This window comes from Brevundimonas sp. GW822-FHT03E11 (genome assembly GCF_058801445.1).
Window position 1 is genome coordinate 333676 of sequence record NZ_JBXANG010000001.1, and the last position, 220649, is coordinate 554324.

Genomic DNA, 220649 nt, shown 5'->3' on the forward strand with positions numbered 1-220649 from the left:
AAGGACCGACAGCAGGCGGCCGAAAGCTATTTCGAACAGATTGCGCCGCAATGGGACCGGCTGCGCTCCCTCTATGTCAGCGAAAGCGCCGTGGAAGCCGCACTGGAAAGGGCGGTGGGGCCCGGTCCGTTCAAGCGCGTCGTCGACCTGGGCACCGGCTCGGGACGTATGCTGACCCTGTTCGGCAAGAAGGCCAAGATGTCGGTCGGGCTGGATCTGAGCCAGAACATGCTCAACATCGCCCGCGCCAATGTCTCCAAGGCCGGACTGAGCAAGGTCGAACTGCGTCACGGCGACATCTTCGCCACCCGCCTGCCCGCCGGCAGCGCCGATCTGGTGATCGTGCATCAGGTCTTGCACTATCTCGCCGACCCTTCCGCCGCCGTGGCCGAGGCGGCGCGTCTGGTCTGCCCGGGCGGGCGGCTGGTCATCGTCGATTTCGCCCCGCACGACTTCGAACATATGCGCGAGGCGCATCAGCACCGCCGCCTGGGCTTCGCAGACGCAGAAATCACCGGCTGGCTGGTCGACAACGGCCTGGCTCCCTCTGCGCCCATCGCCCTGCCCCCCGATAACGAAGGGCTGACTGTAACGATCTGGACGGCCGAACGCCGGGCGGCGCCGGCCGCCGCCCAAGGCAGAAAGAGCGCATGATGACCGGTTCCTCCACCAATCTGGCGGAAGCGCGGGCCTTGCTGCTCTCGCCGCTGGGGCCGGTCGCGCGCGCCGGATCGAACCGCGAAACGGTGCGGGTTTCCTTTGAGTTCTTTCCGCCCAAGACCGACGAGGCCGAGGTCAATCTGTGGAAGGCGATCCGCCGGCTTGAGCCGCTGAACCCCGCCTTCGTCTCCGTCACCTATGGAGCGGGTGGTTCGACGCGGGAACGCACCCACCGGACCGTGCAAAGGATCATCGCCGAGACGGCTTTACGGCCCGCCGCCCACCTGACCTGCGTCGACGCGAGTCGGGATGAGGTGGACGAGGTGATCGCCGGCTACAAGACCATCGGCGTGGACCACATCGTCGCCCTGCGTGGCGATCCGCCCGGCGGCGGCGGCATCGGCGGCGTCTATCAGCCCCGCGCCGACGGCTACGCCAACGCCACCGAACTGACGGCCGCCATCAGCCGCATCGGCGGCTTCGACGTCACGGTCGGCGCCTATCCCGAGAAACATCCCGAGAGCCCGTCCATTGATCACGACATCGAGGTGCTCAAGGCCAAGGTGGACGCCGGCGCAACCCGCGCCGTCAGCCAGTTCTTCTTCGACATCGACGCCTTCCTGCGTTTCCGCGACCGGGTGCGGGCGGCAGGGGTGACCATTCCCCTGATCCCCGGCGTCATGCCCGTGTCCAACTTCGCCGGCCTGGTCCGTATGTGCGGCGCTTGCGGCGCGGGTATCCCCGACTGGCTGAAAGCTCATTTCGACGGGCTGGACGACGACCCGGAGACCCGCAAACTGCTGGCCGCCTCCATCGCCGCCGAGACCTGCGCACGTCTGCAGGAAGAAGGCTTCTCCGACTTCCACTTCTACACCCTGAACCGCGCCGATCTGGTCTATGCGATCTGCCGCGTGCTGGGCGTGCGTGAAACAAAGGCTGTGGCGTAATGACCTCTCCCCTCACCCGCCCCCTGACTCGGGCCGAACGGATCGCCGCCCTGCATGCGGCGGCCAAGGAACGCATCCTGGTCCTTGACGGCAGTTGGGGCGTGATGATCCAGCGTCTCGGCCTGTCGGAAGCCGACTTCCGCGCCGACCGCTTCGTCGCCGCCAACGGCTATGACGAGTCGCACCAGATGAAGGGGAACAACGACATCCTCTGCATCACCCGGCCCGACATCATCTCGGACCTGCACGACCAGTATTACGCCGCCGGCGCCGACATCTCCGAGACCAACACCTTCTCCGGCACCACCATCGCCCAGGAGGATTACGCCCTGGACGCCCAGGCGGTGTGGGACATCAATCTGGAAGGCGCCAGACTGGCCCGCGCCGCCGCCGACCGCTGGACGGAGAAGGAGCCGCACAAGCCGCGCTTCGCCGCCGGCTCCATCGGTCCGCTGAACAAGATGCTGTCCATGTCGTCCGACGTGAACGACCCCGGCGCCCGCAGCGTGACCTTCGATCAGGTCTATGAGGCCTATCGCCATCAAGTGAAGGCGCTGAACGAAGGCGGCGTCGATCTCTATCTGATCGAGACCATCACCGACACGCTGAACTGCAAGGCCGCGATCAAGGCGATCAAGGATCTGGAAGACGAAGGCATGGACGCCCTGCCCATCTGGATCTCGGGCACCATCACCGACCGGTCGGGCCGCACCCTGTCGGGCCAGACGGCCGAGGCCTTCTGGAACAGCGTGCGTCACGCCAAACCCTTCGCCGTGGGCTTCAACTGCGCCTTGGGCGCCGACCTGATGCGGCCCTTCATCGCCGAACTGAGCCGCGTCGCCGACACCCTGGTCGCGGCCTATCCCAACGCCGGCCTGCCCAACGCCATGGGCCAGTACGACGAGGAGCCGCACGAGACCGCCCATTTCATCGAGGAATGGGCCGCCTCCGGCTTGGTCAACATCGTCGGCGGCTGCTGCGGCACGACGCCGGATCACATCAGGCACGTCGCCGAGGAAGTCGCGCCGCTGAAGCCGCGCGCGATCCCGGAACGACCGGTGGCCCTGCGGCTGTCGGGCCTCGAACCGTTCGAGATGGTGGCGTGACAGGCTTCCCTCCCCGCTCATCCCCGCGAAAGCGGGGACCTAGTCCTTTGGGCGACAGCCATCACCATGATGTCTTCGCTCGCGATCCCATGCACCGTGCCTCCCAAAAGCACTGGGTCCCCGCTTTCGCGGGGATGAGCGGAAGTCTGTAATGCGCCCCACCTTCATCAACGTCGGCGAACGGACCAACGTCACCGGCTCGGCCAAATTCCGCAAGCTGATCGTCGAGGGCGACTATTCGGCCGCCCTCGATGTCGCCCGTCAGCAGGTCGAGGCCGGGGCCCAGATCATCGACATCAATATGGATGAGGGCCTGCTGGACGGCGCCGTCGCCATGCGAACCTTCCTCAACCTGATCGCGGCCGAGCCCGACATCGCCCGCGTGCCGGTGATGATCGACAGCTCCAAATGGGAGGTGATCGAGGCGGGGCTGAAGTGCGTCCAGGGCAAGCCCATCGTCAACTCGATCAGCATGAAGGAGGGCGAGGCCGCCTTCCGCGAACAGGCGATCAAATGCCTGCGCTACGGCGCCGCCGTCGTGGTCATGGCCTTCGACGAGGTGGGCCAGGCCGACACCGCCGCCCGCAAGATCGAGATCTGCACCCGCGCCTACAACATCCTGGTCAAAGAGGTCGGCTTCCCGCCCGAGGACATCATCTTCGATCCCAACATCTTCGCCGTGGCGACGGGGATCGAGGAGCACGACAACTACGCCGTCGACTTCATCGAGGCGGTCAAGGTCATCAAGGCCACCCTGCCCTACGCCCGCATTTCGGGCGGCGTCTCGAACGTCTCGTTCAGCTTCCGCGGTAACGAGCCGGTGCGCCGGGCCATCCACAGCGTCTTCCTGTACCACGCCATCAACGCCGGCATGGACATGGGCATCGTCAACGCCGGCGACCTGCCCGTCTATGACGACATCGACCCCGAGCTGCGCGAGGCGGTCGAGGACGTCATTCTGAACCGACCGCAGCGGACCAATGTCTCGAACACCGAGCGGCTGGTCGATATGGCGCCGCGCTACAAGGGCGAAAAGGGTCAGGCCCGCGTCGTCGATCTCAGTTGGCGCGAACAGCCGGTCGGCAAGCGGATCGAGCACGCCCTGGTCCACGGCATCACCGAGTTCATCGAGGCCGACACCGAGGAGGCGCGTCTCGCCGCCGAACGGCCGCTGCACGTCATCGAAGGTCCGCTGATGGACGGGATGAATGTGGTCGGCGACCTGTTCGGCTCGGGCAAGATGTTCCTGCCCCAGGTGGTCAAGTCCGCCCGGGTGATGAAACAGGCCGTCGCCTGGCTGGAACCCTTCATGGAGGCCGAAAAGGCCGGCAAACCGCGCGAGCAGGCGGGCCGCATCCTGATGGCCACGGTCAAGGGCGACGTCCACGACATCGGCAAGAACATCGTCGGCGTCGTGCTTCAGTGCAATAATTACGAAGTCATCGACCTGGGCGTCATGGTGCCGGCCGACCGGATCCTGGACGAGGCCAAGGCCCATAACGTCGACATCATCGGCCTGTCCGGCCTGATCACGCCTTCGCTGGACGAGATGGTCTTCGTCGCCGCCGAGATGGAGCGACGCGGCTTCGACATTCCCCTGCTGATCGGCGGCGCCACCACCAGCCGCACCCACACGGCGGTCAAGATCGAGCCGGCCTATCGCCGGGGCTCGACCACCTATGTCGTCGACGCCTCGCGCGCGGTCAGCGTGGTCTCGGGCCTGCTGTCGCCCACCGAAAGGGCCAGGAACGAAGCCGCCACCCGCGACGAATACATCCGCATCCGCGAACAGTACGCGCGGGGCCAGGAGGTCAAGGCGCGCGCGACCCTGGATCAGGCGCGCGGGAACCGCTTCAGGCTAGACCCCGATCAGCCCCGCCCCGGCAAGCCCGGCTTCATCGGCGTGCGGGCCTTCGACGCCTGGGATCTTCAGGATCTCGCCGACCACATCGACTGGACTCCCTTCTTCGCCAGTTGGGAGCTGATCGGCCGCTATCCGCTGATCCTCGAAGACGAGATCGTCGGCCAGGCCGCCCGGGATCTGTTCGCCGACGCGCAAGCCATGCTGAAGCGGATCATCGACGAGAAGTGGTTTACCGCCAAGGGCGTGGTCGGCTTCTGGCCCGCCCGCGCCGCCGGCGACGACATCATCGTCTTCGCCGACGAGACGCGCGACGCCGAGATCGCCCGCTTCCACACGCTGCGTCAGCAGATCAAGAAGTCGAACGGCAAACCGAACCTGGCTCTGTCCGACTTCATCGCCGACGACGACCAGGACTATATCGGCGCCTTCGCCGTCACCGCCGGCCACGGCGAGCTGGAGATCGCCAAACGCTTCAAGGACGCGGGCGACGACTATTCCGCCATCCTCGCCACCGCCCTGGCCGACCGCATGGCCGAGGCCTTCGCCGAACGGCTGCACAAGGAAGTCCGCACCCAGCTGTGGGGTTACGCTGCCGACGAGGCGACCAGCGTCGACGATCTGATCGCCGAACAATACCAGGGCATCCGCCCGGCGCCCGGTTACCCGGCCCAGCCCGACCATACGGAAAAGGCCACCCTGTTCCGCCTGCTTCAGGCCGAGCAAAACGCCGGAATGGCCCTGACGGAGAGCTTCGCCATGAGGCCCCCCGCCTCGGTCTCGGGCCTCTATTTCGGCCATCCCGGCAGCCACTATTTCGGCGTCGGCAAGATCGACCTGGACCAGGTCGAGGACTACGCCCGTCGCAAGGGCTGGGACGTGGCCACCTGCGAACGCTGGCTGGCCCCCATCCTCAACTACGATCCCTACGCCGCCAAACGGGAAACGGCGGCCTGAGCCGGACCCAGGCCGCCGCTGTTAATCTTCGAGACCCCGCCGCTTAGTTTGCGGGCGCCGGCGCCTCAAGCCCCACTTCGGCCGGGGTCGCCGGCGGAGTGGTGATGTTGTTCCGGATGCGCCGCGCCGCATGTTCGCACCGGCCCGGCAGGCCGTAGAACAGGCCGAAGGACTGGCTCCGCGCCGCCTCGTCCTCGCTCGCCAGAAGCGGCGCCCACTGGGCCTTGGCCGCAGCCGCCGCCTGTTGCGCAGCCGCCTTGGTCGCCGCCGTCTGCCTCGGCTCCGCCGCCGCCAGGGCGCTGCGGAAATCCTGGGCCTCCAGACGACCCAGCCGCACCAGCTCCGTATCCTCCGGCGAGCGGTTCGTCAGGCTGTCGCCCAGATCCGCGTGCCCCGTCACCAGGGCGTCGCACCAGGCCACCAGCGGATAATCCTGTGTCGGCGCCCCGCGCGGCAGCGTGTGCGAATAGGCGATCGCCTCACGGACCTTCAGGGCCTCCGCCGTCTCGGCGGTGCGATTGCCGGTGACGATCGGCCCGTCCTGGGACTGGGCGAAGGCGGCGGCGGCGGCGGAAAGCGAAAGGGTCGCGGCGAGCGCGGCGGCGGAAAACTTCAGCATTGCAATCCTAGACGAGAGGGCGCCCCAGCGCCCAGCCAAGCTGTAACGCTCCACCGCCAAGATGGCGCCAGTGCGGCGCTCAAAAAGAAAGGGCGGCGGACCGAAGTCCGCCGCCCAGTGCTTCTTCCGCTATGACTTGGCCTTGAGGATGACGGCGGAGCCGCCGACATCCTGAGGTTCTCGTCTTAGAAGGAGTAGCGCACCCCCAGATAGGCGCGGCGAGGCGCAACCCAAGCATTCGCTTCCTGGTAGTCGAAGTCAGCGTTACCAGCCACGTCAGTGAATTCCGACGTCGCGGACTGCTGATCCAGAATGTTGAAGATGTCCGCAAACAGCTCGACCTTACCGAACGACAGGTCGAGCGTGTAGGTCGCCCGAACATCGAAGGTGAAGTACGACGGGCCCGTCTCCGAGCCGGTGAAGCCGGGCGAAAGCCAAGTCGAGGTCGTGCCGCCGAAGTTGTAAGCGGGATCGCGCGGTCCCGCCACATATCCATACAGATACGAGATGGGGGTGTAGATTACACCGCTGTTCCAGTTGAAGACGCCAGCCAGCTCGAGGCCGAAGTCGAACTCGTAACCGCCGTAAGCCTTGAACTGATGCTTGATGTTCCCAGGCAGATCACCCCAGGCGTTCGGAGCGCGGGGATCCAGGTAGATGAAGTCACCCTGCACGCCTGCATTGCCGTCCGAGCTCGAGTTACCCTTGGCGTCGTTGAAGGTGTAGGACAGCTGTCCGAACCAGTTTTCGGTACGGTACTTCGTCAGCGCCACTTCGATGCCGCGATAGTCACGCTTGCCGCCGGCGAGGGTGCCCAACACATAGTTGATCCGACCCGCTTGGACGTCAGCAATCTGAGCGGCGCTCAAACCGAAGTAGCTGTAGTCCAGGAAGAAGGGCCCACCGGGAACCGCGTTGCCGTCCAGACCCGTATTGGTCGGGTCCGAATAGACGTGCAGATCGTAGTCTTCGAAGATGTTACGGGTGTTCCGCTGGGTGGCGACCACCGACAGACCGATGTCACGTCCAAAGGTGGTCGAATAGCCGATCAGGAATTCATCCGTGTAGGGCGTCTTGGTGCTGGGCGAGAAGATGGAGTCGAGCACAGCAGCGCCACCGCGGGTACGATAAGTCACCCAGTTGCCGCCAATGTTGATCTGCTCTTCATCGACTGCCCCTGACAGGCTGCCGGCGAAGGCGGTCATGTCGTTACGTACGGGATCGTAATAGCGACCGCCGAAGGCCCAGACCTTGGTGCGGCCGTCCCCGAACAAATCATAGACGACGCTGACACGCGGCGCGAGTTCCCATTCAAACGTAAACAGTTCGCTTCCGTTCGAATCGGTGTGGGTCCACTCCTCGGCTCGCACGCCGGCGTTCACCGTCAGTTGTCCCTTGGTCCAGCTATCCTGGATGTAGAAGGCCTTGCCTTCGGAACCCACATTGTTGATGCCGTTCTGTGTCCGCAGCGAGCGATACGAGTTGATCTGGCCGCCCGGGTTTCCTGCCGTATCGGAGAAGCTGATGGCGTCGATCTCACCCAGCGACAGGGATCCGTCACGGTTGGTGTCAACGATCGCATAAAGCGCGGCCCGGTTCGAGGCTGCGTTGATGCCATCGATGATACGACTACGGTCATCGGCGGAGAAGACAGCGCTCGTAAAGCCCGTGCCCGCCAGTTGAGCAAAGGTCGTGCCCGGGTAACGGCTCGACAGCGAGGTATAGGTCGCGCCTCCGTTCACCGTACCCTCGACGATGTTTTCGTTCTTGGTCGATGTGTAACCCGCCTTGAACGTATGGCTGCCGAAGGACGTGTCCAGGAAGTACTCGGCGCTGACGCCCCATTCATCCCGATTGCGGTTACGAAGCGTATTCCCGCCCGAACCACCAATGTTCTGCTCTTCGTAGGTATAAGTCGCCCCACGAGCAAACACGACGTTATTACGCGTGGAGCTGTCGGCGGCGATCGTGTTGAGCTCAGACTCGTGGTTGAAGTAGTAAGCGTTCAGCGTCAGATCGCCCCAGGTCTTGGTGTAATCGATCTTGTAACGCTCGCCACCCTGGTCCGTCGCCGAGTCACGATAGTTGCGAACAGATGCCGAGGAGCTGCCGCTGATTTCCGTCGGATCGCTCAGGTAGGTCGCGGTCAACCGGTCATTGTCGGTAATCTGCCAAGTCAACTTCGCGAAGCCGTACTCAGCGTCGCGTTCGACCGTCCGCTGAACCGCGCCGGTGGTTCTGTTCAGAACGTCGTCTTCGCGATGCGTGCGCTGATAAGAACCGAAGAACCACAGCCTATCACGAAGAATGGGTCCGCCGAGCGTCACTGCCGTGTCGTAGGTGGAGAATCCAGCCGACTCATTATGTTTGTCTTCCTGAACGAGACTGTCATTCTGGAAGTAGTAGTTGACAGAACCGTGGAACTCATTTGACCCGGACTTTGTCACCACTTGTGAGATGAGACCCGAACCACCTTCGTACTCAGCAGGTGCACCGCCAGTAATGACCTTCTGCTCCTGAATGATTTCGTTGTTCAGGTTGGCGCCAAAGGTGCCGGTGACGGGGTCGGTGACATTTACGCCATCAATGTAGTAGACGTTGTCCGAAGACGAACCCACCACACCAGTGACTGACGAGTTAATGCCCGACTTTGAAGACGGGTTCGAGCCAGGCTTCACGCCAGGAACGAGTTGCAGATAGCTTTGATAGCTCCGGCCCGTAGGCAGGGATTCCACAGTGTCCAGCGTCAAAACAGTCTGAACCGTGGCGGAAGTCACATCGACAGCGGCGAAAGAGGTGCCGGTCACGATGATGTCGTCCACGGTCGACGCACCACCGATGCTGAACGTCTGCGACAGGTCACTGTTCGACGTCACCGCAATGCCGGTCGCCGTAAAGGTTTCATAGTTGGGCGCCGAGATCGTGACCGTGTAGTTGGCGGCCGGGTCAAGGCCCGACAAGCGCACAAAACCCGCACTATCCGTCACGCCAGTACGAGACACCAGCGAGAGCGGCGAACTGACAGTGACCGTTGCGCCGGCCAGGGGCGCGCCGTCAGGGCCATTGACGGTCACGCGAAGGCCGCCCGTCGTGCTTTGAGCCAAAGCAGCCGTTGGCGTCAGGACAGGCGCTGCCACGATCATGGCGAACGCCACGCCGCCCATCATGGTCGTAGCGAGCATCCGCTGCCGAATGGATCGGTTTTTCAAAATCATCCTCCTGAAACGATCGGGCGACGCTAAAATGCCGCCTAAACTCTACGTCCCCATGCACGTAGATCGGAGGAGAGCTTAATCCGCCACATAGGGCGCGCTACGTCTATTACAGGTCCGTAACCCTTTAGTCGTCCACCTGTCGCAATATGGCCACAGAAAGGCGAGGAAGGCCACAATACGTCGTTATTGCGGCGAAATCCACCAATTCATAAATCTGAGCCCGCAAGAACGCGACACTTTGAGATTTTTTGTCTGCTGCGTCATCGGATGCGCAATATTTCCCCCACAGCCCTCTAGATGGTCCCTAGGAGCATTCCGCTCAAATCACCGCTCCACCGCCACCCTCGACGCATAAGGCGCCGGCTCGGGCGTGCACGACGCTGTGACGAGTTGCGCCGCCATGAGACACAGCAGCGCCGCCGCGATAGGCTGGAGCCGATTTGAGACAGCGAAGGCGATCGAACGAGCCATGATGGGGCGCTCCGGCGAAGGTTACCGAGGAGTTAAGGCAAGGGTCGCGCCAGAGGACGGGGGCGTCGGCGTGATTCCCTTCGTTCGGGATTTTGATTTCGCCCACGGGCGGCGCGATCAGGTCTCGCCGCTGATTCAGCGAGTGATCGCCCACAATCCGGGTCCCTTCACCTTCACGGGGACGGGGACCTATATTGTCGGTCGGGCCGAGCCGGGGGCGCAGGTGGCGGTGATCGACCCCGGCCCTTTGGACGAGCCGCATCTCGCCGCCCTGCTGACGGCGGTGGCGGGACGTGTAGTGAGCCACGTCCTCGTCACCCACACCCACCGCGACCACGCCCCCCTCGCCCGCCCCTTCGCCGATCGTAAGGGGGCGACGATTGTCGCGGCGCGGCCCCCGGTGCGAGAAACCCACGCCTCGGGCGCGCTGGATGAGGATGAGGATGCGGACTTCGCCCCCGACACGGTGCTGACGGGCGGCGAACGGATCGAGGGCGACGGCTGGACGCTGGAGGCCCTGTTCACGCCCGGCCACGCCTCGAACCATATGGCGTTCGCTCTACGGGAGGAGAACGCCCTGTTCAGCGGCGACCACGTCATGGGCTGGTCCACCACGGTGGTGGCGCCGCCGGATGGAAACATGCGCGACTATATGGCCAGCTTGGACGCCGTGATCGCGCGGAACTTCACCACTCTCTGGCCCACGCACGGCGCCCCTGTGACGAACCCTGGGCCCTTTCTGTCAGCCTATCGCGCCCACAGGCTGGAGCGCGAGGCCCAGGTGGCGGCGCGGTTGAGGGCGGGCGACCGAACGGCGGCGGAGATGACGCCGATTCTCTACGCCGCCGTGGATCAGCGGCTGTGGCCGGCCGCCGCCCTGTCGGTCCTGGCCCATCTGATCAAATTGGTCGAAGACGGGACGGCGACCGTTTCGGGCCCGCCCAGCGTGACGGCGGAGTTTCGTCCGGCCTAGAGCCTGATCCGTTGAGGAGGAACCGCTGCGCGGTTCCGTCCGAAACGATCATGCTCTAGCGGACTTCCTCCTCCAGGGCCGCGACGATCTTGCCCATCAGACGGCAGGTCGCGCCGCCGTCGGGGCGCGGATCGCGCGCTGCAACTCGAATGTCGGTCCGTCCGGGCCGGATGCGGATCACCGCGTCATAGGCGAAGCCGAACCAGGCGCCCTCATGCACCCCCTCGACCTCGAAGGTCGCGGCGCGAACCACTGGAAAACCAGCGTCCACCAGGGCCGATACCGCCTGCTGCGCCAAGATCTGCGAGGGAATGGAGCGGGCGGCGGGACAGGCCTGCATCCCCTGAACGTCATTCGCGCGAGGATGAAGGGCGGCCAAATGGCTGAAGGCCGGTGGTTCTTCCACACTGGTGCTGACGTCACGCGGCGTAGGCTGGGCCAGCCGTGCGCCTTGATGGAGGAAGACGCCCAGGACGCCTCCCGCCAGGACCAGAGCCGTGACGGCATAGACCCAACGGCGACCGAGGTCCCGCAGAGCCAGGACCGTCACGGTCAAGGCTGCGCCCAGACCGACCCAGGCCATGCCCCGCCCCACCGTCCAGGTCAGCAGATCATAGGTGACCGCCCGATCGACCCCGCCGAACAGGGTCGCCGCCATGGCCGCCACCGCCAGGACCGGGGCCGCCGCCGTCACGGCGGTCAGGACAGGGATCAAGGCGGGGACGGGCTTGGTCGATCGCATCGGCGTTCCGGCAGGTCAGGCGGGCTGAACGTCGGGCAGACGATAGTCCTTCATCCGCTCGCGCAGAAGCTTCTTGTCGATCTTGCCCGTGGCGCCCAGGGGGATCTCGTCCAGGGCCACCACGTCATCGGGCATCCACCATTTGGCGATCTTGCCCTTCAGAAAGTCGAGATGCTCCTGCTTGTCCAGAGTCTCGCCGGCCTTCAGCTTGACCAGCAGGACCGGGCGCTCGTCCCATTTGGCGTGGGGGGCGCCGATGACGGCCGCCAGCTCGACCTTGGGGTGGCCGACGGCGATGTTTTCGATCTCGATGGAGCTGATCCACTCCCCGCCCGACTTGATCACATCCTTCGAACGGTCGGTGATCTGCATGAAGCCCAGTTCGTCCACCGTCGCCACATCCCCCGTGTCGAAGAAGCCGTCCGCGTCCAGGATCGAGGCGTCCTCGCGGAAATAGGCGCGGGCGACCGTCGGTCCCTTGACCATCAAATGGCCGAAGGTGGCCCCGTCATGCGGCAGGCTCTGACCCGCGTCGTCCTTCAGCGCCAGTTCTATGCCCAGTGGGGGCGTCCCCTGTTTGGTGCGGTATTTCAGCTGTTCCTCGAACGGCAGGGCCGCCGTCTCCGGCGTCATGTTCGACAGGGTGCCGATCGGCGAAGTCTCGGTCATCCCCCAGCCCTGGAGCACTTCGACGCCATAATCGTCGTGGAAGGCGCGGATCAGGCTTTCCGGCACGGCCGAACCGCCGATCAGCACGCGCTTGACCGTAGAAAGCTTCAATCCGTTCTGCCGCATATGGGCCAGAAGCCCCTGCCACACGGTGGGCACGGCGGCCGAGAAGGTGACGCCCTCGGTCTCGAGCAGCTCATACAGAGCCTCCCCGTCCATCCGGGCGCCCGGCATCACCAGCTTGCAGCCCGATGCGGGACCGACGAAGGCGATGCCCCAGGCGTTGGCGTGGAACATGGGCACCACCGGCAGTATGACGTCGCTGGTCTTGCCCCCGACCACCGAAGCTTGCAGGGCCATGAAGGTGTGCAGGAAGTTGGAGCGGTGCGAATACAGCACCCCTTTGGGATTCCCCGTGGTGCCGGAGGTGTAGCACAGGCCGCAGGCGGTGTTTTCCGGGAAGTCGCCCCACAAGACGCCGGCGGACTGGTCAGCCACGATCCTTTCATAGGATTCTGCGCGCGGCAGCCGGGTCTGCGGCATGTGGGCGTCGTCGGTCATGATGATGACCCGCTCGACCTTCGGGATGTGAGGCAGAATCGCTTCAAGCAGCGGCACGAAGGTCAGGTCGGTGAAGATGACCCGGTCCTCGGCGTGGTTGATGATATAGACGAGTTGCTCGGGAAACAGACGGGGGTTCAGGGTGTGGCACACCGCGCCTATGCCCATGACGCCGTACCAGGTCTCGATATGGCGGTCGGTGTTCCAGGCCAGGGTGGCGACGCGATCGCCGGGCTCGATACCCCAGGCTTTCAGGGCGTTGGACACCCGCTTGGCCCTGTCGTGAATCCGGCTGTAGGTGGTGCGGACGATGGGGCCTTCGACGGAACGGGTGACCACTTCGCGGTCGCCGTGCCAGTTCTTGGCATGGTCGAGGATCTTATCGACCGTCAGAGGCCAATCCTGCATCAATCCCAGCATGTGCGTCTTCCTTGTCCCTTGATGCGTCTGCTCGCCCGCGACGCTTGATGAGACGCTATAGGGGTGATCAGCGATAAGCAATGCGAGCCCGGCGCGCCGTCGCGCGACCGATCGCCCCGTCGGACCGGCGCTTGGCGATGCGCCGGCCGGCGCCGTAGAAGGCCGTCCATGGCCATATTGATCGCAATCACGGGGGGCTCCGGCTCCGGTAAGAGCACGCTGGCGGAGGCGCTTGTGTCCAGCCTGCCCGACGGGGCGGCCGTGCTGGTGCGCGAAGACTCCTATTATAAGGACGCCGCCGCCCTGCCCGGCTTCGACCCCGCGACCTTCGACTTCGACGATGTAGCCGCGCGCGACCATGCGCTGATGATCACAGACCTGAAGGCGTTGAAGTCGGGTCGGGGCGTGACCGCGCCCGTCTATTCCTTCATCCATCATGGACGCGAGCCGGGCGGCGAACCGATCCCGCCAGCCGAGGTGGTGATCGTCGAAGGCACCCATGTGCTCTGTACGCCCGAGCTGACCGCCCTGTTTGACATCCGGGTCTTCGTCGACACCCCCGCCGACATCCGCTTCATCCGGCGCCTGCTGCGCGACCAGTCCGAGCGGGGTCGGTCGGCGGATTCGGTCGTAGCCCAGTATCTCGCCACGGTGCGGCCGGGGCACGAGCGGCTGACCGAGCCGTCGCGCACCCACGCCGACTTCATCGTCGCCGACGCCACCGCCGCCGTCCGGCTGGAAGATCCGCAGGCCGTGGTTCGTCTGGCCGCGCCCGTCCTGGCCCATCCCCTGCTGGCGCCTTTCCTGACAGACTGAAGGTTTCGGTCGGACTTCGGAACGGATTGCCTTACGCCGCGACAGCCCGGTATGCGTCCTGAAACGAAACTGAAGGAGACGCCTGTGGCCATTCCCGCTTCGCTTCAAAAAGGCCTGACCCTGCCGGTCATCTCCTCGCCGATGTTCCTGGTCTCGGGGCCGGATCTGGTGGTCGAGGCCTGCAACGCCGGGATCATCGGCACCTTCCCGTCGCTGAACCAGCGCACCACCGAGGGCTATCGGGACTGGCTGCAGGAGATCAAGGGACGCCTGTCCCCCGACGCCGCCGCCTTCGGCGTCAACCACATCGTCCACCCGACCAACCCCCGGCTGATGGCCGACATGATGGTGTCGGTCGAGGAGAAGGCGCCGCTCATCATCACCTCGCTCGGCGCGGTGCGCGACGTGGTGGATGCGGTCCACGGCTACGGCGGCGTGGTCTTCCACGACATCGCCAACATCCGTCACGCCCGAAAGGCGGCCGAGGCGGGCGTCGACGGCCTCATCCTGGTCGCCAACGGCGCCGGCGGCCACGCCGGCATCATCAATCCCTTCGCCCTGATCAACGAGGTCCGGTCCTTCTACGACGGGACCATCATCCTGGCCGGGGCCATTTCGACGGGCCGAGACGTGGCGGCGGCCCTGATGATGGGCGCCGATTTCGCCTATATGGGCACCCGCTTCATCAACACGGCCGAAGCCCTGGCGCCCGAGGCCTATAAGCAGATGGTCATCGACAGCGGCTCGACCGACATCGTCCATACCCCGGCGGTCTCCGGCGTTCCGGCCAACTTCATGACCAAATCCCTGATCGAAAACGGTATCGATCCCAAACATCTGCCCGAGCACAAGCTGGACATGGGCGACGAAGCCAAGGCCTGGAAGACGGTCTGGTCCGCCGGCCAGGGCGCAGGGGCCATCCACGACGTCGTTCCGACCGCCGAACTGGTCGCCCGCCTGCGACAAGAGTTCGCTCAGGCTACGGAACAGTTTTCAGCCCGCTTCCCGACAGGCTAAGGGGCTCTTTCGCGCGGTTCGCGCGTTGGAGCCCCCATGATCCGAAACACACGCGCCGCCCGCCTCCCCGTTCCCCTCGCCGTCGCCCTTGCGGCCCTCGCCGCACCGGCCCTGGCCAAGACCTCCGGTCCTTCCTCGGACTGGGGTTTCGAGCTGGGGGCGGGGACGGACAACCGATCCAAGGCGGCGTCCAAGTCCGGCAACGACGGCTATGTCTTCGGCGCTGCGACCTGGGAGTCCGCCGACGGCCGTTTCTACGCCGGTCCCGGGTTCGAGACGATCCAGGCTGGGGGTTCCCGGTTCGAGACCGAACTGGTCGCCGGCTACCGGCCGGAAGCCTGGGGCTACGCCTTCGACCTCAGCCTGGCCTACAAGAACCGATGGGACGTTGATCCCGGCTATGACGCCGATGGTTGGGAGCTGACCGGCGACATCAGCCGCGCCGTCGGTCCCGCCGAGGCCCGGCTGCAGGTCCAGTATTCGCCCGACGCGGCCGGGTCCACACGGTCCTTCACCTGGGTCGAAGCCCAACTCGCCTGGGCCTTCAGTCCCCGTCTGGAGGGCTCTGCCGCCGTCGGCCGCCGCGAACAGGACGGCGCCCCCGACTACACCGGCTGGAACGCGGGCGTGACCTACGCCCTGACGGACGCCCTGGCGCTGGATCTGCGCTACCACGACACCGACGCCCATACATTCGGCGAACAGTACGAGAAGGCCCTGGTGGCGGAAGTGGCCTACGCCTTCTGACCCGCACCCTTGCGCCCGCGCCTTGGGGCTCCCATATCGAGGGCGTCGATCTCTCTGCGTAACGCCGCTGCTCCCTTTGCATCACGCACCGAGGTCCAAACGCCGATCCCATTCAGACCCGACAGACCGCCTGGGGCCCTCCCTTCGGTCAACGCCAGACGGAGGTCTCCAAGTGGCTACCGGCACTGTAAAATGGTACAATCCCACCAAAGGCTACGGCTTTATCGCCCCTGATGACGGCGGCAAGGACGTCTTCGTCCACGCCTCGGCGGTCGAAACCTCGAGCCTCGGCTCGCTGAACGAAGGCCAGAAGATCGGCTACGAGATCGAGCGCGACCAGCGCTCCGGCAAGGAATCCGCCAGTCGCCTTTCGGCGGCGGAGTAGGACAAGCTTCTTGGCTCGCCCGCCATCGCTTTCGACGGCGAGGTGACGAAGCTCCTGCCTCTGGGCGGCCGGAAGGTCCGCCTGGACAACGGCCACATCGTCACGGTCCTGCCGACCCTGGGTGCGCCGAACGGCGTGTCCTTGCTCGGCGACCGTGTCGTGGTCGAGATCGCCTTCAATCAGCTGAAGGGCTGGCGCCTCGCGCGCCGGCCCTGAAGCCTTTCTGCACGGATGACGACATGACCCCGCTCGCCGACATGATCCCCACCATGACCGACGCCGACCTGACCACCCTGCGCGCCAACGCCGCCCGTCTGGTCGAACACGGCGCCTCCACCCAGGTGATGGCCGCCAGCGACATCCTGCCGGTCATCGACGACGAACTGGCCCGCCGCGCCGCCCTGCCCAAGCCCGTCAAGGCCCCGCCGGCGAAGCGCGCCGCCCCCAAGAAGAAGCTGCCGCCCGTCACCGGCCACCAGACGGCTCTGCCGACCGGCTGAGATCAGCCCAGGGCCTGATCCAGGTCGGCGATCAGGTCCTCGACGTCCTCGACCCCGACCGACAGGCGGATCAGGCTGTCGGTGATCCCGCCCTTCTCGCGGACCTCCTTGGGCACGCTGGCGTGGGTCATGATGGCCGGGTGGTTCACCAGGCTTTCGACCCCCCCCAGCGATTCCGCCAGCGTAAAGACCTGCACCTGCTCCAGCACCCGCTTGGTCCGCTCCAGGTCGCCGTCCAGGATCACCGTCACCATGCCGCCGTAACCGCCGCGCATCTGGCGCGCCGCCAGTTCGTGCTGCGGATGGGCGATCAGGCCGGGATAGATGACTTTCGCCACGCCCGACCGGGTCTCCAGCCAGCGCGCCACCGTCAGGGCGTTCTCGCAGTGGGCCTTCATCCGCAGCGCCAGGGTCTTCAGGCCACGGTTGGCCAGGAAGGCGTCGAACGGCCCCATGATTCCGCCGACCGAGTTCTGCAGAAACTTGATCCGCGTCGCCAGCTCAGCATCTGCGGTCGCCAGCACCCCGCCGATGATGTCCGAATGGCCGTTCAGATATTTGGTGGCCGAGTGCATGACGATGTCCGCCCCCAGGCTCAAGGGCTGCTGGCAGAAGGGCGTGGCGAAGGTGTTGTCGACCACCAGCAGCAGGCCATGCGCCTTGGCCACCGTCGACAGGGCGGCGATGTCGGCCAGTTTCATCAGCGGGTTGGTCGGCGTCTCGACCCACAGCATCTTCGTCTTGGGCGTGATGGCCGCCTCGACCGCGGCGATGTCGCTCAGGTCCACATAGGTGAAGTCCAGCCCCATGCTCCGCCGTCGCACCCGCTCGAACAGCCGCCACGAACCGCCGTACAGGTCATCGCCGGTCACGACGTGATCGCCCGCGTCCAGCAGCTCCAGCGCCGTCGAGGTCGCCGCCATGCCCGAGCCGAAGCCGAACCCATGCGTCCCGCCCTCCAGGTCGGCGATGCAGGCCTCGAACGCCTCGCGCGTCGGGTTCTTGCCCCGCGCATACTCATAGCCCTTGTTCACGCCCGGGCTTTCCTGGGCGTAGGTCGAGGTGGCGTAGATCGGCGTCATCACCGCGCCCGTCGTCGGGTCGGGATGCTGCCCGGCATGGATGGCGCGGGTCGAGAAACCCTGGCTGTTCTTCTTGTCGGCCATGGTTCTTACCGGTTCAGGCTGAGGTGGTTGATCAGGTCGGTGCGGGTGATCAGGCCCACGAACTTTTCGCCGTCCAGCACGATGGCCACCCGATCACGGTCGAACAGGGGGATCAGGGCGTCCAGCGGCTCATTAACCTGGACCGTGTCCAGATCGCGCGTCATGGCGTCGGCGACCGGCTTGGCGAACCGCTCCTTGCGGGTGATCTCGTCGGTGTTCATCACATGGACCAGATCGCTCTCGTCCAGAATGCCGACCAGACGCCCGTCCTCGATGATCGGCAGCTGGGAGACGTCGGCGCCCTTCATCCGCTTGAAGGCCGTGTCCAGGGTGTCGCCCGGACCGGCGACGACCACGTCGCCCCGCTCGTACTTGCGATTGATCAGGTCCGACAGGTCGCCGTGCAGCTCGCGCTCGCCCAGGCCCTGATCCGCCAGCCAGGCGTCGTTATAGACCTTGGACAGATACTTGGCCCCGGTGTCGCAGACGAAGGTGACGCAGGTCTTGGGCTCAGTCTGTTCGCGGCACCAGCGCAGGGCCGTGGCGATCAGAGTGCCCGACGAAGATCCCGCCAGAATGCCTTCCTTCAGCAGCAGTTCGCGCGCCGTGGCGATGGCTTCCGCGTCCGGGATCGAATAGGCCTTGTCGATCAGGCTCATGTCCGCCGTATCGGGCACGAAGTTCTGACCGATGCCCTCGACCGTATAGCTGCCGTCCGGCCCCGGCACGCCCTCGTTGACGATGCCGGCCAGGGTCGATCCCACCGGATCCGCCAGAATGATCTGGGCGTTCGAGCCGACGCTCTTCAGGTAGCGCGCCACGCCGGTGATCGTCCCGCCCGAGCCGATACCGGCGACGAAGGCGTCGATGTCGCCCCCCGTCTGTTCCCAGATCTCCGGCCCCGTCGTCTTCACATGGGCCTCGGCGTTCGACTGGTTGGCGAACTGGTTGACGTAATAGGCGCCGGGAATGGCCTGGGCCAGACGCTCGGCCATGTCGGTGTAATATTCCGGGTGTCCGTGCGGCACGTCCGACCGGGTGAGGCGAACATCGGCGCCCATGGCTCGCAGATGCTGGATTTTTTCCTTCGACATCTTGTCCGGAATGACCAGCAGCACCTTATATCCACGCGCCCGCCCGACCAGGGTCAGGGCCAGGCCGGTATTGCCGGCCGTCGCCTCGACGATCGTGCCGCCTTCCTTCAGCCATCCCTCACGTTCGGCCGCATCCAGCATCTCGACCGCGATCCGGTCCTTGATCGAACCGCCGGGGTTCTGGGACTCCAGTTTCAGCAACAGCCGGCACTTGCCGGTGTCGATCTTCGTCACCTCCACCATCGGCGTCCGGCCGATCAGATCCAGCGGCGACTTCACGGTCGCGCTAAGGGCGGGGGCGTTCAGGGACATCGTAGGCTCCGGTTCGGGACGCAGCGAGGCTGAGGCCTCACATTCACATGGTCAACTCACGCAAGATTTGACCCAAGGGCGCGGTTCCGCGCTACGAAAGACGCAATGACCAAATCACCCAAGAGGCCGCCCGCCGGTCTCCCCGACAAAGACACCCTCCTCGCCTTTCTGCGCGAGGCCGGATCGGCCGAGAAGACCGATATCGCCCGCCACTTCGGCCTGAAGGGCGGCGATCGCCGAGCCCTGCGCGAAATGATCCGCGAGCTGGAGGCTGAGGGCCGACTGGGCAAACGGGGCCGCAAGGGCTTCTCAGAAGCCGGCGCCCTGCCCCCCGTCGGCGTCGCCGATGTGATCGAACGCGACGGCGACGGCGAACTTTACGTCCGCCTGGTCGAGGCCGGCGCCGATGCGCCCCGCGCCCTGTTGATGCCTGACAAGGCAAAGCCCGGTCCCGCGCCCGGCCTGGGCGACCGGCTTTTGGTCAAGTTCCAGCGCGGCGACGACGGCTGGGAGGCGCGGTTGATCAAACGGCTGGACGCCGGGACGAACCGTGTCCTGGGCGTCATCCGCAAGTCGGCGCGCGAGACCCGCGTCGAGCCGGTCGATCGCCGCTCCAAGGACGTGCTGCTGGTGCCCCAGGCCCAGTCCGGCGATCTGCGCGACGGCGATCTGGTCCTGGCCGCCATCGAAAAGGGCGACCAGCGCTATGGGCCCAAGCGCGGCAAGATCCTGGAACATATCGGCAAGGAGGACGACCCCCGCGCCGCCTCCCTGATCGCCATCCACGCCCATGGCGTGCCGACCGGCTTCTCCGAGGCGGTGGAGCGCGAGGCCGAGGATCAGGAGCTGCCGACGCTGAAGGGGCGCGAAGATCTGCGCGAGATCCCCTTCATCACCATCGACCCCGCCGATGCGCGAGACCATGACGACGCCGTCTACGCCGCCCGCGACGAAGATCCGAAGAACCCCGGCGGCTGGATCGTCTGGGTCGCCATCGCTGACGTCGCCGCCTACGTCCGCCCCGGCAGCCAGCTGGACCGCGAGGCGCGCGACAAGGGCAACTCCACCTACTTCCCCGACCGGGTCGAACCCATGCTGCCCGAGGTGCTGTCGAACGGCCTGTGCAGCCTGAAGGAGGGCGAGAACCGCGCCTGTCTGGCGGTGCGGATGGTGTTCGACAAGGACGGCCGCAAGACCGGCCACAGGTTCGTGCGCGGCCTGATGCGGTCGCACGCCAAGCTCAGCTACGAACAGGCCCAGGCGGCCATCGACGGGCCTGAAAAGGGGTGCGGGGCCGACGACACGACCGGACCGATCATGGAGACCATCCTCTATCCGCTGTGGAACGCCTATCACGCCATGCTGAAGGGCCGGCTGAAGCGCAGTCCGCTGCAGATCGAATCCGCCGAACGCCGCATCCGCATGGCGCCCGACGGCGGGATCGCCTCCATCGAGAAGCGCGCTTCCCTGGAGGCGCACCGGCTGATCGAGGAGATGATGATCCAGGCCAACGTCTGCGCCGCCGAGACCCTGGAGCAGAAGAAGACGCCCCTGATCTATCGCGTCCACGACGCCCCCAGTCAGGAGAAGATCTTCAACCTGGCCGACTTCCTCTCGACCATCGGCAAGCCCTGGAACAAGGGCGAGCCGGGCACGACCAAGCGGTTCAACAAGTTGCTGGACGAGACCCGCGACGGCGAATACGCCGATGTGGTCAACGAAGTGGTTCTGCGCACCCAGATGCAGGCCATCTATTCGCCGGACAATGTCGGCCACTTCGGCCTGAACCTGGACCGCTACGCCCACTTCACCTCGCCGATCCGGCGTTACTCCGACCTGATCGTCCACCGCGGCCTGATCCGGGCGCTGAACCTCGGCAAGGACGGGCTGACCGACCGCGAGATCGCCGAACTGCCGGCCATCGCCGAGGGCGTGACCATGACCGAGCGCCGGTCCATGGCGGCCGAGCGGGACGCCATGGACCGCTATATCGCCGCCTTCCTGGAGGACCGCGTCGGCGCGACCTTCACCGGACGGATCACCGGCGTGACCCGCTTCGGCCTGTTCATCCGCCTCGACGAGACCGGCGCCGACGGCCTGGTTCCCGTCTCCACCCTGGGCGGCGAGTATTTCGCCCACGACGACCGCGCCCACGCCCTGGTCGGCGAACGCACCGGCAAGCGCTTCACCCTGGGCCGGATGGTCGAGGTCAGGCTGGTGGAGGCCACCCCCGTCACCGGCGGACTGGTGTTCGAAATGCTCAGCGAACCGGAGCCGCGCGATCCCAACGCCCCGCCCCCTCGCTACGGCGTCCGGGGACGAGGCGGCGACGGCCCGCCGATCCGCGGCAAGAACCGGCCGGGCGGCCCCAAGCCCCGCAACGGCTCCAAACCTTCGGGCGGGCTGAAGGGCGTGCGCAAAGGCAAACGGAGGTGACCCCCTTCGACGCCGCGCAGGACCTGACCGACGCGCCTCGCGTCGGCGGCGCCCAACGCCCCAAGGACGCGGCGACATTGATCGTGACACGGGGCGGGTCGCGGCCTGAGGTGCTGATGGGGCGGCGGGCGCCGGGCCATGTCTTCATGGCGTCGAAGTGGGTGTTTCCCGGTGGGCGGATCGACCGGGCGGATTTCACCGCCGCCTCGACCGGCGCCTTGGCCCCCGATGTCGCGCGCCGGCTGGAGGCCGAGGTTCCCGCCCGCCGCGCCCGCGCCCTGGCCCTGACGGCGATCCGCGAGACCTTCGAGGAGACCGGGCTGATCCTGGGGCGCGCCGCGCCGTCGACCAGCGTCGCCGGACCGTGGCGCGAATACCGGCAAGCGGGCGCCCTGCCCGATCTGTCGGTCCTGTCCTACATCGCCCGCGCCGTTACGCCGCCCGGCCGCCCGCGCCGGTTCGACGCCCGGTTCTTCCTGGCCCCGGCGGAGGCCCTGTTGACGCCCGAGCCGACCGCAGGATCAGGCGAGCTGGACGAAATCGCCTGGCTTCCCCTGGAAGACGCTCGCGCCCTCGATCTGCCCGCCATCACCCGCTTCGTGCTGGGCGAACTGGCCGAGCGGCTTGGCCAGGATCGAACCAGCCCCAACCGCCCCCTCCCCTTCGTCCGCATGGTGCGCGGCCGCCATATCGTCGATCACAGGGACTGACCATGCCCAGCGCCATCACCCTGCGCCTGACCACAGCAGACCCGGTCCCAGGCGTCGCCTACAGCCTGCAGGACAAGGCCAACACGCCGGTCAAACCCCGTATCGCCGGTGACGGTCCGATCAGTTTCGACGTCCCCGTGACCCTGTCCGACGACGGGCGGCTGACCGGCCCCTTCGTGCGACGCGAGGGAGCGTTGCGCCGCTTCATCTATATCGCCATCGGCACGTCGGCGGGACAGCACAGCGAATGGAGCCGTCGCGCCAAGATCGACGTCCATGATATTCCCGCAGACCTTCTGGCCCTGGCGCGCGAGGGCCGGACGCTGGAGATGATTCTGCCCGGCCGCGCCCGCGACGGCGGCCCCGCCTGCGCGACTGTGCGGCCTCTTCAGCCGTGGACGGCCGTCTGAGATTGGGCCGTTGACTTTGGATCGAGTCTGAGTATGTTTCGCGCCTCTTATTTTAAGCGGCTTTCGCCGTCGCAGAGGTAATTCCGATGGCCAAACCGGCTTCCATCAAGATCCGCCTGAACTCCACGGCCGACACCGGCTTCTTCTACGTCACCAAGAAGAACGCTCGCACCATGACCGAGAAGATGGTCGTCAAGAAGTACGACCCGGTCGTGCGCAAGCACGTCGAGTTCAAGGAAGGCAAGATCAAGTAACGCCTTGATCCGCTGACAAGGGAAAACGCCCGGCTGGTCGCAGCCGGGCGTTTTTCGTTGCGGCTAAGCCGGTGCGACGTCAGACCGCGCGCGCGACGACCTTGTTGCGGCCGCCGGCCTTGGCTTCATAAACGCCTTCATCGGCCCGCTTCAGCAGGGCCTCGGGCGTGTCCCCGGCGCCGGTCGTCGCGGCGACGCCGATCGACAGGGTGATGGTCAAAAACTCCTCGCCGCCCATCACGCGGAACGGCGCTGCGGCGATGTCGCGGCGAATACGCTCGGCCACCATACGGGCGTCCTCCAGACCCGCGCCCGGCATGACCACCACGAATTCCTCCCCGCCCATACGGCAGGGCAGGTCCACGGCGCGCACATTGGTGGCGAGCCGGACCGCAAATTCGGCCAGAACCTCATCGCCGGCGTCGTGGCCGAAACCGTCGTTGACCGCCTTGAAGTGGTCGATATCCAAGACCAGCACAGCCACCGGCGAGCCGCCGTGTGTGGCGCGCCCCACCAGGGCCTGCAGCTGGCCGGCCATGTAGCGCCGATTGTGCAGGCCCGTCAGAGAGTCGGTGACGGCCATTTCCAGACTGCTGTCCAGCTTCTGGCGCAGGAAGTCCGTATAGCGTTTGCGCCGGATCTGGGTGCGGACACGGGCGGAAAGCTCCTCGGTGTCGATCGGACGCGGCAGGATGTCGGTAGCCCCCAGCTCCAGCGCCTTGACCATCCGAGGTCGCTCGCCAGGCTCCACGATTGCGAGGACCGGCGCGCGCCGCGCATCGCCGGATTTCAGCATGGCGATGACCCTTAATCCGTCGAAACTCTGGGCCGCCACATTGACGATGATCAGATCCAGCGGCCCCTTGGCCGCCGCAAGCGCCGCCTGGGGGTCGGTCTCCACCACCACGCGGTGTTCGCGGCCCAGTTCCGCAGCGACCGCTGCGGCCTGGCTTTCGTCGTCATCGACGATCAGAACCCGGCCGCCTTCGGTTCTCAGACGCGCTGCAGCCTCGTCGCCCACGCCCATGCGCCGGCTGCTTTCCTCGCGCTCGCGCAGTTCGTCCATCACCTGCTTCAGCCGCGTCAGCGACTTGACCCGCGCCAGCAGCACCACATCGTCGATCGGCTTGGTCAGAAAGTCGTCGGCCTCGGCCTCCAGACCGCGAATCCGATCGGCTCGGCCGTCCAGGGCCGTCACCAGCACCACCGGAATGTGGCGCGTCTCAGCTCGCGCCTTCAACCGCCGACAAGTCTCGAAACCGTCCATGCCCGGCATCATGACGTCCAGCAGGATCAGGTCCGGCTGCTCTTTCGCCGCCAGGGTCAAGGCCGTCTGACCGTCGTGGCAGGTCAGCACGTCATAATATTCGATGGTCAGCTTGGCCTCGAGCAGACGCACATTCACGTCTACATCGTCGACGACCAGAATTCGCGCGCTCATCCCAGATGCTGCCGAATGGTCTGGAGGAAGTGCATGACCGATATCGGCTTGGAGATATAGGCCTCGCAACCGCCCTGACGAATCCGCTCCTCATCGCCCTTCATGGCGAAGGCGGTCACGGCGATGACGGGAATATGGTTCAGCTCCTCGTCGTCCTTCAGCCATTTGGTGACTTCGAGACCCGAAATTTCAGGCAGTTGAATATCCATCAGGATCAGGTCCGGATGGTGCGCGCGCGCCAGGGCCAAGGCCTGCAGCCCCTCTCGGGTCTGCAAGGTCTCGTAGCCCTGGGAATCGAGCAGATCATGAAAAAGCTTCATGTTCAGCTCGTTATCCTCGACGATGAGGACTTTCTTGGACATCATCACCTGACCTGGGTCGCCGGCGAATTGGCGACGCCGCGTTGAACGTCATACTGCCTGCCCAGTCTTAAGTTGGGGTGAAGCCAAGGTTACGGAGACCTTAAGCGTGGCCATAAAGGCCGTCTGTCGCCACTGTCTGTGGACCGGAACCGACCCCGCCGGGCCGCCGGATCGGCGCTGCCCGTCGTGCGGATCGCGCCGCATCGTCGCCCACACGGAACTGGATCGGTTGACGATCGCGCACATGGACTGCGACGCCTTCTACGCCTCGGTCGAAAAGCGCGATCGGCCCGAGCTTCGCGACCGGCCGGTGATCGTCGGCGGGGGAAAGCGCGGCGTGGTTTCGACCGCCTGCTATGTCGCCCGCCAATATGGCGTCGGCAGCGCCATGCCGATGTTCAAGGCCCTGAAGGCCTGTCCCGATGCCGTGGTGATCAAGCCGGACTTCGCCAAATACGTCTTTGAGTCAGATCGCATCCTGGGCGCCCTGGGCCGGCTGACGCCCCTGATCCAGCCGCTGTCGCTGGACGAGGCCTGGGTCGATCTGTCGGGCACGGAGCGACTGAACGGCGGGCCTGCGGCCTTTCAGTTGATCCGGTTCCAGAAGCAGATCGAGGACGAGACCGGCCTGACCGTCTCGATCGGCCTGGCGCCCAATCGCTTCCTTGCGAAAATGGCCTCGGAGATGGACAAGCCGCGCGGCTTTTCCGTGATCGGCGCAGGGGATGCGCAGGCCCTGCTGGCGCCCCGCTCCGTCACCGCCCTGCCCGGCGTCGGCCCGGTGTTCGGCAAGGCGCTGCGCAGCGACGGCTACGCCACCATCGGCGATCTGGCCCGGGCCGACGTCCGCGACCTGGTCAAACGCTATGGCGAGTCCGGTCTGCGCCTCTACGACCTGGCCCACGCCCGCGACGCCCGCGCCGTGAACCCGGAGCGGGACCGCAAGGGCATGAGCGCCGAGACCACCTTCAATGAGGACCTCAGCACAGCCGAGGCGCTGGAGGCCGAGCTCTGGCCCCTGTGCGAGAAGCTGGCGTCAAAGGCGCGGCGCGATGGCGTCGCCAGCCGCGTCCTGGTGCTGAAACTGCGCCGCACCGACTTCAAGATCGTCACCCGGCGGATCAGCCTGGCCGAACCGGTCCAGACCGCCCGCGCCCTGTTCGCCGCCGGTCGCGATCTGCTGCGACCGGAACTGGGGCCGCCCTATCGGCTGATCGGTATCGGCATGGCGGATATTCAGGATGCGGAAGACGCGCCTGTCGGTCTGTTCCAAAGCGCCGAGACCCGCCTCCTGAAGACCGAACGGGCCATCGACCGGCTGCGGGAAAAGTTCGGCAAGGACGCCGTGGTGGCGGGTCGGGCGCTTAAGACCTAAGAGGACGCATGGACCTCGCCAAACGCGCCTTCGACCACGGGTTCCGCCTGGACCCGATCGTCCGCAGCCTGCTGGACACCGATTTCTACAAATTGCTGATGTTGCAGATGATCTGGCGTGAACATCGCGACACGCCCGTCGTCTTCCAGGTCATCAACCGCACCCGGTCGGTCCGTATGGCGGACGAGATCGACGTCGCTGCACTGCGCGACCAGCTGGACCACGCCCGCACATTGCGCTTCACCAACAAGGAATTGGTCTGGCTGGCGGGCAACAGCTTCTATGGGGTGAAGCAAATCTTCTCGCCGGACTTCATCGCCTGGCTGACCGACTACCGCCTGCCCGACTACGACCTGTCGGTTCAGGACGGCCAATATGTCCTGACCTTCTCCGGCGCCTGGGCCGAGGTGACCCTGTGGGAAATCCCCGCCCTGGCCATCCTCAATGAACTGCGCTGCCGCACAGGGCTGCGTCGGCTGGGACGGTTCGAACTGGACGTCCTCTATTCGCGGGCCAAGACCCGGCTGTGGTCCAAGGTCGAGCGGCTGCGCGCCCTGCCCGATCTGGCCCTGTCCGACTTCGGCACCCGTCGTCGCCACGGCTTCCTGTGGCAACGCTGGTGCATTCAGGCCCTGAAGGAAGGTCTGGGCCGGTCCTTCATCGGCACCTCCAATGTGCTCCACGCCATGGAGAACGATCTGGAGGCCATCGGCACCAATGGCCACGAACTGCCGATGGTCCTGGCCGCCCTGGCCCCCGACGACGCCAGCCTGGCCCAGACGCCCTATGCTGTGCTGGACGAGTGGCGGCGGCACTACGGCGGCAATCTGCTGGTCGTCCTGCCCGACGCCTTCGGCACCGAGGCCTTTCTGGATCAGGCTCCCGACTGGGTCGCCGACTGGACCGGCTTCCGCCCCGACTCGGCCCCGCCGATCCCGGCGGGCGAACGGCTGATCGACTGGTGGCGCGAACGGGGCCGCGATCCGCGCGAGAAGCTGCTGATCTTCTCCGACGGCATGGACATTGACGGCATCGAAGCGGCCCACGCCCATTTCCATGGCCGCACCCGGCTCAGCTTCGGCTGGGGCACCAATCTGACCAATGACTTCCGCGACTGTTCGCCCGCCTTCGCCCCCGAGCTTGAGCCCATCTCCCTGGTCTGCAAGGTGGTCGAGGCTGGAGGGCGTCCCGCCGTCAAACTGTCGGACAATCCGGAAAAGGCCGTGGGCGATCCGGCCGAAATCCAACGCTATCGCCGCGTCTTCGGCGCGCGCGGCCTGACCGCTCGACCCGTTACGGTCTGAAACCCGGCCTTAAGCCCGATTGGTCATAAGGGCGGCATGAACGCCTTCGTCGACAAGATGCGCCGCCGCGCCGGCCGTTATCTGGATGTCCGCCCCGCGACCATCCGGCCCCCGCGAGGCGTGCTGAGCCTGTCGTTCGACGATATCCCCGCCTCCGCCTGGCTGGAGGCCGGGCCGGTGCTGGCCCAGCACGAGGTGAAGGCCACCTACTATGTCTGCGGCGGTCTGGCGGGCGGGCGCAATCTGGATCTGCCGCAGTTCGAGACCGAGCACCTTCAGGCCCTGCACGCGGCGGGACACGAGGTCGGCTGCCACACCTATGAACACGTCTCGACCCTGCGCCTGTCGCCGGCCGAACTGGACGCCAGCCTGGCCCGCAACGCCGCCTGGGTGTCGGAACGGCTGGACGGCTATCGGATGCAGACCTTCGCCTATCCGTTCGGCGACTGCGCCCTGGGGTCCAAGGCGGTGATTGAGCGGCGCTTCCTGTGCGGGCGAGGCGTGCGCGACGGGATCAACACCGGCCGCGTGGATCGCAATCTGGTGCAGGCCATCGGCCTGGAGAGCCGTCGCCTGCCCGGCTATGATCTGGAACAGCTTGTCGCAGACACGGCGGCCTCTAGAGGCTGGCTGATCGCCTACGGCCACGACGTCAGCGACGCGCCCACCCCCTATGGCTGCCGCCCCGAAGACATCGACCGGCTGATCCTGCTCGCCAAGGCCGCCGGGCTGGACATTCAACCCGTGGCCTCGGCCTGGGGCCGCCTTACCGACTGAAACGGCTTAGAAAACGCCCACGGCGCCCTCGGCCCAAATCAGCAGAACCGCCAGGACCACCGCGGCGCAGACGGCCAGAGCCAAAGAACGACGTTTGATCAAAGCCAGCGTCAGTTCGATCAAGACGCCCGCTCCGACCAGCAAGACGCCCGCGAACAGGAAGTCCGACGCCGTCCAGGCGACCTCGCGAGTGAACTGCATGGCCACCAGCGGCGCCGATAGGGCCAAGGCCACAAGGCCCCAGCCGACCAAACGCAGAGGATGCGCCCCGCCCGCACGCTTCGCCGCCATCGACATGCCGTCGCTCCAATCCGAAAATGTCAGCACACTAATCGATAATCGGGCTATCGAACATCGCCGGCTCTCAGACGAGGGCGACGGCCTTGCGCCGATCCGCCCAGGCGATCAGCTCCTTCCTCGGCCAGACCATCAGCCATGACCGCGCGGTGTATTCACCGCTGTCGATCAACGCCTTTCGCGACGCAGAGGCTGTTGCCGCCCGCTGCGTGTGAATCTCGCCCGGCCCTTGATGCACCATAAAGGCCCCGCCCTTCAGCGGGTTGAGCCGCAGGTGCGCCAGGCGGGGGCTGATCTCGGTCAGGGGCGGGTCGTAGAACCAGCTGGAGCCGATCATCCCCGCCAGCTCCGGTCGCGTCCGACAGATTTCCGCCGCCGTGGCCCAGGCGTCGTTCCAACCCTCCTCGTTGAAGCCGCGCAGCCAGCGGCTCTCGGTATGGACCTCCAGCCAGGGCTCGCGTTTGGCGCCCGCCTTCAGATAGCGGAACAGCGGGCCGAAACCCCAGCCGTCGCGCACATGTTTGATGATCTGTCCCGGCCCCACCGGCGAACTCAGGTCGATGACCTGGCTCTTGGCCGCCGGCACGCTGAGCGCCAGGCTGAAGCGAACATCCTTGGCCCAGTGGTCGAAGTCGTAATCGCCCTCCGCCTGGGTCAGGAAGGCCGCCAGCTGTTCGATCCAATAGGGATAGAGGGACAGCACTTCGGGCGGCAGAGCCAGGGTCGCGACCCGATCCGGCAAGCGCAGGGCCCAACTGGCGATGAGGCCGCGTCGAACCGCGTCAGAGGCGGATGCGCCCAGAACGGCGTCCACCGCCCTGGCTGGCATTTCGAAATCCCAGTGGGGCGCGGCCTCTGCGGCCTTGGCGGCGGCGGGCTCCATGGCTGCATCAACGTGCGCCCAGTCCGACGGCGAAAGGCGCGCCAACACGGCCTGAAAGGCGGCGACGTCAGAGGTCAGGTGCAGATCCATGAGCGCCATTCTGGCATATGGCGATTGGCGAAGGCTTAAGACGCCGGACGGGTGACGCCGCCCTTGCGCCGCGCTAAACCGCCGACCAGATCAAGGAGCCCCCATGACCATCGAATCCCGTATCGCCGAACTCGGCATCACCCTGCCGGAACCCGCCAAGGCGGTGGCCAACTATGTGCCCTTCGTCCAGTCGGGCGCGGTCGTCCACATCTCGGGCCAGCTGTCGAACGACGCCTCGGGCGGGATCAAGGGCACGGTCGGCGTAGACGTGACGCCGGAACAGGCTGCCGCCGCCGCCCGCCTGTGCGGGATCAATCTGCTGGCCCAGATCAAGGCCGCCTGCGACGGCGACCTGGGCCGGGTCGTGCGGATCGTGAAGCTGGGCGGCTTCGTCCAGGCGGGACCGGAATTCGAGGCCATTCCCGCCGTCATCAACGGCTGCTCGGACCTGATGGTCGAGGTGTTCGGCGACGCCGGCCGCCACGCCCGTTCCGCCGTCGGCGTCTACAAGCTGCCCCTCGGCTTCGCCGTCGAGGTGGACGCCGTCGTGGAGATCCGTTGACCTTCACACTGACGGTTCACGACGGGATCGCCGACATCGGCCGCGAGGCCTGGGACGCCTGCGCGTGTCCCACCGGCGATCCCTTCGTCTCCTACGATTTTCTGCACGCCTGCGAGGCGTCCGGCAGCGCCGCGCCGCACCAGGGTTGGGCGCCGCGACACCTGGCCCTGCGTGACGAGGATGACGCCGTCCTGGGCGTCATGCCCCTCTATCTGAAGGGCCACAGCCAGGGCGAATATGTCTTCGACCACAGCTGGGCCGACGCCTATGAGCGCGCCGGCGGTCGCTATTACCCCAAGCTGCTGGGCGCCGTGCCCTTCACCCCGGCGACCGGCCCACGCTTCCTGAACCACCCGGATACGGACGCCGCGACGGTGCGGCAGGCCCTGCTTCAGGGCGCCCTGACCCTGGTCGAGCGGCTGGGCGTCTCGTCCCTGCACGTCAACTTCCCAACCGAGACGGAATGGACGGATATGGCCCAGGCTGGCCTGCTGCTCCGCCAGGACATCCAGTTCATCTGGCGCAATGACGGCTATCAGACCTTCGACGACTTCCTGGCCGCCCTGTCGGCCAACCGTCGCAAGACCATCCGCCGCGAACGCCGCGACGCCCAGGCCGGTCTGGACATCCGCATCCTGACGGGCGCCGACATCGCCGAGGCCCACTGGGACGCCTTCTTCGCCTTCTACATGGACACGGGCGACCGGAAATGGGGGCGACCCTATCTGACCCGGGACTTCTTTAGCCGCGTGGGCGCGACCATGGCGGACCGGATCGCCCTCGTCATGGCCTTCCGCGACGAAAGGCCCATCGCCGGCGCCTTGAATTTCATCGGCCGCGACGCCCTGTACGGCCGCCAGTGGGGCGCGCTGGAAGACGTGCCCTTCCTCCATTTCGAGCTCTGCTATTATCAGGCGATCGAGTTCGCCGTTGCGCGCGGCCTGTCCCGCGTCGAGGCGGGCGCCCAGGGCGAGCACAAGATCGCACGCGGCTATCTGCCCTCCCCCGTCTACTCCGCCCACTTCATCGCCGACCCCGCGCTGCGCGGCCCGGTCGCCGACTATCTCCGTCGCGAAGGCCCCGCAGTGGAGGCGCAGAGGCGAGAGATGACCGAGGAACTGTCGCCCTTCAAAAAAGAAAACTGACCCTCTCCCGCTTGCGGGCGAGGTGGCCCGTCGTTCGCGAAGCGAACCAGGGTCGGAGAGGGGAGTCTTGTTTGGCTGGAAGAAGACTTCCCCCATCGTCAGCCGTCTCGCTACGCTCGACGAGCTGACACTTCCCCCGCAAGCGGGGGAAGGTCCACCTAGGCCGGCCTCTGCGCCCACAGATGGTACATGCCGGCGAACAGGGTCGGGTTTTGCGTCTCCAGCCGGTCCCATAGGTCCATATCCAGCGGATCGGCGCGCCCGAAGGCCGAACGGAAGGCCGACTGAGCCTCGGGCGGGGCGTCGAAACCGATAAGGCGGAGACCAGCGACGGCCAGCAGATCGTCCAGTTGGGGCGGCGTGTAGCAATGTTCCTGCACGTGGAAGACCAGATCACGGCATCCACTGAGACTGTAGAAGTCGTCGCTCTCCCTCAAGGCGGCCAAGGGCGCCCCGTCCGGCAAGGACAGGACGTGGGCGCGGAAGGCGCGGATGTCCTCTGGCGTCGCTCGCCAGCCGCGTTCCCGGATCAGGGCGTGAGCCAGCTTCACCCGCTTGCGCCCCCGCTCGCTGTAGAGGCCCAGCCGCACCACTCCGCCCGGCCGCAGCACCCCAGCCAGGCGCGCCAAGCCCTCGTCCGGCCGCGCCATATGGTGGATCACGCCGGTGGAGGTCACGACGTCGAACCGGTCCTCGATCTGGTCCAGCGCCAGTATGTCGCCTTGGACGAACCGAACCCGATCAAGCCCAAGTTCGCCTGCGACCCGTGCGCCATAAGCCAGGCTGGCGCGGCTCAGGTCCATGGCGGTGATCGACAAGGTCGGATCGGTCCGGGCCAGGTCGATCGGCTCGAACCCTGTGCCGCAGCCGGCGACCAGAACCCGTTCGGGCCGTCCGGCGAAAGCCTCCCGATCCAGCCCAGGCAAGGCCTTAACGCACGAAATCAGTGAGCGCGCTTCGGGCGCGGGCGGTGCGACCCAACGCGGATAGGGACTGGCCTCATACTGATCGCGCACCGCCACGGAAACCGCGTCGTCGGACGGCGTCAAACACTCGAGCCCTGCCGCCAGCTCACCCTCTCGCTTGGGCTGCTCAACGGCCCGACGCGCTAGTTCGCCGCTCACCTCCTCATCCAGCCCCGGCGTCCGAAACAGCCAGGCCAGGCGCCCCGTCAAACCCTCTGGTCCTGCGTCGAGATATTCCGCGGCGAAACCATTCACCGCCAGTGCCTCTAGCAAGGCCGCGCGGCCCTCGCCCTCCGTCCCATCGGTCGCGACCAGGGCGGCGCGCACGGCATTCAACCGCGCCTCCATCGCAGCATCCAGATTTAGGCAGCGCGACAAAAACCCCCGCCACAGCGGATCGCGGCCAATCGCTTCCAGCGCCTCAACGGAGCCGTCAAAGTCCGGCGTCTTCAGCAGCAGGGTCCGCGCAACGACCCGCGCCAGTTTCTGCGGATCGACCGCCGCTTCGCCCAGCAACACCGTAAGATCCGCGTCCAGCACGGGATGCCAGCCGTTCGGCGCCAGACCGGACAGCCGCTCAGCCAGAGCCGCCGCCACCTTCCCACGCATCCCGGGATCTACGGCCTTCGCCAAGGCCCGACTCAGGACCTGGCTCGCCTGCCCCGGATCGCCATGGACCGACAGGAACATCCCCATGGCCGCCAGGGCAGCCGGATGATCAGTATCCGCGGCGATAGCCGCCTTAAGGCACTCAAACGCCTCCTGCTTTCGGCCATTCTCAAGGGCGACCTGAGCAGCTTGAATGGTGCGTTCTGCATCGGCAACGCTCATTCGTCGTGCGCGCTCAACTGATCCAGCTTGTTTCGCATCTATCTCGTCGCCATCCCTTCAAGGTGCGCGAATAGAGACAATCTTGTCCGCCTCCACCCAGCATGATCCATTCTTGTCCTACTGACAGGGTCGCACGGGTTCGCAGCAGAGAATAGACGGGAGGCTCCACTGAGAACCAAGGGTGAAACTCCCCGCTCTGGGAAATAACATTAGCATTTGGCTCAGGGAGACCTAGGGTCCGCCAGTTGCAGTTCGCCTTCGAGCTTAACCGCATTCCACCAGATACGCCTTCCGGCGAAAACTCCTTCAGCGCCTGGGCCATCAAGGCGCAGTCATGGGGGCTGACGGTCCCTACCCGGACAAACGGAACGGCGAAAGCCGCCCAGAGCGAAATGAGGAACACCACAATGGCCAACCCGGTCGCTGTGGGTTTGACCCATTTGTCGGATGTGTCGAGCCTTCCACGCAGCAGCAGGTCAAACGACACCCAGGCCAAAGCCGTCACCATCCCAAAGCCGGCCATCCATCGGTAGGTCGAGGCTCGATTGTCGAAGCTGAGACGGGCCATCAGTTCGGCCATGACGAAGGCGCCAATCATCAAAGCCGTCGCTGCTGACGAATAGGCGGCTATGCGATTGCTAGATCGCTTGGAAATCCATTCGTAGGTGCGATCCGCACCCAACAGACACATAGCGAATGTGACCACGAATATTCCATCACTTTGAAGGCTAAAGCCTTGAAACCAGACAACGAGGGCAATGACCAGAACAGCCAAAGCCGCCGCCATCACGAGCAAAGCCCTCAAGATCTTTAGTTTCATAACGCCCTCCGCCCCCGATTTCGCCAGTGACTTGAGACAGAAAAAAGGCCCGGGCGGAGACGCCCGGGCCTTCTACTCGTCGTCGCTCGGGCTGATCAGGCCGTCTCTTCTTCCTCCGACTTCGCCGGAACGCCGCCGGCGCTCTTGATGTCGAAGTCGATCTTGCCGTCCTTCAGCTGGACCTTGACGTGTCCGCCGCGCGTCAGACGCCCGAACAGGATGTCGTCGGCCAGCGGCTTCTTGATCGAATCCTGGATGACCCGCGCCAGCGGACGCGCGCCGTACAGTTCGTCGAAGCCGTTCTTGGCCAGCCAGTCGGCCGCCTCGTCGGTCAGTTCGATGGTGATGTTGCGGTCTGCCAGCTGGGCTTCCAGCTGAAGGATGAACTTGGTCACCACCGAGCGGATCGTGTCGGCCTGCAGCGGCTTGAAGGCCACGATGGCGTCCAGGCGGTTCCTGAACTCCGGCGCGAACAGACGCTGGATGGCCTTTTCGTCCTCGCCCTCGACCTTGCCGCGGCCGAAGCCGATGGAGGCGCGGGCGTTGTCGGCGGCGCCGGCGTTGGTGGTCATGATCAGGATGACGTTCCTGAAGTCCACCTTCTTGCCGACCGCGTCGGTCAACAAGCCGTTGTCCATCACCTGCAACAGGATGTTGTAGACGTCCGGGTGCGCCTTCTCGATCTCGTCCAGCAGCACCACCGAATGGGGATGCTGATCGACGGCGTCGGTCAGCAGACCGCCCTGGTCATGGCCGACATAGCCGGGAGGCGCCCCGATCAGGCGGCTGACGGTGTGCCGCTCCATGTACTCGGACATGTCGAAACGCTGCATCTCGATGCCGAGGGTGGAGGCCAGCTGACGCGCCACCTCGGTCTTGCCGACGCCGGTCGGACCGCTGAACAGGAAGCTGCCGATCGGCTTGTTCGGATCACGCAGACCCGCCCGCGCCAGCTTCATCGCCGCCGACACCTGTTCGATCGCCTGCTCCTGCCCGAAGACCACGCGCTTCAGATCGACCTCCAGCTCGCGCAGGCTCTCGGTGTCCGACTTGGACACTGACTTGGCCGGAATGCGGGCCATCTTGGCGATGACGGCCTCGACCTCCTTCTGACCGATGACCTTCTTGCGCTTGGACTCGGTCAGCAGCATCTGCGACGCCCCGGCCTCGTCGATCACGTCGATCGCCTTGTCCGGCAGTTTCCGGTCGGTCATGTAGCGCGCCGACAGCTCGACCGCCGTCCGCACGGCGCTGTCAGTGTAACGAACCTTATGGTGCTGTTCGTAATAGGTTTTCAGACCTTTCAGGATCTTCACCGTATCCTCGACCGTCGGCTCGTTGACGTCGATCTTCTGGAAGCGGCGCACCAGGGCGCGGTCCTTCTCGAAGTGTTGGCGATACTCCTTATAGGTCGTCGATCCCATGCAGCGCAGCGAACCCGAAGCGAGGGCCGGCTTCAGCAGGTTCGACGCATCCATGGCCCCGCCCGAGGTCGCGCCGGCGCCGATCACCGTGTGGATCTCGTCGATGAAGAGCACGGCGTTGTCGTGGTTCTCCAGCTCCTTGACCACCTGTTTCAGCCGCTCTTCGAAATCGCCGCGATAGCGGGTGCCGGCCAGAAGAGCGCCCATGTCCAGCGAATAGATGGTGGCGTCCTTCAGGACGTCGGGCACCTCGCCGTTGACGATCTTGCGCGCCAGGCCTTCGGCGATGGCGGTCTTGCCGACCCCGGGGTCGCCGACCAGCAGCGGATTGTTCTTGGTCCGGCGGCACAGGATCTGGATCGAGCGTTCGACCTCGGCCTGACGGCCGATCAGTGGATCGACCTTGCCCTGGCGCGACTTCTCATTGAGGTCGACGCAATAGGCTTCCAGCGCCTCGCCGCCCTGTTTGACCGCTGACTGGTCTTCGGCCTCCTCAGGCGAGGCGCCCTTGGCGGGACGGGTCTCGCCGGCGCCGGCCTTCTTGGCGATGCCGTGGGCGATGAAGTTGACCGCGTCATAGCGGGTCATGTCCTGCTCTTGCAGGAAGTAGGCGGCGTGGCTCTCGCGCTCCGAGAAGATGGCGACCAGCACGTTTGCGCCGGACACCTCTTCGCGACCCGAGGACTGGACGTGGATGACCGCGCGCTGGATCACGCGCTGGAAGCCCGCCGTCGGCTTGGCGTCCTCGCCGTCAGCCGTGGCGAGGGCGGCTAGATCATTGTCGACATAGAGGTTCAGCGCCGCCTTCAAGGCCGACAGATCGACATTGCACGCCCGCATGACATTGGCGGCGTCCGGGTCGTCGATCAGGGCCAGCAACAGGTGTTCGAGCGTGGCGTATTCGTGCCGGCGCGCATTGGCGTAGCCGACGGCGCGGTGCAGGGTTTCTTCGAGAGGACGGGAAAATGAAGGCATAGGGAGGCTCCTCTCAGTCCTTTTCCATCGTGCATTGCAGCGGGTGCTGGTGGCGGCGCGCGGTTTCGATGACCTGCGCGACCTTGGTCTCGGCGACTTCATAGGTGTAGACGCCGCAGACCCCCACGCCATGCTGATGCACATGCAGCATGATGCGAGTGGCTTCTTCCCGGCTCTTCTGGAAGAATCGTTCCAGGACATAGACGACGAATTCCATCGGCGAATAATCGTCGTTCAGTATGAGCACTCGGTAAAGCGAGGGCTTCTGAAGCTTGGGCTTTGTTTCGGTGACGACGGCGGTTCCTTGTCCGCCGCCTGTTTCACCGGGCCTTTGTATGGGCATTCGTGTTCCGTATCGGGGAGTCGTCTTGTCTATCAGATAGGGAATGATGGCCTGATTTGAAGCGGCGTCCAGTCACGGCTTTCGTGAGTGGAGGCTGACGAAAGATTCACGTGATCCCGCAACCCTTTCGCCACAGGTTGGGACATCGCCAATCAAAGGTCGCCCCCATGTCTGTCGCCCTCGCCGCCGCGCCATTGGCCGCATTGGCGCTGCTCGCCGCCCCCTCGCCGGGCCAGACCCTGCGCGAGTCGGTCATGGCGGCGGACGCCCGGCTCTTTTCCGTCTTCTTCGAAGCGTGCGACCCTGCGACCCTGCGGACGCTCGTTACGGACGATTTCGAATTCTTCGACGACAGGGGCGGTCGGGTGGCGACGGATGCGGACGGTTTCGTGGCCCAGTACGCCGATCGGTGTCAGGACCGCCTTGCGCCGGACGCCTGGCGGTCTCGACGCGAAGCGCTTGCGGACGCGGTGGCGGTCTATCCGATCGAAAACTACGGCGCCGTCGAAACCGGCGAACACGTCTTTTATGAGAGGCGCGGGGACGGCCCCGAGACCCGCGTCGGCCGCGCCCGCTTCACCCAGATGTGGAAGCGCGAGGGCGAGACTTGGAAGCTGGCGCGCGTCTTCAGCTACGACCACACGCCCCTGCCCTGAAGACAAAGAAAAGGCCCCGAGGCGAACCTCGGGGCCTTCGAATGCTTCGATCGCCAGACTTAGCGGGCGGCCTGGAAGGTCTCGACCGAGGCGGTGACGCGCTCATTGATGGGCTTCAGGCTGTCCTTGACCGTCGTGGTGACGATCTCGTTGGTCTTGGCCAGTTCGGACATATAGCGTTCCATGGACTTCTTGGCCCAGGTCGTCTGAAGTTCGAAGAACTCCTGGACCGAGCGGGCGGTCGACAGTTCCTTGGCGGCGGCGACGCCGTCTTCCCAGCTGGTCTTGGCGAAGCCCAGGGCCTGTTGCGACAGGGCCTCGGCGCCCTTCTGGGCGACGGTGGCGGATTCGACCATGGCGTCCAGGTTCTTCTTGCCGTGGGCGTTCAGTTCGGTCAGCGAGGCGACGGATTTGTCGATGCCTTCACGCATGGCCTTGGCGCCGGCGGCCTGGAATTCGGCGGCATGGGCCTGAGCCTGGTTTTGGGCCTTGGCGGCGGAATCGGCGGTCTTCTTAATGGTTTCGGCGGTGTCGGCCATGGTCATGTTTCCGATTGGTTAGGGGGACGGCGCAATCTAGTTGACCCAGGGTCATCCCCTTTATGCTGCACAAGCGAACAAAAATCAAGGATCATTGTGCATTGCACCATTTCGTGACTCGCTCTTCAAATTCGCGTTGATGATCGGTTAACCACCCTGAAACCCGCCTCTCCTATGCTAGACCTCCAATCGCGTCGGCCGGGGGGCCTGTCGCACCCTGCTCACCGAGGGTCGTATCCGCCCATGCTGTCACTGTTCCGCCGTGGTCTCTTCGCCGTTCTCGCCCTGTCGCTGGTGTTCAGCGCGAACGTCCGGCCGATCGAAGCCCAGGCTCAAAGCCAGGAAAACAGCCGCTACGCCGCCATCGTCATAGACGCCGCCTCGGGCGAGGTTCTGTTTTCGCGCCATGCCGACGCCCGTCGTTATCCGGCCTCCCTGACCAAGATGATGACGCTCTATTTGACCTTCGAGGCCCTGTCTCAGGGCCGGGTCAAGGCTGACGACGTCCTGACGGTTTCGCCCCACGCCGCCTCCCAGCCGCCGTCGAAACTCGGCCTGGCGGCGGGCCAGACCATCACCCTGGACGACGCCATGCGCGCCACCGCCGTGCGGTCGGCCAACGACATGGCCGTCGCCATCGCCGAACATGTGGGCGGTTCCGAAAGCCGGTTCACCAGCCTGATGACGCAGAAGGCCCAACAGTTGGGCATGACCCAGACGCGCTATTTCACCGCCAACGGCCTGCCCGATGCGCGCCAGGTGACCTCAGCCCGCGACCAGGCCATCCTGGCCCGCGCCATCATGAGAGACTTTCCCCAGTACTACAGCTATTTCGGCCTGCATGACTGGGCCTACAACGGCCGCAGCTATCGCAACACCAACGGTCTCCTGCCCACTGGAAACGGCTATGACGGGATGAAGACCGGCTATACCAACGCCTCGGGCTACAATCTCGCCGCCTCTGCGGTGCGCGATGGACGTCGGCTGATCACCGTCGTGCTGGGCGGTCGCTCCAGCGCCAGCCGCAACGCCCATGTCGCCGAACTGATGGACACCGGCTTCGAGGTCGAACGGCGGCGGGCGCAGGGCGAGTCGATCCAGATCGCCCAGTCCTTCTTCGAACAACGCGGCTTCGGCGTCGGCTCCGAAGCCCTGTCGCCCAGCGCCCCCGTGGCCTACGCCGCCTTGTCGGATGACGAAGACGCCATCGGCGGCGAAACCTCGGCCGTCGCCTATACGGCGGCCCCGGCCCCGGCGGCTTTGCCGACACGCGTCACGCCCGCCCCTTCGGAACGACGCGCCGCCGCCGACACAGCCGGTCGGGCGCCCGCCAACCTCACCGCCTCTCTGAACGGTGGATCCGGCGCTGCAGCGCCTGCGCGCCGAACCACGCCGCCGCCCGCCCGCGAAGCCGCGAGGGCCGCCCCATCACGCGCCTCAGGCCGGTGGGCTGTTCAGGTCGGCGCCTTCAAGGATGAAAAGGTCGCTTCCGACTGGCTGACGGAGGTCAATCGCCGCTTCCGCACCCAATTCGCCAACGCCGAACGCAATGTTCAGACGGCGGGCGAATGGTACCGGTCGCGCTTCACCGGACTGACCGAGGACGCCGCCAAGGCGGCGTGCGAGGCTCTGTCGGAACGTCGCGTCACCTGCATGGTCGTGCGCCCGGACTGACGCCGCAACCGGCGCGGGTCGTCAACTCCGAGCCACCCGTCCGCCGCCGCTTTCCAGGGCGTCCAGAAGATCCATCACCCCGACCAGGGTGTCGGCTTCGCGCGCCGGCTTGTCCCAGCGGATTCGGCTGATGCGGGGAAAGCGCATGGCGACGCCGGACTTGTGCCGCGACGATCGTTGGAGACCCTCGAAGGCGATCTCCAGCACTAGGCCGAAATCCCGTTCTGCCCGAACCGACCGCACCGGTCCGAACCGCTCGACCGTATGGTCCCGCACGAACTTGTCCAACTGCTTCAGCTCTTCGTCGGTAAAGCCGAAATAGGCCTTGCCGACGGGGGTCAGCGCACCGGCCTCGGTCCAGACGCCGAAGGTGTAGTCTGAGTAGAAGCTCGACCGTTTGCCGTGACCGCGCTGGGCGTACATCAGAACGGCGTCGATGACGTGGGGATCACGTTTCCACTTGAACCACGGCCCCTTTGGTCGGCCGGCCACATAGGGACTGTCCCACCGTTTCAGCATCAAGCCCTCGGCCGCCGCCCCGACCGGCGGATCGGCCCGCAGCCGCGCCAACTCCGTCCAGTCTGCGTAATCGACCAGAGGCGAGAGATGCAGGCGCGCCTCGGGATGGGCGCCGACCAGCGCCTCCAGCCGGGCGCGGCGGTCTCTGAGGGGCAGCGCCCGTAAATCGCCGGTCTCATCGGCCAGCAGATCATAGGCGATGACGGCGGCGGGAAAGGCGGCCATGGCCTTGGCGTCGACCGTCTTGCGGTTCAGCCTTTGCTGCAGATCGCCGAAGGGCGCCACGGCCCCGTCCCGCCAGACCACCAGTTCGCCGTCCAAGGCGCCCGCGAAGGCTAGGGTCTCCATCACGTCAGGAAAAGCGGCTGAAATCTCGTCGCCGGTGCGCGACCACAGTTTGCGCACACCGCCCTCGACCACCGCCTGAACGCGGATGCCGTCCCACTTCCATTCGGCGGCGTAGTCGGCTGGATCGAGCCGCGGCAGATCGGCCGTCTCATCGACGGCCACGGCCAGCATGACCGGCCTGAACCGTCCAGGCGCATCGGGGCTCGGCCGTTCGGCGCGACCTTCCAGCCAGGCGAACAGATCAGCGTAAGGCGGGTCCACAGCATGCCAGACCTCCTCCACCGCCGATACGTCCACCGGCTCCAGGACCGCACGCGCCTCCCCGCCTTCCGCCTTAGGAGGCGCAACCGCTTCGGCGGGGCGCATCATGGCCGCCGCCGTCTTGGCCAGGCGCGCCGACAGACCGACCCGCAGTCCGCCCGTCATCAGCTTCAGCAAGGCCCATCGCCCCTTCGGCTCCAGAGCGTCCAACCAGGTTTCCAGCAAGGCTCGAACCTCGGTGCGGCCCGCAGCGCGCAGCGCGTCCACCACCTCGCCCAGTTCGGGTTCGCGGTTGGGGCGATGATCCGATTGACCGGGCCAGATCAGGGCGACGGTCTCGGCCAGGTCGCCGACATAGTCGTAGGACCAGCCGAACAGGGTGGAATCGACCCGCCCTTCGACCGCCTTTCGGATCATGGCCGGCTTGGCGGCGTCGAAGGTCAGATCCCCCGTCAGGGCCGCCAAGGCCCAGCCCCGATCCGGATCGGGCGTCGCTTTCAGATAGTCCCGGACCAGCACCAGTTTGGCGTTGCGCGACGCCGTCAGAGACAGACGATCCAGAAGTTCGGCGAAGGCGCGCATGATGATCCAGTCTGGCCGCGGCGAGCGGCGCCGTCAGCCCAGAACGAAGAAGGCGACGGAGGTTTCCCGCCGCCGCGCCTTGCGCGCCCCCTTAAATCAGTCGCGTCAGGCTGCGGCCGACTGGCTCGGCGAATCCTCGGCGGCGCTCAGGGCTGCGCGCCCGCCGGCGGCACGGCCCATCATCTCCGCCAGGGCGGCGAAGTCGATCGGCTTGGTCAGATAGGCGTCCGCGCCGGCCTCCAGCCCGGCTTCGTGATCCTCGCTGCGGGCTGAGGCCGACAGCACGACGATCGGCGTGTCGGCGTTCGGCCCGTCTCCATCCCGAATGCGCCGAGTCGCCGTCAGCCCATCCATGACCGGCATGTTGACGTCCATGATGATCAGATCGAACGGCTGTTCGGACGCCGCCTCTACGGCCAACTGTCCATTCTCCGCCGTGACGGCGGCGTGGGAGGCCGTGCTCATCCAGGCTTCCAGGATCATGCGGTTGACGGGGTGGTCCTCGACCACCAGCACCCTCAGCGCAACGCCTTCCTCGACCTCGGCCTCTACGGCGCCGGTCGCGACAGGGCGAACCCATTCCACGACCTCGGCCTCTACGCTCAGGGTGAAGCACGATCCGCGCCCCACCTCGGAGTCCACCGTGATGTCGCCGCCCATGATGTTGGCCATGCGGCGTGCGATGGTCAGACCCAGGCCCGTTCCGCCAAAGCGCCGCGTCGACGAGGCGTCCACCTGGGTGAAAGGCTGGAACAGCCGGGCCAGATCCGCTTCGGATATCCCCGACCCGCTGTCCGTCACCGAGAATTCAAAGCCGACGCGCCGATCGGAGATGCGCGTGCCGCGCACGCGATAGAGAATTTCGCCGCCGTCGGTGAATTTCACGGCGTTGGACAACAGGTTCTGCACGACCTGACAGACGCGCAGCGGATCGCCGCGCACGACCGCCGGAATCTCGCCTTCCAGTTCAGACGCGAACGTCAGACCCTTGGCCTCGGCCTGGGCCTCGAAGGGTCCGGTGATCCGACGGTGAAGGTCCTCCACCACAACATCGACGACCTCGAAGGTCATCTTGCCGGCCTCGATCTTGGTCATGTCGAGAATGTCGTTCAGCAGCGACAGAAGGTTGTCGCCGGAGTTGCGGATGATCGACAGATATTCGCGCTGGGCGGCCTCCAGCCGGGTTGCGCTGAGCAGCTGCGCCGCGCCGAGGACGCCGTTCATCGGCGTTCGCAGCTCGTGCGAAATGACGCCGAGGAAGTTGGACTTGGCTTGGTTCGCCGCATCCGCCTTGTCACGGGCGGCCTCCAGCTCTTCGATGAGATGGGCCTGGTGGGCTTGGAAGGCCTCGATCCGGCTCTCGCGCAACATGGTCATGGTCACCAGCACGAACAGCACGGCGACCACGCACGGCAGCACCGCAATCATCGACCAGAACTGAGGCTCGCCCCAGCAGCTCAGCAACATGATCGCCGCCGCCGCCCCATAGGGCGACGAGACAATGATCGCGTGCAGCGGCGAATTACGAAGCTGGGCGAAGACCAGCACATAGCCGCAAATGATGAATCCGACCGCCAAAGCCTGGCCGAAAACCGCGCCGGAGTACCAGGCCATCAGGGGGGCGACGGCCCAGGCGGCGGTGGTGACGGTCGCGACCGCTGGGAAGACCATGCCCCAGCCCGCCTCCACCCGATCACGCAGCTTGTGCTCGACCACGCCCCGGATCGTGCCGGCCCCCAGGGTCATCACGAACCAGATCAGGGCTTGCCACCAAGGGGCGGTGCCCAACAGCGCCAGGGCCCAGGAGGCGATGATGACATAGCGCAGATACTGGGTTTGCAGGATGGCCGTCAGGGCCTGGGCCGGGTCGCCCGCGCGCCGATCACCGGGAAATGTCTTAGCAACACCGTCCGATTCAACCATATGAACCCGCCCCCACGTTCTTTGTAAGGCGCGACGCTAGTACGAAGGTTCTAAGACGGAGTGAACGCTGGTCTCCGCCGCAATCAGACGCTGTGAACGGCCTCCGCCGGCGTCAGGGCCTTTATGGACAGGGCGTGTACAGGCCCGGCCAGTTCGGCGCGCAGAAGGTCGTTGATCCGCCGCTGGCGCAGCACCCGCGAAACGCCCTCGAAGGCGGACGACACGATCAAAAGGTTGAAATGACTCTCCCCACCCGGCTGGGCGTCCATGCCGCCCTCATGGTGATGACCGGCGTGCCGCCAGCTGTCGTCTTCGATCTGAAGACGTTGCGGCGACAACGCAGCGGTCAGTTTTTCACGGATAATCGTCGCCACGGGCCCGTCTGACATGATCGTTTCCTTGAAGAGGTCCAAATCCGAACTACACTTCGTGTGATGTCCGCCTCCTTTCAATACAAGCCGCGATTCACCGACATCCGCGTGAAACCGCCCAAGGCCGAGGAGGAAGCGGCCCAGGCGGATGTTTTGCATCTCAAGCCCGGCGAAAAGCCGTGCCAGTGGCCGGACTGCCGCCGCGCCGCGACCGCCAAGGCGCCCAAGTCGCGCGAACGACTGAACGACTTTTATGAGTTCTGCCAGGCCCATGCGGGTGAGTACAACAAGGGCTGGAACTTCTACGCCGGCATGACCGAAGGCGAGATTCGCGCGGCTCAGGAAAACGAGGCCATGACGGGCGGACGCCCGACCTGGGAGATGAAGGCGGGTCGATTCACGCGTGAAGCCGCCGCCTTCTCGGCGAAGATGGGTACGTCGAACACCACAGGCGCCGGCTCATGGCGCGACAGTTTCGGCCTTTTCGGCCGTCGCGGCGATCAGGCGCCCCAGTCGCCGACCGAGGATCGGCGCGTCGGCAAGCTGGAACGCGGCGCCCTGGCCGATCTGGACCTGGAGCCCGGCGCGGACAAGGCGGCGGTCAAGGCCCGCTACCACGAGATGCTGAAGCGCTTTCATCCCGACACCAACGGCGGGGACCGCGGCGCCGAGGCCAAGCTGCAGCGGGTGATCAAGGCCTGGAAGACGCTGAAGAAGGCGGGCCTGGCCTAGGACAGCTCGCCCCTAGTCGGCGTAGATCATCTTTCGCGTCATCCCGCCGTCCAGGGTCAGCACCTGTCCTGTGACGAACTCGGCCGCCGCCAGATAGAGCACGGCCTGGGCGACGTCCTTCGCCCGCCCCACGCGACCGACCGGATGCTGCTCGTGGTCGGCAGCGGTCACATCGTCAGGATCAGCGACCCACCCCGGCGCGATCGCATTGACCCGCACCTTTGGCCCCAGGCTGATCGCCATGGCGTGGGTCAGGGCGACAAGGGCCCCCTTGGCCGCGGCGTAGGCTTCCGTCTCGGGCTCGGACATGAAGGCGCGGGTCGAAACCATGTTGACCACGCTCGCCCCTTCCCTCAGGCGGGGAATGACCGCACGGCTCATCAGAAAGGCGCCGGTCAGGTGACTGTCCAGGGTGCGGCGCCAGGCCTCCAGCGACAATTCGGCCAACGGACCATTCGCGGGATCAGCGATGCCGGCGTTGTTGACCAGAAGATCGAGCTCGGACCACCCCAGATCCTCGAAGGCGGCGGCGACCGAGGCTTCGTCGCCGACGTCGCACAGGATCTGCCGCGTGCCCGGCGCGGCGGCCTTCTTGTCGAATGAGACGACCTGCCAGCCTTCGCTGGCCAGAGCCTGACATATGCCGGCGCCGATCAGGCCGGCGCCTCCCGTGACGATTGCTCTCTTCATGATCCGACAACCGCCAAGCCCCGGCTTGGTTGCCGACCGGTCAGGGCTGACCGGCGGGTCCGTCGTTGGAGGCGGTCACCAGGGCCGCGGCGGGCTCGCGGAAATAGCGGTCAATGCCGTCGGCGACCGACCTCATCAGGCGGCGACGCGCCCGTTCATCAGTCAACAGCCGTTCGTCCTCGGGATTGGTGATGAAGCCCATCTCCAGCAGAACCGCCGGCACGTCCGGCGCCAGAAGCACGGCGAGGCCCGCATCGCGATGGCTGCGGCGCAGCAGCGGATGGTCCGAGGCCTCCAAATGCGTCAGCAGCACACGGGCGAACTGGGCTGATCGGTTCTGGGTCGCACGCTGGGTCATGTCCAGCAGGATGCGGTCCACCGAAGGGTCGCGGCCGGGCAGATGCAGTTCGCGATGCCAGTTGTCGCTCCGCGTGAACTCGCGCACCGCCCGCCCTGCGCCCTGTTCGGACAGGGTGTAAACGCTGGCGCCCCGCACGGCCGGGTCCGTCCCAGCATCCGCGTGCAGCGAGATGAACAGATCCGCGTCGGCCCGACGCGCAATGGCGACACGGCGATACAGATCGACATAGGTGTTGGTTTCGCGTGTCAGCAGAACGCGATACCGGCCCGTGCGCTCCAACTCGGCCTTCAGGGTCAGGGCCGCGGCAAGAGTCACCTCACTCTCACTCACCTTCGCGCCGCTTGCCCCCGGATCGCGGCCGCCGTGGCCCGCGTCGATGACGACCAGCGGTTTTTCGGCACGTCGGGGAGCCGGGGTCGGCGAGACACGCGGCGCAGCGGGGCCGACGGCGCCTCCGTTCGCCTTTAGATCGACCACATAGCGATAGTGGGCCACCCCGTCGCCAGGCGGCAGAAGAAAGCGTCGCTCGATCTGGCTGTCGCGCGCCAGCTCCAACTCAACGCGAGAGGCGCCGCCGACCGCCGTCACCTGATAGGCGCGAACAAGGCCCGATCCGCCGCCGTTCAAGCCGCGTCCCGGCGCCACTCCGGCCAGAGCCAGGGTGATCCGTCCGCCGTCGCCCGCATTGATCACGCGCCCCTGTGTGGACTTGTCCAGATCAATGACCACACGGGTCCGATCCCGATCGGCGCCGAAACGCACGGCCAGCACGTCGCCCTGGGCGCCCCAGGCGAAACCGCGCGTCGCAAACAGGACGCAGGCGCAGATGACCACGAAGGCCAGGGCGGTCATCGCCCATTCCTTCGCGCCCCAACGGCTCATTCCTGTGACAGCGCGACCGCCCATGACGCCTGCAAACCACTCCTACTGCGACTTCGGATCCATCATGCCAGAGGCTCGTATTCAGGGGGTTAAGGCCGAACACCTTTTCATTCGCATGCGGCGTGACTATGCTGTGAACCGTCCGCGAACCGATCGCGCCCTTTCGCCTGTGCGAATAGGGGCGCGCCCTCCTCGCGGCGCTGACTTTCACCAATCCGAGAACCGCCCCGGCGTCGCCGATGGTTCGAAGAGCGGACCAGGGTCGCGGCCTTCCCCCCAGGTTTGGCGCGCCCGGTTCAGGACCGACGACCTCCATGGGCCTTTCCGCCTGCCTTCCCCTACGGCTTGACCAAGCCTCTTTCGCCCTCCTCGGCGAAGGGAAGTCGCACGCGCCGGCCCCTACCCCCATTCGGCGAGCCGCCATGACCCTGCCCGGTGTTCCGGGACGGTCGGCCTGTGCGCGCCAGAGAGAGACTTTCCATGTCAAAGACCATGCTGATCGACGCGGCCCACCCGGAAGAAACCCGGGTCGCGATCGTAGACGGACGCCAGATTGAGGAATTCGATTTCGAATCCCGCGCGAAGCGCCAGCTTCGCGGCAACATCTATCTTGCCAAGGTCACTCGCGTAGAGCCCAGCCTACAGGCCGCCTTTGTCGAATACGGCGGCAACCGTCACGGCTTTCTGGCCTTCAACGAAATCCACCCGGACTACTACCAGATCCCCGTCGCCGACCGCGAAGCCATCATGGCCGAGGCGCATGACGACGAGGACGAGGACGATCTGGATCGGGAATCCACCGGCGACGACGTCGATCCGGAGGCCGCCCTGGCCGACGAAGAGCGGCTGAAGCGCCGGCTGATGCGCCGCTACAAGATCCAGGACGTCATCAAGCGTCGCCAGATCCTGCTGGTGCAGGTCGTCAAGGACGAGCGCGGCGCCAAGGGCGCAGCCCTGACCACCTGGCTGTCGCTGGCCGGCCGCTACTGCGTCCTGATGCCCAACACCGGCAAGGGCGGCGGCATCAGCCGCAAGATCACCAACACCTCGGACCGTCGCCGGCTGAAGAGCGCCGTCGCGGCCCTCGACGTGCCCAAGGGCATGGGCCTGATCATCCGCACCGCCGGCGCCAAGCGCACCAAGGCCGAGATCAAGCGCGACTATCAATATCTGCTGCGTCTGTGGGAGACGATCCGCGAGACAACCCTCGCCTCCCACGCCCCCTCTCTGATCTACGAAGAAGAGAACCTCGTCCGGCGCGCCGTGCGCGACATGTTCGACAAGGACTTCGACGGCATTCAGGTCGAGGGCGTCGAGGGCTTCAAGGAAGCGCGCGACTTCATGCGCGTGCTGATGCCCGCTCAGGCCAAGAAGGTTCACCTGTACCGCGGCTCGCGCCCCCTGTTCGCGGCCAACGGCATCGAAGAACTGCTGACCCAAATCCATCAGCCGGTCGTGCCGCTGAAGTCGGGCGGCTATCTGGTCATCAACCAGACCGAAGCCCTGGTGGCTATCGACGTCAACTCGGGCCGCGCCACCAAGGAACGCAACGTCGAACAGACGGCGTTCAAGACCAACCTGGAAGCGGCGGAAGAAGCCGCCCGCCAGCTGCGCCTGCGCGACCTCGCCGGCCTGGTCGTCATCGACTTCATCGACATGGATGAAGGCAAGAACAACCGCACGGTCGAGCGGGTGCTGAAGGAGGCCCTGTCGACCGACCGCGCCCGTATCCAGATGGGCCGCATCTCGCCCTTCGGCCTGATGGAGATCAGCCGCCAGCGTCGTCGCCTGGGCGTGATCGAGGGCGCAACCGAGGCGTGCCCGCACTGCCAGGGCACCGGCCGCATCCGCTCAGCCGAATCCGCCGCCTTGATGACCCTGCGCGCTGTCGATATCGAGGCCGGCAAGAACGGCGCGGGCGTCGTGGTGCTGAAGGTCTGCACCGCCGTCGGCCTTTACATCCTGAACCACAAGCGCGCCTATCTGCAGTCGCTGCTGGAGCGTCGCGGTCTGAACGTCATCGTCCAGATCGACGACAGCCTGGGCCAGGGCGAACACAATATCGAGCGTACCGAGACCAACGAGGACTTCGTCGCGCCCGAGATCGAGATGCCCAACCTCGACGACGATTTCGACGCCTCCCTCTATGAAGACGAGGATGAGGAGGACGACGAAGAGATCATCACCGACGACGAGGACGACGATCTGGACGCCCTGGACCGCGAGGACAGCGACGATGACGAGCCGCGCGAGCGGGCCGAACGTCACGACGGGGGCGGTCGCGGACGGAACCGTCGCCGTCGTCGCGGCGGGCGTCGCGACGAGGAAGGCGGGGAAACGGACACCGCCGATACGATGGATGTCGCCGACGCCTCGGACGATGAGGACGATGAGAACGGTCGCCGCCGTCGCCGTGGCCGCCGCGGCGGGCGCCGGGTGCGCGAGGACGGCGAGCGTGACGTCTACAGCTGGGTGCGCGGCCGCACGCCGTCGCTGGACAATCCCTATGTCTGGTTCGATCCGCTGAATCCGGGACGGCCAGAGCCCCGCTCCGACCGTGCTGAGCGCGGCGATCGCCCCGCGGCGGCCGAGGCCGAGGTTGAAGGTCTGAACGTCGTCGCTGCGGCAAGCGGCGGCGAAGAGGGCGGACGTTCGCGGCGCCGTCGCAGACGCGGTCGGGGCCGAGGCGGCGACGCCCAGGACCTCAAGGCGGACGCCGCCGTCGCCGAAACCGCCGACGAGACCCCGGAGGCGGCGGTCCTGACCGAGACCGTCGCCGCCGAGGCTCAGCCGGAGGCGCAAGCCGAACCGCAATCCGCCGTACAGCCCGAGCCGCAGCGCCGTCGCGTGCGCCGCAAGACCGCCGCCGCCCCAACCGTCGCGACGCCGGCCGAGGCGGAGGTCGAGGTCGAAGTCGAAAGCGAAACGCCAGCCGCCGCCGTCACGCCTGAGCCTGAACCGGTCCAGCCGGAAGCGACGCCGACGGCGGTCGAGGCCGACCAGCCGGTGCTGACGGCCGCGACGGCGGAGTTGGAAACCTTCGAGGCGCCCAAGCCCGAGGTCGATATCGAAGCCATCATCGCCGAAGACCCCAATCAAATCGTCGCCCCGCCTGAAAAGCCCAAGCGCGGGTGGTGGCGCCGCTGATCGGTCACGATTAAGCTGTCAGGATGCAGGCGGGGGCCGGTCGTTTTTGGAGTACGCCATGACGTGGCTTCCCCGATCCGCATCCCGCCTTCTGACCGCGGCGGCGGTGGGCTTTGCAGCCCTCGTCGCCGCCGGTCAGGCCTCGGCCCAGAGCCTGATCCGCGACACCGAGATCGAGGGGATCATCCGCGAATGGGTCGATCCGGTCTTCGTCTCCATGGGTCTGAACCCGACCGACGTCGAGGTTCTTCTGGTCAATGACAATGAGCTGAACGCCTTCGCCACGCGCGGGCGGATCATGGGCGTGAACACGGGCCTGATCCTGCGGACCAAAAACCCCAATGAGCTTTTGGGCGTGATGGCGCACGAGGCGGGCCATATCAAGAACCGCCACACCCTGCGCGACGGGGCCCAGAACGCGGCCAAACAGCCGATGTTCATGACCATGGCCCTGGGCGCCCTGGCCATCGCCGCCGGCGCGCCGGACGCCGGCGTCGCCCTCTTGGGCTCCAGCCAGTATTTCGGCACGATCGGGGCCCTGCAATATATGCAGAGCCAGGAGGGAGAGGCCGATCTGACCGGCGCGCGCGCCCTGGAAGGCGCCGGTGAATCCGGGGCCGGCCTGGTGTCCTTCTTCGAGAATTTCCGCGCCCAGGAGGTCTTCTCCGACGCCCGCCGCTATCCCTATTTCCGCAGCCACCCCCTGTCGTCGCAGCGGATCGAATCGGTGCGCCGTTTCGTCCAGGACCAGCCCCACTACGCGCATCGCGACAGTCCCGAGCGAATGGCCCAGCACGCCCTGATCCTGGCCAAGATCCACGCCTTCATGGACCCGCCGAACACCACCCTGCGGGCCTATCCGTCTTCCGATGTCAGCCTGCCCGGCCGCTACGCTCGCGCCATCGCCTGGTATCGGGACGGCCAGACCGACAAGGCGCTGACGGCTGTGGACGCCCTGATCGCCGAAGACCCTCAGAACCCCTATTTCGCGGAACTGAAGGGCCAGATCTATTTCGAAGAGGGCCGCCCGACCGAGGCCGTAACCGCCCACCGCGAGGCGGTGCGGCTGAAGCCTGACGCCCCCCTGCTGCGGATCAACCTGGCCCACGCCCTGATCGGCACAGAGGACCCCAAGAACCTCGACGAGGCCATCGACCAGCTCAAACACGCCACGGTCGCCGAGCGCGAGAACACCATGGCCTGGCGTTTGCTGGGACAGGCCTACGCCGCCCAGGGCAAGGAGGGCGAGGCCCGGCTGGCGACCGCGGAATACTATTTCGCCGCCGGCCAGGAACAGCAGGCCACCCAGTTCGCCCTGCGCGCCCGCAGCATGCTGGACCCGAACTCCATCGAATGGCGCCGGGCGGTCGATATCGTCCTGGCGTCCGGCGCGACGCCCGATGATCTTTTGGACCTCGATCGCCGCGAAGCCGGCCGTCGCCCCGCCACCCTGAACTGATCCCCCTCTCCGCCTGTTGCGAGACCTCATGACCCACGACGCCCCCGCGCCCGAGACACCCGCCGCTCCGCCCGCCCCGGCCCGCCGGATGAACGGGGCCGTCGCCGGCTATGTCGCCCTGGGGGTGTCGGTGGTCGCCCTGGGCCTGGCCGCCGCGCCCTATCTCGGCGGCGGGTCCAGCGATGTCCGCGCCTATCTCCTGGAACATCCCGAAGTCCTGCAGGAAGCCAGCCTCGCCTTGCAGGCCAAGGAGGGGCAGGCCCGCGTCGATGAAACCAACCAGGCCGCCGCCGCCAACGCCGCGCTTCTGGCCCCCGACCGCCGCGACCCCGCCTTCGGTCCGGCAGACGCCAAGGTGACGGTGATCGAATTCTTCGACTTCCGCTGCCCCGGCTGCAAGGCGGTGGCGCCCCAGTACCGCGCCCTGATGGCCGCCCATCCGGACGTCCGCTTCGTCTTCAAGGATTGGCCGATCCTGGACCGGGGAGAGGACATAACCTCGCAATACGCCGCCCGCGCCGCCCTGGCCGCCCATCAGCAGGGCAAGTATCTCGAGGTCTATGACGCCCTGATGACCGAAAGGGCTCTGACGCCAGAGACCATCGACCGCATCCTGGTCGAACACGGCGTCGATCTGGCCCGCGCCAAGGCGACCCTGGCCGCACCCGACACCACCCGCCACATCGCCGACATCCACACCACGGCCGCCGCCCTGAAGCTTCAAGGCACCCCGACCTTCTTCGTCAACGGCAAGGCCGCCGCCAGCATCGACCCGGCCGAAATCGCCCGCATGATCGAGGCGGCGAAGCGATAAGGCCAAGCACAATGCGGCGGCTGCCCTGGGCTCTGGTGATCTTTCGGCTGGTGGCGGCCCCAGCCCTGCTTGGCCTGGCGCTTATCGGCCCGTCGGCAGCCATTACGGCCGCAGTCCTGCTCTCGCTCGCCGTCCTGTCCGATATCTTAGACGGCGTGATCGCGCGCCGTCTCGATTGCGTCACGCCGAACCTGAGACTTTGGGACAGTCGCGCCGATGTCTCCTTCTGGCTTGGCGCTGCGATCGCCCTGATTTTGATGCACCCGTCTCTGGGACCGACGCTGATGCCGCCCGCGCTGACGCTTTTAGCCCTCGAAGCGGCCAACCAAGCCCTCAGCATCGTGAAGTTCCGGCGCGAAGCCGCGCCACATCACTGGTTGTCCAAGTTCTTCTGCCTCGCGCTCTGGGTCTTGTTCGCCCAACTGTTCGTAACGGGCCAGCCCACCGCGCTGCTCTGGGCCGCCTTGGGCTTGGGCGTGGTCTCGCAGTTGGAGGCCGCCGCCATCACCCTGCGACTGAAGACCTGGCGCTGTGACGTGCCGTCCGTCTTCAGCCTGGGCTCGCGATAAGACCCAAGCCCGCACAGCAAAACGGCCCCCGGATTTCTCCGGGGGCCGCTGAGGTCTTCGGGTCGTTTGGACCGTCGATTACTCGACGATCTTGGCCACGACGCCGGCGCCGACGGTGCGGCCGCCTTCACGGATGGCGAAGCGCAGGCCCTGGTCCATGGCGATCGGGGTGATCAGTTCGACGTTCAGCTCGGCGTTGTCGCCGGGCATGATCATCTCGACGCCTTCCTTCAGCTTCACGATGCCGGTCACGTCGGTCGTGCGGAAGTAGAACTGCGGACGATAGTTGGTGAAGAACGGGGTGTGACGGCCGCCCTCTTCCTTGGTCAGGATGTAGGCCTCGGCCACGAACTTGGTGTGCGGGGTGATCGAACCCGGCTTGCACAGAACCTGACCGCGCTCGACGTCTTCACGCTTGGTGCCGCGCAGCAGAACGCCGACGTTGTCGCCCGCCTGGCCCTGGTCCAGCAGCTTGCGGAACATTTCCACGCCCGTGCAGGTCGTCTTCTGGACCGGACGGATGCCGACGATCTCGACTTCTTCACCGACCTTGATCACGCCCTTTTCGACGCGGCCGGTCACCACGGTGCCGCGGCCCGAGATCGAGAAGACGTCTTCAACCGGCATCAGGAACGGCAGGTCCACCGGACGCTCAGGCTGCGGGATGTAGCTGTCGACCGTCTCCATCAGCGCCAGGATGCGCTGTTCGCCGATCTCCGGGTTCACGCCGTCGGTCGCGGCCTTGGCCGAACCCTTGGTGATCGGGATCTCGTCGCCCGGGAACTGGTACGAGCTCAGGAGCTCGCGCACTTCCATCTCGACCAGCTCCAGCAGCTCTTCGTCGTCGACCAGATCGACCTTGTTCATGAAGACCACCAGGGCCGGCACGCCGACCTGACGGGCCAGCAGGATGTGCTCGCGCGTCTGCGGCATCGGGCCGTCCGCGGCCGAAACCACCAGGATCGCGCCGTCCATCTGCGCCGCGCCGGTGATCATGTTCTTCACATAGTCGGCGTGGCCGGGGCAGTCGACGTGCGCATAGTGACGGTTCGCCGTCTCATATTCCACGTGCGCCGTGTTGATCGTGATGCCGCGCGCCTTCTCTTCCGGCGCAGCGTCGATGTCGGCGTAGTTCATCGCCTTGGCGCCGCCGGCCTTCGCCAGCGTCATCGTGATCGCCGCCGTCAGCGTCGTCTTGCCGTGGTCAACGTGACCGATCGTGCCGATGTTGCAGTGCGGCTTCGTGCGTTCGAACTTTTCCTTGGCCATGGCCAAACTCCTGATGGCCCGGGTTGAGGGGCGCGATGCTGATCTAAAAACCTGGAGCGGGTAGACGGGATCGAACCGACATCCTCAGCTTGGAAGGCTGCTGCACTACCATTGTGCTATACCCGCGCGGAGACTGCGGAAGTTCCGGGGAACGCCGCAGCCGATTCCTCTCCGTCGTCCTGATCCGTCGTGTTCGAAGGCGCGTGGTGGGGGAAGAAGGACTCGAACCTTCGAAGCTTACGCAGGGGATTTACAGTCCCCCCCCTTTGCCGCTCGGGACATTCCCCCAACGCGCCTTGTCGAACCGCCGGACCCCTCGTTCCGCCCATAATCAAGCGGGACGAAACAAAAGCCTTCGGCATGTCGCCTCCTCTGCAGTAGAGGGGGCGCCCAGACCCGAAAGCCCTTGGGGCTCCAAATCGGAGGGCGTCTTATAGTGTCGTCGAAATCAGAACGCAACGACCGTAGAAGCGGTAAAAAGCCAATCCCAGCAAACCCATCTTCCGGCCCGCGGGAAAGGGGCCAAAAGCCTGTCACAAAAGGCTTTTCCGGCCGAGAGGATGCGAGCCGAACCCCGCGTTCGCCCGATCGCGGCAAGGCGGACGCCGATAATTTTCTGTGGGGCCGTCACCCCGTCCTCGCCGCCCTGGCGAATCCGGCGCGGCGCGGCATGGGCCGGTTGCTGGCCACGCCCGAGCGCGCCGCCGAAATCGAGGACGGCCGATTGGCGCATGGCCACAAGATCGAAGTGGTCGAGGGCCAGATCCTGACCCGCATGCTGCCGCCCGGCGCCGTCCATCAGGGCCTGGCCTTCAAGGTCCAGCCGCTGGAAGGGGTGTCGCTGGACGATCTGGCCGATCCGGCCCAGGGGGTCATCGTCATGCTGGACCAGTTGACCGATCCGCAGAACGTCGGCGCCGTCTTCCGCTCGGCCCTGGCTTTTGGGGCGCGAGGGATCGTCGTTCAGGATCGCCATGCGCCCGCCCTGGCCGGCGCCCTGGCCAAGGCGGCGGTCGGCGCCACCGAACGCCTGCCCCATGCGCGAGTAACCAATCTGTCGCGCGCCCTGGAAAGACTGGCGGATCTGGGCTGGCGCGCGGTCGGCCTGGACGGTTCGGCCGAGCAGACGCTGGAAGAGGCGCTGGACGCCCAGCCGACGGTCCTGGTCATGGGTTCCGAAGGCGACGGCATCCGTCGTCTGGTGGCCGAACATTGCGACGTCCTGGCCAAGATCCCCATGCCGGGCGGATTCGAGAGCCTGAACGTCTCCAATGCGGCGGCCGTGGCGCTTTATGAGGCTGCGCGCGCGCAACGCGGCTGACAGACGGCGCGGGCGAGGTTAAGGAGCCGCCATGGAATTCCTCTCTTCTCCCGAACTCGCCAGCCAAGCGACCGCGCTGGGCCAGGTTCTGCTGATGGATCTGGTCCTGGCCGGCGACAACGCCGTCGCCGTCGGCCTGGCCGCCGCCGCCCTGCCCCAGGAACAGCGCAAGAAGGCCATTCTGATCGGCCTGGCCGCCGCCGTGGTCATGCGCATCGGCTTCGCCCTGATCACCGTGCAGCTGCTGGCCCTGGTCGGGCTGCTGCTGGCGGGCGGTCTTCTGCTGCTTTGGGTCTGTTGGAAGATGTGGCGAGAACTGCAGGAGCAGCGCACCCACGATCAGGCCGAGGCGGAAAAGGAGCTGGAGCTCGCCCTGAGCATCGAGCACGGCACCGGCCCCTCGCCCGAAGAGCTGGGCGTCAAGCGCAAGTCCTTCGGCGCCGCCCTGCTCCAGATCATGATCGCCGACATCACCATGTCGCTTGACAATGTGCTGGCCGTCGCCGGCGCCGCCCACGAACACCCTTGGATCATGGTCTTCGGCCTGATCCTATCCATCGCCCTGATGGGTGTGGCGGCGACCTATATCGCCCGTCTGCTGCACCGCTTCCGCTGGATCGGCTATGTCGGTCTGGTCGTGGTTCTGTACGTCGCCCTGCATATGATCTGGGACGGCGCGCGTCAGGTGGTGGTCCGCACCGGCCATATGGATGAGTTCAACGCCTCGGCGCCGGCCTTCATCGAGATAAGTCCCGAGGAAGCGGCCAAACACATGGGCCAAAAGCGGACCGAGGACAGTTCCGCCCCTGCGCCCGCCGCCCCGACTGCGCCCGCCGCATGACGGTCGCGACGGTCGATGTCGAAACCGCCGCCGCCTGGCTGCAAGCGGGCGAAGCCGTGCTGATCGACGTGCGCGAGGCGGACGAGTTCGCCGCCGCCCGCATCGACGGCGCCATCCTGGCCCCGCTCAGCGCCATGCCCGCCGCCTGGCAGGCGCTGGACCTTCCGGCCGACCGCAAGATCGTGGTCATGTGCCTGAAGGGCGGTCGCAGCCATCAGGTCTGCGCCTATGTGGGTCCGACCGGGCCGGAGGGTCAGCCGCTGTTCAACCTGACCGGCGGGATCCAGGCCTGGGCCGCCGCCGGTCTGCCGATCGTCGAGGGCTAGCCGGCCTCGGCGAACTGGTCATAGGCGCGCAGGGCGTCGGCGGCGTACATCAGGGCCGGGCCGCCGCCCATATAGACCGTCATGGCCATGACTTCGGCGATCTCGTCGCGCGTCGCGCCCAAATCCTTCAGCGCCTTGGCATGAAAGCCGATACAGCCGTCGCACCGCTGGGACACGCCGATCGCCAGGGCGATCAGCTCTTTGGTCTTCTTGTCCAGGGCGCCGTCGGCGGTCGCCGTCTTGGCCAGTTCCGAAAAGGCCTGCATCGGCCCCGGCTGCGCCCGGCGCAGTTCACCGATATAGGCCGAGATATCGCGCGTCAGCGCCGTATAGTCCTTGGCCATAACGGCCTCCTTTTCAATTTCGATATTTATGATATGATCGAAATATGAAATGTAAAGACCTACCGATGACCGCTGTCTTCGACGGCCTTCCGGCCCGAGCGGATCAGGCGGCGGCGTTTCTGAAGGGGCTGGCCAGTCCGCACCGGCTGCTGATCCTGTGCGCCCTGGCCCAGGGAGAGCGCAACGTCTCCACCCTGATCGCCGAGACCGGCATGGCCCCTACATCCATGTCCCAGCATCTGGCCAAGCTGAAGGACGAGGGGGTGATCGACGTTCGCCGCGACCACCGCACCCTGACCTATTTCATCGTCCATCCGGCGGCGGTTCAGGTCATGGACGTGCTGCACGCCCATTTCTGCGGGAGCCTGCAGGCGGACTGAGGCGGTCGCCCTACTCCGCCCCGCCGAAGCGTTCGGACCATTCCGCGACCTGGGCGTCTTCGATCTTGGCGAACAGCACGCCCTGAGCCTCGACCTCGCCGCCGACCGGCAGACGGTTCAGCAAGTCCTCGTCCGCTGCGGGCCAGCTGAGATCGGTCGAGCCGACCGAGGCGGCGATCTTCTCAGCCGAGAAGGGCAGAATCGGCGCCGCCAAACGGGCGAACAGGGCCACCAGGTTCAGGCCGGTGCGCACGCCCACCGCCGCCCGGTCGCGGTCGGTCTTCAGGGCGGTCCAGGGGGCGGCGACCTGCAGATATTCGTTGCCCAGCACCCAGGCGGCGCGGATGGCGACGGCGGCCTTGCGGAACTCCATCGCCTCGAACTGTTCGGTCGCCTCGGCGACGGCGGCCCGGATGTCGGCCTCCAGCTGGATCTCGACCGGACCGGGTTCCCCGCCCTCCGGCACGACGCCGTCGAACTTGGACTCGGCGAACTTGACGATCCGATTGACGAAATTGCCCAGAACGTCGGCCAGATCCTTGTTGGTCGAGGCCTGGAAATCCTCCCAGGTGAAGGCCGAATCCGCGTGTTCCGGCCCATAGGCCGTCAGGCGCCAGCGCCAGTAGTCGGCCGGCAGCAGCTCCAGCGCCTGGTCCATGAAGACGCCGCGCTTCTGGCTGGTCGAGAACTTGCCGCCGTACCAGTTCAGCCAGTTGAAGGCCTTCAGCTGGTCCACCGTCTTCCACGGCTCGCCCGAGCCGATGATGGTCGCCGGGAAGCTGACGGTGTGGAAGGCGACGTTGTCCTTGCCCATGAACTGAACATAGCGGACGTCCTCGGCCCCCTCGTCCAGACGCCACCAGTCGCGCCAGGTCCGGCCCGTAGCCTCGGCCCACTCCTCGGTCGCGGCGATATATTCGATGGGTGCGTCGAACCAGACGTAGAAGACCTTGTCCTCCATGCCCGGGCGGGGGAAGCCGTCCTTGGTCACCGGCACGCCCCAGGCCAGGTCGCGGGTGATGCCCCGGTCGATCAGCCCCTCGTCCAGATGCTTGTAGGCGATGGACTTGGCCAGCGTCTGCCAACCGGTCTTGCCGTCGACCCAGGCGCGGATCTGGGGCTCGATCCTGGTCTGAAGCAGATACAGGTGACGGGTGTCGCGCACCTCCAGATTCCGAGAGCCCGACACCGACGAATAGGGGTCGATCAGGTCGGTCGGGTCCAGCAGCCGGCCGCAGTTGTCGCACTGGTCGCCGCGCGCGCCGACATGGCCGCAGTGCGGGCAGGTCCCCTCGACATAGCGGTCGGGCAGGAAGCGGGCGTCGTCGATCGAATAGATCATCCGATCCACCCGCTCCTCGATCAGGCCGTTCTTCTCCAGGGCCTCGGCGAAATGCTGGGTCAGGCGATGGTTCTGCGGGTTGGACGACCGGCCGAACCAGTCATAGCTCAGGCCGAAGGCCTGACCGGCGGCCTTCTGGATCTCGTGCTGCTCGTCGCAATAGGTGCGGACGTCCTGGCCGGCGGCGGCGGCGGCCAGCTCGGCCGGGGTGCCGTGCTCGTCCGTGGCGCAGATATAGAGGACGTCATGGCCTTGAGCCCGCTTGAAACGCGCCCAGACGTCGGCCGGCAACATGGAGCCCGCCAGATTCCCCAGGTGCTTGATGCCGTTGATGTAGGGCAGCGCCGAGGTGATGAGGATGCGGGCCATGATCGTCCAGGAGTTCGGGGAAGCGCAGGGATATAGAGCGGCGACGTCGTTTCCTCAAACGCCTTGCGGCAGTCGGCGCGCAATACGGATGAATCGCCCCGTCAACAGGGTCGAGGAGGCAAGGCTGGCGATGACCACCGCCCACACCAAGCCGTTCACGCCCATTTGGTGCGCCAGGACCCAGCCCAGCGGCATCATGACAGCCCCATAGGCGGTGAAATGCAGGATGGTCGGCCACCAGACGTCGCCCGCGGCGCGGTTCGCCTGGGCGGCCACCACCTGGATGCCGTCCGCTACGAAGAACAGGGTCGCCAGCGCCAGTGCCGGGGCGGCGATGGCCAAGAGCGCCGGGTCGCGGTTATAGGCGCCGACGATCAGATGGGCGCTGGGCCAGACCGCCAGGGCGACGACGAAGGTCAGGGCCGTGACGACGCCCAGGCCGACCAGACCGGCCCGCAACACCCCTCGGCCATCGCCGGCGCCATAGCTGCGGCCCACCAGCACCGCCGTCGCCGAGGACAGCCCCATGGGCAGCATGAAGACGATGGCCGAGACGTTCAGCACCACGGCCCAGGCCGCCGTCTCGGCCGCGCCGATCTGGCCGGCAAAGAAGGTGAAACCGGAAAAGGCTCCGACCTCGATAAAATAGGAGGCGCCGGCGCCCAGGCCGACCTTGACCTGTTCCCGCGCGGCCTGGGGATCGCGTTCGGGCTTGTCGAATACACCCAGGGCGCGCGCCTCGGGCAGGCGCAGAATATAAACCACCAGAAAGAGCGCCAGGGCCGCCCGCGCCCCGAAGGTCGCCCAGGCCGAGGCGAAGGCGCCGTTGAAGCCGATCCCCAAAAGATCCGGCACCAACAGCAGGTTCAGCGTCAGATTGACCCCGTTGGCGACCCACATGGCGACCATGCCCGGCTTGGGCCGCCCCAGAGCCTCCAGGAAGAACTGGCCCGTCACCGAGATCAGATAGAAGGGCATGGACAGGGCGAAGACGATCAGGGCGGGGCTCGCCCCCTCGGCCAGACCGTCTTCCAGGCCCATCTTGCCGAGCCCCCACGGACCGATCGCGATCAGGGCGATCATGGAGACCACGCCGATCTGCAACGAATAGGTCATGCCCCGGCGCAGCACCGAGCCGACCGAGTGCCGCCGTCCCTCGCCCAGCATCCGCGCGGTCATCACCTGAACGCCCAGCATCAGACCGACCGCCGTCGTCACCACGATGGACGTCGGCGCCCAGGCCAGAGAGTGGAAGGCCAGTTCGCGGCTTGAGAAATTGCCGACGACAATGGCGTCGGTCAGACCCATGGTCATGATGCCGATCCGCGCCAGGATCACCGGCCAGGCCAGGTTCAGCAGGTCGTGGAAGGCGGTGCGGGTCTGGGAGCTGAGCGCGATCATCGGACGCGGCACAGGCCATGCGGGATCGTCGGGGTCAACTCCCAAAAACTCTGGGGTCTTGGCTACCAGGCGCCCAGTTCACGCAGTTGACGGACCAGCTCCTCCGGCGCCTCGCCGGCGTCCAGCGTATCCAGATCAGGCGGGACGTCCTTGGGCTCGAAATAGCGCCAGCCCTGGAAGGGCCGCCGCGCCAGGGGCGCCGTGCGGATCACCCGAGGCTCCAGCATGATCTCGCACCGGCTCTGCTTGCCCTCGCCCAGGGTCGTGATGTCCAGAACCGGCTGGCGACAGACGATCACGCCCTTCACCACCCAGTACAGCGACCCGCCGTCCTCGATTTCCGAAGCGCGCTTGGGCGTCATTCGGGTGTGAACCACCAGAGGTCCGCCCTTGGCGGCGCGGCGTTCCAGCCATTCGACGTCGGGCACCCCGACGCCCAGCTTGATCATGTGAAGCGGCATGGCGACCACGTAATCTCCCTTAAGGGCCTTCGCCAGTTTCTCTTTACGGTCGGACCTTAGGGTGCGGTCCGTGCCTTCTTCTCATTCACGGCGCAACGGAACGACCATGTACGGATTGATTACGCGCCTGACGGCGCATCCCGGCCGCCGCGACGAACTGGCGCTTCTGCTGACCGATCCGGCCGTGAAGAAACACGGATGCCATTCCTACATCGTCGCCCACGACCTGGCCGACGCGGAAACCCTGTGGGTGACGGAGGTCTGGGTCGATCAGCCCACCCACCAGTCCTGGAGCCGGGACCTGCGCGCCAGCGGCGCCTGGCGAGCCGTTTACGGCCTGATGGCCAAGATGGATGAGTCCATCCTGACCCGCCCCCTGGGCGGGATCGGGTTTTGATCCGCGATCAGTCCGGCGCCTTGACCACCGCCAGAACCGCCGCCTCCCCCACCTGATCCCCGACGGCCGCGACGCTTTCGACAACCCCGTCGAAGGGCGCCGTCAGGGCGTGCTCCATCTTCATCGCCTCCAGCACCACGACCGGCTGACCCTTGGTTACAGCGTCGCCCGCCTTGACCGGCGCCGCCACCACCTTGCCCGGCATGGGAGCGCGAAGGGAGCCGTCAGACACCGCCCCGGCTGCGGCGCTCGTCGCGGCGCGGTACGGCGTGACGCGGCGCGCCTCGCCTTCCACGAACAGGATGAAGCCGTCCTCGACCGCCCGATAGCCGAACAGGCGATCGCCGGCCTGAACCTGATCAAAGCCGATCTGGGCGGTCAGGCCTTCGGCGCCGCGCCAGCCGGTTTCGACCGGGGCGACCGGGCCTGAGACGGGCTCGCCGTCCAGACGGGCCCAGACGGTGGTTTGGGGCGGGGTGTTCAGTCGAAGACCGTAGGACAGGCCCGGCTGTCCGCCCCAGGGGCTGAACCGGTCGGACCCGACCGGCTCGACCTCGGTCGCCGCCTCCGCGACCAGGGTCAGGGCGGCCAGAACCGTCTCCGGCGCATCGGCGGGCTGCAACGCCCCCTCCTCCGCCGCGATAAACCCCGTATCCACATCCCCCGCCACGAAGCGCGGATGGTCCAGGCAGCGTTTCAGAAAGCCCGCATTGGTCTTGACCGGCCAGACCTCGACCTCGCCCGCCGCCTCGGCCAACCGCGCCGCCGCCGCCTCGCGCGTGTCTTCGTGCACGATCAGCTTGGCGATCATCGGGTCGTAGAACTGGCTGACCTCGCCGCCCTGTTCCACGCCGGTGTCGACCCGAATTCCTTCGGGCATGACGAAATGGTCCAGACGGCCGATCGACGGCAGGAAGCCGGTCGCCGGATCCTCGGCATAGAGGCGGGCCTCCATGGCCCAGCCGTTCAGGCGGATCTGATCCTGCTTCAGCGGCAGGGGCTCGCCCGCCGCCACCCGGAACTGCCATTCGACCAGGTCGACGCCGGTCACGCTCTCGGTCACCGGGTGCTCGACCTGAAGCCGGGTATTCATCTCCATGAACCAGATCCCGTCCGCCTTCAGCCCGTCCGAGGCGTCGGCGATGAATTCGATCGTCCCGGCCCCGACATAGTTGACCGCCTTGGCCGCCTTGATCGCCGCGTCCGTTACAGCGGCGCGCACGGCCTCGCTCATGCCCGGAGCCGGCGCCTCTTCGATCACCTTCTGGTGGCGGCGTTGCAGGGAGCAGTCCCGCTCATACAGATGCACGACCTCGCCGTGGCGGTCGCCGAACACCTGGACTTCGATATGGCGCGGCCGGGTGATGTAGCGTTCGATCAGCACCCGGTCGTCGCCGAAGGCGGCCGCCGCCTCGCGCCGGGCGCTGGCCAGGCCGGCGGCGAAATCGGCCGGGTCATCGACCCGTTTCATCCCCTTGCCGCCGCCGCCCGCCACGGCCTTGATCAGCACCGGATAGCCGATCCGCGCCGCCTCGGCCGTCAGGGTCTCTTGCGACTGGTCTGCGCCCTGATAGCCGGGCGTCACCGGCACCCCGGCCTGGATCATCAGTTCCTTGGCCGCGTCCTTCAGCCCCATGGCCCGGATCGAAGCCGGGTCCGGCCCGATCCAGATCAGCCCCGCCGCCGCCACCGCCTCGGCGAAGTCGGCGTTTTCGCTCAGGAAGCCATAGCCGGGGTGGATGGCCTCGGCCCCCGTCGCCTTGGCCGCCGCCAGCACCTTGGCCCCGTCCAGATAGCTCTCACGCGCCGGCGCCGGCCCGATCAGCACCGCCTCGTCCGCCGCCCGCACATGCAGGGCCTGGGCGTCGGCCTCGGAATAGACGGCGATGGTGCGAATCCCCATCCGCTGGGCGGTGCGGAAGACGCGACAGGCGATTTCGCCGCGATTGGCGACAAGGACGGACTTGAACATGCCCCGGTCTTAGCCGGATCGTGCGCCCCTGCCCAGCGGTTCTCCCCGGCTGCGACGGCGAGGCCTTGCGCCCTGCGTCAGACCGGCTATCCCAGCCCCATGTCCCTGCGCCCCCTCTTCGTCACCCAGGTCTATGAAGCCTCCCTCGCCGAGGGAAGCGGCTGGCCCGCCTTCAACGCCCAGCTGATCGAGGTGGTCCGCATGATGGCCGAAGAAGACGCCGCCGGCCGCCGCTGGTGCCGCGACAACGCCTATCGCGGCTACACCTCCTACGCCTCTCTGAACGACCTGCCCCAGCGCTTCCCCGAGTTCGCCGAACTGAAGCGCCATCTGGACCGCCACGCCCTGGCCTATGCCCAGGCGCTGAACTTCGACCTGGCCCGGAAGCCGCGTCTGGACAATCTGTGGGTCAATATATTGAAGCCCGGCGGCGGCCACACCAGCCATATCCACCCCCACGCCTATCTGTCCGGCACCGTCTATATCGACGTGCCCGACGGCGCCTCTTCGCTGAAACTGGAAGACCCCCGCCTGCCCTTCATGATGGCCCGCCCCGGCGTCACCGACGACGCCCCCGAGGCCGAACGCCCCTTCGTCTATCTGCGGCCCCAGGCCGGGACGGTGCTGATGTGGGAAAGCTGGCTGCGCCACGAGGTGCCGACCAACCAGGCCAAGTCCGACCGGATTTCGATCAGCTTCAACTACGCTTGAGGCGCCCGCAGGCGACACGGACCTTCCCCCGCCTGCGGGGGAAGTGTCAGCTCGTCGAGCGGAGCGAGACGGCTGACGATGGGGGAAGTCTTCCTTTTTGGCGACACTTCCCCCTCCGACCCTGGTCCGCTACGCGGACGCCGGGGATGGTCTCCCCCGCAAGCGGGAGAGGGTCTTTCGCCTATGACCCGGCGTGGGGGCGTTCCGCGTCGTGCGGCGTCCAGAACCCCTCCACCCCCGCGCAAGCGGCGCGGCGGTCCCCCTCCCCGCAGGCGGGGAGGAGACGGTGCGACGGCCCTTGCCTGTCTCCTCCCCATGAAATGGGGACGCAGCGCGACGCGAAGCGGCGTGACGGAGGGGGTCTAAGCCGCATCACGAGCCCGCACTCCGCTGCGAATACGCAGCTTGCCGGAGGATGACGAAAAGGATCGGCAGTTCCGAAGCTAAAGGGGCGTCTGCGCGCGCCTTATCCAGTAGACATTAACCCCAAATAGATGAACTCTAAATCCTCAGGTTGAGGGAACGTAATGGGAACTTACAAGAATAGGACTTTAGGCTACCGTCGAGCAGTTTGGCTAATGCACTCTGGGCAGTCTTTCGGTGACGTACTCCGTGACGTTCTGGTTGAGCGTCCCGACGTGAAATCCACCCAGATAACTAGGCCAGACGGACTGGTCTGGGATATTCGCCACAGAAGGATCGAGGGAGATAAGATATACCTGCACCTCGCTTCACATAATCCTGGCGAGGAAGCGTCCACCGTCACGCGAGATGCGGCGGAAGAAAGCGACTTGCAGCGTGCGCCCGCTCCTCCAGGACAGGACTATCTTGATGGCGATGCAATGATTTTTGCCAACAAGAATGATGTGCTCGTATGTGTGAGCGACGTCAGCGAGCCGGCGACGGTCGCATATCTTCGAGCGCTCATCGACGGGACCGGTCGATCAACAGAAGCCAAAAGCTTTGAACTACAGCGCACCGCAAACCACGCCACTCTGAAAACTCTTGTCCAAGCGGGCGTTAAGTCGGTGAACCTTAATGTCAGCGCGTTCAGCGCTACGCTGCCACTAGCGTTCGACGAAAACGTAACCTTCGGCGATAAAATCAAGGCGGGACTGAATTCAGCAATCGCAGTCCTTCTAGGAGGAGACAAAACCCCTGCCGACCTAGAACGAGAAGCTGACTTGCAGACATTTATAGAGCTAAAAGCTCGAAGAAACACAGAGCTTGGCTTAGCCGCAGCAGCACGGACCGCAGAAAATGTTCTTGATTCGTTCGAAGATGGGTACGAGATTGTAACTCGTTCAGGCATTCGGATCACAGCCTCGGAGATATCCGTGAAAGAGAGCGCCAAGTTCGCAGCCAACGGAACCACCGTCGATCATCGTGACGTATGGGATCATATGGACGGGTTCTACAGCCGGCTTGTCGATGCCGACATCAACGCGCATTGATGTCGGTCGAACGACGCTTCTGCTCCTCGCCCTAGCCTTTGGGGCGGCGGCTGGAACGTTTGCGTCACACCCTCTGGCGACCAACGCCGACTTATTGATCGGAGTTGCAGGCGTGAGCGCCACATTCGCGGGCTTTATACTAGCGATGAAGACCCTGTTGGGCGATCCATCAAGTTTACTTCCCGGCAGTTGGCGCCTGGGTTTGGTTCAATCTAGAAGTATGGAAATTCGCTATGCACGATTGAGCTTACTTTTCGGCTTGTATGTTATTTCGTCATTTGCTTGCCTCACCTTCGCCGCGTTTGCGGACACTACATCTAGATATTGGCCTGTCGATTTTGCTCTAGCTTTCGTCATCGCTTTCACAGCCACAATGACGCTCGAGATTCCCCGGTCGCTTCGACTAATTCAGCGTGAAAGAATCGAAGCGACCGTTAACGCTCGGCGACGTAGTCGTGGATCAACAGATCGCCCATAGTGTCCAACAAGGAGATGGGTCGGCTGAAGGAGAAGTACTTGGGTGCGAAAGTATCAAGGGTCGGCAAGCCCCTAATGCACCCGCGCCTTCCCAATCTCCAACCCGCCCTCTCCGGCGGTGACGGCGATCACCCCGCCGTCCTCGATCTCGCCGGCCAGCAGTTTGCGCGCAATCGGGTCCACCAGCTCCTTCTGGATCACCCGCTTCAGCGGCCGGGCCCCATAGGCCGGGTCGTAGCCGCGGTCGGCCAGCCAGGCCAGGGCCGCGTCGTCCAGGTCCAGCGTCATGCGGCGGTCGGCCAGCAGTTTTTCGAACCGTGACAGCTGGATCCGCACGATCCCGCCCATCTGTTCGCGGCCCAGGCGGTGGAACAGGATGATCTCGTCGATCCGGTTCAGGAACTCGGGCCGGAAGTGGGCGCGGACGGCGTCCATGACGAAGGGGCGGACGGCCTCCACATCCTCGCCCTCGCCCTGATCGGCCAGATACTGGCTGCCCAGGTTGGAGGTCATGATGATCAGGGTGTTGCGGAAGTCGATGGTGCGGCCTTGCCCGTCGGTCAGGCGGCCGTCGTCCAGCACTTGCAGCAGCACGTTGAAGACGTCGGGGTGGGCCTTTTCGACCTCGTCGAACAGGACGACCTGATAGGGGCGGCGGCGCACGGCCTCGGTCAGGGCGCCGCCCTCGTCATAGCCGACATAGCCGGGAGGGGCCCCGATCAGGCGGCTGACGCTGTGCTTCTCCATATATTCCGACATGTCCAGCCGGGTAATGGCCGCCTCGTCGTCGAACAGGAAGTCGGCCAGGGCCTTGGTCAGTTCGGTCTTGCCCACGCCGGTCGGGCCCAGGAACAGGAAACTGCCCAGGGGCCGGTTGGGGTCGTTCAGGCCGGCGCGGGCGCGGCGCACCGCGTCGGAGACGGCGGCGAGCGCCTCGTCCTGGCCCACCACGCGGGCGGACAGGGCCTCCTCCATCTTCAGCAGTTTTTCGCGCTCGCCCTCCAGCATCTTGTCGACGGGCACGCCGGTCCAGCGGCTGACGACGGCGGCGATCTGTTCGGCGTCGACCACCTCGGGCGTCAGGGGGCCGGATTTGTCGGCCTCGTTCGCCTCGGCCTCGGCCAGCTGTTTCTCGATCTGGGGGATCTGGCCATAGGCGATCTCGGACGCGCGACCCAGATCGCCGGCGCGCTGGGCGTTGGTCAGCTCCAGACGCAGGCGGTCCAGGGTTTCGCGCAGCTGGGCGCCCTGGCCGACCTTTTCCTTTTCGGCCTTCCACTGGGCGGTCAGGTCGTCGGACTGGCCTTCCAGATCGGCGATCTCGTCCTCCAGCTTCTCTAGCCGGTGCTGGGAGGCCTGGTCGGTCTCCTTCTTCAGGGCCTCGCGCTCGATCTTCAGCTGGACCAGGCGGCGGTCGATCTCGTCCAGGGCCTCGGGCTTGGAGTCCACGGCCATGCGCACCCGGCTGGCGGCCTCGTCGATCAGGTCGATGGCCTTGTCCGGCAGGAAGCGGTCGGTGATGTAGCGGTTCGACAGGGTGGCGGCGGCCACGATGGCGCTGTCGGAGATGCGGACGCCGTGGTGGACCTCGTACTTCTCCTTCAGTCCACGGAGGATCGACACCGTGTCCTCCACCGTCGGTTCGGAGACGAAGACCGGCTGGAAGCGGCGGGCCAGGGCGGCGTCCTTTTCGACGTGCTTCCTGTATTCATCCAGCGTCGTGGCGCCGACGCAGTGGAGTTCGCCGCGCGCCAGGGCAGGCTTCAGCAGGTTGGAGGCGTCCATGGCGCCGTCGCCCTTGCCGGCGCCGACCAGGGTGTGCATCTCGTCGATGAACAGGACGATCCCGCCCTCGGCCGCCGAGACCTCGGACAGCACGGCCTTCAGCCGCTCCTCGAACTCGCCGCGGTATTTGGCGCCGGCGATCAGGGAGCCCATGTCCAGCGCCATCACCGTCTTGTCGCGCAAGGATTCCGGCACGTCGCCGTTGACGATGCGCAGGGCCAGGCCCTCGACGATGGCGGTCTTGCCCACGCCGGGTTCGCCGATCAGGACGGGGTTGTTCTTGGTCCGCCTCGCCAGAACCTGGATGGTGCGGCGGATCTCTTCGTCGCGGCCGATGACCGGGTCGATCTTGCCGTCGCGGGCGGCCAGGGTCAGGTCGCGGGCATAGCGTTTCAGGGCGTCATAGGCGTCTTCGGCGGCGGCGCTGTCGGCGGTCTTGCCCTTGCGGACCTCGGCGATGGCGGCCTCCAGCTTGTCGGCGGTGACGCCCGAGGCCTTCAGCACCTCGGCGGCGGTTCCGCCCTCCTTGGCCAGGCCCGCCAGCAGGCGTTCGGTGGTGACGAAGGCGTCGCCGGCGGATTTTGAGGACTCTTCGGCGGCGGCGAAGACGCGGGCGGTGTCGCCGTCCAGATAGAGCTGGCCCGAGCCGCCGGTGACCTGGGCGCGCTTCTTCAGGGCGGTTTCGACATCGGCCTCGGCGCGGCGGGCGTCGCCGCCGGCGGCGGTGATCAGGTTTCTGGCCAGACCGTCGCGCTCCTCAAGCAGGACCTTGAGCAGGTGTTCGGGCGCGAATTGTTGATGGCGACGGGCCAGGGCGAGCGACTGGGCCGACTGGACGGCCTGTTTGGCGCGGTCGGAATAGAGATCGAGATTCATAGGTGTCCCCTCATCAGGCGGATTTCGCCCGCGCCGCCCTTTCAGGAAGCGACGACACGGGTCTGTGAAATCCAGATGGTGTGACCCGTCGGGCACACAAGGGGTGGCGGGCGGGAGATTTCACCCCGCCCGCGCTTCGCCGTCATGTCTCAGCCGCCGGTCGGACCGGTCGAGAAGTCGAACTGTTCCGGCTGGCGGCGCGGCCCGCCGAAGTTCCAGGTCAGGCCGACGTAGAAGGCCCGCAGCTTGATGTCCTGCTCCGAGCGTTCGCGGAACTGCGGCGTCTCGTAGATCGTCGTGGTGTTGAAGGTGTTGAACAGGTCGCGCGCGGTGAAGTTGAACGACAGCTGCTCGTTCAGCTTGCGGCGATAGCCGAGATTGACCATGCCGCCGGCCTCGCGCCGCCCCTGGGCCAAGAGGCTGTCGCCCTGCCAGAAGCTGGACAGTTGGACGAAGTCCTTGGCCGTCGGCTGCCAGTTCAGGCTCAAACGCCCGCTGGCCAGTGTCGCCTCGCGGTCTCCGCCGCCGACCACGGCGCCCGAGTCGATCTCCTGACGGAAGACATTGACCCCGGCGCTGTAGCGCAGGGTCGACAGCAGCCGCCCATTCGCCGTCGCCTCGACCCCCACGTCCTGGCGCGAGCCCAGGTTTTCGGGCCGGGTCAGGAAGACGCCGCCGCCGATGTCGGTCGCCACGTCGGTAAAGGCCTTGTCGGTGTTCCGCAGATAGGCCGTCGCCTGATAGAAGCTCTGGCCCTTGCGCATCTGCCACATGGCTTCGAAGCTGTCGGTCTCCTGCGGCTCCAGGTCCGGATTGCCGGACCGGACGTTCAACGGGTCCTGATAGGCGACGAAGGGGTTTAGCTGGCCGGGCTGGGGCCGCTGGATGCGGCGCGAATAGCTGGCGCGCAGGGTCTGTTCGGCCGACAGCTGATATTGCAGATGGGCCGTCGGATAGGCGCGGAAATAGTCCTGGGACGCCGAGGCGCCGCCGGTCAGATCCTTGATCTCTATGTCCGCCTGTTCCAGGCGCAGGCCCAGCTGAGCCGACAGCTTCTCGCCCAAAGGACGTTCGTAGGTGGTGTAGAGGGCGTGCACCGTCTGCTCGGCCTCGAACCGGTTGTTCAGGGCCGGGACGGGCGTCAAGGCGGCCTCGGACGGGCCACGCAGGAAGCCGGCGTCCTGCTCGGGCCGCTGAAGGTTCAGCTCATAGCCCAGGCGCAGCTTGCCGCCGTCCGACATCGGGCGGGTATAGGCGCTGGTGAAGCCCCAGGTGACCTGATCGACCTCAGTCCGAGTGCGCTCGTACAGGGCCGCCGCCGCCGGCGTCAGGAAGGTGGTCAGGGCCTGGCTGGTGTTTTCATTGCTGTTGGAATCGTAGCGCAGTTCGTTGGACCATTCATGGCCGTCGCCGTCGAAGCGGCGCAGCACCCGGGCCGTGGCGCCCCAGTTGGCGAAGTCAAAGTCCGACGATCCCTCGCGCCGATAGGCGTTCGTCACCGCCCCTCCCGCGTTGCGTGTTTCGAACAGGCTGGAGGCCGAGCCTGTGCCGTCGAAGGCCACGCCGCGCAGCTCGCCGGTGATCTGGGTCTTGTCGTCCAGCTTGTATTCGGCGGTGAAGCGGCCGAAGGCGCCGTTCTGCTCGGACTCGATCGGCTGATCGACGGTGGTGGTCGCGACCACGGCGCCGGTCGTCGGGTCCAGTTGCTCGCGTGTCCGGCTGAAGCTCAGCTCCGTCGGATCGGAGCGGTAACTGACGTCGCCCGACAGGGTCAGCCGGTCCTTCTGCCAGGATCCGCTGAGGCCGGCGTTCCAGCGGCCGTTGTCGCCGACATTCGCCCGCACCGAGCCGGTGGATTGCGTGCCCGGCTTGGGCGCCGTCGGCTTGGTAATCAGATTGATGACTCCGCCCGACCCCTCGGGGCTGTAGGCGGCGGAAGGGTTGGTCATCACCTCGATCCGGGCATATTGGCTGGCGGGCAGTTGGATCAGCGCCTGCCCGCGACCGGGGCCGGTCAGAATGCCGGACGGGCGACCGTCGACCAGTATGGTGACATTGGCGTCGCCGCGCAGGGAGACATTGCCCTCCGAGTCCACATCGACCGAGGGCACGTTGCGCAGGGCGTCGGCCAGGCTGCCGGAGGTCGCCTGCAGATCATTGGCCAGGCTGTAGCTGACGGAATCGATCGAGGTGCGGACGTCGTCGGCGCGCGCCGTCACGGTGACGTCGCCGACCGAGGCGGGCTGGTCGGAGGCCGGCTGGCCGGAGGCGGGCGGCGTCTGCCCGGCCGGCGTCTGCCCAGCCGGCGTCTGGGTCGGTCTCTGCTGAGCCGGCGCGGGCGTCTGCGACGGCTGCGGCGTTTGCGCCTGGGCCAGGGCGGCGGCGGGCAGCACGGCCCAGGCCGCGCCGAGCAGCAGAACGAGTTTGGACGACGTCATCCCCGATGATCCTGAAGGTGCGGCGGACGGCTTCCGACGCTTATCGATAATCGTTGCGTATCGAGCCTGCTTTGCAATGCAAAGTTACATCTTGGACAGGTCCATTACACCTTCGTCATCCTTGCTCCGAAAGCGATGGGTGACGCGCGCGAAGCGGCGCGTTAGCGTGTCGCCGCATCGAGAGTTGGAGCCCGCGCCTTGCCCCTGAACCTGACCCGTCGTCGCGCCCTGGCCGGCGCCCTCCCGCTGAGCCTCGCGGCCCGCCCGGCCCTGGCCTGGAACGCCGCCAACGACGATACGGCCCTGGCCGAGGCGGTCGACGCCTATGTGAAGAAGGCGATGGCCGCCTGGCCCGACCAGCCCGCATTGGGAATCGCCGTGGTCAAGGACGGCGCCGCCGTGCTGACCCGCGGCTATGGGGTGAAGGTTCAGGGCAAGCCGGCCGTCGCCGATGAACACACCCTGTTCGCCATCGCCTCCAACACCAAGAACGTCACCGCCGCCGCCCTCGCCATTCTGGTCGATGAGGGCAAGGTCAAATGGGACGCGCCGATCAAGACCTATCTGCCCGATTTCCGGCTGGTCGATCCTTACATCACCGACCACATCACGGTTCGCGACACCTTGAGCCACCGCGCCGGTTTCGGCCTGGGCGCCGGCGATCTGCTGTTCTGGCCCAACAGCGACCGGACCCGCGCCGAGGTCTTGGCCCAGGCCGCCTTCGTGCCGATCGAGGACGGGTTCCGCGCTCGATACCATTATTGCAATCTGATGTTCGTGGTCGCGGGGGCGGTGATCGAGGCCGTCTCGGGCCAGACCTGGGAAGACTTCATCCAGACGCGGATTCTGGACCGCGTCGGCATGAGCGAGACCGTGCCCCTGGCGCGCCTGGCTGACCCGGCCAAGTCCGCCCTGCCCCACGGCCGGGTCGGGCCGCCGCTGCGCTATCAAGGCGCCATGACTCCGATCGCGGATTCGATCGTGGAGGTCTGGAACTGGGACTCGGCCGCCGCAGCCGGCGGGATCTGCACCACCCCGGCCGACTGGGCCAAATGGATCGCGGTGCGGCTGAACGAGGGGCGGCTGCCCGACGGGACGCGACTGTTCTCGGAAGAGTCCGCCAAGGAAATGTATCGTCCCAACATCATCGTCGGCAGCTCGCCGGGCCCGACGGCGGAACTGCCCAACCGCTCCATCGCCTCGACCTACGCCTTGGGCCTGCAGGTTCAGGACTATCGCGGCGAACGGCTGATCAGCCACGGCGGCGGATCGCCCGGCGGCATTTCCGCGACCGTTCTGATCCCCGGCCGCAAGGTTGGGTTCAGCATTTTTTCGAACGCCGAGGAGAGCTTCCTGCTGCGCGCCCTTCGCTCAGGCATCGCCGACCTCTGCCTGGGCAAGGTGGATGTCGACTGGATCGCCGATTCCAAGCGGTTGGAGGCGGAGGGGAACGCCAAATCCATCGCCGCCGCAGCCGAGATCGACGCCAAACAGGCGGCCGGGGCGCCGCCCTCCATGCCTCTGGACGCCTATGCCGGAACCTGGCGCGACCCTTGGTACGGCGACATCGTCATCGCGCCCAAGACCCGCGGCCGGGGGCGCGACCGCAAGCCCGGCCTTTGGCTGACCTTCACCCATACGCCGGCCTTGCAGGGCTGGTTGGAGCCCTATGACGGCGAGACCTTCCGCACCCGCTTCCCGGACAAGCGGGAGGAAGACGCCTTCGTGACGTTCGACATCCAGACCGCCAAGCCCGCCACGGCGACGATGAAGGGCGTCTCGCCGGACATCGACTTCTCCTACGATTACCAGGATTTGAGACTGACGCGGATTTGAACGTTCGGCCTGTGACCTAGGCGCGCAAGGGCGGAACGCCTAGAACCAGCAAACGCTGTCCTTCCATCAACCCAAAGGAGGACAGCCATGTCGAGTTCAGAAACGCCCCGCGCGCTAGACCGCGAAGAAGCGGACATGGTCCGGCAAAGCCAGGCCCTGGACGAGCGGTCGCCGGCAGAACTGCGGGAATTGATCGGTCGGCTGCGCGCGCGCCGAGACAAGGCGCAGCGCCAAATCCGCACCCGCGCCCGTTCGGCTCAAGCGCGAGGCGAAACCGCCGGGGCCGACACCGGCGCGCGGGAGAAGAAGGCGCTGCTGACGGAGGCGATCGCGCGCGTCGCCGAAGCGATGGACGCCCGTCGGAGCGAGGGCGACGGAGAGACCAAGAGGGCGACCGACAATCTTCGCGACGCAGTCCGCCGCAAGGCTGAGAACCCGACTTGGACCGGCCCCGAGGACCGCACGGCGGATCAAGGACCGATCGAAACTCCAAACACCAAGATCGCCCCCTCGGGCGCCCTGCACGCCGAGGGCATGCGGGCCGCTATTTCGCGCTCGACCGGCAATCGTTGACCCCAGAGACCTGAAGCCCCGCCTGCGGACTTCAGGTCCTAATTTCCAGCAGCTCCAGCTTGGCTTCCTGCTTCGGCCAAGGGAGGACAAGCCGCCAGCGGCTCTGGCCGATTCGCTCCAGAACGCCCACCTGATCGCGTTCCGGACGATCGCCATAGGCGGGAAAGCCGGTCTCGGCGTCGCTGAGGGCCTGGGCGCCGATATAGACGAGGCGACGATCCGTGTCGGGATAGAGCAGGCCCTGAGTCCGCTGCGACCCCGTCGTCTTGGTCAGAACCAGATCCCCGCCGGGGGTCGTCTCCACCGAACAGGCGAACCAGGGATAGTCGACATAGGCCAGACCGGTTCCCTCCCCGCGCCGCCCCAGCTTGATCGTGCGGCACCGATAGGTTCCAGGCGGCGGTTGGAGGCGGTCCGGCAAGGCGGCGTTGGGGTCGACCAATGGCCCCAGGGCCTCGACCTCAGAGGCGAAGCCGGCGGCCTCGGCCTCGGCGCGGGCCATACGCCAGGCCTGGTCCAACCGACCGAGCAGGCTGGCGTCGGCCGCCGAGGCGACCTGACGCCAATCGTCGCTTCCGCCTTGAAGCCCGCCTTGAGCTGCGGAAGGTGCGGCTGCGGCGGCGGCTGTCGCGGGCGGCGCGACGCGCGGGGGGACGCCTTTGGCGGGCGCGCTGACGGCCGGCGAGGTTTCGGCGCGGCTGCCGGGACTGTTCTCGCCGCAGGCGGACACCGCCAAGCCGAGAAGCAAGGGCGCAAAGAAGGTCGGGGTGCGGCGCATGATCGGCGTCTCCATCGGTTCAGGAGACGAACGGTCAAGCCGCCGCGCGGTTCAGTCGGTCTTGGCCGGAACCAGTTCGATCAAGTCCAGGTTCGATTCATACTGCGGCCACGGCAGCACCAGACGCCAGCGCGCCTCGCCGATCCGTTCCAGAACGGCGACCAGATCGCGATCACTGTTACGGCCATAGGAGTTGGCGGCCGGTTCCTGGGCCAGGGCCATGGACCCCAGCAACAGCATGTGCCGGTCGTTCTCGGGGAACAGGAGGCCCGAAGGCCTCTGGGAGCCGGTCAATTTGGTGAACTTCAGACCGCGCGGCGTCTGTTCGATGCGACAGGCGAACCAGCCGTAAACCACATAGCCCAGTCCGTCCTCGCCGCCCTGGGAGCCCAGTTTCACGGTGCGGCAGCGGTAGTCGCCGGTCGGCGGGGTCACGCCGGGGCGTGCGGCGGACGGATCGATCAGATCGCCCAGACTGTTCAAATCGCCCGAACCGCGCTGGCGTCGCGCCTGTTGCAGGGCCAGATCCCAGGCGGCGTCACGACGCTGATAGCGATCCCGATCGGTCGAGGTGATGACGCCGCGCCAGTCCATCAGAACCCCGCCCGTTCCGGAAGAGGGCGGCGGCGGGGGCGGAGGCGGCGGCGGGGTGGAGGCGCAGGCCGCCAGAGCGAGAAGGCCCGCCAGAGCCAGACCGCCCTTCGGCCCGGCCCCTGAGGCCAGGCGTCTAAGCGAGGGACAAGGCGGACGTATCTGGCGCATCAACGCTTCCCTGTGAAAAGGCGTCCGAGGGGACGGACCTTGCGGCGAAGTCGGTCTTTTAGGCCCTTGGTCGGCGGCCCGCGTCAAGACCGCAGCCGCAGATCACGGCTTGGCGGGGGATCAGCCTTCGCTCTCGGCCGCAGCCTCGGCCTTGCGGCGGGGCGCGCGGCGGCGCGGGGCCGGCTCGCCCTCCTCGACCGTCGGAGCGGGGGCGGACGAGCGGGTCAGAAAGCCGGGCAGAGCCGTCGGAGTCTCATCATCGCCCGTTTCGGCTGCAACGGCGGGACGGCGCGACCGGCGCGCCGGCCGCTCGTCCGTCTGAGGGACGTCGCTCTGATCCGAGACCGGAGCCACCGACTCGGTCTGGGCCGAGGCGGCGGCGTCATCGGCGACCGCTTCGATCAGGCGGCCTTCGCCCGACTGGCCTTCGCCCTGGGTGTCGAATCGGCGCTGGCGCTCCTCGCGACGCCGCTCCCAGCGCTCACGGCGGGTTTCGCGGCGACCGCCGCCTTCGCCCTCGGCGCGCATCTCGCCGTCGTCGCGCGGCGACTGGCCGTCGCGGTCGCGGTTCTGATCGCGGTTCTGGTCGCGGTCGCGATTGTAGTCGCGCTCCCGGTTTTGATCCCGGTTTTGGTCGCGGTTTTGGGACTGCTCCGCGCGCTCCGCCGCTTCCTGAGCCTGGCGATCCGCCGCCTGCTGCGCCGCCATGAAGGCCGCGGCCTGGGCGCCGGATTCGTCTTCGAAATCGATATCGAAGCCCTGGTTCGACAGTTCGCGCGCGGCGATGTCGGAGAAGGAGCGTTGGGGCTGAAGCGCGCGCAGAACCCGGTAATAGTGTTCGGCGTGCTGTTGGTAGTTCTCGGCCAGCACCCGGTCGCCGCTGGACGCCGCGTCGCGGGCCAGCTGCTGATAGCGCTCATAGACGGTCTGGGCGTTGCCGCGGACCTTGATGTTTTCGGGGCCTTGCGAATCCCACGAACGATTCGGATTGGCGTTGTTGGCGTTATTGGCGCCCGCCTTGTTCCGATTGCGTCCGCGCTGACGCTTCATGCCCTTGAAATCTCTCATTCGCGCTACCGTGTGCAGGGATGGAGCCAAGCCGTCGGGCCGGGTCCGTCCGTTTCGTGGTTCCGTTTCGCTCGGGGCCGATCCCCGATTGTCGATCTGTCGGAATGCCTTGTCGCCCGCATGGTGCGCCGGCCCTGTGGGGACCGACCGTCATGGCCGGCTCAAGCCGCGAACAGCCGGGCGAAAACCCGTAAAGCTGCGTTTGAGTGGGAGACGAGAGAGACTTAGCGTGTGCGCCGTCCCTTTCCAAGGGGTTTTCGACAAAGCGTCGCACCTTGGGCCACGGCTCCGCTTTGCCGACGAGCGTCGGGTGGGCTAGGCAGGTTCTTTAAGGCGACGATGAGGCATTCTTCCATGCGGGTTCTGGTTCTAGGCGGCGACGGCTTCTGCGGCTGGCCGACGGCCCTGCATCTCTCGGCCCAGGGCTGGGACGTGACCATCGTCGACAATCTCAGTCGGCGGAATATCGACAATGAGCTGGAGGTCCAGTCGCTGACGCCGATCCGCACCATGGGCGAGCGGATCAAGGCCTGGAAAGAGGTCTCAGGCCGCGACATCGGCTTCGTCAACATGACCGTAGGCAAGGAGTTCGACCGTCTGGTGGCCCTGATCCGCGACCTGACGCCCGACAGCGTGGTCCATTTCGCCGAACAGCGCGCCGCCCCCTATTCGATGAAGTCGGCGCGGCACAAGCTGTACACGGTCGACAACAACATCAATGCGACCAACCACCTGCTGGCCGCCATCGTCGAAAGCGGGCTGGACGTGCATCTAGCCCACCTGGGCACCATGGGGGTCTATGGCTACGGCACCGCGGGCCTGCGCATCCCCGAGGGCTATCTGAAGGTGACGGTCGAGACCGACAACGGCCCGGCCGAGCAGGAGATTCTGTTCCCGCCGAACCCCGGCAGCATCTATCACATGACCAAGACTCAGGACGCCCTGCTGTTCCAGTTCTACGCCCGCAACGACGGCCTGCGGATCACAGACCTGCATCAGGGCATCGTCTGGGGCGCCCAAACGGCCGAGACCAGGCTGGACGAACGTCTGATCAACCGTTTCGACTACGACGGCGACTACGGCACGGTGCTGAACCGGTTCCTGATGCAGGCGGCGGTCGGCTATCCGCTGACGGTGCACGGATCGGGCGGCCAGACCCGGGCCTTCATCCATATTCAGGACACGGTGCGCTGCGTCGAACTGGCGCTGAACAATCCGCCCAAGCGCGGCGATCGGGTCAAGATCCTGAACCAGATGACCGAGAGTCGGCGTGTGCGCGACCTGGCCCGGATGGTCGCCGACATGACCGGCGCCGAAGTCCACAATGTGCCCAACCCCCGCCAAGAGGCCGACGAAAACGATCTGGTCGTCGCCAACGACCAGTTCCGGGAACTGGGGCTGAAGCCGATCACCTTGGCTGAAGGTCTGATGCAGGACGTCACCGAGATCGCCCGGCGCTACGCCGAGCGGGCCGATCTGAGCCGCATTCCTTGCGTCTCGGCCTGGAACCAACGCCGCGCCAAGGCGCTGGAAAGCCAAGCGCGGCCGTGCGCGAGTTCGCCCGGTTCGCCCAACATTCTGACCGCCTGAGCCTGCCGATGAACCGCCCCGTCACCGCCCCCTCCCTGCTGGTCTTCGGCGGCGGCTATCTGGGGCGGGCCGCAGCGCGCGAAGCCTTGAAGCGGGGCGGCCAGGCGACAGCCACCTCTCGCGATCCTGAACGCCGACGGTCCCTCGCGGCTGAGGGTGTTTCGGCCATCGACCCTGCGGACGCCGACGCCCTCAGGACCGCGCTGGAGTCGGCGACGGCCGTGCTGATCACAGCGGCGCCGGACGCCCACGGCTGTCCGGGCCTGCGCGCCTTGGCCCCCGTCGCGTCCCAGGCCTGGCCCGATTGGATCGGCTATGTCTCCTCAACCAGCGTCTATGGCGACCGAGCCGGCGGCTGGGTGTTCGAGGACGGGCCGCTGAACGCCGCCAGCCTGGAGGGCGCCCGTCGAGTGCGGGCCGAACGCGACTGGCTGGACGGGGCGCAGGGCATGGGGCTGACAGTCCAGATTTTCCGTCTGCCCGGTTTTTACGGCCCCGGTCGCAGCGTCATCGATCGGCTGAGAGACGGCACGGCGAGACTCGTTCGGAAGCCGGGCCAGGTGTTCAACCGCATCCATGTCGATGACGTGGTGTCGGCCTTGTTCGCCTCCATGGACCGGCCCAGGCCCGGCGCCGCCTATAATCTGACCGACGATGAGCCCTCGCCCGCCAACATGGTGGTGGAATGGGCGGCCGACCGGATGGGCCTGCCCCGTCCGCCGGAAGTCGATTGGACCGATGACAGCGTCAGCGAGGCGATGCGCCGCTTCTATCTCGATTCCAAGCGGGTCTCGAACGCCCTGGCCAAGGCCGAACTGGACTGGCGACCGGCCTATCCCAGTTGGCGGGAAGGCCTGGAGGCCTTGCTGGACGCGCCGCCGCCGCTTCGCCTGGTCAGCTGATCGCGCGTCTCAAGCGCCTCTGTTCTTCTTCAGGAGGCGGTCCCGCGCCGCATTGACTCGGATCGCCAACCCGGCCGTGCCGCCTTGGTCGGGATGGACGCGGCTCATGGCGTGTTTCCAAGCCGCGCGAATCTGCGCCTCGTCCGCGTCCGGAGGGACGCCGAGCACTGCGCGCGCCTCGGCCTCGGTGATCGGCTCGGAACGTACGGGCGTCCGCATCCGCGACGACCAGACCAGATAGAGGCCCGCCGCCGCGAGGCCTGCGCCCCACAGCCAAGCGCCCCTGAAGGCCGCCAACGCTCCTCCGGCCAGAAGCGCAGACGCAAGCAGGGTCGCCGTCACCCGCCAATGGGCCCGACCACGTCTTTCCGTCTGTCGTCCCAGTCGCACCAGGGCCCAGACGGCGACGGCCGCCAGGGCCAGTCCAATCAGAGCCACGCGGTCATCCGGCCTTTCAGGCCGCCACGTCCAGCGGCGCCAGGGCCTGTTCCAGACCCATGGCCTTCATCAGATTGCGCAGCTCCTGGCGGGCCGCGACATGGGCCAGGGACACCGCCACCGGCCGCACCTCATTGGACAGGTCTGCAACCGTCAGGCCGAAGGGGAACAGCTCGCGATAGATGACCCGATCACGCAAGCCCGGCCCGACGCGGAAGCCGACCCGCTTGGCCAGCTTGTTCATCCGCTCTTCCAGTCGCTTGCGGTTGCGCGCCTCGGCGACGGCGAGACGGTTCGTCACGACCAGCCAGTCGATGGTCGCTTGCCGGCCCTGGGTGATCGCCCGGACCTTGCGGGCCTCCCAGACGCTTTCGGAATAGATGGAGGGCTTCAGCAGCTCCAGCGAGACTGGGTCCACCTCGCCCAGCAGGTCGAAGTCGACAAAACTGTCGTTCATGGGGGTCACGATCTGATCGGCGCGCGCATGGGCGGCGCTGGACACCGCCGTGTCGCCGCCGGGGGTGTCGATCAATATGGCGTCCACGCCTGCGGCCGCAGCCTCGGCGAAGGCCTTTTCGAAGGCCGCGATCTGCTCATCTGTCCCGCCCTTGGCCAAGGCCTTGCCGTCGCCCATGTCGGGCATGAACGGCTGGGGCAGCGTTTGGCCGTTCGCGGCCAGCCAAGCCTGACGGTTGGTGAAGAAGCGCTGCATGGAGCGCTGGCGCAGATCCAGATCGATGATCGCCACCGTCCGCCCCGCATGCAGCAGGCCGGTGACGATGTGGATCGCCAGGGTGGACTTGCCCGCCCCGCCCTTCTCATTGCCGAGGACGATCACGTGTGGCTGCGTCATGGAGGAAACCCTCTGTGGCGGCCGACGCGACTCAGTGCAGCGCGGCCTTCGGACGCCTTAGACTCGGCGCACAGAGGCCAAACGTCAACGCGGCGTTAACGGCCATCTGTGGACTTTGCTCTGGTGGAAGGGACGCCCGCCGGTCAGCCGGCGCGACGGCACCAGGGATCGGCCACCTGGGCGGCCGCGCACAGGGCGCTGGCGGTCTCGGTTGGAATAGGCCCAACCCGCAGCCGGGTCAGACGACGACCGGCGACCTCGACGTCCTCGAATCGCGGCGAAAAGTCGGACAGATCCGCCTGGGTTCTCAGCCGCGCCCAGGCGGCCCGCGCCGCAGCTTCGCTGGAAAAGGCGCCCAGCTGGATCAGTCGACCCTCCGCCGACGAGGTCGGCCGCGGCTCCGACCGGATGACGGCGGGGCGCAAGACCGGCCTGTCGGCCCGATCAACCGCCTCGACAAGCGCAGGAGCGGCGGCGCGCATGGCGGGCTGCACGGCCGGTTGGACCATCCGCGTCACCGCCCCCCTTAGACCGGGTTCCCGGTCAGGCTCGGGTTCCGTCCGCCCTTCGTCCGCGCCAGCCCGCCCCGCCATGGCGTCGCGGGCGTCCCACATCTCATAGGGCGTCATCAGGGCGATTTTCACGGGCGAGAATTTTGCGGGCCGCAACCCCTGGGTTTCGGCGCGAGTTTCGTGCGCAGCTGCGGGCCTCGGGGCGTCCGGGTCCATCGGAATCTCGATCGCAGCGATCCGATCGGCGGCGGACTGGAAGGAATGACGGTCGCCCTCGACGGCCCCGCACCCCGCAAGCCCGAGGGTGAGGGCGATCAGAACTGGACGGGTCGCTGCTGCCGGCGTCATAAGCACCACCCTAGTCGCCAGGGCTTGAGGTCTGGTGCATCGACACGCTTAAGGCACAAGGTTAACCGGTTCACCATGACCCAGCCCGCTTCTCTCCTCGTCGTCCGCTCCGTCGCGGAACTGCGCGCCGCGGTACGCGACTGGAAGAGACAAGGCCTGACGGTGGGCCTGGTTCCGACCATGGGCGCCCTGCATGACGGCCATCTGGCCCTGGTGCGCGAAGCCGTTCAGCGCGCCGATCGAGTGGTGGTCTCCAACTTCGTCAATCCGACCCAGTTCGCCCCGACCGAGGATCTGGCCCGCTATCCACGCCAGCAGGCGGAGGATGCGCGGCTGTTGTCCGGCGTCGGCTGCCCTCTGATGTTCGCGCCCGCGCCAGAGGACATGTACCCCGAAGGCTTCGCCACCAGCATCGCCGTGACGGGTCCGGCGATGGGCCTGGAAGGCGATTTCAGGCCTCAGATGTTCGGCGGGGTCGCCCTGGTGGTGACCAAGCTGTTCAACCAGGTTCAGCCGGACTTGGCCGTGTTCGGCGAGAAGGACTATCAGCAGCTGATGGTGATCCGGCGCTTCGTCCGCGACCTGGATCTGCCGATCGACATCGTCGCCGTTCCGACCCAGAGGGACGAGGCCGGCTTGGCCCTGTCGTCGCGAAACGCCTATTTGTCGCAAGACGAATTGGCCGTGGCCCGCCGGCTCAACCGCATCCTGGCGGCGGCGGCGGCCGATGCCGCGTCGGGGCGTCCCCTGCCCGGCGTCGAACGAGACGCCTATGCCGCCGTGCTGAAGGCCGGCTTTGAGCGCATCGACTATGTGGCGGTCCGGCGGGCCGAAGACCTGTCAGTCTTTCGCGACGGCGTGGTCGACGCCCCCGCGCGCATTCTCGCCGCCGCCTGGCTGGGCAAGACGCGGCTTATCGACAACTTGGCCGTCTGAAAAAAGAGCCCGACGCAGGCGCCGGGCTTTGAATGGAAGTTCGGTGATGGTGTGTCCCAGAACGGGACAGATTCATCTGTCCGCCGCTTCGGTTAACGAAGTCCTAACCGCCGCGATCCGGCAGCCATGTGGTCTGACGACCGCTCGGTCCGGTCGGCCAGGTCAGCCGCCATCCGTCGCCGGCCCGTTGCGACTGAAAGTCCGCCTGAGAACCGACGCCGGGATAGTCGAACCGTTCGCCGTCCACGACGATCGACGCTGCACCCCCGTCGGGGGCCGTCGCACGCCAGCTGCCGCCGGTGCGGCTCAGGACCGGCGCCCGCCTTCCGTTGATCGTCACCTCCGGCGGCGGTCCGTTCGCGCGACCGGAGACGATCAGGACCGCGCCGTCGGAATCCACCGCATCCAACCGACCCCGGCCGTCCAGCCGGGTCGTGGGCTCTCCGGCCGCGATCAGGACGATCGGCCCCGCGCCGCCCTGCAGAAGCACCAAGGTCTCGGGCGAGGGCGCGGCGTCCTCGCCGATCTGCACCTCCGGCCTCAGCCGCATGTCGCCTGGCGTCAAGGGCGCCCGCAGTTCGAAACGCCCGGCGGCGTCTGCGCTGACCGCCACGGCCGCTCCGTCCCCCGCGCGCAGCACGACCCGGGCGTTGGGCGCCGCCGCGCCCCGCACCACCACCTGCCCCCCCTCGCGCCGGGCGGCGTCAACCATCGGCGGCTGCGTCCAGGGCGATTCCACCGGAGCGCCCGGTTCGGACGCAACGGGGGCGTCCTTCTTTTCCGAACAGGCGCTCAAGGTCGGCGTCACAAGGACCAGAGCCGTCGATAGGGCCGCCTTGGCGACGATCCAGCGTTTCATCCTTGGTTCCGACACGATATGGCTGGCGCCCAGCGGCCGAGAGTCTGTTAGCTCGATCGCCGCCCGTTTGGCCATGGCCGACGGCGCATCCGTTCATTTCGAGGCCTCATGTCCCTGCCCCCTGTTTCGATCCAGCCTTTCGAAGGCCCCTCCGTCTGCCTGTTCTGCGGTTCATCCGACCGGGCCGATCCCGCCTATATCCAGGCCGCGCGAGACTTCGGCAGGGCGACGGCCGAGGCGGGGTGGCGTCTGGTCTACGGCGGCGGCGGAGTGGGTCTGATGGGCGCCTCGGCGCGCGGGGCCCATGAGGCGGGCGGACGCGTGCTGGGCATCATGCCGGCCTTCCTTCGCAGCCGGGAGCGCCTGTTCGACGAGGTGGAGACGGTCGTGGTGACCTCCATGCATGAACGCAAACAGCTGATGTACGACCAGTCTGACGCCTTCGTGGTCGCTCCGGGCGGCATCGGAACCCTGGAAGAGGTCGTCGAACTGCTGTCCTGGAAGCGGCTGGATCTCCATCAGAAGCCCGTGGTCTTCCTGAACCTCAACGGCTTCTGGAACGGCTTTTTCGATCTGATGCGTCACAGCGTCGACGAGGGGATGACGCCGGCCGACTTCCTGAACGCCTGGACGGTGGCGGACACGGTGGAGGCTGCGCTGGAGCAGATCCAGACGGACCCCGTGGACGGGGCGCGTATCTATGATCGCCGATAGGTGATCGCCGATCACAATCGACGCCGCGCATCTTGACAGTTTTTATCGAAAACTGACATTGACGCCCGACGGCACGACGCCGTTCTTCAATTTCGGAGAGTTTTCATGCGCGTCCTGCTGATCGCCGCCGCCGTTTTCGCCGCCGCCCCCGCCGTCGCCCAGACGCCCGCCCCCACCAGCCTGGTCCTGGCGGATGCGGCCAAGGCCCCCGCGCGCCCGACCATCATCGACGGCGCGCGCTGGTCCTGCGAGGGCTCGGCCTGCACCGCCTCGGGCGGCACGGAACAGCCTGCGACCCGCGCCTGCCGCCGCGTGGTGCAGAAGTTCGGCCCGGTGACGGCCTTCTCCTACAAGGGCAAGACGCTCAGCGCCGAAGAACTGGCCGCCTGCAACGCCTGATCCAGGCGTGAGGCGGCTTAGGCCGCCTCGCCTTTCAGGCGCCGCTGGATGGTTTCGCGACCGATCAGCGGCGCCAGGGCCGCCATGTCCGGTCCGTGCGCCTGCCCCGTCAGCGCCAGCCGCAAGGGCATGAACAGCGCCTTGCCCTTGGCGCCCGTCTCGGCCTTGACGGCGTTCGTCCAAGCGGACCAGGCCGTCTCATCAATGACCTCGGGCAACAGGCCGGCGGCGGCCTCGATGAAGGCGGCGTCCTCGATGACGGGCTGGATCGGCCCCCGCACGACCTTCGCCATTTCAACCACATCGGCGAACTTGTTCAGATTGCCCCGCACCACGGACCAGAAGGTCTCGCCTAGATCCGCGTCCAGAGCCTGCAGCCGGGGTTGAGCCGAAGCATAGTCCATGACGTGCAGCGCCTGGGCGTTCAGCCGGTCCAGATCGGCCGTGTCATACCGAGCCGGCGACCGGCCCATCTTGGTGAAGGCAAAGCTCTCGCCCAGGGCCTGAACCGATGCGGCGACCTCCAAGGGGTCGGAGGTGCCGATCCGGCCCAGATGGCTGGTGATGGCGATCGGCTCGTAACCCTGGTCGCGCATGTCGCTGATCGACAGGGAGCCCAACCGTTTCGACAGGGCCGCGCCGTCGGCGCCGACCAGCAGGGGCATGTGGGCGAAGCCGGGAACCGTCGCCCCCAGGGCTTCGAAGATCTCGATCTGGGCGCCGGTGTTGGTGACGTGATCCTCGCCCCGGATGATGTGGGTGATGGCCATGTCGATGTCGTCGACGACCGACGGCAGGGTGTAGAGGAACAGGCCGTCCTCGCGGATCAGGACCGGGTCGGACATGGAGGCGGTGTCGACCTCGGCATGGCCGCGGGCCAAGTCTTCCCAGGCGACCCGCTTGCCCTCCAGCTTGAAGCGCCAGTGAGGGCGGCGTCCTTCCGCCTCATAGGCCGCCTTCTGCTCGTCAGTCAGGGACAGGGCGGCGCGGTCGTAGATCGGCGGCAGGCCGCGCGACAGCTGCACCTTGCGGCGACGGTCCAGTTCGTCCGCAGTCTCATAGGCGGGATAGAGCCGACCCGACGCCTTCAGCCTGGCGGCGGCCTCCTCATAGCGGTCGAAGCGCTTGGACTGGTTGTAGCGTTCGTCCCAGGTCAGCCCCAGCCAGGTCAGATCGTCCTCGATCCCCTGTTCGAACTCGGGCGTGGAGCGCGCCAGGTCGGTGTCGTCGATCCGCAGCACGAAGGATCCGCCCTGCCCTTTTGCGAACAGCCAGTTCACCAGGGCGGTGCGGACATTGCCGACGTGCAGCTTACCCGTCGGCGACGGGGCGAAACGAACCTTGACGGACATGAAGACCTAGACCTCAAAAGCGAGGCGGCTAGGTCGCGCCGCAACCCCGCGAAGTCAAGGCTTGGGTCCCTCGAACTTCAGTCGTCCCGGTGAACCCGCTCGCGGCGTTCGTGGCGCTCCTGCGCCTCGACCGACAGGGTCGCGGTGGGGCGAGCCTCCAGACGACCCAAGCCAATGGGTTCGCCGGTGTCCTCGCAATAGCCGTAGGAGCCGTCCTCGATCCGCCGCAGGGCGTCGTCGATCTTGGAGATCAGCTTGCGCTGCCGATCGCGGGTCCGCAATTCCAGGGCGCGATCCGACTCCGAAGAGGCGCGATCGACCAGATCGGGATGGTTTTCCGTCTCCGCCTTCAGGTTGACGACCGTCCCTTTGGACTCGCGAAGGATTTCTTCCTTCCAGTCCAGCAGCTTCTTTTTGAAGTAAGCCAGTTGCCGCTCATTCATGAACGGCTCGTCGTCCGACGGGCGGTAAGGACCGGTTTCGTCGGACACAACGGACGCCAAGGCGCTCATCCCACTCACGCTCTCTAATCACGCCCCCCTGTGGCGTAGGGGCCGTATAGTCAGCCCGACGAGTCGCGGCAACGGCGTTCGCGATTCCGTGATCATGATTCCGTGAGCGCCTTGATGAAATAGGAACCCAGCTAAGGCCCCGTCCTCGATCTTGAAAAGCCGAAGCTTTTACGATCAAGCCTCGCCGCGACGCAGTTCGGCCTTGGCCAGTTCCACAGCGGCGCGCAGGTCGATCTGATCCAGCACGGCGTTCAACCCCGCATCCCCGCCATCGGGGCGCTCTTCGCGCAGATTGCGGGCCAGCCGTTCCAACAAGGCGGGATCGCCCTCGCCGGACAACAGAGCCAGTTTCATCTCGTCGAGCCGGTCCAAAAGCCCTGCGCCCCGCTTGATGGCGCGCCGACGTTTTTCCAGCGGCCCCTCCACGCCTTGGAGAGCCATCAGGGCCGAGACGTCGGCGACGCTCGTCGGTGCGGCGGCGGCTGAAGCGGCGGTGGGCGCCGACGCCCCGCCGGCTTGACCGAGCGAAAAGCCGCTGGCCGAGCGAGCGGACTTGCCGCTGGTCGGGGCTTGGGGGCCCGTGGTCCCTGTGACCTTCATCCGCGCATGCTCCGGCTCATGATCCCATCCTTGAGGAACGGAGTGACCGTTTGGTTAACAGCTGGGCAGAATCTGCCCTCACCATCCACCCGCAAGCCGCCACACCACCATATTTTCAACAGCTTAGATCACGGCACGATCCTGGCATAAGGCATCAGAAGAAGCCTCAGAGACGTCCGACCCATGCAGAATCTGCTCGCCCGCCTCGTCACGCCCTTGGCCGTCCTGGCTCTGGGCGTCAGCGCGTCCGCGGCCGCAGCCCAGTCGCGGATCAAGGACATCGCCGCCGTTGAAGGCGTTCGCGGCAACCAACTGGTCGGCTACGGCATGGTCATGGGTTTGAACGGCACCGGCGATTCGCTGCGCAACTGTCCCTTCACCCGGCAGTCGCTGGAAGGCATGACCGAGCGGCTCGGGGTCAATATCCGCGGCGCAAACGCCAACACCAAGAATATGGCCGCAGTCATGGTCACGGCCGAACTGCCGGCCTTCGCCACGCCGGGTTCGCGCATTGACGTCAACGTCTCCTCCATGTGCGACGCCAAGAGCCTGCTGGGCGGATCTCTGGTCGTGACCAGCCTTCAGGGCGCGGACGGCCAGGTCTATGCGGTGGCCCAGGGCTCGGTCCAGACGGGCGCCGTCTCGGCCTCCGGGGGATCAGGTTCTTCGGTGACGCGGGGGGTGCCGACGGCCGGCCGGATCGCCTCGGGCGCCTCCGTCGAGCGCGAGACCGGCTTCGAAATGGCCAATATGAATGAGGTCCGGCTGAATCTGCGCAATCCGGATTTCACCACCGCCCAGCGCGTCGCCGCCGCCGTCAACGCCGCATTCCCCGGCACGGCCCTGGCCGAGAACGGAACGGTCGTGGCCCTGCGGGCGCCCGGGCAAATGGGCATGGCCGGCTTCATCAGCCGTGTGGAAAACCTGCCCGTCACCGTCGATTCACCCGCCAAGGTCATCATCGACGAGGTGAACGGCGTCATCGTCATGGGCGATGCGGTGCGGATCTCGCGGGTGGCCATCGCCCAGGGCAATCTGACTATCTCGGTCGATGAACAGCCCTTCGTCAGCCAGCCGGCCCCCTTCAGCCAGGGACAGACGGCGGTCGTGCCCAGCACCCAGGTCAATGTCGAAGAAGATCTGGGCACCCAGATGCGGCTCGTTGGCGGCGGAACCAGCCTGTCCACCCTGGTGAACGGCCTGAACGCCCTGGGGGTCAGCCCCAGGGACATGATCAGCATCCTGCAGGCGATCAAGGCGTCCGGCGCCTTGCAGGCCGAGATCGAGGTGATGTGAGCATGACGGACCTGTCCGCCCCCGCCGAACTGATCCGGCCCCTGCCCGCCGCTGCGACGGCCGCAGCCGGCGCGAGCCGTGAGAAGATCAAGGCCACGGCGGAAGCCTTCGAGGCCAGCTTCCTGTCTCAGATGCTGAAACCGATGTTCGAAGGCCTGTCGACCGACGGCCTGTTCGGCGGCGGTCAGGGCGAGGCGACCTGGCGCAGTTTTCTGCTGGACGAAATGGCCAAGAAGACCGTGGCCGCCGGCGGGATCGGCCTGGCCGGGCCGGTGATGAACGAAATGCTGAAGATGCAGGAGGCGCGGCCATGAGCGACGCTGAACTGGCCGGGGCGCGCGTGCGCCAACTGCTGGATCTGACGCGGCGCCTGACCGAGCGTTTGGCGGCCGAGACGCGCGCCTTCCAAGAGGGGCGCCCCCAGGAGGTCGCCAAGGGATTGGCCGAAACCCAGGAGATGGCCAACCTCTATCGCCGCGACTCCGCCCAGGTGAAGGCCAACCCCGCCCTTCTGGCCGACGCGCCTTCGGCTGATCGGTCCGCTCTGATCGAGGCCACCCGCGCCTTCGACGCCGTCCTGGCCCGTCACGCCGGCGCTGTTGAGGCCGCCCGCCGTATTTCCGAGGGCCTGGTGCGGGCCATCGCCCATGAGGTCGCAGCCGCCCGAACGCCGGCCGCCGCCTATGCCGCCGATGGGCGGGCGGCCATGGGCGACGGACGCGCGGTGGCGTTCAACCGCAAGGCTTAAGCGACATTTTTTGATTTCTGCGGGCCTCGTTCCCGCCGTGTTGCGGGTTTTTTAAGCGACGGGGATCATAGTCGCCCCATGCCGATCACCACGCGCCTTTTGGGACTTGCCTTTGCGTCCGCCGACGCCCTGGTGGAAATCGACGCCCAAGGGCGCGTCGGCTTCGCCCTGGGCGCGGGCCCCGCTGCGGGACAGGACGTCGGCGCCCTGTGGACCGGCAAACCCCTGACCGAACTGCTTCATCAGGGCGATCATGTCCTCCAGACGCTGATGAACAGCAAAGCGGGCGCCCGCAGCGCGCCCCTGCAGATTCTTCTGACCGCCGGCGCCGACCGAGTGCGACGCGCTTCGATCCGCGCCTTCGTCCTGCCCCAGCTGGCGCCCGCGATATCCTGCGCCATCGCCTATGAGGGTCCGGCCATCCCGCTGGGCGAACTGGACGTTCCGCCGCTGATCGACGCCGAACGCTTCCTGATCGACGCGCCCCGGATCATCGACAATTCGCGCGATCTGGCGTTCGGCTTCCTGGACGTTCACGGCCTGGAGCAGCTGCCGGAGGCGCTGGCGGACCGGGTTCAACGCCGGATCGAGGCCACGCTTCAGTCGGCCGCCGTTCACGGATCCTCCGCCGCCCAGATCACCCAGGAGCGTTTCGCCCTCTTGCGGCCGGAAACCGACAAACGCGACCTGGCGGCGGAAGTGGTCGAGGCCGGACGAGCGGAGGGCGCCGAACTGGCCGCCGAGAGTTTCACCGCCCCCGTTCCCCAGGGCGCGGACAGCCTGTGCGTGCTGCGCGCCATGCGTTTCGCCATTGAGGGATGTCTGAAGGACGGCGGCCTGGCCAATCCTCAGATCGCCTTCACCGAGTCCCTGAAGCGGACCTTCCGCGACGCCGAGGCGTTCCGCGGCGTGGTCAAGGCTCGAGACTTCCAGGTCCACTACCAACCGATCGTCCGACTGGACTCGCGGGCGGTGCACCATTTCGAGGCCCTGGCGCGGTTCAATACCCCCAACGGCCCGGCCCAAGCCATCCGCATGGCCGAGGAGCTTAAACTGATCGAGGCCTTCGACCTGGCCGTGGCTGAAAAGGTCCTGAAGCGGATGCGGGCGCCCGGCGCCGGCCTGCTGAAGATGGCGATCAATGTGTCGGGGGCGTCGCTGGGTGATGACACCTATGTCGAGAACCTGCTGAAGATGACCTCGGGCTCCCCCGAGGAGCGCAAGCGGCTGATCGTGGAGGTGACCGAAACCTCAGCCCTGGCGGATCTGGAGGCGGCGAACAGACGCCTGGCCGCCCTGCGCGAGACGGGCATCAAGGTCTGCATCGACGACTTCGGCGCCGGCGCGACCTCCTATGACTATGTCCGCAAACTGCCGGTGGACGCGGTCAAGATCGACGGCGATCTGGTCGGGGGGCTGGGCGATCCCATGACGCAGGGCCTGATCCGCGGGTTCGTCGATCTGTGCCGGTCGATGAAGCTGGAGACCATCGCCGAAATGATCGAGACCGACCAGGTCGCCGATCAGTTGAAGGCCCTGGGAGTCGAATACGGCCAAGGCTGGCTGTTCGGCCGGGCCGAGGCCGAGCCGCGGACCCAGCTGGCCAGCGCGGCGCCGATCCGACGTCGCGGCGCGGTCGAAGCCTGGGGCTGACGACCTAGCCGGCGCTCGGCTTGGCCAGGGACGGTCGTTCATTCGCCTTGGCGGCGGCGGTCGCCTCGACGGCGCGCATGACGCGCAGCAGGTTCTCGCCGGCGATCTTGCGGATGTCGGCCTCGGTCCAGCCGGCGTCCATCAGGGCGGCCAGGATGCGCGGATAGGCGTCCACCCCGGTCATGCCCTCGGGCAGGCTGCCGATGCCGTCGAAGTCGGCGCCCAGGCCGACGTGATCGATCCCGGCGACCTGACGCACATGCTGAATATGGGCGACGACGTCGGCCAGGGTCGCCTCCGGCGTCGGATGGGCGGCGGTCCAGGCGGCCAGTCCGGCCTCCACGGCGGCCGGATCGCCGGGGTTCAGGGTCTTCAGCCGCGCCTCCTCGCCCGCGCGGTCGGCGTTCCAGGCCCGGACCTTTTCAGAGACGAAGCCGGGGGCCAGGTTGATCATCACGATCCCGCCGTCCTCGGGCATCATCCGCAGCACCCGGTCAGGCACGTTGCGGGGGTGGGCCGTGATCGCCCGCGCCGAGGAGTGGGAGAAGATCACAGGGGCCTCGGACACCCGCATGGCGTCCAGCATGGTGTCCTCGGAGACGTGGCTGAGGTCCACCATCATGCCCAGGCGGTTCATCTCACGCACCACATCCTCGCCGAAGGGGCTGAGCCCGCCCCATTTGGGGGCGTCGGTCGCGCTGTCGGCCCAGGTGGTGGTCTTGGAGTGGGTCAAGGTCATGTAGCGGGCGCCGGCGCGGTAGAACTCGCGCAGCAGGGCCAGGGAGTCGTCAATGGAATAGCCCCCCTCCATGCCGATCAGGCTGGCGATCCGGCCCGAGGCGAAGACGGCGTCGACCTGGTCCGCGGTGGTCGCCAGGCCGAAGACGTCGGGGTGGGCGGCGATGATCCGCTTGGCCGTGTCGATCTGCTCGAAGGTCTCCTCGACCGCCTCCAGCGGGGTCAGGCTGGCGGGGACGTAGACGGACCAGAACTGGCCGCCGACGCCGCCGGCGCGCAGGCGGGCGATGTCGGTGTGGAGCCGTGTCGTCGCTTCGAGATTGGTCGTCAGATCAACGGCGTAGACGTCATTGCCGTACTGCTGGCGCAGGGCCCAGGGCAGGTCGTTGTGGCCGTCGATCAAGGGCGTGGTCTTCAGGATCTCCAGCACCCGGGCCTCGCTGGTCGTTTGGGCTTGGACGGAGGTGGCGAAGGCGGCGACGGCGACGCCGGCCAGAAGACGACGGATCATGATGCGACTCCCTGATGTCGCGACGCACACTGACAGACGGACCTCGAGAAAAGAACCCTCTCCCGCTTGCGGGAGAGGTGTCGCGTCGATCGGCGAAGCCGATCCAGCGACGGAGAGGGAAGTCTCGCCCAAAGGAAGACCTCCCCCATCGTCAGGCGTGTCGCTGCGCGCCACGACCTGACACTTCCCCCGCAAGCGGGGGAAGGTCTAAGAGACGGCATGAGCGACGCCGCCTTTTCCGATCCGCTCGACCTGAAGAAGGTCGAGACCCGCGCCTGGTTCGAGCATCTGCGCGACCGCATCCATGCGGCCTTCGAGGCGCTGGAGGATGCGGCGCCCGACGATCTGTTTCCGGGGAAGCCGGGGCGGTTCGTAAGGACGCCCTGGGCCCGCGAGGCAGGCGGCGGGGGCGTCATGGGGATGATGCACGGCCGGCTGTTCGAGAAGGTCGGGGTCCATGTCTCGACCGTGCACGGCTCCTTTCCGGCCGACTACGCCAAGACCGTGCCCGGCGCGGCGGAAGACCCCCGGTTCTTCGCCACCGGGATCAGCCTGATCTGCCATCCGGTGAGTCCCCGGATTCCGGCCGTGCATATGAACACCCGCTTCATCGCCACGACCCAGAGCTGGTTCGGCGGCGGGGGCGATCTGACGCCGGTGCTGGACGCGGATCGGCGGCAGGACCACCCGGACACCCTGGCCTTCCACGCCGCGATGAAGGCGGCCTGCGACGCGCACGATCCCGACTGGCACGCAAAGTACAAGGCCTGGTGCGACGAGTATTTCTTCCTGCCGCATCGGCAGGAGCCGCGCGGGACGGGCGGCATCTTCTATGACCACCACGACAGCGGCGACCATGACCGGGACTTCGCCTTCACCCGCGACGTGGGCCTGGCCTTCCTGGACGTCTATCCGAAGATCGTCGCCGGGCGGATGGGCGAGGCCTGGACGCCGGAGGAGCGCGAGGAGCAGCTGGTGCGGCGCGGGCGCTATGTGGAGTTCAACCTGCTGTATGACCGTGGCACCATGTTCGGCCTCAAGACCGGCGGCAACGTCGATTCGATCCTCAGCTCCATGCCCCCGGTGGTGAAATGGCCGTGAAATCCCCCCTTGCGAAGATCCTGCTGCGGCCCCTGGCCACCTCGGCCCTGTTCGCCGTGCTGTACGGGATCTATCTGGTCCTGGCGAAGCAGCCGCAGATCCCGCTGACCCTGTTCGTGGTGATCGGCTTCTACTTCGCGGCCTCGCTGCTGCTGGAGCGGTTCGTGTTTCCCCGGTTCGGGCTGTAGGCGGCCGCACCCCACACTCCCGTCATCCTCGGGCTTGACCCGAGGACCGGATGCGGATCGGGCTGTGCGCCCGCCGCTGACGCAATGCGGCGGACAGCCCGGTCCTCGGGTCAAGCCCGAGGATGAAGGGAGTGTGTGGCCCAGAGCGGAATGAGGAGCCCAAGGCCCGTCCGCTCACCCCATCGCCGCCGTGAAGGCGTCGCCCGCGCGGCTGCGGTAGCGTTCGAAATGGCGCAGCAGGCGGAAAGGTCGCTCAGGCAACTGGAAGGGCGCGGTGACCAGACGGCCGGCGGCGACCGAGGCGTAGGCGACGCTTTCGGACAGGGCGGTGGCGCCGGCCCCGGCCTCGGCGGCGGCGAGAACCGCTTCGTTCGACGGCAGGGTCATGGCGACGGGCAGGTCTGCGGGATCGATCCCGGCCTGACGCACCGCCTCCTCCAGGGTCGAACGGGTGCCCGAGCCCGCTTCGCGCAGAACCCAGGGGGATGTGGTCAGATCAGTCGCCGACAGACGGCGCAGGCCGGCCCAGGAATGATCGGGCGCGACCACGACCGCCAGGCGGTCTGAACCGATCCGGGTCTGTTCCAGCATGGGGTCGTCGACCGCGCCCTCGACCAGGCCGATCTCGGCCTCGCCTCCCAGAACGGCGGCGGCGGCCTGGCGCGTATTGCCGATCTGGACGTCCAGTTCGATGCCCGGATGGGCGGCGTGGAAGGCGACCAGGCGACGGGGCAGCCAGTAGGAGGCGATGGTCTGGCTGGCGAAGACGGTCAGGCGGCCGCGCCGCAGGGCGCTGAGGTCCGCCAGCGCCGCCTCGGCCGCCGCCGCGCGCGCCAGGACGGCCTTGGCCTCGGGCAGGAAGGCCTGGCCCGTCTGGTTCAGCACCACGCCCCGCCCAACCCGGTCGAACAGATGGACATCATGTTCGGCCTCCAGCGCCGCGATGGCGTTGGAGACGGCCGACTGGGTCAGGTTCAGCGCCCGCGCCGCCGCCGTCACATGCTGACGCTCGGCCACGGCGACGAAGATGCGCAGGCGCTCCAAAGTCACAATCAATCTCCAAATCGGATTGAAACGACCATAACAATCCGTTGGACCGAGGTCGAGCGGGCGCGCATCAAGCGGAACCATGAAGTCCGCCGCCTCTGCCGCCGTCGCGACCCCGTCCCTGCCCCGCCCCGTCGGCCTGGCGGCGCGGCTCGGCGCGTTTGCCCGTTCGGTCTGGCCCGGCCTGATGATGAGCCTGGTGGTCGCCCTGGCGGCGGTGGGCCTGGGCGGCCTGGAACGCGAGGCGGTCGGCAAGGTCTGGCTGGAGCCGCTGGTCCTGGCCATTCTGCTGGGAGCCGGGGTGCGGGCGGCCTGGACGCCGGATGAGCGGTTCAGGGTCGGGATCGATTTCAGCGCCAAAATTCTGCTGGAGGTCGCCGTGGTCCTGCTGGGCGCCTCGGTCAGCGCGGCGACCCTGTCGTCGCTGGGCCTGGGGTTCGTGGCCGGGGTCTTCGCCCTGGTGGCCGCCGCCATTCTGGTCGGGTTCGGGATCGGCCGTCTGCTGGGACTGACGCCGCGCATGGCCCTGCTGGTGGCGTGCGGCAACGCCATCTGCGGCAACTCGGCCATCGCCGCCGTGGCCCCGGTGATCGACGCCGACGGCGAAGAGGTGGCCGCCTCCATCGCCTTTACCGCCGTGCTGGGGGTGGTTGTGGTTCTGACCCTGCCGCTGCTGGGCGGGCTGATGTCCATGAGCGGCCTGCAGTACGGCGCCCTGGCCGGGCTGACCGTCTACGCCGTGCCCCAGGTGCTGGCGGCGGCCGCCCCGTTCGGCGCGGTCGCGACCCAGACGGGGACGGTGGTCAAGCTAGCGCGGGTGCTGATGCTGGGGCCGGTGATCCTGGCGCTGTCGCTGATCTTCCGGGACCGGGCGGCGGGCAAGACGGGGCCGGGTCTGCACCGGCTGCTGCCCTGGTTCATCGTCGGCTTCCTGGCGATGATCGCCCTGCGGAACCTGGACCTGATTCCGCAGGCGGCGCTGGAGCCGATGGCGGCGGCGTCGGGCCTGCTGACCGTGGCGGCCATGGCGGCCCTGGGGCTGCAGACCGACATCCGGGCCGTGGCGCGCGCCGGCGGGCGAGTGGCGGCGGCCGTGGTGCTGTCGCTGGCGGCCCTGGTGGGGCTGAGCCTGGGGCTGATCGCGGTGCTGGGGGTTTAGCCCTTCCACTTTCGTCATTCTCCGGCAAGCCGCGCCTTCGCGGCGCAGACCGGGGAACCCAGCGGCGCTGAAGGCGAAATCCATCCGCCACTCGCTGTTTGAAGCCAGTATCCGCGACAGGTTCGCGCTCGCGCGCGCCGCTGGGTCCCCCGGTCTCGCTACGCTCGCCGGAGGATGACGAAAATAAGGATCAAATCCCGCTGCCCTGCTCTTCCACCGGCGGCGGGGTCAGCAGCAGGAAGGCGCGGATCCAGGCGGTGAGGACGGCGCGGTCGTTGGGGCGTTTCAGGCTTTCGAGGGCGGCGTCGGCCAGGGGTTCGGGGATGCGCGAACCGCGCCGGGTCTCGACCAGTGCGGCGGCGTAGTCGGGCTGGAACTCCGGGTGGCACTGGAAGGAGATGGCGTCTTCGCCCCAGGCCAGGCCGGCGTAGGGGGTGAAGCCGCTGGAGGCGATGACGCGGGCGTCGGGCGAAACGGCCACGACCTGATCCTGGTGCGAGACCGGAATGGCGATGGTGCGGGCGCGGGGGTGCATCCAGGGCTCGTCGCTGAGGACGTCGTAACGGTGCAGGCCGACGCCCCAGCCCTTGTCCGACTTGACGACTTCGCCGCCGAAGGCGTGGGCCAGGACCTGGTGGCCGAAACAGATGCCGACGATCCGGGTGCGGCCCCGCGCCGCGCGCAGCCAGTCGACCAGCTGGGGAATCCACGGCAGGTCGTCATAGACGCCGGCGGCCGAGCCGGTGACGATCACCCCCTGAAAGGCGGACGGGTCGGACGGCAGATGCCCGGATTGGACGTCGAACCGGGTGGTCGGGACGTTTTCGCCCAGGAGGGCGCGGAACCGGGCCGGATAGTCGTCGAAACTGTCCTTCAGGGCCTCGGGCGGATGGCCGGTTTCCAGAATGGCGATGCGGGTCATGACCCAACCATAGACAAGGGGCGCGCCGATCAGAAGGACCAGATTTCAGCCCGGCCGCCCGGATCGCCCAGACGATCGGCCACCCAGCCGCACACCTGGCGGGCCGCGTCCTCGGCGCCCGGCGGCGGATTGACGATGACCAGGGCGCAGCCGTTCATCTTCATCGGATTGGTCAGGGGCCGCAGGCGGGCCTCGGCGACCAGGGTCGGGCCGGCCCGGCCTTCCAGCCGCCGGGTGAAGGCGTCGAAGGTCTCCAGATCCTTCAGCGGGGTCCAGACGGCGATGGTCGCTGCGGGATCGCGGCGAATCACCGCCAGGGCGGCTTCGGCCGAGCGGATATAGTCGTCGGGCTTCTCGAACGGGGGGTCGATCAGGATCAGGGGCGCCTTGGCCCGCGCCGCCTCGGCCGTGGCCAGGGTGTAGCCGTCGCCCTCGCGCACCCCGGCGTTGGGGCGCTCCGCCAGGGCCTGATCCAGCAGGGCGAGGACGGGCGGGTTCAGTTCATAGCCGACATAACGGCCCTCGCTGCCGAGCGCGTCGGCGATCAGCACCGGCGAGCCGGGATAGAAGCGGGCGCCGCCGTCGGGGTTCAGCGCCGCCACCCGATCCGCCAAGGCCTGCATCAGGGGCGGCAGATCAGCGTCCGTCATCAGACGCGCGACCCCGGCCTCGGCCTCCTTCGACCGGGCGGCGTCTCCGGACAGGTCATAGAGGCCGGCGCCGGCGTGGGTGTCGAGCACCGTCAGCGGGCCCGCCGCCGCGCGGGCCTTCACCAGCCACAGCACCAGGGCGTGTTTGACCAGGTCGGCGAAGTTTCCAGCGTGGAAGCTGTGGCGATAGTTCATGCCGCCTCGTGTCGCGCCGGGCGCGCAGGGTCAAGGGGAACTCGCCAAGGCGGCGCCGCGTTCGTCGCAGGTCTGAGGCAAGCCGCTGAAAGACCGCTGAAAAGGAAACGCCGGGATGGCGGACGGATCGCATGGCTTCGACCCGGTGGTCGAGGTTCCGCAGGGGCTGAGCTGGTGCAGCGACGACAACCCCGGCCTGACCCGCCGCCGCGCCGGCAAGGGCTGGTCCTATCGCGACGCCGAGGGGCGGCCGGTCAAGGACCCCAAGGTTCTGGACCGGATCCGCGCCCTGGCCATTCCGCCCGCCTGGACCGACGTCTGGATCTGCCCCAAGGCCAACGGCCATATCCAGGCCACGGGCCGGGACCTGAAGGGTCGCAAACAGTACCGCTATCACAACGATTGGAGCACGGCCCGGTCGGAGAACAAGTTCGACAAGCTGCCGGCCTTCTCACGCGCCCTGCCCCGGCTGCGCGCCCAGGTGGAGCATGATCTGGGCCTGAGGGGACCGGTGAAGGCCAAGGTGCTGGCGACCGCCGTCCGTCTGCTGGAGATCACCCTGATCCGGGTCGGGAATGCGACCTACGCCCGTCAGAACCGCAGCTATGGGCTGACCACCCTGAACAAGCGGCATCTGGAGGTCGACGGCGCCGCCCTGACGTTCGAGTTCCGCGGCAAGAGCGGCAAGGACCACCGCGTCAGCGTCCGCGACCGGCGGCTGGCGCGGGTGGTCCGGACCCTGGAGGAGCTGCCGGGGCGCCAATTGTTCAAATACCGCGACGCCGAGGGCCATCTGTGCCCCGTCACCTCGGACGATGTGAACGCCTATATCCGCGCGGCCATGGGGGACCAGTTCTCGGCCAAGGACTTCCGCACCTGGGCGGGCACGGTCTCGGCGGCGCGGGCCCTGCGCGAGATGGAGCCCCCGACCTCGCCCACCGACGCGAAACGCAAGATCACCGTCTGCGTCAAGGCGGTGGCGGGCCTCCTGGGCAATACGCCGACGGTGTGCCGGACCTCCTACGTCCATCCGAAGGTGATGGCCCTGTTCGAGAGCGGCGCGTTGAAGACCGCCCTGCCGGGACCGGACGCCAAGGGGTTCGAGACCGCGCTGATCCGGCTGCTGAAGGCGAGTTGAGGAGCGCCCCCCAGCGGCGCTATACACCGGTGTTAGAAATTCCTAGTTGATTGGTAGATTTAATTAGGGCGCATTTCCCTTCGGATCACAGGAGGGGAACATGTCTGTCGTCACCAGTGCGTCCGCCCGCACTCTGGCTTCGGTTGCGGCCTTGACGGCTTGCCTCAGCGTACCCGCCGTCGCCCTGGCGGAGGCGGAGGGCGCCGCTGCGGATTCGACGCAGGCGCGACAGTCCGCCACCCCGCCGACCGCCAGCTTGGGCGACATCGTCGTCACCGCACGTCGGCGGGACGAACGGGCGCAGGACGTGCCCATCGCCCTGACGGTGGTGAACGAGGAATTGCTGGACAGGACCGGCGCCTACAACGTCGGCCAGGTCACCCAGCTGGCCCCCAGCGTGCAGTTGCTGACCTCGAACCCGCGCAACACCGCCATCACCATCCGGGGCCTGGGGGCCAGCTACGGCCTGGCGAACGACGGGCTGGAACAGGGCGTCGGGATCTATGTGGACCAGGTCTATTACGGCCGCCCCGCCACGGCGACGCTGGACTTCGTCGATCTGGACCGGATCGAGATCCTGCGCGGACCGCAGGGGACGCTGTTCGGCAAGAACACCACCGCCGGCGCCCTGAACATCACCACCCGCGACCCGTCCTTCACGCCCGAGGGCCAGGCCGAGCTGAGCTTCGGCGACTATGGCTTCCTGCAGGCCAAGGCCAGCGTCTCAGGCCCCATCGTGGACGACAAGGTCGCCGGGCGGTTCTCGGTGGTCTCGACCCGGCGCGACGGGGTGCTGGACAATGTCACGACCGGAACCAAGCAGAATTCCCAGGACTCGATCAGCCTGCGCGGCCAGCTGCTGTTCCAGCCGACGGATCAGCTGCGGGTGCGGCTGTTCGCCGACTACGCCGACCTGACGCCGGAATGCTGCACCCAGGTCTATGTCACGGCAGGCCAAACGCTGAAGCCCGCCGCCCAGCAGTTCGCCGCCCTGGCCGCCGGTCGCGGCTATGCGCCCGCCAGCACCAATCCCTATGACCGACTGGCCGACGTCGACAGCGGCATCCAGGCCGACCAGATCCATCGCGGGGTCTCGGCCATCGTCGACTACGACTTCGGCTGGGCCACCCTGACCTCGGTCTCGGCCTGGCGGGCGTGGGACTGGGGGCCGCAGAACGACCGCGACTATACGGCCCTGGACATCACCCGCCAGTCGGCCAATCCGTCGTGGCAGGACCAGTGGAGCCAGGAACTGCGCCTGTCCTCGAACGGGAACCACCGCATCGACTGGACCGGCGGCCTGTACGCCTTCCATCAGGCGGTGGAGACGCACGGGGTCACCGAATACGGCGCGGACGCCACCTATTGGCTGCTTAGTCCCAGCCTGCCGGACGCCCTGCTGGACGGTTACACCGTGTTCAACGACAGCCGGATCGAGACCGACTCCTACGCCGTCTTCGGCCAGTTGACCTGGAACATCACCGACCGGCTGCACCTGACGCCGGGGCTGCGCTACACCTATGAGGAGAAGTCGGGGACCTATGCGGCCACGACGACCGGCGGTCTGGCGACGACCGACGCCACCCTGATCTCGCGCAGGCTCGGCATCGCCCGGCCCCAGGCCTATGACGCCGAAATCTCGGACGACGACCTGTCGGGTCAGGTTTCGCTGTCCTACGACTTCAGCGACGATGTCCTCGTGTATGGCAGCGCGGCACGGGGCTATAAGTCGGCCGGGATCAACATGGCCGGCATCCCCAACCTGCCCAGCGGCCAGCCGTCTCTGACCAATGCGGTGGTCAAGCCCGAGGTGGTGACGACCTATGAGCTGGGGCTGAAAACGCAGGGCTTCGACCGGCGGGTGACGGCCAATCTGGCCGCCTATCGCACCGATGTGGAGGACTATCAGGCCAATGTGGTCGACAGCGGCCCTGGCGCCCTGCGCGGCTATCTGGCCAATGCCGAGAAGGTGGTGATCCAGGGGATCGAACTGGACGCCGTGGCCCGGCCGAACGAACGCCTCGATCTCTACGCCAATGTCGCCTGGACCGACGCCAAATACGATTCCTTCGCCAACGGCCCCTGCCCGCTGGAGCGGATCGGGACCTCGACCGTCGCCTGCGACTTGTCGGGCAAGGAGCTGCCGGGGGTGTCGCCCTGGGCGGCGTCGGCGGGCGGCGAGGTGCACGGGAACGGCGGCTTCCTGGGCCTGCCGGGTCAGTTCTACGGCGGGGCCGACGCCAGCTTCCGCTCGACCTACAACTCCGACGCCTCGGTCTCGCGCTATACCGAGATCGAGGGCTATACGATCCTGAACCTGCGGGCCGGCTTCCGCGCCGACAACGGGTGGGAGGCGTCGGTGTGGGTCCGGAATGCGCTGGACGAGGACTATCTGCAGTTCGTCAGCGTCCAGTCCGGCAACTCGGGCCTGGTCATCGGCAACCCCGGCGACCCGCGCACGGTGGGGATCACCCTGCGGGCGCGGTACTGATCCACGACCCCATCACTCTCGGGCTTGTGCCGAGGGTGATGGGGTGGGTGTGGGCTTACCCCTTCAGCCGCCAGGCGGCGCCGTCGGGGCCGTCCATGACGACGACGTTCAGTTCGTTCAGGCGGTCGCGGATGCGGTCGGCCTCGGGCCAGTCCTTGGCGGCGCGGGCCGCGGCGCGTTGCTCCAGCAGGGCCTCGACCTCGGCCTTCAGGGCGGGATCACCGCCCTCGAACCAGGCGTCCGGCGTCAGCGACAGCACGCCGAGCAGGCCGGCGGCTTCTTTCAGGCTCCAGCGAGCCATGGCGACGTCATTGATGTCGGTCTCGGCGTCATTGAGCAGATCGCGCAAGGCGTTCGCCAGCCCGAAGAGCTGAGCTATTGCGCCGGGCGTGTTGAGATCGTCCTCCAGCGCGTCCAGCACTGGATCGAGCGCGTTCTCGGCCAGCTCCAGCTCGGCCTCGTCCAGCGTGGCCGGATCGAAGTCGGCCAGGGCCGCGTCGGCGTCGCGCAGGACGCCGTAAAGTCGGTCCAGATTCTTGCGGCTCTGATCCAGCAGGCCCTGGTTCCAGTCTAGCGGCTGGCGATAGTGGGCGCTCAGCAGCGCCCAGCGGACGACTTCGCCCGGCATGGACTGGACCAGGTCGTGCAGCAAGAGGACGTTGCCGATCGACTTGGACATCTTCTCGGCGTCCACGGTCAGGAAGCCGTTGTGCATCCAGTAGCGGGCGTAGTGGTCGTGGGCGTTCTCGGCGTGGGCGCAGCCGTGGGCGCAGACGCCCTGGGCGATCTCGTTCTCGTGGTGGGGGAAGGCCAGATCGACGCCGCCGCCGTGGATATCGATCGGCAGGCCCAGGGTCTGTTCGATCATGGCCGAGCATTCGATATGCCAGCCTGGACGCCCCTCGCCCCAGGGGGAGGGCCAGGCCGGTTCGTCCGGCTTGGACGGCTTCCACAGGACGAAGTCGTGCGGATTCTTCTTGTAGGGCGCGACCTCGACCCGGGCGCCGGCGATCATGTCGTCCAGGTTCCGGCCCGACAGGGCGCCGTAGGACGGATAGGCCGAGACGTCGAACAGGACATGCCCTTCCGCCGCATAGGCGCAGCCGGCGTCGATGATGGCCTGAATCTGATCGACGATGGCCGGGATATAGTCGGTGACATGGGGGGCCAGGTCGGGCGGCGAAACGTTCAGCAGGGCCATGTCAGCCAGATAGGCGGCCTCGTAACGGGCCGTGACCTCGCCGATCGGCACCCCCTCGCGGGCGGCCTTCTGATTGATCTTGTCGTCCACGTCGGTGACGTTGCGGGCGTAGAGCACCTTGTCCGCCCCGTACTGCCTTCGCAGCAGCCTTGCCAGGACGTCGAACACCACCGGCGGGCGCGCATTGCCGATATGGGCGTAGTCATAGACCGTCGGGCCGCAGACATAGAGGGTCACCCGGTTCGGATCGCGCGGTTCGAACAGGCGCTTTTCACGGTGCAGGGTGTCGTGGATGTGCAGCGGCATGGAGCGGTCTTCGGCAGGTTTTCTTGCAGGACGGAGGGTCCGTCCCATATAGCGGCCTGAGATACAACCGGGCGCCCTCGCCCGCGCCGGCCGGAAATCCAGTCCATGAGCGTCACCCCCGCCAAACCCGTCCTCGTCAGCGATGCGGCTGTGCAGCGTCCCAGCCGCGAACAGGCGCTGGAGGCGGTGCGGACCCTGATCGCCTGGGCCGGCGACAATCCCGACCGGCCGGGCCTGATCGACACGCCCAAGCGGGTGGTCGACGCCTACGGAGAGTGGTTCGACGGCTATGAGGCCGACGCGGCCAAGGAGCTGAGCCGCACGTTCGAGGACGTGACCGGCTATGACGACATGGTCATCCTGCGCGAGATCGAGGTGGAGAGCCATTGCGAGCACCATCTGGCCCCCTTCCTGGGCAAGGCCTATGTCGCCTATCTGCCCGGCGAGAAGGTGGTGGGAATCTCCAAGCTGGCGCGGGTGGTCGAGATCTTCGCCCGGCGGCTGCAGAATCAGGAAACCCTGACCAACGACATCATCGAAGCCATCGAATCGCAGCTTCAGCCGAAGGGCGTCGCGGTCATGATCGACGCCGCCCATCAGTGCATGACCACCCGCGGGGTCCATCACCGGCACGTCTCGACCGTCACCACCCGCTTCACCGGCGCCTTCAAGTCCGATCCCGCCCTGGCGGAGCGTTTCCTGAAGCTGGCGAAGGGCTGAGCCGGCGCCCCTGTCGCATATGGCTGTCGCATATAATTGACGTGCAGGAAGGCGCGATCGTTTAGAAGCGCTTTACAAGCGGCGATCGGAACGCCAAGAACCGATCAAGCTTTCGGGCGATCCATAGGGAATGTCGGCGCATATGACGGCCGGCGAGTAACGGAGACGGTGCATGGCTGCGAAGATCGGTGGTTCCGGCGGGGACAAGCACACCATCGAACAGACGGCGGATATCAACATCACGCCGTTCATCGACATTCTGCTGGTGCTGATGATCATCTTCATGGTCGCCGCGCCGATGGCGACCGTCTCGATCCGTCTGGACCTGCCGCCCGCACAGCCGCCGTCACCGGACAAGCCCGAGAAGGAACCGGTGTACATCACCATCCAGGAGAACGGTCAGCTGTTCATCTCCGACAAGCAGACCTCGATCGACAACCTGGCGGCTGACGTCTGCACCGCCCTGGGCGGCGGCGCCTGCCAGGAAGAGCGCGTCTTCGTCCGCGCTCAGCCGGAAGTGAAATATTCGCAGTTCATGGAAGTCATGAACAAGATGCAGGAGAACGGCTTCTTCAAGGTCGGCCTGCTGAACGAAGACATCGAATAGGACCTGGGGTCTATCCAGGATCAGGGCCGCGTTCCGAAAGGGGCGCGGCCTTTTTCTTTGCGGTGAAGCTTGTCGGACGCGCCAGAGGCAGACTTGATAAGTCCCGGCTGTTCGAGGAGTCCGCCCATGCGCCGTCGCACCTTCCTATCCGCCCTGCCCGCAGGAACCCTGGCCGCCGGCGCCCTGGCCGCGACCGGGACCGAGGCGAGACAGGCGGCGGGCGCTGCCCCCTCCCCCGCCCGTCCGGCTGATCCCTATGCGGGGATCGGCATCGGAGATCGGGTCACGGGACCCAGGTTCACGGGCCGCTCAACCGTCTGGGGCATGAACGGGGCGGCGGCGACGGCCCATCCGACCGCCAGCCTGATCGGAATCGACACCCTGAGACGCGGCGGATCGGCCATAGACGCCGCCATCGCCATCAATGCGGCCCTGGGCTTTCTGGAGCCGGTGGCCAACGGCATCGGCGGCGACGCCTATTGCATGCTGTGGGATCCGAAGCAGAAGAAGGTGGTCGGGCTGAACGGGTCCGGCCCCAGCCCGCGGGGCCTGAGTCTGGAGACCGCGCGGTCCAGGGCCATCGACGGCTATCTGCCCCGCTACGGCGCGGTGACGGTGAACGTGCCGGGCACGGTGGACGCCTGGTGGAGCGCGCACCAGCGCTACGGCAAGCTGCCGTGGAAGGATGTGCTGCTGCCGGTCGCCGAGCTGTGCGAACAGGGCGCGCCCGTGCCCCAGGTCATCGCCTACTATCTGGAACGCAACATGGCGGCCTTTGATCGGGCGCGGATCCCGATCGAGGAGCACGACAACAGGAAGCGCATCTGGGCCGCGGGCGGGGCGACGCCCAAGGTGGGCGAGGTCTTCGCCAATCCCTTCCTGGGCAAGACGCTGCGGATGATCGCCGAGGGCGGACGCGACGCCTTCTATGACGGCCCCATCGCCGACCAGATCGAGGCCTATTTCAAGCGGATCGGCGGCTGGATGACCCGCGCCGACATGGCGGCCCACCACACCGAATGGGTCGAGCCGATCCAGACCAACTATCGCGGGGTGGACGTCTTCGGCCTGGGGCCGAACACCCAGGGCCTGTCGACCAACCAGATCCTGAACATCTGCGAACAGTTCGACCTGAAATCCATGGGCTTCCAGTCCGCCGCCTCTCTGCACGTCCAGGCCGAGGCCAAGCGGCTGGCGTTCGAGGACCGGGCGCGCTGGTTCGCCGACGACCGATTCTCCAAGACGCCGGTCGAATGGCTGAACTCCAAGGCCTATGCGGCCGAGCGGGCCAAGCTGATCCGGCCCGATCGGGTCATGGACCGCGTCATGCCGGGCGACGCCCCGCACCACGGCGACACCACCTATTTCAGCGTCGCCGACGCTGACGGGATGATGGTCAGCTGGATTCAGTCCAACTATCGCGGCATGGGTTCGGGCCTGGCGCCCGACAACGGCTCCGAACCGCTGGGCTTCATGTTCCAGGACCGGGGCGAACTGTTCGCCCTGACCGACGGCCACCCCAACATCTATGCGCCGGGCAAGCGGCCGTTCCAGACCATCATTCCCGGTTTCGCGGTCAAGGACGGAGAGCCCTGGATGGCGTTCGGCGTCATGGGCGGCGCCATGCAGCCTCAGGGCCAAGCCCAGATCATCATCAACATGGTCGACTATGGGCTGGAGCCCCAGGCGGCGGGTGATGCGCCGCGCTGGCAGCACTATGGCTCGTCGGAACCAACCGGCCAGCCGCAGGAAGGAACCGGAGTGCTGCACCTTGAGAGCGGCGTCCCCGAGGCGACCAAGGCGCAGCTGCGGGCCATGGGCTGGACCCTGGGCGAGCCGGACGGCGGCTTCGGCGGCTATCAGAACGTGATGAAACAGATGAACCCGGGCGGCCGCTGGACCTATGGCGCGGCCACCGAAATGCGCAAGGACGGGATCGCCCTGGCCTATTGAGGTTGGGCCTATTGAGGCTGGGCCTATTGAGATTGGCGTTCGGAAATGACCCACGAAGAGGTGCGTGCTCTGTTGCTGTCCTTCCCCGGCGTCGAGGACGGCGTCTCCTATGGGGAACCGTCGTTCAAGGTGGCGGGGAAGTTCTTCACCTGGCTGCGTCCGAAGCTGGACGACAGTATCGTGGTGCACCTGGATAATCTGGACGAGCGGGATTTGCTGATCGAGATGGCCCCCGACGCCTTTCATTTCACGGACCACTACCGCGACTATCCGATCGTGTTGGCCCGCATCGCCCATGTCGATCCCGTCTGGCTGAAGGCGGCGCTGTGGAAACGGTGGCGCAAGGTCGCGCCGAAGCGCTTGGTGAAGGCCCATGACGCGGCTTGACCTGACGTCGGGGAAATCAGTCAGGGTCCGTTGAAAATAGCAACGGACGGAAACGACATGGGGCTGACGGTCGAAGACCGGTCGATCAAGGCCGAGGACGGCTGGCCGCTGGAAGCGACCCTGTTTCGGGGCGACAGGCCGAGAATGGCGGTGCTGGTCTCGGCCGGAACGGGATTTCCGCGCGGCTTTTACGCCCGGTTCGCGCGGTGGATGGCCGAACGGGGCGGCGTGGTTCTGACCTATGACTATCGCGGCATCGGCGGGTCGCGGCCCGAGGATCTGGCGGCCATGGAGATGGACTATCCCGACTGGGGTCGGCTGGACATGCCGGCGGCGCTGAAGGCTCTGAAGAAGGCGGCGCCGGGCCTGCCGATCTTCCATGTCGGACACAGCGTCGGGGGTCATTTCGTCGGCTTCATGCCCAACCAGGGCGAGATCGCCCGCCACGCCTTCGTCTCGGTCGGGACCGGATGGTGGGGCGGACACCACCGAACCTATAATCCGATGGAGCTGTTCTTCTGGTTCGGTTTCGGGCCGCACCAGCTGCGCCGCCACGGCTATATCCGCGCGGGCCGGCTGTGGCGCGGGACCGACCTGCCGCGCGGCGTGTTCGATACGTGGAGGCGGTGGTGCCTGAAGCCCGCCTATTTCCTGGACGAGCTGAGGTCCGGCGCCCTTGAGCCCCAGGGGTTCGACAAGGTTCGGGCGCCGATCCGGTCCTGGATCTTTCCCGACGACCCCATCGCCACACCGGGCACAGGCGCGGCCCTGCTGAAGGCCTATCCCAACGCCTCGTCCGAGATCGTGGTGCGACGCTCCCAAGACTACGGCGCCCGACGGATCGGCCACGAGGGCGCCTTCCGCAAGGGACTGGAGCCGCTGTGGCAGGAAATTCTGGATTGGTTCGACGCAGGGGTTTCGAAGGCTGGACCCGGCGCCTAACTGTTCGGCTCCCCCAGTGAGAAGGTGTTCCCCCATGGCCTATGGCGGTCAGCCCACCCTCAGCGTCGACGGCGTCGAGATTCCCCTGCTCGGCTTCGGCACATGGCAGCTGGAGCCGGCGGACGCGCGCCGGATGGTCGCCGAGGCCCTGCGGATCGGTTATCGCCACATCGACACGGCCTGGATCTACAAGAACGAGAAGGCGGTGGGCGAAGGCATCCGGGATTCGGGCGTGCCGCGTGAGGACATCTTCCTGACCACCAAGATCTGGGTCGAGCATTTCACCCATGACGCCCTGCTGAAACAGGCCGAGGAATCGGCCGAGAGCCTGGGAACCACGCCGGACCTGCTGCTGCTGCATTGGCCCAAGCCGACGCCGACCTTCGAAGAGACCCTGGGCGCGCTGAACGAGGCCAAGGACCGGGGACTGACGCGCAACATCGGCCTGTCCAACTTCCCGTCCAAGGAATTCCGGCAGGCCCAGGCCCTGTCCAAGGCGCGGCTGATCACCAATCAGGTCGAACACCATCCCTATCTGGGCGTTGACGCCCTGGTCGCGACGGCGGCCGAGCTGGGGTCGTCGATCACGGCCTGGTCGCCCCTGGCCCAAGGCAAGATCGCAGACGACGCCACGATTTCCGAGATCGCCCAGGCCCATGGCAAGACCAATGGCCAGGCCACCCTGCGCTGGCTGATCCAGAACCGGATCATCGCCATTCCGCGCACGACGAAGGAAAGCCGGGCGCGCGAGAATTTCGACATCTTGGACTTTGAACTGTCGGGCGAGGAGATGCAGCGGATGGACGCCCTGGACCGGGGCGAACGGCTGGGCGACTGGCTGGACCCCGCCTACGAATGGGACAAGTCCGCCGCCTGATCAGAGGAGGCGCGCATGTTGCGGGAAAGAGATCGACCGCGCCTGTGGCGCGCCGCCTTCGCCGTCATCGGCTGGGCGGCGCTCGCGTTGCAGTATCTGCTGATGGCGGGGCCGGCGGACGGCTGGGCGGTGGCGACGCGGACGGTCCAGTACTTCAGCTTCTTCACAATTCTGACCAATATACTGGTCGCCGTTGCCCTGACGGGGCCTTTGCTGAAACCGACATGGCCCCTGGCCCGCTGGACGGCGTCGCCGACCTTCCGCGCCGCCGTGACGACCTATATTCTGATCGTCGGGGTGGTGTATCATTTCATGATCGCCCCCTACTGGCGGCCGGAGGGGCTGACCTTGGCCGTCAATCTGGTGCTGCACTACGTCATGCCGGCCGCCTTCCTGCTGGACTGGCTGTGGTTCACGCCGAGGGGCGCGTTGCGGTGGATCGACCCGGTGAAGGCCCTCGGATTTCCGCTGATCTTCGGCGCATGGACCCTGGGTCACGGGCTCGCCACCCACTGGTGGCCCTATGGGTTCGTCAATGTTGACGCCCTGGGGCTGGGCCGGGTGCTGGCGACGTTCGGCGGGCTGCTGGTCTTTTTCCTGCTGGTCGGATCGGCGCTGGTCGGGATGGACCGGGTCTTAAGCCGAACGAGGCGTGACAGTTCGGCCCCGGCGCTTTAGGCGGAGCCATGGCTTACAAATCCCTGCGTGACTTCATCGACCAGCTGGAAGCCGACGGCGAGCTGGTGCGGGTGTCCGAACCCGTCTCCACCGTGCTGGAGATGACCGAGATCCAGACCCGGCTGCTGCGCAACGGCGGCCCGGCGGTGCTGTTCGAAAAGCCGGTCATGCCGGACGGGACGATCAGCCCGATCCCCTGCCTGGCCAATCTGTTCGGCACGGTGAAACGGGTCGCCATGGGGCTGACGCTGGAGGGCAAGAACCGCACGACGGCGGGCGAGCTGCGCGAGGTCGGGGAACTGCTGGCCTTCCTGAGAAATCCGACGCCGCCGCGCGGCTTAAGCGACGCCATGGAGATGCTGCCCCTGGCGCAGACCGTCATGTCGATGCGACCCAAGACGGTGAAGAAGGCGCCGGTGCAGGAGGTGGTGCTGAAGGGCGACCAGATCGACCTGACCGCCCTGCCCGTCCAGACATGCTGGCCCGGCGAGCCGGCCCCCCTGATCACCTGGGGCCTGGTCGTGACCAAGGGGCCCAGCGAGGATCGCGAGGACGACTTCAACCTGGGCATCTATCGGATGCAGGTCCTGGGCAAGGACCGGGCGATCATGCGCTGGCTGGCCCATCGCGGCGGGGCCCAGCACTACGCCCGGCACAAGAAGGCGCGGCCCAAGGAGCCCCTGCCCTGCGCCGTCGTCCTGGGCGCCGATCCGGGGACGATCCTGGCGGCGGTGACCCCGGTGCCGGACACCCTGTCGGAATATCAGTTCGCCGGCCTGATGCGCGGCGCCAAGGCCGAGTTGGTCCCGTGCAAGACCGTGCCGCTGATGGTCCCGACCCAGGCCGAGATCGTGCTGGAGGGGCACGTCCTGCTGGACGCGTTCGAGGACGAAGGCCCCTACGGCGACCACACCGGCTATTACAACTCGGTCGAGAAGTTCCCGGTCTTCCAGGTCAGCGCCGTCACCATGCGGCGGAACCCCATCTATCTGACCACCTTCACCGGACGGCCGCCGGACGAGCCCAGCGTGTTGGGCGAGGCGCTGAACGAGGTCTTCATCCCCCTGCTGCGCCAGCAGTTCCCCGAGATCGTCGACTTCTGGCTGCCGCCCGAGGGGTGCAGCTACCGGATCGCGGTGGTGTCGATGAAGAAGGCCTATCCGGGCCACGCCAAGCGAGTGATGCTGGGCGTCTGGAGCTATCTTCGCCAGTTCATGTACACCAAATGGGTCATCGTCGTGGACCACGACATCGACGCCCGCGACTGGAAGGACGTCATGTGGGCCATCTCGACCAAGATGGACCCGGCGCGCGACATCACCGTGATCGAGAACACCCCGATCGACTATCTGGATTTCGCCAGCCCCGAGAGCGGCCTGGGCTCCAAGATCGGCCTGGACGCGACGGACAAATGGCCGCCCGAGACCAAGCGCGAATGGGGCGAGGAGATCCGGATGGACCAGGCGGTGGTCGAAAGGATCGACGCTATCTGGGACACGCTCGGCTTGCCCGGCGACAAGAGGTCGATCTGGAAATAGGGCGGAAGCCTTGATTCACGCCGAGGGGGCGATGTGAGCGCGTTCGAATTTTTCTTCAGCTTCTATGGGCTGATCCTGGGCCTGTCGGTGGCGGAACTGCTGGGCGGGTTCGCGCGGACGCTGAACCGTAATCCAAGGCCGCGCTTCGGCCTGTTGACGCCGCTGCTGGTGGTGTTCGCCGCATTGGATGTGACCACCTTCTGGTTCCAGGCCTGGATCATCTTCCGCCCCGCCCCGTTCAATCTGGCCCTTCTGATGCTGGGACTGGTGATCGCAGGCCTGTTCTACATCTCGGCCACCCTGGTCTTTCCCCGTGACGAGGATCAGGTCGAGGATCTGGACGCCCATTTCTGGCGCAACAAGCGCACCATCCTTCTGCTTCTGCTGAGCGCCAATGTCATTGTAGCCAGCCTGATCGTCGGCGTCGCGGCCGCCCAGGGCGAACTGCATCTGGTGGCCAAGAGCTGGTTCTTCTGGTTCGGCGTGAGTCTGTTCACCGGTCTGACGCTGATCGCCGCCCTGGCGCGCCGCCCCTGGATCGTGAAGGCGGCGCTGATCGCGCTCTTGGCCTATTACGGCCTGAACATCAGCCGGGCTGCGGCGCCCCTGGTTGAAAAGGGCGGCTGGTCCCTGGTGGCGAAGGAATAGTCCGCCGATCGCGGATCGGCCGCCGAGGCGCGCTTGCCAAGACAAGCGCGATAACTCCATATCTGGGCGTGGCGTCAGATCGGGGGACAGGTGAGCGCGTTCGAATTCTATTTCAGTTTCTATGGCTTGGCGCTCGGCTTGTCGGTGGCGGTGATCGCCACGGGCCTGGCTGCGGCGATCCAGCATCGCAAGACCCTGCGCATCGGCTGGCTGACGCCCCTGTTGGCCCTGTTCGTCGGCCTGGACATCGCCACCTTCTGGGACGCCGCCTGGCACACCTTCCGCGACGCCCCGTTCAGCTACGGCATGCTGGTGATCGGCCTGGCGATCGCCATGGTCTATTTCATCGCGGCCTCCCTGGTCTTTCCGCACCAGATCGAAGACGGGATGGACCTGGACGACCATTTCTGGGGCAACAAGAGGATCGTGCTGATCCTGACCACCGTGGCCAATACGCTGATGGTGGCGGTCTCGATCTCTCAAATACTCGGCAAGCCGGGTGCGGCGATGCTGCTGATCAACTATGCGATCGCCTATCCCCTGTATCTGGTGCTGGTCGTTCCGGCGGCCCTGACCCGCAGCAGGCGGACCTTCGCCATCCTGCTGGGCCTGCACGTCGCCATCTATTTGATCTTGGCCTGCATGCCGGCGACCCTCGCCGTCCCCACCCCGGCCACGCCCGCCGCCGTCGCCGGCTGAGGCCCGCAGGCTTGCCATAAGGACCGGATCGGTCGAGGACTTCATCCATGCGTCACGCGCTTCTGTTCGCCGCCGTCGCGGCCCTAGTCTCGAGTCCCGCCATGTCCCAATCGCCGGGCCGTCCGCCCGTTCTTTCCAATATCGCGCCCTGGGACCAGCCCTTCCTGCCGCCCGCGCCGGCCTGGGACGGGGCGTCGAAGGCCCTGCTGCGCGATGCGAGCGATCCCTGGGTGACGCCGTTCGAGGCCGATCGGGGCCATGACTTTTCGCCGAACTATGTCGATACCCGCGCCTGGTTCGACCGACTGGACGCCGCCAGCGACCTGATCCGGATCGAACAGTTCGGCGTCTCGCCCGAGGGGCGGCCCATCTATGCGGTGATCGCCTCCAAGGACGGGGCGAACTTCGATCCGGCCAAGCCGGTGCTGATGATCCAGGCGGGCATCCATCCCGGCGAGATCGACGGCAAGGACGCGGGCATGATGGTGCTGCGCGACATCGCCTTTTACGGCAAGGACGCCCTGCTGGACCGGGTCAATCTGATCCTGATCCCGATCCTGAGCGTGGACGGGCATGAGCGCGCCGGCGCCTATTCCCGGCCGAACCAGCGCGGGCCGCGCATTCAGGGCTGGCGCAATACGGCGACCAACCAGAACCTGAACCGCGACTATCTGAAGCTGGATCAGGCCGAAATGCGGGCGGTGCGGGGCCTGATCCTGAAGTACCGGCCGGACCTCTATGTGGACGTCCACGTCACCGACGGCCTGGATTACCAGTACGACGTCACCTACGGCTTCAACGGCGAGGACGGATCGTTCAGCCGGTCCCCCAACAGCTCGGCCTGGCTGGATACGGTGTTCAAGCCGGCGATGAACGCGGCCCTGGAGCGCCAAGGCCATATCCCCGGCGAACTGGTGTTCGGCATCGACGACGACGAACCGAAGAAGGGGCTGTCGGACGGCGGCCTGGGCGAACGCTACTCCAACGGCTGGGGCGCCGCAGCCCATGTGCCGACGATCTTGATCGAAAACCACAGTCTGAAACCGCACGAACAGCGGGTGCTGGGGACCTATGTCTTCATCGAGGAGGCGATGCGGCTGCTGGCCGATCAGGGCGCGGCGCTGAAGGCGGCCACCGATCAGGACCTGACCCTGCGACCGGCGCAGATCCTGGCGAATTTCGAGGCGGAGGAGACCCCCTCCTCCACCCGCCCGTTCAAGGGGATGCTGTACGAGATGTATCACAGCCCCGCCTCGGGTCGCGACGAGGTGCGTTGGCTGGGCCGGCCCGATCCCGAACCGTGGCAGATGCCCTTCTACGGATCCAAGCCGACGCTGACCCTGAACCGCCCGACCGCCTATTGGGTGCCCAGCTATCGCACCGACATCATCGAGCGGCTGAAAATCCACGGCGTCGAGATGGAGACGCTGGCGGCGCCGCGCACGATGAACCTGTCGATGCTGCGCCTGGTCGAGCCGAAACTGGCGACGCGGGCGAACGAGGGTCACGTCCAGGCTTCGGTGAAGACGGTCGAGGTCGAACGCCGCGACTGGACCTTCCCCACCGGCTCGGTGCGCGTGCCCACTGACCAGCCGCTGGGCGACGTCGTCGTTCTGCTGCTGGAGCCCCAGTCCAGCGAGAGCTTCTTCGCCTGGGGCCTGTTCCCCGAAGTCATGAGCCGGGTCGAATATATCGAGGCCTACGCCATCGCGCCCCTGGCCGAGAAGATGCTGGCGGCCGATCCGGCGCTGAAGGCCGAGTTCGAGGCCAAGCTGGCGGCCGAACCGGCGTTCGCGGCCGATCCGCAGGCGCGGCTGGCCTGGTTCTATGAGCGGACGCCCTTCTATGACGACCGCTATCTGCTCTATCCCGTCGGGCGCGAGGACTGATCCATGACTACCCCCATGATGTACGCCGTCCAGGCCGCAGCCGTGTGGAGCGGACTGCTGATCCTGCTGCTCCTGGTTCTGTCGGGCATTGTGGTCAGCGGCCGCCGCAAACATATGGTGTCGCTGGGGGACGGCGGTATCGCGGACCTAGCGGCCGCCACCCGCGCCTTCGGCAATTGCGCCGAATACGCCGCGCCCGGCATGATCGCCATGCTGCTTCTGGCCGCCGTCGGAGCGCCCGCCTGGATGGTGCATGGCGTGGGGGCGACCCTGTTCGTGGGGCGGTCGGCCCATGCCCTGGGCCTTCTGTTCCAGACGGGGCCGTCGCTGGGTCGGGTGATTGGCATGCTGCTGACCTGGGTCGCCCTGCTGACGGCGGCGGTCGGATTGATCGCCTTCGCCGTGGTCTGAGGCGCGAGGTTGCGACGCAGCAAAGGGTCCGCCATATCGGGGCATGACTGAAGCCCGCGACGCCACCGCCTCCGCCGATCTTTTGCATGACATCGTCCAGGCCGCGCTGAAAGCCGGCGCGGACGCCGCCGAGGCGGTCAGCGCCGATCGTCGTTCCCTGTCAGTGGGCGTTCGCAACGGAAGGCTGGAGGATGTGGAGCGCGAGGAATCGCGCGATCTGGGCCTGCGGGTCTTCGTCGGACAGCGGCAGGCCTCGGTTTCCGCCTCGGACCTGTCGCCGGCGACTCGCACACGTTTGGTCGAACGCGCGGTGGCCATGGCGCGGCTGGCGCCGGAAGACCCCCACGCCGGTCTGGCGCCGCAGGATCGGCTGGCGCAGGCGCCCTTCGCCGAACTGGACCTGTTCGATCCCAGCGAACGCAGTGCGGAAGCGCTGGAGCAGGCCGCCGCCGAGGCAGAGGCCGCGGCTTTGGCCGTGAAGGGCGTCGCCCGGTCCGAGGGCGGGCATGCGTCCTGGTCGTCCAGCCGCTGGCGACTGGTGACCTCGCATGGATTCGACGGGGACTATCAGGGTTCGGCCTTCTCGCTGGGCGTCGGAGTGATCGCCGAGAAGGACGGAGCGATGGAGCGCGGCGGCGAGAGCCGCTCGACCCGGCATCTGTCGGACCTGCCGGGCGCCGAAATCATCGGGCGAACGGCCGGCGAACGCGCCGCAGCCCGGACCGGGGCGCGCAAGATCGCCTCGACCACCGCCCCCGTCATCTTCGACAACCGCATGGCCGGCCAGATCGTCTCGCCGGCGATCGGCGCGATTTCGGGGCCGTCGATCGCGCGCGGCACCTCCTTCCTGAAGGACCGGATGGGCCAGAGGGTGTTCGCCCAAGGCGTGACCCTGATCGACGATCCATTCCGGCCGCGCGGCCTGGGATCGACCCCGTTCGACGATGAAGGGGTCGTGGTCGAACGGCGCGCCCTGTTCGACGACGGTGTGCTGACCACCTGGCTGCTGAACAGCGCCTCGGCCCGGCAGTTGGGGCTGGAGTCCACCGGCCACGCCTCGCGCGGCCTGGCGGGATCGGCGGGGGTTTCGACCCACAATCTGCACATGGAGCCGGGCGAGCGCGATCTGGCCGGGCTGATGGCCGACGCCGGGACCGGGCTTCTGGTCACCTCCATGTTCGGGCCGTCGCTGAACGGAAACACCGGCGACTGGTCCGCCGGGGTGTCGGGCTTCTGGTTCGAGAACGGCGCGATCGTCTATCCGGTCAATGAGGTGACGGTGGCGGGCAAGCTGCCTGACCTCTATCTGCGGCTGGTTCGGGGCTCGGACCTGGAGTTCCGGGGCAGTTTCAACGTGCCGAGCCTGATGTTCGACGCGGTGGCCATAGCGGGCAAATGACGGAGCTGGACGCCGATCTCGACCTGATCCGCCAGGCGGCGATCGACGCCGGGGCCCTGGCCGTCGCCGAACGCGAGGCGGGGCTGAAGATCGAGTCAAAGGCGGGCGGCTCCCCCGTGACCAGCGGCGACCTGGCGGTGGACGCCATGCTGAAGGACCGTCTGTTGGCCGCCCGGCCTGACTATGGCTGGCTGTCGGAGGAGACGGCGGACTCGCCGGACCGCCTGTCGAGGCGACGGATCTTCGTGGTGGACCCGGTGGACGGCACGGTGGCCTATATGAAGCGCCAACCCTGGTGGTGCACCCCCATCGCCGTGGTCGAGGACGGCCAGGTCGTCGCCGCCGTCATCCATGCGCCGGAGGTTCAGGAAACCTATGCGGCGGTTCGGAACGGCGGGGCCTGGCGCAACGGCGCCCGGGTGCGGGCCTCGGACGTGGACACGCTGGACGACGCCTCGGTGCTGGGCGACGCGCGGATGATCGAGGGGCCGCACTGGGACGAGCCCTGGCCGCCCCTGCGGTTCTCAAAGCGCAACGCCCTGGCCTATCGGATGGCCCTGGTCGCCGCCGGCGCCTTCGACGCGGCCCTGGCCCTGACGCCGAAATGGGATTGGGACGTGGCGGCGGGCAGTCTGATCGCCGAAGAGGCGGGGGCGCGCGTCACCGACCACCACGGCCGCCCCTGGCGGTTCAACCGGCCCGACCCGCGTCAGGCCAGCCTGGTCTGCGCCGCCCCGGCCCTGCACCCGCTGATCATACGGCGCTGTAAAAACGTGCCGCTGTCGACCTGAAACCTAGGCAGCCGGCTCTTCATGCAGGTCGAGCCGACGCTGAATACGGCCCACATCGTCCCGCATTCGGTCCAGAGACACCTGGAGGCGAGCGTCAGTCTCCGCCAACCCGGCGATGTCGCGCCGCACGGACGTCAGCCCGATTTCGACGCCGGAGACCCGTTCCTTCAACTCACGCAGATCAAGCGCCAGCGTATCGATCTTGGCGTCGATCCGCCGCAGGAACACCAGCGTCAGATTTTCCGGATCACTGCTCATGACCGCATAATGCCCCAAGCTGCGATGACGGGCAAACGGGAGCGCGGCTGTAAAAACGTGCCGCTTTCGACGTAAGGCAGGGTCTGAAAACCCCGTCATACATTGATCCTTAGGCGTTCTCGGCCTATGCCCCGGCCAAAGCCCCACCCGAGCCTTTCAAGGACATCCGATGGTCGACCAATCCTCCGTCCCCACGCAACTGCTGCACCTGGTCATCGGCGGCGAACTGCGCCACCCGAAGGAGCCCGTCTTCCGCGACCTGTCCCAGGTCGAGTTCGTCGGCGCCTACGGCAGCTATGACGAAGCCAAGAAGGCCTGGAAGGCGCGCGCCCAGGCGACCGTGGACAATGCCCATATGCGCTATTTCATCCTGCACGCCCACAAGCTGATCGACCCGCGCGGCGACGCGGCCTGAGTGCGACGTCAGGGAGCGGGAACCCGTTCCCTGACACGGACGCTGAACGACCGTGATCAACCTGGAACCCCAACAGATCTTTCAACTGGTCAGCCTGCTGGCTGTCCTGGCCCTGTTCAGCTTTTCGCTGCGAGGCCACATCGGCTATGCGCGCTGGTTCAAGCGGTGGGAGGCCGAACGCAAGGCGCGACGGGACGCCGAACTGGCCGCCGAGGCGCGCCAGGCCGGCGAAGACGACGAAAGACCGAAGACCGGCCCCTGGGGCTGACGGTGTCGGCCCCTACTCCCGCCTCAGCAGCTTTTCGGTCAGCAGCGTGCCCCACCAGCCGGCCTTGAACTCGGCGCGGATGGCCTTGGGGTCGTAGTCGGGACTGTCGACCCAGTCGATGAAGCTGACGCCCTGCGGCTCGACCTCGTTCACGTACTTCTCCAGCGTATAGTCCAGGACGCCGGTCAGCCCTTCGCGCGAGTGAAGATATTTCTTCGACAACTGCTTCATGGCGACCGATATGGGCTCGCCCAGATGGAAGTGGCGATAGAAGACCGCCATCATCCCGGCTCGGTCCGCGCCGGACTTGCAGTGGATCAGGACGGGATAGTCGATGGTCTTGAACAGGTCGCGCGCCCGGTGAATGCGATCCCTCTGCGGCGGGTCGCGCGAGTCAAGCGGCGCGTCGATCAAGGTCAGGCCCAGCCGCCGGCAGGCCTCCTTCTCCAGCCAGTAATAGCCCTCGTCCCGCTCGCCCCGCAGATTGATGACGGTCTTGACCCCCTTGGACTTCCAATAGGCCAGTTGGCGCGGCGACGGCTGGTTGGTGCGGACAAGGTCCGGCCCCAGCCAGTGCGCGTTGGAGAAGACTAGGCGCAGAAAGGCGTGATCCGCCCAGAAATAATGCCAATGGGCCCGGAAACGGCCCATTGCGGTCGAAAGGTCAAAGCGCGCCATGGCCGCCAGATAGCGATCCGGGGCCGCCGCGTCATCCTCCGCTTGCGACCGGGGCCGTCGCCGACCCGTCTTGCGGCGCCCGACCCTCGATCCAGAAGATGAAGATCGAGGCTCCGACGATCAGGGCGGCGCCCGGCCAGAACCAGGGCGACGGCGTCTGTCCCAGCAGAAGCCAGCCGACCAGGCCGGCCAGCGGCGCCTTCAGATCGGCGAAGGGCTGCAGATAGGCGGCGTCGGTCAGCCGGTAGGCGAAGGCCAGCAGATATTGCGCCGCCGCCGTCAGGGCGCCCAGGGCCAGCAACAGCAGCAGGCCCGCCCCCTCGGGCAGGGCGAAGGGCAGGCCCGTCGCCACCCCGGTCGGCAGGGCGAAGGCGAAGGCGTTCGCCAAGAGCAACAGAGCCAGATGGTTGGGCGTGATCAGGACCAGCAGGGACAGGGTCAGGGTCTCCGGCGTCTCCTCCCTCGCCAGCCAGCGGGTCATCACATCGGTGACGGCCCATAGGGCGGCGGCCAGGACCGGGGTCAGGGCGGCCCATCCCAGCCCCTCGGCTCCTACGCCGGAAACGATCACCGCGCCGATGAAGCCGACCATGGCCGCGACGATCCGGGGGCCCGATACCCGCTCCCCCAGAAACAGGGTCGAGCCGATGATGACGAACAGGGGGCCGGTCGCCAGCAGGGTCACCATCTGCCAGATCGGCACGCCCGAGGCGAAGCCGTAGACGAAGACGTGCACCCCCAGGGCCGAGGCGAAGGCGCGGATCAGATGGGCCAGGGGCCGGCGCGTCTTCAGCCTGCCCAGGCCGATCCGCGAGACGATCGGCAGCATCAGGACCGAGGCGATCAGATACTGCCAGAAGGCCATTCCGGTCGAACTCATGCCGAACCGCTGCGGCAAGACGGATTGCAGGATGTTGCCGCCTGCGAAGACGAGACTGGCCGACAGCATCAACAAGGCGCCCCAAGCGGGCGCGCGGAGGGAGGGTGAGGAAATCTGGTTCAATTGGTCGTCCTTTCCGTAACCAGTTTTCCAGGGTTACGGGCGACGACGCGCCGCGCCCGCCGCTCAGGCGCGAGCGACGAACGCCACGAGGCGTTGGGTCCCGTTCTCTTTCATCCGGACTATACCGTCGGCCCCGGAATCGCACCGGATCTGCTGACCTCCCCAAGCCGGGGGAGCGCTCGCGGGCTTGGCGTCGCCGCCTTACCGCCGGTGGGGAATCGCACCCCGCCCTGAGAACACTGCAGGCGAACCTGCCCGCCCTACTTAGAAAGGGAGCGGTTGATCTTCAACCACCTGGGCGTTCAGGCGTTCAGACGTCTAAGCCCGTCACCCCGAAAGGCCGCCATGAAGATCTTCGCCGCCGTCATCGCCGTCGCCTTGCCGGGCGGCGCCGTCGCCCAGAGCACGCCGCCTGAAGACCCATCCCTGATCGCCTATCTGCAACAGCGCGCCGGCGACGCGGCGGCCACGACCCGCTACACCGCCGCCCTGACCCCCGACGGCAAGACGGCCCTGGTCTATCTGACCGGACCGGCCTGGTGCGGCTCGGGCGGATGCCGCCTGCTGGTTCTGGACCGCGACGGGTCCACCTATCGCTCAGTCGGCGAGATCAGCGTGGCCCGCGCGCCCATCCGTCTTCTGGAACGCGAGGATCACGGCCGGCGCGCTCTGGGCGTGCAGGTGGCGGGCGGCGGGATCATCCAGGGCTATGAGGCCGCCGTGCCGTTCGACGGGCGACGCTACGCCTCCAATCCGACCGTCCCCCCGGCGATGAGGATCGATGATGCCCCGGGCGAAACCCTGATCCGGGCCGACGAGGCGGGGCGTCCGCTGACGCCGGCGCCTGACAAGCCTTGACTTGAGGGGCGGCTCAGACGACCGAAGGGCCGATGAGCGAGCCCGCCCCCTCCATGCCCCTGCGCGCCCTGCTGGCGCGGATCTGGCGTGACTATCTGAGCAGCCGCAAGGGATCTTTGATCCTGTCGATCCTGTGCGCCGCCACGACAGGTCTGCTGACGGCGGCCCTGCTGAAGCTGCTGGAGCCGGCGGTAAACGGCCTGTTCCTCGGCGGCGACCAGCCGATCGTCCTGTTCGGCCGTTTCCGCTTCCCGGCGGACGAGGCCCTGATCGTCATCCCCGCCGCCATTCTGACGGTGGCGGTGGTGCGGACCCTGGCGGCCCTGGGGCAGGCCGCCCTGGTCAATCGACTGGGCCATACGATCGTCGGCGACATCCAGATCCGCCTGTTCGGCGCCATGATCCGCGCCGATCTGGCCCGACTGCGCAGCCAGCATTCGGGCGGCTTCGTCTCCTCGGTCCTGTTCGACGCCAATCTGGTGCGCGAGGCCTTCACCTCGGGCGTGGTCAACTACACCCAGAACCTGCTGACCCTGATCGCGGTGCTGATCTATATGGGGATCATTGATTGGCAGCTGACCATGGTGGTCCTGCTGGGCGTGCCCCTGGTGGCCCTGGTGCTGCGCCGGTTCGGGCGAAGGACGCGCAAGGCCGCCGTCGGCGCCATGGCCGAGACCGAGAACCTGTCCACCGCCCTGATGGAGAATCTGGACGGGGTTCGCCTGATCAAGATCGAGAACCGCGAGGCGGCCGAGCAGGATCGCGTGGCCGAGGTGGTGGCCCGTCGCCAGCGCCACGTCATCAAGGGCGCCAACGCCCGCGCCTTCGCCGGCCCGTCCAGCGATCTGGTCGCCTATGTCGTCGTCGCCGCCGTCATGGCCTATGCCGGATGGCGGGCCCAGTCGGGCGAGATGACGGTGGGCGGGTTCGCCGCCTTCATCGGCCTGTTGCTGGCGGCCGGCCAGTCGCTGCGCCAGGTCACGAACCTGGCCACGGTGATGAGCGAAGGCTTCACTGCGGCGCGGCGCCTGTTCGCCGCCCTGGACATCGAGCCGGAAATCCGTGAGGCGGCTGACGCCGAGGCCCTGCCGTCCGGCCCGGTCGAGGTGGCGCTGGATCGGGTGTCCTTCGCCTATGCCGGGACGGACGCCCCGACCCTGGACGCCGTCTCCCTGCGGGTCGCGCCGGGCGAGACGGTCGCCCTGGTCGGCCCCTCCGGCGGGGGCAAGAGCACCATCCTCAGCCTGTTGCCGCGCTTCTATGACGTCACGGCCGGGGCGGTGCGGCTGAACGGGATCGACATCCGTCAGGTGCGGATCAGCGATCTGCGCGACCACATCGCCCTGGTGACCCAGGAGCCCTTCCTGTTCGACGACACCATCGCCGCCAACATCGCCTATGGCCGGCCGGGCGCGACGCAAGCCCAGATCGAGGACGCCGCGCGGTCCGCCGCCGCCCATGACTTCATCACGGGCCTGCCGGACGGTTACGCCACCCGTGCGGGCGAGGCGGGCCTGCGCCTTTCGGGAGGGCAGCGCCAGCGGATCGCCATCGCCCGCGCCTTTCTGAAGGACGCGCCCATCCTGCTGCTGGACGAGGCGACCAGCGCCCTGGACACCGAGAGCGAGGCCCTGGTCCAGGCGGCGCTGGAGCGGTTGATGGAGGGGCGCGCCACCCTGATGATCGCCCACCGCCTGTCCACCGTCAGGAACGCCGACCGCATCTATGTGATCGAGGCCGGGCGGGTGGTCGAGGAAGGGACGCATGAAGCCCTGGTGGCCCGTGGCGGACTCTACGCCCGCCTGGCCCGGCAACAGTCGCTGGACGGAACCCCGGCGGTCGAGGCCGTCGCGTGAGGCCGCTGCGCAATCCGATCATCCAGTCCGCCCTGGCCTGGACCCTGGCCAGATGGATGCAGGTCTGTTTCGCCACCATCCGCTGGACCCATGAGAACCAGCAGGCGGCCGAGGCTGTCTGGGCGCAGGGCGGCGGGGTTCTGTGCGTCTTCTGGCATTCGCGCATTGGCCTGTCGCCCGCCTGCTGGCCGCTGGACCGAGCCCAGCCGGCCAAGGCCCTGATCTCTCTGTCGGCCGACGGGGAGTTCATCGCCAAGGCGGTGGCGCGCCAGGGCTTTCCCGCCGTGCGCGGCTCATCGGCCAATAAGGACAAGGCGCAGAAGGCCAAGGGCGGCTCCCAGGCCCTGCGCGACGGGCTGAAGCAGCTCAAGGTCGGCGCCCTGGCCATCACCCCGGACGGCCCGCGCGGCCCGGTCAACATCATGGCCGAGGGCCTGCCGCTGATGGCGAAACTGTCCGGCGCCCCGGTCCTGTTCATCGGCCTGTCCTGCAATCCGGCGATCCGGCTGAACAGCTGGGACCGGGCGGTCCTGCCCCTGCCGTTCGGCAAGGGCGCCATTGTCTGGGATCGGGCCGACTATCCCCAGGGCACCGACATTGCCCAGGTGACGCGCGACTGGACGGCGCGGCTGAATGCGGTCGAGGCGCGGGCGGATGCGATCACGGGTTTGAAGCCGTGACGCCCCTGCCCCTGCTGGCCTATCGGCTGCTGACCCGCGCCCTGGAGCCCCTGGCGCCGCGCCTGCTGGACGCCCGCGCCGCCAGAGGCAAGGAGGACCCCGCCCGTGTCGATGAACGGATGGGCTTTACCCGGATCGAACGGCCCGAGGGCGACCTGGTCTGGCTGCACGGCGTCAGCGTGGGCGAGACCCTGTCCCTGCTGCCCCTGGTCGAACGGTTCGTAAAGGCGCGGCCGGATCTGACGGTTCTGGTGACGTCGGGCACGGTGACCTCCGCGCGGATTCTTGAGGACCGGCTGCCGAAGGGGGTGATCCACCAATATGCGCCGGTGGACGGACCGGGTGCGGTCGGCCGTTTCCTGGATCACTGGCGGCCTGCGCTTGCGGTCTTCGTCGAGAGCGAACTGTGGCCCAATCTGCTGCTGGAGGCCCATCGGCGTGGGGTGAAGCTGGCCCTGGTCAGCGCCCGCATCACCGAAAAGACGGTCGAGGGCTGGCGCCGGTTTCCCGCCTCGGCGCAAGCGGTGACGCACGCCTTCGACCTGATCCTGCCCCAGGACGCCGCCTCCGCCGAGCGACTGGAGCGGATGGGCGCCCGTGTCGATGACCTGGTCAATCTGAAGCTGGCGGGCGAGCCCCTGCCCCATGACACGGCCGCCTTCAGCCGTCTGAGCGCCGCCATCGGCGACCGGCCGGTCATCGTCGCCGCCAGCACCCATGAGGGCGAAGAGATCGCGGTCGTCCGCGCCCTGGACAAGCTGAGCGAGCGCGTCTGCCTGATCCTGCTGCCGCGCCACCCTGAGCGCGGTCCCTTGATCGCGGAGGCCCTGCAGCGGGAGGGCGCAGCCTTCGCCATGCGCTCGCGCGGCGAGACCATCGGGCGCGACACGGACGTCTATCTGGCCGACACCTTGAACGAGATGGGGCTGTTCCTGCGTCTGGCCGATGTGGTGGTGATGGGCGGCTCCTTCGCTCCGGCCCTGGGCCTGCCGGCGGTCGGCGGTCACAATCCGCTGGAGCCCGCGCGGCTGGGGCGGCCCGTCGTGACGGGACCGGACGCCTCCAACTGGGCCAGCGTGACGGCGGCCCTGGCCCAGTCGGGCGGGCTGATCCCCGTCCAGGCGCCTTGGGACCTGCCCCAGGCGATAGGCCCCCTGTTGGCCGATCCGGCGGCGGCAAAGGCCATGGGCGAGCGCGCCCGCCGCGCGGCGGCCGAGGCGGGCGGGGATCTGGAGCGGCTGTGGTCCTGGCTCGCTCCGCTCACGCCGCAGAAGAGACCCCGGCGATGAAGCTGAACACGCCCCGCTGGTGGTATGTGCGCGACCGCGATCACGCCCGGATGACACGCACCCTGTTGAAGCCGCTGGGCTGGATCTGGCCTGGGGTGACGGCGCGGCGCATCGCGCGCACCGTTCCCCTTGATCCCGGCTGCGCGGTGATTTCGGTCGGCAATCTGACGGTCGGCGGATCGGGCAAGACGCCGGTTGCGCGCGAGGCGCTGCGGCTGCTGCGCGCGGCGGGGGTGGAGGCCCGGGGCCTGTCGCGCGGCTATGGCGGGCGGCTGGAAGGGCCGGTCCGCGTCGATCCCGCCTTGCATACGGCCGAGGACGTCGGCGACGAACCCCTGATGCTGACCAGGGACGCGCCGGTCTGGATTTCACGAGATCGGGTCGCCGGCGCCGAGGCGGCCGTTACGGACGGGGCCGACGCCCTGGTGCTGGACGACGGACACCAGAACCCCGCCTTGAAGAAGACCGTCAGCCTGATCGTCGTGGATGGAGAGACCCGCGGCGATGAATGGCCGTTCGGGGACGGCTCGGTCTTTCCATCCGGCCCGATGCGCGAGCCTTTGAAAGCGGGGCTGGCGCGCGCCGACGCCGTTGTGGTGATGCTGCCGACCGATCTGGAGACAGCCGATCCTGAACTGCTGGCGGTCTTCGAGGGTCTGCCGATCTATCTCGCGAGACTGACGCCGCAGGGTCCGCCCCCGACCGGCCCACAGGTCGGCTTCGCCGGCATCGCCAAGCCGTGGAAGGTCGAGCGGTCGCTGAAGGCGGCGGGCTGCGATCTGGTCGACTTCGTCCCGTTCCCCGACCATGCGGCCTACAGCGACAAGGATATGGCGTTCTTGAAAGATCGGGCGGCGGTCTTTCAGGCCGGCCTTGTCACCACGGAAAAGGACTGGGTGCGGCTGACGCCCGATCAGCGCTCGCATGTGACCGCCTGGCCCGTCGTCGCCCGGTTTGAGGATGAGGCCGGCTTCGCCGCCTTCCTGGTCGAGAAGATCAGGGCCGACCGGATTCAGTCGGCGCGATAAACGACCCCGCCCTTCATCACGAACTTCATACGCTCCAGTTCGGCGACGTCGCTCAGGGGATCGCCCGAGACGGCGACGATGTCGGCCGGCATGCCCGGCGCGATCCGCCCGGCCTCGCTGGAGATGCGCAGATGTTCGGCGGCGCCGACCGTGGCGGCCTGGACGGCCTCCAGCGGAGTCAGGCCGGCGCGAACCAAGAGGGCGAACTCCTTGGCGTTGTCGCCGTGGGCGGAGACGCCGCTGTCGGTGCCGAAGGCGATTTTGACGCCGCCCTGGTGGGCGCGCCGCGCCATCTCCAGCATCTTCGGCCCCGCCTCCAGCGCCTTGGCGGTCTGGGCGGGGGTGAAGAAGTTGTCGGGCCCGGAGGCGACGCGCGCGACGAAATCCCCCGCCAGCAGGGTCGGCACGAGCCAGGCGTCGTTCTGCTTGAACAGGCGGATCGACTGGTCGTCCAGATAGGTGCCGTGTTCGATGGAATCGCCGCCGGCGCGCAGGAAGGCGTTGATGCCGTCGACGCCGTGAGCGTGAGCCGTGACCTGGCGGCCCATCCGGCGAGCGCTTTCAACGATGGCGGTCAGTTCGGGATCACTGAACTGCTGGTTCAGACCGGCGGCGGTGTTGGACAGGACCCCGCCGGTGGCCGTGATCTTGATGATGTCGGCGCCGGCGCGGATCTGGGTGCGGACCGCGCGCATACAGTCTTCCGGTCCCGAACAGACGCTTTCGGGCGACAGCAGGTGCAGGACGTCGGCGCGGAAGCCGTTGGCGTCGCCGTGGCCGCCGTGAACCGACACGGCCGAGCCCGCTGCAATGATGCGCGGCCCCGGCACGTCGCCCGCCTTCACCGCCTCGCGCAGGGCGAAGATCGCTTCGTTGTCGGCCCCGAGATCGGCGACGGTGGTGAAGCCCGCCATCAGGGTGCGGCGCGCATAGCGGGCGCCGACCATGGCCTGGGCGGCCTCTGACTGGGTCACCTCCTCCAGCCGCGAATTGGGGTTTTGCTGGCCGGTCAGGTGGACGTGGCTGTCGATCAGCCCCGGCAAAACGAAGGAGTCCCGCAGGTCGATGACCCGGCCCTGCGCCGGATCGCCGACGAAGCCGTCGCGAATATCGACGACTTGGTTCCCGCTGATCACGAGAGTTTTACTGCGCTGCACAACGCCGTTCGACGGATCCGCCAGCAGCCGCCCCGCCTCGACGAAGGTGACCACAGGGGGTCCGGAAAGTCCAACCCCTGCGGGGGTTTGCTGAGCCGCCGCCGCCGAAGCGGACGCCAGCAGCACCGACAAAGCCAGGATCAAACGCTTCATTGATCGCCCTCCCGCGACGCCTCGCCGCAAAATCGCCCCACAAGGCTCAGGTTGCCTCGGTCGTAACGGTTTGAAACAAACACCTCCGAAGACAAACCGCAACGAGGGCGTCGCATGCGGCTTTCGAGACGAGGACTCATTCTGGGCGGCTCGGCCATGCTGGCGGGGTGCGCCAGCGCCAGCGCCACGGCCCCCGTGACCACGGCGGCGCTCCAGCCCGTCGCGGCCCCGGTGGTCGTTCCCCCGGTTCAGACCGTCAGCGTGACCCCGCCGCCGCTGGATCCTCGCGGCGCCGTTCCGAAAGATCTGATGGACCGGGCCATGGCGGCCCTGGACATCCACCACCGCAAACTCCCCCTGCGTGACCGGATGTATCTGGTCGATTTCAAGAAGTTCTCGGGCGACGAGCGGCTGTACGAGGTCGATCTGATCGCAGGCGAGGTCAAGGTGCTGCGGACCTGCCACGGCCGGGGCTCCGACCCCGACCATTCCGGCTATGCGCGCCGCTTTTCCAACACGCCCGATTCCAACATGTCCTCGATCGGCGCCTACGCCACGGCCGGCGCCAGCTGGGGCAAGCAGCAGGGGCCGAACGTCCTGCTGGACGGGCTGGAATACACCAATGACAAGGCCCGCGAACGCGCCATCATCGTTCACGGCGCCGACTACGCCGACCCGGACTTCCTGGCGCGCGAAGGCAAGCTGGGCCGCAGCTACGGCTGTTTCTCGGTGGCCCATACCGACTTGCCGGAGCTGCGCGAGCGGATGGGCGAAGGCCGGCTGCTGTTCGCCTGGGCGTAAGGCCTATCCCTCGGGCCGTCGGGCCGAGTGGCGGATGGTGATTATGCGAATCTCGCTGGGCAGGATGGCGTAGCGGATCACATAGGGGCGGATCGAGACCGCCTCGCGAAGCCCATGGCGTATTTGCCTGCCGCGATCCGGAAAGGCGCTCAGACTTTCGGCCAGATCGATCAGGCGAACCGCCAGGCGGATCGCCGCCGGCGGGCTGAAACCTTGCACATAGGACTGTATGGCGATCAGGTCTTCCCGAGCTTGCTCGGTCCAGACTACTCGCCGCATTTCGGCGGCGGGAGCGGATTGTCCGTTCCCCAAGACAGAAGCCACCGCTTTACGGCTTCATGGCTCACGACCCGCCCGGCCTCGGCGTCGGCGAGACCACGCAGGGTCGCCGCCTCGTCCGCCGCGTCGTCGGCGATGTCGAAGACGCCCGGCTCGTCGTCATCTTCGTGGTACGCGGGATCAGCCATGGCGCGAGCCTACCACACCCAGCCGATACGGTCAGCCCCGCTCCAGCGCCCGCCAGCCGATGTCGGAGCGGTTGAAGCCGCCGGGCCAGTCGATCTTCTTGATGGCGTCGTAGGCGCGTTCGCGGGCCTGGGCGATGTCGTCGCCTTCGGCGCAGACGTTCAGGACGCGGCCGCCGGCGGCGCACAGCTGGCCGTCGTCGCGACGCTTGGTGCCGGCGTGGAAGACCTGGACATGGGGACCGAAGTCCTGATCGGCGCCGCGGATGATCGAGCCTTCCAGCGGACTGTCGGGATAGCCCTTGGCCGCCATGACGACGCAGATGACCGTCTGAGGCTTGAACGCCGGCGCCGGCAGGCCGGAGACGTCGCCACGCGCGCAAGCCAGCAGATAGGGAACGATGTCGCCGGCCATGCGCATCATCAGCACCTGGCATTCCGGGTCGCCGAAGCGGGCGTTGAACTCGACCACCTTGGGTCCGTCGGTCGTGGCCATCAGCCCGGCGTAGAGGACGCCGCGATAGGGGGCGCCCTCGACGGCCATCTTGCGGATCGTGGGCTGAACGATGCGTTCGTCAGCCTGCTGGACCAGGTCGGCGGTGAAGACAGGGGCCGGTGAATAGGCGCCCATGCCGCCGGTGTTGGGTCCGGTGTCGCCGTCGAAGGCGCGTTTGTGGTCCTGGGCGCCGCCGAACAGGACAGCCTGTTTGCCGTCGCACAGGGCGAAAAGGGAGCCTTCCTCGCCGTCCATGAACTCTTCGATCACCACGCGGGCGCCGGCGGCGCCGAACCGGCCCCCCAGCATCCGCTCGACCTCGGCCTCGGCGTCGGCGCGATCCGGGCTGATGGCCACGCCCTTGCCGGCGGCCAGGCCGTCGGCCTTGATGACATAGGGCGGCTGGAAGGCGTCGAGCGCGGCCTTGGCCTCTTGAACCGTCTCATAGACGCCGTAGCCGGCGGTGGGGATGGAATGACGCTCCAGGAAGGCCTTGGAAAAGGCCTTGGACGTCTCCAGCTGCGCGGCCTTGGCGGTGGGGCCGAAACAGGGGATGCCGGCGGCGGCCAGCCGGTCCGCCACACCGGCCGCCAGGGCGACCTCCGGCCCGACCACCACCAGGTCCGCCTTGATCTCGCGCGCCAGGGCCGCCAGGCCCTCGGCGTCGTCAGCCTTTACTGGACGAAGCTCGCACACGGCCTCGATCCCAGGATTGCCGGGCGCGGCGACAAGGCGGGTGACCAACGGCGACTGGGCGATCTTCCAGGCCAGGGCGTGTTCACGCCCACCCGATCCGACGAGGAGAATGTTCATAAGGTGGGCAATGACCGCACCGCGCGAGGCGGTCAAGCGGCGGGCGTCCGCGATGTCGCCTCTTCCTTGGAAACGGGTGCGAAAACGATCCGCCTCGGGCTAGAGTGGGGTCATGAGCGACGACTCCTATGTGTTCGAAGGCCCAGCCGAGGCCGCCGCCCCGCGCGACAACAATCCGCCCCTGTCGATCTCGGAACTGTCCTTTGCCCTGAAGCGGACGCTGGAGGAGCGATTCGGCCACGTCCGGCTGAGGGGCGAGGTGTCCAAGGTCAATCGTCACGCCTCGGGCCATGTCTATCTGACCCTGAAGGACGACAAGTCGGCCATCGACGGGGTGATCTGGAAGGGGTCGGTGCGCGGCCTGGGGGTCCAGCCGGAGGCGGGACTGGAGGTCATCGTCACCGGGAAGATCACCTCGTATCCGGCGCGGTCCTCGTACCAGATCGTGATCGAGACCATGGAGGCGGCTGGGGCCGGCGCCCTGCTGGCCCAGTTGGAGCGGCTGAAGCTTCGCCTGCGCGAAGAGGGCCTGTTCGAGCCGGGGCGCAAGAAGCCCCTGCCCCAGTTCCCGCGCGCAATCGGCGTGATCACCAGCCCGACCGGGGCGGTGATCCGCGACGTCCTGCACCGAATCGCCGAACGCTGGCCGTGCCGGGTGATCGTCTGGCCCGTGGTGGTCCAGGGCGAGGCGGCGTGCGGCCAGGTGTCGAACGCCATTCGCGGCTTTGATGCGATGACGCCCGACGGACCCATCCCCCGGCCGGATCTGCTGATCGTGGCGCGCGGCGGGGGGTCGGTTGAGGACCTGTGGTGCTTCAACGACGAGGGGCTGGCCCGCACGGTGGCGGCGGCGCGGATTCCGATCATCTCGGCCGTGGGACACGAGACGGACACCACCCTGATCGACTTCGTCTCGGATCGGCGCGCGCCGACGCCCACGGGGGCGGCCGAGATGGCCACGCCTGTGCTGGCCGACCTGAGATACGCCGTCGCCGACCTGGATCGACGGCTGGTGCTGGCGGGCGGGCGGCTGATCGAGGATCGGCGGACCCGGCTGCGCGCCGTGGCGCGCGGACTGCCCGCTCGGCCGGAGGACCTGACGGCCCTGGCGCAACAGAGGCTGGACCATGTGTCCAGCCGTCTGGGTTCGGGCCTGCAACGCAACATCGCCCTGCACGAACGCCATCTGGCCGTGACCGGCGGAAAGTTGAGCCCCGGGCTGCTGCGGACCCGGATCGAGCGGGGTCAGGATCGACTGCGCGGCGCGGGGGACCGGCTGGGGGCGGCGCTTCAGGCGGGTGTCGCGCGCGGCGAGCGACGGCTGTTGCAGATCGGCGGCCGCCTGTCGCCCGAACCGCTGCACCGCCGCCTGGACCAGCGCCAGGCCAGGCTGGACGCGGTCTCCGCGCGCCTGGACGGCGTCATCCCCCGTCGACTGGACGGCGACCGAGCCCGGCTGAACGCCCTGTCCCGCGCCCTGGCGACGCTTGATCCCAGCCGCCCCAAACCCGGCTTCGCCCGGGTCGAGCGCGCCGACGGCGGCTGGATCACCGCAGCGGCGGGGCTGGAATCGGGCCAGACTGTCCGACTGGTGTTCGGCGACGGCGCGCGCGAGGCCGTCATCGACGGCGCGGCGCAGAACCCGCCGCCTACGCCGCCCTCTGCGACGCCCCAGTCAAAGCCCCAGTCGACTCCACGAGCGACGCCTCGGCCCAAGCCCCCCGCGCCGGACCAGGGCGACCTCTTCTGACGTGCGCTCCCGCTTTTCCGCTTCGCGCCTGAGCCGCTTCCTGCTAACCGCCGCCGCATGAAGATCCCCCGCATCGCCTTCGCCGCCTATGGCTTCGCCCTTCTGATCATCGTCCTGGACCAGTTGACCAAGGCCTGGATCCTGAGTCTGCCGGACGTGGCCTCGATCGAGCAAATCCCCGTCGGCTACGTCTTCGCCGAGGTCTTCCCGCCCGTCCTGCGGTTCACCTTCGTCCAGAACACCGGCGTCAGCTTCGGCCTGTTCGGCGGGGGGGAGGCGCGCTGGGGTCTGACCATCTTCTCCGTCCTGGTCTCGGGCGGCCTGGCCTGGTGGGCGACGCGGGCGGATCGTCGCCTGCTGATCACCGCCATCGGACTGGTGATCGGCGGTGCCCTGGGCAATGTGATCGACCGGGTGCGGTTCGGCTATGTGGTCGACTTCATCGACGTTTCGGGCACAGGCGTCTTTCCCTGGGTGTTCAACGTCGCCGACAGCGCCATCACCATCGGCGTCGTCCTTCTGATCATCGACAGCTTCCTGTCCGACCGGGCCTCCAAGGCCTGAAAACGGCTGCAAGGTTGGCGCGGCCCCCGAAAAGTCGTAATCACCCCGTCTTCACTATGCCAACAGCGCCCGCAGAGGCGCTCCGTGCATCAGCCGATCGAGCCTGAACCCATGCGTATCCGCAGCGTCGCCGCCCTGACCCTCGCCGCCTCAGCCGCCCTCGCCGTCTCGGCCTGCGGCAGCCTCAAGCAAGGCATCGGCCTGACCAAGGTCGTGCCGGACGAGTTCGTGACCGTCTCCACCGCGCCGCTCAGCGTGCCGCCGGAATACGGCCTGCGTCCCCCTGCGCCCGGCCAGCCCCGCCCGCAGGAGCTGGCGCCCGAAAGCGCCGCCCGTCAGATTCTGCTGGGTCAGCGTCAGGCCGTCACCCGCACCCCCGGCGAACAGGTCCTGGTGGCCCAGGCCGGCGCCGATCAGGCCGACCCCCTGGCCCGCTATGTGATCGACGACGAGTTCGGCGACATCGCCCACAAGGACGAAAGCTTCGCCAACCGCGTGATGTTCTGGCGCAAGGACGACGCCTCGACCCAGGCGGCCACCACCCGCCAGACCGCCGAGGGCCAGCAGACGATCGACGCCTCGACCGAGGCCGCCCGGCTTCAGGCCCTGACGGGCGGTCGTGAGGCCATCACCATCACCCCGCGTCGCAGCGGCGGTTTCAAACTGCCGGGTCTGTAAACCGGTCGAACCCTTGTCGGACGCCGGCTGCGGCGTTGGTCCTTTCGCTGTCGGAAATCATTTGATGCGTCGCCTGCTCACCGCCCTGGCCGCCGTTTCCATCGCGGCCTCCGTCCTGCCTGTCGCCGCCGAGGCGCAGCAACGTCAGCGTCAACGCGGTTCCAGCGGACAGCAGGCGGACGGGTCGGAGAATGCGCCGTCCACCCGCGCGCCCCGGATCGCGCCCCTGCGCCGCCGCGCCAACGCCGGCCCCTGCCCCTTCGTCAAGGTGCTGTACGACGCCGCCCGCTATGTGGAGCTGGAAGGCGGTCGCGCCGCCATCGCCAACGTCGGCTACACCGGCGAGATCGAAGGCGTCTCGGCCGATTGCGAATATCGCGAAGCCGATCCGATCCGACTGGACATGGACATCCTGTTCCAGCTGGGCCGCGGCGCCCAGGCGACCGAGGACCAGAAGACCTATCGTTACTGGGTCGCGGTGACGGAACGGAACAGCGCGGTTTTGGCCAAGGAATATTTCGACCTGCCGGTGAAGTTCGACGGATCGCGCACCGCCTCGGTCCACGAACAGCGGACCATCATCATTCCCCGCGCCGAGGCCACAACCAGCGGCGGCAATTTCGAAGTTCTGATCGGGTTCGACGTCACGCCCGAAATGGCCGAGTTCAACCGGTCCGGCAGTCGCTTCCGCGTCAACGCCGGAGCCGCCCAAGCCTCTGCGCCGAGCCAGTAATGTCTGATCTGAAGACCGTCCTCAGCGAAGCGGTCGCCGCCGCCTTCGCCGCCGAAGGCGTGGAGCCGGCTCTCGCTCGCGTCACCCCGTCCGACCGGCCGGATCTGGCCGACTTTCAGTCGAACGGCGCCCTGGCCGCCGCCAAGGCGTTGAAGGCCAATCCGCGCGAACTGGCCGGCAAGATCGCCGAGCGGCTGAACGCCGATCCGCGTTTCACCTCGGTCGAGGTGGCGGGGCCCGGCTTCATCAATCTGAAGATCGCCGACGCCGTTCTGGCGGAACGCGCCGCCGAAGTCGCCGCCGACGCCGAACACGCGGGCGCCGCCCTCGTGGCCGAGCCGCGCAAGGTGGTGATCGACTACGGCGGTCCGAACGTGGCCAAGCCGATGCACGTCGGCCACCTGCGCAGCGCCATCATCGGCGAGAGCCTGAAACGGCTGTTCCGTTTCCGCGGCGACCATGTGACCGGCGACGCCCATTTCGGCGACTGGGGCTTCCAGATGGGGCTGCTGATCACGGCGTGCGGCGACGAGGGTCTGGCCGACGCCTTCATGGCCGACGGCGACGGCCCCTTCCCCGCCGAAAGCCCGGTGACCCTGGCCGATCTGGACCGGCTGTATCCTCAGGCCGCCGGCAAGGCCAAGGAAGACCCGGCCTTTCGCGACCGCGCCCGCAAGGCGACGGCGGAACTGCAGAACGGCCGCCCCGGCTATCGCGCCCTGTGGTCGCATTTCGTGGCGGTCAGCCGTGAGGCCCTGAAGCGCGAATACGGCGACCTGTCGGTCGATTTCGACCTGTGGAACGGCGAGAGCGACGCCGATCCCCTGATGGACGAGATGATCGCCCATCTTAAGGCTGAGGGCCTGCTGGTCGAGGACGACGGCGCCCAGGTGGTCCATGTCGCCAAGCCGGGCGAGACCCGCAAGAAGAAGCTGGCCGACGGCTCGGTGATCGAGGCCCCCTCGCCCCCGCCCCTGCTGGTGATCAGCTCGGAAGGCTCGGCCATGTACGGCACGACCGACCTGGCGACGATCCTGGACCGCAAAAAGGCCCTGGCGCCGGACCTGGCCCTGTATGTCGTCGACGAACGCCAGGCCGAGCATTTCGAACAGGTGTTCCGCGCCGCCTATCTGGCCGGCTACGCCGCAGAAGGGTCGCTGGAGCATCTGGGCTTCGGCACCATGAACGGCCAGGACGGCAAGCCCTTCAAGACCCGCGCGGGCGGGGTGCTGAAGCTGCGCGACCTGATCGACCAGGCGACGGACAAGGCGCGCGAGCGGCTGCATGAGGCCAAGCTGGGCGACGACCTGTCGCCGGAAGAGTTCGAGGCCATAGCCCACAAGGTGGCCATCGCCGCCCTGAAGTTCGCCGACCTGTCGAACGCGCGGACCACCAGCTACGTCTTCGATCTGGACCGGTTCATGAGCTTCGAGGGCAAGACCGGCCCCTATCTGCTGTACCAGTCGGTCCGGATCAAATCCCTGCTGAGGAAGGCCGCCGAACAGGGCGCCGCGCCTGGCGCCATCGTCATCGCCGAACAGGCCGAGCGCGATCTGGCCCTGACGCTGGACGCCTTCTCGACCGCCGTGTCGGACGCCTATGACAAGCGGATGCCGCATCTGGCAGCCGAGCACGCCTATCGGGTGGCCCAGTCCTTCTCGAAATTCTACGCCGCCTGCCCGGTGCTGGTCGCGCCGGACGAGGCGACACGGGCTTCGCGCCTGGCCCTGTCGGCGGCGGCGCTGCTGCAGCTGGAAATCGCCCTAAGCCTGCTGGGGATCGAGACGCCGGAGCGGATGTAGCGACGCGACTTGAGGTATGATAGCATTGCTATCGTCTGATGGAGGCCGTCATGAACATCCATGTCCGTCATCTGGATGAAGCCACGGTGCAGGCGCTGAAGCAGCGGGCGGCCCGCAACGGTCGTTCGGCCGAGGCCGAGTATCGCGCCATCCTGACCGCCGCTGCGGCCGAGGAAGCCGATAGCTTCGACTGGATCGCCGCATCGGATCAAATCCGCGCCCACACGGTCGGCCGCCCGCAGACGCCGTCGGAAGTGCTGGTCCGCGAAAGTCGTGACGAACGGTGACGGCGGTCATCGACGCGAGTGTATTGGCGAAGTGGTTCGTCGAGGAAGATGATACGGCTGCGGCTCGCCGCCTTCAGAAACTCAAGCTGTTCGCCCCCGACCTGCTGATCGTCGAAACAACGAACGTGCTTTGGAAGAAGGTGCGACTTGGCGGATTTGACTCCGCCTTCCTTGCGCCCGCCGTTCGGGTGATGCGGCATGCGAATCTGACCCTGATAGACAGTTTGACCCTGGCGGATCGCGCAGTGGAAATCGCTGTGCGGCTAAATCATGCGGTTTACGACTGCTATTATCTGGCGCTGGCCGAACAACGAAACGCGCCCATGGTCAGCGCCGATGACCGTCTGGGCCGCAAACTCGCGGCGGCTCCGGGAGTGACTCCGGCCAAGATTGTCGGTCTTGCAGCCTTCGTCGCCGATCTATCAGAGAACCATAATGACTGACCTCGACGCCTATATCGCCGGCCTGCCCAAGGCGGAGTTGCACCTTCACATCGAGGGCTCGCTGGAGCCGGAGCTGATGTTCGAGCTGGCGAAGCGCAATGGGGTCTCAATCCCCTACGACAGCGTCGAGGCGGTGCGGGCGGCCTATGATTTCTCGAATCTGCAGGACTTCCTGGACATCTATTACGCCGGGGCGGCGGTCCTTCTGACTCGCCAGGATTTCGAAGATCTGGCCTTCGCCTATTTCCAGCGGGCGGCCGCCGATAACGTGCGCCACGCCGAGATCTTCTTCGATCCCCAGACCCATACCGACCGGGGCGTGCCCTTCGGCGTGGTGGTGGAGGGGCTGATCGCGGGAATGGACCGGGCCAAGGCGGAACTGGGCGTGAGTTCGGGTCTGATCCTCAGCTTCCTGCGGCATCTGACGGAGGACGAGGCGTTCGCGACCCTGGAGGCGGCCAAGCCCTATCTACATCATTTCATCGGGGTGGGGCTGGATTCGTCGGAGGTCGGCCATCCGCCGTCCAAGTTCCAGCGCGTCTTCGCCGCCGCCCGCGACCTGGGCCTGAAACTGTGCGCCCACGCGGGCGAGGAAGGCCCGCCGGCCTATGTCCGCGAGGCCCTGGATCTGCTGCACATCGACCGGATGGACCACGGCAATCGCTCGATGGAGGACGAGGTTCTGGTGGAGCGGTTGGCCCGAGAGCAGATGACCCTGACCGTCTGCCCCCTGTCGAATCTGAAGCTCTGCGTGGTCGACGATCTGAAGAACCATCCCGTGCCGGAGATGCTGCGCCGGGGCCTGCACGTCACCCTGAACTCGGACGACCCGTCCTATTTCGGGGGCTATGTGAACGACAACTACAGCCGGTTGGCGACGGCGGTGGGCCTGACCCGCGAACAGGTGACGCAGATGGCGAAGAACAGTTTCGAGGGGTCTTTCCTGGGCGAGGCGGAGAAGGCGGCGTATCTGGCGGAGGTGGAGGCCTACGCCAAGGCGGGCTGAATCTTTCTCCCTTTCGTCATCCTCCGGCGAGCGGAGCGAGACCGGGGGACCCAGCGGCGCGCGTGAGCGCGAACCTGTCGCGGACTCGGTCCTCCAACATCTTGCGGTGTTGAGATTTCGCCTGACGGCGCCGCTGGGTCCCCCGGTCTGCGCCGCGAAGACGCGGCTTGCCGGAGGATGACGACAGTATCGGGGTCAGCCGAGTAGGGCTGTAGCCCCCATCTCCGAAACCCCCAGCGCCCGGAAGCTGTCCCGCGCCGCCGCCTCGGTCTGTGGCGCGATCGCGCGGCTGGCGCCTGTGACGACCACGGCCTGGAAACCCTCGCGCACCGCATCCTCGGCGGTGAAGCGGACGCAGTAGTCGAAGGCCAGGCCGGCCAGGAAGACGCGGGTCACGCCCAGGTCGCGCAGCAGGCCGGCCAGGCCCGTCGGGGTGCGATGGTCGTTCTCGAAGAAGCCGGAATAGGAATCGACCGCCGGGTTGTAGCCCTTGCGGATCACGGCCAGGGCCTTTTGCACCGTGGGCGCCGCGTCGGGATGGAAGTCGGCGCCGGGCGAGCCCTGGATACAGTGGTCGGGCCACAGCATCTGGCTGCCGTAGGCGACCTCGATCTCGGTGAAGGGAGCCGCGCCGGGATGGTTGGAGGCGAACGAAATCTGGTCAGGCGTGTGCCAGTCCTGGGTCAGGATCACACGGTCGAACCGTTCGGCCAGCCGGTTGATCAGCGGCATGGTCCCCGCCCCGCCCGCGACCGCCAGAGAACCGCCCTCGCAGAAGTCGTTCTGCGGGTCGATGACCAGAAGGGCGTCAGTCGGACCGATCTTCATCATGCGCTCGCGTAGGCGTCGATCTCGTTGGCCGAGCCCAGGGCGACCGGGATGCGCTGGTGCAGATGCTCGGGCTGGATGTCGAGGATGGATTGAACCCCGTCCGTCGTCGCCTTGCCCCCGGCCTGCTCGACCAGGAAGGCCATGGGATTGCCCTCGTACATCAGGCGCAGCTTGCCGGGCTTGTCCGGCTCCCGCTTGTCCCAGGGGTACAGGAAGACGCCGCCGCGCATCAGGATGCGGTGGACGTCGGCGACCATGGCGGCGACCCAGCGCATGTTGAAATTCTTGCCCCGGGGGCCGTCCGCGCCCTTCAGCACGCCGTCGACATAGCGCTGCACCGGCTCGGCCCAGTGGCGCAGGTTCGACATGTTGATGGCGAACTCCTTGGTGTCCGGCGAAATTGCGATGGCGTCGTGGGTCAGGATCCAGACGCCGTCGTTCGACAGGGTGAAGCCCTTGACCCCGGCGCCCGTGGTCAGGACCAGCATGGTCTGGGGGCCGTACAGGGCGTAGAGGGCGGCGACCTGGTCCCGGCCCGGCTGCATGAAGTCGGCCTCGGTCGGCGAAGGCGTCGCGGACTTCAGCACCGAGACGATGGTCCCCACCATGGCGTTGATGTCGATGTTGGACGAGCCGTCCAGCGGATCGAACAGGACCAGATATTGGCCGGTGGAATGGGCCGCCGGCTGAACCTCGTCCATCTCCTCCGAGGCGACGCCGGCGACGGCGGGACAGGCCAGCAGGGCGTCGGTCAGCATGTCGTTGGTCATGACGTCGAGCTTCTTCTGCTCCTCGTCCTGGACGTTGATCTGGCCCGAGGCGCCCAAGGCGCCGGCCAGGGCGCCGCCGGCGACCAGAGTGCTGATGTCGGCGCAGGTGGCGGCGGCGACCGTCAAGACCGTCTTCAGCCCTTCCGGAACCTCCAGGGCGGCGATGTGGGCGTCGAGGCGGGTGCGGTCGGCGGTCATGGGATCGGTCCGGAGCGGCGGAGAGGGACGCTCCGTTCTTGGCGGGCGGACGCAGGGAGAGCAAGGGCGAGCCGACGCCGGACGTCAGGAAGTGCGACAAGGCGGCGTCAAAACACGCCTGCGCTTGACTTGCGGCCGGAGTCGGTGGCTTAGGTCGGTTGCTCTCGCGGGAGAGATCGGCGCGCCTCGGCGGGTCGACGCCGAAGGCGCAACCGCCCCGGAAACGCTCAGGCAAACGGACCGCGAAGCATACGGACGCTGGAAAGCCGCTCTTAGGGGCGCGCCGACGGAGCAAGGCGCCACGGTACCGGCGCCGGAATCTCTCAGGCTTCAGGACAGCGGGGGCGCGACGACGGCGGAGCTCCGCCACCAAACGCGACCGTGAAAGCCTGAACCATGACCGACCAAGCCCTGAAGACCACGCCTCTGAACGCCGCGCACCGCGCCCTGGGGGCCCGGATGGTGGGCTTCGGCGGCTATGACATGCCGGTCCAGTATGAGGGCGTCCTGGCCGAGCACCGCTGGACCCGCGAACACGCCGGCCTGTTCGACGTGTCCCACATGGGCCAGTGCAAGATCACCGGCGCCGACGCCGCCGCCCAGTTCGAGCGGTTCGTGCCCGGCGACTATGAAATCCTGAAGGCGGGCAAGCAGAAGTATTCGCTGCTTCTGAACAAGGACGGCGGGATCATCGACGACCTGATGGCCGGCCGCCCGGATCACGACGGCCTGTTCGTCGTCGTCAACGCCGGCAACAAGGACGAGGATTTCGCCTTCTGGCAGGCGAACCTGGAAGGCGACGCCAAGCTGACGGTGCTGGACGACCGCGCCCTGATCGCCATCCAGGGGCCGGAAGCCGCCGAGGTCATGGCCGCCCACGAACCGATCCTGGCGGAAATGGGCTTTATGGAATGCGCCCGGCTGATGCTGTTCGGCGTCGACTGCTATGTCTCGCGTTCGGGCTATACCGGCGAGGACGGCTATGAAATTTCGGTCCCGGCGGACCAGGCCGAGCGTGTCTGGAACACCATCCTGGAAGACGCCCGCGTCAAGCCGATCGGCCTTGGCGCCCGCGACAGCCTGCGCCTGGAGGCCGGCCTGCCGCTGCACGGCCACGACATCGACCCGACCACCAGCCCGGTCGAAGGCGCCCTGACCTTCGCCCTGTCCAAGTCGAGGAAGGAGCGCGCCGACTTCACCGGCGCCGACCGCATCTTGAAGGAACTGGCCGATGGCCCGTCTCGCGTCCGCATCGGCCTGATCGTCAAGGAAGGCGCCCCGGCCCGCGAAGGCGCCGAGATCGCCGACGCCGACGGGAACGTCATCGGCAAGGTCACCTCGGGCGGCCCCTCCCCCACCCTGGGCAAGAACATCGCCATGGGCTTCGTGCCGCCGGCCCATGCCGCGCTGGGCACGGAGTTGAAGGTCATCGTGCGCGGCAAGCCCGCCGCCGCCGAAGTCGTCGCCATGCCCTTCGTGGCGCAACGCTATTACCGGAAGCCGAAGGCGTAACATTCACCCCGTCACCCTCGGGCTTGACCCGAGGGCCGGATTATCCGCCGCATTGCGTCGGGATCAACACAGAGAACGATCCGCCTCCGATCCTCGGGTCAAGCCCGAGGATGACGGGGTGGGAGATGGAGAAGAGAAATGAAATTCACCAAGGATCACGAGTGGGTCAGCCTGGACGGCGACATCGCCACCGTGGGCATCTCGAAACACGCCGCCGACGCCCTCGGCGACGTGGTGTTCGTGGAAGTGCCGGAAGTCGGCAAAACCGTCGCCAAGGGCGCCAGCTTCGCCGTGGTCGAGAGCGTCAAGGCGGCGTCCGACGTCTACGCCCCCGTCTCGGGCGAAGTGGTCGAGGCCAATGACGCCCTGTCGACCGCTCCGGAAACCGTCAACTCGGCCCCGGAAGCGGACGGCTGGTTCGCCAAGATCAAGGTGTCGGACGCCTCGGAACTGGACGCCCTGATGGACCAGGCCGCCTACGACGCCTTCCTCGCCACCCTCTAATCTCAAACTCCGTCACCCTCGGGCTTGACCCGAGGGCCGGAGGATCAACCACTCGTGCGAAGCCTAGACGCACGAGCCGCACAACATCCGATCCTCGGGTCAGGCCCGAGGATGACGGGTGAAGGAAACCGGCAATGCGTTACCTCCCCCTGACGCCCGACGACCGCACGGCGATGCTCGCCGCCATCGGCGCCAAATCGATCGACGACCTGTTCGTGGACGTGCCCGAAGCGGCGCGGCTGGACGGGCCTGTGAACCTGCCGCGGGTGGCGGGCGAGTTGGAGGTCGAGCGCGCCCTGTCCGCCATGGCGGCCAAGAACGCCACGGCCGGCGCCGTGCCCTTCTTCTGCGGCGCAGGGGCCTACAAACACCATGTCCCGGCGACGGTGGACCACATCATCCAGCGGTCGGAATTCCTGACCAGCTACACCCCCTATCAGCCGGAAATCGCCCAGGGCACGCTGCAATATCTGTACGAGTTCCAGACCCAGGTGGCGAACCTGACCGGCATGCCGGTGGCCAACGCCTCGCTGTATGACGGTTCGACCGCCATGGCCGAGGGCGTGCTGATGGCGACCCGCGTGACCCGTCGCAACAAGGCGGTGATCTCGGGCGGCGTCCACCCCCACTACGTCAAGGCGACCGAGACCGTGGTCCACGCCGTCGGCGTCGAGACGCAAGTCCTGGCTCCCGCCGTCGACGCCGAGGCCGCCGTGATCGACCAGATCGGTCCCGACACGGCCTGCGTCGTGGTTCAGACCCCGAACGTCTTCGGCGCCGCAACGGATGTCACGAAGATCGCCGAGGCCGCCCATGCAGCCGGCGCCCTGCTGATCGTCGTGGTGACGGAAGCCGTGTCTATGGGCCTGCTGAAGTCGCCCGGCGAGATGGGCGCGGACATCGTCGCCGCCGAGGGCCAGTCGATCGGCAACGCACTGAACTTCGGCGGCCCCTATGTCGGCCTGTTCGCCACGCGCGAGAAGCTGATCCGCCAGATGCCCGGCCGCCTGACCGGCGAGACCGTGGACGCCGACGGCGAGCGCGGCTTCGTCCTGACCCTGTCCACGCGGGAACAGCACATCCGCCGCGACAAGGCGACTTCGAACATCTGCACCAATTCCGGCCTCTGCACCCTGGCCTTCACCATCCACATGAGCCTGCTGGGCGAGACGGGCCTGCGCAAACTGGCCCTGCTGAACCACGAGAAGGCCCTCGCCACGCGCGACGCCCTGGCCGCCGTTCCGGGCGTCGAAATCCTGACCGACCGCTTCTTCAACGAGTTCGCGGTGCGCCTGCCCAAGAACGCGGCCGAGGTCGTGGATCAGTTGGCCGCCCATCACGTCCTGGCCGGCGTGCCCTACAGCCGCCTGGCCCCCGACGCCGGCATGGACGACGTCCTGCTGGTCGCTGCGACCGAAACCACCCTTGACGCCGACATCAAGCTCCTGGCGACCGCCCTCGCCAAGGTGCTGGCGGCCTGAGCGGAGACAAGACCATGAGCACCATGAACACCGTCGGCCGCCCGACCGCCCCGAACCAGGTACAGACCAAGCCCGCCACCCTGACCGGCGGGCGCGGCCTGTTGCAGAACGAGCCGCTGATCTTCGAAGGCGAAGGCTGGGGCAAGACCGGGGTCGACCTGCCCGAACCGAAGACCGATGCGTCGGACCTGGGCGACCTGGTCCGCAAGGATCCGATCGGCCTGCCCGGCCTGTCGGAGCCCGAGGCCATGCGCCACTATGTGCGCCTGTCGCAGAAGAACCACGCCATCGACCTGGCCATCTATCCGCTGGGCTCGTGCACGATGAAGCACAACCCGCGCCTGAACGAGAAGATGGCGCGTCTGGCCGGTTTTTCGGACATCCACCCCCTGCAGCCGATGTCGACGGTTCAGGGCGCGCTGGAGCTGATGGATACGCTGGCCCATTGGCTGAAGACCCTGACCGGCATGCCCGCCGTCGCGCTATCTCCGAAAGCGGGAGCGCACGGCGAACTGTGCGGCCTGATGGCCATCCGCGCCGCGCACGAGGCCTCGGGCCAGCATGAGAAGCGCCGCAAGGTGCTGGTGCCCACCAGCGCCCACGGCACCAACCCGGCCACGGCCGCCTTCGTCGGCTATACCGTCGTCGAGGTCGCCCAGACCGAGGACGGCCGCGTGGACGTGGCCGACCTGGCGTCCAAGCTGGGCGACGACGTCGCCGCCATCATGGTGACCAACCCCAACACCTGCGGCCTGTTCGAGCGCGACATTCTGGAAATCAGCCGCCTGACCCACGAGGCGGGCGCCTATTTCTACTGCGACGGCGCCAACTTCAACGCCATCGTCGGCCGGGTTCGTCCGGGCGATCTGGGCGTGGACGCCATGCACATCAACCTGCACAAGACCTTCTCGACGCCGCACGGCGGCGGCGGGCCGGGCGCGGGTCCGGTGGTGCTGTCACAGGCCCTGGCGCCCTTCGCCCCCGCCCCCTGGGTCGTGCATGACGATAGCGGTTACGCGCTGATCGAACGGGAAGAAGGCGAGGCAGCCCAGGCCTTCGGCCGCCTGTGCGCCTTCCAGGGGCAGATGGGCATGTATGTGCGCGCCCTGTCCTACATGATGAGCCACGGCGCCGACGGCCTGCGTCAGGTCGCCGAGGATGCGGTGCTGAACGCCAACTACATCAAGGCCCGCCTGTCGGACCTGATGAGCGCGGCCTTCCCCGACGGCCCCTGCATGCACGAGGCCCTGTTCGACGACGAATGGCTGAAGGGCACGGACGTCACCACGCTCGACTTCGCCAAGGCGATGATCGACGAGGGCTTCCACCCGATGACCATGTATTTCCCCCTGGTCGTCCACGGGGCCATGCTGATCGAGCCGACCGAGACCGAGTCCAAGGCCGAGCTGGATCGCTTCATCGAGACCATGCGCCTGCTGGCCCAGGCGGCCAAGGCCGGCGACGTCGACCGCTTCAAGGGCGCCCCCTTCCACGCCCCCCTGCGTCGTCTGGACGAAACCCGCGCCGCCCGCTCGCCGGTGCTGCGCTGGACCGCCCCTGCGGGCTCGAACCAGGCGGCTTAAGCCGCTCTCGGCGTCCGCCGTCCTGGATCAGGGCGGCGGACGCTGGCCCGCCATGCGTCTCAGGACGGCGAAGGCTTCGCGGCCGAACCGTTCAGGCCCTTCGTCCGGATGGGCCAGCCAGGCCTCGCCGGCCAGTTTCATGATGCTGACGCCGATCGCCGCCGCGACGCGACAGGCGACGTCGTCCGGGGCCAATCCCTTCCGCTCGGCCAGCGTCTGGGCCAGCAGCCGCTCCACCCCTTCATACTTTGCGTGATCACCGGCCTGAAGGGCGGGCGTCTGATGGATCAGCCGCGTCAGGTCCAGCATGTCGGGCGTCTGGAAGCGCGCGGCGACATCGGCCAGCCCCCCCTCCACCATATCGAGCAGCGGTTCGTCGCACGGCCGGGCCGCCACCGCCTGGGCGATCATCTCAGGGATCTGGGCCTTGAGGGAAAAGACGATCTCTTCCTTGGAGCCGAAATAGTTCAGCAGGGTGCGGCGCGATACGCCCGCCGCCGCCGCCACCTCGTCCAGGGTGGCGCCGTCAAATCCCTTTTCGATGAACAGCCGCAGGCCTTCGGCCTGAATGCGGGCGTGGGTTTCCAGCCGCTTCCGCGCACGCAGACCCTGCTCGCCAGGAAAAACTTTTTCTTGCACTTCTTGCATATTTGCACCGGATGCAGATATGCAAGCCGGAGCCCTTCGGAAATTCAGTTCACCCCAGGATAGCCGCAATGACCCAATGGACGACAGCCGATATTCCCGACCAGAGCGGCAAGCTGGTCATCATCACCGGGGCGACCGGCGGCATCGGCTTGGAGGCGGCGCTCGTTCTGGCTGAAAAGGGCGCCGAGGTCGTTCTGGCCGCGCGCAATCCGGACAAGGGCGATCAGGCGGAACGGCTGATCCGCAGTCGCCACCCTGAGGCCCTCGTGCGGTTCGAACGGCTGGACCTGGCGGACCTCAGCTCTGTCGCCGCCTTCGCCGAGGCCCTCCTGGCGGCGGGTCGGCCGGTCGACATTTTGATCAACAATGCGGGCGTCATGGCCGTGCCCCGTCGCCGAACGACCATCGATGGTTTCGAGATGCAGTTCGGAACCAACTATCTATCCCACTTCGCCCTGACCGGCCGGCTCCTGCCACTGCTGACGGCGGCTCAGGCGCGAGTGGTGCAGTTGTCCAGCGTCGCCCATCGCGGCGGTCGGATTCAGCTCAGCGATCTGAACTATCGCTCCGGTTACCGGCCCTGGCCCGTCTATCAGCAGTCCAAACTGGCGATGCTGATGTTCGCCCTGGAGCTTCAGCGCCGCAGCGATCGCGAAGATTGGGGCCTGACCAGCGTGGCCGCCCATCCCGGTTTCGCCCGGACGGATCTGATCGCCAACGGCCACGCCGGCAGCCCGCCCGGACTTTTCGCCTTGGTCAGCCGCCTGCTGGCGCGCGTGGCCAGCCATTCGGCGGCCGACGGCGCCTTGCCGATCCTGATGGCGGCGACCCTGCCCCAGGCCGAACCCGGCGCCTATTACGGCCCTCAGGGCTGGCAGGAGATGCGGGGTGCGCCCGGCCGCGCCCTCATCAAGCCCCAGGCGCTGGATGTCGAAACCGCCCGCGCCCTGTGGTCCGAGTCCGAACGCATGACCGGCGTCCACTACGGCTGACCAAGGCCCAGCCGCGTCCTGTGGGACACAGACTGCGACAATCCGGCTTCATGACCAAAGCTTCATAGGAAAGCCACGGATCGGCCATCGAACCGGATCTTAAGGGGTTATGTGACAACCTCGCCACGGTCGCTCTTTCCCTTCCCGGCTTGGGATCGGGTGGGCGTGGCGACCGTTGTCACACCTCAGTCAGTCCTCCTCCCTCCCGGCGCCCTCGTGATCTCCGCACCCGCTCTCGTCCTGTCCTCCGCCTCGCCTCGCAGCCGCAAGCTGCGGGTGCTGAAGCGTTGGGCCCTGATGGCGGGCGGGCTGTTCGTGGTCCTGCTTGGCATTCTGATCGCCCCCCTGCCCGGCCCCGGCGGCGTTCCGGTCATCGCTGTCGGCCTGATGCTGATCCTGAAGAGCTCCTTCTGGGCCAAGCGACAGTTCATCCGCGCCCAGTACGCCCGGCCGAAATGGGTCTATCCCTTCCGGCGGCTGATGCGGAAAAAGCCGGAGTTCGCGCCGGTCTTCTGGCAACAGGCCTTGCGCGCCGAAAAGGTGATCCTGACCCGGCGTCGGCGCGGCCTGATCCGTCTGCGCAAGGGCCTTCGCCGCTACATCCGCAAACTGTTCCGCTGACCGCGCGCGCATCAGCGATCATTTCGCGCTTGCGTTGCTGCGTTCGCTAACCACGGCAACGTGAACGCCGACCGTCCGAGTCAGGCGTATTCTGTCCCAGCGTTATCAGAGAACCAGAAAAGCGTTGGGAGGCGCTAAGGTCATGATGTCACGCTTACAAAAAGGTCTGATCGCCGGTTTCGCCGCCACGGTCGCCGTGTCCCTGCTGGAAATACCCAATCTGTTCCTGAACTGGTTCGACCCGTTCCAGAGCGTCATCGCCGCTCTGATCGGCATGCCCGACGCCCTGGCCGTGGGCTGGGTTCTTCATGCGGTGGCCGGGGTGCTGATCCTGGGGCCCCTGTTCGCCTACCTCTGCCCGCGACTGCCCACCGACACGCCCGAGACCAAGGGCATCGTCTTTGCGGTCGGCGCCTGGGTGGTGATGATGGCCGGTGTCTTCATCGTCGGCGACTACCGTACCTTCAACGCCGGCTCGGGCTTCGGCACCATCGCCTGGCTTCTGGTCACCCATGCCGTGTTCGGGATCGTCCTGGGCAATGTCTATGCCCGGCTGGTCGCGCGCGACAAGCGCCAGACGCCCCATGTGATCGGCGGCGCCACGGCCCACTGATCTCGGCGGGCCGGACGGCCTGGTCTCCAGGCCGTCCCTGCGTCCGGCTTCCTACACAGACGAACCGGACGGTGGGCCGACGGCTTCCCCTGCGATGAACCGCAAGGAAGATCCGACACGCCGAGGGCGCATCCGCTGGGAGCCTCTGCTGATCGGCGGCGTAGTCCTGGCCCTGATCGCCTATTACCTCGTCGCTGAGGTGATCTGGCGAAATCCTCAGGCCGCCAGCGACAGCGAGACGGCCGTGGTCCAACCGGCCGTCGTGCCGCCGCCCGGCGGCGCCGTCCCGCCCAGCGCGCCCGCCGTGGCGCCCGGCGACAATCCGGCCCTGCGCGGCCAGTCGGCCGTGCGCGGCGACGGCACGCCCCTGAACGGCTCCTCCACCTCGACGCCGCCCCCGCAGCCGATGCAGACCGATGACTGAACCCGACCGCGATCCGGACGGCTTCAGCCGCCGCAGTGAAAGCGGCCCGCCCTTCCGCATCATGGGCGGGGTCATCGTCTTCATCCTGGTGATGATCGCTGTGGTTCTGACGGTCAGCGGCGTCATCGGGCGCTGAGGGGCCGCCCCAAAACGACTTCGGCCGAAACCGCCAGAGCGATTTCGGCCGAAGGACGGGCGTTGAGACCCGGTCAGACTTGAGGTCGTCAGTTCAGGCGGTCGCCGATCTGGGCGATGGCGGCGTCCAGCAGCGGGTCCTTGGCGCCGCCGGCGAGGCGGGCGGCCAGGATCTGTTCCGCGGCCTTGGCGGCCAGGTCGGCGGCGGCGGCCTTGACCTCGGCGGACGCCTGGGCTTCGGCCTGGGCGATGCGGGCCTCGGCCATCTTCTGGCGACGGGCCAGGGTCTCTTCCAGCTTGGCCTTGGACTCGACTTCCAGACGACGGGCGTCGGCTTCCGCCTGGGCCATCATATCGGCGGCCTGGGCCTCGGCCTCGGCCTTCTCCTTGCGGATCTGGGCCAGCAGGGCCTCGGCCTCGGCGCGCAGACGGGCGGCCTCGTCCAGGTCGGCCTGGATCTTGGCGCCCTTGGCGTCCAGCTGGGCGGCGACCATCTTGGGCACGCCCACGGCGATCAGAATGCCGAAGAAGATCAGCAGGCCGACGCCGACCCAGATCTCGGGGTTCGACAGGTCCCAGATGCCCGGTTCGAAGATCAGGTTCATCAGGCGGCTCCCTTGGCGAGGTCCTGTTCGGCCTTGGTCGCGGCCTTGCCGGTCAGGCGCTCGACCATGGCGGCGGCGGCGTCGGAGGCGATGGTCGAGACATTGGCCATGGCCGCGTCGCGCGTCTTGGCGATGGCGGCCTCGGCCTCGGCGATGCGGGCGTTGACCACGGCTTCTTCAGCGGCCTGACGGGCGTTGGCCTCTTCCGTCACGCGCGCCTTGGCGGCGGCGGCGGTGGCGCGGGCGTCGGCGCGGGCCTTGGCCAGATCGGCCTGGGCCAGGGCGGCCTGTTCGGCGGCCTCGGCCTGGACCTGACGCGCGGTGGCGACGGCGCCGGAGATGGTCTCGCGACGTTCGTCCTTCACACGACGCAGACGCGGCGCGAAGACCTTGGCGATCAGGAAATAGAGCAGGAAGAACAGGACCAGCAGATAGCCCATCTGCCCGGCCCAGTGCTGGGTCTCGAACTGGGGCAGTCCGCCGCCGCCGTGGCCTTCGGCCTCGGTGGTCGCGTGGGTGTCGTGAGAAGTGGGTGCGGCCATGGTGTCCGTTCGTCCGAAAAGCAGAAAGGCGGCGACGGCCTCAGCGAGAAGCCGCCGCCGCCCCGAACCCCGGATAGATCAGGAGTTCAGGATCAGGATGCCCAGCACGAAGGCCAGGATGCCCAGGGCTTCGGCCAGAGCCGCGCCCACGAACAGGTTGCCGACTTGCGAGGCGGCGGCCGACGGATTGCGCAGGGCGCCGTTCAGGAAGTTGGCGAAGATGTTGCCCACGCCGATGGCCGAGCCGATCATGCCGAGGGTGGCCAGGCCGGCGCCGATGTACTTGGCGGCTTCAGCTTCCATGGTGAGTATCCTTGTTTCAGTCAGGTGGGTTGGAAGAAGGGAGTTCTCGAACTGGGCCGGGCCTTAATGGCCTTCACCCAGGTTGACCACATCATTGAGATAGATGCTGGCCAGAACGGCGAACACGAACGCCTGCAGGAAGGCGACGAGGAATTCGAGGGCGGTCAGGGCGACGACCATGGTCATCGACAGGGCGGCGATCGGCAGGCCCCACAGGCCCAGGCCCTCGCCGACGAAGGCGCCGGCGCCCAGGGCCACGACGAAGCCGGCGAAGATCTTCAGCGCCACGTGGCCGCCCAGCATGTTGCCGAACAGACGAAGAGCCAGGGTCACCGGACGCAGCAGGAAGGACAGGAACTCGATCGCGCCGACGACAGGGCGCAGCACCAGAGGCGCGCTGGCCGGCCAGAAGAGTTTGAAGAAGCCCAGGCCGTTCTTGAGGAAGCCCACGCCGATGACCAGCAAGATGGTCAAGGCGGCGAAGGTGACGGTCACGGCCAGCTGCGAAGTCGCGGTGAAGCTGAGGAACATGCCCAACAGGTTCATCACCAGCACGAGAAGGAACAGGCTGAAGACGAACGGGAAATATTTGCGGCCTTCGTGACCGATGATGGAATCGGTCACCCCGTCGATCATGTCGAACAGGCTTTCGCCGGCCGTCTGCAACCGTCCCGGCACCACCTTGGCGCTCGAGGTGACCAGTTGCAGGAACAGGACGATGGCCACGAAGGCGACCGTCATGGCGACGTGGGAATTGGTGATCGCCAGCTGGGTGTGGCCGAAGACAGGCAGGTTCACCGCGCCGAAATCGACGAGCGGCTGGATCTTAAACTGGTGAAGCGGATCGGCCATCAGCCTATCGGTCCTCGTCTTCCTCGTCGTCGAAGGGGACCGATTTCGGTTCGACCCCGCTCGCCTTCGCCTGCGCCATCAGCCGGTTGGCCGTGCGGCGCGCCATGTAAATCGACAGAGCGAAGCCCAGAAGGACTCCGCCGATGATACCCCAGGGATTGGTCCCGAACAGTCGGTCCGCCCCAAAACCTAGCCCCAAGCCCAGGAAGACCCCGCCGAGCAGTTCGGCGACGATCTTGTAGGCCTGGCTCGTCACCGCCTGAGCCGCGAGGTGCTCCGACGCCTTCTGAGCCGTCTTGTCCTCCAACGCGGATGCGCTGTCTTGGAGGCGTTTGATCGCCTCTTCGCGCGATTCCGACATTGGGGACATGGCCTGTGCGCTCAGCGCCCGAACAATGTGTTGAGGCAGGTCTGAATTCGGCGCGGAAACTAATCGTGAGCGGCCGGTTGGTCAAGGCGTCGTGAACTTAGTCTAAATCTTTGTTCCGAATGGATTTTCAATGAGAACCAGCCGACCGTGGCGATGCGTCGCTGCCTTGAGGTGCGGATTCGCTCGCCCCGCATGGCGATATGGTCCGCGAACCATTAGGTTGGCGGCCATGAACATGCACGTCCCCTCCCCCGCGCCCGAACGCCGCCCGATCGCCGTGCGGCTGGCGACGCCGCGCGGCTTCTGTGCGGGGGTGGACCGGGCGATCCAGATCGTCGAGCGCGCCATCGAGAAGTTCGGCGCCCCCGTCTATGTGCGCCACGAGATCGTCCATAACCGCCATGTGGTCGAGCGGCTGAAGGCCATGGGCGCCGTCTTCGTCAAGGAACTGGACGAATGCCCCGACGACCGACCGGTCGTCTTCTCGGCCCACGGGGTGCCCAAGTCCGTGCCGGCGGCGGCGCGGTCGCGCGAGCTGCTGTTCCTGGACGCCACCTGTCCCCTGGTGTCCAAGGTCCACGTCGAGGCCGAGCGTCATCATGCCGCAGGCCGCCACATCATCCTGATCGGCCACGCCGGTCACCCGGAGGTGATCGGCACAATGGGCCAGCTGCCCGAGGGCGCCATCAGCCTGGTCGAGACCGAGGCCGACGCCGAGGCCTTCGAACGCCCCGGCGACGCCCCCCTGGCCTATGCGACCCAGACCACCCTGTCGGTCGACGACACGGCGGGCATATTGAAGGTGCTGAAGCGGCGCTTCCCCGAACTGCCCGATCCGCACAAGGAAGACATCTGCTACGCCACCACCAATCGCCAGGAGGCGGTCAAGGTGCTGGGCGAGGGCTGCGAACTGGTGCTGGTGGTCGGATCGAAGAACTCGTCCAACTCGGCCCGGCTGGTCGAGGTGGCGATGCGCGCCGGCGCCCGCGACGCCCGCCTCGTCGATGACGCCTCCCAGGTGGACTGGGACTGGTTCGACGGGGTTCAGACGGTCGGCGTCACCGCCGGCGCCTCGGCGCCCGAGCCTTTGATCGCCGCCCTGGTGGACGCCATCGCCGAACGGTTCGACGCCACCGTGACCGAGGACGCCGGCGCGCGTGAGACCGTGACCTTCAAACTGCCGCGCCAGCTGACCGCCTGAGCGCGGCGTCCGACGGCTATCGCTCCTCGCCGACGAAGTCCTGGGCGAACTCGGGGCTGTCTTCGTCCAGCAGGGGCGCCTCCTCCTCATCCGCCCCGGTCGCACGACTGGGGTCGGGCAGTTCGAACCCGACGGGGGCCGACAGGTCCAGAAGCCCGGCGGCCTTCATCTCCTGAACCCCCGGCAGGTCATACAGGCTGGCCAGGCCGAAATGCTCCAGGAACCGGTCGGCGGTGCCGTAGGTTACGGGCCGACCCGCTGTCCGCCGCCGCCCTCGCAGACGCACGAACCCCATCTCCAGCAACAGGTCCAGCGTGCCCTTGGACAGGCTGACGCCGCGCACGCTCTCGATCTCGGCGCGGGTCACGGGCTGGTGGTAGGCGATGATGGCCAGGGTCTCCAGCGCCGCCTTGGACAGGCGGCGGGGCTCCTCCCGCTCTTGGCTCATCATGAAGGCCAGGTCCGCCGCCGTGCGGAACCGCCAGCGGTCGGCCACACAGTCCAGCTCCACCCCCCGCCCCTCGTAACGGGCGCGCAGGCCCGACAGAGCCCGGCCGACGTCGGCGCCTTCGGGGAGGCGCGCCCCGATCTCGGCGGCGCTCAGCGGACCAGCGGCGGCGAACAGCAGGGCCTCGACCCGGCGCTCGATCTCGGCCTCATCGGGTTGGAAGGACAGGTCAGACATGGGCCAACTCCCGACTTTCGGCGCCGACGCCCCTAGCCCAAAGTTCGTCATCCTCGCCCTTGTGGCGAGGATCCAGACTCCCGGTTTCTCCGAAGATGCGCCCATGCCCGGCGCCGGGATTCTGGATCCTAGGGACAAGCCCTAGGATGACGGCCTTGACGGTGTAAAAGCCAACACGCATCACGGCGTCAGCTCCAGCGGCTGCCCCAGGCCCCGCCGCTTCAGATACAGGTCCGCAAACGGCGCCGTCTGGCGAATGTCCATGGCCCCCTCCTTCACCAGCTCCAGACTGGCCGACAGGGTCGAGGCGGTATAGCTGGCCTGGCTGGGGCCCTCAGGGTCTCCGGGACGGGGCGCGACCTGGTCCAGGGGGGTCCAGTCTGCGAGACGCGGCATGATCTCGCGCAGCCAGTCGCGCGCCGCCTCCAGCGGAAAGGCCTCGACCCGCTGGCCGGGCGAATAGCGTCGCGCCTCCTCACGTCGGCGCTGGGTCACATAGGCGCTCATCAACTCATACAGGCTGGCGTCGATCCGGTCGGACGGCACGATCACCGTCGCCTCGGGATCGCCCCGGGTGAAGACGTCGCGCTTCAACTGAGGACGGGCCATCAGCTGTTCGACCGCCTTGCGCATCGCCTCCAGCTTTTGCAGGCGAAAGGCCAGGGCGGCGGCCATGGCCTCGGCCGGCGGCTCCTCCCCCTTGCCCTTTTCGGTGCGGGGCAGCAGCAGCCGGGACTTCAGATAGGCCAGCCAGGAGGCCATCACGAGATAATCGGCCGCCAGGGCGAAGTTGCGCCGCCGCGCCTCGTGAACGAAGGCCAGATACTGTTCCGCCAGCTGGGTGATCGACAGTTTCAGCAGATCGACCTTCTGCGTCCGCGCCAGGGCCAAGAGGACGTGCAGCGGCCCTTCATAGCCGTCCAGATCGACGACGAAGGCTTCGCGCTCCTCGACCTCCTCGGCGTTGAAATCCAGATTGGGCTGAAAGGCGTCGCTCACGCCTGCGCCTCCCCCACGTCCGGTCCTTTAGCCGCGTCCGTCTTGCCCGCCATTGCGCGGAAGAAGCGTTCGTGCCCAGCGACGGGATCCAGCGGCTCCGGCGTCCGAACGATCCGGGCCAGGGCCGCCTCGGCGCGCCGTTTCGCCCCGCCCTTCAGCGGACCGACGCCCTCGGCGACCTGCCGCATCTCGTCCATATCGCCGTTCCAATGGATGACGACGTCGCATCCCGCCTTCAGCGCCTTGTGCGCCCTCTGGGTGAAGGATCCGGACAGGGCGTTCATCACCAGATCGTCCGACAGCAACAGACCGCCGAAGCCCAGCCGTTCGCGGATCAGCTGGATCGCCCTCTTGGACTGGGTGGCCGGGCGTTTGGGGTCGATGGCGCTGAAGACGATATGGGCCGTCATGCCGATCGGCATGTCGGACAGGGCCTTGAACGGGGCGAAGTCCCAGGCGTCCAGCGTCTCGAGATCGGCATGGACCGTCGGCAGATCCTTGTGGGTGTCGGCGAAGGCGCGGCCGTGGCCCGGCATGTGTTTGATGCAGGGCAGGACCCCGCCCGCCAGCAGACCCTCCGCCGCCGCCCGTCCCAGCAGGGCCACGGTCTGCGGGTCGCGGCCATAGGCGCGGTCGCCGATGATGTCGTGGGCGCCGGGCACGGGCACGTCCAGCACCGGCAGCAGATCAATATTGATTCCGACCTCGCGCAGATCGTGCGCCATCAGCCGCGCACCCAGACGGACCAGGTCGCGCGCGTCCGCCGGGTCGTTCGTCGCCTTAAGATAGGCGTCGCCCGGCGGGTATTTGGGCCAGTGCGGCGGCCCCATCCGCTGGACCCGCCCGCCCTCCTGGTCGATCAGGATCGGCGCCTCGGGGTCGCCGATGGCCGCGCGCAACTCGTCCGTCAGGGCCCGCACCTGTTCCGGGCTGTCGATATTGCGCCGGAACAGGATGAAGCCCCAGGGACGCGTCTCGGCGAAGAAGGCGCGTTCACCCTCCGTCAGCCGGTGGCCCGCACAGCCGTAGATGGCGGCGGAAGTCACCGAACGATGCAATCCCGTCCGGCGGCCTTCAGGGCGTTGCAGAAGGCGACCGCCCGCTCGCGCGACAGGCCGGTGAAGGTGGTGCGGTACAGGGTCGAACCGCTGGACGAGGTCACTTCGGTCACCCGCTTTTCGGCGCCCGACGCATATTGGCTGAAACGGCCGGCGACGGCGGCGTATTCCCGGTCGGCGATCTCCGTCGAGGAGAAGGCGCCGATCTGGACCGAGGCCGAACCGCCGGCGGCGGCGGGAGCCGTGGGCGCGGGAGCGGCGGGCGTCGGCGCCTCGGTCTTGGGCGCCGGGGCGGTCGGACGGGGCGCAGCGGCGGCGGGCGGCAAGCCCTGGCCGGTCGACGCGGCGGTCGGCGGTGCGGCCGGGCGCGGCTGGGGCGTCTCGGGCGGCGGGGTGAAGGTCACGGGCGCGTCGGCGGTCTCGGCCTCGTCGCGATAGACCCGCACGCCCTCGGCCGGATCGACCGGCTGGGCGTCCAGGGGGGCGGCGGTCTTCATCTCGCCGACGGCCTGGCCCACGGCCGGCGGGGCGTCGGTCGAGGCCCGCATGCCCGAACGATAGAAGAAGATGACGGCGATGATCAGCACCAGCAGCACCACGCCGCTGACGATCAGGGTCACGGGCGGCGCCTTGCCTCCGCCCGAGCCGACGTTTCGGCCGCCCCCGCGCGGATCATAGGTGTTGCGGCGGAACGGCAGGTCGTCGTCGGTCGGAGGCGTATAGGCGCCTCGGCCGGGTCGGTTCTCGTCATCGAAAGACATGGTGTCGCTCCGCCGTCTGCCCGACGCAGCGAATCGGCGCGTCGAGCGGTTAGTTTAACGCCCCGCCGCCGTCTTTCGAATCACAGATCGAGCGCCAGGTCGAGGCTGAACAATTTCTGGTGGACTTCGATCGCATAGCGGTCGGTCATGCCGGCGATGTAATCACAGACGGCGCGCGCCCTGCGGGTCCGATCCTCGGTCAGGGCCGGCACGCCCCATTCCGGCGGCATGACCTCCGGCTCGGCCATGAACAGTTCAAACAGCTGCGACAGCACCCGCCGCGCCTGGCTGCGCGTGCGGTTGACGCGGTAGTGGCGATACATCCGCTCGAACAGGAATTTGCGCAGGATCGCCAGCTCCGCGTGCATCGACCGGGAGAAGTCCACCAGGGTCCGCGAGGCGTGGCGCACATCCTCGGTCGAGCCGATCCGGTCCTCCTCCAGCCGTCGCGCCGTCTCGGCCAGCACGTCCTCGACCATGACCCCGATCATCCGCCGCACCGCCTCGATCCGCAGCATCCGGTCGTCGATGGCGGGCCAGTCGCGCCGCACCTCGGCCAGGGTCGGGCCGATCAGGGGCACCTGATCCAGATCCTGAAGCGTGATCAGCCCGGCCTGCACCCCGTCGTCCACATCGTGATTGTTATAGGCGATGTCATCGGCGATGGCGGCGCACTGGGCCTCCAGCGAGGCGAACCCGTCCAGCCGCAGGTCCCAGCCCGCCTCTCCGCCTGTCCGATAGGGACGCACCACCGACCAGGCCGCTTCGTCCAGCCGATGCGACACCGGGCCGTTGTGCTTGATGACGCCCTCGACCGTCTCCCAGCTCAGGTTCAGCCCGTCGAACTGGGGATAGCGGGTCTCCAGCTCGGTGATGACGCGGAAACTCTGAACATTGTGGTCGAAGCCCCCGTAGTCGGCCATCTGGATGACCAGCTCATCCTCGCCCGCATGGGCGAACGGCGGATGGCCCAGGTCGTGGGCCAGGGCGATGGTCTCGGCCAGGTCGTCGTCCAGCCGCAGGGCATGGGCCAGAGACCGGGCGATCTGGGCCACCTCCAGCGAATGGGTCAGGCGGGTGCGGTAGTGGTCGCCTTCATGGGCCACGAAGACCTGAGTCTTCTCCTTCAGGCGACGAAAGGCCGTGGCGTGGATGATCCGGTCGCGGTCGCGGGCGAAGGCGGTGCGGGTGCGGCTGGGCGGTTCGAAGAAGCGACGGCCCTGGGTCAGATCGGCGCGTTCGGCGTAGGGGGCGAGAGTCATCGGGCTCAAGTCGTCAACTTTGAAGCGGCTTTGATCGGACGGGGCCTTTGCGAACGCCCGCATGCGCCTCATATAGACAGCTGTGAGCACCGTCCAATCCACAGAACCGTCCACACCCGCCTTCAGCGTCGCCACGCGCGCGCCGGAAGGGATCGTCCTGGCCGCCAGCGCCGCCGATCGTCTGGCCCGGCTCAGCGCGGCCGAAAGCAAGGCCCTGATGCTGCGCGTCGCCGTGGACGGAGGCGGCTGTTCGGGGTTTCAGTACCGGTTCGAACTGGTCGAGACGGCCGAGGACGACGATCTGCGGATCGAGGCCCAGGGCCAGACGGCCCTGATCGACCCCGTCTCGGTCCCCTTCCTGAAGAATTCCGAGATCGCCTATGTCGACGAACTGGCCGGCGCCCAGTTCGTGGTCCGCAATCCCAACGCCGCCTCAAGCTGCGGCTGCGGCGTCAGCTTCTCGATCTGACGCCGATCACCGTCGGCGCCGGATCAGGGCCCAGACGGCGACGACCACGGTCGAGGCCAAGAGGGCCGAAAAGACGGCGTCCCAGAGGCCGTCCTCCAGCAGGGCCCCGATCAGCCCCGTCAGGCTGAGCACGAACACCCAAAGCGGCGCGCCGAAGATGGCCCAAAGGCTCCGATCCTTGCGGCTCATGACGCCTTCCGCCGTCCCTTGCCCAGCCACAGATAGAGGCCGGACGCCAGGATGAAGATGGTCGCCAGGTCCAGCAGCGCCCACAGGATCTTCAGCCCCAGCCCCCCGTAGTCGCCGAAATGCAGCGGCTGAGACAAAGACAGGGCCTTCACATACCAGGGCGTCGGGGCCACGGCCGTCAGTTCGCCGGTCCGGGCGTCGATCAGGGCCGGGGTCGTCAGATGGGTCGTCAGCGGCGTGTCGCCGTGGAAGAAGACGGCATAGTGGTGATCGGTCGAATAGTCGGTTCCGGGAAAGGCGATGAACTGCAGCGTCCTGCCCGGCAGGGCCTGTTTCGCCCGCTCCACCGCCAGGTCCAGCGAGGCCCGCTCGCCGACGGAGGCCGGGGCCTCATGGGCTGCGGTCAGTTCCTTCAGCGCCGTATTCTTCCAATAGGCCAGGATCGGCGTCGCCAGGGTGTTGACCACCCCCGTCGCCCCGACCACCAGCACCCAGGCTGCGGTGATGACGCCCAGAAGGTTGTGATAGTCCAGCCAGCGGGTCCGCGCCGACTTCGTCGCCCGCACCGTGCCGAACGGCAGACGCCGCATGAAGGGGGCGTACAGCACCACCCCCGACACCACAGCCGTGATCAGCATCAGCCCCATCAGGCCCAGGAACAGCATGCCCGGCAGCCCCAGGAACATGTCGGTGTGCAGCTGGAGCAGGAACTCCATCACCGGATGGCCGGCGACCGGCGGGGCGACGGCGCCGCTGGTCTGGTCGATCGGCTCGAAACTGTAGCGACCGGCCGGGCCGTTCGGATCGACGCTGGTGACGTTGACCACCGGCCGATCCACGTCGAAGCTCATGAAGGCCGGAACCTCGCCCGGATGACGCGCCAGGGCCGCCGCCAGCACCTCGTCCAGGCTCAACAACGGCCCGTCGGGCGCGGCGGGCGTCCAGGCCTGCTCCAGCAGCACCTCTTCGATCTCATGGGTGAAGACCAGCGGCAGGCCGGTGACGCACAGCATCAGCAGGAACACGGTCGAGATCAGGCTCGACCATTTGTGCGTCCACGACCAGGCGCGGATCGTCCGCGTCCTCATCCGATCAGAATTCCGCCGAGATCGACAGGGACAGGGTGCGCGGCGCGCCTAGGGTCAGATAGTTGGAGCCCGGATAGCCGCCGACGGCGACCCACTGGTCCTCGTCGGCCACGTTCTCGACCCGCGCCCGGACCGTCAGAGGACGCCCGCCGGCCTCGAAGGCGTAGCGAACCCCGGCGTCGAACCGGGTCCAGGCGTCCAGCTCCAGCGTATTGGCCGCATTCGCCGCCTGGGCGCTGGTGTGGACCACCCGCCCCTCCAGCGTCAGGCCGCTGAGGCCCGGCACGTCCCATTCGACGTTCAGATTGGTCTGGACGTCCGGCACGCCGATGGCCGACTTGCCTTCATTCGCCGCCGTCAGCGACCGTTTGACCTCGGCGTTCAGCCAGGTCGCCCCGCCGATCAGCCGCAGGCCGTCGATCGGCTCGCCATAGACGGTCAGTTCGACGCCCCGGTTCTCCTGTTCGCCGCCGTCGGAATAGAGGCGGGAGGCGGGATCGAAGAAGGCGCTGGGCAGGGTCGTCCTGAAGACGCTCAGCGTGCCGCCGAAGGTTCCGGCGTCATATTTGGCCCCGACCTCGGCCTGTTCGGCGCGGAAGGGCGACAGCACCTCGCCGCCGTTCGCCACGGTCACGCCGTTGACCACCGCAGGGGCGATGACGCCGGGCGTCAGGGCCTCGGCGTAGTTGGCGTACAGCGAAACCCGGTCGCTGGGCTTGTAGACCAGGGCGAAGGCCGGGGTCGCAGCCTCGCTGGCATAGCCCGAGCCGAAGGCGCCGTCGGCATAGGCGTAGGACTTGGTCTCGATCTCCTGATACCGCACGCCGACGGTCGCCAGCAGGCGGCCGTCCAGGAAGGACAGCCTGTCCGCCACGGCGACGCTGGTGTTCTTGACCCGCTCGGTCACCTTCGGGTCACTCAGGTCGCCCGAGACGCTGGCGATGGCCGGCGCCGGCGACAGGACCGGATCGGTTAGGGTTCCGAAGCTGTAACCCGCAAAGTTCGACCCCGCCCAGGCGTTCCTCGACTTGGACTGGATCTGAGAGGCCGAGGCGACCAGTCGGTGCCCAACCGGGCCGGTGGTCAGGTCCGCCCGCAGGCCGACGTCGCCGGACCAGACCGTGTCTTTGCGGATATTGTCGAAGCGATAGCCCCGGATGGCGCCCGCCGCGTCGGCTCGCGGATTGGCCAGGCTGTTGTCTTCCTCGCCCTGTCGCCCGCCGAAGGCGGCCCAGGCGGTGACGCTGTCGGTGATGTCAACCTCGCCCCGCACCGCGCCGAACAGCTGTTCCTCATCCGTATAGGTCCAGCGCTGGGCGAAATTCCGATCGGCGGACGGCGCCTCGGGGATGGCGGCGCCGGGCGTCACACTGGGGCGCGGGGCGTCGATCCGGTGGTCCTGCCAGCCCAGATCGGCCGAAAAGCGCGCCCGCTCGCCCCGCCGGTCCAGGTTCAGGCCCACCACGCGCAGGGTGTTGGTCTGGTCCTCGACCGAGGCTTCGCCGCCCCGGCCGGCGACGTTCAGGCGCGCGCCCCATTCATCCTGATCGCCGAACCGGCGCGCCAGATCGGCCGCGGCGTAGATTTCATCGGCGCCGGACACGCCCGCCGTCAGACGGGTCAGCGGTCCATTGGCCCGCTTGGGCGTCAGGTTGAAGGCGCCGCCCACCCCGGTTCCGCCCGGCGCCGCCCCGTTCAGAAAGGCGCTGGCCCCGCGAAAGACCTCGACCCGCTCGATCAGCTCGGCCGCCACGAACTGGCGCGGCAGAACGCCGTACAGGCCGTTGTAGCTCATATCGTCCGAATAGACCGGGAAGCCCCGGATCACATACAGTTCCTGGAAGTTGCCGAAGCCCTTGGTCACCCGCACCGTCGGATCGTTCTGCAACACGTCGCCGATCCCGCGCGCCTGCTGATCCCGCGCCAGTTTTTCGGTGTAGCTGGTGGTGGAGAAGGGCGTGTCCATCATGTCCAGATTGCCCAACAGCCCGACCCGGCCGCCCCGCGCCACCTGACCGCCCGCCGCCGGCGCCGTCAGATTCACCTGCGACCCCGTCACCACGATCTCGCCCAGCTCGGTCGGCGCGGCCGGCCCCTGCTGCGCCAGGGCGGGGGCGGCGAGGCTCAGGGCCAGAAGGCTGACGGCGCAGGCGAGACGGATCGGGCGGGCCATGATCTGCAACATATTCTCAAGAACAGAAAGGCGGGCTCCATACGCGCTTCTGCAACTGGTTTGCAATGGCAAGGCGGTGATCGACGCCCGGCCATCTTGCCGCACCGGCTCAGGGGACTACGGTCGAGAGCCGCCACCCTTCTGAACGCCCCCTCTTCAAAGGAGACCGCCATGTTCAGCCTCGCCCTCGCCCTGCTCGCCGGCCCCGTCTCCAGCGAAGTGACCCTGCCCGCACATCCCGCGCCCCTGCACGGAACCCTGTCGGCGCCCGACAGCCCCGCCGCCGTCGCCGTGATCCTGCCGGGCTCAGGGCCGACGGACCGCGACGGCAACAGCCCGATGGGCGTTTCCGCCTCCACCTATCGCCTGCTGGCCGAGGGGCTGGCGGCGCAGGGGATCGCCACGGTCCGCATCGACAAGCGTGGCATAGCCGCCAGCGCGGCGGCCGGTCCGGCCGAGGCCGATCTGCGCTTTGACGCCTATGTGGCCGACGCCCGCGCCTGGGCCGCCGAGGCCGCCCGTCGCGCCGACAAGCCCTGCGCCTGGCTGATCGGCCACAGCGAGGGCGCCCTGGTCGCGCTGAAGGCGGTCGAGGGCGGCCCAAACGCTGATAATGACAAGGTCTGCGGCCTGATCCTGCTGTCCGGCGCGGGGCGCCCCGCGGGCGTGGTCCTGCGCGAACAGCTGGAAAAGGGCCTGCCCGAGCCGTTGAAGGCCCCAGCCTTCGCCGCCCTGACCGAGTTGGAGGCCGGCCGCACCGTCGCCGATCCGCCCCCGGCCCTGGCGGCCCTGTTCCGTCCCTCGGTCCAGCCCTATCTGATCTCCTGGCTGCCGCTGGACCCCGCCGCCCTGCTGGCCGCCTATGACGGCCCGGTCTTCATCGGCCAGGGGACCACGGACCTTCAGGTCGGGATCGCCGACGCCCAGGCCCTGGCCGCCGCCGACCCCAGGGCGACGCTGAAACTGTGGGACGGCGTCAACCACGTCCTGAAAACCGCCCCCGCCGAGCGCGCCGCCAACCTGGCCACCTATGCCGACCCGGCGTTGCCGCTCGCGCCGGGGGTGGCGGAGGACGTGGGGGCGTTCATTCGGGCGAACGATGAACACTGAGTTCAACTTGGGAAGCGGACATACTCAGCGTCGCTCATGGGTGAGCAGCGGGCGTTCATCCAAACTTCGAAAGCTGGCTAGCTGGCGGCCGTTTGAGAGGCCGCCGTTTTGATGTCTGCCCCGCGCCAGACGACGCTACCTAAGCAGCTTCCAGTGTCCCCCGGTCCGTAAGCGAACTCGGAGGCTCCTTGAGGGCTACTTCTTCAGCTTGTACTCAATCGACAGCCCTAATTTGGATTTCAATCCCCTCAAGGTGGCCGCCAATGCCTCGGACGATTCCGCAGCGTCGCGTGCAGAGTTGGCGTGGAGGAAGTTCACCAGATCGTTCAACTCCTGCCGCAGCGGAGCAGTCTTGAGGTGCAACTCTCTAGTCATCATGAAAGAACCCACGCGACCGTCAAAATCATCGTGCGTGACCAGAGATCGCAACTCTTCTCTCTTGTTTGAGTATGAGACCATGGCCGCCATAGCATGGTTGTGAATGCGGGGAAGCGCGCCAGCGAGGTTAAATTCATCGTTTAAACCCAGATCTAGAAGAAGCGCTTCCTCATCCCCCTCAAAAAGTATCCGATCATTTCCAACAAAAAGGGGCTCTACGGCCTGCCATGGCTCATCGCCCTCTTTTAATTTAGCGAACTGACCCGTCAGGTGCTTGTCCATCTGAACGAAGTTGCTTTGAAGACCCATCAGCTTGATGAGAAGCCGATGCCCTATCGTGCGTTGTCGTTCCAAGCGGTCGAGCCTGCGAACATCTTCCTGGCGGTCAAACTCCCGCTTTTGAAGGAAGTAGCTTGCCCCCGCTGTCGCCGCAGCACCTATCACCGCACCGGCGAGGCCGCCCCACAGCCCAATCCAAGCGTCCGATCCGCCTCCACCGCCGAGACCGAAAACTACGAAAATCGGAGATGACAGCCAAGCTTCCATGCGGTGAAGCTAAGCTGACATCAGCGCTTGCGCTACTCTAATCGATTGTCGTTTGCCGTGCTGTGGACCCCCCGAGCCTGCTGCTGGGTCTTTATCTCGAACCACACCGCCGATCTCGGATCGCAGGGCAACCGTCTCTCTGCCCATCCTGTAAATCGGGAACCGGCCACTTGGGCAACGCTGACCCCAGAACGAATACCGGCGGCTCCAAGGCCCCGCCGTTTGTGTATCTGTGAGTGGATTATCGGAATGTCCGCAACCGGTCGATAGCGCCCATCCAGCCTACACCCCCAAAGAAACGCTCCCTACCCCTCCCCCGCCTTCCCCCGCGCCTCATCCGCCAAGGCGAAGAACCGCTCCCGCACCTCCGCCGCGAACGGATTGTCGCGTTCGATGGCGCGGAAGACGGCCGGGCTGTCGTGGCGCACCATGTCCACCGCCTCCATCAGCCGGTCGAAACTGGCGGTGGTCATACGGGTCGGCAGGGGCTCCATGGCCAGAAGCGCACGGGCGATCAGATGGGTCAGGCCCTGAACCACGGCCGCCTCCCGGTCATGATCTTCGGGCGTGACCAGAAAGACCCTCAGCTTCAGGGCTTTCCGGCAGAAGGCGGCGACGCGGCGGGCGTCACGGTCGCCACGCACGGCGCAGACGGCGATCCTGAGCCCGGCGATCCCGGCCTTGCCGCTCTGGGGGCCGAACAGCGGGTGGGTTCCGACGACGCGCACGCCGGGCGCCAACCTATCGTCCATCAGTCGCGCCGGCTTCACCTTGACCGAACCGACGTCGATGACCAGGGCGTCCGGCGCCAGATGGGGGCCCATGGCGCCCAGGGTCGCCTCCAGCGCCTCGACCGGCACGGCCAGGATCACCGTCGGACAGGCGGCGGCGGTCGCCAGATCGGTCAGGGTCGCATGGCCCTCGCCGTCCGTCGCCGCCGGATCATGGGCGTAGATGTCGAACCAGGGCGACAGATGCCGCGCCGTCAGACGCCCGAAGGCGCCGAAGCCGATCAGGCCGAGTTTTTCCCTCACAACGTCTCCATGAACCGCACCGGCCGTCCGCGGGCCGCGCCGATCAGTTCGCCGTCCTGCATCACCACCCGCCCGCGCAAGATCGTCGCCATCGGCCAGCCGGTGGCCTTGAAACCGTCGAAGGGGGTCCAGCCGCAGCGCGAGGCCTGCTGGTCGTGGGTGATCGTTCTCTTGGCCTTCAGATCGACGAGGGTCAGATCGGCGTCATAGCTGACGGCCATCCGTCCCTTGTTGGCCGTGCCGAACACCCGCTGGGCGCCGGCCGAGGTCAGGTCGATGAACCGCTCCAGGCTGAGCCGCCCTTGCGCCACATGGGTCAGCATCAGGGGCACAAGCGTCTGCACCCCCGGCATGCCGGACGGCGAGGCCGGATAGGGTTTGGCCTTCTCCTCCTTGGTGTGCGGCGCATGGTCCGAGCCGATGACGTCCGCCACGCCCTGCTGCATGCCCCACAGCCACAGAGCGTCGACATGCTCCTGCGACCGGATCGGCGGGTTCATCTGGGCATAGGCGCCCAGCCGCTCATAGGCTTCGGGCGCGGCCAGGGTCAGGTGCTGGGGCGTGATCTCGACGGTGGCGACATCCTTGTGGAAGCGCAGATACTCCATCTCGTCCCGGGTCGTGACGTGCAGCACATGGATGCGCGCGCCGGTCTCCTGGGCCAGGCCGACCAGGCGGCGGGTCGAGCGGATGGCGCTCTCGGCGTCGCGCACCTCGGGGTGGCTGGTCCAGTCGCCGGTGCGGGCCAGGCCCCGCCGTTCGACCAGCCGGTATTCGTCCTCGGAGTGGAAGGTGGCGCGGCGGCGCACGTTCGACAGAACCTTGCGCACCCCCTCGTCGTCGGCGATCAGCAGGTCGCCGGTCGAGGCGCCCATGAAGACCTTGACCCCGCAACAGCCGGGCAGCCGCTCCAGCTCGCCCAGATAGTCGGCGTTCTCATGCGTGCCGCCGACATAGAAGGCGTGGTCGGTCCACATCCGGTCCTTCGCCCGGGCCAGCTTGTCGGCCATGGTGTCCGGATCGGTGGTGTTGGGATTGGTGTTCGGCATTTCGAACACGGCGACGACCCCGCCCAGGGCCGCCGCGCGCGAGCCGGTCTCCAGGTCTTCCTTCCACTCCAGGCCGGGTTCGCGGAAATGAACCTGGGTGTCGATGACGCCGGGCAGGACGGTCAGGCCCGTCGCGTCGAAAGTCTCTCCGGCCGAGGCCTGGGACAGGTCGCCGATGAAGGCGATCTTGCCGTCGATCACCCCGACGTCGGCCATGCCCCGCCCCGCATGGTTGGCCACCTCGCCGCCGCGGACGATCAGGTCATAGGTCTGGGTCATGGGGCGGCGTCCTTCTATCCGATGCCGCGTTTCTACATTTCCGCTCATCCCCGCGAAAGCGGGGAACCAGTTCTTTCGCCAGGACTCGAATAGTGGGTTTGCTTGCTGCAAGTCCCTTCAGGCACTGATCGCCCAAAGCACTGGGTCCCCGCTTTCGCGGGGATGAGCGGAGTGTGGGGGCTTTTAGCCCCTCTCCTTCAACAGCCGCACCGCCGCCTTCAGCACCCGCTCCCACGGCAGGTCCATCATATGCTGGATGGCCTGGTTCAGCCGGGGGTCCAGGGTCTTGAACTCCGCAAACGATCGGGGCCCGCGCACCGTCACCCCCTTCCAGGGGCCGCGCCGCGTCTCGTCCGACGGGCCGAAGACCGCCACCACGGGCGCGCCCGCCGCCGTCGCCAGATGGGTCCAGATCGAATCCGCCCCGATATAGAGCCGCGCCTTGGACAGGGCCGCTACGGTCTGCAGCCGCGTCAGCTTTCCTTGCAGCTCGATCACCCGCGCGCGCGGCGCGGCGTAGCGGATGGTGTGGGCCGCTTCCCGGTCGATCTCCTCGCCGACGATCATCAGACGCCCGCCGGCCAGGGGACCGTCGTCGGCCAACAGCTTGGTCGCCACCTTGGCGTAGCGTTCGGCCGGCCAGCGCCGCCCCATCCACTCCACCCCCGGCCCGACCGCCAATATGGGGCCGTCGCCGCCGGTCGCGGGGATCAGGGCCTCGACCTGGGCCTGGGTGATGTCGGAGACATAGAGCCGGGGCGCCGGCGCCTCATGCGGCTCCAGCTTCAGCACGGCGGCGGCGGCCTCGACCGCATGAACGCCCTCGGGATCGCGCCCCCGCACCGCCCGCTTCTGGCGCCTCAGCTTGCCCGACAGGGTGGAGCCGCGCATGTCCACGACCAGGCCCCAGTGGGTCCCCCGCACCTGGTTCCACAGGGCGATCCAGTCGAACCGCCCCTCGCGCTCCAGCACCAGCAGCCGTTCCAGCCGGGGCGTGTCGGCGAACAGGGGGGCGCTTGCGGCCGATCCCACCACGGTGAAGACGGCGTTGGGCAGGCTCTCGACCAGATAGGCGAGCACGCCCGAAGACAGGACGGCGTCCTCGGCGTCCGCCTCGGCGATATAGAGGATGGGAAAGCGCCCGATCATCCGTGCACCGTATAAAGGGATTCTCGCCGGGATTCAGCGCCAATCCCCAACTGCGGGTCTGCGCCTCGTCCGACGGTTTCCCCGCAGGCCGCAATGGTTTAGAGCCCGGCCATGGTTCAAACCCCCGATCCGGCCGCCGTCGCCGCCCTCGAACGCTTCAAGGCTCAACGGGTCACGGCCCTCTATCGGCTGGACCTGATCGACCAGGGCGCGGTCATCACCTATGAGGACGGAACGCCCGTGGACATGGCCTCTGAGAAGACGCGGCTTCAGGCCGTGGTCGCCGACATGGACCGCCGCATCGCCCGGCTGGAGCGGTCGGTCGGTTGAGCCTGCCCCTCCTGCCCGACCGAGCTTGCGGCGCCTGCGTCGAATGCTGTCGGGCCATTCCGCTGAACCTGCCCGAACTGGCCAAGCCCACCGGCGAGCTGTGCGCCTATTGCGTCGAGGCGGCGGGCTGTTCGGTCCATGCCGTGCGGCCGAACACCTGCCGCATCTGGTTCTGCCTGTGGCGGGTCGTCGAACTGTCCGACGACTGGCGGCCGGACCGCAGCGGCGTCATCGTCCGCCCGGATGGGATCGAGGACGGGGTGATCACCCTGTACGTCCTGCGGCGCAGCGACTTCCTGGCCTCCGTCGACCTGTTCGCCACCATCGCCGGCTGGATCGCCGAAGGGGTGGAGGTGGCGCTCAGCGTCCCAGGCCCGGTCGGAACCTATCCCGCCCGCGCGGTCGTCACCGACTGGCTGCGCCCGGCCGTGGAGGAGGGCGATCCCGCCGACTTCCTGGACCGCCTGATGCGGTCGCTGGACCGGCTGGACCGCCATGATTTCCAGCCGGACGGGGTGGTCGCCCGCTACGCCGTGGTCTGAGGCCCAGATTTTACAGCCCGCCGCCTTATGCCCAGGCTCCGGCCTGCCTATCTAGGCGCCATGCCCGTCGCCCGCCTGTCCAGCCGCGCCCTGATCGCCGTCACCGGCCCCGAGTCCCGACCCTTCCTGCACAATCTGCTGACCCAGGACGTCGAGACCCTGGGCGAGGGTGAATTGCGGTTCGGCGCCCTGCTGTCCCCGCCCGGTCGGCTGCTGTTCGACCTGTTCATCCTGGGCCAGGCCGAGGGCGTCCTGCTGGACGTCGCCGCCGACCGTCGCGACGCCCTGATCCAGCGGCTGTCGATGTACAAACTGAGGGCCAAGGTCCAGGTCGCCGCCGATGACCGCCCCGTCTTCGCCGCCTGGCCCGACGCCCCCACAGGCTTCATTCCCGACCCCCGAACACCTCTGATGGGCGGCCGCCTCTATGGCGAGGCCGCCGCCGACGCGACCGAGGCCGACTATGACGCCCATCGCCTGTCGGTCGGCGTGCCCGACCCGACCGCCGACGCCCCCCAGGACAAGACCTATCCGATCGAGGCCGATTTCGACCTGCTGAACGGGATCGACTTCCACAAGGGCTGTTTCGTCGGTCAGGAGACCACCTCGCGGATGAAGCGCCGGGGTTCGATCAAGAACCGGATGCTGGCCCTCGACTTCGACGGTCCCCCGCCCCCCTTCGGCGCCGAGGTGCTGAAGGGCGAGCTGCGCGCGGGCGAGGTGCTTTCGGGCCGAGACGGCTCGGCCATGGCCCTGTTGCGCATCGACCGTCTCGACGGCGACCTGACCGTCGAGGGTCGGCCGGTGCGCTTGCGCCGGCCCGCCTGGATGGGTCAGGACGTCCTCCCCTCCTCCACCGACTGAGACCCTTCCATGAAGATCGCCGACCAGATCGTCCTCGTCACCGGCGGCGCGCGCGGCGTCGGCGCCGCTGCGGCGCGCGCCTTCGCGCGTGAAGGGGCGCGCGTGATCATCAACTGGCGCGCCAGCGGCGAGGCCGCCCAGGCCCTGGCGGCCGAGATCGGCGACCGCGCCGTCGCCCTTCAGGCCGACGTAACCGACCGCGCCGCCGTCGACGCTCTGGTCGCCGCCGCGCAAGACCATTTCGGCGCCCCTGTCACCACCGTCGTCAACAACGCCCTGGACTACAGTTTCAACGGCGACGCCCGGTCGCAGATGACCGACATCGGCTGGGACGAACTGGCGGCCCAGTTCTCGACCGTGGTGCGCGGCGCCCTGAACACCATCCAGGCGACGGCGCCGGGCATGGCCGCCGGTCGGTTCGGGCGGATCATCAACATCGGCACCAACCTGTTCCAGAACCCGGTCGTGCCCTATCACGACTACACCGCCGCCAAGGCCGCCCTGCTGTCGCTCACCCGCACCGCCTCGGCCGACCTGGGTCCGGACGGGATCACCGTCAACATGGTCTCCGGCGGCCTCTTGCGCACCACCGACGCCAGCGCCGCCACGCCGGACGCCGTCTTCGACCTGATCGCCGGAATGACCCCGCTGCGGTCGGTCACCACCCCCGAAGAATTCGCCGACGCCGCCCTCTTCTTCGCCTCCCCCTGGAGCCGCGCCGTGACGGGCCAGAACCTGGTGGTGGACGGGGGATTGGTGCGGGATTGATCTCACCAGACCTTCCCCCGCTTGCGGGGGAAGTGTCAGCTCGTCGCGCGGAGCGAGACGGCTGACGATGGGGGAAGTCTTCTTCTTCAAATAAAACTTCCCTTCCCGTCGCTGGATCGCTTCGCGATCGACGCGCTGCCTCTCCCGCAAGCGGGAGAGGGTCTTGAACACCTCGAACAAACCGGCAACATCGCCGCATGACCGACTCACACACATCGGGCCGCTGCGGCTGGTGCGGGACCACCGACCCGCTCTACATCGCCTATCACGACACCGAATGGGGCGTGCCCGAACGCGACCCCCGCGCCCTGTGGGAGAAGCTGGTCCTCGACGGCTTCCAGGCCGGCCTCGCCTGGATCACCATCCTGCGAAAGCGCGAGGGCATCCGCGACGCCTTCGACGGCTTCGCCCCCGAAATCGTCGCCCGCTATGACGAGGCCGACATCCAGCGCCTGCTGGGCGACCCCCGCATCATCCGCTCGCGCGCCAAGATCAAGGCCGCCATCCGCGGCGCCCAGATCTGGCTTGAGATGCGCGACAACGGAGAGGATTTCTCAGCGTGGCTCTGGTCCTTCGTCGGCGGCGAACCAATCCACACCCCCTTCGCCGACTATCGCCAAGCCCCGACCCAGACCGAACAGTCCGTCGCCATGGCCAAGGCCCTGAAGAAACGCGGCTTCAACTTCTGCGGCCCGGTGATCGTCTACGCCTTTATGCAGGCGGTCGGCATGGTCAATGATCACCAGACGACCTGCTTCCGTCACGCCCCGCTTCGTGCGATGGCGGGCCATGGCTAAAGCCCCCGCGAATCCGAAGGCCTTCCCCACCCTCGCGCTGGAGACCCTGCTGATCCAGCGCGTCAACGGCCCCGTCTGCGGCGTGGACGAGGCGGGGCGCGGGCCGTGGGCGGGGCCGGTGTCGGCGGCAGCGGTGATCCTGAACCCCGACGACCTGCCGCCGGGCATCGACGATTCCAAGGCCCTGACGGAAAAGCGCCGCGCGGCGCTGGAGCCCGAGATCAAGGCCCGCGCCGTCGCCTGGGGCGTCGGCTTCGCCTCGGTGGAGGAGATCGAGGAACTGAACATCCTGCACGCCACCGGCCTGGCCATGTGCCGCGCCATCGAGGCCCTGTGGGTCCAGCCGATCGCCGCCCTGGTGGACGGAAACTATCGGTTCAAACTGCCGTGCGAGATCCAGACCGTGGTCGGCGGCGACGGCCTGTCCCTGTCCATCGCGGCGGCCTCGATCCTGGCCAAGACGGCGCGGGACCGGCTGATGATCGAACTGGACGCCGAGTATCCCGGCTACGGCTTCGCCGGCCACAAGGGCTATAACGCCCCCGTCCATCAGGCCGCGCTGAAGACCCTCGGCCCCTGCCCCGCCCATCGCCGCAGTTGGGGACCGATCAAGGCCTTGCTCGAAGAGGCCTGACCTCAGATGTGCATGAAGCCGCCCAGGAGGGCGCCCATCAGGGCGGCCACCGCAGCGCCGGCGATCATCATCATCCAGTGCGGCGGCGGGTTCAGGGCCGGTTCCGCCTCCGGTTCGACGGTCTCGACCGGCTCGGGCTCGCGGCGGCCGAACCGCTCGGCGTTGTGGGTATAGAGGCGCGACGTCATGCGATCCGCCGGAAAATCGGAAATGGGCTGATCCGTCACCCACGACTTGGGCTCGGCGGCCGGGCGCAAGCGATAGTCGTCTTCGCGAGCGGGCGTTCCAGTGTGTGTGACGGGCGGTTGCATGGACCCTCAACGGCGTCCGCCCGAGTCGGGTTCCCGCCCCGTCAGGCCGCCAGCGACAGATCCACCGGCCGGTCGGTGACCACGAACAGGTGTTCGACGTTCCTCAGCCGCCCCACCTGCCCCACCTTCTCCCCCTTGGGATTGTGGATGCCGATCCGGGCGCCGACGTAGCGGGGGTGGGCGATCTCCACGACCTGGACCCGTCCCCGCGCCGACAGCATCTCGACCAGATCCTGACGGCTCAGATAGCCCTCGTCATTAAAGCTGACGATCAGGTTCGGCGCCCGGACGCGCTCGATCACCGACTTCAGGGCCGGGCCGATGCCGGGGCGGCTGTTGAAGGCGCTCTTGCGCGTCTTCACATCCACCCGCTTGTTGGCGATCCCATAGGTCTCGGGCCGGTCCCACAGCACCAGGCTTTCCCAGCAGTGATAGTTGGCCAGATAGGAATGCTGGTTATAGGGCGGGTCCAGATAGACCAGGTCCGCCTCCACCTGGTCGGCCATCTCGACCGCATCGCCTTGCGTCGCCCGGCACGGCGCCCCGACGCCCGGCAGGAGGTCGGGCAGACGCAGCTCCAGCGGCTTCAGGGCGCGCGGCGCCCACTGTTTCATATAGGCCATCTGCACCCCGGCGGTGCTGTCCACCCGATCCGCCGCCTCCATCAGACTGACCAGGACCACCGCCTTCAACTCGGGCTCCAGCTCCATCGCCTCGATCCGGTCGCGCACCGCGTCGATCCGGGCGCCGTTGTCGGGATGGAAGTAGCGGGCGTCCCGGCAGAAGGTCTGGGTGAACCAGCCCGCCTCGGGTTTCACGGCCCGCAGTTCCGCCAGCACCGCCTCGGCCCGGTCGATCCAGACCTCTCGATCGACCTGGACATAGGCCGTCGCCAGGGCGTGGGCATAGGCGTTGTGGTCGTTCGACCAGAGCTGAAACCCCTTGGCCTTCAGCGCATGGCCGACCCGGGCCGTCCCTGAAAACAGGTCGCACACCCGCCCGCCCTGGGGCAGGACGCTCGCCACGGCGGCGCTCACATGGCCCAAGAGGGCGCGTTTGGAGCCGATATATTTGATCATCCGGGCCGCCGACTCATGCCGCCACGGTAGCGCTCCGGCGCCTTCGCCGCCATCGCCGTCGCCGCCGATCCGCACCACGGAGCGAAAATCAGACAAGGCCGTCAAGGCCTTGGACGGATCGACCCGCTTTCGACGCCCCTGGGTCCGACGGCGCCCTATAGGACGTCTCAGGTCTTTGACATCTTTCGCCCCCGTCCAGCGCCCGGCTCAATCGGACAGATCGGACAGATCGGACAGATCGGACAGATCGGACACATCGGACACCTCTTTTTCGTGTCCGACCGGGCCGCCTTCGGCGCGTTCAGCGGCCTTCGCGGCCGTCCTGGCCCGGCTCAATCGGACAGATCGGACACATCGGACACTGTTTTTTTTTCGTGTCCGATCCCGCCGCCTTCGGCCCGTTGACCGGACACAATGGACTCATCGGACTGTTTTTTCGCAGTCCGACGGCGCCTGATCCTCAGCCCTTCTTGCGGCCCTTGGCCTTGGCCGGCGCATGGGCCAGGCGCAGCAGATTGGCCGCCCCCGGCGCGCCGAACGGCGTGCCGGCCAGGATCAGAATGCGCTGGCCCGGCTCGGCCAGCCCATAGCGGACCGCGCTGTCGACCGCATCGTCGGTCACGGCCTCCAGCGAGTCCGGCTGATCCCCCAGCCGCGGCTCCAGCCCCCAGACCAGGGCCAGCCGCCGCGCGGTATTCGGATTGGGGGTCAGGACCAGGATCGGCTTCAGCGGCCGCTCGCGCGCCATCCGCCGCGCCGTGCCGCCCAGGGTGGTGAAGACCACCAGACAGCCGGTCGAGGGGGCGCAGGCCGCCATGGCCGCCGCCGCCACCAGGGCGTCGACGTCGTGTTCGTCCATGCCGGCGTGTTCGGCGCCCATCAGCTTGGGCCACATCGGGTCACGCTCCACCCGCTCGATGATCCGGCTCATGATGCCGACCGATTCCAGCGGATAGTCGCCCGACGCCGTCTCGGCCGACAGCATCAGGGCGTCGGCGCCTTCGTAAACGGCGTTGGCCACGTCGGTCGCCTCGGCGCGGGTCGGGGCCGGGGCGCTGGTCATGGATTCCAGCATCTGGGTGGCCACGATCACCGGCACGCCGCGGTTACGGGCCGCGCGCACGATCTGCTTTTGCGCCACCGGCACGTCCTCGGGGTCCAGCTCGACCCCCAGGTCGCCGCGCGCCACCATCACCCCGTCGCAATAGTCCAGAATGGCCTCCAGATCGGCCACGGCGGCGGGCTTTTCAATCTTGGCCAGGCAGGCCGCCTGGCCGTTCACGATCCGCTTCAGCTCGGCCATGTCCTCGGGCTTCTGCACGAAGCTCAGCGCCACCCAGTCCACCCCCTGGCGCAGGGCGAAGGCCAGGTCCTCACGATCCTTGGGCGTCAGGGCCGAGACCGGGATCACCGCGTCCGGCACGGCCACCCCCTTTCGGTCCGACAGTTTCGTGCCGCTCTCGACCGTCACATCGGCCCATTCGTCGGTCCGGTCGCCGACCCGCAGCCGCACCCGGCCGTCGTCCAGCAGCAGCAGCATGCCGGGGCGCAGGGCCTTGAAGATTTCGGGATGCGGCATCTGCACCCGGGTCTCGTCGCCCGGCGTCGGGTCCAAATCGAACCGCATCTTGTGACCCGGCTTGACCGCGATCTCGACGTCCTTGAACCGGCCCAGCCGCAGCTTGGGCCCTTGCAGATCGGCCAGAACCCCCAGCGGCCTTTGCAGCGCCATTTCGGCGCCCCGCACGGCCTTCAGGGCGGCGGCGTGGTCCTCGTGCGAGCCGTGGCTGAAGTTCAGCCGAAAGACGTCCACCCCCGCCTGGGCCAGGGCCTTGACCGTGCCGGGCGCGCGGCTGGCGGGCCCCAGGGTCGCGACGATGCGGGCGCGGCGGGCTCTGTTCATGACGGCGTTTCCTGCTGGTTTCTGGGCCGCCCGGCGGCGCTCGGCGGCGCCGATCCGGGACGATTTGCCCTCTTCTGCCTAGGAAACGTCAAGGGCGTAAGCCCGGCTTCCCTTCGGGAAACACGAGTTTACGGCCCCGAAACAGGAGTTTATCGCGCCAGGTCGCTTCAGGCCGCCTTCGCTTCACCGATCAGCGCTTGAACCGGAATACGCCATTCGCGCGACAGGGTGCGGATTTGCGAAACGGAAAGGGCGCGCCGTCGGTTCAGCACCTCAGACGCCCGTGACCTTGACCCCAGCACGTCCGACAGATCCGACTGGCTCAGCCCTTGGCGTTCCATGGCGAACCGGATCGCCTCGACCGGATCGCCGGTGGGCATAGGGAAATGATCTTCCTCATATTTCGCCAACAGCAACCCCAGCAGTTCGAACCGATCGCCAGCCTCGCTGCCAGGTTCGGGCGCGTTGTCGAAATAGGCTTCATAGGCCGCCAGAGCCTCCAGGTAGTCGGCCTCATCGCGAAGAATATGGATGTGCATGCTCATCTGCTCCTTCGCCTAGACGGTTTCCACGTCGATACGATCATACTCGGCGTGCGTGCCGACGAACTTCACCAACACCTGCTTGAAGGTGTAGGAAATCCGCACCACCACCCGATATTTGTTACCGCCGATATCGAAGACGACGCGGTTGTCGCCGACGAAGTCGGCGGAACGAAAATCATTCCTCACATCCTGCGGAGACCGCCAGTCGGCAGCCTTCGCATGATCATACCAACTCGTCAGCGGTCCCTTCGCCGACGGATGACGAGCCCAGAAGGCCTGGAGAGTCTTCCGGGCGACGACATTCATCCTGCCTTATAGCTCGATCCCGTTATGGGAACAAGCTTCACTCGGTCGGGCAGTCGGCCACCGCGAACCCGTTCAGGTCGATGCAGCGGCCCTCGACCTTGGGCGTCGCCACCCCGATCACATGGGCCAGGGTCGGGGCGATGTCGATGGTGCGGATCGGCAGGAACCGCTCCTCGCCCGTCGCGCCGGGCCACCAGAACAGGATCGGCACCCGGCGATCATATTCCCACGGCGTGCCGTGACCGGCCAGGGTCGAGCCGACCCGCCCGCCCGCCGTGACGTTCTGGGCGAAGGCGAACTGGATGTCGGGCGAGCGCTCGGCCACGGTCGACAGGCGCATCCGCTCGCGCAAGCTCATCATCTCGGGCTGGCGGCTGTCCGGCAGGGGCTCGGCCAGCAGCCGGTCGCGGGTCTCGGCGAAGGCCACGTCCGGCAGGGCGCGCAGCAGCTCGACCGCCGCCTCGGCCACCTGGGTCCGCAGCGGATCGGGCAGAGACCGGTGCTGGGCGTCGGCGACCATCAGGCCGCTGCCCCCGGCCTGAAGCGGATCGGCGCTGAGGTTGAAACGCGCCTTCAGCGCGTCGTTCACGCCCTGGATCGCGGCCATGTCGGCGCGGCGGGCGTGGGGATAGCCGTGGTCGTGCAGCCGCTCGACGAAGTCCGAACCGCCGTGGTCGGCCGTCAGCACCACCAGGACCCCGCCCGGAACCTGGGCCAGCCGATCCAGGAAGGCGCCCAGGGCCGAGTCCAGCCGCAGCATCTGCTCGCACATCTCCGGCCCCTGGGTGCCGTACATATGGCCGATCCGGTCCGTGGCCGACAGGCTGACGCCCAGCATGTCGGTCGCCGGCCCCTGCCCCAGCTTCTGGCTGTCCAGCAGATATTCGGCGGCCTCCAGCGTCGCCTCGTCCAGCAGGGGCGAGGTGTCGAACTTCAGGCCCGCCGGGGGCAGGGTCGAATGGAAGGTCTGGCCGCGAATGGTCCAGTCCCCGGCCAGGGCCCGGCACTGATCATGGGCGTAGTCCCAGGTCACCGGCGCCAGGCTCATCCCCTGGCGGAAGGCGCGGTTGTAATCCGCCACCGGCGCCAGCTTGGCCTGCGCCGTCTCGCCGGGCTCGACATAGGTGGTCAGGCCGAAGTCGCCGGTGAACCAGAAGGCCTGGCCCTGATGGCCCGCCAGATTGATCGCGCCCCGGTCCTTGCCCGAGACGGCGACGACCTTGCTCTCGGGGCTCACGGCCTTCAGCCAGTCGCCCAGGGTCGTGGCGCGCAGTTGTTCGGGGCCCACCGGCCCGTTGTCGACGTCGTCGCGACCATTGGCCAGATGGTTCTGCGGCGCGGCCAGGCAATAGACTTCCTTGCCGGTCTTCGGGTCGATCCAGTCGTTGGCCGGGATGCCGGTCTCGGTCGGGTGCAGGCCGGTCAGAATGGTGGAGTGGCCGGGGCAGGTCTCGGTCAGGCCGTGGGTCTGATAGCCGTTGATCGACACCAGTCCCTGGTCCGCCATCCGCCGCAGGCCGCCGGAGTAACGGCTGCGATACTGGTCGAACAGATTGGCGCTGAACTGGTCCACCACGATGGTCACGATCAGCTTCGGCGGCGTCAGGGCCGCGCGGGCGGTCTGCGGCGCCGCCGTCTGGGCGGTCTGGGCCAGGACCGGACCGGCCGCCCCCAGCGACAGGGCGGCCAGGGCCGCCAGCGTGATGCGCGACAGGGACATGGGCTTACTCCGAAACAGCGTGGCTCAGCGTCTTAAAGGCCGCCGATGGCGATGGCGTGACAGCGGATCAGTGGGCCGGTCGGGACCGCAGCCGTCCCAGCTGATGCACGGCGACGGCGATAGCCCCGCCGACCATCACCCCGATAATGGCCGAGCCCAGCGCCGTCACCGCCCAGCTGATCACGCCGTGCAGCGGACCCGTCGCGGCGCCGACCGCATGGGCCAGATGCTCCAGCGGCTCGGCCGGCCAGTGCAGGCCCAGCGTATGGGTTCCGTGCACCAGAATGCCGCCGCCGACCCACAGCATGGCGGCGGTCCCGATGATCGACAGGGCGCTCATCACCACCGGCATGCCCTTGACCAGGCCGCGCCCCAGGACGCGAACCCCGCCGTTGGGGCGCTCGGCCAGATGCAGGCCGATGTCGTCCATCTTCACGATCAGGCCCACGACCCCATAGACGGCGACCGTCATGGCGACGCCGACCACCGCCAGAATGGCCGCCTGGGTCAGGATCGGCTGGGCCGCCACATCGGCCAGGGCGATGGCCATGATCTCGCCCGACAGGATCAGGTCGGTCCGCACGGCCCCGGCCACGGTCGCCTTCTCCAGCGACGCGGGATCGCCCTCGGCGGCGACCTCTTCGTCAGGACCATGGCCGCCGAAGACCTCCATCAGCTTCTCGGCGCCCTCGAAACACAGATAGGCCCCGCCGCACATCAGGATCGGGGTTATGGCCCAGGGGGCGAAGGCGCTCAGCAACAGCGCCGCAGGCAGGATCAGCAGCAGTTTGTTGCGAAACGACCCCAGGGCGATCTTGCCGATGATCGGCAGTTCGCGGCTGGGCGACAGGCCGGTGACATAGCGCGGCGTCACGGCCGCATCGTCCACCACCACGCCCGCAGCCTTGGTCGAGGCCTTGCCGGCCGCAGCCCCGACGTCGTCGATCGAGGCCGCCGCCATCTTGGCGATGCCCGCCACGTCGTCGAGCAAGGCGATCAAACCGGAAGGCATGCCAGAATCCCCAAGTTGCGCCGCGACAGGCGGTCGCACCTGGCCCTAGGGCGCGCCGCCGGATTTGTCGAGCGCCTCCGCACGACGACGAAAGCCCCGCCGGCGAACCGGCGGGGCTTCCATTCGAACGCATTTCCGATGTCGGTTTTTCTTAGAACTTACGGCCAACCCCCACAGAAACGACCCACGGGTCCAGATCCACATCGCTCTTCAGAGCGCCGTCGTTGACGTCGGCGTCGATATTGACCCACACCTTCTTGACGTCGACGTTCAGGCTCCACGGTCCCTGGATGCCGATGTCGGCGCCCGCCTGCAGGGCGTAGCCGAAGTTGTCGTCCAGATCGACTTTGAAGCCGTTCTTGTCCTCGCCGCTGTAGAACAGCATGTAGTTGACGCCGGCGCCGACATAGGGGCTGAACCGGCCCTCGGTCAGCGGGCGATACTGGAGGGTGACGACCGGCGGCAGGACCCAGGTCTCATGAACGGCGACGTCGGTCGTTCCGCCCTGGGCGCGGATCTCATGCTTGGTCGTGCCCAGGATCGCCTCGACCGCCAGGTGGTCGGTCAGGAAATAGGTGAAGCCCAGGGTCGGCATCACGCTGTCGCCCACGTCGACGTGCAGGCCGGAGTCGGCGCCGGCGGCGGTCGTGATGGCGTTGTCGGCCTCGGAAAAGACGTCCGTCACGCGGCCGGTGACGATCCAGTCGCCCTTCTTGGGCGCTTCCCAGACGGCGGGACTTTGGGCCATGGCCGGGGCCGCAAAGGCGGCGGCGGCGACGGCTGAGAGGATCAGGGTTTTCAGTTTCATCTTGCTCATCCCCGACGCCCGCTGCCGCCTCATGCGACCTGTTCCGAGCGTCTTGAGAGGGATGTGCGCCCCCTGCGCGGGTCCGGCCTTGATCCAGCGCAAACCCATGCAGGGGTTGGACAATCTGTCCAGTCAGACCACCCGGGCGTGCCGCTTCTCGATGTCGACGGCGGCGGGATCAAAGGCGGCGCAGACCGCCCGCACGAACGGACGACCCAGGTCCGTGACCGTCACCACAGACCCGCCGACCTCGGCCAGTCCGTCCAGTTGGAACGGCATCAGCCGGGGCCAGGCCGGATCGACCTCGCTCAGGGCTCGCCCGTGTCGGCCGGCGATCTCGGCGACGTCGACGGCGAAGTCGCACATCAGCCGTTCGATGATCTCGCCCACGAAGGCGTCGCCCGGATTCAGGGCTACGCCCCGTGCGACCGGCAGATCTCCAGCCTCCACCGCGGCGCGCCAGTCTCGCTCCTGGGCGTGGTTCTGAACAAAGCCCAGCGGCGTGCGGCTGATCGACGACGCCCCCAGGCCGATCAGCACCGGCGCCTCGTCGGTCGTATAGCCCTGGAAGTTGCGACGCAGCCGGCCCGCCCGCGCGGCGGCGGCCATGGAATCGTGCGGCAGGGCGAAATGATCCAGGCCGATCGCCTGCCAGCCCTTCTGCACCAGATAGCGCGCCGCCGCCTGGCTCTGGGCGAAGCGCGCCTCGGCCCCAGGCAGATCGGCGTCCTTGATCAGCTTCTGATGCGACTTCATCCACGGCACATGGGCGTAGCCGAACAGGGCGATCCGGTCCGGCCGCAGGGTCGCGACCTGGGCCACCGTATTGACGACGTTCTCGACCGCCTGAAGCGGCAGGCCGTACATCAGGTCGAGGTTCAGCGAGGTCACGCCCTGCGCCCGCAGCGCCTGGGCCGCCCAGCGGATGGTCTCGAAGGATTCCGGCCGGTTCACCGCCGCCTGAACCACGGGCGACAGATCCTGCACCCCCAGGCTGGCGCGGCTCAGGCCGATGCGGCCGGCGGCCTCGATCCAGTCCTGGGTCAGGACTTCGGGGTCCAGTTCGGCGGCGATCTCGAAACAGTCGCCCAGGTCGAACCGGGCCGCCAGGCCCGCGAACAGCCGTTCCAGCTCTTGCGGCGGCAACATGTTGGGCGTGCCGCCGCCCAGATGGATCGAACCGACCCTCAGGCGTCGGCCGTTCAGCCCGCCCATCCGGGCCAGGACCAGATCGGCCTCCTTCAGCAGCAGATCGACATAGCTGCTCATGGGGGCGACCCGGTTCATCGCCCGGGTGTTGCAGCCGCAGTACCAGCACAGCCGCTTGCAGAAGGGGATGTGCAGATACAGCGACACTGCGCGCTCAAGGGGCGCGGCCGACAGCCACGCCCCCCAATCGGCGGCCCCGACGGCGGGCGTGAACTGCGCCGCCGTCGGATAGGAGGTGTAGCGCGGCGCGTGGGCGTCGTAGCGGGCGATCAGCTCGCGCGTCGTCCTCACGCCGGCGCCGGCCGGGCTAGAGAGGGACATCGCCTTCTTTCGCCGCATCGACCGACAGGCCTTGATCGCCTTCGTCGAACAGGTGGAACTCGTGCCACAGGCCGTTCAGCACGCCGAAACCGACCGCCAGCCCGACACCCAGGATCCAGGAAAAATACCACATGGCTTGATGCTCCTCGGGTTCAGTACAGGTCGGGGTTGGTCTTGAGTGCGGCGACCGAGGTTCGGCCCCACAGCACCTTGTAGACCCAGCTGGTGTAGGCCAGGACGATGGGCAGGAAGACCAGGGTGCAGATCAGCATGATGAACAGGGTCACGTGGCTGGACGAGGCGTTCCAGACCGTCAGGCTGGACTGCGGGTCGATCGAGCTGGGCAGGATGAAGGGGAACATCGACAGGCCGACGGTCGAGATGATGCCGACGGTCGAGATCGACGACCCGCCGAAGGCCAGGGGCGCGGACCGCAGCCACATGCCCGACAGGCCGACCACCGCCCCGACGAAGCCCAGGGTGGGCGCGATCATCATCCACGGATAGAGCTTGTAGTTGTCCAGCCAGGCGCCGGGCGCGGCCTCGACCGTGGTGCGCAGCGGGTTGGAGAAGCCCTGGATGTCCAGGTCGCCCACGATCCGGTAGCCGACGTTGCCGAAGGCCATGTACAGGCCGCCCGCCGCGAACAGGACGAGGGCCAGAAGGCCGGCGATCGTGCCGTACAGACGGGCGCGTTCCAGCACCGGTCCCTGTTCGGCCTTGACCGAGAGCCAGGCCGCGCCGTGCAGCACCAGCATGGCCACCGACAGCAGGCCGGCGATCAGGCTGAACGGGGTGAACAGGCCCAGCAGATTGCCGTCGTAGAAGGAGCGCAGGTCGCTATCCAGGCGGAAGGGGGCGCCCAAGAGGACGTTGCCGACGGCGACGCCGAACACCAGGGCCGGCACGAAACCGCCGATGAACAGGCACCAGTCCCAGAACGACCGCCACTTGGGCGAGGGCCGCTTGGAGCGGTACTTGAACGACACCGGCCGCAGGATCAGGGCCGACAGGACCAGGAACATGGCCAGGTAGAAGCCCGAGAAGCTGACGGCGTAGACGAAGGGCCAGGCGGCGAAGATGGCGCCGCCGCCCAGGATGAACCACACCTGGTTGCCTTCCCAGGTGGCGCCGACGGTGTTGATCACCATCCGGCGCTCCTCGTCCGTCTTGGCGACGAAGGGCAGCAGGGCCCCGACCCCCAGGTCGAAACCGTCGGTCAGGGAGAAGCCGATCAGCAGCACGCCCAAGAGGGCCCACCAGATCAGGCGAAGGGTTGCGAAGTCGATTGGAAGATCCATGGTCGGATGTCCTCAGTCTGTCTGGTTCAGGCCACGGCCGGGGCGGCGACGGGGGTCGCGGGCGCCTCGGGGGCGGGGGTGCCGAAGGTTTCCTGCTCGTGGAAGGGCCCCTTCTTGATGGCGTAGAGGATCAGCCTGACCTCGACGACGGCCAGGGCGCCGTACAGGGCGGTGAAGCCGATGATGGTGCCCCACAGCTGGGGCACGGTCAGGGACGAGGCGCCCAGGAAGGTCGGCAGCACGCCTTCCACCGCCCACGGCTGACGCCCGAACTCGGCCAGGATCCAGCCGAACTCGATCGCGACCCACGGCAGCGGGATCATCAGCACGGCCAGGCGCAGGAACCAGCGGGTGTCATGCTTGCGCACGGTGCACAGGAAGAAGGCCGTGGCGAAGAACAGGATCATGAACATCCCGATGCCGGCCATGATGCGGAAGCTCCAAAACAGGGCCGGCACGTTCGGCACCGTCTCCCAGGCCGTCTGTTTTATCAGCTCGGGCGAAGCCATGCGCGGATCGGCGACGTGGCGCTTCAGCAGCAGGCCATAGCCCAGGTCGCGGCGATGGGTCTCGAACACGCCGCGGGCGACGGGATCGGCCGGATTGGCCTTGACCTTCTCCAGGGCGTCATAGGCGATGACGCCGGATTCGATGCGGTCCTCAGCGGTGGCGACCAGTTCGAAGATGCCCTCGACCGGCTTGTCGATGGTGCGGGTGGCGATCAGACCCATGATCCACGGCACGTGGACGCCGTAATGGGTCTCGCGATCCTTCATGCTGGGGATGCCGATCAGGGTCAGGCCGGCGGGCGCGGGCTCGGTGTGCCACATGGCCTCCAACGCGGCCAACTTCATCTTCTGGTTGTCGGTCAGGGCGTAGCCGGACTGGTCGCCCAGGACGACGACGGACAGAGAGGCCGCCAGGCCGAAGGCCGAGGCCACGGTCATCGACCGCTTCGCGAAGCCGACATGCTTGCCGCGCAGCAGATAGAAGGCCGAGACGCCCAGCACGAACACCGAGGCGCAGACATAGCCGGCGCTGACGGTGTGGACGAACTTGGCCTGGGCCACCGGGTTGAAGATCACGGCCATGAAGTCCGTCACCTCCATCCGCATCGAGTCCGGATTGAAGGCGGCGCCGACCGGGTTCTGCATCCAGCCGTTGGCGATCAGGATCCACACGGCCGACAGGTTCGTACCCAGCGCCACCATGAAGGTGACCAGCAGGTGGGCCGACGGCTTCAGCTTGTCCCAGCCGAAGAACATCAGACCGACGAAGGTGGCCTCCAGGAAGAAGGCCATCAAGCCCTCAATGGCCAGAGGCGCCCCGAAGATGTCGCCGACATAGTGGCTGTAATAGCTCCAGTTCATGCCGAACTGAAACTCCATGGTGATACCGGTGGCGACGCCCAGCACGAAGTTGATGCCGAACAGCGTGCCCCAGAAGCGCGTGATCGTCCGCCAGATCGGCCGACGGGTCATCACATAGATCGACTCCATGATGACCAGCATGAACGACAGCCCCAGGGTCAGGGGCACGAACAGGAAATGGTAAAGGGCTGTCAGCGCGAACTGCAGCCTGGATAGGTCGACGACCGCGAGGTCGATCATGGCTCTAGGCTCCTTGTAGCCGGCCCCGACGACCGACGTTCGTCCCGCCCTAGAACCAAGGCGGGGCGGTCGCCTTGATTTCGATCAAAGCCCCCTTGCCCTCGGGGTCGTAGTGGACTGATCGTCCTTGGACATTTCGCCCAACGACGGTTTGTCCAATGGCTTTCGGCCCTGTCCCGAGGCTGGAGTGTTCGAATGACCTCTGCGCCGATTACGGCCTCCCCTCCCGCCGCCCCTCCCGCCGTCTGGCTGAAACGGTCCGCCGCGCCCTGGCGCCGTCTGACCGCCCTGGCGGGTCTTCTGGCGGTGGCGGACGTGGTTCCGGCGGTCGGTTTCGCCGGCGGTCTGGCCATGACGGTGGCCGCCTTCGGCGCCTCGCCCCTGGCCGCCCTGCCCTGGCTGCTGCTGGCGGTCGTCAGCCTGATCGCCCGCGGCCTGATCGGTCAGGCGACGGTGGTGGTGGGCGCGCGCCTGGGTCGGTCGGTCAAGACCAGCGTGCGCGACCGGCTGCTGGTCGACCTTTTCGGCCGGGGCGCCCGGTCCGGCGACCGTTTGACCGCCGTGGTCGAAGGGGTCGGCGCGCTGGACGGCTATATGTCCCGCTTCACCCCCCTGAAGACGGCCGCCGGCCTTTCGCCCCTGTTGATCATCGCCGTCGCCGCCGTCGCCAGCCCCTTTTCCGCCGGCATACTCCTGTTCACCCTCCTGCCCTTCGTCTTCGGCATGATCCTGGCCGGAACCGCCGCCGCCGGTGAAAGCCGCCGTCAATTCCAGGCGCTGGAACGGCTGTCGGGCCTGTTCGTCGATCGGGTGCGCGCCCTGCCCGCAGTCCTGGCCTTTGACGCCCGCGCCCGCACCACCGTCGAAATCGCCCGCGCCTCCGATGAACTGGAGCGGCGCACCAATCGGGTCATGCGCATCGCCTTCCTATCCTCCGGGGTGCTGGAGTTCTTCTCGGCCCTGTCGGTGGCGCTGATCGCCGTCTATTGCGGCTTCAACCTGTTGAAGCTCCTGCCCTTCCCCGCGCCCGAGCAGTTGGACCTGCCGCGCGCCTTCTTCGTGCTGGCCCTGGCGCCCGAGGTCTATCAGCCCCTGCGTCGCCTCGCCGCCGCCTATCATGACCGCCAGGCGGCCGAGGCGGCCGTCCCCGCCCTGATCACGCCCGAGCCCGTCGCGCGCGACCGGCACATCCTGCCGGAAGACGCCCCGGCGATCCGCTTCTCCAGCGTCTCTATCGCTTACGGAGACGCCGCCCCGGTGATTTCCGATTTCGACCTGGAGGTCCGCCCCGGCCAGATCGTCGCCCTGGTCGGCGCCAGCGGCTCGGGCAAGTCCAGCCTGCTGCACCTGTTCCTGGGCCTGTCGCCCCTGACCGCCGGAGAGGTCGAGGTGGGCGGCGCGCACCTCAGTCAGGCGGGCGACTTCGCCGGTCAGATCGCCTGGGCCAGCCAGAACCCCGTCGTCGTGCCGGGCAGTCTGGGCGACAACATCCGCATCGCCGATCCGTCCGCCTGCCCCGGCCGGATCCTGGTCGCCGCCGGAGAGGCGGGCCTGTTCGGCGATCTGGACCGGCCCATCGACGAACGCGGCGGCGGCCTTTCGGGCGGCGAACGGCGCCGCCTGGGCCTGGCCCGCGCCATTCTGAAGCGCGCCCCCATCCTGCTGCTGGACGAGCCCACGGCCAATCTGGACCCGGCTGCGGAAGAGGCCATGCTGGATCTGATCCGCCAGGCGACGCGCGGTCGCACGACCTTGATCGCCACCCATTCCGCCGCCGTCGCGGCCATGGCCGACCGCGTGGTGCGCCTGTGATGAACCGTCCCTCGGCCTCCCGCATCGGCGCCCTGATCGCCGCCCAGCGTCGCGCCCAGCGGCTGCGTCTCCGTATCGCCGCTACGACCGGCGCGATCGTCGCCGTGGCCGCGACCTGTCTTCTGGGGCTGTCGGGCTGGTTCATCACCAGCGCCGCCCTCGCGGGGATCGCCGGATCGGCGGCGGTCCAGGCCTTCAACTATATGGTGCCCAGCGCCACCATCCGTCTGCTGGCGATCCTGCGGACCGGCGCCCGCTATATCGAGCGGGTCTCCGGCCATGAGGCGGCGCTGAAGGCCCTGGCGCGGCTGCGTCCGCAACTGTTCGATGCCCTGGCTTCGGCGCCGCCAAGCCGCGCCCTGGCTCTCGCTTCGGGGGAAGCCTCGGCGCGGCTGGTCCAGGATGTGGACGCGGTTCAGACCCTGTTCGTGCGGCTGTCGGCGCCTTGGGCCCTGGGAGCCGGCGCCGCGTCCGCCGCCCTCCTCGCCGGCCTGGCCAGTCCATGGGCGGGCGCGCTCCTGCTGGCCTCAATGGCCCTCTGCGCAGCCGGCGCCCTTCTGATCGCGCGACGTCTGGCCGCCCCCGCCGGGCAGGCGGTTCAGATCGCCGTTGGCCGACTGAAAGACCGGCTGGCCGCCCTCGAGGCCGTATCGCCCGAATTGAAAGCCTATGGGCTGGACCGTTGGGCGGCGACCCAAGCGGCCGAGGCCGCCGCCGATCTGGACCGAGCCCAAGCGGCCCTGACCCAGGCCGGAGGCTGGATGGCCGCCTGGCAGGCGGTCGTCACGGGGGCGGCGGTCGCGGCGGTGGTCCCCGCCACCCTGGGTGCGTCCCTGCCTCTGACCGCCCTGGCCGCCTTGGCGGCGGTGATGGGCGTCGAATCGTTCGCCGGCCTGGTCGGCGCCCTGCAACAGAACGGCGCCGCCGAGGAAGCCGCTCGCCGCCTGGAGGCCCTGCCCTCGGCTCTTCACCCGAATCGGGCGCCGGTTTCGGTCGCCCCGACCCTGGTGCTCCAGGCCGACGGCGCGGCCCTTCATCCGCCGGCGCGCCTGGGCCTGATCGGCCCCTCCGGTGCCGGCAAGACCACGCTGATCGAACGCCTGATCGGCCTGCGGGACGCCCAGCCGGGCGAAGCTCGCCTGGGCGACATCGACGTCGCCGACCTGACCCCCGAGGACCGACGGCCGCTGTTCGCCTATGCCGCCCAGGACGTGCGGCTGATCGACGGCACCGTCCGCGAGAACCTGCTGCTGGCCGGCCCGGCCGACGACGACGCCCTGTGGCGCGCCCTGGACGACGCGGCCCTAGCCGAACGTCTGCGCGCCGACCCGGCGGGTCTGGACGCCCGCATCGGCCCCAACGGCGAACGGCTGTCCGGGGGCGAACGGCGTCGGCTGGGTCTGGCGCGCGCCTATCTGCGGCCCGCCGCCTGGCTGGTGTTGGACGAACCGACCGAGGGGCTGGACCCGGCGACCGAGGCCCAGGTGCTGAAGGCCCTGGATCGACGGCTGAAACAGGCCGGTCAGGGCCTGATCCTGGTCAGCCACCGCTCCGCCCCAACTCAGTTGTGCGACCGGACGATCCGGGTCGAGGGCGTGGGGGAAGACGGCCGGGTCGGCCTGGCGCCCGCCCGCCGGCTCACGCCCGCCTAGAGCATGATCTGAAGCCGATCAGGCTCTAGGCCTCGCCCTCGGCGATATCGCGCAGCCGCTCGGGTTCTTCGATCCGCAGTTCGCTGAGCGACAGCAGACGGATCACCCCTGTGGTCTTGAACTTGGTCAGGACCCGGCTCACCGTCTCTATGGTCAGGCCCAGATAGTCGGCGATCTCGGATCGGGTCATCGGCAGCCGCACCTGATCCTCGGCCTGCGGCCGCAAGGGATCGCGGCTGGGCAGCTCCAGCAGGAAGGAGGCGATTCGTTCCTGCGCCGTCTTGCGGCCCAGGAGCAGCATCTGGTTCTGGGCGGCGGCCAGTTCGTGGGTCGCCCGATCCAGCAGAGCCTCTTCCAGCCGGGGCCGCTCACGCACCAGAGCGCGGTATTCGCTCTTGCGGAACCGGCACAGGGTCGAATCCTCGATCGCCTCGCCTGAAAAGGCGTAGTCCTCGCCGGTCGCCAGGCCCACGAAGTCGCCGGCGAACAGGAAGCCCGTGATCTGGCGCCGCCCGTCGGGCAACAGCTTGTAGATCCGCACCGATCCCGAGGTGATGTTGAACAGATGGACGGCCGGATCGCCCTCGCGGATCAGGGCCTCGCCCGCCTTCAGCGACACCCTTTCGGCGATGGCGTCCAGGCCGGCCAGGTCCGCCGGATCCAGGCTGCTGCAGACGCTGAAGGCGCGCGCGCCGCAGCCGACGCAGACCGATTCCTGTCGGCGCTGTGCGCAGTCGGTCGGCAGGGCGCGAAGTTCCAGCATGATGGCGCGATTATGCTCTTGTCCGCCTAAGACGCAATTCTTTTGACGCGGATCAAGGCGGTCCTTTCGTCCAAGCCCTAGACGTCCGACAATGAGCGCACTCCAATACCGACGCCTGAGCGGCGACGAGGCCGACCAGGCCTATGTCATCGCGCGCATGGCTGATTCGACCCTGACGATGGACGCCTGGCGCGCCCGCGTCGCGGCGGCGCCTGCGGCCGGCGGAGTGATGGCGGCCGTGGCGGGAGGGGTCGTGCGCGCGGTCCTGGCCTATACGATCGCCACCACGACGGAGGGCGAGCGTCAATTCATCGTCGACGCCCTGGTCGCCTTCGATCTCTTGAGGCCCGAGCGGCTCGTCCAGGGCCTGATCGACGCCGCCTGCGACCTGGCCCGGCAGAACTGCAAGGCCATAGGCCTGTCGGCGGGCCTGGACGCGCCAGGACGCGACGCCGTGATACGCCATATCGCCGAAGGCGCCGTGCTGCATCGGGTCATCTGATCCGGCGGCGCGGACAGGCTGCTGGTGCGGGCGGCCGGGATCGAACCGGCAAGGGCTTTCGCCCGGCAGATTTTAAGTCACACAGGCCAGTTCCAACCATCTGATACCGCTCGTCTTTCTATCACAGGTCGCCCCACTGTGTAAGAGAGTGTGTAAGCGCTGAACAACGATCCGGGTCGCTTGCAACAAGGTCTGCCTTTTGCACCAGCCTGTTTGGACGGAGCCCTTAGCCTTCGCAGGCGGCCCGCCCCGGGGGTTGTTCAAACCCTTCGACGAGCTGGTTCAGCCAGTGATCCGGGCGGAAGTGGTCTAGTCAGCATCACCAACAAGCCGACGGCGGTGTCGGTCAGGAACAGGAATGGCTCACCCCGGGGGCGGCGAGTTGGCGTCCCGCTGCACCTCCCGCGCGTCGCCAAGAATGTCGAGGCCCCCCTTGGCGGCCAAGGCTGCGACTAGGACGCCGACCAGGAGATCGGGCCAAGACTGATCCAGCCACATGACCAGTCCTCCGGCGATCAGGATGCCCCCATTGGAGGCGAAGTCGTTGAGGCTGAAGGTCTCGGCCGCCTTCATGTTGACGTCGTTGCTCTGCTGCCGACGGATCAGGAGCAAGCACACCAAGTTGATAACTGCGGCCACGACCGCGAGGACCATCATCGTGGGACCAACCGGCTCGGTTCCGGTGAGCGTCCGTCGCAGGGCGTCGAGCAGGACCAAAGCCGAGAAGATCAGCAGCATGACTCCGGAGACCTGGGCTGCGCGAGTCTTCCAGATCAGGGCTCGCCCGACGGCGATAAAACTGATCAGGTAAACGGCGGCGTCGGACCCGTTGTCGACCGCGTTAGCGAGCAAGGCGCTGGAGTCGGCGGCAAGGCCGCCGACTCCCAAGCTCACGAACAGCAGAGCGTTCAGGGCCAACACCACCAGAAGAGTGCGGCGCTGGAGCTGGTTCGTTTCGTGGGCTCCGCTCATTCTTCGATCCCTTCCGCTTTCCGGTGCTTCACGGCCTTGGCCGCGAAGGTGGGCAGGACCAGAAGGGTCAGGGCGGTCGCCGTCAGCAGGCCGCCGATGACGACGGTGGCCAGCGGCTTCTGCACCTCGGCTCCGGCGCCGTGAGCGATCGCCATCGGGATGAAGCCGACGATGGCGACCATGGCGGTCGTGAGCACGGCGCGAAGCCGGCTGAAGGCGCCCTCGATAGCAGCGAGGGTCGGGACTGCCCCCGCCGTCAGCCGCTCCCGAATGGCCTGCATCAGCACCAGACCGTTGAGTGTTGCAACCCCAGACACAGCGATGAAGCCGACAGCCGCTGACACCGAGAAGGGCATCCCTCTCAGCAGCAGCGCCAAGGCCCCGCCAACAAGAGCAAGCGGCACACATGCGAAGACCAGGCCGGCCTCCGCGAACGATCCCAGAGCCATGAACAGCAGAACGCCGATCAGGATGAAGACGATGGGAATGACCAGACCGAGCCTTTGCTCGGCGCGTTTCAGGTTTTCGAACTGGCCGCCCCAGTCGAGGCGCACCCCGGTCGGAAGCTGGACCTGATCGACCCGCTGCTGGGCGTCAGAAACGAAGCCGCCCAGATCGCGACCGCGCACATTGGCCTGAACGACCATACGACGGCTGCCGTCGTTGCGGCTGATCTGGTTTGGCCCCTCGGCGCTCTGGATGCGGGCGACCGAGGACAGGGGCACGGTCACCCCGGTCGAGGACACGATGGGCAGGGCTGCCAAGGCGGCCGGATCGTTGCGCGCCTCATCGGCAAGGCGGACCACCACATCGAAGCGGCGGTCGCCTTCGAAGATCCGGCCCGCTTCCGCGCCGCCGATGGCGGCCGAGACCGTCTCGGACACGTCGGCGGCCGACAGGCCGTAGTTGGCCGCGGCGAACCGGTCGACGCTGACCGTCAGGGTCGGCAGGCCTGAGGCCTGTTCGACACGGACGTCGGCCGAACCCGGGGTCTGGCGCAGGGCGTCCGCGACTTGGTCGGCGACCCGCTGCATCGTGGCGAAGTCGTCGCCGTAGACCATGACGGCCAGATCGGTCCTCACGCCAGAGATCAGCTCGTTGAAGCGAAGCTCAATTGGCTGGCTGAACTCGAAATTGTTGCCGATCTGCTGGGAGGCGACCTCCTCGATCCGGGCGATCAGCTGTTCCTTCTCGAGGTTTGGATCGGGCCAGTCACGCCGGTCCTTCAGAACGATGACGCTGTCGGAGATGTTCGGCGGCATCGGGTCGACAGCCGCCTCGGCTGTGCCAGTGCGTGAGAACATGGTCTCGACCTCGGGCTGGGCCGCGATGGCACGCTCCAGCGCCATCTGCATGGCGAGGGACTGCTCGAGGGAGGCCGAAGGGACCCGCAGCGCCTGCATGGCGATGTCGCCCTCGTCCAGGGTCGGGATGAACTCCCGCCCTAGGGAGGTGAAGGCGACGCCGCCGACGACGAGTGCGCCTAGAGCGGCGATCAGCACGATCTTCGGCCGATCGACCGCCGCGCGGATCGCGGGTTCGATCCAGCGCCGGGCCTTCCGTAGGATGAAGGTCTCGTGTTCGTGCGCGTGACCGTGTTCGTCGACCTCGACCTTATTGGGATCCCGCACCAGCAGCGCGGTCATGGCCGGCACGAAGGTGAAGGAGAAGATGAAGGCGCCGACCAGGGCGAGCATCACCGTCGCCCCCATCGGGATGAAGGTCTTGCCCTCGACCCCTTCCAGCATCAGCAGGGGGGTGAAGACCAGCAGGATGATCAGCTGGCCGTAGGCGGCCGGCTTGACCATCTGCCGCGCGGCCGCGCCAGCGACCTCGAGCCTCTCGCGCCGTGTCAGCATCCGGCCGAGTTCGGCGCGGCGCTGGCTGAGCATAAGCAGGGTGTTTTCGACCACAACGACCGCGCCGTCGACCAGAAGGCCGAAGTCGAGCGCGCCGAGGCTCATCAGGTTGCCGCTGATCCCGAAGCGGTTCATGCCGATGACCGCGAACAGGAAGCTGATCGGGATCATCAGGGCCGTGATCGAGGCGGCGCGGATGTTGCCGAGCAGCAGGAACAGGACGACGATGACCAGCAGGGCCCCTTCGGTCAGGTTGCGCGCCACCGTGGCGATGGTGGAGTTGACCAGCGCCGAGCGGTCCAGGACCGTCACCGCCTCGATGCTTGGCGGCAGGGTCTTCTGCACTTCCTCAAGTCGGTCGCCGGCCGCCTGGGCGACGGTGCGGCTGTTGCCGCCGGCGATCATCAGAGCGGTGCCGAGGACGGCCTCGTGGCCGTCACGGCTGGCGCCGCCGAGCCGCGGGGCCTGTCCGATCTCGACGGTGGCGACATCGGCGACCCGGACGACCAGGCCGCTGCGGTTCACGACCGGCGCCTGCGCGAGGTCCTCGATCGTGAGAGCCAGGGCGTCGGTCCTGACGGTCAGGGCTTCGCCGGCCCGCTGGACGTAGCCGGCGCCGGCCTGGGTGTTGGCTCGATCGAGCGCCTGGATCAGGTCGCCCATGCCGAGGCCATAGGCCGACAGTCGGGCCGCGTCCGGACGGACGGCGTATTCCTTCACATAGCCGCCGACGGTGTCGACGCCGGCCAGGCCGGGTGCGGTCCGCATCTGCGGGGCGATGATCCAGTCCTGCACGGTCCGCAGATAGGTGGCGCGCGCCTGGGGCGTGGTGAGGAGTTCGCCTTCGGGCGTAAGGTAGTCCCCGCCCGCCTGCCAGCCCGGCTGGCCCGGACGTGCGAGGTTCTCGGAGTTGAACGGCCTATAATCAACCGTCCACATCAGCACCTCGCCAAGACCCGTCGTGATCGGGGCCAGAGCCGGCTCGACCCCGTCGGGCATGGACTCGCGGGCCTGGGCCAACCGCTCGGCCACCTGCTGGCGGGCGAAATAGATGTCGGTCTGGTCGGTGAAGATGACCGTGACCTGACTGAAGCCGTTGCGGCTCAGGGAGCGAGTCGAGGTCAGGCCGGGAATCCCGGCCATCGCCGTCTCCAGCGGATAGGTGACCTGCCGCTCGATCTGCTCCGGCGCGAGCGCCGGGGCGACGGTGGTGATCTGAACCTGCCGGTTGGTGATGTCCGGGACGGCGTCAATCGGCAGTTTGGTGAGGTTGAACAGACCCACGGCCGCGACCAGGGCCGTGGCGAGAACCACGAACCAGCGGAAGCGGACGGAGGCCTCGATAATGGCTTTGAACATTCGATGCCTCCCTAGTGGCCGTGCTCGGCTTCGCCCTTGGCCACCTCAGCCTTGAGCAGGAAGGCGTTGGCGGCGGCGATGCGTTCGCTGCCGGTCAGGCCCCGCAGGATCTCCGTGCGGCCGGCCGCCTGGCGTCCCACCAGGACGGGGGTGGCCTGGAAGCCGCCCTCGACCTGGACGAACACGACGGTGTTCCCTTCGACGGTGTGGACCGCCTCGGTCGGGACGGTCAGACCGCCGGTGGCCTGACCGGTCACGACCGCGCCGGTTACGGCGGAGCCGGCCGGAGGGAGGCCGGCGCCAACCGGGCGGGCGCGAATGAGGGTCGCGCCGCTGTCGCCCGTACCGGCGTCGGCGGCGACCCCGGTGACGACCGCGTCGAACTCGCCGTTCGGTCCGGTGACCCGCATGGCGGACCCCGCCCGAACATTGGCGGCCAAGGCCGGCGGTGCGTTGAACACCATCTCGACGCGGGCAGGATTGCTGACCTCGGCGACCACGCCGCCTTGGGCGACGAAGCCGCCGGGTCCGACCTGCACGCTACTCACGACCCCCGAGATGGGACTGGTTACGCTCAATCGTCCGGACGCGTTCGGCGAGCCGGCCGCGCTGGAACGTGCGCGGGCGGCGCGGGTCGCCGCTTCGGCGCTCAGCAGTTGGGCGCGGGAGGCCTCCACCTCCTGCCGGGCGACGATGCCTTGGTCGGCGAGGTTGCGATTGCGCTGATAGGCCTGTCGCGCCGCCTCGGCCTCGGCAGCCGCCGCATCGGCTTCCGCCCGGAAGGTCGCCGCCTCGCCGCTCACGACGCTGACCAAGGGCTGGCCGACGCGAACAGACTGGCCGGGCGCGACCAGGACGCGTTCGATCCGGCCGCCCACCGCCGCAGCGACCGCGGCCCGGGCATCGACCATGGGCTCGACCCGACCGGCGAGACGGGTCTCTCCACCGCCTCCCTGGCCGACACTTACCACCGTGATGCCGGCAGCCTGTATCTGCGCGGCCGAGAGTTCGATCCGTCCCTCGGGCGCCTCGCCTTCAGGACCGGGCTCGCTCTCGGCATGAGCGGCCTCGCCTTGCGATGCGGCGGGGGCCGGCTCCGACCGCTGGGCGGTGAGCCAGAGACCGCCGCCACCGAAAATCACCAGGGCGGCGACGCCGCCGATCAGCAGGGTCTTGTTGGACGTGATCTTTCGCATCACTGGGCTCCTTGGAACGGGGCGCGGCCATCCAGGCGCGCGAGATCGATCTCGGCGCGCACGCGCGCGAGACGGGCGTCGACCGCGGCGGACCGCGCGTTGATGAGGGCGGTACGGGTGACGCGCAGCTCGACCTGCGAGATGCGCCCGGCCTCGAAGCCGATCCGCGACAGGCGATAGGCTTCCTCGGCCGCGGTGACGCCGCCGTCGGCGGCCCGCACGCGGCTGGCCGAAGCCGACAGGCGCGCCACGGCGGCGGCGCGGTCGGCCTGCGCCTCCTGCCGGGCCGACATCAGACGCGCGTCCGCTGCGCGAAACTCGGCCTGTGCCGCCTCGATGTTCCCCCGGTTCCGGTCGAACAGGGGCAGAGGCATGCTGATCCCGAAAGTCAGGGCCGTGGCGTCCTCCGCCTCGAAACGACGGATGCCCACGCTCGCATTTATGTCCGGCCGGACCTGGGTGCGCTGCACGTCGATCCGGCGCTCGGCGGCCGAACGTTGCGCCTCGGCGACGCGCACCGTGGGAGCGTCGCCGATGACCGAGCGCCCGGTCATCGGCGCCTCGTCCAGCAGGCTCACGTCGATGCTCGTCACCGGCACAGGGATCATCGCCACGGCGGTGAGGCGGGCATAGGCCGCGTCGCGTTCCGCGACCGCCTCGTCGAAGGTCGCCCGAGCCGAGGCGGCTTCTGCCTCGCCCTGGATGCCGCGCAGCAGGGGTTCGCGTCCTTCCTCGACCAGGGCCAGGGCCGCGCGGGCGTCCGCCACGGTAAGATTGAGGGCCTCCTCCGCCAAGGTCGCCCGGCGCTGGGCGGCTTCGGCTTCGGCATAGACCAGGGCCAGACGGCCGGCCGCGTCGATCACCGCAAGATCGCGCTCCACGCCGACAGCGCCGGCCTCGGCGCGGGCGGCGGCGATCCGCGCCGGCCTGCGTCCCCAGAGCTCGAGATCCTGGCTCAGCGCCAGGGTCGTGTCGGCGTTGTCCATTCCGGAGAAGGGACCCGAGCCGAACGCATTCTCGACATCGAGCCCCAGCACCGGATTGGGGCGCACGCCCGCCTGCCGGACGCGGGCTTCCGCGGCGTCGTAGTTGGCGCCGGCCTCGAGGGCGGCGGGGGTTTGGCCGAGCTGGGAGAGCAACTCGGCATAGGTCGGGGCGGGGTCAGCCCAAGCGGGACTGGCCAGGGTCGCCGTGAGGGCGACGAGCGCGCAGCCCACCGCGAGACGCGGTCGCCGGCGAAACGAGGGAGACATGTTCCATTTCCAGATTTCTGATCACGAAGAGGCGCCCGCGCGGGCGCAGGTCTCCGGTCAGAGTCTGGGCGGTCGCTTCAAACCTTCGGGCGCGAACGAAGCCCGGAAATCGTCCTGTCGGCCGCCTCGCAGCGGCGCTTCGCCGAAGGCGGCCGCGATCGGTTCCGCCCCTTGGGCTCGAGCGGTGGCGGTATGGTGACAGTGGCCGTGGGCGCAGATGCCGTGACCGCCCATCTTGCTGCTGTGGTCTCCTTCGCCTGGATCGTGTTCGGCCACGGCATGGGCGGCCGGAGGCTCCGGGATGCACGTCGCGGCATCAACGGCGGGCGCGAGGAAAAAGGCGGCGAAGCCAAGTGTCATCGCCACAATCAACTTCGCCCATGTCGTCGTCGACCAGGTCATCGCGCGCTCCATACTATCGTTCGGGGCCCCAGCCAATGTGTTACACAGTACGTTACAGAGGCTGCTTGTCCCGCTAGGGCGGGAGACCGGCCGATGAATGCGCCTGTGCGACGCCACGTTGGAGGCGGCTCGCCTGAGCTTGACCGGGCCCGCGCGTTAACGTCGGCGCGATGAGCGCTTCCACAGAGGGCGGTGCTGTGTCGGGCGGCAATCATGCCGGCCTCCCGGCAGGCTCGCGCCTTCTGACGCCACGAGCTTCCTCAAGCGCCTGACGTGTGATCGACCAGGCGGAATGCAGGAAGATCCCCGCCAACAGCGCGCCCGCAACCAGATCGGGCCAACGCGAGCCCGTCAGCCAGACCAACCCGCCTGCCGCAGCCACGCCAAGGCTGTGGATCAGATCGTTTCTTGTGCAGAGCCAAACGGATCGCACGTTGGCGTCGCCGTCCCGGAAGCGAATGAGCAAGGCCGCGGCCAGTAGATTGGCCGCGAATCCGAAAGCGCCAAGCCCGGTGATGACAACTCCCTCTGGCGCTGCGCCCGTCAGAGCCCGCCATGTCGCGAACGCGAGCACGCCGACACCAAGCGCTGCAAGGCTCGCGCTCTTCACGAGCGCCGCAGTCGCGCGGACCTGAACAGAACGCCCTATGACCCAGAGGCTCACGGTGTAGGTGACGCTGTCCGCGAGGAAGTCCAACGCATTCGCCGCGAGCGCGGCAGATCCCTGGGCGATGCTTCCGATCAGGACGGCGCCGAAGCCGACGAGGTTGATGGCTATCACGCTGACCAGCACGCGCCGGTAGGCAGGCGACGCACCGTCAAACTTAACCGCAGACCCGCAACACCCTACGGCCGACCCGCATGAGGCTTCATTCTGTTCCATGAAACCTGCCTACATGCTCTAGTCACTAGAGGATCAAGCGCCTATTTTCCCCTCATGGCCGCCACTGCTCTCCTCACCATCGGCAAGCTCTCCGCCGCGACGGGCGTGAAGATTCCTACGATCCGTTTCTACGAACAGGCCGGTTTTGTTGCCCGCGCCGCCACGGACCGCGAGCGATCGAAGACTGTACGATGACGCTGGCCTTCGCCGGCTCGCCTTCATTCGCCATGCACGCCAACTGGGCTTCGATCTGGATGCGATCCGCTCTCTTCTCGATCTGGCGGACCAGCCGGACCGCACCTGCGCGGAAGCGAACCGGATTGCGGAGCAGCACCTCAGGGCGGTTTCGGAAAAGATTCGACAGCTGAAGGCGCTTGAACGCGAACTGTCACGCATGACGGCGGACTGCGCCGGCGGGCAGGTGTCCGCCTGCAAGGTGATCGAGGTCCTGCAGGATGCGACTTGTCCGCACCACTGACGCGTCACGAGGGCTCGGTGAAAGGAGGCTGCCGGGGCGCCCTCCCCGCTGGACCTTCCGCGAGGGGAAACCTGGAACTCCGCCTCGCGAGTTCAGGAACAGAAAGGGCGGCAGTCCTGAGCCGGCGGACGCACGGCGGCAGCGATCAGGACTAAAACGCCCGGCTTCCGGCCAGGACGTCAGCTATGAGGAACGGTTTCCGGCGCGGAGGTCGAAGCCGAACCGGTCGCCGGCTGCGACGGCGGCGCCGGTTCTTCCTGAGCTGAAGGGGTCTCGTCACAGCACTTCATCTCGGCGTCGGCCGCCATGTCCTTGCAGCATTCGCAGCCTTCGGCCGCGAGCGCCGCGCCAGCGCTCAGCACGAACGCCGCCCCGGCCGCCGCCAGCAGTTTGGAAACATTCATCGTCGTCCTCCTAGTGAACCATGAAGCGAATTGAGCCGGACATCTCGTGGCCGTCCGCGCCTTCGGCGGTCCACGCCGCGGTATAGGTCCCCGGCGCGAGGCGCGGCAACGCAACCTCGACGGTCGATTCGGCCGCGGCCGCTGGGACATCGACGACGATCGGTGCCTGACCCTGCGCAGTAAAAGTCACCGTCTTCAGGATCATCGGATGGGGAAAGGTCACGCTGAACCGCTCAGGCGAGCCATGGGTCATCGCGCCGTCAGCGGGGACCGTTGTGACGCCCGACTGGGGCGCTGCCGCCGGGGCCTGCATGGTGTGGCCCGCATGCGGATCCTGCGCGGCGGCGGCTCCGGCGAACGCGAGCGCGGCTGTGATGGCGAGAGTGCGGATCATGGGAAGGTCTCCTTCAATCTAGAACCAGGCCTTGAGACCGACGACGAAGCGGGTGTCGTCGGGCTCGCCGCCCCGGGCCTCAATGTAATCGGCGGTGTCTCCAAGCGCGCGGCTCCACTCGACGCCGACGTAGGGCGCGAACTCCTTGCGGAACTCGTAGCGCAGCCGCAGGCCTGCCTCGACCGAGGACAGGCCGGAGCCGATCTCCAGTTCTGGAATCTCGCTGGCGGAGACGTCGATTTCGAGGCGCGGCTGGAGGATCAGGCGCTGGGTTATGCGCTGGTCGTACTCGGCCTCGACGCGGGCGGTCAGGTCGCCCTCGGTCGACAGAAAGGCCGCAGCGTCGATCTCCCACCAGTAAGGGGCCAGTCCCTGAAGCCCGAGGACAAGATGGGTCGTGTCCTCGCCGTCGGGTCGGAAATCCTGGCGTACGCCCGCCTGAACGTCCCAGAACGGCGTGACCGCGCGGCTGTAGAGCGCCTGGAGTTCGGCTTCTTCGAGATCGCCCCCGAAGTCGCCCTCGCCTTCCGACTTCCACCAGAAGCGATTAATGTCTCCGCCGGTCCAGCCCTGGACGTCCCAGAGATAGGTCTCTTTGTCGTCGCCGAACCCAGCTTCGAGGCGGTCGATGATGACAGCCGTGGTGCGCACGTCGCCGTTCTCGCGCACCAGGATCTGACGGGCGGCTGCCATGGCCTCGGTTCCGAAGACCAGGTCAGCCGCGTGGGCCGGACCGGCGAGGGCCGCGACTGGAAGCGGGTCCTCTGGCGGCCTCCCAGGGTTGTCGGCGCTGGTCGGCACGTCCGGCGGCCCCATGCTCATCGCCGACATGTCGTGGCCGGCGTGAGGGTCGGCTTGGGCGGGGGTCATGGTCGACATGTCGTGGCCCGCGTGCGGATCAATCTGCTCGACAGGCGGCATTGTCGACATGTCGTGCCCCGCGTGCGGATCCAGCGTCGCGGGCTGAGCCGGCATCTGATGGCCGGCGTGAGGATCGCTCACCGGCGCGGTTTGGGCGGGGGCCATGACATGGCCCGCGTGCGGGTCCTGCGCCGTCGGCCGGGCCGGCGTTTGGGGGCGGGGGGCCGGTTCGGCCGCGGGCCGTGTTGGCGCCGGCATGGCATGGCCTGCATGAGGGTCCTGGGCCTGGGCGCTGAAAGGGCTGGCCGCGAGGATCAGCGGCGCGAGGGCGATGGCGACGCGGTTCATGACGCGGCTCCGTCCATGGGCCGCACAGTGACGACGTTGAACATCCCGGCGTGCATGTGCATCAGCATGTGGCAGTGGAAGGCCCAGTCGCCAGGCGCGTCGGCGGTCAGATCGAAGGTCACCTTGCCGCCGGGCGCGACGTTGACGGTGTGTTTGAGCGGCTGGTGCCCGGCCGGGCCGCCTGTGACCAGTTCAAAGAAGTGGCCGTGCAGGTGGATTGGGTGGGCCATCATGGTGTCGTTGACCAGGGTCACCCGCACTCGCTCGTTGCGCTCGAAGCGGATGGGCTCGACCAGCTCGCTGAACTTGCGGCCATCGAAGCCCCACATGAACCGCTCCATATTGCCCGTCAGATGGATTTCCATGGTACGAGACGGGGCCCGCTGGTCCTTGTTGGGGGCGAGGGACACCAGATCGGTGTAGACCAGCACCCGGTGCGGCACGTCCTCCAGCCCGATCGGCCGTTCACCCAGGCGATTGGCCGGGTCCATGGCGATGGCGTCTACGCCGACGCCGACCGCCATGTCCGGCGGAGCGTTCTCGGGGTCGCGCATGTTCATTCCGGCCATGGACATTCCGGCCATGTCTCCCGCCGGAGCCCCGCCTTGCGTCGAGGCTCCATGATCCATGCCGGTCATCGCGCCATGATCCATCCCGGACATACCGTCCATCGAACCGTGGTCCATCCCGCCCATGCCCATGTCGCGCATCGTCAGGTTCGGGACTTCACGCAGTGGCGGGACCTCGGCGGTCATGCCCAGGCGCGGCGCCAGGGTCGCCCGGCCCATGCCGGAACGGTCGATGGCTTCCGAGACGATGGTGTAGGCGCGGTCCTCGGTCGGCCGAACGATGACGTCGTAGGTCTCCGCCACCGAAATTTGGAACTCGTCGGTCTCGACCGGGCGCACATTCTCCCCGTCGGCCTGCACCACCGTCATCGGTAGCCCCGGAATACGCACGTTAAATATCGACATGGCCGAGGCGTTGATGACGCGCAGCCGGACCCGCTCGCCGGGCCGGAACAGCCCGGTCCAGTTCTCCTGCGGTCCGTGGCCGTTGATGAGGTAGGTGTAGGTCGATCCGTTGACGTCGAGGATGTCGCGCGGGTCCATCCGCATCTGGCCCCACATGCGGCGCTCCTCCAGGCTCATCCGGTCGCTGCCGTCGAGCAGGCCTGCGAGGGTCGTTCGCTGCTGGTTGAAATAGCCGGGACTCTTCTTCAGCTTGTCCAGGATTTCGTGCGGGTGCATGAAACTCCAGTCCGACAGCACCAGTACATGCTCTCGATCGTAGGCGACGGGATCGGCGCCCGCCGGATCGATGATGATCGGTCCATAGTGGCCCATCGCCTCCTGGAGATTGGAGTGGCTGTGGTACCAGAACGTCCCCGACTGCCGGATCGGGAACTCGTAGACGAAGGTCTCACGCGCCTTGATGCCAGGGAAGCTGATGCCGGGCACGCCGTCCATCTGGAACGGCACCAGCAAGCCGTGCCAGTGGATCGAAGTGTCCTCGTCCAGGGTGTTGGCCACCGACAGCCGGACGTTCTGGCCCTCCCGCAGGCGAAGCAGCGGCGCCGGCAGGACGCCGTTGATGGTAATCGCGTGCCCCGTCCGACCTCCGACGGTGAACGGCGAGTGGCCGACCGTCAGATCGACGTTCGGCCCGGTCAGCGTCGGCATGTCCGCCCGCAGGCCGGCCGAGCCGGTCTGCGCCCAGGCCGGCAGCAGGCCCTGCAGCCCCAGCAGCCCACCGCCGGCGGCGGCGCCACGGAGAAGCATTCGGCGATCGAGACTTGGGGTCGACATGGGCGATTGAATCCTTGGTCGGCTGTTCGGCCGTTCGTTTAGATACGCATCCCGGCTACGCGCCCCTTGCGTCAGGACGCCACAGCCAACGCGATCGTGGCCTTGTGCACCTTCCCATCATGGCAAGGTCAAGCGTCTGCGTTCGGCGACCAGGCCAGCGCCTCCGCCAGTTTCCTGCGAGCGCGAGCCACGCGAGTCTCCACGGCCTTGGGCGTAATGCGCAGGATAGAGGCGATCTCGGCATGAGACCGCCCTTCGAGCGTGGCGAGCAGGAGCGGCGCCTTGAGGGCGTCCGGCAGGTCGGACAGCGCCCGTTGCAGGGCCTCGGCCCTGCGCCGGTCGTCCAGACGGGTCTCCGGCAGGGGCGCCTCGTCGCCGACCGCGGTCGCCTCGGGCGCATCCAGTCCCATGACCCCTCGCACGACACGGCGCACCGCACGCCGACGGCTCCAATCGCGGCATTTGTTCAGGGCGATGGAGCGGAGCCAGACGTCGAATGGCCGCGCCGGATCATACCGCCGCAAGGCCAGCCAGGCGGAGGCGTAGGCTTCCTGAAGCACGTCGTGAGCCTCGGCCTCGTCGCCGACATAGCGGCGAACGAACCTGTAGAGCTCGGCCTTCGACGCGGTCATCAGGGCGGTGAATGCGGCTGCATCGCCGCGCGCCGCACGGGCCTCTATGCTGTCTTCGGCCCCCACGCGCCGCGCTTAGCCGGCGTCGTCGCGCAGGGCGTCGACCACCGCGGCGTCGAACACCTCGGCCTGAGCCGGTGTCAACACCGATCGCATCTCGAAGACATGGGCGATGGTCGCCTTCTGCAGATCTCCCATGGCGGCGTGGAAATGATCGACTGCGGCCTGGACCTGGGGCGTATCGCCATCGCTGGCTGCGATCGCAGCCGACAGTTCGCGATTGGCGGCGCGGACTTCCGCCTCTAACGCCGGTCGCCTCGCGGCGAAGCGGGCCTCGATGACGTCGAGCCGGCGATCCTGCTCGGCGCTCAGATCGAGCTTTTCATGAAGGACGCTGTGCAGACTCGGCGGTTGGCGCTCGCGCATGATCCAGGCCGCGCTTGCCCAGGTCGCCGCGCCGCTGGCCAGGGCCGCCAAAACCGCGGTCATGACGATGGCCTTCCACGTCGCCCTCATCCGCGAGCCTCCAGACCGGCGAAGGGTGAGAGCCCGGCCGACACGGTGAAAACCCGCAACTCGGACGGCCCCGGTCGGGGCGCCACGAGCATCAAACCTCCGTTTGCGATGCCGATCACCAGGGCGAAGGCGATGGCGGCGAGCCGGACCTGCCCCATACGAGCCCGCGCTCCGCGTTCGCTGATCCGCGCCCAGACCTCTTCCTCCACGCCTGCGAGCCCGGCGATGTCGCCCGGCGCGACCTGGCCGATCAGTCTGTCTATGTCGTCAGTCATTGCGCACCTGCGTCACGCCCCCTCTCCCATACGCGCCCGCTGAATCTTTCCCTCGCGAGGGGGCGAGCCGTCGCCCGCGTAGATATCAGAGAACGACCGGGAACGGCCCTGTCATCCGGGGGAAGCGATGTGAGCGCCTGGTCAGGCCCCGCGAGGGCTCCGTTTCCCGATGTGCTCGATCCGCTCACCGGCGTCAGGTTCTTCCTCGCGCTCGGCGTCGTGCTGTTCCATTACCAACTCTACTGGACGCTGCCGCCGGAGAGCGCAGGCTTGTTGAACCGCGCGCGCTTGGGTGTGGACGTCTTTTTCATCCTGTCGGGCTTCATCCTGACGCACGTCTATCTGCAAGGGGACCGGCCGCTGGACTATCGGCGGTTCCTGGCGGCGCGGTTCGCGCGGATTTATCCGGCCCACCTGTTCATCCTGCTGGCCATGCTGGGGCTCGTGCTTGCGGCGCCCCTGTTCGGGGTCGGGCTGGAGCCAGGCCGGTTCAATCCCGCAGACTTCGTCGGCACCCTCCTGCTCGTCCAGGCCTGGTTTCCGCGTGAGACCCTGGTGCTCTGGAATGGACCGGCATGGTCACTGTCTGCGGAGTGGTTCGCCTATCTCGCGTTTCCCGCCTACGCCGCCTTGGCGTTACGACTGCGGGCCCGACCATGGGTGCTGATCGCGCTCGCCGCGATACTGTTCGTCGCGCTGGATGCGATCTATCGCGTGCAGTTCGGACGCGTGCTGCCTCGGGCCGAAGACAGCATGGGCATCCTGCGGATCATCCCTGAATTCCTCTACGGCATCGGTCTCTACTACCTCGGGCAGCGCTGGACGCCTTCAGCGCGCGTGTCGGTCATAGGTGCTCTCGCCGCCACGGTCGCGCTGCTCGCCTTGATGCAGATCGGGGCCGACGATCGCATCATCGTGGCGGCCGCTGGGCCCTTCATCCTGTCGCTCGCGTTGTTGGCCAAGGCGGACGTTCGGACCTTCCTTTCCCACCCCGTCGCCCTGTTCGCCGGCGAAGCCTCGTTCGCGCTCTACCTCGTCCACATCCCCATCCTGATGGTCTGGCGCAATGCGGCGCAGGCCGTCGCGGGTTGGCCCGGAGATTACCGGATGGGCGTAGTTGAACTCATCGCCATGCTGGTGTTGACGCTCGTCGTCGCCGCCGCCATCCATGTCCTCGTCGAGCAGCCCGGCCGCCGCTGGCTCCGGGGGCGGATGGCGCCGCAGCGCGCCGACCCCATCGAAGCCAAACGATCCGTTCACAGCGATCAGGGAGAACCCTTTTGAACCCTGCGAACCTGAACCGTCGCCTGTTCCTGGGCGCGGGGGTCCTCATCGGCTTGAGCGGAACGGCCTGCGCCCAGACGCGCCCGTCGAGGAACCTGACGGTCTTCAAGACGCCGACCTGCGCTTGCTGCGACGCCTGGATCGCGCACATGCGCGAGGCAGGCTTCAGCACCACCATCACGGTTCTTCCGAGCCTCCAGTCAGTCCGCAGCAGTCGAGGAATGCCGGACGCCCTGGCCTCCTGTCATACTGGGCTGATCGACGGCTATCTCGTCGAGGGTCATGTGCCGGCTGCTGACGTCGTCCGGCTGCTGGCCGAGCGACCGACGGCGGTAGGCATCGCCGTGCCGGCCATGCCGCTCGGTTCGCCCGGCATGGAGACGCCCCAGGGGCACAAGGAACCTTACGACACTTTGCTGGTGCTCCGATCAGGAGCCACCCGCGTGTTCAATCGCCACAACCGACCGGCCTGATGCTCAGGCCATTCAGGTGATCCACAATCCGGAGCTTGCCATGTCTCGCACACCCCTTGCCCTCGTCCTGTCGTTCGCTGTGCTCTCGGCGACACCCGCTTTCGCCCAGGACCACGCCCACGGCCACTCCGACCCAGGCGCGGTCGCTGCGGAAGCGGCGGACGCGGCCACCGCCGTCGATGCCTTCCACGCCGCACTCAAGGCCGGCGACACGGTCGGCGCGCTGACGCTTCTGGCGCCCGATGTGATGATCTTCGAAGAAGGCGGCGCGGAGCGGTCGCGCGACGAATATGCGTCCCATCACCTGGGAGCGGACGCCGCCTTCGCCGCCGCCTCGGAGGCGACGGTGGCGCGCAGATCGGGCTGGGCCGACGGCGACATCGCGTGGATCACCAGCGAGGGCCGCACGACTGGCCAGTTCAACGGCCGCGCCGTGGATCGACTCACGACGGAGACGATGGTCCTCAAGCGGCACGCCGACGGCTGGCGCATCCACCACATCCACTGGTCGTCACGCGCGCCTCGCTAGACGAGGATACGGCGATGCGTGAAGGCTCGTCACCGAAGGCCTGCCAGCCGCCGCCTGGCTCGCCCTACTGAACGCTCTGAAAAGCGGCGTTGCAGGCCTCTTCGCAGCGGCGGCAAGACTCGGCGCAGATGCGGCAGTGTTCATGCATGTCCGCGTGGCGCTCACACTCCTCGGCGCACAGCCGGCAAGCTTCGGCGCACGCCTGCAAGGTCAGCCGAATGACTCCTTCGTTCGAGCCCGTCCGGCGAGAGGCGACGGCGCCAGCCGCAGTGCAGATGTCAGCACAGTCCTGGTTCAGTCGAATGCACTGGAGCAGGCTTTGCACCATCTCCTCGCCGAGACAGGCGTCAGCGCAGATCACGCAGGATTGGGCGCAGTCATAACATTCGTCGATGCACCGCGCGAGGGCGGTGTTGACCGAACCCCTGACGTGCGGGTGGGTGCTTATCATCTCTTGGGCGTGCATGGCGCTCTCCTTGGCTGGGGATGCGAAGCCAACCCGCCTTCGTTCGGGCGGTTCCAGAACATAAAGGTGAGGAGGGCGGCGCGAGGGGAGTCGGGCGCGCCTGCGTAGAGGGGCTACAGCGCGGCTGGCGGCGGAAGCGTTCCCATGACGGCGACGAGTCCAAGGATGGCGGCGCCAAGCGCGGCCTCGACCGCGATGCTGCGTCGAAGCCGCTGGAGGGCCGCGACTGGATCTTCCGCGCCCTGCAGCTTCAGCCCGAGCGAGGGCGTGAGGCGGTAGCGATTGTCCGCCGCCAACGCCAGCATCAGGACGAACAGCACCAGCTTGGCGATCAGCAACTGCCCATAGAGGTTGGTTCCCAAGCCTTCGAGCCGCTCCGGGCCGACCAGGAACCAGCTGTTCGCCAAGCCCGTCACCACCAACAGAGCAACGGCGAGGGTCCCCAGCCCGGCGAACCCGTGCAGGGCTCTATGAATCGCGAGATCGTCCTGCGCGGTTCGGCGCAGCAGCAGGATCGTCAGGGCGGCCAAGGCTCCCAGCCACAAGGCTGCTGCGACCGTGTGGATGACGTCGGCGACGAGATGGATGACGCCACCCGGTCCTTCGGTCGCCGCGCCGTGGCCGGTCCAGGCAAAGCTGGCGGCGACAAGGAGTCCAAGGACCACCATCAGCCACCAGATCGCCCTGCCAGGCGTCAAGGCGACAACCACGACAAGGCCAAGGAGGGCGATCGCGGCCCGCGCCACCATGGCCATGCCAAGTCCGGTCCCGGTGATCATGAAGGACAGGGACGCTGGCTTGACCGCTTCGCTCAGGGAACCCGCCATGACGGCGGTCTGGGCCACCAAGGCGGCAAGCGATCCAAGTCCGACCACGATCGCGGCGAAGGCCAGCGTCTGCCGCGCCCAGGTCAGGTTCGGACCGTCGTCCCGCCTGAAGCTGTAGAGCAGGAACAGCGGCGCGCCGAGCAAGACGACAGCGCCGCTGTATTGAAGCCAGCGGAGGGCGATGACCGCGACTTCGAGCACGGCGTCAACGCACCGAGAAGGTGTAGGAACCCGTCATGCGGTGCCCGTCGCTCGATGCGATGCGCCAATCGACGCGATAGGCGCCGGCGGCCAGCGGACGGGCGAGAGTGCCGGTCAGTGTCTTGCCGTCCTCGCCGACCAAAGTGCGGATCGCGACCTTGTCCCCCGCCGCATTGACGACGTCGAAGCCGGAGAAGGCGGGAACCGTGCGCTCGCTAAAGGTCAGGGTGAGCGTTCGGGTCGACGCCACAGCCGAGTTGGGCGCGGGCGTCGCGCTGACGAGACGGGCGTGGGCCGCCGCCGGCCCAGCGATGAAGGCCGCGGCCGCCGCGACGGCGATGAAGGGCGCGGAATTGAAGTTACGCATACTCAGTCTCCAGACATTCGGCCGCTTCCGGCCCTTTGCTTCACTACGCGCGATACGGGCGCTTCCCTCGTGAGGGAGGATCGCGGCCGATCCAAGGACCGGCCGCGACACCCTTATGCGACGCCGTAGCCGGCTCGCTCGATAGCGGCCCGGACGCGGGCTTCGTCGGCCTCGCCTTCCACCCGCAGCGTCCCGGTGGCGATCTCGATCTCCATCCGGGCTTCTGGCGCCACCTCGGCCACGGCGGCCCTCACCGTCGCGGCGCAGCCGCCGCATCTCATGCGTTCAACCTTTAGCTCGATCATCGTCATCTCCTTTGTTGATCGACGATGAGGCAGGTGGGGTTTCCCAGCGTGGGAGGGTCAAGGGGCAACTACGGACTTGACCTTGCCATGATGGGAAGGGGCAGCAGAGGCGCGGAGGAGAACGATGATGTATCATGAACACCACAGCCATTCGACGACGCCTGCCGGGCAGGTCCAAGCCCACGGCACCTCGCTGAACCGTCTCGCCTTTACCGCTACGCTGCACTGTCTTTCAGGCTGCGCCGTGGGAGAGGTGCTGGGGATGGTTATTGGAACGGCGCTCGGATGGAGCGCCCTGTCGACCATCGGCCTGGCCGTGGGGCTCGCCTTCCTCTTCGGCTATGCCTTCACCATGATCCCGTTGCTGCGGGCCGGACTGGCGTTCGGGGCGGTTCTGAAGCTGGCTCTGGCGGCGGACACTGTCTCGATCGCCATCATGGAGATCGTCGACAACGCCATCATGCTGGTCATTCCCGGCGCGATGGACGCACATCTGGACTCGTTTCTGTTCTGGGGCAGCCTCGGAGCCGCGCTCGTGATTGCAGGCGCCGTCGCCTTCCCCGTCAATCGCTGGCTGATTTCGCGAGGCAAGGGGCACGCGGTGGTGCACAGGCGTCATGCGCATTGATCCGACCTGGGCCGGCGGGGGCGCCACCTACCCCGGCCCTGTCGGCTGGGGCTTTCTGGAACAGGCCACGTTTGTTCGCGTTGGCCGGACGACAGCGATATTCCGGGAGCGTGGAAGATGAAAATGAGCTGGGGCCGCTTCGCGGCGATGATCGCGACCTCGACGGTCGTGATGTTCTTCTTGATGTATCAGCTGGTCTACAGCCTCGACCATGCACTGTTCAGCCTCAACCGCCTGATGGCGTCACTCATCATGGGCTGCGTCATGGCGATGATCATGCTGGGATTCATGTGGAGCATGTATGAGGGCAGACGCACGAAGGTGGCCATCGTCGTGGCGGCCGCAATTCTCGGCGCCCTGATGCTCTATATGAACCGTGCACAGACCCTGGTGGATGACACCACCTTCATGCGCGCCATGATCCCGCACCACTCCATCGCCATCAACAACGCCAGCAACTCGCAGATCAGCGACCCCCGAGTCAGGGAACTGGCCGACGAAATCATCGCCAGCCAGGTCCGCGAGATCGAGGAAATGAAGTTGCTCATCGCTGAGATTGAGCGTGATGGGAAGCGCGGCGAGCGCCCCCTTCCTCCGCGCCCGGCCGTTCTAACCCCGGAGATGCAGCCGAAGATTCGAGAAGCGGTTCGGTAAGAACGGCCCCTCCGAACTGTTGCGCTCTTCCGCCTAGCCACCAGCGAGACGAGTTCGCACGGGAGTTTCGACTCCCGTGCGATTTCGCTGACGTGAGTTTGATCAGCCAGTCGGCTGACCCGTTCCCGGCGCTTGAGCGGCCGCGCCCGAGCGGTGCTCGGCCACCCATTGCTCCAGTTCGGCGATCTCCTGCCGCTGCATGGTCATGGTCTTCTCCGCCATCTGGCGGAGCTCCGGGTCGGGGTTCTGCTGCATCAGCACCTCCGATATGGCCATGCCGCCACGGTGGTGCTCGATCATCTTGAGGGCGAACGTTTCCGACGGGTCCGCGCCGTTCGCCCGGCTCATGGCGAGATGCATCTGCTGCTCAGCCGCAGAGTAAGGCGTATCAGGGCCGGCCGGCATACCGCTCGGGCCGGCGGCCATTGCGGGATCGGACGACGTAGCCGCCGTATCGCCATCGTTCGTCTCGGGGTCCTCAGCCGGAGTGCAGGCCATCAGCAGCGCGGCTAGGGCGACGCCGGCAAGGCCCGTCTTAAGTCTTATCGACATGGGTGGTTCTCCAATGGTGAAGCCTAGCGAACCGGCGGCGTGGCGCGAGGTTCCCAAAAGGGCCTTGACCTTCCCATGACTGGAACGTTCATCAGGAGAGGGACTTCCATCCTGGAGACATCCCGATGACCGCCACATCCCTGCGAACGCTCGATATTCCCGTGCTCGGCATGACCTGCGCCAGTTGCGTGGGGCGGGTCGAGAAAGCTATCCGGGCAGCCCCCGGCGTCAGAAGCGCCACGGTGAACCTCGCCGCCGAACGTGCGCGGGTGGAACTGGATGACGTGGGGTCTGCGGCGGCCGTGACCCAGGCGATCCGCTCCGCCGGCTACGAACCGATCGAACGCATTATCGAACTGAAGATCGGCGGCATGACCTGCGCGAGTTGCGTCGGCCGGGTCGAGCGCGCGCTGAAGGCCACGCCGGGCGTTCTGGACGCCAGCGTCAACCTGGCGACCGAGAGAGCCACGGTCCGGGTGCTGGAGGGCGCCGCTGATTCGCGCGCCTTGACGGATGCAGTGGCCAAGGCGGGCTACACCGCCGAGGCGGCGTCCGCGCCGGACACGACCAGCGAGGATCGGGAGCAGGCGTCGCGGGCGGCGGAAATCCTTAGTCTCGGTCGTGCCGTCGCCATCGCGGGCGCCGCGACCCTGCCGCTGTTCGTCATCGAGATGGCGCTGCACTTCGTTCCGGGCGCCCACGCCTGGCTTATGGACTCGATTGGCATGACGCCCTGGCGGATCGTCAGCTTCCTGCTGGCGACCTTCGTGCTCTTCGTCCCGGGTCTGCGCTTCTATCGAAAGGGCGTGCCCAACCTGATCCGGCTGACGCCGGACATGAACTCGCTCGTCGTGCTGGGCGCCACCGCCGCCTGGGCCTTCTCGACGGTCGCCACCTTCGTCCCTCAGTGGCTGCCGGCCGGAACCGCCAACGTCTATTTCGAAGCCGCCGCCGTGATCGTCACGCTGATCCTTGTCGGCCGCTGGTTCGAGGCCCGCGCCAAAGGGCAGACCAGCCAGGCCATTCGTCGCCTGATGACGCTCCAAGCCAAGACGGCGCGCGTGGAGCGGGACGGGTCGGAGATCGAGCTGCCGATCGATCAGGTCACGCCAGGCGACGTGATCGTGGTTCGGCCCGGTGAGCGCGTTCCGGTCGACGGCTCGGTGCTGTCCGGCGCCTCCTTCGTTGACGAGTCCATGCTCACCGGCGAGCCGATCCCGGTGGAGAAGGTCGAGGGCGCCAAGGTCGTCGGCGGCACGATCAATACGACGGGCGCCTTCCGTTTCCGGGCCGAGAAGGTGGGTTCCGAGACCGTGCTGGCGCAGATCGTGCGCATGGTCGAGGCGGCCCAGGGCGCCAAGCTGCCGATCCAGGCGCTGGTCGACAAGGTGACCGGCTGGTTCGTTCCCGCTGTCATCGCCATCGCTGTCGTGACCTTCGGCGTCTGGGTGGTGTTCGGACCGCAGCCGGCGCTGGGCTTCGCCCTGGTCAACGCCGTCGCCGTGCTCATCATCGCCTGCCCCTGCGCCATGGGACTGGCCACCCCGACCTCGATCATGGTCGGGACCGGCCGCGCCGCCGAACTCGGCGTCCTGTTCCGCAAGGGCGAGGCGCTTCAGGCGCTTCAGGGCGTCGAGGTCGTCGCCTTCGACAAGACGGGCACCCTGACCGAGGGGCGGCCGGAACTAACCGACCTCACCGTGGCCGAGGGCTTCATCGAGGACGAGGTGCTGAGCCTGGTCGCCGGGCTGGAGACGCGCTCGGAGCACCCCATCGCCCGCGCCATCATTCAGGCCGCCGAGGCGCAAGGCCTTCCCGTTCCTGATCCGGACACCTTCTCCTCGCGTCCCGGTTTCGGCGCCGAGGGTCGGGTCGGCGGCCGGTTTGTGCAAGTCGGCGCTGACCGCCTTATGCTCGGTCTCGGCCTCGACCTGTCCGCCTTCGCCGATCAGGCGCAGTGGCTGGGTGAAGAAGGCAAGAGCCCCCTTTATGCCGCGATCGACGGCCGTCTCGCCGCCATCATCGCGGTCGCCGATCCGATCAAGGCCACCACCTCCGCCGCTATCGCCGCCCTTCACGCCCTCGGGTTAAAGGTGGCCATGGTCACCGGCGACAACCGCCGGACCGCGGAGGCCGTGGCTCGACGTTTGGGCATCGACGAGGTGCGCGCCGAAGTTCTGCCGGACGGCAAGGTGGAGGCCGTTCGCGCCCTTCAGACCGGCGGCCGGCGGGTCGCCTTCGTGGGGGATGGCGTCAATGACGCGCCGGCTCTGGCGGCGGCCGATGTCGGGCTCGCCGTCGGCGGCGGCACGGATGTCGCGATCGAGAGCGCCGATGTGGTCCTGACCGGTGGCGACCTGCGGGGCGCCGTGAACGCCGTCGCCCTCTCGCGGGCGACGATGCGCAACATCCGCCAGAACCTGGTCTGGGCGTTCGGCTACAACGTAGTGCTGATCCCGGTCGCCGCAGGACTGCTCTTCCCCGTGTTCGGCTGGTTGCTGTCGCCCATGCTGGCCGCCGGCGCCATGGCCCTGTCCAGCGTCAGCGTCCTCACCAACGCGCTGCGCCTCCGTGGCTTCAAGACCCGCTTCGAAGGAGTTGTCGCATGAATATCGGCCAAGCCTCCAAGGCGACCGGCGTTTCGACCAAGATGATCCGCTACTACGAGTCTGTCGGCCTGATCCGGCCGGCGGACCGGACTGAGAGCAACTACCGGGACTTCTCGGACCGTGACGTGAACGAGTTGAGATTCATTCGCCGAGCCCGCAACCTTGGCTTCTCGGTCGAGGAGATCACCCATCTGCTCTCGCTCTGGCGGGACCGGGACCGATCAAGCCGGGAGGTGAAGGCGATCGCCGACAAGCATGTCGCCGACCTCGACGCGCGGATCGCCGAGATGACCTCCATGGCCGACACCCTGCGCGACCTTGCGCGGTGCTGCGCAGGCGACGACCGGCCGGACTGCCCGATCCTCACCGACCTGTCCGCCTCGGGCGCCGCCCCTGCGAGCGCAACGGTGAAGACGTCCCGCCGCTCGCCGAAGCACGCCCTGGCAGCGTCCTGACGCAGTCGAGATCGAGCCGGATGCACTGGGTCAGATCCTTGGTGCCGAACGTCAAGGTCCGACACCATCGGGATGTAATCGGAAAATCCGGAGTCCTGGGAGGTATGCGACTGGCCGCTCTGCTCATGGCGGATCGCGCAGCGCGTCAGGCCGGAATGCTGGACTCCGTGAAGGGGGCCTCTACACTTCGCGTCGGCGGGTTCCGGAATGGATAGGCGCTGATCTTGAGCCGGGGGACGCTTTGCGTCGGCGGCGATCAGAACTGAAACTCCCGGCTTCCGTACAGAAGTTCCAGACCCGCCCCCTTCTCTCATCCGTCCGACGGACGAACTTCAATCGACATCCGGGTCGATGATCCCAGCCCGTACCGCCACCGCCACGGCCTCGATCCGGGTGCGCACCCTGAATTTGGCGCAGGCTTTCTCCAGATTCCTGCGCACCGTCAACTCCGGCCATCCCGGATCGATCACCACCGTTCACGCCGATTCCGCCACCCTGGCCTTCGAGCAGCTGACCCTGCTGGTCCGCGAGTCCGAGGGCGGCCGCGATCTGCCGCGCGACGACATCCGCACCCTGCTGCACCTGATGGTCGATGTGGTCGTGCAGATGAAGAAGACGGACGGTCGGTTCCTGATGACGGAGGTCTGGCATGACCCGCTTCGCAAGCGCCGCGCCGGCGACTAGGGCCGGTCTGGTCGCGGTCGCCGTCCTCGCCGCCTCCGCCCTGTTCGCGGCCGGAGCCCTGACCATCGCCCTGATCGGCCTTGGGCGCTTCTCCGCCGACATCGAGCCGGCCCGCGTGCCGGGCTGGTTCCTCTATTACCGTCATGATCCCGACGTCCGGCGCTGGCTGGCGATCGGCGCCGGCGTGATGAGCCTCGGCCTGTTGATCCTTGTGATGGCCGCGGCCCTGGGCGTGCGCCGCCCGCTGCACGGCGCGGCCCGTTGGTCGACGGCGGGCGAACAGCGCAGGCACGGCCTGCGGCCGAAGAGCGGGCTGCTGCTGGGCGAGGCGGCGGGCGAACTCCTCATCAGCGACGGACCGGAGCATGTGATGCTCTACGCCCCGACCCGGACCGGCAAGGGCGTCGGCGTGGTCATCCCCAACCTGCTGGCCTGGCCGGGCTCGGTGGTGGTGCTCGACATCAAGCGCGAGAATTTTTCCGCCACCGCCGGCTTCCGCGCCGCCTCCGGCCAGACCGTGCTGCTGTTCGACCCGCTGGCGCGCGATGGCCGCACCGCCCGCTTCAATCCCCTTGGCCATGTCGATCGCGGCGACCCCGGCGCGGTCCTCGACGAACTGCAGCGGATGGCGGTGATGCTGTTCCCGGGCCACGACCATGCCGATCCCTTCTGGGCGGAGGCGGCCCGCGTCGGCTTCATCGGCGTCGGCGCCTATGTCGCCGAAACTCCGGACCGACCATTCACCCTCGGCGAGATCTTCCGCCAGCTGACGCGGGGCGATCCGCGGGCCCGTTTCCCGGCCCTGATCGCGGCGCGCCGGCGCGAGGGCCGGCCGCTGTCGGGGCCTTGCGTCGCGGCGCTCACCGACTTCTGCGCCTCCAGCGAGAACACCTTCGCCTCGATCCGCCAGACCATCACCACGCGGATGGGCCTATGGCTGAACCCGGCGGTCGACGCCGCCACCGCCGCCAGCGACTTCGACCTGCGCGCCCTGCGCCGGGGCGGGGTGTCGCTCTATCTGGGCGCCACCCCGGACAACATGCAGCGGGTGGCGCCGCTCTATAGCCTGTTGTTCCAGCAGCTGATCGACCTCAGCAGCCGCGCCCTGCCCGGCCCTGGCGACCGGCCGGTGCTGGTCCTGCTCGACGAGTTCGCCCGCCTCGGCCCCGCCCCAGTGCTGGCCCACGCCTTCTCATTCGTCGCCGGCTACGGCCTGCGCCTGCTGCCGGTGATCCAGAGCCCCTCGCAGCTGCGCGCCCTCTATGGACCCGACGTCACCGAGGAGATCCTGACCAACTGCGGCGTCGAGGTGGTCTTCGCGCCCAAGGAGTTGAAGGTCGCCCAGGAGCTCAGCGAGCGGCTCGGGTCCTACACCTACAGCGCCCGCAGCCGCAGCCGGCCGACCGGGTTCAGCCCCGGGCGGCGCAGCACCACCGCCTCGGACCAGCGCCGGCCGCTGATGCTGCCCCAGGAGCTGATGCAGCTGCCCGCCGACGCCCTGCTGGTCCTCAAGGCCGGCCTGCCGCCGACCCGCGGGCGCAAGATCATCTACTGGCGCGAGCGGGCCTTCACCGACCGCCAGCGCCCGCCGCCGGAAATCCCGGTCGCCCCCCGCCCGTCGCCGGGCGAGCCAGTCGAGAGCGACCTGGTCGCACCTCATAAGGACGACGCGCCCCCGCCGCTGGAGTTCGACGCCATCGTGCGCGCCTTCGCCGAGGAGGGCCTGCCGCCGCCGCAGGCCGGCGCCGGCGAAGTGGAGGTCGGCCAGTGGCTGGACCGGATGATCGACGCGGCGGTCCCGCCCGTCCACCCGGAGCGCGAACCATGAGGCCCCCGTCCCGACCCGACCAAACACCAACCGATCCCGCGCCGAACCGGCTGGCCCCCTCGGGCCAACCGGCCGCCGTGTCGCGGTTCAAGGGCGATCTGCCGCCCTCGCTCCTCGACCGCTATCTGATCGAGCACGACCGGCGAGGGCGCGCCGAGCGCTTCTTCCGCGACCATCGCGCCGCCGAGCCGGCGTTCCGGGACGCCGGCCGCGCCCTGGTCGCCGCGACAGCCTATCCCGATGTGGTCGCCGACATGCTGAAGATCGCCCGCCATCGCGGCTGGGCGGAGGTCCGGGTGCAGGGCGACGCCGCCTTCAAGCGCGAGGTCTGGGTCCAGGCCCAGGCCCTGGACATCACCGTGAAGGGCCATCGGCCGAGCGAGCGCGACCGGCAGGCCGCCGGTCAGCCCGCCCGGACCCCGGACCGGGAGACCGCGCGCGCCCGCGACGGCCAGGAGCCTCGGCGCGCGGCCGATCTGGAGGACCGCCTGCGGCGCGCCGCCGTCGTCGTCCGCGGCCTGATCGCTGATCCGGAGGTCCGGGCGCGCCTGCTCGCGCGGGCCTGGAGCCGCGCAGAGGCCCATCTCGAGCGCGCCGCAGCGCGGCGACCCCGCCCCGAACCGCCCGGTCCGGTCCGGATCGACGCCGGGCGGCGCCGCGACCGCGACCGGTAGGCGCTCAGCCGTCGGCGGGCGCGGCCGCGGCGTTGGCCCTGGCCGCGAGGTCGGCGCAGGCCTCCATCAGGGCCTCGAATGGCTCGGCGTCGTCCTGGAGCAGGCCATCCTCGATCATCCGGCGATAGTCCTCGCCCAGCGCCTCCAGCGAGGCGCCCTCCGGCTTCAGGCGCAGCCCACCCGAGACGGCCTGGCCATAGTCGATGACCTGGCCGTCGGCCGTCTCGCGGAAGAACATCGCCTTGTGGCGCGCAACCGCCGTCGCCAGTCCCCGATCAGCGATCGCCGTCGCTGCGAAGCCGGCGGCGTCGAGCCGCGCCAGATCGTGCCAGTGCCGGGAGAAGCGGTCGCCGCGCAGGCGCCCCTGGGCGCAGTAGACGTGCGCCGCCGTGGCCTTTTCCCAGAAGGTCCGTTCGGCCGCCATCACCCGCGGCGTGGCGGCCGGAAAGACCAGCCCGGTCAGGTGTGGGGCGGCGTCGCAGGCCACCGGCCGCGGCGCGCTCGGCTCGCCGGTCGCCCGCGCGCCGAACTCCAGCATCACGCTGGGCGAGACATAGCCCGTGCCGGTCCGGGTCGGCGCATAGTCGATGAAGGCCTTGGCGTCCTCGACGCGCACGGTCGCGGCGATCCCGTCGGCGGCCAGCCGCGCCTCCAGCGCCGGCCGGATCTGCGCCTCGACCCACTCGGGCAGGCCTCGCGCACCGCTTCGGACCAGCGTCTTTCCTCGGCGCGACTGGCCGGGAGCGGGTCCTCCCCGGCCTCCGCCAGGCCCGGCAGCAGCCGCCGGATGTCGTAGGTGAGGTCGACGTCCTCGGAAAAGCGCTGGATGACGTCGTAGGCCTTGGACAGGGAGGTGCCGCCCTTGAAAACCAAGTGGTCTCCGAAGGGCGCCTCGAACAGGGCCTGCAAGGCCCAGACGACCCAGACGTCCTTCTCCAGCAGGTGGGCCGGGCGGCCCGAGGCCTCGGCGGCGACGCCCAGGGCGTCGCGACGCTCAGCCTCCGACAGGCGCAGGAAGACCTCAGCCATGCGCCGCCGATCGGCTGACGGACCGGGCCAGCCAGGTCGGCAGGCGCGGCCCCACCGCCACCAGTTCGCCGAAGGCCGAGGGGCCCAGCTTGCGCTTGAGCATTTCCAGGGCCGGCTCGACCTTTTCGGGCCCGAGCCAGGCGAGCGCGCGCACCGCCTCCCCGGCCGGCCGGCCAGCGAGCAGCAGCTGCCAGGGCGGCGCGTGTTTGAACTCGACGGTCTGCTTGCCGAGGCTGAGGGTGCGATCAGGCCCGCTGGTCAGATAGACCATGCGGATCGGCACCTGGGTCGTCAGGCCCAGCGAGTTCGCCGCCGCCGCCCCGTTGGCGGCGATCACCTCGCCGCGTTGCGCCCCGACCGCCTGCACCACCTTCTCGACGGCGGGCGGCCGGACCCCGAAGCGGCTTTCCAGCGGACGGACATAGAGGCCGCGGCCGGCGCGCAGCAGCCGGCCGGCGCGCACCAATCGCGACAGCGCCTGGTCCACGGCGGCGCGGCTGCCCAGGTGCAGCAGCGCCTTGGCGGCGATCGGCGCGCCTTCGGGCAGCGCCTGGGCGCGTTCCATGATCTGTTCGGCGAGGGCTTGCACGGCGGTTCTCCTGTCAGAAATATAGAAGAATTTCTGACAGCATTCAAGAACGGCCCGCGCCCTGCCCCTCATCGCCGACGCTCCGGCCCGGCAGACCCGTCACCCCGGCGCGACTTCTCGCGTTGGACGATCGCCTGCTCCAAGGCCTCCTGGCGGGTCCGCACCGGCGGCATGGCTTTGACGAACGCTTCCAGGTCCCGCGCCAAGGCCTGGTCGGCCGCCGAGGGCGAGCGCCGCAGCGCCAGGGCCTGGGCGACATAGTACCGCCGGACCTTCGCCTGCCGCTGGCGCAGGGCTTCGGTCCATGGCCCCGCCGCGCCCTCCGCCATCGCCTCGCGCCAGGCGGCGCGATCCCGATCCGACGGCGGGCCGGCCCCCGCCTCGAACCGCTCGCGCAGCTTGCGCAGGGGCGTGCGCTCGGCCTTGCGCACCACGCCGCGGGCCCGCCGGGGCGTCGCCTCGGCTTCGATCCCGCGCGCCCGCAAGGCAGCGGCGAAGGTCTCCCGCCACTGCTGCAGATCGGCCTTGCGCGGATTGAGCCGCCGGCCGTCCTCGCCCAGCATCCGGACCGTCAGATGCACATGCGGGTGCCGCTCGTCGGTGTGGCAGGCGAAGACGTAGGGATGCGTCCCCCCGAAGGTGCGGGCCGCGAAGTCGCGGGCGGCGTCCTGGGTCCGGAACGCCTCCGTCCCGGGCGGCATGCTGAGCACGATCGAGAGGCTGACGCCGCTGTCGCGTCGCCGGCCCGGCTCGGCGGCCACCTCCGCCATCCAGTCCTCTGCCAGGGTCCGGACCGCGGCCCGCCCCTCCAGCCGCTCGCCGTCGGGGCCCTCCAGCGGCAGGACACCGTTGCGGGAGATGTAGAGCAGGTGGCTGGAGAGGTGGCCGCCGTCGCGGGTGCGGCCGGTGATCTTGACCACCACCTCCGGGACGCGCCGCGCGATCCGCCCCAGCCGCGCGGCGGGCGACGCCTCCCCGGACCGGACGCTGACCCGCCCCGTCCGGTCGGTGATGCGGGCCCGCCGGGGATCGATCGGCGGCCGCACCGCCTCCTCGAAGCCGCGCACCTGGATGAAGTCGCTCATCCGGCCGCGTCCCAATAGCCGAGGTCGCCCTCGAAGGCGGCGCGAAGGCCGCGCAGCTCATCGCGGATCTGATCGGCCAGACCCTCCATCTGCGCGATCTCCAGGTCGAGCACCCGACACGGCAGGACCGCCGCGTTGAGCGCGCGGGCGATCTGGTTGACGTTGACCCCGATGCGCCGCAGCTCGCGCTGCACGCCGATGAAAGCCTGGGCCGACGGCGGCGTCAGTTGCGGCCGGTCATGCAGGCGCCGGCGCAGCAGGGCGACCGCCCATTGGGTGCGGCTGAGGCCCGCGCGCCGCGCCTCCCGCTCCAGGGCCGCAAGGTCGGCCTGGGTCAGGCGCAGGGTCAGCTTGGCGCTTGTCGGCCCACCTCCAGCAACAACCACCCGATCGCCGGCGTCCGCCGCCGCCGCCTCGATGACCCGCCGCAGCAGCCGCGAGCGCCCGCCCCGGCCGGCGGCGACGGCGTCGAACCGGGCGGCGAGATCCTCGTCGAGCCTGACGCTGAAGTGGGGCAAGGGAGCGGTCTCTGTGTGACATCGCCGGCGCAAAGCCTATCCTGCCCTAGACCGTCATCCCCTTCGCCCCGTAGGCCTACGGGTCTGCCCGCCCTCCCCTCGGCGGCCGGTTCCGGCCGCTCGCCCGCCGCCCTGAAGGGCGCCCCTCCAGGGCGGGGCTCGGGGATCCTCGCCTAAAGGTCCGCAGAGGTATGCCATGTGGACGACCTACCGGTATGGCGTGTACCCGCCCCACCTCGGGCGCCAGGCTGCCGCTGAATCAGCGCAACGGGAATCAGCGCATCACGGGAACGAGCGTAATCAGGTCTAGTCGGGTAGATCCTCAAGAGACCATACCTCGCAGCAGCGGGATCCTTGTTCCGCGATGGCGAGGCCCATAGGTTGGCTGCGAAGGAGTTCACTCAATGACCGCGCCTACCTCATCCACGGTGCTCGCCTTTCCGCCCAAGGCCGCACGAAGACCGCCTCCTCCCAGGAGAAGATCTGGGGCAAGGCGGTGGTCGCCAACGGATACGCCGGCATTCCGTCGATCCTGATCCAGGCCCAGTCCCGGCTGGGGCTGACCGCCATGCAGTTCAACATCCTCGTTCAGCTGCTCGACTACTACCGCGACCCCCATCGCGCGCCCTTCCCGTCCCGCGCGGAGCTCGGTCGTCGGATCGGCGTGAAGCCCAAGACGATCCAGACCAACATGCGCCAGCTCGAACAGGCCGGTCTGGTGCGCCGGGAGATGCGCAAGACCGCGGCGGGGGACTGGGCGTCCAACATCTATCACCTCGACGGCCTGGTCGAACGGGTGAAGAAGCTCGAACCGGAGTTCACCGAAGCGCGCAAGGAACGGGAGGCCGCGCGTGCGCGCGTGTCCACCCCGGTGGGTCGCCGACGGTCGTAATCGCTGGGGCTGAAATTGATTTACCCCGGGGGCATGCTTTGCAGCAGAGGCGATCCCGGGGTGTACGCTGGTAGAGATAATCCATGACCCACCCTGATGCAAGGGCGGTCGCCGACGCCGACGGGGTGGAGGCGGCGCTCTCCCTCGAACGGTTCGCGCGCTATGTGGCCTGGGCCGGGGGCGATCGCCGCCGCGCCGTCGAACTCTATACGCTGAACACCCGGGTGTCCGAAGCCCTCTATGTGCCGCTCCAGGCTCTGGAGGTGGCGCTGAGAAACCGCATTCACGCGATGATGACTGAAGCCTCCGGCGCGGGCTGGTTCCAGCCCGAGGCCGGTCACGTCATCGACCGTCAGGCTGAACAGGTGCGGGCGGCGATCGCCGAACTGACGGAAGCGGGCAAGCCTATCGAGGACGGCCGCGTCGTCGCCGCCCTGACCTTCAGCTTCTGGACCTCGATGTTCGGGCGCGAGCAGGACGATCTGTGGAAGCGCACCCTGCACCGGATCGCGACCCGCGATGGCAAATTCCTGTCGCGCAAGGCGTTCGCCACCCCGTTGACCCAGGTGCGTCTCCTGCGCAACCGCATCGCCCATCACGAGCCCATTCTCTACTGGGATCTTCCCAAGCATCATCAGGCGATCGCGGACATGACGCGGTGGCTGTCCCCGGCGATGGATGACTGGCGCGCGACGCTCGACCGGTTCGATCAGGTTCATCCGCCGGAGCGAATGCGCCTGGCGCGCCCCCGGGACGACGAGGCCTGAGCCCGACCGCTCTCCGCATCCCCGGGCCGGCGTCGCCGCCGGCCCGGGGATCGCTTCACTGCAAGGACCGCAGATAGTCGACGGCCTTCTGCGCGTGTGCGGCCGCCGAGACGATGAAGCGCGTGTCGTTCTTCAGCACCTGCAGCCAGCTGGCGATATAGGCCGCATGGTCCTCGCGGGGTTCGAGCGCCAGACCAAGATCCGCACACAGGAAGGCGGCGCCGATCTCGGCGACCAGCTCTTCGCGGGCATAGCCGGGATCGCCGAAGCGCTGGCGACCGAAGTCCCGGTCAAGGCGGGTGGGATGGCGCGTCCAGTGCGTCATCTCGTGGCCGAGGGTGCTATAGTAGGCGTCGGCGTTCTCGAAGCATTCGAACGCCGGCATCTGCACATGGTCCGGCCCCGGCGCGTAATAGGCGCAGCCGCCGCCGTGGCGGATCTCGGCCCCGCAGTTGCTGAAGAAGGCGTCGATGCGGGCGATCCGCTCGTTCGGATTAATGTCGATCGTCTCCGGCTCGCCGTAGCGCTCGGGCAGGCCATCGATCTGGTCGACGTTGAAGACGGTGTAGGCCTTCAGGAAGGGGATGCGCTGCTCCACGCTCGCCCCTGTGTCGTCGGTCTCTTCGCGGACGACCTGGTTGGCGTAGACCACGGTGGCGCCGCGCTCGCCCTTGCGGACGTGGGCGCCGAGCGTCAGCGCCTGGCGAAAGGTCATCCAGGTCGACCGGCTGAATCCTCGGCTGGCGGCTTCGCCCCAGAGCAGGATGACATTGATGCCGTTGTAGGGCGTTCCGTCATGGCGAAGAGGGCGGCTGACGGAGGTTGAGGCCTTCCAGGGCTGGGTCCAGGGGCGGACCCCGGCTTCGAGCTGGGCGAGGATCTGTTGGGTGATCCGGGTATGGATGTCCGGGCGTGCGGGATCGGTGGGGCGCGTCATGGCGGCCTCCTCGAAATGGATTGTGGGAAGAAGGGGCGGCGGCGCGGTCCCCGCGCCGCCGCGGCTCCTGGATCAGCGGGACCAGATCAGGCTGTGCCCGCCCTCGACCTCGACCAGGGAGGCGTAGATCGGCGCCGGGAAGCTGGGATCGTCGAGCTTGACCGAGAGGTACTCGCGGTTCTGCTGGCTCGTCTTCTTCCAGGCGGCGCCGAACTCGGTCTGGCCGGCGAAGATCCGGAAGTCGGGGGCCTTGTCGTCGGTCTTCTCGTTGGGCCGCAGGACCGCCTGCTTGACGTTCAGGGTGAGGGTCTTGATCGACCCGGTGTAGCCGTCGCCCTGGGCGGTGAAGGTGCCGATGGTGGCCATGTCAGTCTCTCCTTTGCTTCGGGCCACGCCTGCCGCGGCCTCGATGGCGATCGACGGACCGGGCCCGGGCGGCGCGCAGGGAGAGCGAAGCGAGCCCCCGCAGCGAAGCGGAGGACCGCGATGAGAGACTTTCTTGTTTCGCGAGGAAGGCCGTCAGGCCGGGGATGAAAGTCGCGAGAGCGGTTGCGCCAGCCGACCGGGTTTCGGTCAGATCCGCCTCATCGAGAGGCCGCGCCGGCTGGCGCGAGCAGGATGCGAGACAATGGCCGCCGCGCTCCAGGACGCCAAGGACGATACCCTACGGCGGCTCTAGACCCGACCAACGTCCGAGGCTCCGACCACGACCGGAAAGACTTCTTCGACGTCGAGGCTTCCGGCGGGTAACGCCCGCAACATTTCGGCCTCCGCTTCTGAAGAATGAGCCAGGCTGCACCGTCCTTGGGCCCCAGGAGCGCGATCTGACGTCGTGATAGGAGGCGATTTCCTCGCCCGGCTCCGTGGTCAGCATGGCGAAGGCGCCATCCGTGATACGGCCCCGCCACCAGAAGAGCCGTCGGCCGGACAGGTGAAGCGCCACTTGGCCTTTTGCTTCCAACCCGGGGCGGGACCGGTCGACGCCGAATATGCCCTCTGTCGCCGGCGCCAGCTACTGATGAGACTCAGCAAGGCTCGACGTCAGATCGAGGACGTGGGGCCCAGCTTATCAGCCGGTGTCACGACCAGCCTCTTCGCGGAGGTCACGCAGCCGTTCTTCGCACACAGTCTTCGTCAGACCCCGCAACACCTCGACCCGTTCCGTAAGCCAGGCGAGTTCCTCACCGCTGATCTTGTAGTGCTTGGAGTAGCGCGCCTTGACGTAGGCCTCGCGCAGCAGCTCGAAGCAGCGGCGCTCGAATTTCGTCTCGCGCGGCCAGGCTTCGGCCAGCCGCGCATCGATCGCCTCGGCCTTCTTGCGGAGGAAGGCGAGGTTGTGGGCCTTGCCGCTATAGAGCGTCACCACCAGCAGGACGCAGTGGTAAAGGTGCTCTGCAGTTTGATGGAGCATGAATGCCGCCCAGTTGGGCTGGCCCGTCTCGAACGAATGTTGCGCTATGGCTTGTGCGCCAGTGGCGCTGGTCATCCACTTCTCGAAGTGCTGCTCCGCTTCTTCTAAGGCGGCCGAAGCTCTCAAGTCGGCAGGCTTGTGCAGCTTGGCGCCGGGGGTGTCGTAGAGGAGGACGCCGTCGCGCAGGATGTCGGCGAAGAAGTAGCGCCCTCGGTCCAACTGCTCGTTCACATCGTCCAGGCTGTGAACGATGATGCTGACGGGCGTGCGGATTTCGCCCTCGCCCGGCATGGTCCGGTTGGTGGCGTCGAACCAGAACTCTCCGTCGGTCAGGTCCTCGTGGTCGACGATGACCAACAGGTCGAAGTCCGAGAAATAGCGACCGACCGGGTCGTGAACCCAGTCGCCCCGCGCATAAGATCCATAGAGGATGACCTTGAGGATCTTGCCGTGCTTCAGCCGCTCGGCGCGACGCGTTGAAATCGCCTCCTCGAAGGAGGCTCGGATCACATCGACGACGTGACGCAGTTCGGACTGCTTGGGCAGCGGCAGATGATCGAGGGTTTTCTTCACTCGGCGAGTCTCCCCGATGACCTGCCTGCGGGCAAGGCATGATTGAATCTTCTGCATGAGCCCGCGCCCTCGGCTGGCCGAACCGCCGCCTTAACGGGCCGACGTCGTCTTCGGCCTCGCCGTGGTGGTGGTGCTGGCCCTCGCGGCCATCGTCTACTTAACCGGCGTCCGCTAGGCGGCGCCGACAGCAAAGCCGCGCGCCCCCAAAGGGCGCGCGGCGAGTTTTCGGACCTGTCGCCGTCTATTCCGCAGCAAACCGATAGGTGTCGTCACCGGACGGCGGCGGCTCCGTCGCCTCGCCTTGGGGCTCCGAGGGTCCGGATCGACCGCAGGCGCCGTCCGCAGCACGGGCGGCGTTACGGTCGCTGCGGCGTCAGCCGCCGCAAGGGCTTGGGTGCATTTGACAGTCGTGTCTGCCTCCTTGGGGCAAGGGTTGCAGTCACGGGAACTGCGCGCCTGAAACCCTGCCCGTCGGCGAGACCGGGGTAGCAAGGGCCAGGGCGGACCGGCGGGAGAGGGATCGCCCGACCTGCACAAGCCTGCCTTGCGTGAGATCCTGCCCACCATTGCGGGCGCGGAAGGCCGGGGAGACCGGCCGGTTCGGCGGCGCAGCCGCGCACCCTGGCCCGCGCGGGGGGCGAAGCCCCTAGCGCTTCAAGCCATCACGGACAGACGTTTGCGCGGTGCTTCGGTCGCCGGCTCCCTCTGTTCTCGGGAATCCCGGATCGCCATCGGCGACTTTCAACCCGGACCAGTCGGAGCCCACGGTTCACGGCCAGACGACGGCCCGGCCAAGCCCATGACACATGCCCCGGAGCGTCAAATAACGCTGCGCAAGTCGGCGCGGGCGTCGCGGATGATCGACCAGGCCGAGTGGAGGAAGAGCCCCGCGATGATCACGGCCACGCCCAGGTCCGGCCATGGGCTGCGGGTGAGATAGACCAGGCCGGCGGCGACCACCACGGCCAGGTTGCCCAAGGCGTCGTTGCGCGAGAACAGCCAGACCGCGCGGGCGTTCGCGTCTCCGGCGCGGTGAGGCAGAAGCACGACGGCCGCGGCCACGTTGGCGACGAGAGCCAGGGCCCCAAACACGCCCATCAGTTCCGCCTCTGGCTGGTTCAGGACCAAGACCCGATAGCCGGTGTTCAGCAGCACCCCTAGCCCGAGCAGGGCGAGAAAGACGCCCTGCAGCAAGGCCGAGCGGGCCCGCCAGGCCAGGGACCAACCGATGGCGAGCAGGCCGAGGAAGGAGATCAAGCCATCGCCGACGAAATCGAGGGCGTCCGCCTTCAGGGCCTGGGAGCCGGCGACAAAACCCGCTCCGATCTCCACCACCCCGTAGCCGAGGTTGATCAACACCACCATCCAAAGGGCGCGCCGGTAGGCGGCGCTGAGGTGCGTGCCGGCCGGCGGCGTTTCGTCCTGACCAGTCGTCAGCCGCTCGACCCGATAGCCTAGCGCCGTCGCCGCCGCCTCGGCGGAGGGGCCGACCCGTGCATCGGCAACCTTGAGCGTCATGCGTCCCGAAGCGATGGACACGCGCACGTCCTGCACGCCCTCCAGCCGGCCCACGGCGGCCTGAATCTTCTCGGCGCAACTGGAGCAATCCATACCGGTCACCCGGTACTGCAAGGTTTCGGACTTCGCGGCGGTCATCGACCTGATCTCCTTGGCGAGGGGCGCAGTCTAAATTCTCTAGCCGCTAGAGGATCAAGCCTATCCGAAAAGCTATCTCTCGGACGGGCCGCCCTCTTGATCCTCTAGCAGCTTGAGCATGCATCCTGCTAGTGAGACCCAATCTCACGCACAGGATGTCCCCATGCCGGCGATGGTTCGTCTTCTCCTCCTCGTCGTCATTCTGCTCGGCGTCGCGGTCCCTCTCCGAGCCTCAGCCCAGGAGCCCACGCCCGGAGCGGAAACCGCCTGGCGGCTGCTGGACTACATCGCTGTCGATTATCCCGGGGCGGTGTCCGGCGGCCGGGTGGTCAACGAGGCGGAATACGCCGAGATGCGCGAGTTCTCGACCTCGGTGCGCGCCCGTATCGCCGCTCTGCCGGCCCATGACGCCCAACCCCGCCTCCTCGCGGCCTCGTCCGCCCTGATCGCGGCGGTCGAAGCGCGCGAGACGTCTGAAGCGGTGACTCGTCAAGCGCGGCGGCTCGCCGACGACCTTCTGGCCGCTTACCCCACCCCGCTGGCGCCTCGAACGATTCCGAACCTGCCGCGGGGCGCTTCGCTCTACGCTGAGCAGTGCGCCGTCTGCCACGGAGCGACGGGCCGAGGCGACGGTCCCGGGACGGCCGGGCTCGAGCCGCCTCCGATCGCATTCACCGATCGCGCCCGCGCCCGCGAACGCAGCCTGTTCGGCCTCTACCAGGTGATCGGTCAGGGTCTGGACGGCACCGCCATGCCGAGCTTCGCCCACCTTTCAGACGAAGACCGCTGGGCGCTCGCCTTCTATGTCGGCGGCTTCGCTTACGCAGGGGACACGCCCCAGGCAGGGGAGCGCGCCTGGGGCGACACCCCCGAGTTGCGCGCCGCCGTTCCGGACCTCGAGGCCCTGACCCAGGTCACGCCTGCGGCGCTCGAGGCCCGTCTCGGGGCGCAGCGGGCGAACGAGATTGTCGCCTACCTGCGAAGCCATCCCGAAGCCTTGGCGGTGGGGGGCGCGGATGGGCTTGATCTGGCGCGCCGCGGGCTCACCGAGAGTCTAGCGGCCTATCGCGCGGGCGACGCGCGCAAGGCGGAGGAACTGGCCCTTTCCGCCTATCTCGACGGTTTCGAACCCGTGGAGCCGCTGCTCCGCGCTCGCGACGGCAAGCTGATGGCGCGCATCGAGGCGGCGATGGGCGAGCTTCGCGCGAGCCTCCGCCGTCAGGCCCCTGCGGACGAGGTGGCCGGACAGGTGTCGGCCCTGAGCGGCCTGTTCGACGAGGCCGGCCGGGCGCTCGCGCCCTCCGAGGCCTCGGCCCTGTCAACTTTCCTCGGCGCCTTCACCATCCTGCTGCGCGAAGGGCTTGAGGCCCTGTTGATCGTGATTGCGATGATCGCCTTCCTGCGCAGGGCCGACCGCGAGGACGTGCTGCCCTACGTCCACGGAGGCTGGATTGCGGCCCTCGTCGCCGGGGGCGCCACCTGGGCGGCGGCGACCTGGCTGATCGCCATCAGCGGCGCTAGCCGCGAACTAACGGAAGGCATCGGTTCGCTCGTGTCGGCCGTCGTCCTCCTGTCCGTGGGGGTGTGGATGCACGGCAAGGCCCAGGCCGGCGCCTGGCAGGCCTATATCCGCGATAAGCTGTCGGCGGCGCTGTCGAAGCGCTCCGCCTGGTTCCTGTTCCTGCTCGCCTTCATCGTCGTCTATCGCGAGGTGTTCGAGACGATCCTCTTCTATGCCGCCCTCTGGAGCCAGGGGACCCAAGGCGCCCTGCTTGGCGGCGCGGCGCTGGCGATCGTCTGCCTTGCCCTGATCGCCTGGGGCCTGCTGGTCTTCAGCAAGCGGCTGCCGATCTCGCAGTTCTTCGCCTACAGCGCGCTACTGATCGCCGCCCTTGCTGTGATCCTCGCGGGCAAGGGGGTGGCCGGGCTGCAGGAGGCGGGCGTCATGGACGTGCATCCCCTGGCCGCTCTCCCGCGCGTCGAAATCCTCGGCCTCTTCCCGACCTGGGAGGGCCTTGTGATCCAACTGCTCGCGCTCACGGCCGTCGTCGCCGGCTTCTGGTGGGCGGACCGGAAGAGCCGGGC

At 67.5% G+C, this 220649-nt stretch carries 226 protein-coding genes, 3 tRNA genes, 1 pseudogene and 3 riboswitches (2 of these 233 only partly in view); of the genes and pseudogenes, 117 read left to right on the forward strand and 113 right to left on the reverse strand.

What is annotated here, in order from left to right:
- From AC1RKE_RS01690 to metH, 4 genes are all read left to right on the forward strand, one after another.
- Positions 1 to 654 carry the 3' portion of an ArsR/SmtB family transcription factor gene (locus AC1RKE_RS01690; protein WP_054766150.1) on the forward strand. It extends 321 nt beyond the left edge of the window, so only the last 654 of its 975 coding nucleotides appear in the window; the start codon falls outside the window, past its left edge; it ends in the stop codon at positions 652 to 654.
- Positions 651 to 1607, forward strand: coding sequence for a methylenetetrahydrofolate reductase [NAD(P)H] (gene metF, locus AC1RKE_RS01695; RefSeq protein ID WP_054766151.1), 957 nt, complete (start codon positions 651 to 653; stop codon positions 1605 to 1607). Before AC1RKE_RS01690 ends, metF begins: the two co-directional genes overlap by 4 nt.
- Complete coding sequence (locus tag AC1RKE_RS01700; protein ID WP_348683393.1) at positions 1607 to 2713, forward strand: homocysteine S-methyltransferase family protein; 1107 nt, start codon at positions 1607 to 1609, stop codon at positions 2711 to 2713. The genes metF and AC1RKE_RS01700 overlap by 1 nt, the downstream gene beginning before the upstream one ends.
- A 151-nt stretch (positions 2714 to 2864) precedes the next feature.
- Positions 2865 to 5531, forward strand: a complete 2667-nt coding sequence (gene metH / locus AC1RKE_RS01705; protein ID WP_348683395.1) for a methionine synthase — start codon at positions 2865 to 2867, stop codon at positions 5529 to 5531.
- Between the two features lie 43 nt (positions 5532 to 5574).
- On the opposite strand, the gene AC1RKE_RS01710 is transcribed toward metH, so the two are convergent.
- On the reverse strand, positions 5575 to 6150 hold the full coding sequence (locus AC1RKE_RS01710; RefSeq protein WP_152950629.1) for a hypothetical protein: 576 nt from the start codon (positions 6148 to 6150) through the stop codon (positions 5575 to 5577).
- Between the two features lie 185 nt (positions 6151 to 6335).
- Complete coding sequence (locus AC1RKE_RS01715) at positions 6336 to 9359, reverse strand: outer membrane beta-barrel protein (protein WP_348683397.1); 3024 nt, start codon at positions 9357 to 9359, stop codon at positions 6336 to 6338.
- Positions 9360 to 9906: 547 nt separating this feature from the next.
- Here AC1RKE_RS01715 and AC1RKE_RS01720 point away from each other — a divergent pair.
- Entirely contained in the window at positions 9907 to 10809 is a 903-nt protein-coding gene (locus AC1RKE_RS01720) for an MBL fold metallo-hydrolase (protein ID WP_348683399.1), read from the forward strand.
- Positions 10810 to 10864: 55 nt separating this feature from the next.
- Here AC1RKE_RS01720 and AC1RKE_RS01725 read toward each other — a convergent pair whose 3' ends face one another.
- Both AC1RKE_RS01725 and AC1RKE_RS01730 read right to left on the reverse strand, forming a co-directional pair.
- Positions 10865 to 11551, reverse strand: a complete 687-nt coding sequence (locus AC1RKE_RS01725; protein ID WP_287394809.1) for a DUF1499 domain-containing protein — start codon at positions 11549 to 11551, stop codon at positions 10865 to 10867.
- Between the two features lie 15 nt (positions 11552 to 11566).
- Positions 11567 to 13201 carry a long-chain-fatty-acid--CoA ligase gene (locus AC1RKE_RS01730; protein WP_395942399.1) on the reverse strand — a complete coding sequence of 545 codons (1635 nt, stop codon included), beginning with the start codon at positions 13199 to 13201 and terminating at the stop codon, positions 11567 to 11569.
- Between the two features lie 168 nt (positions 13202 to 13369).
- Here AC1RKE_RS01730 and udk point away from each other — a divergent pair, with 168 nt between their 5' ends.
- From udk to AC1RKE_RS01760, 6 genes are all read left to right on the forward strand, one after another.
- Positions 13370 to 14017 (forward strand): uridine kinase, encoded by a 648-nt coding sequence (gene udk, locus AC1RKE_RS01735; RefSeq protein ID WP_054766158.1) that lies wholly within the window; start codon positions 13370 to 13372, stop codon positions 14015 to 14017.
- Between the two features lie 84 nt (positions 14018 to 14101).
- Positions 14102 to 15034, forward strand: coding sequence for an NAD(P)H-dependent flavin oxidoreductase (locus AC1RKE_RS01740; protein ID WP_348684659.1), 933 nt, complete (start codon positions 14102 to 14104; stop codon positions 15032 to 15034).
- A 36-nt stretch (positions 15035 to 15070) separates the two neighbouring features.
- Positions 15071 to 15781, forward strand: a complete 711-nt coding sequence (locus tag AC1RKE_RS01745; protein WP_348684660.1) for a TorF family putative porin — start codon at positions 15071 to 15073, stop codon at positions 15779 to 15781.
- Positions 15782 to 15953: 172 nt separating this feature from the next.
- Positions 15954 to 16166: a cold-shock protein gene (locus AC1RKE_RS01750; protein WP_348684662.1), complete on the forward strand. Its 213-nt coding sequence runs from the start codon at positions 15954 to 15956 to the stop codon at positions 16164 to 16166.
- Between the two features lie 42 nt (positions 16167 to 16208).
- Positions 16209 to 16382 carry a hypothetical protein gene (locus tag AC1RKE_RS01755; protein ID WP_152950636.1) on the forward strand — a complete coding sequence of 58 codons (174 nt, stop codon included), beginning with the start codon at positions 16209 to 16211 and terminating at the stop codon, positions 16380 to 16382.
- Between the two features lie 23 nt (positions 16383 to 16405).
- Positions 16406 to 16666, forward strand: a complete 261-nt coding sequence (locus AC1RKE_RS01760) for a hypothetical protein (protein WP_287105397.1) — start codon at positions 16406 to 16408, stop codon at positions 16664 to 16666.
- A 2-nt stretch (positions 16667 to 16668) separates the two neighbouring features.
- Here the strand turns inward: AC1RKE_RS01760 and AC1RKE_RS01765 are convergent, their stop codons facing one another.
- Together AC1RKE_RS01765 and AC1RKE_RS01770 are read right to left on the reverse strand one after the other, a co-directional pair.
- A complete protein-coding gene (locus tag AC1RKE_RS01765) occupies positions 16669 to 17832 on the reverse strand; it encodes a cystathionine gamma-synthase (protein ID WP_348684664.1) in 1164 nt (387 codons plus the stop codon).
- Between the two features lie 5 nt (positions 17833 to 17837).
- Positions 17838 to 19238 carry a pyridoxal-phosphate dependent enzyme gene (locus tag AC1RKE_RS01770; RefSeq protein WP_348684666.1) on the reverse strand — a complete coding sequence of 467 codons (1401 nt, stop codon included), beginning with the start codon at positions 19236 to 19238 and terminating at the stop codon, positions 17838 to 17840.
- Between the two features lie 105 nt (positions 19239 to 19343).
- On the opposite strand from AC1RKE_RS01770, the gene rnr reads away from it, so the two are divergent.
- The 4 genes from rnr (at position 19344) to rpmG (ending at position 23048) form a co-directional block, all read left to right on the forward strand.
- A complete protein-coding gene (gene rnr / locus AC1RKE_RS01775) occupies positions 19344 to 21674 on the forward strand; it encodes a ribonuclease R (protein WP_492896231.1) in 2331 nt (776 codons plus the stop codon).
- Positions 21671 to 22384, forward strand: coding sequence for an NUDIX hydrolase (locus AC1RKE_RS01780; RefSeq protein ID WP_287394825.1), 714 nt, complete (start codon positions 21671 to 21673; stop codon positions 22382 to 22384). Before rnr ends, AC1RKE_RS01780 begins: the two co-directional genes overlap by 4 nt.
- Positions 22385 to 22386: 2 nt before the next feature.
- Positions 22387 to 22794 (forward strand): DUF5990 family protein, encoded by a 408-nt coding sequence (locus AC1RKE_RS01785; RefSeq protein WP_348684206.1) that lies wholly within the window; start codon positions 22387 to 22389, stop codon positions 22792 to 22794.
- An 86-nt stretch (positions 22795 to 22880) separates the two neighbouring features.
- Positions 22881 to 23048, forward strand: coding sequence for a 50S ribosomal protein L33 (rpmG, locus tag AC1RKE_RS01790; RefSeq protein WP_003164451.1), 168 nt, complete (start codon positions 22881 to 22883; stop codon positions 23046 to 23048).
- 79 nt (positions 23049 to 23127) lie between these two features.
- On the opposite strand, the gene AC1RKE_RS01795 is transcribed toward rpmG, so the two are convergent.
- Both AC1RKE_RS01795 and AC1RKE_RS01800 read right to left on the reverse strand, forming a co-directional pair.
- Complete coding sequence (locus AC1RKE_RS01795; RefSeq protein WP_228184435.1) at positions 23128 to 24489, reverse strand: PleD family two-component system response regulator; 1362 nt, start codon at positions 24487 to 24489, stop codon at positions 23128 to 23130.
- Positions 24486 to 24851 (reverse strand): response regulator, encoded by a 366-nt coding sequence (locus tag AC1RKE_RS01800; protein WP_182713570.1) that lies wholly within the window; start codon positions 24849 to 24851, stop codon positions 24486 to 24488. Before AC1RKE_RS01800 ends, AC1RKE_RS01795 begins: the two co-directional genes overlap by 4 nt.
- 106 nt (positions 24852 to 24957) lie before the next feature.
- Between AC1RKE_RS01800 and AC1RKE_RS01805 the strand changes: the two genes are divergently transcribed.
- Genes AC1RKE_RS01805 through AC1RKE_RS01815 form a run of 3 tightly spaced genes read left to right on the forward strand, consistent with a single transcriptional unit; the run spans position 24958 to position 28307 of the window.
- Positions 24958 to 26226 carry a DNA polymerase IV gene (locus tag AC1RKE_RS01805; protein ID WP_348684208.1) on the forward strand — a complete coding sequence of 423 codons (1269 nt, stop codon included), beginning with the start codon at positions 24958 to 24960 and terminating at the stop codon, positions 26224 to 26226.
- A gap of 8 nt (positions 26227 to 26234) precedes the next feature.
- Entirely contained in the window at positions 26235 to 27530 is a 1296-nt protein-coding gene (gene pncB / locus AC1RKE_RS01810; protein WP_348684210.1) for a nicotinate phosphoribosyltransferase, read from the forward strand.
- A gap of 36 nt (positions 27531 to 27566) precedes the next feature.
- Positions 27567 to 28307 (forward strand): polysaccharide deacetylase family protein, encoded by a 741-nt coding sequence (locus tag AC1RKE_RS01815; RefSeq protein WP_348684212.1) that lies wholly within the window; start codon positions 27567 to 27569, stop codon positions 28305 to 28307.
- Between the two features lie 6 nt (positions 28308 to 28313).
- On the opposite strand, the gene AC1RKE_RS01820 is transcribed toward AC1RKE_RS01815, so the two are convergent.
- Positions 28314 to 28604, reverse strand: a complete 291-nt coding sequence (locus AC1RKE_RS01820; RefSeq protein WP_348684213.1) for a hypothetical protein — start codon at positions 28602 to 28604, stop codon at positions 28314 to 28316.
- Between the two features lie 67 nt (positions 28605 to 28671).
- The gene (locus AC1RKE_RS01825; protein WP_183214782.1) at positions 28672 to 29577 is read right to left on the reverse strand and encodes a hypothetical protein; all 906 of its coding nucleotides are present in this window, start codon (positions 29575 to 29577) and stop codon (positions 28672 to 28674) included.
- A 103-nt stretch (positions 29578 to 29680) separates the two neighbouring features.
- Between AC1RKE_RS01825 and AC1RKE_RS01830 the strand changes: the two genes are divergently transcribed.
- Positions 29681 to 30139, forward strand: coding sequence for a RidA family protein (locus AC1RKE_RS01830; protein ID WP_054766172.1), 459 nt, complete (start codon positions 29681 to 29683; stop codon positions 30137 to 30139).
- Positions 30136 to 31284, forward strand: coding sequence for a GNAT family N-acetyltransferase (locus AC1RKE_RS01835; RefSeq protein WP_054766173.1), 1149 nt, complete (start codon positions 30136 to 30138; stop codon positions 31282 to 31284). Before AC1RKE_RS01830 ends, AC1RKE_RS01835 begins: the two co-directional genes overlap by 4 nt.
- A 158-nt stretch (positions 31285 to 31442) precedes the next feature.
- Here the strand turns inward: AC1RKE_RS01835 and AC1RKE_RS01840 are convergent, their stop codons facing one another.
- Positions 31443 to 32984 (reverse strand): class I SAM-dependent methyltransferase, encoded by a 1542-nt coding sequence (locus AC1RKE_RS01840; protein WP_370513384.1) that lies wholly within the window; start codon positions 32982 to 32984, stop codon positions 31443 to 31445.
- On the opposite strand from AC1RKE_RS01840, the gene AC1RKE_RS01845 reads away from it, so the two are divergent.
- Complete coding sequence (locus AC1RKE_RS01845; protein WP_194166970.1) at positions 32922 to 33101, forward strand: hypothetical protein; 180 nt, start codon at positions 32922 to 32924, stop codon at positions 33099 to 33101. The two genes, AC1RKE_RS01840 and AC1RKE_RS01845, sit on opposite strands and share 63 nt — an antisense overlap.
- Here the strand turns inward: AC1RKE_RS01845 and AC1RKE_RS01850 are convergent.
- The 3 genes from AC1RKE_RS01850 to clpS form a co-directional block, all read right to left on the reverse strand.
- Complete coding sequence (locus tag AC1RKE_RS01850; RefSeq protein ID WP_152950650.1) at positions 33094 to 33900, reverse strand: hypothetical protein; 807 nt, start codon at positions 33898 to 33900, stop codon at positions 33094 to 33096. The two genes, AC1RKE_RS01845 and AC1RKE_RS01850, sit on opposite strands and share 8 nt — an antisense overlap.
- A gap of 95 nt (positions 33901 to 33995) precedes the next feature.
- Entirely contained in the window at positions 33996 to 36299 is a 2304-nt protein-coding gene (gene clpA / locus AC1RKE_RS01855; protein WP_152950651.1) for an ATP-dependent Clp protease ATP-binding subunit ClpA, read from the reverse strand.
- A 13-nt stretch (positions 36300 to 36312) separates the two neighbouring features.
- Positions 36313 to 36642, reverse strand: a complete 330-nt coding sequence (gene clpS, locus AC1RKE_RS01860; protein WP_054766176.1) for an ATP-dependent Clp protease adapter ClpS — start codon at positions 36640 to 36642, stop codon at positions 36313 to 36315.
- Between the two features lie 167 nt (positions 36643 to 36809).
- Here clpS and AC1RKE_RS01865 point away from each other — a divergent pair, with 167 nt between their 5' ends.
- Positions 36810 to 37298, forward strand: coding sequence for a nuclear transport factor 2 family protein (locus AC1RKE_RS01865; protein WP_054766177.1), 489 nt, complete (start codon positions 36810 to 36812; stop codon positions 37296 to 37298).
- Positions 37299 to 37357: 59 nt separating this feature from the next.
- Here the strand turns inward: AC1RKE_RS01865 and AC1RKE_RS01870 are convergent, their stop codons facing one another.
- The gene (locus tag AC1RKE_RS01870; RefSeq protein WP_152950653.1) at positions 37358 to 37837 is read right to left on the reverse strand and encodes a phasin family protein; all 480 of its coding nucleotides are present in this window, start codon (positions 37835 to 37837) and stop codon (positions 37358 to 37360) included.
- 243 nt (positions 37838 to 38080) lie between these two features.
- Here AC1RKE_RS01870 and AC1RKE_RS01875 point away from each other — a divergent pair, with 243 nt between their 5' ends.
- Positions 38081 to 39511 (forward strand): D-alanyl-D-alanine carboxypeptidase, encoded by a 1431-nt coding sequence (locus AC1RKE_RS01875; RefSeq protein ID WP_395942332.1) that lies wholly within the window; start codon positions 38081 to 38083, stop codon positions 39509 to 39511.
- Between the two features lie 21 nt (positions 39512 to 39532).
- Here the strand turns inward: AC1RKE_RS01875 and AC1RKE_RS01880 are convergent, their stop codons facing one another.
- The 3 genes from AC1RKE_RS01880 to AC1RKE_RS01890 all read right to left on the reverse strand — a co-directional run bounded on the left by AC1RKE_RS01880 (position 39533) and on the right by AC1RKE_RS01890 (position 43533).
- Positions 39533 to 41221, reverse strand: coding sequence for a cisplatin damage response ATP-dependent DNA ligase (locus tag AC1RKE_RS01880; protein ID WP_348685146.1), 1689 nt, complete (start codon positions 41219 to 41221; stop codon positions 39533 to 39535).
- Between the two features lie 105 nt (positions 41222 to 41326).
- Positions 41327 to 43144: an ATP-binding protein gene (locus AC1RKE_RS01885; RefSeq protein ID WP_395942331.1), complete on the reverse strand. Its 1818-nt coding sequence runs from the start codon at positions 43142 to 43144 to the stop codon at positions 41327 to 41329.
- A gap of 83 nt (positions 43145 to 43227) precedes the next feature.
- A complete protein-coding gene (locus AC1RKE_RS01890) occupies positions 43228 to 43533 on the reverse strand; it encodes a BolA family protein (RefSeq protein WP_348684229.1) in 306 nt (101 codons plus the stop codon).
- 45 nt (positions 43534 to 43578) lie between these two features.
- On the opposite strand from AC1RKE_RS01890, the gene AC1RKE_RS01895 reads away from it, so the two are divergent.
- Positions 43579 to 44247, forward strand: coding sequence for a J domain-containing protein (locus tag AC1RKE_RS01895; RefSeq protein ID WP_054766181.1), 669 nt, complete (start codon positions 43579 to 43581; stop codon positions 44245 to 44247).
- A 12-nt stretch (positions 44248 to 44259) separates the two neighbouring features.
- Here the strand turns inward: AC1RKE_RS01895 and AC1RKE_RS01900 are convergent, their stop codons facing one another.
- The gene (locus AC1RKE_RS01900) at positions 44260 to 44937 is read right to left on the reverse strand and encodes an SDR family oxidoreductase (protein WP_348684228.1); all 678 of its coding nucleotides are present in this window, start codon (positions 44935 to 44937) and stop codon (positions 44260 to 44262) included.
- A 40-nt stretch (positions 44938 to 44977) separates the two neighbouring features.
- Positions 44978 to 46150: an N-acetylmuramoyl-L-alanine amidase family protein gene (locus AC1RKE_RS01905; RefSeq protein WP_348684227.1), complete on the reverse strand. Its 1173-nt coding sequence runs from the start codon at positions 46148 to 46150 to the stop codon at positions 44978 to 44980.
- Positions 46151 to 46660: 510 nt separating this feature from the next.
- Here AC1RKE_RS01905 and AC1RKE_RS01910 point away from each other — a divergent pair.
- Genes AC1RKE_RS01910 through AC1RKE_RS01925 form a run of 4 tightly spaced genes read left to right on the forward strand, consistent with a single transcriptional unit; the run spans position 46661 to position 52169 of the window.
- Positions 46661 to 49327 carry an Rne/Rng family ribonuclease gene (locus AC1RKE_RS01910; protein WP_395942352.1) on the forward strand — a complete coding sequence of 889 codons (2667 nt, stop codon included), beginning with the start codon at positions 46661 to 46663 and terminating at the stop codon, positions 49325 to 49327.
- A gap of 58 nt (positions 49328 to 49385) precedes the next feature.
- Positions 49386 to 50786, forward strand: coding sequence for a M48 family metalloprotease (locus tag AC1RKE_RS01915; protein WP_348684225.1), 1401 nt, complete (start codon positions 49386 to 49388; stop codon positions 50784 to 50786).
- 28 nt (positions 50787 to 50814) lie between these two features.
- The gene (locus tag AC1RKE_RS01920) at positions 50815 to 51600 is read left to right on the forward strand and encodes a DsbA family protein (protein ID WP_191554259.1); all 786 of its coding nucleotides are present in this window, start codon (positions 50815 to 50817) and stop codon (positions 51598 to 51600) included.
- 11 nt (positions 51601 to 51611) lie between these two features.
- Complete coding sequence (locus tag AC1RKE_RS01925) at positions 51612 to 52169, forward strand: CDP-alcohol phosphatidyltransferase family protein (protein WP_348684224.1); 558 nt, start codon at positions 51612 to 51614, stop codon at positions 52167 to 52169.
- 78 nt (positions 52170 to 52247) lie between these two features.
- On the opposite strand, the gene tuf is transcribed toward AC1RKE_RS01925, so the two are convergent.
- The 3 genes from tuf to AC1RKE_RS01940 all read right to left on the reverse strand — a co-directional run bounded on the left by tuf (position 52248) and on the right by AC1RKE_RS01940 (position 53726).
- Positions 52248 to 53438, reverse strand: coding sequence for an elongation factor Tu (tuf, locus tag AC1RKE_RS01930; RefSeq protein ID WP_183214793.1), 1191 nt, complete (start codon positions 53436 to 53438; stop codon positions 52248 to 52250).
- 52 nt (positions 53439 to 53490) lie between these two features.
- Positions 53491 to 53564: transfer RNA gene (locus AC1RKE_RS01935), tRNA-Gly, on the reverse strand.
- A gap of 78 nt (positions 53565 to 53642) precedes the next feature.
- A tRNA-Tyr gene (locus tag AC1RKE_RS01940) sits at positions 53643 to 53726 on the reverse strand.
- Positions 53727 to 53874: 148 nt separating this feature from the next.
- Between AC1RKE_RS01940 and rlmB the strand changes: the two genes are divergently transcribed.
- From rlmB to AC1RKE_RS01955, 3 genes are read left to right on the forward strand one after another with little or no spacing between them, the layout of a single operon-like run.
- The gene (gene rlmB, locus AC1RKE_RS01945; RefSeq protein ID WP_395942103.1) at positions 53875 to 54759 is read left to right on the forward strand and encodes a 23S rRNA (guanosine(2251)-2'-O)-methyltransferase RlmB; all 885 of its coding nucleotides are present in this window, start codon (positions 53875 to 53877) and stop codon (positions 54757 to 54759) included.
- A 31-nt stretch (positions 54760 to 54790) separates the two neighbouring features.
- Positions 54791 to 55600 (forward strand): YjbE family putative metal transport protein, encoded by an 810-nt coding sequence (locus AC1RKE_RS01950; RefSeq protein WP_054766189.1) that lies wholly within the window; start codon positions 54791 to 54793, stop codon positions 55598 to 55600.
- A complete protein-coding gene (locus AC1RKE_RS01955; RefSeq protein WP_348684830.1) occupies positions 55597 to 55926 on the forward strand; it encodes a rhodanese-like domain-containing protein in 330 nt (109 codons plus the stop codon). Before AC1RKE_RS01950 ends, AC1RKE_RS01955 begins: the two co-directional genes overlap by 4 nt.
- Here the strand turns inward: AC1RKE_RS01955 and AC1RKE_RS01960 are convergent.
- On the reverse strand, positions 55923 to 56270 hold the full coding sequence (locus AC1RKE_RS01960; protein WP_191554263.1) for a carboxymuconolactone decarboxylase family protein: 348 nt from the start codon (positions 56268 to 56270) through the stop codon (positions 55923 to 55925). The two genes, AC1RKE_RS01955 and AC1RKE_RS01960, sit on opposite strands and share 4 nt — an antisense overlap.
- A 65-nt stretch (positions 56271 to 56335) precedes the next feature.
- Between AC1RKE_RS01960 and AC1RKE_RS01965 the strand changes: the two genes are divergently transcribed.
- Positions 56336 to 56650: an ArsR/SmtB family transcription factor gene (locus AC1RKE_RS01965; RefSeq protein ID WP_152950662.1), complete on the forward strand. Its 315-nt coding sequence runs from the start codon at positions 56336 to 56338 to the stop codon at positions 56648 to 56650.
- Between the two features lie 10 nt (positions 56651 to 56660).
- Here the strand turns inward: AC1RKE_RS01965 and metG are convergent, their stop codons facing one another.
- From metG to AC1RKE_RS01980, 3 genes are all read right to left on the reverse strand, one after another.
- Positions 56661 to 58361, reverse strand: coding sequence for a methionine--tRNA ligase (gene metG, locus AC1RKE_RS01970; RefSeq protein WP_395942104.1), 1701 nt, complete (start codon positions 58359 to 58361; stop codon positions 56661 to 56663).
- 54 nt (positions 58362 to 58415) lie between these two features.
- Entirely contained in the window at positions 58416 to 59762 is a 1347-nt protein-coding gene (locus AC1RKE_RS01975) for an MATE family efflux transporter (protein WP_287397908.1), read from the reverse strand.
- A gap of 62 nt (positions 59763 to 59824) precedes the next feature.
- Positions 59825 to 60223 (reverse strand): DUF1489 family protein, encoded by a 399-nt coding sequence (locus AC1RKE_RS01980; protein ID WP_183214799.1) that lies wholly within the window; start codon positions 60221 to 60223, stop codon positions 59825 to 59827.
- A 106-nt stretch (positions 60224 to 60329) separates the two neighbouring features.
- Between AC1RKE_RS01980 and AC1RKE_RS01985 the strand changes: the two genes are divergently transcribed.
- Positions 60330 to 60620: an antibiotic biosynthesis monooxygenase family protein gene (locus AC1RKE_RS01985; RefSeq protein WP_054766195.1), complete on the forward strand. Its 291-nt coding sequence runs from the start codon at positions 60330 to 60332 to the stop codon at positions 60618 to 60620.
- A gap of 7 nt (positions 60621 to 60627) precedes the next feature.
- Here AC1RKE_RS01985 and AC1RKE_RS01990 read toward each other — a convergent pair whose 3' ends face one another.
- Positions 60628 to 62592, reverse strand: coding sequence for an acetyl/propionyl/methylcrotonyl-CoA carboxylase subunit alpha (locus AC1RKE_RS01990; RefSeq protein ID WP_395942105.1), 1965 nt, complete (start codon positions 62590 to 62592; stop codon positions 60628 to 60630).
- A 99-nt stretch (positions 62593 to 62691) separates the two neighbouring features.
- On the opposite strand from AC1RKE_RS01990, the gene AC1RKE_RS01995 reads away from it, so the two are divergent.
- Positions 62692 to 63303, forward strand: a complete 612-nt coding sequence (locus AC1RKE_RS01995; protein WP_395942106.1) for a TIGR02466 family protein — start codon at positions 62692 to 62694, stop codon at positions 63301 to 63303.
- A gap of 638 nt (positions 63304 to 63941) precedes the next feature.
- A complete protein-coding gene (locus AC1RKE_RS02000) occupies positions 63942 to 64757 on the forward strand; it encodes a hypothetical protein (protein ID WP_348683906.1) in 816 nt (271 codons plus the stop codon).
- A gap of 549 nt (positions 64758 to 65306) precedes the next feature.
- Here the strand turns inward: AC1RKE_RS02000 and clpB are convergent.
- Together clpB and AC1RKE_RS02010 are read right to left on the reverse strand one after the other, a co-directional pair.
- Entirely contained in the window at positions 65307 to 67895 is a 2589-nt protein-coding gene (clpB, locus tag AC1RKE_RS02005; protein ID WP_348683904.1) for an ATP-dependent chaperone ClpB, read from the reverse strand.
- Positions 67896 to 68044: 149 nt separating this feature from the next.
- Entirely contained in the window at positions 68045 to 70333 is a 2289-nt protein-coding gene (locus AC1RKE_RS02010; RefSeq protein ID WP_348683902.1) for a TonB-dependent receptor domain-containing protein, read from the reverse strand.
- Positions 70334 to 70531: 198 nt separating this feature from the next.
- Between AC1RKE_RS02010 and AC1RKE_RS02015 the strand changes: the two genes are divergently transcribed.
- Positions 70532 to 72169, forward strand: a complete 1638-nt coding sequence (locus tag AC1RKE_RS02015) for a serine hydrolase (RefSeq protein WP_348683900.1) — start codon at positions 70532 to 70534, stop codon at positions 72167 to 72169.
- 87 nt (positions 72170 to 72256) lie between these two features.
- Positions 72257 to 72742: a hypothetical protein gene (locus AC1RKE_RS02020; protein ID WP_348683898.1), complete on the forward strand. Its 486-nt coding sequence runs from the start codon at positions 72257 to 72259 to the stop codon at positions 72740 to 72742.
- Positions 72743 to 72773: 31 nt separating this feature from the next.
- On the opposite strand, the gene AC1RKE_RS02025 is transcribed toward AC1RKE_RS02020, so the two are convergent.
- The 3 genes from AC1RKE_RS02025 to AC1RKE_RS02035 form a co-directional block, all read right to left on the reverse strand.
- A complete protein-coding gene (locus AC1RKE_RS02025; protein ID WP_152950674.1) occupies positions 72774 to 73520 on the reverse strand; it encodes a DUF4893 domain-containing protein in 747 nt (248 codons plus the stop codon).
- A 51-nt stretch (positions 73521 to 73571) separates the two neighbouring features.
- On the reverse strand, positions 73572 to 74282 hold the full coding sequence (locus AC1RKE_RS02030) for a DUF4893 domain-containing protein (RefSeq protein ID WP_348683895.1): 711 nt from the start codon (positions 74280 to 74282) through the stop codon (positions 73572 to 73574).
- Positions 74283 to 74402: 120 nt separating this feature from the next.
- Entirely contained in the window at positions 74403 to 75350 is a 948-nt protein-coding gene (locus tag AC1RKE_RS02035; protein WP_333897291.1) for a DUF4167 domain-containing protein, read from the reverse strand.
- 339 nt (positions 75351 to 75689) lie between these two features.
- Here AC1RKE_RS02035 and AC1RKE_RS02040 point away from each other — a divergent pair, with 339 nt between their 5' ends.
- The gene (locus AC1RKE_RS02040; RefSeq protein WP_224762315.1) at positions 75690 to 76940 is read left to right on the forward strand and encodes an NAD-dependent epimerase/dehydratase family protein; all 1251 of its coding nucleotides are present in this window, start codon (positions 75690 to 75692) and stop codon (positions 76938 to 76940) included.
- An 8-nt stretch (positions 76941 to 76948) separates the two neighbouring features.
- The gene (locus AC1RKE_RS02045) at positions 76949 to 77842 is read left to right on the forward strand and encodes an SDR family oxidoreductase (protein ID WP_183214809.1); all 894 of its coding nucleotides are present in this window, start codon (positions 76949 to 76951) and stop codon (positions 77840 to 77842) included.
- Between the two features lie 9 nt (positions 77843 to 77851).
- On the opposite strand, the gene AC1RKE_RS02050 is transcribed toward AC1RKE_RS02045, so the two are convergent.
- From AC1RKE_RS02050 to AC1RKE_RS02060, 3 genes are all read right to left on the reverse strand, one after another.
- Entirely contained in the window at positions 77852 to 78280 is a 429-nt protein-coding gene (locus AC1RKE_RS02050) for a J domain-containing protein (RefSeq protein WP_082382722.1), read from the reverse strand.
- Between the two features lie 16 nt (positions 78281 to 78296).
- Entirely contained in the window at positions 78297 to 79133 is an 837-nt protein-coding gene (locus AC1RKE_RS02055; RefSeq protein WP_054766206.1) for a division plane positioning ATPase MipZ, read from the reverse strand.
- A 143-nt stretch (positions 79134 to 79276) separates the two neighbouring features.
- Positions 79277 to 79993 (reverse strand): SPOR domain-containing protein, encoded by a 717-nt coding sequence (locus AC1RKE_RS02060; protein WP_333897289.1) that lies wholly within the window; start codon positions 79991 to 79993, stop codon positions 79277 to 79279.
- Between the two features lie 75 nt (positions 79994 to 80068).
- On the opposite strand from AC1RKE_RS02060, the gene panC reads away from it, so the two are divergent.
- On the forward strand, positions 80069 to 80929 hold the full coding sequence (gene panC / locus AC1RKE_RS02065; protein ID WP_182714817.1) for a pantoate--beta-alanine ligase: 861 nt from the start codon (positions 80069 to 80071) through the stop codon (positions 80927 to 80929).
- Between the two features lie 103 nt (positions 80930 to 81032).
- Here panC and AC1RKE_RS02070 read toward each other — a convergent pair whose 3' ends face one another.
- Entirely contained in the window at positions 81033 to 81788 is a 756-nt protein-coding gene (locus AC1RKE_RS02070) for a hypothetical protein (RefSeq protein ID WP_333897288.1), read from the reverse strand.
- A 108-nt stretch (positions 81789 to 81896) separates the two neighbouring features.
- On the opposite strand from AC1RKE_RS02070, the gene AC1RKE_RS02075 reads away from it, so the two are divergent.
- Both AC1RKE_RS02075 and AC1RKE_RS02080 read left to right on the forward strand, forming a co-directional pair.
- On the forward strand, positions 81897 to 82502 hold the full coding sequence (locus AC1RKE_RS02075) for an LOG family protein (RefSeq protein ID WP_333897286.1): 606 nt from the start codon (positions 81897 to 81899) through the stop codon (positions 82500 to 82502).
- Between the two features lie 105 nt (positions 82503 to 82607).
- Positions 82608 to 82901, forward strand: a complete 294-nt coding sequence (locus AC1RKE_RS02080) for a DUF8200 family protein (RefSeq protein WP_054766211.1) — start codon at positions 82608 to 82610, stop codon at positions 82899 to 82901.
- Between the two features lie 17 nt (positions 82902 to 82918).
- On the opposite strand, the gene gltX is transcribed toward AC1RKE_RS02080, so the two are convergent.
- The 3 genes from gltX to AC1RKE_RS02095 all read right to left on the reverse strand — a co-directional run bounded on the left by gltX (position 82919) and on the right by AC1RKE_RS02095 (position 85365).
- On the reverse strand, positions 82919 to 84253 hold the full coding sequence (gene gltX / locus AC1RKE_RS02085; protein ID WP_348684288.1) for a glutamate--tRNA ligase: 1335 nt from the start codon (positions 84251 to 84253) through the stop codon (positions 82919 to 82921).
- Between the two features lie 77 nt (positions 84254 to 84330).
- A complete protein-coding gene (gene dksA, locus AC1RKE_RS02090) occupies positions 84331 to 84765 on the reverse strand; it encodes an RNA polymerase-binding protein DksA (RefSeq protein WP_287106443.1) in 435 nt (144 codons plus the stop codon).
- Positions 84766 to 84939: 174 nt separating this feature from the next.
- Positions 84940 to 85365, reverse strand: coding sequence for a flagellar assembly protein FliX (locus AC1RKE_RS02095; RefSeq protein WP_054766214.1), 426 nt, complete (start codon positions 85363 to 85365; stop codon positions 84940 to 84942).
- A gap of 183 nt (positions 85366 to 85548) precedes the next feature.
- Here AC1RKE_RS02095 and AC1RKE_RS02100 point away from each other — a divergent pair, with 183 nt between their 5' ends.
- From AC1RKE_RS02100 to AC1RKE_RS02115, 4 genes are all read left to right on the forward strand, one after another.
- Positions 85549 to 86661 (forward strand): flagellar basal body P-ring protein FlgI, encoded by a 1113-nt coding sequence (locus AC1RKE_RS02100; RefSeq protein ID WP_054766215.1) that lies wholly within the window; start codon positions 85549 to 85551, stop codon positions 86659 to 86661.
- Between the two features lie 2 nt (positions 86662 to 86663).
- Positions 86664 to 86975, forward strand: a complete 312-nt coding sequence (locus AC1RKE_RS02105) for a rod-binding protein (protein WP_054766216.1) — start codon at positions 86664 to 86666, stop codon at positions 86973 to 86975.
- Positions 86972 to 87409, forward strand: coding sequence for a flagellar basal-body protein FlbY (locus AC1RKE_RS02110; RefSeq protein ID WP_395942365.1), 438 nt, complete (start codon positions 86972 to 86974; stop codon positions 87407 to 87409). Before AC1RKE_RS02105 ends, AC1RKE_RS02110 begins: the two co-directional genes overlap by 4 nt.
- 78 nt (positions 87410 to 87487) lie before the next feature.
- Complete coding sequence (locus AC1RKE_RS02115) at positions 87488 to 89062, forward strand: EAL domain-containing protein (protein WP_492896254.1); 1575 nt, start codon at positions 87488 to 87490, stop codon at positions 89060 to 89062.
- Positions 89063 to 89066: 4 nt separating this feature from the next.
- On the opposite strand, the gene AC1RKE_RS02120 is transcribed toward AC1RKE_RS02115, so the two are convergent.
- Positions 89067 to 90311 (reverse strand): dipeptidase, encoded by a 1245-nt coding sequence (locus AC1RKE_RS02120; protein WP_348684836.1) that lies wholly within the window; start codon positions 90309 to 90311, stop codon positions 89067 to 89069.
- 219 nt (positions 90312 to 90530) lie between these two features.
- Here AC1RKE_RS02120 and hemF point away from each other — a divergent pair, with 219 nt between their 5' ends.
- Together hemF and AC1RKE_RS02130 are read left to right on the forward strand one after the other, a co-directional pair.
- Entirely contained in the window at positions 90531 to 91412 is an 882-nt protein-coding gene (hemF, locus tag AC1RKE_RS02125; RefSeq protein ID WP_348684838.1) for an oxygen-dependent coproporphyrinogen oxidase, read from the forward strand.
- A complete protein-coding gene (locus AC1RKE_RS02130; RefSeq protein WP_182714852.1) occupies positions 91409 to 91600 on the forward strand; it encodes a hypothetical protein in 192 nt (63 codons plus the stop codon). The genes hemF and AC1RKE_RS02130 overlap by 4 nt, the downstream gene beginning before the upstream one ends.
- A 174-nt stretch (positions 91601 to 91774) precedes the next feature.
- Here the strand turns inward: AC1RKE_RS02130 and AC1RKE_RS02135 are convergent, their stop codons facing one another.
- A complete protein-coding gene (locus tag AC1RKE_RS02135) occupies positions 91775 to 92650 on the reverse strand; it encodes a LysR family transcriptional regulator (RefSeq protein ID WP_348684446.1) in 876 nt (291 codons plus the stop codon).
- Between the two features lie 79 nt (positions 92651 to 92729).
- Between AC1RKE_RS02135 and AC1RKE_RS02140 the strand changes: the two genes are divergently transcribed.
- Positions 92730 to 93806, forward strand: coding sequence for a YeiH family protein (locus tag AC1RKE_RS02140; protein ID WP_348684447.1), 1077 nt, complete (start codon positions 92730 to 92732; stop codon positions 93804 to 93806).
- A 190-nt stretch (positions 93807 to 93996) separates the two neighbouring features.
- On the opposite strand, the gene AC1RKE_RS02145 is transcribed toward AC1RKE_RS02140, so the two are convergent.
- A complete protein-coding gene (locus AC1RKE_RS02145; RefSeq protein WP_182714855.1) occupies positions 93997 to 94728 on the reverse strand; it encodes a type 1 glutamine amidotransferase in 732 nt (243 codons plus the stop codon).
- A 29-nt stretch (positions 94729 to 94757) separates the two neighbouring features.
- Positions 94758 to 95573: a 23S rRNA (adenine(2030)-N(6))-methyltransferase RlmJ gene (gene rlmJ / locus AC1RKE_RS02150; RefSeq protein ID WP_348684448.1), complete on the reverse strand. Its 816-nt coding sequence runs from the start codon at positions 95571 to 95573 to the stop codon at positions 94758 to 94760.
- 115 nt (positions 95574 to 95688) lie between these two features.
- Between rlmJ and AC1RKE_RS02155 the strand changes: the two genes are divergently transcribed.
- Positions 95689 to 96711 carry a DNA topoisomerase IB gene (locus tag AC1RKE_RS02155; protein WP_348684449.1) on the forward strand — a complete coding sequence of 341 codons (1023 nt, stop codon included), beginning with the start codon at positions 95689 to 95691 and terminating at the stop codon, positions 96709 to 96711.
- A 100-nt stretch (positions 96712 to 96811) separates the two neighbouring features.
- The gene (locus AC1RKE_RS02160) at positions 96812 to 99202 is read left to right on the forward strand and encodes a TonB-dependent receptor (RefSeq protein WP_395942136.1); all 2391 of its coding nucleotides are present in this window, start codon (positions 96812 to 96814) and stop codon (positions 99200 to 99202) included.
- Between the two features lie 55 nt (positions 99203 to 99257).
- Here the strand turns inward: AC1RKE_RS02160 and cysS are convergent, their stop codons facing one another.
- Entirely contained in the window at positions 99258 to 100709 is a 1452-nt protein-coding gene (cysS, locus tag AC1RKE_RS02165) for a cysteine--tRNA ligase (protein ID WP_333896465.1), read from the reverse strand.
- A 105-nt stretch (positions 100710 to 100814) separates the two neighbouring features.
- On the opposite strand from cysS, the gene folE reads away from it, so the two are divergent.
- The 14 genes from folE (at position 100815) to AC1RKE_RS02235 (ending at position 114248) form a co-directional block, all read left to right on the forward strand.
- Positions 100815 to 101429 carry a GTP cyclohydrolase I FolE gene (gene folE / locus AC1RKE_RS02170; RefSeq protein WP_054766226.1) on the forward strand — a complete coding sequence of 205 codons (615 nt, stop codon included), beginning with the start codon at positions 100815 to 100817 and terminating at the stop codon, positions 101427 to 101429.
- Positions 101430 to 101601: 172 nt separating this feature from the next.
- Complete coding sequence (locus AC1RKE_RS02175) at positions 101602 to 102036, forward strand: biopolymer transporter ExbD (RefSeq protein WP_191558581.1); 435 nt, start codon at positions 101602 to 101604, stop codon at positions 102034 to 102036.
- 126 nt (positions 102037 to 102162) lie between these two features.
- A complete protein-coding gene (locus AC1RKE_RS02180; RefSeq protein ID WP_348684407.1) occupies positions 102163 to 103989 on the forward strand; it encodes a gamma-glutamyltransferase family protein in 1827 nt (608 codons plus the stop codon).
- A 45-nt stretch (positions 103990 to 104034) separates the two neighbouring features.
- Complete coding sequence (locus AC1RKE_RS02185; protein WP_348684408.1) at positions 104035 to 104376, forward strand: MmcQ/YjbR family DNA-binding protein; 342 nt, start codon at positions 104035 to 104037, stop codon at positions 104374 to 104376.
- A 57-nt stretch (positions 104377 to 104433) separates the two neighbouring features.
- Positions 104434 to 105318, forward strand: a complete 885-nt coding sequence (locus tag AC1RKE_RS02190) for an alpha/beta hydrolase family protein (protein WP_348684409.1) — start codon at positions 104434 to 104436, stop codon at positions 105316 to 105318.
- A gap of 34 nt (positions 105319 to 105352) precedes the next feature.
- On the forward strand, positions 105353 to 106195 hold the full coding sequence (locus AC1RKE_RS02195) for an aldo/keto reductase (RefSeq protein ID WP_348684410.1): 843 nt from the start codon (positions 105353 to 105355) through the stop codon (positions 106193 to 106195).
- A 15-nt stretch (positions 106196 to 106210) separates the two neighbouring features.
- A complete protein-coding gene (locus tag AC1RKE_RS02200) occupies positions 106211 to 106873 on the forward strand; it encodes a Pr6Pr family membrane protein (protein WP_348684411.1) in 663 nt (220 codons plus the stop codon).
- Between the two features lie 8 nt (positions 106874 to 106881).
- Positions 106882 to 108411, forward strand: a complete 1530-nt coding sequence (locus AC1RKE_RS02205) for a UbiD family decarboxylase (protein ID WP_395942135.1) — start codon at positions 106882 to 106884, stop codon at positions 108409 to 108411.
- Between the two features lie 33 nt (positions 108412 to 108444).
- The gene (locus AC1RKE_RS02210) at positions 108445 to 109059 is read left to right on the forward strand and encodes a hypothetical protein (protein ID WP_152950700.1); all 615 of its coding nucleotides are present in this window, start codon (positions 108445 to 108447) and stop codon (positions 109057 to 109059) included.
- A 90-nt stretch (positions 109060 to 109149) separates the two neighbouring features.
- Positions 109150 to 109758, forward strand: coding sequence for a hypothetical protein (locus AC1RKE_RS02215; protein WP_348684307.1), 609 nt, complete (start codon positions 109150 to 109152; stop codon positions 109756 to 109758).
- Between the two features lie 47 nt (positions 109759 to 109805).
- Positions 109806 to 111647: a M14 family metallopeptidase gene (locus AC1RKE_RS02220; protein WP_483458133.1), complete on the forward strand. Its 1842-nt coding sequence runs from the start codon at positions 109806 to 109808 to the stop codon at positions 111645 to 111647.
- A 3-nt stretch (positions 111648 to 111650) separates the two neighbouring features.
- Positions 111651 to 112058: an MAPEG family protein gene (locus AC1RKE_RS02225; protein ID WP_228184486.1), complete on the forward strand. Its 408-nt coding sequence runs from the start codon at positions 111651 to 111653 to the stop codon at positions 112056 to 112058.
- Positions 112059 to 112101: 43 nt separating this feature from the next.
- A complete protein-coding gene (locus AC1RKE_RS02230; RefSeq protein ID WP_395942315.1) occupies positions 112102 to 113457 on the forward strand; it encodes a TldD/PmbA family protein in 1356 nt (451 codons plus the stop codon).
- Complete coding sequence (locus AC1RKE_RS02235; protein ID WP_348684309.1) at positions 113454 to 114248, forward strand: 3'(2'),5'-bisphosphate nucleotidase CysQ; 795 nt, start codon at positions 113454 to 113456, stop codon at positions 114246 to 114248. Before AC1RKE_RS02230 ends, AC1RKE_RS02235 begins: the two co-directional genes overlap by 4 nt.
- A 3-nt stretch (positions 114249 to 114251) precedes the next feature.
- Here AC1RKE_RS02235 and AC1RKE_RS02240 read toward each other — a convergent pair whose 3' ends face one another.
- Complete coding sequence (locus AC1RKE_RS02240) at positions 114252 to 114605, reverse strand: hypothetical protein (protein WP_224760985.1); 354 nt, start codon at positions 114603 to 114605, stop codon at positions 114252 to 114254.
- A 70-nt stretch (positions 114606 to 114675) separates the two neighbouring features.
- Between AC1RKE_RS02240 and AC1RKE_RS02245 the strand changes: the two genes are divergently transcribed.
- Together AC1RKE_RS02245 and AC1RKE_RS02250 are read left to right on the forward strand one after the other, a co-directional pair.
- Positions 114676 to 114921 (forward strand): DUF4170 domain-containing protein, encoded by a 246-nt coding sequence (locus AC1RKE_RS02245; RefSeq protein ID WP_152950705.1) that lies wholly within the window; start codon positions 114676 to 114678, stop codon positions 114919 to 114921.
- A 52-nt stretch (positions 114922 to 114973) separates the two neighbouring features.
- Positions 114974 to 115189, forward strand: coding sequence for a hypothetical protein (locus AC1RKE_RS02250; protein WP_054766242.1), 216 nt, complete (start codon positions 114974 to 114976; stop codon positions 115187 to 115189).
- Positions 115190 to 115201: 12 nt separating this feature from the next.
- On the opposite strand, the gene AC1RKE_RS02255 is transcribed toward AC1RKE_RS02250, so the two are convergent.
- Both AC1RKE_RS02255 and AC1RKE_RS02260 read right to left on the reverse strand, forming a co-directional pair.
- Positions 115202 to 115867 (reverse strand): protein tyrosine phosphatase family protein, encoded by a 666-nt coding sequence (locus tag AC1RKE_RS02255; protein ID WP_054767003.1) that lies wholly within the window; start codon positions 115865 to 115867, stop codon positions 115202 to 115204.
- A gap of 31 nt (positions 115868 to 115898) precedes the next feature.
- Positions 115899 to 116870, reverse strand: coding sequence for a DMT family transporter (locus tag AC1RKE_RS02260; protein WP_395942313.1), 972 nt, complete (start codon positions 116868 to 116870; stop codon positions 115899 to 115901).
- Positions 116871 to 116968: 98 nt separating this feature from the next.
- A riboswitch (FMN riboswitch) is annotated at positions 116969 to 117112 on the reverse strand.
- Positions 117113 to 117215: 103 nt separating this feature from the next.
- Between AC1RKE_RS02260 and AC1RKE_RS02265 the strand changes: the two genes are divergently transcribed.
- The 5 genes from AC1RKE_RS02265 to lpxK are packed head-to-tail and all read left to right on the forward strand — an operon-like array spanning position 117216 to position 122581.
- Positions 117216 to 117728, forward strand: a complete 513-nt coding sequence (locus tag AC1RKE_RS02265; protein ID WP_348684791.1) for a COG3650 family protein — start codon at positions 117216 to 117218, stop codon at positions 117726 to 117728.
- Between the two features lie 32 nt (positions 117729 to 117760).
- Positions 117761 to 119584 (forward strand): ABC transporter ATP-binding protein, encoded by a 1824-nt coding sequence (locus tag AC1RKE_RS02270; protein ID WP_348684792.1) that lies wholly within the window; start codon positions 117761 to 117763, stop codon positions 119582 to 119584.
- Positions 119581 to 120264 (forward strand): lysophospholipid acyltransferase family protein, encoded by a 684-nt coding sequence (locus tag AC1RKE_RS02275; RefSeq protein WP_348684794.1) that lies wholly within the window; start codon positions 119581 to 119583, stop codon positions 120262 to 120264. The genes AC1RKE_RS02270 and AC1RKE_RS02275 overlap by 4 nt, the downstream gene beginning before the upstream one ends.
- Positions 120261 to 121553 carry a 3-deoxy-D-manno-octulosonic acid transferase gene (locus AC1RKE_RS02280; RefSeq protein ID WP_492896267.1) on the forward strand — a complete coding sequence of 431 codons (1293 nt, stop codon included), beginning with the start codon at positions 120261 to 120263 and terminating at the stop codon, positions 121551 to 121553. Before AC1RKE_RS02275 ends, AC1RKE_RS02280 begins: the two co-directional genes overlap by 4 nt.
- Positions 121550 to 122581, forward strand: a complete 1032-nt coding sequence (lpxK, locus tag AC1RKE_RS02285; RefSeq protein ID WP_483458267.1) for a tetraacyldisaccharide 4'-kinase — start codon at positions 121550 to 121552, stop codon at positions 122579 to 122581. Before AC1RKE_RS02280 ends, lpxK begins: the two co-directional genes overlap by 4 nt.
- On the opposite strand, the gene AC1RKE_RS02290 is transcribed toward lpxK, so the two are convergent.
- Positions 122566 to 123891 carry a metal-dependent hydrolase family protein gene (locus tag AC1RKE_RS02290; RefSeq protein WP_395942099.1) on the reverse strand — a complete coding sequence of 442 codons (1326 nt, stop codon included), beginning with the start codon at positions 123889 to 123891 and terminating at the stop codon, positions 122566 to 122568. The genes lpxK and AC1RKE_RS02290 overlap by 16 nt on opposite strands.
- 114 nt (positions 123892 to 124005) lie before the next feature.
- Here AC1RKE_RS02290 and AC1RKE_RS02295 point away from each other — a divergent pair, with 114 nt between their 5' ends.
- Positions 124006 to 124692: a murein L,D-transpeptidase catalytic domain family protein gene (locus tag AC1RKE_RS02295; RefSeq protein ID WP_054766250.1), complete on the forward strand. Its 687-nt coding sequence runs from the start codon at positions 124006 to 124008 to the stop codon at positions 124690 to 124692.
- Between the two features lie 3 nt (positions 124693 to 124695).
- Here AC1RKE_RS02295 and AC1RKE_RS02300 read toward each other — a convergent pair whose 3' ends face one another.
- Genes AC1RKE_RS02300 through purD form a run of 3 tightly spaced genes read right to left on the reverse strand, consistent with a single transcriptional unit; the run spans position 124696 to position 126465 of the window.
- Positions 124696 to 124971 (reverse strand): type II toxin-antitoxin system RelE/ParE family toxin, encoded by a 276-nt coding sequence (locus AC1RKE_RS02300; RefSeq protein WP_007442402.1) that lies wholly within the window; start codon positions 124969 to 124971, stop codon positions 124696 to 124698.
- Positions 124959 to 125159, reverse strand: coding sequence for a hypothetical protein (locus AC1RKE_RS02305; protein WP_007442400.1), 201 nt, complete (start codon positions 125157 to 125159; stop codon positions 124959 to 124961). The genes AC1RKE_RS02300 and AC1RKE_RS02305 overlap by 13 nt, the downstream gene beginning before the upstream one ends.
- A gap of 31 nt (positions 125160 to 125190) precedes the next feature.
- The gene (purD, locus tag AC1RKE_RS02310) at positions 125191 to 126465 is read right to left on the reverse strand and encodes a phosphoribosylamine--glycine ligase (protein ID WP_287395158.1); all 1275 of its coding nucleotides are present in this window, start codon (positions 126463 to 126465) and stop codon (positions 125191 to 125193) included.
- 112 nt (positions 126466 to 126577) lie between these two features.
- Between purD and xseA the strand changes: the two genes are divergently transcribed.
- The 8 genes from xseA to AC1RKE_RS02350 all read left to right on the forward strand — a co-directional run bounded on the left by xseA (position 126578) and on the right by AC1RKE_RS02350 (position 133728).
- Positions 126578 to 128215, forward strand: coding sequence for an exodeoxyribonuclease VII large subunit (gene xseA, locus AC1RKE_RS02315; protein WP_348683945.1), 1638 nt, complete (start codon positions 126578 to 126580; stop codon positions 128213 to 128215).
- 57 nt (positions 128216 to 128272) lie between these two features.
- Positions 128273 to 128779: a signal peptidase II gene (gene lspA / locus AC1RKE_RS02320; RefSeq protein ID WP_054766254.1), complete on the forward strand. Its 507-nt coding sequence runs from the start codon at positions 128273 to 128275 to the stop codon at positions 128777 to 128779.
- A 111-nt stretch (positions 128780 to 128890) separates the two neighbouring features.
- Entirely contained in the window at positions 128891 to 129457 is a 567-nt protein-coding gene (locus AC1RKE_RS02325) for a DUF3035 domain-containing protein (protein WP_183214844.1), read from the forward strand.
- Positions 129458 to 129521: 64 nt separating this feature from the next.
- The gene (locus AC1RKE_RS02330) at positions 129522 to 130190 is read left to right on the forward strand and encodes a Tat pathway signal sequence domain protein (protein ID WP_182714913.1); all 669 of its coding nucleotides are present in this window, start codon (positions 129522 to 129524) and stop codon (positions 130188 to 130190) included.
- Complete coding sequence (gene argS / locus AC1RKE_RS02335; protein ID WP_333896452.1) at positions 130190 to 131992, forward strand: arginine--tRNA ligase; 1803 nt, start codon at positions 130190 to 130192, stop codon at positions 131990 to 131992. The genes AC1RKE_RS02330 and argS overlap by 1 nt, the downstream gene beginning before the upstream one ends.
- 50 nt (positions 131993 to 132042) lie before the next feature.
- Positions 132043 to 132279 (forward strand): FitA-like ribbon-helix-helix domain-containing protein, encoded by a 237-nt coding sequence (locus AC1RKE_RS02340; RefSeq protein WP_333896451.1) that lies wholly within the window; start codon positions 132043 to 132045, stop codon positions 132277 to 132279.
- Entirely contained in the window at positions 132276 to 132722 is a 447-nt protein-coding gene (locus tag AC1RKE_RS02345; protein WP_201462919.1) for a type II toxin-antitoxin system VapC family toxin, read from the forward strand. Before AC1RKE_RS02340 ends, AC1RKE_RS02345 begins: the two co-directional genes overlap by 4 nt.
- On the forward strand, positions 132715 to 133728 hold the full coding sequence (locus AC1RKE_RS02350) for an adenosine deaminase (RefSeq protein WP_348683941.1): 1014 nt from the start codon (positions 132715 to 132717) through the stop codon (positions 133726 to 133728). The genes AC1RKE_RS02345 and AC1RKE_RS02350 overlap by 8 nt, the downstream gene beginning before the upstream one ends.
- Positions 133729 to 133923: 195 nt before the next feature.
- Here the strand turns inward: AC1RKE_RS02350 and AC1RKE_RS02355 are convergent, their stop codons facing one another.
- Together AC1RKE_RS02355 and AC1RKE_RS02360 are read right to left on the reverse strand one after the other, a co-directional pair.
- Complete coding sequence (locus AC1RKE_RS02355) at positions 133924 to 134559, reverse strand: nicotinamidase (RefSeq protein ID WP_348683939.1); 636 nt, start codon at positions 134557 to 134559, stop codon at positions 133924 to 133926.
- Entirely contained in the window at positions 134556 to 135527 is a 972-nt protein-coding gene (locus AC1RKE_RS02360; protein ID WP_348683937.1) for a class 1 fructose-bisphosphatase, read from the reverse strand. Before AC1RKE_RS02360 ends, AC1RKE_RS02355 begins: the two co-directional genes overlap by 4 nt.
- Before the next feature lie 157 nt (positions 135528 to 135684).
- Positions 135685 to 135780: riboswitch (glycine riboswitch) on the forward strand.
- A 3-nt stretch (positions 135781 to 135783) separates the two neighbouring features.
- Positions 135784 to 135868, forward strand: a riboswitch (glycine riboswitch).
- A 55-nt stretch (positions 135869 to 135923) separates the two neighbouring features.
- On the opposite strand from AC1RKE_RS02360, the gene gcvT reads away from it, so the two are divergent.
- The 4 genes from gcvT to gcvPB all read left to right on the forward strand — a co-directional run bounded on the left by gcvT (position 135924) and on the right by gcvPB (position 140607).
- Positions 135924 to 137039 carry a glycine cleavage system aminomethyltransferase GcvT gene (gcvT, locus tag AC1RKE_RS02365; RefSeq protein WP_395942097.1) on the forward strand — a complete coding sequence of 372 codons (1116 nt, stop codon included), beginning with the start codon at positions 135924 to 135926 and terminating at the stop codon, positions 137037 to 137039.
- Positions 137040 to 137177: 138 nt separating this feature from the next.
- On the forward strand, positions 137178 to 137543 hold the full coding sequence (gene gcvH / locus AC1RKE_RS02370) for a glycine cleavage system protein GcvH (RefSeq protein ID WP_166621766.1): 366 nt from the start codon (positions 137178 to 137180) through the stop codon (positions 137541 to 137543).
- A 134-nt stretch (positions 137544 to 137677) separates the two neighbouring features.
- Positions 137678 to 139024, forward strand: a complete 1347-nt coding sequence (gcvPA, locus tag AC1RKE_RS02375) for an aminomethyl-transferring glycine dehydrogenase subunit GcvPA (RefSeq protein WP_152950722.1) — start codon at positions 137678 to 137680, stop codon at positions 139022 to 139024.
- Between the two features lie 14 nt (positions 139025 to 139038).
- The gene (gene gcvPB / locus AC1RKE_RS02380; RefSeq protein ID WP_395942096.1) at positions 139039 to 140607 is read left to right on the forward strand and encodes an aminomethyl-transferring glycine dehydrogenase subunit GcvPB; all 1569 of its coding nucleotides are present in this window, start codon (positions 139039 to 139041) and stop codon (positions 140605 to 140607) included.
- A 27-nt stretch (positions 140608 to 140634) separates the two neighbouring features.
- Here gcvPB and AC1RKE_RS02385 read toward each other — a convergent pair whose 3' ends face one another.
- On the reverse strand, positions 140635 to 141246 hold the full coding sequence (locus AC1RKE_RS02385) for a TetR family transcriptional regulator (RefSeq protein ID WP_321208140.1): 612 nt from the start codon (positions 141244 to 141246) through the stop codon (positions 140635 to 140637).
- Positions 141247 to 141323: 77 nt separating this feature from the next.
- On the opposite strand from AC1RKE_RS02385, the gene AC1RKE_RS02390 reads away from it, so the two are divergent.
- From AC1RKE_RS02390 to AC1RKE_RS02410, 5 genes are all read left to right on the forward strand, one after another.
- Positions 141324 to 142247, forward strand: a complete 924-nt coding sequence (locus tag AC1RKE_RS02390) for an SDR family oxidoreductase (protein WP_348683757.1) — start codon at positions 141324 to 141326, stop codon at positions 142245 to 142247.
- A 216-nt stretch (positions 142248 to 142463) separates the two neighbouring features.
- Positions 142464 to 142868: a hypothetical protein gene (locus tag AC1RKE_RS02395; protein WP_224764434.1), complete on the forward strand. Its 405-nt coding sequence runs from the start codon at positions 142464 to 142466 to the stop codon at positions 142866 to 142868.
- Positions 142869 to 143010: 142 nt separating this feature from the next.
- Positions 143011 to 143481 carry a DUF6789 family protein gene (locus AC1RKE_RS02400; protein ID WP_054766268.1) on the forward strand — a complete coding sequence of 157 codons (471 nt, stop codon included), beginning with the start codon at positions 143011 to 143013 and terminating at the stop codon, positions 143479 to 143481.
- Positions 143482 to 143575: 94 nt separating this feature from the next.
- A complete protein-coding gene (locus tag AC1RKE_RS02405) occupies positions 143576 to 143905 on the forward strand; it encodes a hypothetical protein (RefSeq protein ID WP_348683760.1) in 330 nt (109 codons plus the stop codon).
- On the forward strand, positions 143898 to 144041 hold the full coding sequence (locus AC1RKE_RS02410) for a hypothetical protein (protein WP_152950726.1): 144 nt from the start codon (positions 143898 to 143900) through the stop codon (positions 144039 to 144041). The genes AC1RKE_RS02405 and AC1RKE_RS02410 overlap by 8 nt, the downstream gene beginning before the upstream one ends.
- 88 nt (positions 144042 to 144129) lie before the next feature.
- Here AC1RKE_RS02410 and AC1RKE_RS02415 read toward each other — a convergent pair whose 3' ends face one another.
- The 5 genes from AC1RKE_RS02415 to AC1RKE_RS02435 form a co-directional block, all read right to left on the reverse strand.
- Positions 144130 to 144645 carry a F0F1 ATP synthase subunit B gene (locus tag AC1RKE_RS02415; protein WP_228184507.1) on the reverse strand — a complete coding sequence of 172 codons (516 nt, stop codon included), beginning with the start codon at positions 144643 to 144645 and terminating at the stop codon, positions 144130 to 144132.
- Positions 144645 to 145187, reverse strand: coding sequence for a F0F1 ATP synthase subunit B family protein (locus tag AC1RKE_RS02420; protein ID WP_348683761.1), 543 nt, complete (start codon positions 145185 to 145187; stop codon positions 144645 to 144647). Before AC1RKE_RS02420 ends, AC1RKE_RS02415 begins: the two co-directional genes overlap by 1 nt.
- A gap of 78 nt (positions 145188 to 145265) precedes the next feature.
- Positions 145266 to 145490, reverse strand: a complete 225-nt coding sequence (locus tag AC1RKE_RS02425) for a F0F1 ATP synthase subunit C (protein ID WP_054766272.1) — start codon at positions 145488 to 145490, stop codon at positions 145266 to 145268.
- Positions 145491 to 145553: 63 nt separating this feature from the next.
- On the reverse strand, positions 145554 to 146342 hold the full coding sequence (locus AC1RKE_RS02430; RefSeq protein WP_191554316.1) for a F0F1 ATP synthase subunit A: 789 nt from the start codon (positions 146340 to 146342) through the stop codon (positions 145554 to 145556).
- Between the two features lie 4 nt (positions 146343 to 146346).
- Entirely contained in the window at positions 146347 to 146703 is a 357-nt protein-coding gene (locus AC1RKE_RS02435; RefSeq protein WP_348683764.1) for an AtpZ/AtpI family protein, read from the reverse strand.
- 238 nt (positions 146704 to 146941) lie between these two features.
- On the opposite strand from AC1RKE_RS02435, the gene ispH reads away from it, so the two are divergent.
- A complete protein-coding gene (gene ispH, locus AC1RKE_RS02440; RefSeq protein ID WP_333896441.1) occupies positions 146942 to 147913 on the forward strand; it encodes a 4-hydroxy-3-methylbut-2-enyl diphosphate reductase in 972 nt (323 codons plus the stop codon).
- A gap of 16 nt (positions 147914 to 147929) precedes the next feature.
- On the opposite strand, the gene scpB is transcribed toward ispH, so the two are convergent.
- The 5 genes from scpB to AC1RKE_RS02465 all read right to left on the reverse strand — a co-directional run bounded on the left by scpB (position 147930) and on the right by AC1RKE_RS02465 (position 152678).
- Entirely contained in the window at positions 147930 to 148598 is a 669-nt protein-coding gene (gene scpB / locus AC1RKE_RS02445; protein WP_054766276.1) for an SMC-Scp complex subunit ScpB, read from the reverse strand.
- Between the two features lie 180 nt (positions 148599 to 148778).
- Entirely contained in the window at positions 148779 to 149597 is an 819-nt protein-coding gene (locus tag AC1RKE_RS02450; RefSeq protein WP_395942378.1) for a segregation and condensation protein A, read from the reverse strand.
- On the reverse strand, positions 149594 to 150643 hold the full coding sequence (nagZ, locus tag AC1RKE_RS02455) for a beta-N-acetylhexosaminidase (protein WP_348685166.1): 1050 nt from the start codon (positions 150641 to 150643) through the stop codon (positions 149594 to 149596). The genes AC1RKE_RS02450 and nagZ overlap by 4 nt, the downstream gene beginning before the upstream one ends.
- Positions 150640 to 151416 (reverse strand): SPOR domain-containing protein, encoded by a 777-nt coding sequence (locus AC1RKE_RS02460; RefSeq protein WP_336967761.1) that lies wholly within the window; start codon positions 151414 to 151416, stop codon positions 150640 to 150642. Before AC1RKE_RS02460 ends, nagZ begins: the two co-directional genes overlap by 4 nt.
- 80 nt (positions 151417 to 151496) lie before the next feature.
- On the reverse strand, positions 151497 to 152678 hold the full coding sequence (locus AC1RKE_RS02465) for a deoxyguanosinetriphosphate triphosphohydrolase (RefSeq protein WP_395942246.1): 1182 nt from the start codon (positions 152676 to 152678) through the stop codon (positions 151497 to 151499).
- Positions 152679 to 152829: 151 nt separating this feature from the next.
- On the opposite strand from AC1RKE_RS02465, the gene erpA reads away from it, so the two are divergent.
- Positions 152830 to 153147 carry an iron-sulfur cluster insertion protein ErpA gene (gene erpA, locus AC1RKE_RS02470; RefSeq protein WP_348684278.1) on the forward strand — a complete coding sequence of 106 codons (318 nt, stop codon included), beginning with the start codon at positions 152830 to 152832 and terminating at the stop codon, positions 153145 to 153147.
- A gap of 6 nt (positions 153148 to 153153) precedes the next feature.
- Here the strand turns inward: erpA and AC1RKE_RS02475 are convergent, their stop codons facing one another.
- The 3 genes and pseudogenes from AC1RKE_RS02475 to AC1RKE_RS02485 form a co-directional block, all read right to left on the reverse strand.
- Positions 153154 to 153336 (reverse strand): hypothetical protein, encoded by a 183-nt coding sequence (locus tag AC1RKE_RS02475; protein ID WP_348684272.1) that lies wholly within the window; start codon positions 153334 to 153336, stop codon positions 153154 to 153156.
- A pseudogene (locus tag AC1RKE_RS02480) lies at positions 153333 to 154519 on the reverse strand (PepSY-associated TM helix domain-containing protein). Before AC1RKE_RS02480 ends, AC1RKE_RS02475 begins: the two are co-directional and overlap by 4 nt.
- A complete protein-coding gene (locus AC1RKE_RS02485) occupies positions 154429 to 156609 on the reverse strand; it encodes a TonB-dependent receptor (protein ID WP_348684273.1) in 2181 nt (726 codons plus the stop codon). Before AC1RKE_RS02485 ends, AC1RKE_RS02480 begins: the two are co-directional and overlap by 91 nt.
- A gap of 159 nt (positions 156610 to 156768) precedes the next feature.
- Between AC1RKE_RS02485 and AC1RKE_RS02490 the strand changes: the two genes are divergently transcribed.
- Positions 156769 to 157707, forward strand: a complete 939-nt coding sequence (locus AC1RKE_RS02490) for an alpha/beta hydrolase (protein ID WP_348684274.1) — start codon at positions 156769 to 156771, stop codon at positions 157705 to 157707.
- Between the two features lie 195 nt (positions 157708 to 157902).
- On the opposite strand, the gene AC1RKE_RS02495 is transcribed toward AC1RKE_RS02490, so the two are convergent.
- The 4 genes from AC1RKE_RS02495 to AC1RKE_RS02510 all read right to left on the reverse strand — a co-directional run bounded on the left by AC1RKE_RS02495 (position 157903) and on the right by AC1RKE_RS02510 (position 162142).
- Positions 157903 to 158631 carry a hypothetical protein gene (locus AC1RKE_RS02495; protein ID WP_348684275.1) on the reverse strand — a complete coding sequence of 243 codons (729 nt, stop codon included), beginning with the start codon at positions 158629 to 158631 and terminating at the stop codon, positions 157903 to 157905.
- A gap of 305 nt (positions 158632 to 158936) precedes the next feature.
- Positions 158937 to 159665 carry a prephenate dehydrogenase/arogenate dehydrogenase family protein gene (locus AC1RKE_RS02500; protein WP_348684276.1) on the reverse strand — a complete coding sequence of 243 codons (729 nt, stop codon included), beginning with the start codon at positions 159663 to 159665 and terminating at the stop codon, positions 158937 to 158939.
- The gene (locus AC1RKE_RS02505; RefSeq protein WP_395942245.1) at positions 159662 to 160993 is read right to left on the reverse strand and encodes a dihydroorotase; all 1332 of its coding nucleotides are present in this window, start codon (positions 160991 to 160993) and stop codon (positions 159662 to 159664) included. Before AC1RKE_RS02505 ends, AC1RKE_RS02500 begins: the two co-directional genes overlap by 4 nt.
- Before the next feature lie 183 nt (positions 160994 to 161176).
- The gene (locus AC1RKE_RS02510) at positions 161177 to 162142 is read right to left on the reverse strand and encodes a glycosyltransferase family 9 protein (protein WP_348685124.1); all 966 of its coding nucleotides are present in this window, start codon (positions 162140 to 162142) and stop codon (positions 161177 to 161179) included.
- Positions 162143 to 162253: 111 nt separating this feature from the next.
- Here AC1RKE_RS02510 and AC1RKE_RS02515 point away from each other — a divergent pair, with 111 nt between their 5' ends.
- The 6 genes from AC1RKE_RS02515 to rnhB all read left to right on the forward strand — a co-directional run bounded on the left by AC1RKE_RS02515 (position 162254) and on the right by rnhB (position 166077).
- Positions 162254 to 162472: a hypothetical protein gene (locus AC1RKE_RS02515; RefSeq protein ID WP_054766288.1), complete on the forward strand. Its 219-nt coding sequence runs from the start codon at positions 162254 to 162256 to the stop codon at positions 162470 to 162472.
- A complete protein-coding gene (locus tag AC1RKE_RS02520; RefSeq protein WP_054766289.1) occupies positions 162469 to 163014 on the forward strand; it encodes a hypothetical protein in 546 nt (181 codons plus the stop codon). The genes AC1RKE_RS02515 and AC1RKE_RS02520 overlap by 4 nt, the downstream gene beginning before the upstream one ends.
- Before the next feature lie 60 nt (positions 163015 to 163074).
- Complete coding sequence (gene ygfZ / locus AC1RKE_RS02525; protein ID WP_348685122.1) at positions 163075 to 163878, forward strand: CAF17-like 4Fe-4S cluster assembly/insertion protein YgfZ; 804 nt, start codon at positions 163075 to 163077, stop codon at positions 163876 to 163878.
- A gap of 9 nt (positions 163879 to 163887) precedes the next feature.
- Positions 163888 to 164646 (forward strand): 3-oxoacyl-ACP reductase, encoded by a 759-nt coding sequence (locus tag AC1RKE_RS02530; RefSeq protein WP_395942244.1) that lies wholly within the window; start codon positions 163888 to 163890, stop codon positions 164644 to 164646.
- 197 nt (positions 164647 to 164843) lie between these two features.
- The gene (locus AC1RKE_RS02535) at positions 164844 to 165443 is read left to right on the forward strand and encodes a DNA-3-methyladenine glycosylase I (RefSeq protein ID WP_348685491.1); all 600 of its coding nucleotides are present in this window, start codon (positions 164844 to 164846) and stop codon (positions 165441 to 165443) included.
- Positions 165436 to 166077: a ribonuclease HII gene (rnhB, locus tag AC1RKE_RS02540; protein ID WP_395942243.1), complete on the forward strand. Its 642-nt coding sequence runs from the start codon at positions 165436 to 165438 to the stop codon at positions 166075 to 166077. The genes AC1RKE_RS02535 and rnhB overlap by 8 nt, the downstream gene beginning before the upstream one ends.
- Positions 166078 to 166079: 2 nt before the next feature.
- Here rnhB and AC1RKE_RS02545 read toward each other — a convergent pair whose 3' ends face one another.
- From AC1RKE_RS02545 to AC1RKE_RS02600, 12 genes are all read right to left on the reverse strand, one after another.
- Positions 166080 to 166388: a hypothetical protein gene (locus AC1RKE_RS02545; protein WP_152950749.1), complete on the reverse strand. Its 309-nt coding sequence runs from the start codon at positions 166386 to 166388 to the stop codon at positions 166080 to 166082.
- Between the two features lie 41 nt (positions 166389 to 166429).
- Positions 166430 to 167563 carry a DNA adenine methylase gene (locus tag AC1RKE_RS02550; RefSeq protein WP_348683254.1) on the reverse strand — a complete coding sequence of 378 codons (1134 nt, stop codon included), beginning with the start codon at positions 167561 to 167563 and terminating at the stop codon, positions 166430 to 166432.
- Positions 167564 to 167927: 364 nt separating this feature from the next.
- The gene (gene pyk / locus AC1RKE_RS02555) at positions 167928 to 169370 is read right to left on the reverse strand and encodes a pyruvate kinase (protein WP_348683252.1); all 1443 of its coding nucleotides are present in this window, start codon (positions 169368 to 169370) and stop codon (positions 167928 to 167930) included.
- A gap of 167 nt (positions 169371 to 169537) precedes the next feature.
- Entirely contained in the window at positions 169538 to 169915 is a 378-nt protein-coding gene (locus tag AC1RKE_RS02560; protein ID WP_182715019.1) for a helix-turn-helix domain-containing protein, read from the reverse strand.
- 12 nt (positions 169916 to 169927) lie between these two features.
- Entirely contained in the window at positions 169928 to 170221 is a 294-nt protein-coding gene (locus tag AC1RKE_RS02565; RefSeq protein ID WP_183214877.1) for a type II toxin-antitoxin system HigB family toxin, read from the reverse strand.
- Positions 170222 to 170258: 37 nt separating this feature from the next.
- A complete protein-coding gene (locus tag AC1RKE_RS02570; RefSeq protein ID WP_287397417.1) occupies positions 170259 to 171941 on the reverse strand; it encodes an alkaline phosphatase family protein in 1683 nt (560 codons plus the stop codon).
- 67 nt (positions 171942 to 172008) lie between these two features.
- The gene (locus AC1RKE_RS02575; RefSeq protein ID WP_287397416.1) at positions 172009 to 172953 is read right to left on the reverse strand and encodes a DUF808 domain-containing protein; all 945 of its coding nucleotides are present in this window, start codon (positions 172951 to 172953) and stop codon (positions 172009 to 172011) included.
- A 151-nt stretch (positions 172954 to 173104) separates the two neighbouring features.
- On the reverse strand, positions 173105 to 173770 hold the full coding sequence (locus tag AC1RKE_RS02580; RefSeq protein ID WP_191554338.1) for an OmpW/AlkL family protein: 666 nt from the start codon (positions 173768 to 173770) through the stop codon (positions 173105 to 173107).
- Between the two features lie 123 nt (positions 173771 to 173893).
- Positions 173894 to 175291, reverse strand: a complete 1398-nt coding sequence (gene hemN / locus AC1RKE_RS02585) for an oxygen-independent coproporphyrinogen III oxidase (RefSeq protein ID WP_348683248.1) — start codon at positions 175289 to 175291, stop codon at positions 173894 to 173896.
- Positions 175278 to 175424, reverse strand: coding sequence for a cytochrome bd-I oxidase subunit CydX (gene cydX, locus AC1RKE_RS02590; RefSeq protein WP_054766299.1), 147 nt, complete (start codon positions 175422 to 175424; stop codon positions 175278 to 175280). The genes hemN and cydX overlap by 14 nt, the downstream gene beginning before the upstream one ends.
- A gap of 19 nt (positions 175425 to 175443) precedes the next feature.
- Positions 175444 to 176592 (reverse strand): cytochrome d ubiquinol oxidase subunit II, encoded by a 1149-nt coding sequence (gene cydB, locus AC1RKE_RS02595; RefSeq protein ID WP_228184536.1) that lies wholly within the window; start codon positions 176590 to 176592, stop codon positions 175444 to 175446.
- Between the two features lie 26 nt (positions 176593 to 176618).
- Positions 176619 to 178199: a cytochrome ubiquinol oxidase subunit I gene (locus AC1RKE_RS02600; RefSeq protein WP_348683259.1), complete on the reverse strand. Its 1581-nt coding sequence runs from the start codon at positions 178197 to 178199 to the stop codon at positions 176619 to 176621.
- 198 nt (positions 178200 to 178397) lie between these two features.
- On the opposite strand from AC1RKE_RS02600, the gene cydD reads away from it, so the two are divergent.
- Positions 178398 to 180014: a thiol reductant ABC exporter subunit CydD gene (gene cydD, locus AC1RKE_RS02605; protein ID WP_348683245.1), complete on the forward strand. Its 1617-nt coding sequence runs from the start codon at positions 178398 to 178400 to the stop codon at positions 180012 to 180014.
- The gene (locus AC1RKE_RS02610) at positions 180014 to 181666 is read left to right on the forward strand and encodes an amino acid ABC transporter ATP-binding/permease protein (protein WP_348683244.1); all 1653 of its coding nucleotides are present in this window, start codon (positions 180014 to 180016) and stop codon (positions 181664 to 181666) included. Before cydD ends, AC1RKE_RS02610 begins: the two co-directional genes overlap by 1 nt.
- A 25-nt stretch (positions 181667 to 181691) precedes the next feature.
- Here the strand turns inward: AC1RKE_RS02610 and AC1RKE_RS02615 are convergent, their stop codons facing one another.
- Entirely contained in the window at positions 181692 to 182429 is a 738-nt protein-coding gene (locus tag AC1RKE_RS02615; protein WP_224762314.1) for a cyclic nucleotide-binding domain-containing protein, read from the reverse strand.
- 91 nt (positions 182430 to 182520) lie between these two features.
- Here AC1RKE_RS02615 and AC1RKE_RS02620 point away from each other — a divergent pair, with 91 nt between their 5' ends.
- Positions 182521 to 182931: a hypothetical protein gene (locus AC1RKE_RS02620; RefSeq protein ID WP_054766303.1), complete on the forward strand. Its 411-nt coding sequence runs from the start codon at positions 182521 to 182523 to the stop codon at positions 182929 to 182931.
- A gap of 22 nt (positions 182932 to 182953) precedes the next feature.
- Here AC1RKE_RS02620 and AC1RKE_RS02625 read toward each other — a convergent pair.
- The 7 genes from AC1RKE_RS02625 to AC1RKE_RS02655 all read right to left on the reverse strand — a co-directional run bounded on the left by AC1RKE_RS02625 (position 182954) and on the right by AC1RKE_RS02655 (position 190855).
- A tRNA-Leu gene (locus AC1RKE_RS02625) sits at positions 182954 to 183041 on the reverse strand.
- Between the two features lie 253 nt (positions 183042 to 183294).
- A complete protein-coding gene (locus AC1RKE_RS02630) occupies positions 183295 to 183903 on the reverse strand; it encodes a cation efflux transmembrane domain-containing protein (RefSeq protein ID WP_292259758.1) in 609 nt (202 codons plus the stop codon).
- On the reverse strand, positions 183900 to 187121 hold the full coding sequence (locus tag AC1RKE_RS02635; protein ID WP_292259759.1) for an efflux RND transporter permease subunit: 3222 nt from the start codon (positions 187119 to 187121) through the stop codon (positions 183900 to 183902). The genes AC1RKE_RS02630 and AC1RKE_RS02635 overlap by 4 nt, the downstream gene beginning before the upstream one ends.
- Positions 187122 to 187132: 11 nt before the next feature.
- The gene (locus AC1RKE_RS02640) at positions 187133 to 188317 is read right to left on the reverse strand and encodes an efflux RND transporter periplasmic adaptor subunit (RefSeq protein ID WP_292259760.1); all 1185 of its coding nucleotides are present in this window, start codon (positions 188315 to 188317) and stop codon (positions 187133 to 187135) included.
- Positions 188317 to 189570, reverse strand: a complete 1254-nt coding sequence (locus AC1RKE_RS02645; RefSeq protein ID WP_292259761.1) for a TolC family protein — start codon at positions 189568 to 189570, stop codon at positions 188317 to 188319. Before AC1RKE_RS02645 ends, AC1RKE_RS02640 begins: the two co-directional genes overlap by 1 nt.
- 57 nt (positions 189571 to 189627) lie before the next feature.
- Positions 189628 to 189972 carry a hypothetical protein gene (locus AC1RKE_RS02650; protein ID WP_292259763.1) on the reverse strand — a complete coding sequence of 115 codons (345 nt, stop codon included), beginning with the start codon at positions 189970 to 189972 and terminating at the stop codon, positions 189628 to 189630.
- Positions 189973 to 190183: 211 nt separating this feature from the next.
- Positions 190184 to 190855: a cation efflux transmembrane domain-containing protein gene (locus AC1RKE_RS02655; RefSeq protein WP_175359335.1), complete on the reverse strand. Its 672-nt coding sequence runs from the start codon at positions 190853 to 190855 to the stop codon at positions 190184 to 190186.
- A 54-nt stretch (positions 190856 to 190909) separates the two neighbouring features.
- Here AC1RKE_RS02655 and AC1RKE_RS02660 point away from each other — a divergent pair, with 54 nt between their 5' ends.
- Entirely contained in the window at positions 190910 to 191050 is a 141-nt protein-coding gene (locus AC1RKE_RS02660) for a MerR family DNA-binding transcriptional regulator (protein WP_492896296.1), read from the forward strand.
- Entirely contained in the window at positions 191001 to 191333 is a 333-nt protein-coding gene (locus tag AC1RKE_RS02665; protein ID WP_492896298.1) for a MerR family transcriptional regulator, read from the forward strand. The genes AC1RKE_RS02660 and AC1RKE_RS02665 overlap by 50 nt, the downstream gene beginning before the upstream one ends.
- Before the next feature lie 179 nt (positions 191334 to 191512).
- On the opposite strand, the gene AC1RKE_RS02670 is transcribed toward AC1RKE_RS02665, so the two are convergent.
- The 7 genes from AC1RKE_RS02670 to AC1RKE_RS02700 form a co-directional block, all read right to left on the reverse strand.
- Positions 191513 to 191737 (reverse strand): ammonium transporter family protein, encoded by a 225-nt coding sequence (locus AC1RKE_RS02670; protein WP_175359337.1) that lies wholly within the window; start codon positions 191735 to 191737, stop codon positions 191513 to 191515.
- A gap of 10 nt (positions 191738 to 191747) precedes the next feature.
- Positions 191748 to 192131 (reverse strand): copper resistance CopC family protein, encoded by a 384-nt coding sequence (locus AC1RKE_RS02675; RefSeq protein ID WP_175359338.1) that lies wholly within the window; start codon positions 192129 to 192131, stop codon positions 191748 to 191750.
- Between the two features lie 18 nt (positions 192132 to 192149).
- The gene (locus AC1RKE_RS02680; protein ID WP_492896301.1) at positions 192150 to 193340 is read right to left on the reverse strand and encodes a copper resistance protein B; all 1191 of its coding nucleotides are present in this window, start codon (positions 193338 to 193340) and stop codon (positions 192150 to 192152) included.
- A complete protein-coding gene (locus AC1RKE_RS02685; protein WP_492896303.1) occupies positions 193337 to 195148 on the reverse strand; it encodes a copper resistance system multicopper oxidase in 1812 nt (603 codons plus the stop codon). The genes AC1RKE_RS02680 and AC1RKE_RS02685 overlap by 4 nt, the downstream gene beginning before the upstream one ends.
- Before the next feature lie 128 nt (positions 195149 to 195276).
- Positions 195277 to 195846 carry an RNA polymerase sigma factor gene (locus AC1RKE_RS02690; RefSeq protein WP_175359341.1) on the reverse strand — a complete coding sequence of 190 codons (570 nt, stop codon included), beginning with the start codon at positions 195844 to 195846 and terminating at the stop codon, positions 195277 to 195279.
- A gap of 9 nt (positions 195847 to 195855) precedes the next feature.
- Positions 195856 to 196296, reverse strand: coding sequence for a Spy/CpxP family protein refolding chaperone (locus tag AC1RKE_RS02695; protein ID WP_175359342.1), 441 nt, complete (start codon positions 196294 to 196296; stop codon positions 195856 to 195858).
- Positions 196293 to 196571, reverse strand: a complete 279-nt coding sequence (locus AC1RKE_RS02700) for a hypothetical protein (protein WP_175359343.1) — start codon at positions 196569 to 196571, stop codon at positions 196293 to 196295. The genes AC1RKE_RS02695 and AC1RKE_RS02700 overlap by 4 nt, the downstream gene beginning before the upstream one ends.
- A 171-nt stretch (positions 196572 to 196742) precedes the next feature.
- Between AC1RKE_RS02700 and AC1RKE_RS02705 the strand changes: the two genes are divergently transcribed.
- Genes AC1RKE_RS02705 through AC1RKE_RS02715 form a run of 3 tightly spaced genes read left to right on the forward strand, consistent with a single transcriptional unit; the run spans position 196743 to position 198857 of the window.
- A complete protein-coding gene (locus tag AC1RKE_RS02705) occupies positions 196743 to 197855 on the forward strand; it encodes an acyltransferase family protein (RefSeq protein WP_175359344.1) in 1113 nt (370 codons plus the stop codon).
- The gene (locus AC1RKE_RS02710) at positions 197852 to 198328 is read left to right on the forward strand and encodes a DUF411 domain-containing protein (RefSeq protein WP_175359345.1); all 477 of its coding nucleotides are present in this window, start codon (positions 197852 to 197854) and stop codon (positions 198326 to 198328) included. Before AC1RKE_RS02705 ends, AC1RKE_RS02710 begins: the two co-directional genes overlap by 4 nt.
- A 40-nt stretch (positions 198329 to 198368) precedes the next feature.
- A complete protein-coding gene (locus tag AC1RKE_RS02715) occupies positions 198369 to 198857 on the forward strand; it encodes a YybH family protein (protein ID WP_175359346.1) in 489 nt (162 codons plus the stop codon).
- Between the two features lie 64 nt (positions 198858 to 198921).
- Here AC1RKE_RS02715 and AC1RKE_RS02720 read toward each other — a convergent pair whose 3' ends face one another.
- The 4 genes from AC1RKE_RS02720 to AC1RKE_RS02735 all read right to left on the reverse strand — a co-directional run bounded on the left by AC1RKE_RS02720 (position 198922) and on the right by AC1RKE_RS02735 (position 201023).
- Positions 198922 to 199323: a four-helix bundle copper-binding protein gene (locus AC1RKE_RS02720; RefSeq protein WP_175359347.1), complete on the reverse strand. Its 402-nt coding sequence runs from the start codon at positions 199321 to 199323 to the stop codon at positions 198922 to 198924.
- Positions 199324 to 199436: 113 nt separating this feature from the next.
- The gene (copD, locus tag AC1RKE_RS02725; protein WP_492896307.1) at positions 199437 to 200351 is read right to left on the reverse strand and encodes a copper homeostasis membrane protein CopD; all 915 of its coding nucleotides are present in this window, start codon (positions 200349 to 200351) and stop codon (positions 199437 to 199439) included.
- 4 nt (positions 200352 to 200355) lie between these two features.
- Positions 200356 to 200718, reverse strand: a complete 363-nt coding sequence (gene copC / locus AC1RKE_RS02730) for a copper homeostasis periplasmic binding protein CopC (protein ID WP_175359349.1) — start codon at positions 200716 to 200718, stop codon at positions 200356 to 200358.
- A gap of 113 nt (positions 200719 to 200831) precedes the next feature.
- Positions 200832 to 201023: a heavy-metal-associated domain-containing protein gene (locus AC1RKE_RS02735; RefSeq protein WP_492896309.1), complete on the reverse strand. Its 192-nt coding sequence runs from the start codon at positions 201021 to 201023 to the stop codon at positions 200832 to 200834.
- A 124-nt stretch (positions 201024 to 201147) separates the two neighbouring features.
- Here AC1RKE_RS02735 and AC1RKE_RS02740 point away from each other — a divergent pair, with 124 nt between their 5' ends.
- Together AC1RKE_RS02740 and AC1RKE_RS02745 are read left to right on the forward strand one after the other, a co-directional pair.
- Entirely contained in the window at positions 201148 to 201651 is a 504-nt protein-coding gene (locus AC1RKE_RS02740) for a DUF4396 domain-containing protein (protein ID WP_292259781.1), read from the forward strand.
- A gap of 123 nt (positions 201652 to 201774) precedes the next feature.
- Positions 201775 to 202305 (forward strand): DUF305 domain-containing protein, encoded by a 531-nt coding sequence (locus tag AC1RKE_RS02745; protein ID WP_492896311.1) that lies wholly within the window; start codon positions 201775 to 201777, stop codon positions 202303 to 202305.
- 102 nt (positions 202306 to 202407) lie between these two features.
- On the opposite strand, the gene AC1RKE_RS02750 is transcribed toward AC1RKE_RS02745, so the two are convergent.
- A complete protein-coding gene (locus AC1RKE_RS02750; protein WP_292259784.1) occupies positions 202408 to 202857 on the reverse strand; it encodes a DUF305 domain-containing protein in 450 nt (149 codons plus the stop codon).
- Between the two features lie 125 nt (positions 202858 to 202982).
- Between AC1RKE_RS02750 and AC1RKE_RS02755 the strand changes: the two genes are divergently transcribed.
- From AC1RKE_RS02755 to AC1RKE_RS02775, 5 genes are all read left to right on the forward strand, one after another.
- A complete protein-coding gene (locus AC1RKE_RS02755; RefSeq protein ID WP_492896313.1) occupies positions 202983 to 205466 on the forward strand; it encodes a heavy metal translocating P-type ATPase in 2484 nt (827 codons plus the stop codon).
- Positions 205463 to 205921, forward strand: coding sequence for a Cu(I)-responsive transcriptional regulator (cueR, locus tag AC1RKE_RS02760; RefSeq protein WP_292259787.1), 459 nt, complete (start codon positions 205463 to 205465; stop codon positions 205919 to 205921). The genes AC1RKE_RS02755 and cueR overlap by 4 nt, the downstream gene beginning before the upstream one ends.
- A gap of 351 nt (positions 205922 to 206272) precedes the next feature.
- Positions 206273 to 206605 carry a hypothetical protein gene (locus AC1RKE_RS02765; RefSeq protein ID WP_492896315.1) on the forward strand — a complete coding sequence of 111 codons (333 nt, stop codon included), beginning with the start codon at positions 206273 to 206275 and terminating at the stop codon, positions 206603 to 206605.
- A complete protein-coding gene (locus AC1RKE_RS02770; RefSeq protein ID WP_492896317.1) occupies positions 206571 to 208433 on the forward strand; it encodes a type IV secretory system conjugative DNA transfer family protein in 1863 nt (620 codons plus the stop codon). The genes AC1RKE_RS02765 and AC1RKE_RS02770 overlap by 35 nt, the downstream gene beginning before the upstream one ends.
- Positions 208430 to 209107 carry an LPD7 domain-containing protein gene (locus tag AC1RKE_RS02775; RefSeq protein ID WP_492896319.1) on the forward strand — a complete coding sequence of 226 codons (678 nt, stop codon included), beginning with the start codon at positions 208430 to 208432 and terminating at the stop codon, positions 209105 to 209107. The genes AC1RKE_RS02770 and AC1RKE_RS02775 overlap by 4 nt, the downstream gene beginning before the upstream one ends.
- A gap of 4 nt (positions 209108 to 209111) precedes the next feature.
- Here AC1RKE_RS02775 and AC1RKE_RS02780 read toward each other — a convergent pair whose 3' ends face one another.
- The 5 genes from AC1RKE_RS02780 to AC1RKE_RS02800 all read right to left on the reverse strand — a co-directional run bounded on the left by AC1RKE_RS02780 (position 209112) and on the right by AC1RKE_RS02800 (position 212328).
- The gene (locus AC1RKE_RS02780; RefSeq protein ID WP_492896321.1) at positions 209112 to 209723 is read right to left on the reverse strand and encodes a nucleotidyl transferase AbiEii/AbiGii toxin family protein; all 612 of its coding nucleotides are present in this window, start codon (positions 209721 to 209723) and stop codon (positions 209112 to 209114) included.
- On the reverse strand, positions 209645 to 210136 hold the full coding sequence (locus tag AC1RKE_RS02785; RefSeq protein WP_492896323.1) for a nucleotidyl transferase AbiEii/AbiGii toxin family protein: 492 nt from the start codon (positions 210134 to 210136) through the stop codon (positions 209645 to 209647). The genes AC1RKE_RS02780 and AC1RKE_RS02785 overlap by 79 nt, the downstream gene beginning before the upstream one ends.
- Positions 210129 to 210725 (reverse strand): DUF6088 family protein, encoded by a 597-nt coding sequence (locus AC1RKE_RS02790; protein ID WP_492896325.1) that lies wholly within the window; start codon positions 210723 to 210725, stop codon positions 210129 to 210131. Before AC1RKE_RS02790 ends, AC1RKE_RS02785 begins: the two co-directional genes overlap by 8 nt.
- Before the next feature lie 68 nt (positions 210726 to 210793).
- A complete protein-coding gene (locus tag AC1RKE_RS02795) occupies positions 210794 to 211810 on the reverse strand; it encodes a relaxase/mobilization nuclease domain-containing protein (protein WP_492896327.1) in 1017 nt (338 codons plus the stop codon).
- Positions 211807 to 212328, reverse strand: coding sequence for a MobC family plasmid mobilization relaxosome protein (locus AC1RKE_RS02800; RefSeq protein ID WP_492896329.1), 522 nt, complete (start codon positions 212326 to 212328; stop codon positions 211807 to 211809). Before AC1RKE_RS02800 ends, AC1RKE_RS02795 begins: the two co-directional genes overlap by 4 nt.
- A gap of 364 nt (positions 212329 to 212692) precedes the next feature.
- On the opposite strand from AC1RKE_RS02800, the gene AC1RKE_RS02805 reads away from it, so the two are divergent.
- Both AC1RKE_RS02805 and AC1RKE_RS02810 read left to right on the forward strand, forming a co-directional pair.
- On the forward strand, positions 212693 to 213220 hold the full coding sequence (locus tag AC1RKE_RS02805) for a helix-turn-helix domain-containing protein (protein WP_492896331.1): 528 nt from the start codon (positions 212693 to 212695) through the stop codon (positions 213218 to 213220).
- Positions 213221 to 213303: 83 nt separating this feature from the next.
- Complete coding sequence (locus AC1RKE_RS02810) at positions 213304 to 213987, forward strand: Abi family protein (protein ID WP_492896333.1); 684 nt, start codon at positions 213304 to 213306, stop codon at positions 213985 to 213987.
- 55 nt (positions 213988 to 214042) lie between these two features.
- Here the strand turns inward: AC1RKE_RS02810 and AC1RKE_RS02815 are convergent, their stop codons facing one another.
- From AC1RKE_RS02815 to AC1RKE_RS02830, 4 genes are all read right to left on the reverse strand, one after another.
- Positions 214043 to 214924 carry an ArdC family protein gene (locus AC1RKE_RS02815; RefSeq protein WP_492896335.1) on the reverse strand — a complete coding sequence of 294 codons (882 nt, stop codon included), beginning with the start codon at positions 214922 to 214924 and terminating at the stop codon, positions 214043 to 214045.
- Between the two features lie 72 nt (positions 214925 to 214996).
- Entirely contained in the window at positions 214997 to 215290 is a 294-nt protein-coding gene (locus tag AC1RKE_RS02820; protein ID WP_292259847.1) for a DUF736 domain-containing protein, read from the reverse strand.
- 703 nt (positions 215291 to 215993) lie between these two features.
- Positions 215994 to 216965, reverse strand: coding sequence for a HEPN domain-containing protein (locus AC1RKE_RS02825; protein WP_492896337.1), 972 nt, complete (start codon positions 216963 to 216965; stop codon positions 215994 to 215996).
- Positions 216966 to 217727: 762 nt separating this feature from the next.
- On the reverse strand, positions 217728 to 218564 hold the full coding sequence (locus AC1RKE_RS02830; protein WP_492896339.1) for a cation efflux transmembrane domain-containing protein: 837 nt from the start codon (positions 218562 to 218564) through the stop codon (positions 217728 to 217730).
- A 172-nt stretch (positions 218565 to 218736) separates the two neighbouring features.
- Here AC1RKE_RS02830 and AC1RKE_RS02835 point away from each other — a divergent pair, with 172 nt between their 5' ends.
- A protein-coding gene (locus AC1RKE_RS02835) for an FTR1 family protein (RefSeq protein WP_492896359.1) crosses the window boundary here: on the forward strand, positions 218737 to 220649 show its 5' portion. 10 nt of this gene lie beyond the right edge of the window; the window shows 1913 of its 1923 coding nt (coding positions 1–1913); its start codon is at positions 218737 to 218739; the stop codon falls past the right edge of the window.

Coding starts and splice junctions, on each gene's coding strand:
- metF (WP_054766151.1), top strand. CDS start 651: ATGATGACCGGTTCCTCCACCAATCTGGCGGAAGCGCGGGCCTTGCTG.
- AC1RKE_RS01700 (WP_348683393.1), top strand. CDS start 1,607: ATGACCTCTCCCCTCACCCGCCCCCTGACTCGGGCCGAACGGATCGCC.
- metH (WP_348683395.1), top strand. CDS start 2,865: ATGCGCCCCACCTTCATCAACGTCGGCGAACGGACCAACGTCACCGGC.
- AC1RKE_RS01710 (WP_152950629.1), bottom strand. CDS start 6,150: ATGCTGAAGTTTTCCGCCGCCGCGCTCGCCGCGACCCTTTCGCTTTCC.
- AC1RKE_RS01725 (WP_287394809.1), bottom strand. CDS start 11,551: ATGCGATCGACCAAGCCCGTCCCCGCCTTGATCCCTGTCCTGACCGCC.
- AC1RKE_RS01730 (WP_395942399.1), bottom strand. CDS start 13,201: ATGCTGGGATTGATGCAGGATTGGCCTCTGACGGTCGATAAGATCCTC.
- udk (WP_054766158.1), top strand. CDS start 13,370: ATGGCCATATTGATCGCAATCACGGGGGGCTCCGGCTCCGGTAAGAGC.
- AC1RKE_RS01745 (WP_348684660.1), top strand. CDS start 15,071: ATGATCCGAAACACACGCGCCGCCCGCCTCCCCGTTCCCCTCGCCGTC.
- AC1RKE_RS01760 (WP_287105397.1), top strand. CDS start 16,406: ATGACCCCGCTCGCCGACATGATCCCCACCATGACCGACGCCGACCTG.
- AC1RKE_RS01765 (WP_348684664.1), bottom strand. CDS start 17,832: ATGGCCGACAAGAAGAACAGCCAGGGTTTCTCGACCCGCGCCATCCAT.
- AC1RKE_RS01770 (WP_348684666.1), bottom strand. CDS start 19,238: ATGTCCCTGAACGCCCCCGCCCTTAGCGCGACCGTGAAGTCGCCGCTG.
- rnr (WP_492896231.1), top strand. CDS start 19,344: ATGACCAAATCACCCAAGAGGCCGCCCGCCGGTCTCCCCGACAAAGAC.
- AC1RKE_RS01785 (WP_348684206.1), top strand. CDS start 22,387: ATGCCCAGCGCCATCACCCTGCGCCTGACCACAGCAGACCCGGTCCCA.
- rpmG (WP_003164451.1), top strand. CDS start 22,881: ATGGCCAAACCGGCTTCCATCAAGATCCGCCTGAACTCCACGGCCGAC.
- AC1RKE_RS01795 (WP_228184435.1), bottom strand. CDS start 24,489: ATGAGCGCGCGAATTCTGGTCGTCGACGATGTAGACGTGAATGTGCGT.
- AC1RKE_RS01800 (WP_182713570.1), bottom strand. CDS start 24,851: ATGTCCAAGAAAGTCCTCATCGTCGAGGATAACGAGCTGAACATGAAG.
- pncB (WP_348684210.1), top strand. CDS start 26,235: ATGGACCTCGCCAAACGCGCCTTCGACCACGGGTTCCGCCTGGACCCG.
- AC1RKE_RS01815 (WP_348684212.1), top strand. CDS start 27,567: ATGAACGCCTTCGTCGACAAGATGCGCCGCCGCGCCGGCCGTTATCTG.
- AC1RKE_RS01820 (WP_348684213.1), bottom strand. CDS start 28,604: ATGTCGATGGCGGCGAAGCGTGCGGGCGGGGCGCATCCTCTGCGTTTG.
- AC1RKE_RS01825 (WP_183214782.1), bottom strand. CDS start 29,577: ATGGATCTGCACCTGACCTCTGACGTCGCCGCCTTTCAGGCCGTGTTG.
- AC1RKE_RS01830 (WP_054766172.1), top strand. CDS start 29,681: ATGACCATCGAATCCCGTATCGCCGAACTCGGCATCACCCTGCCGGAA.
- AC1RKE_RS01845 (WP_194166970.1), top strand. CDS start 32,922: ATGGACCGACAGGAACATCCCCATGGCCGCCAGGGCAGCCGGATGATC.
- AC1RKE_RS01850 (WP_152950650.1), bottom strand. CDS start 33,900: ATGAAACTAAAGATCTTGAGGGCTTTGCTCGTGATGGCGGCGGCTTTG.
- clpA (WP_152950651.1), bottom strand. CDS start 36,299: ATGCCTTCATTTTCCCGTCCTCTCGAAGAAACCCTGCACCGCGCCGTC.
- clpS (WP_054766176.1), bottom strand. CDS start 36,642: ATGCCCATACAAAGGCCCGGTGAAACAGGCGGCGGACAAGGAACCGCC.
- AC1RKE_RS01865 (WP_054766177.1), top strand. CDS start 36,810: ATGTCTGTCGCCCTCGCCGCCGCGCCATTGGCCGCATTGGCGCTGCTC.
- AC1RKE_RS01870 (WP_152950653.1), bottom strand. CDS start 37,837: ATGGCCGACACCGCCGAAACCATTAAGAAGACCGCCGATTCCGCCGCC.
- AC1RKE_RS01875 (WP_395942332.1), top strand. CDS start 38,081: ATGCTGTCACTGTTCCGCCGTGGTCTCTTCGCCGTTCTCGCCCTGTCG.
- AC1RKE_RS01880 (WP_348685146.1), bottom strand. CDS start 41,221: ATGCGCGCCTTCGCCGAACTTCTGGATCGTCTGTCTCTGACGGCGTCG.
- AC1RKE_RS01885 (WP_395942331.1), bottom strand. CDS start 43,144: ATGGTTGAATCGGACGGTGTTGCTAAGACATTTCCCGGTGATCGGCGC.
- AC1RKE_RS01890 (WP_348684229.1), bottom strand. CDS start 43,533: ATGTCAGACGGGCCCGTGGCGACGATTATCCGTGAAAAACTGACCGCT.
- AC1RKE_RS01895 (WP_054766181.1), top strand. CDS start 43,579: ATGTCCGCCTCCTTTCAATACAAGCCGCGATTCACCGACATCCGCGTG.
- AC1RKE_RS01900 (WP_348684228.1), bottom strand. CDS start 44,937: ATGAAGAGAGCAATCGTCACGGGAGGCGCCGGCCTGATCGGCGCCGGC.
- AC1RKE_RS01905 (WP_348684227.1), bottom strand. CDS start 46,150: ATGACCGCCCTGGCCTTCGTGGTCATCTGCGCCTGCGTCCTGTTTGCG.
- AC1RKE_RS01910 (WP_395942352.1), top strand. CDS start 46,661: ATGTCAAAGACCATGCTGATCGACGCGGCCCACCCGGAAGAAACCCGG.
- AC1RKE_RS01915 (WP_348684225.1), top strand. CDS start 49,386: ATGACGTGGCTTCCCCGATCCGCATCCCGCCTTCTGACCGCGGCGGCG.
- AC1RKE_RS01920 (WP_191554259.1), top strand. CDS start 50,815: ATGACCCACGACGCCCCCGCGCCCGAGACACCCGCCGCTCCGCCCGCC.
- AC1RKE_RS01925 (WP_348684224.1), top strand. CDS start 51,612: ATGCGGCGGCTGCCCTGGGCTCTGGTGATCTTTCGGCTGGTGGCGGCC.
- tuf (WP_183214793.1), bottom strand. CDS start 53,438: ATGGCCAAGGAAAAGTTCGAACGCACGAAGCCGCACTGCAACATCGGC.
- AC1RKE_RS01950 (WP_054766189.1), top strand. CDS start 54,791: ATGGAATTCCTCTCTTCTCCCGAACTCGCCAGCCAAGCGACCGCGCTG.
- AC1RKE_RS01955 (WP_348684830.1), top strand. CDS start 55,597: ATGACGGTCGCGACGGTCGATGTCGAAACCGCCGCCGCCTGGCTGCAA.
- AC1RKE_RS01960 (WP_191554263.1), bottom strand. CDS start 56,270: ATGGCCAAGGACTATACGGCGCTGACGCGCGATATCTCGGCCTATATC.
- AC1RKE_RS01965 (WP_152950662.1), top strand. CDS start 56,336: ATGACCGCTGTCTTCGACGGCCTTCCGGCCCGAGCGGATCAGGCGGCG.
- metG (WP_395942104.1), bottom strand. CDS start 58,361: ATGGCCCGCATCCTCATCACCTCGGCGCTGCCCTACATCAACGGCATC.
- AC1RKE_RS01975 (WP_287397908.1), bottom strand. CDS start 59,762: ATGATCGCGCTCAGCTCCCAGACCCGCACCGCCTTCCACGACCTGCTG.
- AC1RKE_RS01980 (WP_183214799.1), bottom strand. CDS start 60,223: ATGCCGCTTCACATGATCAAGCTGGGCGTCGGGGTGCCCGACGTCGAA.
- AC1RKE_RS01985 (WP_054766195.1), top strand. CDS start 60,330: ATGTACGGATTGATTACGCGCCTGACGGCGCATCCCGGCCGCCGCGAC.
- AC1RKE_RS01990 (WP_395942105.1), bottom strand. CDS start 62,592: ATGTTCAAGTCCGTCCTTGTCGCCAATCGCGGCGAAATCGCCTGTCGC.
- AC1RKE_RS01995 (WP_395942106.1), top strand. CDS start 62,692: ATGTCCCTGCGCCCCCTCTTCGTCACCCAGGTCTATGAAGCCTCCCTC.
- clpB (WP_348683904.1), bottom strand. CDS start 67,895: ATGAATCTCGATCTCTATTCCGACCGCGCCAAACAGGCCGTCCAGTCG.
- AC1RKE_RS02010 (WP_348683902.1), bottom strand. CDS start 70,333: ATGACGTCGTCCAAACTCGTTCTGCTGCTCGGCGCGGCCTGGGCCGTG.
- AC1RKE_RS02020 (WP_348683898.1), top strand. CDS start 72,257: ATGTCGAGTTCAGAAACGCCCCGCGCGCTAGACCGCGAAGAAGCGGAC.
- AC1RKE_RS02025 (WP_152950674.1), bottom strand. CDS start 73,520: ATGCGCCGCACCCCGACCTTCTTTGCGCCCTTGCTTCTCGGCTTGGCG.
- AC1RKE_RS02030 (WP_348683895.1), bottom strand. CDS start 74,282: ATGCGCCAGATACGTCCGCCTTGTCCCTCGCTTAGACGCCTGGCCTCA.
- AC1RKE_RS02035 (WP_333897291.1), bottom strand. CDS start 75,350: ATGAGAGATTTCAAGGGCATGAAGCGTCAGCGCGGACGCAATCGGAAC.
- AC1RKE_RS02040 (WP_224762315.1), top strand. CDS start 75,690: ATGAGGCATTCTTCCATGCGGGTTCTGGTTCTAGGCGGCGACGGCTTC.
- AC1RKE_RS02045 (WP_183214809.1), top strand. CDS start 76,949: ATGAACCGCCCCGTCACCGCCCCCTCCCTGCTGGTCTTCGGCGGCGGC.
- AC1RKE_RS02055 (WP_054766206.1), bottom strand. CDS start 79,133: ATGACGCAGCCACACGTGATCGTCCTCGGCAATGAGAAGGGCGGGGCG.
- AC1RKE_RS02060 (WP_333897289.1), bottom strand. CDS start 79,993: ATGACGCCGGCAGCAGCGACCCGTCCAGTTCTGATCGCCCTCACCCTC.
- panC (WP_182714817.1), top strand. CDS start 80,069: ATGACCCAGCCCGCTTCTCTCCTCGTCGTCCGCTCCGTCGCGGAACTG.
- AC1RKE_RS02070 (WP_333897288.1), bottom strand. CDS start 81,788: ATGAAACGCTGGATCGTCGCCAAGGCGGCCCTATCGACGGCTCTGGTC.
- AC1RKE_RS02075 (WP_333897286.1), top strand. CDS start 81,897: ATGTCCCTGCCCCCTGTTTCGATCCAGCCTTTCGAAGGCCCCTCCGTC.
- AC1RKE_RS02080 (WP_054766211.1), top strand. CDS start 82,608: ATGCGCGTCCTGCTGATCGCCGCCGCCGTTTTCGCCGCCGCCCCCGCC.
- gltX (WP_348684288.1), bottom strand. CDS start 84,253: ATGTCCGTCAAGGTTCGTTTCGCCCCGTCGCCGACGGGTAAGCTGCAC.
- dksA (WP_287106443.1), bottom strand. CDS start 84,765: ATGAGCGCCTTGGCGTCCGTTGTGTCCGACGAAACCGGTCCTTACCGC.
- AC1RKE_RS02095 (WP_054766214.1), bottom strand. CDS start 85,365: ATGAAGGTCACAGGGACCACGGGCCCCCAAGCCCCGACCAGCGGCAAG.
- AC1RKE_RS02100 (WP_054766215.1), top strand. CDS start 85,549: ATGCAGAATCTGCTCGCCCGCCTCGTCACGCCCTTGGCCGTCCTGGCT.
- AC1RKE_RS02105 (WP_054766216.1), top strand. CDS start 86,664: ATGACGGACCTGTCCGCCCCCGCCGAACTGATCCGGCCCCTGCCCGCC.
- AC1RKE_RS02110 (WP_395942365.1), top strand. CDS start 86,972: ATGAGCGACGCTGAACTGGCCGGGGCGCGCGTGCGCCAACTGCTGGAT.
- AC1RKE_RS02115 (WP_492896254.1), top strand. CDS start 87,488: ATGCCGATCACCACGCGCCTTTTGGGACTTGCCTTTGCGTCCGCCGAC.
- AC1RKE_RS02120 (WP_348684836.1), bottom strand. CDS start 90,311: ATGATCCGTCGTCTTCTGGCCGGCGTCGCCGTCGCCGCCTTCGCCACC.
- hemF (WP_348684838.1), top strand. CDS start 90,531: ATGAGCGACGCCGCCTTTTCCGATCCGCTCGACCTGAAGAAGGTCGAG.
- AC1RKE_RS02140 (WP_348684447.1), top strand. CDS start 92,730: ATGAAGTCCGCCGCCTCTGCCGCCGTCGCGACCCCGTCCCTGCCCCGC.
- AC1RKE_RS02145 (WP_182714855.1), bottom strand. CDS start 94,728: ATGACCCGCATCGCCATTCTGGAAACCGGCCATCCGCCCGAGGCCCTG.
- rlmJ (WP_348684448.1), bottom strand. CDS start 95,573: ATGAACTATCGCCACAGCTTCCACGCTGGAAACTTCGCCGACCTGGTC.
- AC1RKE_RS02155 (WP_348684449.1), top strand. CDS start 95,689: ATGGCGGACGGATCGCATGGCTTCGACCCGGTGGTCGAGGTTCCGCAG.
- AC1RKE_RS02160 (WP_395942136.1), top strand. CDS start 96,812: ATGTCTGTCGTCACCAGTGCGTCCGCCCGCACTCTGGCTTCGGTTGCG.
- cysS (WP_333896465.1), bottom strand. CDS start 100,709: ATGCCGCTGCACATCCACGACACCCTGCACCGTGAAAAGCGCCTGTTC.
- folE (WP_054766226.1), top strand. CDS start 100,815: ATGAGCGTCACCCCCGCCAAACCCGTCCTCGTCAGCGATGCGGCTGTG.
- AC1RKE_RS02175 (WP_191558581.1), top strand. CDS start 101,602: ATGGCTGCGAAGATCGGTGGTTCCGGCGGGGACAAGCACACCATCGAA.
- AC1RKE_RS02180 (WP_348684407.1), top strand. CDS start 102,163: ATGCGCCGTCGCACCTTCCTATCCGCCCTGCCCGCAGGAACCCTGGCC.
- AC1RKE_RS02185 (WP_348684408.1), top strand. CDS start 104,035: ATGACCCACGAAGAGGTGCGTGCTCTGTTGCTGTCCTTCCCCGGCGTC.
- AC1RKE_RS02190 (WP_348684409.1), top strand. CDS start 104,434: ATGGGGCTGACGGTCGAAGACCGGTCGATCAAGGCCGAGGACGGCTGG.
- AC1RKE_RS02195 (WP_348684410.1), top strand. CDS start 105,353: ATGGCCTATGGCGGTCAGCCCACCCTCAGCGTCGACGGCGTCGAGATT.
- AC1RKE_RS02200 (WP_348684411.1), top strand. CDS start 106,211: ATGTTGCGGGAAAGAGATCGACCGCGCCTGTGGCGCGCCGCCTTCGCC.
- AC1RKE_RS02205 (WP_395942135.1), top strand. CDS start 106,882: ATGGCTTACAAATCCCTGCGTGACTTCATCGACCAGCTGGAAGCCGAC.
- AC1RKE_RS02220 (WP_483458133.1), top strand. CDS start 109,806: ATGCGTCACGCGCTTCTGTTCGCCGCCGTCGCGGCCCTAGTCTCGAGT.
- AC1RKE_RS02225 (WP_228184486.1), top strand. CDS start 111,651: ATGACTACCCCCATGATGTACGCCGTCCAGGCCGCAGCCGTGTGGAGC.
- AC1RKE_RS02230 (WP_395942315.1), top strand. CDS start 112,102: ATGACTGAAGCCCGCGACGCCACCGCCTCCGCCGATCTTTTGCATGAC.
- AC1RKE_RS02235 (WP_348684309.1), top strand. CDS start 113,454: ATGACGGAGCTGGACGCCGATCTCGACCTGATCCGCCAGGCGGCGATC.
- AC1RKE_RS02240 (WP_224760985.1), bottom strand. CDS start 114,605: ATGACGGGGTTTTCAGACCCTGCCTTACGTCGAAAGCGGCACGTTTTT.
- AC1RKE_RS02245 (WP_152950705.1), top strand. CDS start 114,676: ATGGTCGACCAATCCTCCGTCCCCACGCAACTGCTGCACCTGGTCATC.
- AC1RKE_RS02255 (WP_054767003.1), bottom strand. CDS start 115,867: ATGGCGCGCTTTGACCTTTCGACCGCAATGGGCCGTTTCCGGGCCCAT.
- AC1RKE_RS02265 (WP_348684791.1), top strand. CDS start 117,216: ATGAAGATCTTCGCCGCCGTCATCGCCGTCGCCTTGCCGGGCGGCGCC.
- AC1RKE_RS02270 (WP_348684792.1), top strand. CDS start 117,761: ATGAGCGAGCCCGCCCCCTCCATGCCCCTGCGCGCCCTGCTGGCGCGG.
- lpxK (WP_483458267.1), top strand. CDS start 121,550: ATGAAGCTGAACACGCCCCGCTGGTGGTATGTGCGCGACCGCGATCAC.
- AC1RKE_RS02290 (WP_395942099.1), bottom strand. CDS start 123,891: ATGAAGCGTTTGATCCTGGCTTTGTCGGTGCTGCTGGCGTCCGCTTCG.
- AC1RKE_RS02295 (WP_054766250.1), top strand. CDS start 124,006: ATGCGGCTTTCGAGACGAGGACTCATTCTGGGCGGCTCGGCCATGCTG.
- AC1RKE_RS02300 (WP_007442402.1), bottom strand. CDS start 124,971: ATGCGGCGAGTAGTCTGGACCGAGCAAGCTCGGGAAGACCTGATCGCC.
- AC1RKE_RS02305 (WP_007442400.1), bottom strand. CDS start 125,159: ATGGCTGATCCCGCGTACCACGAAGATGACGACGAGCCGGGCGTCTTC.
- purD (WP_287395158.1), bottom strand. CDS start 126,465: ATGAACATTCTCCTCGTCGGATCGGGTGGGCGTGAACACGCCCTGGCC.
- xseA (WP_348683945.1), top strand. CDS start 126,578: ATGAGCGACGACTCCTATGTGTTCGAAGGCCCAGCCGAGGCCGCCGCC.
- lspA (WP_054766254.1), top strand. CDS start 128,273: ATGAAGATCCCCCGCATCGCCTTCGCCGCCTATGGCTTCGCCCTTCTG.
- AC1RKE_RS02325 (WP_183214844.1), top strand. CDS start 128,891: ATGCGTATCCGCAGCGTCGCCGCCCTGACCCTCGCCGCCTCAGCCGCC.
- AC1RKE_RS02330 (WP_182714913.1), top strand. CDS start 129,522: ATGCGTCGCCTGCTCACCGCCCTGGCCGCCGTTTCCATCGCGGCCTCC.
- argS (WP_333896452.1), top strand. CDS start 130,190: ATGTCTGATCTGAAGACCGTCCTCAGCGAAGCGGTCGCCGCCGCCTTC.
- AC1RKE_RS02340 (WP_333896451.1), top strand. CDS start 132,043: ATGAACATCCATGTCCGTCATCTGGATGAAGCCACGGTGCAGGCGCTG.
- AC1RKE_RS02350 (WP_348683941.1), top strand. CDS start 132,715: ATGACTGACCTCGACGCCTATATCGCCGGCCTGCCCAAGGCGGAGTTG.
- AC1RKE_RS02355 (WP_348683939.1), bottom strand. CDS start 134,559: ATGATGAAGATCGGTCCGACTGACGCCCTTCTGGTCATCGACCCGCAG.
- AC1RKE_RS02360 (WP_348683937.1), bottom strand. CDS start 135,527: ATGACCGCCGACCGCACCCGCCTCGACGCCCACATCGCCGCCCTGGAG.
- gcvT (WP_395942097.1), top strand. CDS start 135,924: ATGACCGACCAAGCCCTGAAGACCACGCCTCTGAACGCCGCGCACCGC.
- gcvH (WP_166621766.1), top strand. CDS start 137,178: ATGAAATTCACCAAGGATCACGAGTGGGTCAGCCTGGACGGCGACATC.
- gcvPA (WP_152950722.1), top strand. CDS start 137,678: ATGCGTTACCTCCCCCTGACGCCCGACGACCGCACGGCGATGCTCGCC.
- gcvPB (WP_395942096.1), top strand. CDS start 139,039: ATGAGCACCATGAACACCGTCGGCCGCCCGACCGCCCCGAACCAGGTA.
- AC1RKE_RS02390 (WP_348683757.1), top strand. CDS start 141,324: ATGACCCAATGGACGACAGCCGATATTCCCGACCAGAGCGGCAAGCTG.
- AC1RKE_RS02400 (WP_054766268.1), top strand. CDS start 143,011: ATGATGTCACGCTTACAAAAAGGTCTGATCGCCGGTTTCGCCGCCACG.
- AC1RKE_RS02405 (WP_348683760.1), top strand. CDS start 143,576: ATGAACCGCAAGGAAGATCCGACACGCCGAGGGCGCATCCGCTGGGAG.
- AC1RKE_RS02410 (WP_152950726.1), top strand. CDS start 143,898: ATGACTGAACCCGACCGCGATCCGGACGGCTTCAGCCGCCGCAGTGAA.
- AC1RKE_RS02415 (WP_228184507.1), bottom strand. CDS start 144,645: ATGAACCTGATCTTCGAACCGGGCATCTGGGACCTGTCGAACCCCGAG.
- AC1RKE_RS02420 (WP_348683761.1), bottom strand. CDS start 145,187: ATGGCCGCACCCACTTCTCACGACACCCACGCGACCACCGAGGCCGAA.
- AC1RKE_RS02425 (WP_054766272.1), bottom strand. CDS start 145,490: ATGGAAGCTGAAGCCGCCAAGTACATCGGCGCCGGCCTGGCCACCCTC.
- AC1RKE_RS02430 (WP_191554316.1), bottom strand. CDS start 146,342: ATGGCCGATCCGCTTCACCAGTTTAAGATCCAGCCGCTCGTCGATTTC.
- AC1RKE_RS02435 (WP_348683764.1), bottom strand. CDS start 146,703: ATGTCGGAATCGCGCGAAGAGGCGATCAAACGCCTCCAAGACAGCGCA.
- ispH (WP_333896441.1), top strand. CDS start 146,942: ATGAACATGCACGTCCCCTCCCCCGCGCCCGAACGCCGCCCGATCGCC.
- scpB (WP_054766276.1), bottom strand. CDS start 148,598: ATGTCTGACCTGTCCTTCCAACCCGATGAGGCCGAGATCGAGCGCCGG.
- AC1RKE_RS02460 (WP_336967761.1), bottom strand. CDS start 151,416: ATGTCTTTCGATGACGAGAACCGACCCGGCCGAGGCGCCTATACGCCT.
- AC1RKE_RS02465 (WP_395942246.1), bottom strand. CDS start 152,678: ATGACTCTCGCCCCCTACGCCGAACGCGCCGATCTGACCCAGGGCCGT.
- AC1RKE_RS02475 (WP_348684272.1), bottom strand. CDS start 153,336: ATGAGCCGCAAGGATCGGAGCCTTTGGGCCATCTTCGGCGCGCCGCTT.
- AC1RKE_RS02485 (WP_348684273.1), bottom strand. CDS start 156,609: ATGTTGCAGATCATGGCCCGCCCGATCCGTCTCGCCTGCGCCGTCAGC.
- AC1RKE_RS02490 (WP_348684274.1), top strand. CDS start 156,769: ATGTTCAGCCTCGCCCTCGCCCTGCTCGCCGGCCCCGTCTCCAGCGAA.
- AC1RKE_RS02495 (WP_348684275.1), bottom strand. CDS start 158,631: ATGGAAGCTTGGCTGTCATCTCCGATTTTCGTAGTTTTCGGTCTCGGC.
- AC1RKE_RS02505 (WP_395942245.1), bottom strand. CDS start 160,993: ATGACCCAGACCTATGACCTGATCGTCCGCGGCGGCGAGGTGGCCAAC.
- AC1RKE_RS02510 (WP_348685124.1), bottom strand. CDS start 162,142: ATGATCGGGCGCTTTCCCATCCTCTATATCGCCGAGGCGGACGCCGAG.
- AC1RKE_RS02515 (WP_054766288.1), top strand. CDS start 162,254: ATGGTTCAAACCCCCGATCCGGCCGCCGTCGCCGCCCTCGAACGCTTC.
- ygfZ (WP_348685122.1), top strand. CDS start 163,075: ATGCCCGTCGCCCGCCTGTCCAGCCGCGCCCTGATCGCCGTCACCGGC.
- AC1RKE_RS02530 (WP_395942244.1), top strand. CDS start 163,888: ATGAAGATCGCCGACCAGATCGTCCTCGTCACCGGCGGCGCGCGCGGC.
- AC1RKE_RS02535 (WP_348685491.1), top strand. CDS start 164,844: ATGACCGACTCACACACATCGGGCCGCTGCGGCTGGTGCGGGACCACC.
- rnhB (WP_395942243.1), top strand. CDS start 165,436: ATGGCTAAAGCCCCCGCGAATCCGAAGGCCTTCCCCACCCTCGCGCTG.
- AC1RKE_RS02545 (WP_152950749.1), bottom strand. CDS start 166,388: ATGCAACCGCCCGTCACACACACTGGAACGCCCGCTCGCGAAGACGAC.
- pyk (WP_348683252.1), bottom strand. CDS start 169,370: ATGAACAGAGCCCGCCGCGCCCGCATCGTCGCGACCCTGGGGCCCGCC.
- AC1RKE_RS02560 (WP_182715019.1), bottom strand. CDS start 169,915: ATGAGCATGCACATCCATATTCTTCGCGATGAGGCCGACTACCTGGAG.
- AC1RKE_RS02565 (WP_183214877.1), bottom strand. CDS start 170,221: ATGAATGTCGTCGCCCGGAAGACTCTCCAGGCCTTCTGGGCTCGTCAT.
- AC1RKE_RS02570 (WP_287397417.1), bottom strand. CDS start 171,941: ATGTCCCTGTCGCGCATCACGCTGGCGGCCCTGGCCGCCCTGTCGCTG.
- AC1RKE_RS02575 (WP_287397416.1), bottom strand. CDS start 172,953: ATGCCTTCCGGTTTGATCGCCTTGCTCGACGACGTGGCGGGCATCGCC.
- AC1RKE_RS02580 (WP_191554338.1), bottom strand. CDS start 173,770: ATGAGCAAGATGAAACTGAAAACCCTGATCCTCTCAGCCGTCGCCGCC.
- hemN (WP_348683248.1), bottom strand. CDS start 175,291: ATGTCCCTCTCTAGCCCGGCCGGCGCCGGCGTGAGGACGACGCGCGAG.
- cydX (WP_054766299.1), bottom strand. CDS start 175,424: ATGTGGTATTTTTCCTGGATCCTGGGTGTCGGGCTGGCGGTCGGTTTC.
- cydB (WP_228184536.1), bottom strand. CDS start 176,592: ATGGATCTTCCAATCGACTTCGCAACCCTTCGCCTGATCTGGTGGGCC.
- cydD (WP_348683245.1), top strand. CDS start 178,398: ATGACCTCTGCGCCGATTACGGCCTCCCCTCCCGCCGCCCCTCCCGCC.
- AC1RKE_RS02610 (WP_348683244.1), top strand. CDS start 180,014: ATGAACCGTCCCTCGGCCTCCCGCATCGGCGCCCTGATCGCCGCCCAG.
- AC1RKE_RS02615 (WP_224762314.1), bottom strand. CDS start 182,429: ATGCTGGAACTTCGCGCCCTGCCGACCGACTGCGCACAGCGCCGACAG.
- AC1RKE_RS02620 (WP_054766303.1), top strand. CDS start 182,521: ATGAGCGCACTCCAATACCGACGCCTGAGCGGCGACGAGGCCGACCAG.
- AC1RKE_RS02630 (WP_292259758.1), bottom strand. CDS start 183,903: ATGAGCGGAGCCCACGAAACGAACCAGCTCCAGCGCCGCACTCTTCTG.
- AC1RKE_RS02635 (WP_292259759.1), bottom strand. CDS start 187,121: ATGTTCAAAGCCATTATCGAGGCCTCCGTCCGCTTCCGCTGGTTCGTG.
- AC1RKE_RS02640 (WP_292259760.1), bottom strand. CDS start 188,317: ATGCGAAAGATCACGTCCAACAAGACCCTGCTGATCGGCGGCGTCGCC.
- AC1RKE_RS02645 (WP_292259761.1), bottom strand. CDS start 189,570: ATGTCTCCCTCGTTTCGCCGGCGACCGCGTCTCGCGGTGGGCTGCGCG.
- AC1RKE_RS02650 (WP_292259763.1), bottom strand. CDS start 189,972: ATGACCTGGTCGACGACGACATGGGCGAAGTTGATTGTGGCGATGACA.
- AC1RKE_RS02655 (WP_175359335.1), bottom strand. CDS start 190,855: ATGGAACAGAATGAAGCCTCATGCGGGTCGGCCGTAGGGTGTTGCGGG.
- AC1RKE_RS02660 (WP_492896296.1), top strand. CDS start 190,910: ATGGCCGCCACTGCTCTCCTCACCATCGGCAAGCTCTCCGCCGCGACG.
- AC1RKE_RS02670 (WP_175359337.1), bottom strand. CDS start 191,737: ATGAATGTTTCCAAACTGCTGGCGGCGGCCGGGGCGGCGTTCGTGCTG.
- AC1RKE_RS02675 (WP_175359338.1), bottom strand. CDS start 192,131: ATGATCCGCACTCTCGCCATCACAGCCGCGCTCGCGTTCGCCGGAGCC.
- AC1RKE_RS02680 (WP_492896301.1), bottom strand. CDS start 193,340: ATGAACCGCGTCGCCATCGCCCTCGCGCCGCTGATCCTCGCGGCCAGC.
- AC1RKE_RS02685 (WP_492896303.1), bottom strand. CDS start 195,148: ATGTCGACCCCAAGTCTCGATCGCCGAATGCTTCTCCGTGGCGCCGCC.
- AC1RKE_RS02695 (WP_175359342.1), bottom strand. CDS start 196,296: ATGAGGGCGACGTGGAAGGCCATCGTCATGACCGCGGTTTTGGCGGCC.
- AC1RKE_RS02700 (WP_175359343.1), bottom strand. CDS start 196,571: ATGACTGACGACATAGACAGACTGATCGGCCAGGTCGCGCCGGGCGAC.
- AC1RKE_RS02715 (WP_175359346.1), top strand. CDS start 198,369: ATGTCTCGCACACCCCTTGCCCTCGTCCTGTCGTTCGCTGTGCTCTCG.
- AC1RKE_RS02720 (WP_175359347.1), bottom strand. CDS start 199,323: ATGCACGCCCAAGAGATGATAAGCACCCACCCGCACGTCAGGGGTTCG.
- copC (WP_175359349.1), bottom strand. CDS start 200,718: ATGCGTAACTTCAATTCCGCGCCCTTCATCGCCGTCGCGGCGGCCGCG.
- AC1RKE_RS02735 (WP_492896309.1), bottom strand. CDS start 201,023: ATGATCGAGCTAAAGGTTGAACGCATGAGATGCGGCGGCTGCGCCGCG.
- AC1RKE_RS02740 (WP_292259781.1), top strand. CDS start 201,148: ATGATGTATCATGAACACCACAGCCATTCGACGACGCCTGCCGGGCAG.
- AC1RKE_RS02745 (WP_492896311.1), top strand. CDS start 201,775: ATGAGCTGGGGCCGCTTCGCGGCGATGATCGCGACCTCGACGGTCGTG.
- AC1RKE_RS02750 (WP_292259784.1), bottom strand. CDS start 202,857: ATGTCGATAAGACTTAAGACGGGCCTTGCCGGCGTCGCCCTAGCCGCG.
- AC1RKE_RS02755 (WP_492896313.1), top strand. CDS start 202,983: ATGACCGCCACATCCCTGCGAACGCTCGATATTCCCGTGCTCGGCATG.
- cueR (WP_292259787.1), top strand. CDS start 205,463: ATGAATATCGGCCAAGCCTCCAAGGCGACCGGCGTTTCGACCAAGATG.
- AC1RKE_RS02765 (WP_492896315.1), top strand. CDS start 206,273: ATGATCCCAGCCCGTACCGCCACCGCCACGGCCTCGATCCGGGTGCGC.
- AC1RKE_RS02770 (WP_492896317.1), top strand. CDS start 206,571: ATGACCCGCTTCGCAAGCGCCGCGCCGGCGACTAGGGCCGGTCTGGTC.
- AC1RKE_RS02775 (WP_492896319.1), top strand. CDS start 208,430: ATGAGGCCCCCGTCCCGACCCGACCAAACACCAACCGATCCCGCGCCG.
- AC1RKE_RS02785 (WP_492896323.1), bottom strand. CDS start 210,136: ATGGCTGAGGTCTTCCTGCGCCTGTCGGAGGCTGAGCGTCGCGACGCC.
- AC1RKE_RS02795 (WP_492896327.1), bottom strand. CDS start 211,810: ATGAGCGACTTCATCCAGGTGCGCGGCTTCGAGGAGGCGGTGCGGCCG.
- AC1RKE_RS02805 (WP_492896331.1), top strand. CDS start 212,693: ATGGCGAGGCCCATAGGTTGGCTGCGAAGGAGTTCACTCAATGACCGC.
- AC1RKE_RS02810 (WP_492896333.1), top strand. CDS start 213,304: ATGACCCACCCTGATGCAAGGGCGGTCGCCGACGCCGACGGGGTGGAG.
- AC1RKE_RS02815 (WP_492896335.1), bottom strand. CDS start 214,924: ATGACGCGCCCCACCGATCCCGCACGCCCGGACATCCATACCCGGATC.
- AC1RKE_RS02820 (WP_292259847.1), bottom strand. CDS start 215,290: ATGGCCACCATCGGCACCTTCACCGCCCAGGGCGACGGCTACACCGGG.
- AC1RKE_RS02825 (WP_492896337.1), bottom strand. CDS start 216,965: ATGCAGAAGATTCAATCATGCCTTGCCCGCAGGCAGGTCATCGGGGAG.
- AC1RKE_RS02830 (WP_492896339.1), bottom strand. CDS start 218,564: ATGACCGCCGCGAAGTCCGAAACCTTGCAGTACCGGGTGACCGGTATG.